This is a genomic window from Rhodoferax sp. GW822-FHT04A08 (genome assembly GCF_058801025.1).
This window is the reverse complement of the sequence record NZ_JBXAMW010000008.1, coordinates 1-230686: the sequence shown is the minus strand read 5'-3', so window position 1 is coordinate 230686 and position 230686 is coordinate 1. Positions and strand designations below refer to the sequence as shown.

General features: G+C 55.6%; 207 protein-coding genes and 11 pseudogenes. 133 read left to right on the top strand and 85 right to left on the bottom strand.

The genetic code is table 11. The features are described 5' to 3' along the window. The first annotated feature begins 544 nt into the window (after nt 1-544). The 6 genes from AC1RMF_RS16935 to AC1RMF_RS16910 all read left to right on the top strand — a co-directional run bounded on the left by AC1RMF_RS16935 (nt 545) and on the right by AC1RMF_RS16910 (nt 4860). A complete protein-coding gene (locus AC1RMF_RS16935) occupies nt 545-823 on the top strand; it encodes a hypothetical protein (protein WP_493142965.1) in 279 nt (92 codons plus the stop codon). A gap of 28 nt (nt 824-851) precedes the next feature. Beyond that, nucleotides 852-2114: an MFS transporter gene (locus tag AC1RMF_RS16930; RefSeq protein ID WP_493142963.1), complete on the top strand. Its 1263-nt coding sequence runs from the start codon at nt 852-854 to the stop codon at nt 2112-2114. A gap of 3 nt (nt 2115-2117) precedes the next feature. After that, nucleotides 2118-2885 carry a hypothetical protein gene (locus AC1RMF_RS16925; RefSeq protein ID WP_493142961.1) on the top strand — a complete coding sequence of 256 codons (768 nt, stop codon included), beginning with the start codon at nt 2118-2120 and terminating at the stop codon, nt 2883-2885. 241 nt (nt 2886-3126) lie between these two features. Next, nucleotides 3127-3336, top strand: a complete 210-nt coding sequence (locus AC1RMF_RS16920) for a hypothetical protein (protein WP_493142960.1) — start codon at nt 3127-3129, stop codon at nt 3334-3336. A gap of 2 nt (nt 3337-3338) precedes the next feature. Further along, nucleotides 3339-3737: a phage holin family protein gene (locus AC1RMF_RS16915; protein ID WP_493142958.1), complete on the top strand. Its 399-nt coding sequence runs from the start codon at nt 3339-3341 to the stop codon at nt 3735-3737. A 319-nt stretch (nt 3738-4056) separates the two neighbouring features. Beyond that, nucleotides 4057-4860, top strand: a complete 804-nt coding sequence (locus tag AC1RMF_RS16910) for a hypothetical protein (RefSeq protein WP_493142957.1) — start codon at nt 4057-4059, stop codon at nt 4858-4860. A gap of 409 nt (nt 4861-5269) precedes the next feature. Here AC1RMF_RS16910 and AC1RMF_RS16905 read toward each other — a convergent pair whose 3' ends face one another. Together AC1RMF_RS16905 and AC1RMF_RS16900 are read right to left on the bottom strand one after the other, a co-directional pair. Continuing rightward, nucleotides 5270-6463, bottom strand: coding sequence for an MFS transporter (locus AC1RMF_RS16905; protein ID WP_493142955.1), 1194 nt, complete (start codon nt 6461-6463; stop codon nt 5270-5272). Then, nucleotides 6456-7607 carry a serine hydrolase domain-containing protein gene (locus AC1RMF_RS16900; protein WP_493142953.1) on the bottom strand — a complete coding sequence of 384 codons (1152 nt, stop codon included), beginning with the start codon at nt 7605-7607 and terminating at the stop codon, nt 6456-6458. The genes AC1RMF_RS16905 and AC1RMF_RS16900 overlap by 8 nt, the downstream gene beginning before the upstream one ends. Nucleotides 7608-7729: 122 nt before the next feature. Between AC1RMF_RS16900 and AC1RMF_RS16895 the strand changes: the two genes are divergently transcribed. After that, complete coding sequence (locus AC1RMF_RS16895) at nt 7730-8650, top strand: LysR family transcriptional regulator (protein ID WP_493142993.1); 921 nt, start codon at nt 7730-7732, stop codon at nt 8648-8650. Nucleotides 8651-8708: 58 nt separating this feature from the next. Here AC1RMF_RS16895 and AC1RMF_RS16890 read toward each other — a convergent pair whose 3' ends face one another. Further along, nucleotides 8709-9335, bottom strand: a complete 627-nt coding sequence (locus AC1RMF_RS16890) for a DinB/UmuC family translesion DNA polymerase (RefSeq protein ID WP_493142951.1) — start codon at nt 9333-9335, stop codon at nt 8709-8711. 154 nt (nt 9336-9489) lie between these two features. Between AC1RMF_RS16890 and AC1RMF_RS16885 the strand changes: the two genes are divergently transcribed. The 11 genes from AC1RMF_RS16885 to AC1RMF_RS16835 all read left to right on the top strand — a co-directional run bounded on the left by AC1RMF_RS16885 (nt 9490) and on the right by AC1RMF_RS16835 (nt 21147). After that, nucleotides 9490-10740: an ABC transporter substrate-binding protein gene (locus AC1RMF_RS16885; protein WP_493142950.1), complete on the top strand. Its 1251-nt coding sequence runs from the start codon at nt 9490-9492 to the stop codon at nt 10738-10740. Between the two features lie 263 nt (nt 10741-11003). Beyond that, complete coding sequence (locus AC1RMF_RS16880; protein ID WP_493142948.1) at nt 11004-11420, top strand: GFA family protein; 417 nt, start codon at nt 11004-11006, stop codon at nt 11418-11420. Nucleotides 11421-11514: 94 nt separating this feature from the next. Then, a complete protein-coding gene (locus tag AC1RMF_RS16875) occupies nt 11515-12324 on the top strand; it encodes an ABC transporter ATP-binding protein (RefSeq protein ID WP_493142946.1) in 810 nt (269 codons plus the stop codon). Next, the gene (locus AC1RMF_RS16870; protein ID WP_493142944.1) at nt 12321-13097 is read left to right on the top strand and encodes an ABC transporter ATP-binding protein; all 777 of its coding nucleotides are present in this window, start codon (nt 12321-12323) and stop codon (nt 13095-13097) included. The genes AC1RMF_RS16875 and AC1RMF_RS16870 overlap by 4 nt, the downstream gene beginning before the upstream one ends. 22 nt (nt 13098-13119) lie before the next feature. Continuing rightward, entirely contained in the window at nt 13120-13992 is an 873-nt protein-coding gene (locus AC1RMF_RS16865) for a branched-chain amino acid ABC transporter permease (RefSeq protein ID WP_493142942.1), read from the top strand. Continuing rightward, nucleotides 13989-14978 (top strand): branched-chain amino acid ABC transporter permease, encoded by a 990-nt coding sequence (locus AC1RMF_RS16860; protein WP_493142941.1) that lies wholly within the window; start codon nt 13989-13991, stop codon nt 14976-14978. Before AC1RMF_RS16865 ends, AC1RMF_RS16860 begins: the two co-directional genes overlap by 4 nt. Before the next feature lie 55 nt (nt 14979-15033). After that, a complete protein-coding gene (locus tag AC1RMF_RS16855; protein WP_493142940.1) occupies nt 15034-16239 on the top strand; it encodes an ABC transporter substrate-binding protein in 1206 nt (401 codons plus the stop codon). An 80-nt stretch (nt 16240-16319) separates the two neighbouring features. Next, nucleotides 16320-17429, top strand: coding sequence for an NAD(P)-dependent alcohol dehydrogenase (locus tag AC1RMF_RS16850; protein ID WP_493142939.1), 1110 nt, complete (start codon nt 16320-16322; stop codon nt 17427-17429). A gap of 22 nt (nt 17430-17451) precedes the next feature. After that, nucleotides 17452-18873 (top strand): aldehyde dehydrogenase family protein, encoded by a 1422-nt coding sequence (locus AC1RMF_RS16845; protein ID WP_493142937.1) that lies wholly within the window; start codon nt 17452-17454, stop codon nt 18871-18873. Nucleotides 18874-18885: 12 nt separating this feature from the next. Beyond that, nucleotides 18886-19965 (top strand): CaiB/BaiF CoA transferase family protein, encoded by a 1080-nt coding sequence (locus tag AC1RMF_RS16840; RefSeq protein WP_493142936.1) that lies wholly within the window; start codon nt 18886-18888, stop codon nt 19963-19965. 18 nt (nt 19966-19983) lie between these two features. After that, nucleotides 19984-21147: an acyl-CoA dehydrogenase family protein gene (locus AC1RMF_RS16835; protein ID WP_493142934.1), complete on the top strand. Its 1164-nt coding sequence runs from the start codon at nt 19984-19986 to the stop codon at nt 21145-21147. 851 nt (nt 21148-21998) lie between these two features. Here AC1RMF_RS16835 and AC1RMF_RS16830 read toward each other — a convergent pair. Genes AC1RMF_RS16830 through AC1RMF_RS16795 form a run of 8 tightly spaced genes read right to left on the bottom strand, consistent with a single transcriptional unit; the run spans nt 21999 to nt 32433 of the window. After that, nucleotides 21999-23021 (bottom strand): phosphotransferase family protein, encoded by a 1023-nt coding sequence (locus AC1RMF_RS16830; protein ID WP_493142933.1) that lies wholly within the window; start codon nt 23019-23021, stop codon nt 21999-22001. Then, nucleotides 23018-24190 (bottom strand): acyl-CoA dehydrogenase family protein, encoded by a 1173-nt coding sequence (locus AC1RMF_RS16825; RefSeq protein ID WP_493142932.1) that lies wholly within the window; start codon nt 24188-24190, stop codon nt 23018-23020. The genes AC1RMF_RS16830 and AC1RMF_RS16825 overlap by 4 nt, the downstream gene beginning before the upstream one ends. A gap of 20 nt (nt 24191-24210) precedes the next feature. After that, nucleotides 24211-24981, bottom strand: coding sequence for an SDR family NAD(P)-dependent oxidoreductase (locus tag AC1RMF_RS16820; protein WP_493142931.1), 771 nt, complete (start codon nt 24979-24981; stop codon nt 24211-24213). Continuing rightward, entirely contained in the window at nt 24981-26627 is a 1647-nt protein-coding gene (locus AC1RMF_RS16815; protein ID WP_493142930.1) for a fatty acid--CoA ligase, read from the bottom strand. Before AC1RMF_RS16815 ends, AC1RMF_RS16820 begins: the two co-directional genes overlap by 1 nt. A 42-nt stretch (nt 26628-26669) precedes the next feature. Beyond that, on the bottom strand, nt 26670-28847 hold the full coding sequence (locus AC1RMF_RS16810) for a 3-hydroxyacyl-CoA dehydrogenase NAD-binding domain-containing protein (protein WP_493142928.1): 2178 nt from the start codon (nt 28845-28847) through the stop codon (nt 26670-26672). Between the two features lie 11 nt (nt 28848-28858). After that, nucleotides 28859-30064: an acetyl-CoA C-acetyltransferase gene (locus AC1RMF_RS16805; RefSeq protein WP_493142927.1), complete on the bottom strand. Its 1206-nt coding sequence runs from the start codon at nt 30062-30064 to the stop codon at nt 28859-28861. 60 nt (nt 30065-30124) lie between these two features. Further along, on the bottom strand, nt 30125-30874 hold the full coding sequence (locus AC1RMF_RS16800) for an enoyl-CoA hydratase-related protein (protein WP_493142992.1): 750 nt from the start codon (nt 30872-30874) through the stop codon (nt 30125-30127). Between the two features lie 50 nt (nt 30875-30924). Continuing rightward, nucleotides 30925-32433 carry an acetyl-CoA acetyltransferase gene (locus AC1RMF_RS16795; RefSeq protein WP_493142926.1) on the bottom strand — a complete coding sequence of 503 codons (1509 nt, stop codon included), beginning with the start codon at nt 32431-32433 and terminating at the stop codon, nt 30925-30927. Nucleotides 32434-32545: 112 nt separating this feature from the next. Between AC1RMF_RS16795 and AC1RMF_RS16790 the strand changes: the two genes are divergently transcribed. From AC1RMF_RS16790 to AC1RMF_RS16775, 4 genes are all read left to right on the top strand, one after another. Continuing rightward, nucleotides 32546-33718, top strand: coding sequence for a CaiB/BaiF CoA transferase family protein (locus AC1RMF_RS16790; protein ID WP_493142925.1), 1173 nt, complete (start codon nt 32546-32548; stop codon nt 33716-33718). Between the two features lie 202 nt (nt 33719-33920). Then, nucleotides 33921-36419, top strand: coding sequence for a winged helix-turn-helix domain-containing protein (locus tag AC1RMF_RS16785; protein WP_493142923.1), 2499 nt, complete (start codon nt 33921-33923; stop codon nt 36417-36419). A 100-nt stretch (nt 36420-36519) separates the two neighbouring features. Continuing rightward, nucleotides 36520-37710, top strand: a complete 1191-nt coding sequence (locus AC1RMF_RS16780; protein ID WP_493142922.1) for an acyl-CoA dehydrogenase family protein — start codon at nt 36520-36522, stop codon at nt 37708-37710. 18 nt (nt 37711-37728) lie between these two features. After that, a complete protein-coding gene (locus AC1RMF_RS16775; RefSeq protein WP_493142921.1) occupies nt 37729-38823 on the top strand; it encodes an acyl-CoA dehydrogenase family protein in 1095 nt (364 codons plus the stop codon). Between the two features lie 34 nt (nt 38824-38857). Here the strand turns inward: AC1RMF_RS16775 and AC1RMF_RS16770 are convergent, their stop codons facing one another. After that, entirely contained in the window at nt 38858-39655 is a 798-nt protein-coding gene (locus AC1RMF_RS16770; RefSeq protein WP_493142919.1) for an SDR family NAD(P)-dependent oxidoreductase, read from the bottom strand. A gap of 89 nt (nt 39656-39744) precedes the next feature. Then, nucleotides 39745-40893 (bottom strand): acyl-CoA dehydrogenase family protein, encoded by a 1149-nt coding sequence (locus AC1RMF_RS16765; protein ID WP_493142917.1) that lies wholly within the window; start codon nt 40891-40893, stop codon nt 39745-39747. A 126-nt stretch (nt 40894-41019) separates the two neighbouring features. On the opposite strand from AC1RMF_RS16765, the gene AC1RMF_RS16760 reads away from it, so the two are divergent. The 4 genes from AC1RMF_RS16760 (at nt 41020) to AC1RMF_RS16745 (ending at nt 44119) form a co-directional block, all read left to right on the top strand. Further along, on the top strand, nt 41020-41622 hold the full coding sequence (locus AC1RMF_RS16760) for an FAS1-like dehydratase domain-containing protein (RefSeq protein WP_493142916.1): 603 nt from the start codon (nt 41020-41022) through the stop codon (nt 41620-41622). Then, nucleotides 41619-42065 carry a hotdog family protein gene (locus AC1RMF_RS16755; protein ID WP_493142915.1) on the top strand — a complete coding sequence of 149 codons (447 nt, stop codon included), beginning with the start codon at nt 41619-41621 and terminating at the stop codon, nt 42063-42065. Before AC1RMF_RS16760 ends, AC1RMF_RS16755 begins: the two co-directional genes overlap by 4 nt. Beyond that, a complete protein-coding gene (locus AC1RMF_RS16750; RefSeq protein ID WP_493142913.1) occupies nt 42062-42547 on the top strand; it encodes a PaaI family thioesterase in 486 nt (161 codons plus the stop codon). Before AC1RMF_RS16755 ends, AC1RMF_RS16750 begins: the two co-directional genes overlap by 4 nt. Nucleotides 42548-42850: 303 nt before the next feature. Next, on the top strand, nt 42851-44119 hold the full coding sequence (locus tag AC1RMF_RS16745) for a Zn-dependent alcohol dehydrogenase (RefSeq protein WP_493142911.1): 1269 nt from the start codon (nt 42851-42853) through the stop codon (nt 44117-44119). A 107-nt stretch (nt 44120-44226) separates the two neighbouring features. Here the strand turns inward: AC1RMF_RS16745 and AC1RMF_RS16740 are convergent, their stop codons facing one another. Together AC1RMF_RS16740 and AC1RMF_RS16735 are read right to left on the bottom strand one after the other, a co-directional pair. After that, complete coding sequence (locus AC1RMF_RS16740; protein ID WP_493142909.1) at nt 44227-44850, bottom strand: tyrosine-type recombinase/integrase; 624 nt, start codon at nt 44848-44850, stop codon at nt 44227-44229. Between the two features lie 194 nt (nt 44851-45044). Further along, nucleotides 45045-46022 carry a LysR family transcriptional regulator gene (locus AC1RMF_RS16735; protein WP_493142907.1) on the bottom strand — a complete coding sequence of 326 codons (978 nt, stop codon included), beginning with the start codon at nt 46020-46022 and terminating at the stop codon, nt 45045-45047. A gap of 124 nt (nt 46023-46146) precedes the next feature. Between AC1RMF_RS16735 and AC1RMF_RS16730 the strand changes: the two genes are divergently transcribed. From AC1RMF_RS16730 to AC1RMF_RS16720, 3 genes are read left to right on the top strand one after another with little or no spacing between them, the layout of a single operon-like run. After that, nucleotides 46147-46962 carry an aldo/keto reductase gene (locus AC1RMF_RS16730; protein ID WP_493142906.1) on the top strand — a complete coding sequence of 272 codons (816 nt, stop codon included), beginning with the start codon at nt 46147-46149 and terminating at the stop codon, nt 46960-46962. Between the two features lie 38 nt (nt 46963-47000). Further along, nucleotides 47001-48203, top strand: coding sequence for an aldo/keto reductase (locus AC1RMF_RS16725; protein WP_493142904.1), 1203 nt, complete (start codon nt 47001-47003; stop codon nt 48201-48203). Between the two features lie 20 nt (nt 48204-48223). Continuing rightward, the gene (locus tag AC1RMF_RS16720) at nt 48224-49681 is read left to right on the top strand and encodes an MFS transporter (protein ID WP_493142901.1); all 1458 of its coding nucleotides are present in this window, start codon (nt 48224-48226) and stop codon (nt 49679-49681) included. Nucleotides 49682-49948: 267 nt separating this feature from the next. Here AC1RMF_RS16720 and AC1RMF_RS16715 read toward each other — a convergent pair whose 3' ends face one another. Continuing rightward, on the bottom strand, nt 49949-50722 hold the full coding sequence (locus AC1RMF_RS16715) for a hypothetical protein (protein WP_493142899.1): 774 nt from the start codon (nt 50720-50722) through the stop codon (nt 49949-49951). A gap of 145 nt (nt 50723-50867) precedes the next feature. Here AC1RMF_RS16715 and AC1RMF_RS16710 point away from each other — a divergent pair, with 145 nt between their 5' ends. From AC1RMF_RS16710 to AC1RMF_RS16690, 5 genes are all read left to right on the top strand, one after another. Further along, complete coding sequence (locus AC1RMF_RS16710; protein WP_493142897.1) at nt 50868-51902, top strand: sugar-binding transcriptional regulator; 1035 nt, start codon at nt 50868-50870, stop codon at nt 51900-51902. A 319-nt stretch (nt 51903-52221) separates the two neighbouring features. Next, a complete protein-coding gene (locus tag AC1RMF_RS16705) occupies nt 52222-53538 on the top strand; it encodes an NAD(P)H-dependent oxidoreductase (protein WP_493142894.1) in 1317 nt (438 codons plus the stop codon). A gap of 12 nt (nt 53539-53550) precedes the next feature. Then, complete coding sequence (locus tag AC1RMF_RS16700) at nt 53551-54579, top strand: thiamine pyrophosphate-dependent dehydrogenase E1 component subunit alpha (RefSeq protein ID WP_493142891.1); 1029 nt, start codon at nt 53551-53553, stop codon at nt 54577-54579. After that, complete coding sequence (locus tag AC1RMF_RS16695) at nt 54569-55567, top strand: alpha-ketoacid dehydrogenase subunit beta (protein ID WP_493142888.1); 999 nt, start codon at nt 54569-54571, stop codon at nt 55565-55567. Before AC1RMF_RS16700 ends, AC1RMF_RS16695 begins: the two co-directional genes overlap by 11 nt. Nucleotides 55568-55569: 2 nt before the next feature. Beyond that, nucleotides 55570-56847, top strand: coding sequence for an acetoin dehydrogenase dihydrolipoyllysine-residue acetyltransferase subunit (locus tag AC1RMF_RS16690; protein ID WP_493142886.1), 1278 nt, complete (start codon nt 55570-55572; stop codon nt 56845-56847). A gap of 68 nt (nt 56848-56915) precedes the next feature. Here the strand turns inward: AC1RMF_RS16690 and AC1RMF_RS16685 are convergent, their stop codons facing one another. After that, entirely contained in the window at nt 56916-57536 is a 621-nt protein-coding gene (locus AC1RMF_RS16685; protein WP_493142884.1) for a hypothetical protein, read from the bottom strand. A 169-nt stretch (nt 57537-57705) separates the two neighbouring features. On the opposite strand from AC1RMF_RS16685, the gene AC1RMF_RS16680 reads away from it, so the two are divergent. The 9 genes and pseudogenes from AC1RMF_RS16680 (at nt 57706) to AC1RMF_RS16640 (ending at nt 66304) form a co-directional block, all read left to right on the top strand. Further along, a complete protein-coding gene (locus AC1RMF_RS16680; protein ID WP_493142881.1) occupies nt 57706-58098 on the top strand; it encodes a transcriptional regulator GutM in 393 nt (130 codons plus the stop codon). 70 nt (nt 58099-58168) lie between these two features. Next, nucleotides 58169-58723, top strand: a complete 555-nt coding sequence (gene srlA, locus AC1RMF_RS16675; protein WP_493142879.1) for a PTS glucitol/sorbitol transporter subunit IIC — start codon at nt 58169-58171, stop codon at nt 58721-58723. Nucleotides 58724-58757: 34 nt separating this feature from the next. Continuing rightward, complete coding sequence (srlE, locus tag AC1RMF_RS16670) at nt 58758-59756, top strand: PTS glucitol/sorbitol transporter subunit IIB (RefSeq protein WP_493142877.1); 999 nt, start codon at nt 58758-58760, stop codon at nt 59754-59756. 18 nt (nt 59757-59774) lie between these two features. Beyond that, the gene (locus AC1RMF_RS16665; protein WP_493142875.1) at nt 59775-60152 is read left to right on the top strand and encodes a PTS glucitol/sorbitol transporter subunit IIA; all 378 of its coding nucleotides are present in this window, start codon (nt 59775-59777) and stop codon (nt 60150-60152) included. An 8-nt stretch (nt 60153-60160) separates the two neighbouring features. Beyond that, nucleotides 60161-62131 (top strand): phosphoenolpyruvate--protein phosphotransferase, encoded by a 1971-nt coding sequence (gene ptsP, locus AC1RMF_RS16660; RefSeq protein ID WP_493142873.1) that lies wholly within the window; start codon nt 60161-60163, stop codon nt 62129-62131. A gap of 35 nt (nt 62132-62166) precedes the next feature. Next, nucleotides 62167-62856 (top strand): HAD family hydrolase, encoded by a 690-nt coding sequence (locus AC1RMF_RS16655; protein ID WP_493142871.1) that lies wholly within the window; start codon nt 62167-62169, stop codon nt 62854-62856. A gap of 40 nt (nt 62857-62896) precedes the next feature. Next, complete coding sequence (locus tag AC1RMF_RS16650; protein ID WP_493142869.1) at nt 62897-63490, top strand: SIS domain-containing protein; 594 nt, start codon at nt 62897-62899, stop codon at nt 63488-63490. Between the two features lie 182 nt (nt 63491-63672). Beyond that, nucleotides 63673-65692 (top strand): annotated as a pseudogene (ppsA, locus tag AC1RMF_RS16645) (phosphoenolpyruvate synthase). A gap of 138 nt (nt 65693-65830) precedes the next feature. Continuing rightward, entirely contained in the window at nt 65831-66304 is a 474-nt protein-coding gene (locus tag AC1RMF_RS16640) for an NUDIX hydrolase (protein WP_493142867.1), read from the top strand. A 240-nt stretch (nt 66305-66544) separates the two neighbouring features. Here the strand turns inward: AC1RMF_RS16640 and AC1RMF_RS16635 are convergent. Both AC1RMF_RS16635 and AC1RMF_RS16630 read right to left on the bottom strand, forming a co-directional pair. Next, nucleotides 66545-66859 (bottom strand): annotated as a pseudogene (locus AC1RMF_RS16635) (IS5/IS1182 family transposase); the annotation flags it as partial. 52 nt (nt 66860-66911) lie between these two features. Further along, entirely contained in the window at nt 66912-67811 is a 900-nt protein-coding gene (locus tag AC1RMF_RS16630; protein WP_493142865.1) for a LysR substrate-binding domain-containing protein, read from the bottom strand. 252 nt (nt 67812-68063) lie between these two features. Here AC1RMF_RS16630 and AC1RMF_RS16625 point away from each other — a divergent pair, with 252 nt between their 5' ends. The 9 genes from AC1RMF_RS16625 to AC1RMF_RS16585 all read left to right on the top strand — a co-directional run bounded on the left by AC1RMF_RS16625 (nt 68064) and on the right by AC1RMF_RS16585 (nt 78355). Next, on the top strand, nt 68064-69560 hold the full coding sequence (locus AC1RMF_RS16625; RefSeq protein ID WP_493142863.1) for an ATP-binding cassette domain-containing protein: 1497 nt from the start codon (nt 68064-68066) through the stop codon (nt 69558-69560). Nucleotides 69561-69591: 31 nt separating this feature from the next. Further along, complete coding sequence (locus tag AC1RMF_RS16620; protein ID WP_493142860.1) at nt 69592-70599, top strand: ABC transporter permease; 1008 nt, start codon at nt 69592-69594, stop codon at nt 70597-70599. 62 nt (nt 70600-70661) lie between these two features. Beyond that, nucleotides 70662-71657, top strand: a complete 996-nt coding sequence (locus AC1RMF_RS16615; RefSeq protein ID WP_493142858.1) for a substrate-binding domain-containing protein — start codon at nt 70662-70664, stop codon at nt 71655-71657. Nucleotides 71658-71684: 27 nt separating this feature from the next. After that, complete coding sequence (locus tag AC1RMF_RS16610; RefSeq protein WP_493142856.1) at nt 71685-72584, top strand: amidohydrolase family protein; 900 nt, start codon at nt 71685-71687, stop codon at nt 72582-72584. 216 nt (nt 72585-72800) lie between these two features. Further along, nucleotides 72801-73550, top strand: a complete 750-nt coding sequence (locus AC1RMF_RS16605; RefSeq protein WP_493142854.1) for an SDR family NAD(P)-dependent oxidoreductase — start codon at nt 72801-72803, stop codon at nt 73548-73550. A gap of 36 nt (nt 73551-73586) precedes the next feature. Further along, on the top strand, nt 73587-74609 hold the full coding sequence (locus tag AC1RMF_RS16600) for a TRAP transporter substrate-binding protein (protein WP_493142851.1): 1023 nt from the start codon (nt 73587-73589) through the stop codon (nt 74607-74609). A gap of 5 nt (nt 74610-74614) precedes the next feature. After that, nucleotides 74615-76468 (top strand): TRAP transporter large permease, encoded by a 1854-nt coding sequence (locus AC1RMF_RS16595; protein ID WP_493142849.1) that lies wholly within the window; start codon nt 74615-74617, stop codon nt 76466-76468. A gap of 34 nt (nt 76469-76502) precedes the next feature. Then, the gene (locus tag AC1RMF_RS16590) at nt 76503-77348 is read left to right on the top strand and encodes a transketolase (protein WP_493142847.1); all 846 of its coding nucleotides are present in this window, start codon (nt 76503-76505) and stop codon (nt 77346-77348) included. Continuing rightward, nucleotides 77345-78355: a transketolase family protein gene (locus tag AC1RMF_RS16585; protein ID WP_493142845.1), complete on the top strand. Its 1011-nt coding sequence runs from the start codon at nt 77345-77347 to the stop codon at nt 78353-78355. Before AC1RMF_RS16590 ends, AC1RMF_RS16585 begins: the two co-directional genes overlap by 4 nt. 583 nt (nt 78356-78938) lie before the next feature. Here AC1RMF_RS16585 and AC1RMF_RS16580 read toward each other — a convergent pair. After that, nucleotides 78939-79124: pseudogene (locus tag AC1RMF_RS16580) on the bottom strand (transposase); the annotation flags it as partial. 223 nt (nt 79125-79347) lie between these two features. Between AC1RMF_RS16580 and AC1RMF_RS16575 the strand changes: the two are divergent. From AC1RMF_RS16575 to AC1RMF_RS16525, 11 genes are all read left to right on the top strand, one after another. Continuing rightward, complete coding sequence (locus tag AC1RMF_RS16575; RefSeq protein ID WP_493142843.1) at nt 79348-79479, top strand: hypothetical protein; 132 nt, start codon at nt 79348-79350, stop codon at nt 79477-79479. Between the two features lie 173 nt (nt 79480-79652). Next, complete coding sequence (locus AC1RMF_RS16570; protein WP_493142839.1) at nt 79653-80480, top strand: hypothetical protein; 828 nt, start codon at nt 79653-79655, stop codon at nt 80478-80480. 844 nt (nt 80481-81324) lie between these two features. Continuing rightward, complete coding sequence (locus AC1RMF_RS16565) at nt 81325-81684, top strand: cupin domain-containing protein (protein WP_493142836.1); 360 nt, start codon at nt 81325-81327, stop codon at nt 81682-81684. Between the two features lie 16 nt (nt 81685-81700). Continuing rightward, the gene (locus AC1RMF_RS16560) at nt 81701-82969 is read left to right on the top strand and encodes an ABC transporter substrate-binding protein (RefSeq protein WP_493142834.1); all 1269 of its coding nucleotides are present in this window, start codon (nt 81701-81703) and stop codon (nt 82967-82969) included. Nucleotides 82970-82990: 21 nt separating this feature from the next. After that, nucleotides 82991-83899: a carbohydrate ABC transporter permease gene (locus tag AC1RMF_RS16555; protein ID WP_493142832.1), complete on the top strand. Its 909-nt coding sequence runs from the start codon at nt 82991-82993 to the stop codon at nt 83897-83899. A 4-nt stretch (nt 83900-83903) separates the two neighbouring features. Then, a complete protein-coding gene (locus AC1RMF_RS16550) occupies nt 83904-84779 on the top strand; it encodes a carbohydrate ABC transporter permease (RefSeq protein ID WP_493142829.1) in 876 nt (291 codons plus the stop codon). 35 nt (nt 84780-84814) lie between these two features. Then, nucleotides 84815-85933, top strand: a complete 1119-nt coding sequence (locus AC1RMF_RS16545; protein ID WP_493142827.1) for an ABC transporter ATP-binding protein — start codon at nt 84815-84817, stop codon at nt 85931-85933. Nucleotides 85934-86249: 316 nt separating this feature from the next. Next, on the top strand, nt 86250-87329 hold the full coding sequence (locus AC1RMF_RS16540; protein WP_493142825.1) for a porin: 1080 nt from the start codon (nt 86250-86252) through the stop codon (nt 87327-87329). An 8-nt stretch (nt 87330-87337) separates the two neighbouring features. After that, complete coding sequence (locus tag AC1RMF_RS16535) at nt 87338-89266, top strand: glycoside hydrolase family 3 protein (protein WP_493142824.1); 1929 nt, start codon at nt 87338-87340, stop codon at nt 89264-89266. Next, on the top strand, nt 89263-89985 hold the full coding sequence (locus AC1RMF_RS16530) for an alpha/beta fold hydrolase (RefSeq protein ID WP_493142823.1): 723 nt from the start codon (nt 89263-89265) through the stop codon (nt 89983-89985). Before AC1RMF_RS16535 ends, AC1RMF_RS16530 begins: the two co-directional genes overlap by 4 nt. A 15-nt stretch (nt 89986-90000) precedes the next feature. After that, a complete protein-coding gene (locus AC1RMF_RS16525) occupies nt 90001-90699 on the top strand; it encodes a substrate-binding domain-containing protein (protein WP_493142821.1) in 699 nt (232 codons plus the stop codon). Here the strand turns inward: AC1RMF_RS16525 and AC1RMF_RS16520 are convergent. Continuing rightward, nucleotides 90677-91603, bottom strand: coding sequence for a LysR substrate-binding domain-containing protein (locus tag AC1RMF_RS16520; RefSeq protein ID WP_493142819.1), 927 nt, complete (start codon nt 91601-91603; stop codon nt 90677-90679). The genes AC1RMF_RS16525 and AC1RMF_RS16520 overlap by 23 nt on opposite strands. 174 nt (nt 91604-91777) lie before the next feature. Between AC1RMF_RS16520 and AC1RMF_RS16515 the strand changes: the two are divergent. The 19 genes and pseudogenes from AC1RMF_RS16515 (at nt 91778) to AC1RMF_RS16425 (ending at nt 110816) form a co-directional block, all read left to right on the top strand. After that, nucleotides 91778-92418 (top strand): annotated as a pseudogene (locus tag AC1RMF_RS16515) (IS6 family transposase). An 839-nt stretch (nt 92419-93257) separates the two neighbouring features. After that, complete coding sequence (locus tag AC1RMF_RS16510) at nt 93258-94754, top strand: methyl-accepting chemotaxis protein (protein ID WP_493142818.1); 1497 nt, start codon at nt 93258-93260, stop codon at nt 94752-94754. A gap of 610 nt (nt 94755-95364) precedes the next feature. Beyond that, entirely contained in the window at nt 95365-96312 is a 948-nt protein-coding gene (locus AC1RMF_RS16505; protein ID WP_493142816.1) for a LysR family transcriptional regulator, read from the top strand. A gap of 255 nt (nt 96313-96567) precedes the next feature. After that, a complete protein-coding gene (locus AC1RMF_RS16500; RefSeq protein ID WP_493142814.1) occupies nt 96568-97314 on the top strand; it encodes a hypothetical protein in 747 nt (248 codons plus the stop codon). Continuing rightward, nucleotides 97311-98684, top strand: coding sequence for an amidase (locus AC1RMF_RS16495; RefSeq protein WP_493142812.1), 1374 nt, complete (start codon nt 97311-97313; stop codon nt 98682-98684). Before AC1RMF_RS16500 ends, AC1RMF_RS16495 begins: the two co-directional genes overlap by 4 nt. 75 nt (nt 98685-98759) lie before the next feature. Further along, nucleotides 98760-99791, top strand: coding sequence for an extracellular solute-binding protein (locus tag AC1RMF_RS16490; RefSeq protein WP_493142811.1), 1032 nt, complete (start codon nt 98760-98762; stop codon nt 99789-99791). Nucleotides 99792-99867: 76 nt separating this feature from the next. Then, nucleotides 99868-100899: an extracellular solute-binding protein gene (locus AC1RMF_RS16485; RefSeq protein ID WP_493142809.1), complete on the top strand. Its 1032-nt coding sequence runs from the start codon at nt 99868-99870 to the stop codon at nt 100897-100899. A 2-nt stretch (nt 100900-100901) separates the two neighbouring features. Further along, entirely contained in the window at nt 100902-101741 is an 840-nt protein-coding gene (locus AC1RMF_RS16480) for an ABC transporter permease (protein WP_493142807.1), read from the top strand. Nucleotides 101742-101755: 14 nt separating this feature from the next. Further along, on the top strand, nt 101756-102547 hold the full coding sequence (locus tag AC1RMF_RS16475; protein ID WP_493142806.1) for an ABC transporter permease: 792 nt from the start codon (nt 101756-101758) through the stop codon (nt 102545-102547). A 28-nt stretch (nt 102548-102575) separates the two neighbouring features. Next, nucleotides 102576-103637 (top strand): ABC transporter ATP-binding protein, encoded by a 1062-nt coding sequence (locus tag AC1RMF_RS16470; protein ID WP_493142804.1) that lies wholly within the window; start codon nt 102576-102578, stop codon nt 103635-103637. 53 nt (nt 103638-103690) lie between these two features. Beyond that, on the top strand, nt 103691-104371 hold the full coding sequence (gene nthA, locus AC1RMF_RS16465; protein WP_493142802.1) for a nitrile hydratase subunit alpha: 681 nt from the start codon (nt 103691-103693) through the stop codon (nt 104369-104371). After that, nucleotides 104308-104772 carry a nitrile hydratase accessory protein gene (locus AC1RMF_RS16460; RefSeq protein ID WP_493142800.1) on the top strand — a complete coding sequence of 155 codons (465 nt, stop codon included), beginning with the start codon at nt 104308-104310 and terminating at the stop codon, nt 104770-104772. The genes nthA and AC1RMF_RS16460 overlap by 64 nt, the downstream gene beginning before the upstream one ends. A 278-nt stretch (nt 104773-105050) precedes the next feature. Then, complete coding sequence (locus tag AC1RMF_RS16455) at nt 105051-105887, top strand: ABC transporter ATP-binding protein (RefSeq protein WP_493142798.1); 837 nt, start codon at nt 105051-105053, stop codon at nt 105885-105887. After that, nucleotides 105884-106657, top strand: coding sequence for an ABC transporter permease (locus AC1RMF_RS16450; protein ID WP_493142796.1), 774 nt, complete (start codon nt 105884-105886; stop codon nt 106655-106657). Before AC1RMF_RS16455 ends, AC1RMF_RS16450 begins: the two co-directional genes overlap by 4 nt. Continuing rightward, a complete protein-coding gene (locus AC1RMF_RS16445; protein ID WP_493142794.1) occupies nt 106654-107421 on the top strand; it encodes an ABC transporter permease in 768 nt (255 codons plus the stop codon). The genes AC1RMF_RS16450 and AC1RMF_RS16445 overlap by 4 nt, the downstream gene beginning before the upstream one ends. A 28-nt stretch (nt 107422-107449) precedes the next feature. Continuing rightward, nucleotides 107450-108391, top strand: a complete 942-nt coding sequence (locus AC1RMF_RS16440; protein ID WP_493142792.1) for an ABC transporter substrate-binding protein — start codon at nt 107450-107452, stop codon at nt 108389-108391. 45 nt (nt 108392-108436) lie between these two features. After that, nucleotides 108437-108652, top strand: a complete 216-nt coding sequence (locus AC1RMF_RS16435; RefSeq protein WP_493142791.1) for a hypothetical protein — start codon at nt 108437-108439, stop codon at nt 108650-108652. After that, nucleotides 108649-110067: an amidase gene (locus AC1RMF_RS16430; RefSeq protein WP_493142789.1), complete on the top strand. Its 1419-nt coding sequence runs from the start codon at nt 108649-108651 to the stop codon at nt 110065-110067. Before AC1RMF_RS16435 ends, AC1RMF_RS16430 begins: the two co-directional genes overlap by 4 nt. Nucleotides 110068-110186: 119 nt before the next feature. Continuing rightward, nucleotides 110187-110816: a MarR family winged helix-turn-helix transcriptional regulator gene (locus AC1RMF_RS16425; protein WP_493142788.1), complete on the top strand. Its 630-nt coding sequence runs from the start codon at nt 110187-110189 to the stop codon at nt 110814-110816. Nucleotides 110817-110827: 11 nt separating this feature from the next. Here AC1RMF_RS16425 and nthB read toward each other — a convergent pair whose 3' ends face one another. Together nthB and AC1RMF_RS16415 are read right to left on the bottom strand one after the other, a co-directional pair. Next, complete coding sequence (gene nthB, locus AC1RMF_RS16420; protein WP_493142787.1) at nt 110828-111508, bottom strand: nitrile hydratase subunit beta; 681 nt, start codon at nt 111506-111508, stop codon at nt 110828-110830. Nucleotides 111509-111735: 227 nt separating this feature from the next. Then, nucleotides 111736-113259 carry a CoA-acylating methylmalonate-semialdehyde dehydrogenase gene (locus tag AC1RMF_RS16415; RefSeq protein WP_493142786.1) on the bottom strand — a complete coding sequence of 508 codons (1524 nt, stop codon included), beginning with the start codon at nt 113257-113259 and terminating at the stop codon, nt 111736-111738. A gap of 109 nt (nt 113260-113368) precedes the next feature. On the opposite strand from AC1RMF_RS16415, the gene AC1RMF_RS16410 reads away from it, so the two are divergent. The 9 genes from AC1RMF_RS16410 to AC1RMF_RS16370 all read left to right on the top strand — a co-directional run bounded on the left by AC1RMF_RS16410 (nt 113369) and on the right by AC1RMF_RS16370 (nt 120950). Further along, entirely contained in the window at nt 113369-114310 is a 942-nt protein-coding gene (locus AC1RMF_RS16410) for a LysR family transcriptional regulator (RefSeq protein ID WP_493142990.1), read from the top strand. Nucleotides 114311-114519: 209 nt separating this feature from the next. Then, nucleotides 114520-115440 (top strand): Bug family tripartite tricarboxylate transporter substrate binding protein, encoded by a 921-nt coding sequence (locus tag AC1RMF_RS16405; protein ID WP_493142785.1) that lies wholly within the window; start codon nt 114520-114522, stop codon nt 115438-115440. After that, on the top strand, nt 115322-116293 hold the full coding sequence (locus tag AC1RMF_RS16400; protein WP_493142783.1) for an alpha/beta fold hydrolase: 972 nt from the start codon (nt 115322-115324) through the stop codon (nt 116291-116293). The genes AC1RMF_RS16405 and AC1RMF_RS16400 overlap by 119 nt, the downstream gene beginning before the upstream one ends. A gap of 187 nt (nt 116294-116480) precedes the next feature. Continuing rightward, nucleotides 116481-117170 (top strand): RraA family protein, encoded by a 690-nt coding sequence (locus AC1RMF_RS16395; protein WP_493142781.1) that lies wholly within the window; start codon nt 116481-116483, stop codon nt 117168-117170. 1 nt (nt 117171) lies between these two features. Further along, nucleotides 117172-118068 carry an SMP-30/gluconolactonase/LRE family protein gene (locus AC1RMF_RS16390; protein ID WP_493142765.1) on the top strand — a complete coding sequence of 299 codons (897 nt, stop codon included), beginning with the start codon at nt 117172-117174 and terminating at the stop codon, nt 118066-118068. A 45-nt stretch (nt 118069-118113) separates the two neighbouring features. Beyond that, the gene (locus tag AC1RMF_RS16385; protein WP_493142779.1) at nt 118114-118434 is read left to right on the top strand and encodes an NIPSNAP family protein; all 321 of its coding nucleotides are present in this window, start codon (nt 118114-118116) and stop codon (nt 118432-118434) included. 210 nt (nt 118435-118644) lie between these two features. Further along, nucleotides 118645-119628: a Bug family tripartite tricarboxylate transporter substrate binding protein gene (locus tag AC1RMF_RS16380; RefSeq protein WP_493142777.1), complete on the top strand. Its 984-nt coding sequence runs from the start codon at nt 118645-118647 to the stop codon at nt 119626-119628. A 93-nt stretch (nt 119629-119721) separates the two neighbouring features. Continuing rightward, complete coding sequence (locus tag AC1RMF_RS16375; RefSeq protein ID WP_493142775.1) at nt 119722-120054, top strand: EthD family reductase; 333 nt, start codon at nt 119722-119724, stop codon at nt 120052-120054. Nucleotides 120055-120143: 89 nt separating this feature from the next. Then, complete coding sequence (locus AC1RMF_RS16370; protein ID WP_493142773.1) at nt 120144-120950, top strand: HoxN/HupN/NixA family nickel/cobalt transporter; 807 nt, start codon at nt 120144-120146, stop codon at nt 120948-120950. Between the two features lie 18 nt (nt 120951-120968). On the opposite strand, the gene AC1RMF_RS16365 is transcribed toward AC1RMF_RS16370, so the two are convergent. Then, nucleotides 120969-122378, bottom strand: a complete 1410-nt coding sequence (locus AC1RMF_RS16365; RefSeq protein ID WP_493142771.1) for a DHA2 family efflux MFS transporter permease subunit — start codon at nt 122376-122378, stop codon at nt 120969-120971. Nucleotides 122379-122399: 21 nt separating this feature from the next. Then, nucleotides 122400-123800, bottom strand: coding sequence for an amidase (locus AC1RMF_RS16360; RefSeq protein WP_493142769.1), 1401 nt, complete (start codon nt 123798-123800; stop codon nt 122400-122402). A gap of 348 nt (nt 123801-124148) precedes the next feature. On the opposite strand from AC1RMF_RS16360, the gene AC1RMF_RS16355 reads away from it, so the two are divergent. From AC1RMF_RS16355 to AC1RMF_RS16320, 8 genes are all read left to right on the top strand, one after another. Further along, nucleotides 124149-125057 carry a LysR substrate-binding domain-containing protein gene (locus tag AC1RMF_RS16355; protein ID WP_493142767.1) on the top strand — a complete coding sequence of 303 codons (909 nt, stop codon included), beginning with the start codon at nt 124149-124151 and terminating at the stop codon, nt 125055-125057. A gap of 254 nt (nt 125058-125311) precedes the next feature. Next, a complete protein-coding gene (locus tag AC1RMF_RS16350; protein ID WP_493142765.1) occupies nt 125312-126208 on the top strand; it encodes an SMP-30/gluconolactonase/LRE family protein in 897 nt (298 codons plus the stop codon). 70 nt (nt 126209-126278) lie between these two features. Beyond that, entirely contained in the window at nt 126279-127232 is a 954-nt protein-coding gene (locus tag AC1RMF_RS16345) for a Bug family tripartite tricarboxylate transporter substrate binding protein (RefSeq protein WP_493142763.1), read from the top strand. 63 nt (nt 127233-127295) lie between these two features. Beyond that, nucleotides 127296-128222, top strand: a complete 927-nt coding sequence (locus tag AC1RMF_RS16340) for a 2-hydroxyacid dehydrogenase (protein ID WP_493142761.1) — start codon at nt 127296-127298, stop codon at nt 128220-128222. A 141-nt stretch (nt 128223-128363) separates the two neighbouring features. Beyond that, nucleotides 128364-128786, top strand: coding sequence for a tripartite tricarboxylate transporter TctB family protein (locus AC1RMF_RS16335; RefSeq protein ID WP_493142759.1), 423 nt, complete (start codon nt 128364-128366; stop codon nt 128784-128786). Continuing rightward, nucleotides 128786-130282: a tripartite tricarboxylate transporter permease gene (locus AC1RMF_RS16330; protein WP_493142758.1), complete on the top strand. Its 1497-nt coding sequence runs from the start codon at nt 128786-128788 to the stop codon at nt 130280-130282. Before AC1RMF_RS16335 ends, AC1RMF_RS16330 begins: the two co-directional genes overlap by 1 nt. Nucleotides 130283-130652: 370 nt before the next feature. Next, nucleotides 130653-131501, top strand: coding sequence for an IclR family transcriptional regulator (locus tag AC1RMF_RS16325; protein ID WP_493142988.1), 849 nt, complete (start codon nt 130653-130655; stop codon nt 131499-131501). Then, nucleotides 131498-132301, top strand: a complete 804-nt coding sequence (locus AC1RMF_RS16320) for an IclR family transcriptional regulator (protein ID WP_493142756.1) — start codon at nt 131498-131500, stop codon at nt 132299-132301. Before AC1RMF_RS16325 ends, AC1RMF_RS16320 begins: the two co-directional genes overlap by 4 nt. 39 nt (nt 132302-132340) lie before the next feature. Here AC1RMF_RS16320 and AC1RMF_RS16315 read toward each other — a convergent pair. Together AC1RMF_RS16315 and AC1RMF_RS16310 are read right to left on the bottom strand one after the other, a co-directional pair. Continuing rightward, nucleotides 132341-132911: pseudogene (locus AC1RMF_RS16315) on the bottom strand (integrase core domain-containing protein); the annotation flags it as partial. A 32-nt stretch (nt 132912-132943) separates the two neighbouring features. Continuing rightward, nucleotides 132944-133168, bottom strand: coding sequence for a hypothetical protein (locus AC1RMF_RS16310; protein WP_493142753.1), 225 nt, complete (start codon nt 133166-133168; stop codon nt 132944-132946). A gap of 137 nt (nt 133169-133305) precedes the next feature. On the opposite strand from AC1RMF_RS16310, the gene AC1RMF_RS16305 reads away from it, so the two are divergent. Further along, nucleotides 133306-133998 carry an IS110 family RNA-guided transposase gene (locus tag AC1RMF_RS16305; protein ID WP_493142752.1) on the top strand — a complete coding sequence of 231 codons (693 nt, stop codon included), beginning with the start codon at nt 133306-133308 and terminating at the stop codon, nt 133996-133998. A 239-nt stretch (nt 133999-134237) separates the two neighbouring features. Here AC1RMF_RS16305 and AC1RMF_RS16300 read toward each other — a convergent pair. Continuing rightward, a pseudogene (locus AC1RMF_RS16300) lies at nt 134238-134865 on the bottom strand (transposase); the annotation flags it as partial. Nucleotides 134866-135165: 300 nt separating this feature from the next. Here AC1RMF_RS16300 and AC1RMF_RS16295 point away from each other — a divergent pair. Continuing rightward, on the top strand, nt 135166-136416 hold the full coding sequence (locus tag AC1RMF_RS16295; RefSeq protein ID WP_493142750.1) for a porin: 1251 nt from the start codon (nt 135166-135168) through the stop codon (nt 136414-136416). Nucleotides 136417-136659: 243 nt separating this feature from the next. Beyond that, nucleotides 136660-137658, top strand: a complete 999-nt coding sequence (locus AC1RMF_RS16290; protein ID WP_493142748.1) for a Bug family tripartite tricarboxylate transporter substrate binding protein — start codon at nt 136660-136662, stop codon at nt 137656-137658. A 409-nt stretch (nt 137659-138067) separates the two neighbouring features. Here the strand turns inward: AC1RMF_RS16290 and AC1RMF_RS16285 are convergent, their stop codons facing one another. Both AC1RMF_RS16285 and AC1RMF_RS16280 read right to left on the bottom strand, forming a co-directional pair. Continuing rightward, nucleotides 138068-138340, bottom strand: a complete 273-nt coding sequence (locus AC1RMF_RS16285; RefSeq protein ID WP_493142747.1) for a LysR substrate-binding domain-containing protein — start codon at nt 138338-138340, stop codon at nt 138068-138070. After that, on the bottom strand, nt 138279-138608 hold the full coding sequence (locus AC1RMF_RS16280) for a LysR family transcriptional regulator (RefSeq protein WP_493142746.1): 330 nt from the start codon (nt 138606-138608) through the stop codon (nt 138279-138281). Before AC1RMF_RS16280 ends, AC1RMF_RS16285 begins: the two co-directional genes overlap by 62 nt. Nucleotides 138609-138735: 127 nt before the next feature. On the opposite strand from AC1RMF_RS16280, the gene AC1RMF_RS16275 reads away from it, so the two are divergent. From AC1RMF_RS16275 to AC1RMF_RS16265, 3 genes are all read left to right on the top strand, one after another. Further along, nucleotides 138736-140322 carry an SMP-30/gluconolactonase/LRE family protein gene (locus tag AC1RMF_RS16275; RefSeq protein WP_493142744.1) on the top strand — a complete coding sequence of 529 codons (1587 nt, stop codon included), beginning with the start codon at nt 138736-138738 and terminating at the stop codon, nt 140320-140322. Between the two features lie 67 nt (nt 140323-140389). Beyond that, nucleotides 140390-141820 (top strand): CoA transferase, encoded by a 1431-nt coding sequence (locus tag AC1RMF_RS16270; RefSeq protein WP_493142742.1) that lies wholly within the window; start codon nt 140390-140392, stop codon nt 141818-141820. A gap of 59 nt (nt 141821-141879) precedes the next feature. Further along, the gene (locus AC1RMF_RS16265; RefSeq protein WP_493142740.1) at nt 141880-142857 is read left to right on the top strand and encodes a Bug family tripartite tricarboxylate transporter substrate binding protein; all 978 of its coding nucleotides are present in this window, start codon (nt 141880-141882) and stop codon (nt 142855-142857) included. 31 nt (nt 142858-142888) lie between these two features. Here the strand turns inward: AC1RMF_RS16265 and AC1RMF_RS16260 are convergent, their stop codons facing one another. Further along, entirely contained in the window at nt 142889-143611 is a 723-nt protein-coding gene (locus tag AC1RMF_RS16260; protein WP_493142739.1) for an enoyl-CoA hydratase/isomerase family protein, read from the bottom strand. Nucleotides 143612-143844: 233 nt separating this feature from the next. On the opposite strand from AC1RMF_RS16260, the gene AC1RMF_RS16255 reads away from it, so the two are divergent. Further along, nucleotides 143845-145944, top strand: coding sequence for an acetate--CoA ligase family protein (locus AC1RMF_RS16255; protein WP_493142737.1), 2100 nt, complete (start codon nt 143845-143847; stop codon nt 145942-145944). A 31-nt stretch (nt 145945-145975) separates the two neighbouring features. On the opposite strand, the gene AC1RMF_RS16250 is transcribed toward AC1RMF_RS16255, so the two are convergent. Then, the gene (locus AC1RMF_RS16250; RefSeq protein WP_493142735.1) at nt 145976-146878 is read right to left on the bottom strand and encodes an IclR family transcriptional regulator; all 903 of its coding nucleotides are present in this window, start codon (nt 146876-146878) and stop codon (nt 145976-145978) included. On the opposite strand from AC1RMF_RS16250, the gene AC1RMF_RS16245 reads away from it, so the two are divergent. Both AC1RMF_RS16245 and AC1RMF_RS16240 read left to right on the top strand, forming a co-directional pair. Continuing rightward, nucleotides 146873-148132, top strand: coding sequence for an alpha-hydroxy acid oxidase (locus tag AC1RMF_RS16245; RefSeq protein ID WP_493142733.1), 1260 nt, complete (start codon nt 146873-146875; stop codon nt 148130-148132). The genes AC1RMF_RS16250 and AC1RMF_RS16245 overlap by 6 nt on opposite strands. Next, nucleotides 148116-148934, top strand: coding sequence for an HpcH/HpaI aldolase family protein (locus AC1RMF_RS16240; protein ID WP_493142731.1), 819 nt, complete (start codon nt 148116-148118; stop codon nt 148932-148934). Before AC1RMF_RS16245 ends, AC1RMF_RS16240 begins: the two co-directional genes overlap by 17 nt. A 78-nt stretch (nt 148935-149012) precedes the next feature. Here AC1RMF_RS16240 and AC1RMF_RS16235 read toward each other — a convergent pair whose 3' ends face one another. From AC1RMF_RS16235 to AC1RMF_RS16200, 8 genes are all read right to left on the bottom strand, one after another. Then, nucleotides 149013-149537 carry an acyl-CoA thioesterase gene (locus tag AC1RMF_RS16235; RefSeq protein ID WP_493142986.1) on the bottom strand — a complete coding sequence of 175 codons (525 nt, stop codon included), beginning with the start codon at nt 149535-149537 and terminating at the stop codon, nt 149013-149015. Nucleotides 149538-149569: 32 nt separating this feature from the next. Further along, a complete protein-coding gene (locus AC1RMF_RS16230; protein ID WP_493142729.1) occupies nt 149570-150235 on the bottom strand; it encodes a 3-oxoacid CoA-transferase subunit B in 666 nt (221 codons plus the stop codon). Next, the gene (locus tag AC1RMF_RS16225; protein ID WP_493142726.1) at nt 150232-150939 is read right to left on the bottom strand and encodes a 3-oxoacid CoA-transferase subunit A; all 708 of its coding nucleotides are present in this window, start codon (nt 150937-150939) and stop codon (nt 150232-150234) included. Before AC1RMF_RS16225 ends, AC1RMF_RS16230 begins: the two co-directional genes overlap by 4 nt. Before the next feature lie 39 nt (nt 150940-150978). Then, entirely contained in the window at nt 150979-151584 is a 606-nt protein-coding gene (locus AC1RMF_RS16220; protein ID WP_493142724.1) for a hypothetical protein, read from the bottom strand. Between the two features lies 1 nt (nt 151585). Next, nucleotides 151586-152104: a carboxymuconolactone decarboxylase family protein gene (locus tag AC1RMF_RS16215; RefSeq protein ID WP_493142722.1), complete on the bottom strand. Its 519-nt coding sequence runs from the start codon at nt 152102-152104 to the stop codon at nt 151586-151588. A 10-nt stretch (nt 152105-152114) separates the two neighbouring features. Then, entirely contained in the window at nt 152115-153056 is a 942-nt protein-coding gene (locus tag AC1RMF_RS16210; RefSeq protein ID WP_493142984.1) for a Bug family tripartite tricarboxylate transporter substrate binding protein, read from the bottom strand. Between the two features lie 74 nt (nt 153057-153130). Then, the gene (locus tag AC1RMF_RS16205; RefSeq protein ID WP_493142718.1) at nt 153131-153973 is read right to left on the bottom strand and encodes an SDR family NAD(P)-dependent oxidoreductase; all 843 of its coding nucleotides are present in this window, start codon (nt 153971-153973) and stop codon (nt 153131-153133) included. A gap of 40 nt (nt 153974-154013) precedes the next feature. After that, nucleotides 154014-154907 (bottom strand): amidohydrolase family protein, encoded by an 894-nt coding sequence (locus tag AC1RMF_RS16200; protein ID WP_493142713.1) that lies wholly within the window; start codon nt 154905-154907, stop codon nt 154014-154016. A 105-nt stretch (nt 154908-155012) separates the two neighbouring features. Here AC1RMF_RS16200 and AC1RMF_RS16195 point away from each other — a divergent pair, with 105 nt between their 5' ends. Further along, the gene (locus tag AC1RMF_RS16195; protein WP_493142708.1) at nt 155013-155906 is read left to right on the top strand and encodes a LysR family transcriptional regulator; all 894 of its coding nucleotides are present in this window, start codon (nt 155013-155015) and stop codon (nt 155904-155906) included. 172 nt (nt 155907-156078) lie between these two features. Further along, entirely contained in the window at nt 156079-156261 is a 183-nt protein-coding gene (locus AC1RMF_RS16190; RefSeq protein WP_493142982.1) for a Tn3 family transposase, read from the top strand. Nucleotides 156262-156638: 377 nt separating this feature from the next. Here AC1RMF_RS16190 and AC1RMF_RS16185 read toward each other — a convergent pair whose 3' ends face one another. The 10 genes from AC1RMF_RS16185 to AC1RMF_RS16140 all read right to left on the bottom strand — a co-directional run bounded on the left by AC1RMF_RS16185 (nt 156639) and on the right by AC1RMF_RS16140 (nt 168959). Then, nucleotides 156639-157424, bottom strand: a complete 786-nt coding sequence (locus AC1RMF_RS16185; protein ID WP_493142704.1) for a molybdate ABC transporter substrate-binding protein — start codon at nt 157422-157424, stop codon at nt 156639-156641. A 51-nt stretch (nt 157425-157475) separates the two neighbouring features. Then, a complete protein-coding gene (gene pcaF, locus AC1RMF_RS16180; RefSeq protein ID WP_493142701.1) occupies nt 157476-158681 on the bottom strand; it encodes a 3-oxoadipyl-CoA thiolase in 1206 nt (401 codons plus the stop codon). Nucleotides 158682-158723: 42 nt separating this feature from the next. Next, entirely contained in the window at nt 158724-160052 is a 1329-nt protein-coding gene (locus AC1RMF_RS16175) for an MmgE/PrpD family protein (RefSeq protein ID WP_493142699.1), read from the bottom strand. Continuing rightward, nucleotides 160052-162109 carry a 3-hydroxyacyl-CoA dehydrogenase NAD-binding domain-containing protein gene (locus AC1RMF_RS16170; protein ID WP_493142695.1) on the bottom strand — a complete coding sequence of 686 codons (2058 nt, stop codon included), beginning with the start codon at nt 162107-162109 and terminating at the stop codon, nt 160052-160054. The genes AC1RMF_RS16175 and AC1RMF_RS16170 overlap by 1 nt, the downstream gene beginning before the upstream one ends. Nucleotide 162110: 1 nt before the next feature. Further along, nucleotides 162111-162974, bottom strand: a complete 864-nt coding sequence (locus AC1RMF_RS16165; protein WP_493142693.1) for an alpha/beta fold hydrolase — start codon at nt 162972-162974, stop codon at nt 162111-162113. A gap of 14 nt (nt 162975-162988) precedes the next feature. Continuing rightward, a complete protein-coding gene (locus tag AC1RMF_RS16160; protein WP_493142692.1) occupies nt 162989-165088 on the bottom strand; it encodes an acetate--CoA ligase family protein in 2100 nt (699 codons plus the stop codon). Beyond that, nucleotides 165081-165905: an enoyl-CoA hydratase/isomerase family protein gene (locus tag AC1RMF_RS16155; RefSeq protein WP_493142690.1), complete on the bottom strand. Its 825-nt coding sequence runs from the start codon at nt 165903-165905 to the stop codon at nt 165081-165083. Before AC1RMF_RS16155 ends, AC1RMF_RS16160 begins: the two co-directional genes overlap by 8 nt. 28 nt (nt 165906-165933) lie before the next feature. Continuing rightward, a complete protein-coding gene (locus AC1RMF_RS16150) occupies nt 165934-166932 on the bottom strand; it encodes a tripartite tricarboxylate transporter substrate binding protein (protein ID WP_493142689.1) in 999 nt (332 codons plus the stop codon). Between the two features lie 105 nt (nt 166933-167037). Beyond that, nucleotides 167038-168537, bottom strand: coding sequence for a tripartite tricarboxylate transporter permease (locus AC1RMF_RS16145; RefSeq protein ID WP_493142687.1), 1500 nt, complete (start codon nt 168535-168537; stop codon nt 167038-167040). Beyond that, nucleotides 168537-168959 (bottom strand): tripartite tricarboxylate transporter TctB family protein, encoded by a 423-nt coding sequence (locus AC1RMF_RS16140; protein ID WP_493142685.1) that lies wholly within the window; start codon nt 168957-168959, stop codon nt 168537-168539. The genes AC1RMF_RS16145 and AC1RMF_RS16140 overlap by 1 nt, the downstream gene beginning before the upstream one ends. 216 nt (nt 168960-169175) lie before the next feature. On the opposite strand from AC1RMF_RS16140, the gene AC1RMF_RS16135 reads away from it, so the two are divergent. Next, nucleotides 169176-169928, top strand: coding sequence for an IclR family transcriptional regulator (locus tag AC1RMF_RS16135; RefSeq protein WP_493142684.1), 753 nt, complete (start codon nt 169176-169178; stop codon nt 169926-169928). Here AC1RMF_RS16135 and AC1RMF_RS16130 read toward each other — a convergent pair. From AC1RMF_RS16130 to AC1RMF_RS16085, 10 genes are all read right to left on the bottom strand, one after another. Next, nucleotides 169918-170793, bottom strand: coding sequence for a Pnap_2097 family protein (locus AC1RMF_RS16130; RefSeq protein ID WP_493142682.1), 876 nt, complete (start codon nt 170791-170793; stop codon nt 169918-169920). The genes AC1RMF_RS16135 and AC1RMF_RS16130 overlap by 11 nt on opposite strands. Next, entirely contained in the window at nt 170790-172082 is a 1293-nt protein-coding gene (locus tag AC1RMF_RS16125) for an MSMEG_0569 family flavin-dependent oxidoreductase (RefSeq protein ID WP_493142680.1), read from the bottom strand. Before AC1RMF_RS16125 ends, AC1RMF_RS16130 begins: the two co-directional genes overlap by 4 nt. A 47-nt stretch (nt 172083-172129) precedes the next feature. After that, nucleotides 172130-172417 carry an MSMEG_0570 family nitrogen starvation response protein gene (locus AC1RMF_RS16120; protein ID WP_493142679.1) on the bottom strand — a complete coding sequence of 96 codons (288 nt, stop codon included), beginning with the start codon at nt 172415-172417 and terminating at the stop codon, nt 172130-172132. Further along, the gene (locus AC1RMF_RS16115) at nt 172398-173651 is read right to left on the bottom strand and encodes an MSMEG_0565 family glycosyltransferase (RefSeq protein WP_493142979.1); all 1254 of its coding nucleotides are present in this window, start codon (nt 173649-173651) and stop codon (nt 172398-172400) included. Before AC1RMF_RS16115 ends, AC1RMF_RS16120 begins: the two co-directional genes overlap by 20 nt. Before the next feature lie 16 nt (nt 173652-173667). Next, nucleotides 173668-174642: a sll0787 family AIR synthase-like protein gene (locus tag AC1RMF_RS16110; protein WP_493142678.1), complete on the bottom strand. Its 975-nt coding sequence runs from the start codon at nt 174640-174642 to the stop codon at nt 173668-173670. Further along, a complete protein-coding gene (locus tag AC1RMF_RS16105) occupies nt 174639-175196 on the bottom strand; it encodes an MSMEG_0567/Sll0786 family nitrogen starvation N-acetyltransferase (RefSeq protein ID WP_493142676.1) in 558 nt (185 codons plus the stop codon). The genes AC1RMF_RS16110 and AC1RMF_RS16105 overlap by 4 nt, the downstream gene beginning before the upstream one ends. A 13-nt stretch (nt 175197-175209) precedes the next feature. Then, nucleotides 175210-176298 (bottom strand): MSMEG_0568 family radical SAM protein, encoded by a 1089-nt coding sequence (locus AC1RMF_RS16100; protein ID WP_493142977.1) that lies wholly within the window; start codon nt 176296-176298, stop codon nt 175210-175212. After that, nucleotides 176261-177313 carry a Nit6803 family nitrilase gene (locus tag AC1RMF_RS16095; RefSeq protein ID WP_493142674.1) on the bottom strand — a complete coding sequence of 351 codons (1053 nt, stop codon included), beginning with the start codon at nt 177311-177313 and terminating at the stop codon, nt 176261-176263. The genes AC1RMF_RS16100 and AC1RMF_RS16095 overlap by 38 nt, the downstream gene beginning before the upstream one ends. A 21-nt stretch (nt 177314-177334) precedes the next feature. Next, the gene (locus AC1RMF_RS16090; protein ID WP_493142672.1) at nt 177335-177817 is read right to left on the bottom strand and encodes an MSMEG_0572/Sll0783 family nitrogen starvation response protein; all 483 of its coding nucleotides are present in this window, start codon (nt 177815-177817) and stop codon (nt 177335-177337) included. Nucleotides 177818-177906: 89 nt separating this feature from the next. Beyond that, on the bottom strand, nt 177907-178134 hold the full coding sequence (locus AC1RMF_RS16085; RefSeq protein ID WP_493142670.1) for a hypothetical protein: 228 nt from the start codon (nt 178132-178134) through the stop codon (nt 177907-177909). A gap of 43 nt (nt 178135-178177) precedes the next feature. On the opposite strand from AC1RMF_RS16085, the gene AC1RMF_RS16080 reads away from it, so the two are divergent. From AC1RMF_RS16080 to AC1RMF_RS16070, 3 genes and pseudogenes are all read left to right on the top strand, one after another. Then, complete coding sequence (locus tag AC1RMF_RS16080; protein WP_493142668.1) at nt 178178-179569, top strand: aminotransferase-like domain-containing protein; 1392 nt, start codon at nt 178178-178180, stop codon at nt 179567-179569. A gap of 372 nt (nt 179570-179941) precedes the next feature. Next, nucleotides 179942-180274, top strand: coding sequence for a hypothetical protein (locus AC1RMF_RS16075; RefSeq protein WP_493142666.1), 333 nt, complete (start codon nt 179942-179944; stop codon nt 180272-180274). Nucleotides 180275-180373: 99 nt separating this feature from the next. Beyond that, nucleotides 180374-181642: pseudogene (locus tag AC1RMF_RS16070) on the top strand (IS256 family transposase). Nucleotides 181643-182226: 584 nt separating this feature from the next. Here AC1RMF_RS16070 and AC1RMF_RS16065 read toward each other — a convergent pair. The 15 genes and pseudogenes from AC1RMF_RS16065 to AC1RMF_RS15995 form a co-directional block, all read right to left on the bottom strand. After that, nucleotides 182227-182898 carry a TetR/AcrR family transcriptional regulator gene (locus AC1RMF_RS16065; RefSeq protein ID WP_493142664.1) on the bottom strand — a complete coding sequence of 224 codons (672 nt, stop codon included), beginning with the start codon at nt 182896-182898 and terminating at the stop codon, nt 182227-182229. A 354-nt stretch (nt 182899-183252) separates the two neighbouring features. Next, on the bottom strand, nt 183253-183525 hold the full coding sequence (locus tag AC1RMF_RS16060; protein ID WP_493142975.1) for a 3,4-dihydroxy-2-butanone-4-phosphate synthase: 273 nt from the start codon (nt 183523-183525) through the stop codon (nt 183253-183255). A gap of 139 nt (nt 183526-183664) precedes the next feature. Beyond that, complete coding sequence (locus AC1RMF_RS16055) at nt 183665-185131, bottom strand: MFS transporter (RefSeq protein WP_493142662.1); 1467 nt, start codon at nt 185129-185131, stop codon at nt 183665-183667. Nucleotides 185132-185176: 45 nt separating this feature from the next. After that, entirely contained in the window at nt 185177-185695 is a 519-nt protein-coding gene (locus AC1RMF_RS16050; protein ID WP_493142660.1) for a hypothetical protein, read from the bottom strand. 20 nt (nt 185696-185715) lie between these two features. Next, nucleotides 185716-186219: a flavin reductase family protein gene (locus tag AC1RMF_RS16045; RefSeq protein WP_493142658.1), complete on the bottom strand. Its 504-nt coding sequence runs from the start codon at nt 186217-186219 to the stop codon at nt 185716-185718. Nucleotides 186220-186328: 109 nt separating this feature from the next. Next, nucleotides 186329-188296, bottom strand: a complete 1968-nt coding sequence (locus AC1RMF_RS16040) for a primary-amine oxidase (RefSeq protein WP_493142656.1) — start codon at nt 188294-188296, stop codon at nt 186329-186331. A 22-nt stretch (nt 188297-188318) separates the two neighbouring features. Further along, nucleotides 188319-189623 carry an NtaA/DmoA family FMN-dependent monooxygenase gene (locus tag AC1RMF_RS16035; RefSeq protein WP_493142654.1) on the bottom strand — a complete coding sequence of 435 codons (1305 nt, stop codon included), beginning with the start codon at nt 189621-189623 and terminating at the stop codon, nt 188319-188321. Nucleotides 189624-189627: 4 nt separating this feature from the next. Further along, complete coding sequence (locus tag AC1RMF_RS16030) at nt 189628-189966, bottom strand: YciI family protein (RefSeq protein ID WP_493142652.1); 339 nt, start codon at nt 189964-189966, stop codon at nt 189628-189630. Between the two features lie 461 nt (nt 189967-190427). After that, nucleotides 190428-190952: pseudogene (locus AC1RMF_RS16025) on the bottom strand (IS3 family transposase); the annotation flags it as partial. Between the two features lie 30 nt (nt 190953-190982). After that, nucleotides 190983-191258: pseudogene (locus AC1RMF_RS16020) on the bottom strand (IS3 family transposase); the annotation flags it as partial. 4 nt (nt 191259-191262) lie between these two features. Then, nucleotides 191263-191444: pseudogene (locus tag AC1RMF_RS16015) on the bottom strand (transposase); the annotation flags it as partial. 69 nt (nt 191445-191513) lie between these two features. Then, nucleotides 191514-192296, bottom strand: a complete 783-nt coding sequence (locus AC1RMF_RS16010; RefSeq protein WP_493142650.1) for an ATP-binding cassette domain-containing protein — start codon at nt 192294-192296, stop codon at nt 191514-191516. Beyond that, complete coding sequence (locus tag AC1RMF_RS16005; RefSeq protein WP_493142648.1) at nt 192293-193366, bottom strand: ABC transporter permease; 1074 nt, start codon at nt 193364-193366, stop codon at nt 192293-192295. The genes AC1RMF_RS16010 and AC1RMF_RS16005 overlap by 4 nt, the downstream gene beginning before the upstream one ends. Nucleotides 193367-193459: 93 nt before the next feature. Beyond that, the gene (locus AC1RMF_RS16000) at nt 193460-194440 is read right to left on the bottom strand and encodes a sugar ABC transporter substrate-binding protein (protein ID WP_493142646.1); all 981 of its coding nucleotides are present in this window, start codon (nt 194438-194440) and stop codon (nt 193460-193462) included. Nucleotides 194441-194682: 242 nt separating this feature from the next. Beyond that, on the bottom strand, nt 194683-195699 hold the full coding sequence (locus AC1RMF_RS15995; RefSeq protein ID WP_493142644.1) for a LacI family DNA-binding transcriptional regulator: 1017 nt from the start codon (nt 195697-195699) through the stop codon (nt 194683-194685). Between the two features lie 366 nt (nt 195700-196065). On the opposite strand from AC1RMF_RS15995, the gene AC1RMF_RS15990 reads away from it, so the two are divergent. The 12 genes from AC1RMF_RS15990 (at nt 196066) to AC1RMF_RS15935 (ending at nt 206119) form a co-directional block, all read left to right on the top strand. After that, entirely contained in the window at nt 196066-197076 is a 1011-nt protein-coding gene (locus AC1RMF_RS15990) for a sterol desaturase family protein (protein WP_493142642.1), read from the top strand. A gap of 21 nt (nt 197077-197097) precedes the next feature. Continuing rightward, nucleotides 197098-197409, top strand: a complete 312-nt coding sequence (locus AC1RMF_RS15985) for a MocE family 2Fe-2S type ferredoxin (RefSeq protein ID WP_493142640.1) — start codon at nt 197098-197100, stop codon at nt 197407-197409. A gap of 8 nt (nt 197410-197417) precedes the next feature. Beyond that, the gene (locus AC1RMF_RS15980) at nt 197418-198206 is read left to right on the top strand and encodes a TIM barrel protein (RefSeq protein ID WP_493142638.1); all 789 of its coding nucleotides are present in this window, start codon (nt 197418-197420) and stop codon (nt 198204-198206) included. A gap of 10 nt (nt 198207-198216) precedes the next feature. Beyond that, a complete protein-coding gene (locus AC1RMF_RS15975; RefSeq protein ID WP_493142636.1) occupies nt 198217-199023 on the top strand; it encodes a 3-methyl-2-oxobutanoate hydroxymethyltransferase in 807 nt (268 codons plus the stop codon). 75 nt (nt 199024-199098) lie between these two features. Then, nucleotides 199099-200109, top strand: a complete 1011-nt coding sequence (gene iolG, locus AC1RMF_RS15970) for an inositol 2-dehydrogenase (protein WP_493142634.1) — start codon at nt 199099-199101, stop codon at nt 200107-200109. A 30-nt stretch (nt 200110-200139) separates the two neighbouring features. Continuing rightward, nucleotides 200140-200985 carry a MurR/RpiR family transcriptional regulator gene (locus AC1RMF_RS15965; protein ID WP_493142632.1) on the top strand — a complete coding sequence of 282 codons (846 nt, stop codon included), beginning with the start codon at nt 200140-200142 and terminating at the stop codon, nt 200983-200985. Between the two features lie 36 nt (nt 200986-201021). After that, nucleotides 201022-201870 carry a formyltetrahydrofolate deformylase gene (purU, locus tag AC1RMF_RS15960; protein ID WP_493142630.1) on the top strand — a complete coding sequence of 283 codons (849 nt, stop codon included), beginning with the start codon at nt 201022-201024 and terminating at the stop codon, nt 201868-201870. Further along, entirely contained in the window at nt 201870-202757 is an 888-nt protein-coding gene (gene folD / locus AC1RMF_RS15955; protein ID WP_493142628.1) for a bifunctional methylenetetrahydrofolate dehydrogenase/methenyltetrahydrofolate cyclohydrolase FolD, read from the top strand. Before purU ends, folD begins: the two co-directional genes overlap by 1 nt. A gap of 32 nt (nt 202758-202789) precedes the next feature. Continuing rightward, nucleotides 202790-204025 carry an NAD(P)/FAD-dependent oxidoreductase gene (locus AC1RMF_RS15950; RefSeq protein ID WP_493142625.1) on the top strand — a complete coding sequence of 412 codons (1236 nt, stop codon included), beginning with the start codon at nt 202790-202792 and terminating at the stop codon, nt 204023-204025. After that, the gene (locus tag AC1RMF_RS15945; protein ID WP_493142624.1) at nt 204022-204690 is read left to right on the top strand and encodes an SGNH/GDSL hydrolase family protein; all 669 of its coding nucleotides are present in this window, start codon (nt 204022-204024) and stop codon (nt 204688-204690) included. Before AC1RMF_RS15950 ends, AC1RMF_RS15945 begins: the two co-directional genes overlap by 4 nt. A 12-nt stretch (nt 204691-204702) precedes the next feature. Continuing rightward, nucleotides 204703-205785, top strand: a complete 1083-nt coding sequence (locus AC1RMF_RS15940) for a fatty acid desaturase family protein (RefSeq protein ID WP_493142622.1) — start codon at nt 204703-204705, stop codon at nt 205783-205785. A gap of 22 nt (nt 205786-205807) precedes the next feature. Then, complete coding sequence (locus AC1RMF_RS15935) at nt 205808-206119, top strand: MocE family 2Fe-2S type ferredoxin (protein WP_493142620.1); 312 nt, start codon at nt 205808-205810, stop codon at nt 206117-206119. Between the two features lie 288 nt (nt 206120-206407). Here AC1RMF_RS15935 and AC1RMF_RS15930 read toward each other — a convergent pair. The 10 genes and pseudogenes from AC1RMF_RS15930 to AC1RMF_RS15885 all read right to left on the bottom strand — a co-directional run bounded on the left by AC1RMF_RS15930 (nt 206408) and on the right by AC1RMF_RS15885 (nt 218670). After that, nucleotides 206408-206722, bottom strand: a pseudogene (locus AC1RMF_RS15930) (CcdB family protein). A 5-nt stretch (nt 206723-206727) separates the two neighbouring features. Then, on the bottom strand, nt 206728-206997 hold the full coding sequence (locus tag AC1RMF_RS15925; RefSeq protein WP_493142618.1) for a type II toxin-antitoxin system Phd/YefM family antitoxin: 270 nt from the start codon (nt 206995-206997) through the stop codon (nt 206728-206730). A 548-nt stretch (nt 206998-207545) separates the two neighbouring features. After that, on the bottom strand, nt 207546-208049 hold the full coding sequence (locus tag AC1RMF_RS15920; RefSeq protein ID WP_493142617.1) for an ankyrin repeat domain-containing protein: 504 nt from the start codon (nt 208047-208049) through the stop codon (nt 207546-207548). A 117-nt stretch (nt 208050-208166) separates the two neighbouring features. Further along, a complete protein-coding gene (locus tag AC1RMF_RS15915; RefSeq protein WP_493142615.1) occupies nt 208167-208592 on the bottom strand; it encodes a hypothetical protein in 426 nt (141 codons plus the stop codon). A gap of 106 nt (nt 208593-208698) precedes the next feature. After that, nucleotides 208699-209112 carry a hypothetical protein gene (locus tag AC1RMF_RS15910; RefSeq protein WP_493142613.1) on the bottom strand — a complete coding sequence of 138 codons (414 nt, stop codon included), beginning with the start codon at nt 209110-209112 and terminating at the stop codon, nt 208699-208701. A gap of 394 nt (nt 209113-209506) precedes the next feature. Beyond that, nucleotides 209507-209995 (bottom strand): hypothetical protein, encoded by a 489-nt coding sequence (locus AC1RMF_RS15905; RefSeq protein ID WP_493142611.1) that lies wholly within the window; start codon nt 209993-209995, stop codon nt 209507-209509. Nucleotides 209996-210101: 106 nt separating this feature from the next. Continuing rightward, nucleotides 210102-211001, bottom strand: a complete 900-nt coding sequence (locus AC1RMF_RS15900; protein WP_493142610.1) for a hypothetical protein — start codon at nt 210999-211001, stop codon at nt 210102-210104. Between the two features lie 2 nt (nt 211002-211003). Beyond that, complete coding sequence (locus AC1RMF_RS15895) at nt 211004-216019, bottom strand: hypothetical protein (protein ID WP_493142608.1); 5016 nt, start codon at nt 216017-216019, stop codon at nt 211004-211006. A gap of 1089 nt (nt 216020-217108) precedes the next feature. Then, nucleotides 217109-217588 (bottom strand): hypothetical protein, encoded by a 480-nt coding sequence (locus AC1RMF_RS15890; protein ID WP_493142607.1) that lies wholly within the window; start codon nt 217586-217588, stop codon nt 217109-217111. A gap of 32 nt (nt 217589-217620) precedes the next feature. Next, the gene (locus tag AC1RMF_RS15885) at nt 217621-218670 is read right to left on the bottom strand and encodes an AAA family ATPase (RefSeq protein WP_493142605.1); all 1050 of its coding nucleotides are present in this window, start codon (nt 218668-218670) and stop codon (nt 217621-217623) included. Between the two features lie 166 nt (nt 218671-218836). Here AC1RMF_RS15885 and AC1RMF_RS15880 point away from each other — a divergent pair, with 166 nt between their 5' ends. From AC1RMF_RS15880 to AC1RMF_RS15850, 7 genes are all read left to right on the top strand, one after another. After that, on the top strand, nt 218837-218986 hold the full coding sequence (locus AC1RMF_RS15880) for a hypothetical protein (RefSeq protein WP_493142603.1): 150 nt from the start codon (nt 218837-218839) through the stop codon (nt 218984-218986). Nucleotides 218987-219883: 897 nt separating this feature from the next. After that, the gene (locus tag AC1RMF_RS15875; protein WP_493142602.1) at nt 219884-222364 is read left to right on the top strand and encodes a DEAD/DEAH box helicase; all 2481 of its coding nucleotides are present in this window, start codon (nt 219884-219886) and stop codon (nt 222362-222364) included. A 608-nt stretch (nt 222365-222972) separates the two neighbouring features. Further along, nucleotides 222973-225321, top strand: coding sequence for an AAA family ATPase (locus AC1RMF_RS15870; protein ID WP_493142600.1), 2349 nt, complete (start codon nt 222973-222975; stop codon nt 225319-225321). Further along, nucleotides 225318-227186 (top strand): UvrD-helicase domain-containing protein, encoded by a 1869-nt coding sequence (locus tag AC1RMF_RS15865; protein WP_493142598.1) that lies wholly within the window; start codon nt 225318-225320, stop codon nt 227184-227186. Before AC1RMF_RS15870 ends, AC1RMF_RS15865 begins: the two co-directional genes overlap by 4 nt. 84 nt (nt 227187-227270) lie before the next feature. Continuing rightward, complete coding sequence (locus tag AC1RMF_RS15860; RefSeq protein WP_493142597.1) at nt 227271-229169, top strand: hypothetical protein; 1899 nt, start codon at nt 227271-227273, stop codon at nt 229167-229169. 829 nt (nt 229170-229998) lie between these two features. Further along, nucleotides 229999-230253: a hypothetical protein gene (locus AC1RMF_RS15855; RefSeq protein ID WP_493142595.1), complete on the top strand. Its 255-nt coding sequence runs from the start codon at nt 229999-230001 to the stop codon at nt 230251-230253. Further along, on the top strand, nt 230246-230686 hold a 441-nt coding region (locus tag AC1RMF_RS15850), incomplete at its 3' end, for an Arm DNA-binding domain-containing protein (RefSeq protein WP_493142593.1). The genes AC1RMF_RS15855 and AC1RMF_RS15850, both read left to right, overlap by 8 nt.

Here is a 230686-nt window from a genome sequence, read left to right as displayed (position 1 = left end):
GTCATCGACGCCGGCGTGACCTGGGCAGTACCGCAGGTAATTAGCGTGATGATCGACGCCAAATGCAACCGTTATGAGATTCGGGTCGTAGGCACCGCTTGTCAGCGAAAGGACGGACTGCTTGTTCTTGACCAATCCAAAATATCCGGTCCTCGGATCAAGCCCCTACAGCAGTCCGGGCTGACGAATGACATTGACGTAGTGCCTGAGGCGGTAGGGTACATGACTTCGCAAGACTTGTGATGTCACCAGCAGACCAGTATCGAGGCCTACCTATCTAATTTGCATCGCACAATGAGCGAGATTTTCTTCAGAATTCGCTATTGCAGCAAAGCCATTTCTCTCGCTAAGTCATAAAACGAAATGTTCGTATAATTGTCCCACAAAATGTGAAATGGGCAGTCTTAGGCGCCTAGTCACAGAGAGAGCTGGTCAGTAACCGTGCGCGCGATGGTAATTCGCTGATGCACCAAGTCCAGCGCATTTACCTGACGGGTTCCACTTTTTTTTGTATGGTTGCTTCTGCAACGCAGATTCGCTATTGATGAGTACCGATTCCGTCATCACTTTAAAGCTCCCCGAGGGCTACACCTTCTCCGATCTCAAGGTCCGTCGCTGTGACGATGACGCCATTGATCTGGACATGGACCTGGTTAAGCTGATCTGCCAGATCAACGGCCTGAACTTTGACAAGGTGCTGCAGAACCCGGGGCCGGTTGTCACCAGCATTCTCACCGTCTGGTACAAGAGTCATCTCGCGCAAGGCGGCGCACCCGATGCCCTGATGGAAGAACTCAAATCACAAGGGCTCAGACTCAATTGACTTCCTTCCTCACAGCTTTGCCGCTCCCATGAGCCAAGCCTCATCGGTCCAGATGCCTGTACAGGCTCCAGGTGGTACCGCTGTGCCAGCCAGCGCACTGGATATCCAGTTGCCTCGCGGAGCGCTTCTGGGTCTGTCCATCTCCGCATTTGGCAGCGGCATTTCCATGCGGGTCACAGATCCCTTGCTGCCAGGCTTGGCAAAGGAGTTTTCGCTGACCCTGGGCCATGCAGCCCTGGTCATTACCGTTTTTGCCATTGCCTATGGCTTCTCCCAGCTGATCTTCGGCCCCTTGGGCGACCGCTTTGGCAAATACCGCGTCATTGCCTGGGGCACGATTGCTTGCGCCATCACCACGGCGGCCTGTGCCATGGCGCCGTCGTTTGAATTCCTGCTGGCAGCCCGCGCCATTGCCGGCGCATCGGCCGCAGCCATCATCCCGCTGGCGATGGCCTGGATTGGCGATGTGACGTCTTATGAGCGCCGCCAACCCATATTGGCCCGGTTCATGATCGGCCAGGTGCTGGGCGTATCCGCCGGCGTGCTGCTTGGCGGCTATGCTGCCGATCACCTGCACTGGCGAACCCCCTTCGAAGGTATCGCAACCTACTTTGCGTTGGGTGGTTTCTTCCTGTTGTGGATGAACAAGCAACTGCCCGATGCCGCCAGAAAGACTAGCCCGCCCCAGGGCTCTGCGATGAAGCGCATGGTGTCCGAGTTTGCACAGGTGCTGGCAGTGCCTTGGGCCCGTGTGGTGCTGCTCACTGTGTTTGCGGAAGGTGCCAGCATCTTCGGTGCCTTCGCCTTCATGGTGACCCATGTGCACCAGGCTCACGGCATTCCACTGGCGATGGCCGGGCAGATCGTCATGCTGTTTGGCTTTGGCGGACTGTGCTTTGCACTCAGCACCCGCTTCCTGGTACATAGGTTGGGGGAGACCGGTCTGTGCCGCTGGGGTGGCGTGCTGGTAGCCGCTTCCTACATCACCGTGGCGGTATCGACCAGCTGGTGGTGGGCCATACCTGCCAGCTTTGTGTCGGGCCTGGGGTTTTACATGCTGCACAACACGCTGCAGATCAACGCCACCCAGATGGCACCTGAGCGCCGGGGTGCAGCGGTTGCTGCATTTGCAGCTTCATACTTTATTGGACAGTCGGCAGGTATCGCACTGGAGGGGGCGTTGATCCCTACCATCGGCACCGCAGGCGCCATTGTGTTGGGAGCAGTCGGAGTGACTGTGGTCTCGCAGAACTTTGCCCGTCTGATGCAAAAGCATCGCAGAAAGGTTTGAACCGTGGAAGAACTCAAAGAAACACCTGAGCAACTGACAGGGCCATCAACAACGCATACGAGCGTACAGGCACCACCGCAAGAACAGGAAGCATTGCAGGCATCTGGAGCAACGCAAGCCGAAGTGCAGGCGTCTGCACAGCGTCCATTGCCTCCCGCAGTACAGGCATTCCAGAACTTCTACCTGGCCGAGCTCGATGACCGCATTCAGAGAAGCGAAGCGGTGGGCGCCATCACCTTGAAGAAGGGCAGTGCCGCACTCTTCTACGATCCGCGCGACTGCAAGTTCACGCTGGTCGAGAAAATGCCCGACGTGGAGGCTGCCAACGTGTTTGACTGCGTACCGCGCGAACAATGGGGCCGCACCGTCATGCTGTTTGGCCATGCAACCAACACGGGTGGCTATATCGCTTCAGGCCACGGCACCCTCAACGGCAAGGTGCTGACCATCAAGCTGGCCACCGGGCGCTTTTACCGGATTGACGTGGACTCGGAGCTAGCCCACCTGCAGCCCTTCTTCCAGGAAGAGAAGCCCCGTCCCCCCAAGGAGGCCAACGCCGGGCCACGCAAGAAGCTCCCGCCCCGCAATTCCAAAGGCCCACAGGCGCGCAGAGAATACAGCGAGGGAGACGCACCCATGCAGGCGACAGATAACGCAAGCAATGACTCACATCGCGACGAGGAGAGCGAAGACTTCACCGAGGAAGACCTGCGCCGCCTCAGAGGCGAGCTCCCCCTGGCCACCAAGGCCAAGAAGAAGTGGCGCAAGTGAGCATTTGATAAAGAACGCAACACCCGAAACGATCTGCATTCTTTTTAAGCAAGCTGTGCAAAGCCAATAGGCATGCGCCTTGGAGCCACAACCACAGGAGTTATCCCCAGCTCAGCACACAGGTTCTGTGGATGGCTCAGCACCAGGCGGGTAGGCGGATTCAACGGTCAAGACGTTGAACGGGGGATAACAGCCACCAGATGCTGTTCCACACAACAACGGATACACCATCCACAGGGCCATGAGAACGACAAATACACTCAACAAATGTCACCGATGTGGTGCAACCAGCTACAAGCCCGTGATCGAGCGCGATGAGGCCGGGAGCATGAAACCCAGCGGGCAGCACCAGTGCGTAGGATGTGGCCTGACCTTTGGCAGCATTGATGAGTGGAGAACGGGAAACCGCCACAACGAGCAGGCGCCTCAACAGACCAATGACAAGGCTTAGCGATGAATGAACTCCGCCCATTCCTTCTGCACTGGGGCATCATGTCCATGGCACTATGGGTGGCCAGCCATGTCTTTCGGGGCGTGCGGTTTGAGGGGCTGTCATCCCTGCTGGTATCCGCGCTCCTGCTGGGCCTGGCCAATGCCATCGTCAAGCCACTGCTTATCGTCCTGACCCTGCCGCTGACCTTTATCACCTTCGGACTCTTCTTGCTGGTCATCAACGCGCTGATGATTCTCCTGGTGTCAGCCTTGGTAAAAGGGTTTCAGGTATCGAGTTTCTGGACGGCCTTTTTTGCCAGCATCTTTGTGTCCGTCATTAGCTTTGTGCTGGAGGTGTTCTTCCTGGGTAACGGCTCCGTCCACGAGATACAGATGCCGCATAGTGGGGTGTGGCTGTAGGGGGTCATTCACCGATTGCGAATGGCCGCAAGCATTGTGGAATCGGTCAAACAGACTGGGGCCACGGTCACGATGACCGAGAGCTACCCTTGAGGTGCCAATGAATGGGCAGCTCGCCCTGTCCATCCCCTATTTGCAGAACAACTTCGGAGTAGGGAGGCCTAGCATGGGCGCACCGCATCCGTTTTGGACGGAGGATTCTCTTCTTCCGTAAAGACTGCAAAAATCTTCAAAAATTCTCTGAATTACGCTTAGCCAGCAAAGCCAAATTGCTACCTTTCTGATTGGGCATGGTGCCCATGCACGAAGGGAAATAGCAATGCGAAGGCAAGACATCTTCAATCACCAGGTGGCATCTCTGGTGGCTTTGGTACAAAGACTGCAGAAGGTCGGGCATCCAGACAGGGATTCGGAGTCCAAATTAAGACAACTCGTCTCATTTGAGCTTTTGGGCAGGGGAACGCTCGATGTCATTGCGCGTGTACTGGGTGAACTCGACAATGCTAAAGCGGACTTGCTCAACGCCAAGATCAACCATTGCAGTCAAGTCTTCTATAGAACAGATGCGCTCTGGAGTGCCTTCGCTGTTCCTGTGGCAGTGAACTGGCACATGCAACATCACCGCTACTACCGACTGAGTGCTGGCGAAAAGGAACACCTGGACGCCCTGGCTGCAGGAATTCGCCAATCTGTGGGGGCAAGGGAAGTGTACTTGGACGTGCGTTTCTATAGTGCAAAGGAGCTGTACACAGCACCTGCGCGCCATCTGCACGACCATCTGCAGCAGCTCGTCCTCGGCACCCCGAGGCTGACACCGCTGTTGAAACCCATGGAGCTACGCAGCTCCAGTGAGCCGCCCTGGCGCGTGGTGTATTTTCTGGGCGTGGAGGTGGGTGATCTTCAGGCGCCACGCAGGCTGCAAGAAGCGGGTGTGCAAGAAGCCTTGCAGAGTTACCTGCATCATGGAGTGAATGCCCTGACCAAACGCAAACCGGGGGTGTTTTCGCAGGGCGCACACGGTCACACCGTGTGCCATGCTCCCATGTATCTGCAAGATGCCATTCTCTTTGGACACAAGGCGATGCGTGGCTACCCGCCAGTCCGAGATGCGCTTGCTTGGTGAACTCAAGGCGGAAGCTTCTTTGACCAGACGGGCTGCCTCTTCAAGGCGCCATGATGGGTCGAGCCGTCGTTTCTCTTCTTCAGCTTCTTTCGCCAGGCGCGCTGTCTTGGCTAGAAGTAGGACTCTTTGCTGAAGGGCATCAACCTCATCAGGCTTCCGCTTTGCAAGAAGGTCTGGTGAGGCCATCTCGCAGTCTTCAGGCAGGCTTCCTATGAATTTCTGCCGACTGAAACCGTGGCTGTTGCCCTCGGCACCCTTTTTGACACATTCCGACCTGTACAGCATTGCCTTGCCGTTGCGATTTTAGATGTGCATTGCATCTCTTCGTATAACCGTGATGCAAAGTGTAGACACTGAGTTTCTCTCGGACCCAATGAGACTTCCGTCCCCTCGAGCACGGCACGGTTTGTCAAATGAACCCATGCGCCCGTGCTTTCCACACGACGAATAGACTTGGGGCCATCAAGGCCATCACAAGCCATGCAAATACCTGTGCCCCCCAGGTCCGCAGGAGAAACGCGCCTAACAAGCCGCCACCCGCGATACCTAAGTTCCACACGGTCACGAGCAGAGACTGTGCAATGTCGCCCGATGCGCCCGCAGTCCGTGCGGAAGCTGTCTGAAACAGCGTAGCGGTACCTCCGAAGGCCATACCCCAGACCGCAATACCTACCAGCATCGCGGCGGGAATATGCCCGAATACACCGAGCACCAAAGCCGACACGCAAAATCCAATAATGCTCGCCAATACCAACGACCTAAGCCATCGGTCCACCCGAAGGCCGACCAGCCAGATGCCCATGAGCGCAGCCGCGCCAAACACTAGTAGAACTACGTCCACACGTTGAGAGGCTTGTACCGAAGCTAGCCATGGCGCGATGTAGGTATAGAGAACGTTGTGCGCCAGCACGAAAAGTAAGGTCACCGCAAGCACCGACCGGAGCCCTGGCAACATAAGCACTTTGGGAATCCGAATGCCAGTGCTGGCTGTTTGACCCTCGAAGTCCGGTACCTTGAACCGCACCCATGCCACCAGCAGAATCGACAGTACCGACATGATGGCAAATGCGATGCGCCAGCCGACCAGGTTGCCCAGCAGCGTTCCGGCCGGTATGCCTAGAGACAGCGCCAGAGGTGTACCCACCATGGCCACTGCGATGGCCCTGCCTTGCATCGTCTTGGGAACCATGCGGCTGGCATGGCCGGCCAACAACGCCCACAACAGTCCCGCGAACACGCCTGCACCAAATCGAGCTACAAGAGTCAGCGCATATGAGCTCGACAACGCCGTCACCAGGTTGACCACCGAGAAGCCACCAATAGCCAGAAGCAGCAGCGGTCGTCGTCGGCATGACCGTGTCACCGCAGTCAGTGGAATGGCTGCGACCAGTGACCCGATGGCATAAAGCGTCACCAACTGCCCGGCCTTGCCCTCTGACACTCCAAGGTCGGCGCTGACGTTCGGCAGCAGTCCAGCAGGTAAAGCCTCGGTCAGGATGGTCAGGAAACCCGCAGTGGTCAGTGCCAGAAGGCCAGACCACGGGAAGATGTCTTGCGCGGAGCCAGTCTGCGCATCTGAAGTAGTCAAGTAAGCTTCACGCATACACAGCGTCTCGCAATTGAGAGACGAAGCTGCCTGACATGCCTTCGTACAACGTATTGGTGAAAGCTACTACGCTCAAGCCACGGGCCACGTCCACGAACCAAGAGTGACCATAAGCTCCACCCCAACGCCAGGTGCCCACCGACTCTGGTGACTGCGACGCAATAGGGTCGTGCAGCACTGAAAACCCCAGACCAAAGCCATATCCTGGTGCGTCGGGTGGCCCCCAAGAGCCCGTCTGATTGCGCCCCATCTCAGCAACTGTCTCATGCGAAAGCAAGGGGGCACCGCCTTGACGCAAAACTTCGAGCAATTTCAGAAATTCTCCAGCTGTGCCCACCATGCCAGCGCCGCCGGACGCAAAGGCTTTAGGGTCGCCCGCCCGCTCCAGGTCGAACGGGATGCCCAAGAGGCCTTCGAATGGAGTGACAGTCTCGCGTATTTCCATCCGGCGCGGCTTGGGTATGGAAGAGACATAGACCGCAGCCAGTCGTTCGGGCTCAATGGCAAGGAAACTGGTGTTATGCAGGCCCAGCGGAGCGGTAACCAGTGCCTGCACCGCTGAGGCCAAGGGCTGCCCGCAAACCGCCTCGATGACACCACCAAGCACATCGATGCCGAGCGAATAGCCCCAAGCAGTTCCAGGGACATAAAGCAGCGGCACGCCGGCTAGGCGGCGCAGGTTTTCCTCCAGGCTGATGCCCGCCCTGTCCATGCCGTCGGAAACGCCCGCACGGGCATACGGCCCATCGGCATCCGGCTCCAGAAAGCGATAGCCCAGCCCTGCAGTGTGAGTCATGAGCTGGCGCACGGTAATGTGTGCCTCCCGCCCGTCCGGCAAACACGGGCGGAACGCAGGTAGCCAACGCTGCACGGTGTCGTCAAGGCTCAATCGCCGCCGCTCGACGAGCACCATCGCCGCAGTAGTCACGATGGGCTTGGACACCGATGCCAGCCGGAACAGGGTGTCCTGTGACATGGGTTGACCTGCTTCACGGTCTGCGAAGCCGGCTGCCCGACCGTAGGCCAATTCGCCGTGCTGCGCGACGAGTACGACGGCGCCGACAAGACGCTCTTCGGCCAGCGCGCGGTCAATAGCTGCATTTACCTGCGGCCAGCGTGTGGGGGAATAAGTTGGCGACATGAGCACTGAAAATCCTGTATGAAATGAAAGAAACTCAACGATAGTGACAAACCGACTCTGGAAAAAGACGGGTACATTTCCTTTTTTAAAGGAGATAAATGTCCGCAATGAATGCCTTGTCACTGGATAGCGTTGGAGACTTCTCTGTGTTCGCGCAGGTCGCTGAAACCCGTAGCTTTGCCGAAACCGGTAGGCTGCTTGGCGTGTCAGCTTCCGCCGTCGGCAAACGCATGGCTCGGCTAGAGGAGCGGCTTGGTGTTCGACTATTTCACAGAAGCACGCGCAGCATTACCTTGACCGCCGAAGGCAACATGTTCTTGGCACGATGCAGACGGGTGCTGGCCGAGATTCAGGACGCCGAGCTGGAGCTGTCGCAGTCCGCGAAAACTCCGCGCGGCAGGTTGAAGGTGAGTTTGCCTCTGGTCGGTTCGTTGTTCTTGCCGGTTGTGGCGGATTTCATGCAGGCCCATCCGGACATCGACCTGCATCTTGACCTGACGGACCGTGTGGTGAATGTCATTGAAGAAGGTTTCGACGCGGTGCTGCGCACGGGGGAACCCAGTGACTCGGGTCTATCCTCGCGGCGCCTGGGCAGTTTTCAGATGTTGATGGTGGCTTCACCCGAGTACCTCCTACGCCGGGGTGTGCCCAAACGCCCGGCTGACTTGGCAGAACACGCGTGCCTACACTACTGTTTTACGAACACCGGCAAGCTGGAGGCTTGGCCGTTGCGCTGGCCGGTCGACGGACCAGAAATCAGCCTGCCAACGTCGATGGTCTGCAACACCATTGAGGCGCGAGTGTGTTTTTCCGAACGCGGACTCGGCATCACCTGCTTGCCAGAGTTTGCAGCACGAGACGGCTTGGCTAAGGGAAGCCTTCGCAGGGTGCTTGAGGCATATACCGAAGTCAAATTGACGACATTCCGAGTCCTATGGCCATCGGGACGGTATCCTTCGCCGAAACTACGGGTGTTTATTGACTTCCTCGCAGAGCGCGTATTTGTCGAACCGTCGCGTTTGACGACTCTTGTGGGGCGGTAGCGGGTATTGCACTAACCAGGTCGAAGCGAAAAATCTGGGATCGGAACCGCTACCTTGCTCAAGGCAAACGTCTCAAATTCATGGATCGGAACGGGTCGGCTAAACAGATATTGGGCTGGAGATCCAACAGCATGACACCAGCCTTGGAGTATTCGATGCCTGGCTTGTATATGCGCTCCAAGGCCCGAATCGCTGCCTGTGTAATTTGGGTGGAGTCGCCAGTGGGGCGCAACAGCGGCACCACCATGGATCGGCTGTACTGGGTCACCGGTCGAAACGAGCTGGTCCGAACTAAGCACAGCACCTCACCGGCATGGCTGTGCTGCTTGCGTAGCTTCTCGGATGCCCTGCTGGCGAAGGCGCTGTCGGCCTCCACCAATGGCTCCAGGCCGGTCACCGGGCGACCAAATGAATGGGTGCAGGCAATCTCCCGCTTCACTGGCGGGGTGTTCTCAAATCCGATGCAGCCAATGCCTTGCAACTCACGCACGGTGCGCTCCAGCATCACCGACCAGCCGCGTCGGGCCTTTGTCGGGTCCATGCGCACCAGATCCAACACAGTGGTGATGCCACCCGCCACGAGCTTGGCTCCGATCCGCGGCCCAACACCCCAGACTTCGCCCACGGGCGTGGACGCCAGCAGTTCATCCCGCTCACCATCACCCATGGCCGAGAGGTTGCACACCTGTGCCAGTTGGGGCGGGTAAGGTTGATTGGAATCTTCCCTGTCGCCTGATGGCCTGCAATCCGCGCCTGTGACAACTCCAGAGCGGTGCGGATGAGCTCGTCGAAAGCGACGATTTTTCCGCCGCTTCCGATATCTAGACTGCAGATGCTCCATGCACCTGCTGGACTACAAACCGCGAGACAACACTATGAAATCAAGCTTTCTAAAATGCGCCATGCGCATAGCTATTGGCATCTCGATGACGGCTACGACTTTTGCTGTGATGGCCCAAAAAAAATATGATTCCGGCGCCAGCGACACCGAAATTAAGATCGGCAACATCCTTCCGTATTCCGGTCCGGCCTCCACATATGGAGCGATTGGGCGTGCAATGTCGGCCTATTTTGACAAGGTCAATGCCGAAGGCGGCATCAACGGGCGAAAGGTCAAATTCATCAGTCTGGATGATGGCTACAACCCCGCCAAGACCGTGGAGCAGGCACGCAAACTGGTGGAGCAGGAGGGCGTTCTTTTCATTAGCGGGGCCATAGGAACCGCACAAAACGCTGCCATTCACAAGTACATGAACCAGAAGAAGGTTCCACATCTGTTCGTTGCAAGTGGAGCATCCCGCTGGAATGACCCCAAGAATTTTCCCTGGACGATTGGTTGGAACCCGAGTTATGAAACGGAAGGTGCGATTTACGCCAAGCACATCCTGGAAACCAAGCCCAAAGCAAAAATTGCCGTCATTTACCAGAACGACGACTTGGGACGGGACTATCTGAGTGGTCTGAAGGCCGGCCTGGGTGCCAGGGCAAAGGACATGGTCGTTGCAGAAGCGAGTTTTGAGTCGTCAGATCCGACCGTGGACAGCCAGATCCTGACGCTCAAGGCGTCCGGTGCGGATACGATGATCTATTTCAGTCCTCCCAAGCAGGCTGCTCAGGCCATGAAGAAGGTGGGCGATCTGGGCTGGAAGCCTACCCAGTATCTTGCGAATGTTTCCATCCAGATCGAGGCGGTTCTGAAGCCTGCTGGACTGAACAACGCGAAGGGCGCATTTTCCGTCGCCTACTTCAAGGAGCCCACCGATCCCCAGTGGCAAAAGACGCCGGAATATGCGGAATGGCTGGCGTGGATGAAGAAGTACAACTCGGAAGGAAACCTCACGGACAACCACGGTGTCTATGGCTACTCTCAAGCGCAACTCGCTGAGTATGTTCTCAAGAAGGCTGGCGACAACCTGACACGTGAGAACATCATGAGGATTGCCGGCAATCTGGAGACAACGCTTCCCATGCTGCTGCCGGGCACCGTCCTGAAGACCACACCGGAAGACTTCGTCTTGGTCAAGCGGTTGCAGCTGATCAACTTCAATGGCAACACGTGGGACTTGACCGGCAAGATGTACTCCAAATAGTTCTTCAGCGCGTGCCCTGACTGCGGGCACAGAAGCAATGCAAACTGCGTCCGCTTGGACGCAGTTTGCATTTGTGGGAAAGCCAATAGAAAGGTTGCGCCATGCTGCATATCGTTCCGGTCACGCTTAAGGTGCGCAGGTGAAATCCGCCAGGTAGAAGTGAGTCGGGCCGATTCGCATCCAAAACCAAAGTTAATAGCGGTCGCCCCCCTTCGTCTTAAACGACGATTTCAGGCGTTGGCGGTACCTGAACAATCCCCAGCATGAATACCCAATCCGGTGGATGTTTGTGTGGGGCGGTTCGCTACCGTTTCCATCTGGGGGAACCCGCCCCCAACCTGGTGATTTGCCACTGCCGTCATTGCCAAAGGCAGAGCGGCAGCCTGTTTTCCGTCAACCTGGTTGTCCGCAAAGAAGACTTTGAGCTTGAAGGCCAACCTTTGTCCTATGAGGATACGGGGGATAGTGGGCAGCCCGTCTGGCGCCACTTCTGTGGCACCTGCGGTTCAGTACTGTTTACGCACGCCAAATCGATACCAAGTGTCGCCATAGTAAAAGCCGGGACCTTGGATGTCGCATTGCAGACGGCACCTGCCGTCGAGTTGTACACGGAGCATGCCGCCGCCTGGTGGCCGGTGCGGGACGGCGTATTACGGTTTCCGCGGGGACGTGGTGGCTGAACCTGGTGCTGTGGGGGCGCTCGTCGCATCCGACGAGGTTCTTTTTTCTCGACACTCGAATAATCCCAGCATAACCTACAGGAGACCTTCCACTATGGCGCAAGAAGCGCTGCTCAGCGTACGGGACGTCAATGTCCGCTTCGGAGGCATACGTGCTCTCCAGGGCGTGAGCTTCGACGTGCATGCCCGCTCAATCTGCGGATTGATCGGTCCCAATGGGGCTGGCAAGACAACTCTCTTTAACTGCCTCAGCCGCTTGTACAAGTTTGACAGCGGAGACATCCTGCTGAATGGCGAGTCCATCCGGAATGATTCTGTTCACCGTGTGGCGCAACGAGGTGTCGGGCGCACGTTCCAGAACCTGGCCATGTTTGGCACTCTAACGGTGATGGAAAACGTGATGACGGGGGCATATTGCCGATCTGGCGAGGGGTTCATGGCCGCCATGCTGCGGCTGCCCCGCGTAGCGCGCCAAGAGGCACTCGTACAGCGACAGGCAGAGGAACTACTCGAGCTCGTGGACCTCGCACCGTATGCCAAGGTTCCGGTGGCGTCCCTCCCGTTTGCTATTCAGAAGCGGGTGGAGATGGCGCGTGCGCTGGCATCCCAGCCTACTTTGTTGCTGTTGGATGAGCCTGCTGCGGGTCTCAATCATGAGGAACTCGGCAAGCTCGCATCGACCATCCGCCACGTTCGGGACGCCATGGGAATCACTGTGCTGCTCGTGGAGCACCACATGGGATTGGTCATGGGAATTTCAGATCACGTGGTGGTTCTGAATTTTGGACAACGTATTGCCGACGGCGTTCCGGAAGAGGTCCGAAATAACCCGAAAGTCATCGAAGCATATCTCGGAGCAGGGCGTGAGAAGCCAACTCCCAAAGAGGTGGTGGCGCAGCTATGAACAACCCATCTACATCAACTAAGCTGCAACCGTCTCCTGAATCCGGCGCACTACAGGCTGAACAACCACTGTTGGAGATCGCCTCGCTGGATGCTTTCTATGGCCAGACCCAGGTTCTGTTCGGCATCAATGCCAAAGTGCGTCCAGGTAGCGTGACTGTTTTCCTGGGGGCGAATGGTGCCGGAAAGACATCTTGCCTGCGCGCGATCTGCGGCATGCTCCGCACGCGCGGTGAGGTTCGCATCGATGGGATGCCCGTGCAGAACCGCGCAACAGAGGACATCGTTCGTCTCGGCGTCGCCCATGTTCCCGATGGCCGTGGCACTTTTGCACAACTTTCTACAGAGGAAAACCTGCAACTGGGAGCATTCACCCGGCGCGACCATGATGCGGTTCGAGAGGACATCGAACAGATGTTTGTCTGGTTCCCCCGTCTCAAGGAACGGTTCCACCAGCAGGCAGGCACTCTGTCAGGCGGAGAGCAGCAGATGCTGGCAATTGCCCGCGCACTCATGTTGCGTCCGCGTCTGCTGTTGCTGGACGAGCCTTCCTTTGGCGTGGCGCCCAAAGTGGTCTCAGAAATATTCGATGTGCTGGAGCGAATCCGCCATGAGCGTCAGGTCAGCATCCTGCTGGTTGAGCAGGATGCCCATCTGGCACTGGAATTTGCGGAGTATGCGTACCTGCTTGAAACCGGCCAGGTGGTACTGAGCGGCAAGGCCAGCGACCTGGCGGCGGACGAGGCAGTCCGTCGCTCCTACCTTGGTTATTGAGTCGACCGGAAAGAACCACAACATGGAAGCATTCATTCTTCAGGTGACCTCCGGGTTAGGCAATGGTGCAATTTATGCATTGCTGGCGCTCGCCCTGGTCATGATCTATCAGGCCACCCACCACGTGAATTTCGCTCAGGGTGAAATGGCCACATTCAGCACGTTCGTGGCATGGGCACTGGTGCAGGCCGGTTGGCCGTACTGGTGGGCATTCCTTGCCACCGTGGCGCTCTCCTTCGCAGGCGGTGCGGTGTTGCAGGTCACGGTACTGCGTCGGTTCGAAAAGGCGCCCGCCCTCACCAATGTCATCGTTTTCATTGCCCTGCTCCTGATCTTCAACGCATTGAGCGGGTGGATCTTTCACCATGAGATCAAGACTTTCCCCTCGCCGTTCCCGGAGGGTGCCTGGTTCGGATCTTCGGTGATGTCAGCACATAACGCCGGAATGTTGCTTGTTATGGGGGTAGTGATTTTTGCGCTGTTTGCATTCCTACGTTGGACACCGCTCGGACTCGGGCTGCGAGCTGCGGCACTAAACCCTGCGTCGGCAAGGTTGGTTGGCGTGCGCGTTTCCAGGATGCTTGCGCTGGGCTGGGGACTGGCCGCAGCGATAGGAGCAGTAGCAGGAATGATGGTGGCCCCGGTGCTTTTCCTCGACCCGCACATGATGTCTGGCGTGCTGCTATACGCCTTTGCCAGCGCGCTACTCGGAGGCATCGACAACCCATACGGAGCTGCCATCGGTGGATTGCTGGTTGGTGTCGTCGAGAACATCCTGGGTGCCTATGTGATCGGCACTGATCTCAAGCTGACAGTCGCGCTGGTACTCATCGTCGGCGTATTGATTCTTCGGCCGCAAGGCCTTCTTGGAAAGAGCGTGGTGACCCGCGTATGACGACCAATAACCGATTCAATTTCCGCGACGCCTCGGTGCTGGGACTGGGCGTTGCAGGCTTGCTGCCGCTACTGCTGCCGGACTACTTTGTCTTCCAGGCCACCATGTTTCTGGTTTATGCAGTGGCGCTGCTGGGCCTGAACATACTGGTGGGGTTCAATGGTCAGATTTCTCTAGGCCATGGTGCATTCTTTGCCTTGGGGGCCTATGTCGCAGCCATCGTACTGGAACACCTGGGATGGCCATATTGGGTCACCCCCGTGCTTGCCGCCGTCGTCTGTTTCGTCGTCGGATTCCTGTTGGGATTTCCGGCCTTGCGGTTGGGTGGTATCTATCTGGCATTGGCCACTTTTGCACTGGCGCTTGCTACGCCCCAGTTCATCAAGCACAAGGCATGGCAGTCCATTACGGGCGGAGTACAGGGTCTGGTGATCATGAAGCCAGAAGCCCCCATGGAAAGCGTGCTGGGTTTTGCAGTCAATGATGACCGTTGGTTGTACCTTTTTTCGCTGCTGACCACGATGGTCATGTTCTGGCTGGCCTCGAACCTGCTGCATGGCCGTATGGGACGGGCGCTGATCGCCATCAGGGACCATCCGACGGCAGCCGCAGCCATGGGTATTGATCTGCCCAAGGTCAAGTCGGCTGCTTTCGGTCTGTCGTCCGCTTTTTCCGGGGTTGCCGGATCCATGTTCGCGCTGGCAGTCGGCTTTGTGGCTCCGGACAGTTTTCCTGGCTTCCTCTCTATCACGCTGCTGGTTGGAATCGTGGTGGGGGGGCTGGCCACGCTGACCGGTCCCCTGTTCGGAGCGTTGTTCGTGCTGATGGTCCCCAACCTGGCCGAGCAGATCTCCAAATCCGCTCCGTCAGCCATCTATGGATTGCTGCTGATCCTGGCCATGGCCCTGATGCCTGGCGGTGTGGCGGGAACTGCCAAGGACTGGTTCTCCCGGTGGAAGGCGCGTCGGCAGACCCACGTCGGTTGAAGTTGGCGCAGACACGTTCCGTATTTCAACTTATTTCAAGACTCAAGGACAAGATATGAAACGCACACTTTGGACCCGCCGCGGTGTTTGCATCGCGCTTGCTGCAGTTTGTTCAGTAGCGATTGCGCAGAAAAAATACGACGACGGAGCCAGCGATACCGAAATCCGGATCGGAAATATCGTTCCTTATTCTGGACCGGCTTCTGGTTATGGCGCAGTAGGCAAGGCACTGGTCGCCTATTTCGACATGGTGAATGACCAAGGCGGAATCAACGGCCGGAAAGTGCGTGTCCTGTCGTTCGACGACGGTTACAACCCAGCCAAGACGCTGGAACAAACTCGCAAACTGGTTGAACAGGATAAGGTGCTGCTGCTGGTGGGAACCGTCGGAACGGCACCCAACAATGCCATTCACCGTTACATGAACCAACGCAAGGTTCCCCATCTGCTGGTTGGTAGTGGTGCGTCCAAGTGGAACGACCCGAAGAATTTTCCCTGGACCACGGCCTGGATCCCCAGCTATGAGCTGGAAGGCAGCCTTTATGGCAAGCATATTCTGGATACGCGGCCTAATTCGAAGATTGCTGTGCTGTTTCAGAACGATGACTTTGGTCGTGATTACTTGCGTGGTCTGCGGGCAGGCCTGGGGGCAAAGGCCAAAGACCTTATCGTTGCCGAAGCTGGCGTCGACCAGACGGACCCGACTGTGGACAGCCAAATCGTGACCCTGAAGGCCAGTGGTGCTGACACCATCCTTTACCTCACGCCCGTAAAACAGGCCGCACAGGGCATCAAGAAGGTGGCTGAACTAGGCTGGAAGCCGGTGCAATACACCTGCTCGGTGTCCACCTCGGTGGAGAACGTCTTGAAACCCGCCGGTCTGGAAAATTCCAAGGGAGTCATGTCACTGGCTTACATGAAGGAGCCGGCAGACGCACGCTGGCATAGCACACCAGAATATGCTGAATGGTCTGCCTGGATGAAGAAGTACAACGCTTCTGCAAGCCTGACCGACAACCTGGGCGTGTATGGCTATTCGCAGGGTCAATTGCTTGCGCAGATCCTGAAGCAGGCAGGTGACAACCTGACTCGGGAAAACATCCTGAAGCAGGCCGCGGCGGTTGATATGCGACTGCCGATGTTGCTCCCCGGCATTCGGGTAAAGACCAGCGCCGATGATCTGGCACCCGTACAGCAACTGCAGTTCATGACTTTCAACGGTCAGAACTGGGTGATCGACGGGAAGCTCTACGGGCGCTAAGACACGACATCACTGACCGTTCTGGCAGTGCCTGTCCGAGGGAAGCAACCCGTAAATGCATCAAGGCTAGGAGACACATCATGAAGATAACTGCCGCAGTGGTTCCCGCTGCAGGATCGCCTTTCGTCCTGCAGGAACTGGATCTGGACGAGCCGCGCGAAGACGAGGTTGTGGTTCGCATTCTGGGCGCTGGCGTTTGCCATACCGATATTCATGCTCAAGAGGGCGGAGTGGCGTTGCTGCCATTTCCAGCCGTATTGGGCCACGAGGGATCGGGCGTGGTGGAGCGGGTCGGGAGCAAGGTGGGCAAGGTCAAGCCGGGCGATAAGGTGCTGCTCAGTTTCTTGTCCTGTGGGACTTGCCCGAGTTGCAAGGATGATGAGCCTGCGTATTGCTACCAGTTCCCGCCGCTAAACGTTTCGGGTGGCCGAGCTGACGGAAGCCGTACCATGAAGTCCCGTGGTGACCCGGTCGCCGGAAGCTTCTTCGGGCAATCGTCCTTTGCGACCTTTGCCATTGCCAATGAGCGTAATGTAGTCAAGGTGCACCCCGACGTTCCAGTGGAAATCGCGGGTGTCCTGGGCTGTGGAGTGCAAACCGGCGCTGGTGCGGTTTTCCGCTCGCTGGACTGCAAACCAGGAAGAAGCATTGTGATAACGGGCGGCGGTGCCGTGGGTCTGAGTGCGGTTATGGCGGCCAAGGCGCGCGGCCTGTCGCGCATCATCCTTTCCGAACAGCACCAGTCACGCAGGGATCTCGCGCTTGAGCTCGGCGCAACCGACGTGATTGACCCGGCAATGTCCGATCTGGCCGAGGCAGTCAATTTACTGATTCCGGGCGGTGTCGATTACGTGGTGGATACCACAGGCATTCCGGCGGTCATCGAGCAGGTTCCCCGGTTACTGACACGCCGTGGCAAGTTCGGCATTGTGGGATTGCCCTCGGCACGTAATGCAGGCATCAGCCTGCCAGGCGCGCTTGTTGACGTCATGCGTCGTGGGTTGACCTTTCGCGGAATCATTGAAGGTGATTCAGACGTCGATCCATTCATCACCTACCTTATGAAACTATTTGTTGAGGGGGAATTCCCCTTCGACAAGATGGTCCGCACTTTTCCGATGAATGCGATAGACCAGGCTATCGCAGCTCAGCACCGGGGCGAGTGCGTGAAAGTTGTTCTGATTCCTTGACCTTGATTATTGAGATCAAACCATGAGTACCAATCAATTGCCATACAACATGCTGATAGATGGCGTGCTGGAAGTTGGACCATCCACCATCTCAGTGCTCAACCCTGCCACTGAAGAAGTCATCGCGCAAGCGCCGGATTGCAGTCCTGAGCAACTGGAGCAGGCAGTTGCCGCAGCGCGGCGAGCTTTCCCTGCCTGGCGTGACACCGACATGGAACGTCGCCGGGAACTGGTGCGCCAGATGGCGCCTCGCTTCGAGGCGGAAATTCCCCGTCTGGCGGCCTTGATGACGCAGGAGCAAGGCAAAGTATTGGCCGCATCGGGACGGGAATTTGACAGCCTGCTGCGCTTCATGCGTGGATTGGCAGAGCAGTCATTGCCAGAGACAGTCAACGAAGACACACCAACCCGCCTGAGCGTGACCCGACAGGTGCCATTGGGCGTGGTGGCTGCGCTTTCGCCCTGGAATTACCCCGCTCTCCTTTCGTGGTGGAAGGCAGTTCCGGCGCTGCTCACGGGCAACACCGTGGTCATGAAGCCATCGCCCTTGACGCCACTGACGGTGCTGCGCATGGCTGAACTGGTCGCAGATCTGTTCCCACCTGGCGTATTGAACGTGGTTGCGGGCGGCGACGCCCTGGGACCGCAGTTGACAGCGCATGCAGGCATAGACAAGGTCAGTTTTACGGGCTCAACGCCTACTGGACGACGGGTAATGGCGTCCGCTGCACCGACGCTCAAGCGCCTCACCCTGGAGCTCGGCGGAAACGATGCGGCTATCGTGCTGCCTGATGCGGATATCGCCCAGGCAGCACCACAGATCTTTTGGTCGGCATTTACCAACAGCGGCCAGGTTTGTGTTGCAACCAAGCGGCTCTATGTCCACCGTGATATCTATGCTGCATTTGCCGAGGCGTTCGTTGCAGTTGCCAAGTCAGTAAAGGTCGGTCCTGGTGACGACCCGGCATCCTTGCTGGGACCCTTGCAAAATCGTGCACAGTACCAGCGTGTCCGTCAGCTGATCGAGGAATGCAAGCAGGCAGGACTGCGGGTTCTCTTCGAAGGCACGGTCCCGCAGGGGCGTGGATATTTCCTGCCGATCACGTTATTTGACAATCCGCCCGAGGACTCCAGGTTGGTGGTGGAGGAGCCCTTCGGGCCGGTACTTCCGCTGCTGATGTACGACGACATTGATGATGTGGTCCAGCGTGCGAACAATACTGAGTTCGGACTGGGCGGATCGGTCTGGTCACGCGACGAGGCCAAGGCAGTGGCGATCGCCAAACGGCTCAATACAGGCAACGTGTTCATCAATGAACCGTTCTATCTGTCCCCGTCAGCGCCTTTTGCTGGTCATAAGCAATCCGGGCTTGGGGTCGAGCACGGCCTGGAGGGACTGATGAGCTTCACTCAGCCGCAGACCCTAATGATTCGTCGAGGTTGAGGATAGCCTGTCATGTCTGGCCCCTTGCATGGAATACGCGTAATTGAATTTGCAGGCATAGGGCCGGCACCGTTCTGTACGATGGTGCTGGCAGATCTGGGCGCCGAAGTGCTCCGCATAGCTCGCCCCGGACAGACTTTGGACAAGTCTGATGTCACTGGGCGGAGTCGTAGTGTCGTTACGCTGGACCTGAGGTCGTCTCAAGGAGCCGTGCACGCATTGGAGTTGGTCGAACGTGCAGATATCCTGATCGAAGGATTTCGTCCCGGCGTGATGGAGCGACTGGGGCTCGGTCCCGAGGTCTGCATGCAACGCAATCCACGCCTGCTCTTTGGACGCATGACCGGTTGGGGCCAACACGGTCCACTGTCACAGGCGGCCGGTCATGACATCAACTACATCGCCCTGACAGGTGCGCTGCATGCCATTGGGCGTGCGGACGAGGGCGGCCCCGTACCACCATTGAATTACGTTGGCGACTTTGGTGGAGGCGGCATGTTGCTTGCAGTCGGCTTGCTGGCTGCATTGCACACGGTAGCCACCACTGGCCGAGGGCAGGTCATCGATGCGGCAATGACGGATGGCGCGTCCCTGCTGTCCGCTTTCATGTACGGGTTCAAGTCACAGGGCCAGTGGAGCAATAAGCGGGGCGACAACATGCTCGATGGCGCCGCCCACTTCTATGACACGTACGCCTGTGCTGATGGCAAGTATGTTGCAGTCGGCGCTATCGAGCCCCAGTTCTATGCACTGCTTCTCGAGCGATGCGGTATCCACGATCCCCAGTTCAACCGTCAGCTCGACAAGACTGCATGGCCAGAACTCAAACAAAAGCTGGCTGCCGTATTCCTGAGCAAGTCACGACAGGAATGGTGTGTCCTGTTGGAGGGAACGGACGCTTGCTTTGCGCCTGTGCTCGATTGGGATGAGGCGCCATTGCACGCACACAATGTGGCCAGGAGAACCTTTACCGAACTCGAAGGTGTGGTTCAGCCCGCGCCGGCACCCCGCTTCTCGCTGACGCCGCCGTCCTCACCTAGACCTGCGGCAATCATTTCCCAGGCCGAAGCATTGGCTGCCTGGACGCGCTAACCCAATCACTGAACCTGTATGACTCCATACCGTAGCCTATTTGACGAAGACCATGCGGCGTTCCGCGACAGCGTACGTCGTTTTTTTGTCCAAGAAGTGGCGCCTCATGTCGAAGCGTGGCGCGAGGAAGGCAGCGTAAGCCGTGAAGCCTGGCTTGCTGCGGGCACGCAATCCCTGCTGTGCATGTGGGCCGATGAGCAATATGGCGGTGCTGGAATTGAAGACTTCCGTTTTGATCAGATTCTGGTCGAAGAGCTCTATCGGTGGGGTGACCCTGGCTTCTATGTCCCGTTGCATAACCGCATTGTTGCGCCCTACATCAACCGGTTTGGAACCCCTGAACAGAAGCAGCGCTATTTGCCTGGTGCAGTGACCGGAGAAAGCATTCTGGCCATCGCCATGACCGAGCCTGGCGCGGGATCGGACCTGGCGGGTATGCGGGCCTCAGCGCGCGATTGCGGTGACCACTGGCTTCTCAATGGCAGCAAGACCTACATATCGAACGGCGTCCTGGCCGATGTGGTCATCGTTGCAGCTCGTACCAATCCGGATTTCCCCCATGGGTTGAGCCTCTTTCTCGTCGAACGGGATATGCCGGGTTTTGAGCGCGGTCGCCGCCTGGCCAAGATGGGAATGGATGCGCAGGATACAGCTGAGTTGTTCTTCAACGACGTTAAGGTGCCCAAGGCCAACCTGCTGGGCACCCCAGGGAAAGGCTTTGCGCTGATGGCAGAGAATTTGGCTGAAGAGCGTCTGTTGTGCGCCGTTCAATCCATTGCCCACGCCCAGGCTGCGTTTGAGTTGACTCTGAACTATGTGAAGGAAAGGCGGGCATTTGGCAAGCCGGTTGCGGCCTTTCAGAACACGCGCTTCAAGATGGCTGAAATGAAGGCCCAAATTGACTGCGTACAGACCTATATTGACCATCTGGTCGTTGTTCATAACGAACATGCGCTAGATGCAGCGTCAGCATCGGCTGCGAAATTGCTTTCCACCGAACTGGAAGGGCGGGTCATGGACGAATGCGTACAGTTGCACGGTGGGATGGGCTACATGGAAGAGTGCCGCATAGCACGCATGTACAGGGATGCACGGATTACCCGGATATTCGCGGGTACGTCCGAGATCATGAAAGAGATCATCGGCCGATCATTGGGCATGGATGAGCGCAAACTGGCCTGACTACGCACGCAGGTCATTTCCTGTCGCGCATCCTGATAGCAATGTATCAGGAGGTACGAGTATGGTAGCCGCGGGCGATTCGGTGACGAAACGGGTAAACAGTCGCTGCAGGGCAGCCATGTACTGCGCAACCTCCGGTTGTGGCAAGCAGAGGAACTGACCACTTTGCATGGACGTCAGGACTTCATCTGCAACCTGTTCTGCGGTGAGCACCCCACCGAGACCGGCGGAACCAGTTGCATATCCGGTCTTACAGACTGCACGGATTGGTGGCATAGGCGGGACACGCTCACGCCATCTTTACCATTGGCGTTTTGCAGCGATTCTGAGATGCCGACGGCAGCACGCTTGGTCGCTCCGTAAGAAACAGATTCCATGATGTTGAGAAGTCCCGATGCTGACACTGCTACCAGAAAGAATCCATCGCCGCGATGCTCCATTTTTCGGAGTGACCGCCCTGGCAGCCCAGACACGGGCCATGCCGTGCAAATGTCACATCCGCTCTCATAGGATGTCCGGTGTCTCAAGGCCCTCGCGTTTGCCAAGAATCCCGACATTGGTGCAGTAGTACGCATCGATACGCCTGAAGCGCTCGCGTGCAAGTGCTGCGAGCCCCTGAACACCGATTTTTTCGCTGACGTCGCTAGCAAAGGCTTCCACAACATTGCCCAGCTCGTCTGCGAGGGACTGTGCAAGTTCACGGCTGACATAAGCTATCGCAGCGGCCTGCGCGCCCCGCTCGGCGTAGCGTCACACCAAGGCCGCACCAATTCGGCTGGCTCCCCCAGTGATGACTGGCACCTTGCCCTTGATTTCCGTATCAGCTTCAACCAACCTCAGTGGTCATTCACTCAGAGATTGCTCTCTTGGGCTACCGCCCAACCGATTTCGGCCAAGGGTTGAACCCGGGCTGCGTTTTCCATGGCATCGGATGCCGCAGCGTTGCCTGCGCGGGCGCGTTCACCGATCCCATGCAGGATGGCAGCAATACGGAACAGGTTGTAGGCAATGAAAAAATTCCAGGGACCATCCAGAACCCGTCCGGTGCGCTGCAGATAACGTGCAACGTAGCTCTTTTCATCGGGAATTCCCAGCGCCTCCAGATCCTGACCGGCAACGCCACGCCAGAGTGAGGCGGGTATGTGCCAGCTCAAGCACTGGTAGGAAAAGTCGGCCAGAGGATGTCCCAGCGTAGAAAGTTCCCAGTCCAGAACAGCAATGACGCGCGGCTCCTGGGGGTGGAACACCAGGTTGTCCATGCGAAAATCACCATGGACGATGGTGGTCTCGTCCCCTGCAGGGATGTTCTGAGGGAGCCAGTCCATCAGCGAAAGCATCGCCTGGGGCAGTGCACCAGCGGATTCGCGGCATTGGCGCGACCACCGGCTGACCTGGCGTTCAAAATAACTGCCTGCCTTGCCATAGTCGGACAGTCCCGCTGCGCTCGGCTGCACGCCATGCAGGGCAGCGATCACACGGTTCATGTCGTCATACATTGCAGTACGTTCTGCCTTAGACAGCCCCGGAAGGGACTGATCCACGAAGACTCTGCCCTCCATGAATTCCATGAGGTAGAACTCGCGCCCCAGGATGGCGAGGTCCTTGCAGTAGGTCAACACGCGAGGAACTGGAATTCCGCACGGCTTGAGTGCCTGCATGACCCGGTATTCCCGATCAATTGCATGAGCGGATGACAACAGGACACCTGGCGGCTTGGTGCGCAGAACTGCCTGCCAGTGTCCGGCTCGAAGCCGGTAGGTCGGGTTTGACTGCCCTCCTGAGAGTTGCGAGATTTCCAGTTGTTCCGTGCCAATCAGACCCTCACTCCGCAGGTAATCTACTAGTGCTGAGTTGTCGAACGCGTTGGCGCTCATGCCGCGGCACCCGCAGCCTTGACGATCTTGCGCGCCATGCTCCAGCGGTGCACCTCGCTTGGGCCGTCATATACACGGAATGCGCGCATGTCCGTAAAGATCCGCATGACTGCGGTTTCACCTGTAACTCCCTGGCCACCGAGAATTTGCACGCAGCGGTCCACGATGCGCCAGAGTGCCTCAGAGCAGGCAACCTTGGCCCGGCTGGATTCGAAGTTGCATTTTTCTCCCTGGTCCAGCAGCCATGCGGTATGCCAGATATGCAGTCTGGCGGTCTGTAGATCGATGTCGTTGTCAGCCAGCATGAAACCAACGCCTTCATGTTCCGCCAGGGGTTTGCCAAACGCCTGACGACGGGATGCATAGGCAACCGCGATGTCGTGAGCGCGGCGGGCCTGACCGAGCCAACGCATGCAATGGGTCAGACGGGCCGGTGCCAGACGTACCTGTGCGTAACGGAAACCCTTGCCAAGTTCGCCCAGAACATCAGCGGCGGGTACGCGCAGATTTTCAAAGCGCAGCACGCCGTGGCCACCGGTGAAACAGCGGTCCATGGCGTCCATGTTCCGTTCCAGCACGATCCCTTTGCGATTCATGTCGGAAAGAAACATCGTCGCCGAGCCGTCTTCCATGCGGGCCATGATGATCGCGTAGTTTGCGCCATCGGCTCCGGTGATGAACCACTTTTGGCCGTTGATGACGTAATGGTCCCCATCCAGTCGGGCCGTAGTGGCCAGCATCGACGGGTCGGCGCCGGCGCCAGGTGCGGGCTCTGTCATCGCAAAGCATGAACGCGTCTCTCCCTGCACCTGGGGGCGCAGCCATCGTTCTTTTTGAGCGGGCGTTGCCACTTCTTCCATGAGGTGGATGTTGCCTTCGTCCGGCGCATGGATATTGAGCGCCGTCGGGCCCAACCACGAATAGCCAGCCTCCTCAAACACTACCGCCTTACCCACATGGCTCAGACCGAGTCCGCCCATTTCTGCTGATGCGTGCGGTGTCAAAAGGCCTTCCAGCTTGGCCAATCCCACCAGTTCCCTGCGCAGTGCTTCGTCGGGGCCGTGTGAGGACTGGCGGGGATCGTTCTCCAAGGGAATAATTTTCCCCGCAATGAATTTGCGTGTGACCTGTTGCAGGTCCGTCAGGTGAGTGGGAAGAGAGAAGTCCATGTCAGTGCAAAAAAATGAGTTCAAAGGGAAGACACCAGATGACCACCATCGACGATCAGGCTCGAGCCAGTCATCCAGCCTGAGGCAGAAGAGGCTAGCAGGAGCAGTGGGCCATCCAGGTCATCGTGATTGCCCAGTCGGCGCATCGGGATGCGGCTGATCATGACCTTGCCGTATTCCTGCTCCCAGAGTTCGCTGTTGATTTCGGTACGGATATATCCCGGTTCCAAGGTGTTGACACGAATTCCGTGGCGTGCCCATTCCAGCGCAAGGTTGCGGGTAAGGTGTGCGACGCCAGCCTTGGACGCGGAATATGCACTCAGTCCCGGCGCAACGCCTTCACCCTGTATGGAACCGATGTTCACGATTACGCCGGAATGGCCGTTTTCCTTCCAGGCTCGCGCCGCCTGGGTTGCCACCAGCCAGGTGCCACGCAAATTGGTATTCATTACCGCGTCAAAAGCTTGCACCTCCTGCTTGAGTGCCAGGCTTTCCCCGGAAATGCCCGCGTTGTTGATCACCACATCCAGCAGAGGTCCGGACCGGTGGATCGCTGCAAAGGCTGCTGCGACTGAGTCCGGATCGGTAACATCCAATGCGAGGTAGTCGACCTGAGGGCTGCCAGCTTGTTGCAATTCGGGGGCGAGTTGTTCCAGCTTTTCCGTGCGTCGTGCACCGAGCACCAGGCGGCACCCACAACGCGCGAACAGACGTGCGAAATGGAGCCCCAGGCCTGAGGATGCGCCCGTAACCAGGACCCGTTTCCCCTTGATCAGTTGCGCGAGATCCATTAAATGGGCTCCTGCTTGTCCAGGTTATCTGCGTGCAGTTGACGCATGCGCTTCTTGTCGAGTTTTCCCACGCTGGTTTTTGTCAGCGAATCGACGAAGCGGTACCGGTCCGGCACGGCGTAGGTGGAGATTGCACCCGTGCCAGCAATTTTCCGCAGGTGCGCCTTCAAGTCATCTGCGGTCAAGCAGCCAGGTTCCTTCGGCACGATGAAGGCCAACGGTCGTTCACCCCACTTGCCATCAGGAACACCGATCACTGCTGCTTCGCGAACGCCTGGATGCTGAAGGATCAGGTCTTCCAGTTCAATCGACGAGATCCATTCGCCCCCGCTTTTTATGACGTCCTTTTGCCGGTCAACCAGATGCAGGTAGCCGTCGTCATCAAAGCGACCAATGTCGCCGGTATGCATCCAGCCACCGGCCCATAAGTTGGCAGAAGCTTCGGGGTTGGCGTGGTAACCCTGGGTCAGGTACGGTGCACGTACAACCACTTCTCCCACAGATTTGCCATCCACCGGTACCGATTGAAGTTCATCGTCTACGACGCGCACCTGGGCCATCAGGATGGGCATGCCTGGTGTCGTGCGCAGTTGAAGTGCCTTTTCCTTGGGATTTTCAGCATCTGCCAAGGTGTCGGTCTTGATCTGGGCCAGCGTCAGCAGGGGGCAGCTTTCCGACATTCCATACCCACAGTAGACATCCACATTGCGGTCAAGCGCCCGCTGCGCCAAAGCGCGCGGCAGGGCACTGCCACCGATGAGGATCTTCCAGCCGCGGAAATCGTATCCCTGAGATTCAGGGGCGGAAAGAATCATGTCCAGAATAGTCGGAACGCAGTGCGAATAGGTGACGCCTTCACGTTGGGCAAGCAGCGCTGCGCTCGAGGGCTCGAATTTTCCTGGGTAGACCTGCTTCCAGCCGCAAAGTGTGGCGATGTATGGATAGCCCCAGGCATGGGCATGGAACATTGGTGTCAGCGGCATGTAGACATCGTTGCGGCTGAACCGGCCGTTTTCGCTGGCCTGCGAGACAGTGGCCAGGACGGTCAGTGCATGCAGTACCAGTTGACGGTGCGAGAAGTAGACCCCTTTTGGCGCTCCGGTGGTTCCGGTGGTGTAGAACGTCGTTGCCCTGGTGTTTTCGTCGAATTCCGGAAATTCATGCGCAGGATCGCCTCCCGCCAGCAGTTCCTCATACTCCGTCGTGGCGCCCATCTCTGCCGGCACGTTCCCATCGTCGCTGAGACACACGATAGTCCGCACGTGTGTCAACTGACAGCGGATTTGTTGCAGCAGCGGCAGGAAATCCACATTGATCAACAATGTTTGCGCGCCTGAATGCTCCAGGGTGTAGGCGATTTGCTCCGGTGACAGCCGGATGTTGGTTTTCATAAGCGTCGCGCCCAACATGGGTACGGCGAAATAGCACTCGAGATACCGATGGCTGTCCCAGTCGAGGACAGCGACGGTGCTGCCCATGCCAACACCGACTTTTGTCAGTCCACTGCCAAGGCGGCCTATGCGTTGGATAAGAGTGGAGTAGTCAAAGCGAACCTTGTCACGGTAGACGATTTCCTTGCGCGAGCGCTGTGCGATGGGCGTCACCAGCAATTGCTTGATCAGCAGCGGAAAGTTGTACGGCGTCATGTTTTGTCTCCCAGAAATACTGGATTCGTAGTGAATGGGCATCTACGCCTTGGCTGTAGCCTGTTCAGGATAGAACTTCTGACCGGACTTTGCTCGATCACGCAGCCATATAGAAGGGCGGAACCGTTCACCGTAGCGCTCGGCCAGGCGATCGCATTCAGTTACGAAAGCGTTCAAGCCGACGGTTTCAATCAACGACAGCGTGCCACCGGTCCAGGCTGGATAGCCCAGGGCGAGGATAGAACCCAGGTCTGCGTCCGCCGGCTCTGTCACTACGCCCTCCTCGACACAACGGGCAGATTCCAGTGCCTGGATATACAGAAGCCGGTTGCGTACGTCGGCCAATTCGGGTTGTGTGGCCGACAGCGGGAAGATGCCTCCCAGGCCATCCCAAAGGCGCTTGGGTTGCCCGTCGGGGAAATCGTAGAAGCCAGATCGGGTCTTGCGGCCGAGTCGATTCAGTCCCACCATGGTTTCCACCACGGGCTGGGCGTGACTGCGCAGGAACTTCTCGGGTAATCGATCTGCAATTGCCTGGTTGATTACTCGCTGTTGTAGGTCCAGTGATACTTCGTCAGTGACTGCAAGAGGACTGGTAGCGAATCCTGCCTGGCGGGCTGCATTCTCGATCAGCGCTGGCCGCACGCCTTCTGCCAGCATGGCCATACCTTCGTCGATATAGGCGCAGAAAATCCGGCTGGTGTAGAAGCCCGGGCTGTCATTGACCACCACCGGGATCTTGCCAAGTTGGGCAACCAGGTCCAGGGCGCGCGACAGTGCACCTTGGGAGGTCTGCTGGCCACATATCACCTCGACCAGTGACATACGCTCCACTGGCGAAAAGAAGTGCAGTCCAATAAATTCGGTCGGATGAGGCCAAAGTGTTGCCAAACCACTGACCGGAAGTGTCGATGTGTTGGATGCCATGACGAAGTCGGCAGACAACGCACCCATCCCGATACGGGCGCGTTCCAGGGCCTGCGCTTTGACCTCGCGATCTTCGAATACGGCCTCGACGACGAAGTCGCACCCAGCCAGGCTGCTGTAGTCATCGGTGGCCGTGATGCGTGCCAGGAAGTCTTCGGCTTCGGAGGCGCTTCTACGGCCGGCTTTGACGTCGCGGGCATATGTCGCAGCAATCTTGGCCTTGCCTGCATCCGCTGAAGCCTGCGACATGTCCAGCAGTACGGTCTCGATTCCCGACGCGGCTGCCACGCTGGCAATGCCGGTGCCCATCATGCCGGCTCCCAGGATGCCGAGCTTTCGGACCGAAGATTTCGGGATGCCTTGTGGGCGGCGGACCAACTTGCGTGCGGAGCCCTTGTTGATGAACAGGGTCCGCATCAGGTTGCGTGCTACCGGGCCAGCCAACAACTTGCCGAAGTGCTTGCGCTCGATTTCCAACGCACGGTCCATGGGGAGCAAGGTCCCTTCGTAGACACTGGACAGGATAGCCGCGGGCGCCGGAAAGTTGTCCTGTGTGTCGCGGCGGATGCGCGCCATGCCGGTGCTGAAACTGTCCATAGCGTGTGGCGCCAGGGCGCCTGCTCCGGCAGGAACTTTGAAACCCTTGCGGTCCCAGGGCTGCTGAAAGCCCGGGTTGGCCAATACCCACTGGCGAGCGACTTCAACAACAGACGCGACGTCCGCAAGTGCGTCGACCAGACCCAGGGACAGTGCCTCGGCTCCGCCGATATGGCGGCCGGAAAGCAGCAGCGGCAGCGCCTTGGGAATGCCGATTAGTCGAGGCAGACGTTGAGTACCGCCGCCAGCCGGCAACAACCCGACGCTGACTTCAGGAAGGCCGACTACAGCCTTTGGATGGTCAACCAGCACCCGGTAATGGCAGGATAGGCACAATTCGTAGCCACCACCTAGTGCCAGGCCATTGATGGCCACTGCCACAGGTTTACCACAGCGCTCGAGATCGCGCATCGCCTTTCCTGCATCGGCTACCAATCCTGCAGCCTGTGAAGGAGATAGACCCTGGTCGTGAACATGTACAAACGCGGTGAGGTCAGCACCCGCGAGGAAGCCGCTGCTTTTGCCAGAGGTGAGCACGGCCCCCTTTATTTCTGGTCGTTTAGTGATCTGGTCGGCAACTTCCTGGAGTTCCTGCGTGAACTCGGGAGTAAATACATTGACGCTGCGTCCTTGCAGGTCGATAGTGACCAAGGCAATGCCCGAGTCGTCGGTTTCAAGTCGGATGTGGTTTCCCATTTTCAGTTGCCTCAGACACGTTCAATGATCAGGGCGGTTGATTGCCCTTGCGCAGCGCACAGCGTGATGAGCGCTCGATTTGCTCCACGACGCTCCAGTTCATCCAGAGCGGTACCCGCAAGGATTGCGCCCGTTGCGCCCAGGGGATGTCCCAGCGCGATCGCACCGCCGTTGGCGTTGATCCGATCACGGTCAATTCCGTAATGACGCATGTAGCGCATGGGAACCGTGGCAAACGCCTCGTTCACTTCAAAGAGGTCGATGTCTTTGATTGCGAGGCCTGCCCGAGCCAGAACACGGTCTGTGACAGGAATAGGGCCGCCCAGGCTTAACAGAGGCTCCGATGCGCAGGTGGCTGCTGCGACAAGTCGAGCGCGCGGACGCAAGCCGGCCTTCTTGCCGTAGTGCCGACTGCCCAAGAGGAACGCGCAAGCCCCATCGACGATGCCGCTGGATGATCCGCCGGTGTGGCTGTGGACTATGGACTCCAGATGCGGATAGCGTTGTAGAACGAGGGAATCGAATCCGGCGTCTCCAGCTGCGGCAAATGACGGCTTGAGCTTGGCCAGGTCCGCTACGGTGGTTGCGCCCCGAATCGTCTCGTCCCGAGTAAGAAGAACTTCACCGAAGGCATCAGTGACCGCGACCAGCGACTTGTCGAACCAACCGGATTCCTGGGCTCGTGCCGCACGGCGTTGACTCTCAACTGCGTAGCTATCCAGGTCTTCACGGCTGAATCGGTCGAGCGTGGCCATCAGGTCAGCACTGACGCCATTGGGCACATAGGGAAACTTGAGCCCCAGCGCAGGGTCGGTATAGGCCGCCCCCCCATCAGATCCGATTGCCACGCGGGACATGGATTCGACACCGCCTCCGATAACCGCATCGGCCTGGCCTGCGGCGATGAGGCCCATGCCCATCTTCAAAGTGTCCAGACCGGAAGTGCAGAAGCGATTCAGCTGGTAACCAGAAATGCCGTCGCCGTAGCCGGCCAGCATCAGCGCGGAGCGCGTGATGTCTGCGCCTTGTTCCCCAACGGGCATGACGACGCCCAGTCCGACGTCCTCTATGTCATCGGGTTCTAATCCGGTGCGCTCCCGCAGGGCGCGCAGCACGCAAGCGGCCAGGTGAACTGGGGGAACAGTGTGGAGCGCTCCGTCAGAACGGCCCCGACCGCGGGGGGTGCGCACATGGTCGTATACATAAACTTGGTTCATGCGGCTGACTCTAAAAGGGCCGCGGGAATATTTCCTCGTCGCATGCGACGAGGAGGTGCGCTAGCGACCCTGCCAGCGTGGCGGGCGCTTCTCGACGAAAGCTCGTGGCCCTTCCTTGTAGTCCTCAGTGGCAGCCACGCGGTTGCGACATTGCACCGTCAACTCGCGCAGTGACCTTTCGTCCAGATCCTGTACGCGTCGGATTACGTTAAGGCTTTCCTGTATCGCGACTGGAGCGTTAGCAGTGATTGAGCGGGCCAGTGCGATCGACTCAGTGACTACCTGTGCGGGTGGTACCAGCCGGTTGACCAGGCCCAGTAACGCCGCACGTTCTGCGCCGATCGGCTTGGCCGTCAACGCCATTTCGGTTGCGATATTGCGCGGCAACAAACGGGGCAGCCGGTACAGTCCACCTGCGGCTGCGATCAGGCCGCGGGCTACCTCGGGCAATCCAAATTCGGCATTGTCGCCTGCAACTACCATGTCGCAAGCCAGCACAATCTCACAGCCGCCTGCCAGCGCCTTGCCATTTACGGCCGCTATCCAGGGTTTGCGTCGGTCGGCATAGACGAATCCGGCAAACCCATTGGCGGTGAACAGGCTGGAGGCCCTGCCAGCTGCGACCTCTTTAAGGTCGGCGCCCGCGCAGAAGACATCCTGTAGCGAGCTTGCAAGGACGACCGCCCAGATCTCCGGATCGGTTTCGGTGCGCGCAACAATGGACTCCATGGCGGCGACGACATCGGCATTAACGGCATTCCGGGCCTGCGGTCGGTTCAGCGTAACAAGGGCAACATGCCCTTCAAGCACCTCGCAGGTAACGACCACGCTATCCAATAATTGGGTGGAATCCGGGGGGCTCACGATACAAGGCTCCAGTTCTGAATGGAATCGGCACCTATGCGAACTTGTCCGATGGTGCCGATGGGATTGGTTTTCAGGCTGGTCAGCAACGCAATGGCCCGGTCATCGTCGGGCAACACGCTTGCCAGCAGGCGTGCCCCCAACGGCGTGCGGGCAACAACGATGCCATGCTGTACCGAACCGTCGCGCCGGTAGAGTACCGTGTACGTTTCAATGCGGGCTGGACCGCTGTATTCTAGGTCGAGGGGGGGGATAGTTCCTCGACGTGCATCTGCAATCGACTGGACGCTGTAGGCCTCGTCCAGCAATGGCGCGCTGGGCGGCGCTGAGGACAGGACCACTGCGTGGTGCTTGGTAAGGTACCCACCCTGTCCGTACAGAAGACCTACCGCCTCATGGCGCCCGCGCAGGCGTCGCACCATGGCTGCTGCTGCATGCGACATGTAGTTGTTCAGCGGTGCGCCAAAGAAACTCAGCCCGCCCGTGCAAGTCAAAGTTGCATCAGCTGGCAGGGCAAGGGTACGACGAGCCATCTTGGGAACTACTGGGAAGCAGCTATACAACTCCAGGGCCGAGAATTTCCCGCGATCCCCTACCTGTTGCAATATCCGCTCGAGCACTGCATCCTGGGCGTGTACACGCGTATATTGATCCCGCTCCAGGTAATCCGCTGGTTCCTGCGCGGCCGCCCCACACCAGAGGTAGATTAACCGGTTCTCCGGTATGCCGCTGCGCAAGGCATTGCCACGCGTCGTCAACAGTACAGCCGCACCTTGATTGACTAGGGGGTTTGCGACCATGCGCACCGTATACGGCCAGGCTACCAATCGGTTGGTGGCCGTGGGTGTTGTAATCGCGGTGGCATCCCATGCATTCCGGCTCCAGGCGTAGGGATTTTCGGCCGCTGTCGCTGCGCAACGTTCCCATACTTGGCCGGATTCGGATAGCCCCTGTTCCGGCGTCTGGCCCCAGGAATGCTGTACCGCGTTCTCATACAGCGGGTATACGGTTGCCGGCGACGCAACTCCCAGCTGAACGGCGGTTCGGTTCAGATAATCTGTTCCGCGAATTAGCTTGGCTCCCGGGTCGCGAGCAGACCAGGGCAAGTCTGCTCCCTGCTTCTGTGCAGCGGTAACCGCATACTGTGCTTCTGCTCCCGTTACCGCCGCGACATCGGAATCACCTCGCCAAATCCGCAACGCCGCCTCATGGATGAACTTGACGGGTGTCTCGCCGCCGACGGGGCCATAGTTACAACGGTTGGGCTGTATGCCCAGTCGACTGGCCAGTTGGGCAGGGGCATCCCGGTAAGGCCAGGAAAATTCTTGGATAACGTCGAGGGAGTCCAGTTTTCCCAGCAACGGAACGCCGGCATCGGACTCTGCTGCTCGCAGAGCGGACTCCATCAGCTCCAGGGGTTCCAGAACTTCGGTCAGGTTCTTGGAATGCTGGGTAATTTCACCGGTCCCGACAATGACAGGGGTTCGGTCAAGAAATGTATTCATTAGGGAACTGTAGGCGGTGCGATCGTCGGTCGCACTCGTCGGTTGCGACGATGACCGCTGTACCTGTGCGGCCTAAGCTCCCAGTTCAGCATCATCACTTCGCCAGGAATACATGAGCCAGTCCATTCTGAACGGCATGCGCATCGCCGACATGTCCACCGTCATCTTCGGCCCGTATTGCACCCAGATCCTGGGTGACCTCGGCGCTGAAATCATCAAGATTGAAACCGATGGGGGCGACATCAATCGCAACATCGGAAAGTCGGCCCAGACGCCTCTGATGGGGCCGCTCCACATGCGCATGAACCGGGGTAAGCGCTCCGTCAATTGGAACCTGAAATCGCCAGAGGGGCGAAAGGCCATGGAGGCATTGCTCGCTACCAGTGATATCTTCATTCACAATGTTCGCCAGGATGCGATAGATCGCGCAAAACTGGATTACGAAACCGTACGCAAGATCCGACCGGACATCATTTACGTCCATTGCACTGGATTCGATACGCGCGGTCCCAAATCCGGTCTGCCGGCCTACGACGACATCATCCAGGCGGCGTCCGGCGCTGCATCGCTGTTGCCTCGTGCCGATGGCAATCCTGCTCCGCGATTCATGCCCATGGCAATGGCGGACAAGGTCTCTGGCCTGCACGCAGTCTATGCGGTTCTCGCGGCCGTGATCCACAGGCTCCGCACAGGAGAAGGTCAGCATGTGGAAGTGCCGATGCTGGAGTCTGTGGCCAGCTTCAACCTGGTGGATCACCTCTATGAGCGTACATTTGTGCCGCCAATTGGCGGTACGGGATACGCCCGTCAGCTAGATCCGACCCGTCAGCCCATGAAAACCAAGGACGGCTACATCGTGGTCGCTCCGTATCAGGATGGACGTTGGATCCGCTTCCTTGAAATCGTAGGCCGCCTGGACATCCTTCAGGAGCCGGGGCTGACGACACTAATGGACAGGCGTGAAAACGCTGACCGACTGTACCGATGCATGGCGAGTTGCCTGCCGCAAAAAACTACTGACGAGTGGCTGCAGATATTTGTCGACAACGAAATTCCTGCCAGTCGGGTGAATTCCCTTGACGATTTGCTGGTGGATCCGCAGCTGGTTGCTTCTGGACTCTTCACCGAACGTGAGCACCCGACGGAAGGGCGCTATATTGAAGTACGTCCGCCGATCCGCTTTTCATCCATGGAATACCCGGAGTTCCTGCATCCCCCGACTATCGGTCAGCACTCGGTCGAGGTTGCAGCCGAGCTGGGAGTGGCGATGCCGCAGCCCAAATGAGGCCTGACAAGTCGACCCTTGCGCACGGTTCATGCCAGAATTCGGTGTGACTTCCACAGGCGTTCCCCTTTACAAGCTTAGTGCACCCCAGGCACCGGTGTCCCAGCTGCCGAGAACCGGTCTTCTGGGACGGGTGGCTGCGGCCGCATCTGCACGGCTGATCCTGCTGGGGGCGCCCCCAGGATTTGGCAAGACGACCCTGATGCAGCAGCTTCGCGGCAGCCTGGTGGCACAGGGGTGTGACACGATTTGGCTGAATCTGGACGCATCCGAAAATGACGCTGCGCGTTTTCTGATCACCTTGCGGGCGGCCTCCAGACGTCCGGACCCTGACTCGCTGGCGGGTGACAGGCTGGATCTCGATCCCATTGCGGCTCTTGCGACTCGCACCGATCGATTCGCACTCTTTCTTGATGACTTCGAATCGATTCACGAGGCCTCGGTGTTGGCACTGGTTCGCTCAGTCATCGAACAATTGCCACGCTCTGGCATGGTTGTGATCGGTTCGCGCAGCCTGCCAGACCTTGGTCTGAGTCGAATGCGGGCCCAGGGCCAGTTGCTTGAACTTGACGCTGACAGCCTGCGTTTTTCACCGGACGAGGTTGAGACCTATTTCAAGCTGCGTGGGCAACGTCTGCAGGCGGACGTCGTGAGCAAACTTCACGAGAAGACCGAGGGTTGGATCGCGGCCCTCTGGCTCGCATCGCTGGCCATGGAGCGGCCCGGTCGCGAGGGATATGAGTTTGTCGAGCAGTTTTCCGGCTCCAACCGGACCATCGCAGACTATCTGGCTGACAACGTGCTGGCTCATCAGGAGCCGGAAGTCCGTGAGTTCCTACTGCGGACAAGTGTCTTGCGGCAGGTTAACGCTGAAGTCGCCCGGGCACTGCTGCCTCGCACGGACGTTCAACCCATCCTCAAGCGGCTGGTGAGCCAGAGCCTGTTCCTGGTGTCGGACGGAGACGAAGGCACTTACCGATATCACAGACTGGTGGCGGATTTCCTTCAGGCGCGTCTTCTGCGTGACGACCCTGAAGTCGTGCCGCGTCTGCACCTGGCTGCTTCAGGATGGTATGAGGCTCAAGGGCGCATAGTCCCTGCGATTGACCATGCTATCGAAGGTGGTGATTTCCCTTACGCACTCGAATTGCTTCAGGGACACACGCAGCGTTTCCTGGAAGGAGGACGGCTGCGTCTGCTGGCACGTTGGTTCCAAGCGATGCCGCTGGACCTGGTACGTGCAAATCCGATCATTCATTGCGCCTCCGTATGGGCCAAGTTGTTTACGCAGGGCCCAGCCGGCGCAGCTGGCGAGCTGGAGTACGCACGTGAGTCGGCAATCAAAGACCCAATCGCCGCCGCGCACGTGAACGCCCAGGGACCTCTGTATATGGCGATGTTGGACAGGTACGAGGAAGCCCTTGAGCAAGGTGTGAAGAACCTGGAGCGAATGCCGACCTGCAACGAGTTCGCGGATAGTGTCCTACGCGATTGCATGGCCAATGTGTTTTCCGTCATGGGGGACCGTCGCCGCGCCCAGGATTTGATCGATCAGTCCAGGCGCGTTCCCGGCGCATTCAACCAAATGTATGCAGAGTCGGTTGAAGGCCTGCTAGACGTCCAGGGTGGGCGGTTGCGAGAAGCCACAGCACGATTCCGGATGGCGGTGACAGCAAGCAGCAATACAAGGCGGAACTTCACCGGTGGCAATGCCTGGGCTGGCGTGCTCTATGCAACGACACTTTATGAAGCCAACGAACTGAGCCGGGCAGAGCAATTGGTCAATGTTTACCTGCCATTGGCCTGTGATGTGGGCCTACCAGGGCACATGATTGCCGGTCACATGATCCGCACGCGGATTGCATTCAACCGGGGTGACATTGCAACTGCGTTCGAGACGCTGACCGCTCTTGAATACCTGGGGCACCACCGAGGATTGCCTCGGCTGGTATTGACGGCCAAGATCGAACGGGGGCGTCTGCTTCTGTTGCAAGGCAATGCTCAGGCGTCAAAGGAGGAGATTGATCGTGCCGATGTACCTGAGGTCTGGGGGCGTATCCGACGATTGTGGTTGCCCGCCAATGACACGGATTTTCTGCCCATAGCGCGAGCTCGCTGGGATTTGCATTTTGGTGATGCGCGCGCCGCGCTGGCGTTGATTGATCGCGAGTTGCTAGAGGCCACCGAACTCAGCCGTCAGCGCCGCGTCCTCAAACTCAAGTTGCTTCGCTCAATCGCGCTGCAGCGCACAGGGGATCCGTCCGGCGCTGCAGAAACCATCGCCGGGGTGCTGCGGCAGGCGGCGGGCGAAGGTTTTGTCCGGCTTCTTGCGGATGAGGGGCCGGTACTGGGTCGCATGGTCAAGCATTTCCAGGAACTATTGCTGGAAATGCCCGCAAGGCGCAGTGATCCAGTGTTGCTGGAGTACCTGCAGCGCCTTCTGGACGCGTTCGGGCCACTGCCACCTTCCGACAACAGTTCAGTGACACCCACAGAGTCCTTGATGGAACCGTTGACGCGCAAGGAGTTGCAGGTTCTGCAATTGGCAGCCGAGGGGTACTCGAATGCCGCCATGGCCGAAAAACTGGCACTTACCGACAGTACAGTGCGAACCCACTTGCGCAATATCAGTGCCAAGCTCAATGCCAAGAGCCGTGCCGAAGCCGTGGCTATTGCACGCCGGCTCGGCGTAATTCGCTGACGCCAGCTCCTGTTTCGGTGGTCGCATAGGGGTCGTCGATATAGACGATGTGGCGACCAACATTTCCCCATACGATGCCGTGTATTAGTGGGAGAAACACATGGACTTACGTTTGCGTCCGGAGCATGAAGCATTTCGGGCAGAGATTCGGGAATTCATACATCGCTTCGGACACCTGTCCGCGCCAACGGTGCCTGGGCAGCGACCAGGCCCGGAATTATTGCAGTGGCAAAAGCTCTTGCTGGAACATGGGTTCGCGGGCCGCAACGTCCCTCGTGAGTTTGGAGGATATGGTGCCCAGGTCGATGTAATGGAGCAGCATCTGATCGTCGAGGAGTTCACTCGGGCCGGCATTGCGCTGGGAATCGGCAATCAGGGGATTTCCATGCTGGTGCCAACGTTGCTTGCATTGGGAACGGAAGAGCAGAAACGGCAGTACATTGCCCCCACACTGCGCGGAGAAATGGTCTGGTGCCAAGGCTATTCTGAGCCCGGTGCGGGTTCAGACCTTGCTGCGCTGCAGACACGTGGTGTCGAAGATGGGGATGACTTTATCGTGAATGGCCAGAAAATCTGGACGTCCACGGCGCACGAATCCGACATGATTTTCTGCCTGGTGCGCACAGAGCCCGGCGCGAGCAAGCATGCTGGCATCAGCTATCTGTTGTTCTCTATGCGTACACCAGGCATCACCATCCGGCCATTGAAGACCATGACCGGACGTTCCGAATTTAATGAGGTGTTCCTTACCAACGTGAGGGTGCCCCGACAGCAGATATTGGGTGCCCGGGGCGACGGCTGGAAGGTGGCCAATGAGACGCTTCGTCATGAAAGGGCCTACCTGGCGAACCCTGGACTTCTCGCTCAACGCTATGCTGAGATGGTCAAGAGGGTAGTACATGAGCAGGGAAATGCGCAGGGAAGAATAGAGGAACCAGTGCTGCTGGATCGTTTGATGGCATTGCAGGGGCGGGTGCTAGCCCAGCAATGCCACGGCATGCGGCTTCTGACCCTCGCTGATCGTGGTCAGGATCCGGGTCTCGCCGGGCTGATAACCAAACTGCAGGGCTGTGAAATCAGATACCAGCTTTCCAACCTGGCGTTGGATTCGATGGAGCAAGCCAGCCTGCTTGTCGGTGGCGGTGACGAAGTCAGGGACAACGGGCTGTGGCAAGAGCGAAATGGTCTGGATCTCGGACTGATCATTGGTGGCGGAACCGCGCAGGTCCAGAAAAACATCATCGCCGAGCGAGGGTTGGACATGCCGCGTGAACCGAAATTGGCAGCCTGAAACCACAGAGGAAAAGAGATGGAATTCGCGTTATCACAGGACCAGGTCCTGATGCAAGACAGTCTGCGCCAGGCGCTTTCAAGGGCTTGTCCCCTCGAGCGTGTCAGGACCATGGCCGGTCAGCCGGCCGGATTGGCCGCTCAAGTATGGGACGTGGTATGCGAAATGGGCGTACCTGGGCTGCTTGTTCCAGAAGAGCATGGAGGCTTGGGGTTATCGATGCTGGATGCGGCGCTGGCTTCCGAAGAACTAGGGCGGCGGGTAGCGCCCGTGCCTTTTCTCGGAACCTCGGCTCTGGCCACGCTGGCACTCAGTCATTGCGCCAACGAGGATTTGAAGGCTCACTGGCTACCACGGCTAGCCTCTGGTGAGGTACGCATGGGCGTAGCTGTGTCCGAGGCGATGTGTGGTGCCCGAGATGGCGCAGGAATCCGTGCCGAAGGGCTGCAGCTGAGTGGCAGCGCCCACTTTGTCCTGGATGGCGCAGGCGCAGATGCATTTGTTGTAGCGACTACGAATGGTGCTTTGTATCTGGTGGAAGCCAGTTCGAACGGTATTTCATGCGTCGATCAGGGGGGGATAGACATTTCCCGGCCCCTGAGCAAGTTGACACTGACTGGTGTCAAGAGTCAGCTGCTGAGTGTTGCCGGGGACCCGCTGCTAGAGCGGCTGCGTACGGCGGCCTGGATTCTTTTGGCCGCTGACTGCATGGGGGCCGGATGGGCCATGATCGAAAAATCCGTTGCCTACACGCGAGACCGAAAGCAATTTGGACGCGCAATCGGGACGTTCCAGGCTGTCAAGCACATGTGCGCGGAGATGGCGGCCGAGCTGGAAATCAAACGGGCAATCGTCTGGTATGCAGCTTATGCTTTTGATACCCTGCCGGAGCAGGCCCCCATGTACGCGGCACATGCCAAGGCCCTGCTATCGGACGCAGGGCAATTCGTCGCTCGGACCTCGACAGAGGTCCACGGGGGAATAGGCATTACAGACGAGTTGGGCTTGCATTACTGGTTCAAACGAATCCAGATGGACCGTCAGATGTATGGCAGTGCTCCAGTAGCCCGAATGCACGCAGCGAAACTGCAGCAACTGGTACTCGTGAACTAGCACGAGAGGCGTCTGGGTTGTTTATCTCTTAGGGTCAACGGGGGGCCATGCGGATGGCACCGTCAAGTCGAATGCTTTCGCCATTGACATAGCCATTGGTCAGCAGCGTTTCGACCATTGCAGCGTATTCCGCGGGTTTTCCCAGTCGCTTTGGAAAAGGCACCGACTCACCCAGCGCCTGTAGAACATTTCCTGGCAGGGAAAGCAGCAATGGTGTCTCAAATATGCCAGGCATGATGGTGTTGATGACGCGAATGCCTTCTCCCATCAAATCGCGCGCCATTGGGAGCGTCATGCCAAGGATGCCACCCTTGGATGCGCTATAGGCCGCCTGGCCGATCTGTCCATCCTGGGCCGCGACAGAGGCAGTATTCACAATGGCGCCACGTTCTTTCGAGTCGTACTCGTCTTCCAGCGGTGCGAGTGTGAGCATGCCCGCTGCAGATTTGGCGGCACAACGGAATGAGCCAATCAGATTGACCAGAATCGTCTGTTCAAACTTGTCGAGCGGAAAATGCGTGATGTCTCCGGTCTTGCGATCACGACCTGCTGTCTTGTACGCCGGTCCGATACCGGCGCAATTGACCAGAATGCGTTCCTGCCCATTCTTTCCACGGGCGCGCGCGAAAGCGCTGTCCACCTGCGCATCTTTAGTCACGTCTACCTGGCAGAAGACACCGTCGACTTCTCGAGCGATGGCTTCGCCCAGGTCAGCGTTGAAGTCAAAAATTGCAACCCTTACGCCTTGGGAGGCCAACCTGCGAACGGTTGCGGCGCCCAGTCCGGAAGCTCCGCCGGTTACAACTGCAGATAGGGAGGAGTTAAGTTTCATGGTTCGACAGATGCGAGGGTTGGGGAAGGTGACTTAATTCATATAAACCGATGTGCCTGGGCATCCGGGCCAGGGGGAGGCGATGGCGCTCAGCGTTTGGGAAGTGTGTTCTCGGTCTTGCAAATGATGGTCAGCATGATCTCGTCGGCGCCTCCACCGATGGAGCTGAGACGGCCGTCGCGGTAAAAGCGTGAGACTAGGTTGTCCCGAGTGAAACCCATTCCCCCCCAATATTGCAAACAGGCATCGCACACTTCGCGAATCAGTCGGCCGGCCTTTAGCTTGGCCATGGAGGCAAGACGGGTGACATCGTTACCTGCAACGTACTCATCCACAGCCCGGTAGGTCAGCGAGCGCAGGGCTTCCACCTCGGTTCGAAGCTCTGCCAATCGAAAATGCACGACCTGATTAGACAGAACGCTGTGGCCAAAGACCTGCCGTTGGCTGGTGTACTCGATGGTGGCATCTATTACCCTGTCGAGAATTCGCAGGTTGCGGGCTGCGCCCCAGAGCCTCTCCTCCTGGAATTGCAGCATCTGGTATGTGAACCCCTTGCCTTCTTCACCGATAAGGTTGCTGCGCGGTACTCGGACGCTATCGAAGAAAAGCTGCGCAGTATCCGATGAATGCATCCCCAGTTTTTCAATCCGCTGCCGAGTGATCCCAGGTGTATCCATCGGAACAACGATCAGGCTTTTGTTTCGGTGGATCGGGCCTTCGCCGGTGTTCGCTAGCAGGCAGCACCAATCGGCCTGCATGCCATTGGTTATCCACATCTTTGTGCCATTGATGACATAGTCACCACCGGATACTTCGGCTCTGGTCTTGAGGGATGCAACATCAGACCCCGCACCGGGTTCGCTGACGCCAATACAACCCACCAGTTCACCCGTGACGGATGGCGCGAGGTACTGCTCTTTAAGTTCTGCGCTGCCAAAGCGAGCCAGGGCAGGGGTGCACATATCAGTCTGCACGCCGATTGCCAGGGGGACGCCACCGCAGTCGCAGTCACCCAGAGCCTCGGCCATAGCCAGGGAATAGGTGAAGTCCAGGGAAAGCCCCCCGTACTGCTCGTCGTATTTGATGCCCAGCATGCCCAGGTCGCCCAGCTTCTTAAAAACTTCATGGGCGGGGAATTGCTCTGCGCGTTCCCAATCCGGAACATGGGGGTTGATTTCTTCACGGACGAAGCGGGAAACGGAGTCGGCGATTTGGCGATGTTGTTCTGTGTATTGCATAGGTCCTCTGAGGTGTCCCTGCACCTTAGTTGCACCTTGCCAGCTGCGTATCGTCGCATTCGACGATACGGGGTCGACCTGGCGTCCATACAGTGCGGGAGACCAATCCCATTTCACCCACATACTGTGAACCAGCCTTACACGCAGAAAACCGACCATACGGAAGATTGGATGGCGGCATGGAAACCCATGGTCGATGCCGTCGGACGTGAATTTGATGAAGAGCCGCCGGCATTCCGTGCGGATCGGATAGAGGCGAGCGCGGTTCGTCGCTATCTGGAACCATTGGAGTTCGACAGCCCACTTCATTACGATCTGGAATGCGCACAGTCACATGGCTACCCGAATATCGTGGTGCCAACCTCGGCGCTCCCGACCTTTGCCATGAGGCCGATGTGGGCTCCCGGGCTCGTACTGTTCGATTCCGAAGAGCGAAACGCGCAGTCGGCGAGTAGCGCAGTATCCGGAATCTTGACGGGTCTGGAGCCGCCAACCAGTGGCTACTTTGCGACCAACTATGACGTTGACTACCTCAGCCCCGCCTTTGTGGGAGATAGATTGGCCCGCCATGGGGCAAAGTTACTGGCCTGCAGTCCTCGCTCTACCAAGGTCGGGCGGGGGGCATTCCTGACCTGGCAGTCTCAGATCATCAAGGAGAACCTGGAAGTAGTTGCGATCCTACGCACGACATATTTTCGATACGTCCCCCATCCTGGAACCAAGCCATGAGGCAGTCGACTATTCGCACCTGGCGTGAATTGCAGGTTGGTGAGCAATTGCCCGTACTGCCGTTTCCACTGACTGTGTACCGCCTTGTAATGGCAGCGGGCGCGAATCGGGACTTCAACGCTATTCACCACAACCCGGACATTGCCCGTGCCACAGGTGCACCAGACATATACGCAAACACCCTCTTGTTGCAAGGCATGTGGGAGAAGGCTATTCGCAATGTGATTGGACCGGCAGGCGCGATTCGTAGACAGACTGGGTTTCAGATGCGGATATTTAACATCCCTGGTGATACGGTCTGGGTCAAAGCATCGGTTGAACGGAAATGGCAGGACGGGCCTGAATTCTGGGTGGAGTTCAAGATTTGGTCGGAAAATCGGCTGGGAATATCCGTAGGGCCCGGGACCATTGCCGTGACGATGCCTGGAGGCCTGGACTCATGAGCCGGACATCATCCACTACAGGCGCCCGCATCCTGCCCTCCATACCTGAAGACTTTGATCCCTATCAAGCGCGCAGTCCATTTAACGCGATTCTGGGCGCCGTCAACGCCCGCATGGAACCGGATGGTGCCATTACCCTGGGTCTGTGGGTGCAGGAACTGCACTTGAATCACCAAGATTCTATGCACGGCGGAATGGTCACCAGTCTGGCAGATACAGCGATGGGTAACCACGCATCCCGTGCGACCCAGGGTGGCATCGTTACTGTGCACCTGTCGGTAGATTATTTCGCCCGCGTCAAACGGGGTGACTGGCTTCAGGTTCGCAGCCGGATGGACAGGAAAGGCAAGCGCATACTGTTCCTTGCATGTACGGGAACTGTGGGGGAGGAGGTCGTCTTTCGGGGCAACGGTGTTTTTTCCGTGTTGGGCCGTAACGACCGTGTTCCGGGGACAGAAGAAATCGCGGATTCCCAAGACTGATACAAGCAACGTTGTGCCAATCAAGAGACGGAGTTCGTGAAACGCCTTCCTTGCCTTTCCCGAAAGCCGACTCGTCGAGGCCAGCAGTGCGTTGCAAACATACAGTCGCCCGTGGCAACTGAAGAATTAACGTATGGCGCAATAGCGCCGTATTGGCACGGCGAAGCATTCCACATTTGCCCCACCCCAGTGACAAGCGGCTTCCGACTGCAGATCGAGGATCGATGCGGCTTGCTTTCGCATTAAGGATGGGTTCATGGGATTGCAACCTCTATGCAACTGAATTATCAAAGGAGATCATCCATGAAAGCAGCCATCCTGCACCAGACCGGAACACCGTTGACTATTGAGGACATCTCTCTGGATATGCCAGGTCCGCGTGAAGTACTGGTTAGGACGGCTGCGGTTGGCATCTGCCACTCTGACTTGCATTTTGTAGAGGGCGCTGTTCCATACCCCCTGCCAGTAGTCCTTGGACACGAGGCCTCCGGCATCGTCGAGGCGGTTGGGTCCATGGTCCAGACGGTGAAGCCAGGTGACCATGTAGTGACCTGTATCTCTGCCTTTTGTGGTCACTGCGATTATTGTGTTGAGGGGCGCATGTCGCTATGCGTATCGCCGGAGACGAAACGTGGCGCCGAAGAGGAGCCACGCTTGCGTTACCGCCGTCCGGCCATGCCGTCCACGCCGCTGCCGCAGTTCATGAATCTGTCCGCTTTTGCTGAACAGATGCTGGTGCATGAAAACGCAGTTGTTCCTATCCGACGTGATATGCCGTTGGACCGCGCGGCGCTTCTGGGCTGCGCGGTTCTGACTGGAACCGGGGCCATCTTCCATACTGCCAAGGTACGTCCCGGCGATACCGTTGCAGTGATCGGTTGCGGAGGTATCGGTCTCTCCACTATCAATGGCGCGGTGCTCGCCGGTGCCAGTCGGATCATCGCCGTTGACATGCAAGACAGCAAACTCGAACTCGCGCGCACATTCGGAGCCACCGACGTGGTCAATCCGCGCAACGGGGATCCGGTGCAGCAAGTGATCGAACTAACAAAGGGTGGAGTGCACTACTCGTTTGAATGTATCGGGCTGAAGCAGACCGCTGAGCAGGCCTTTGGCATGCTGCGTCGGGGCGGGACTGCCACAGTGATCGGCGTCCTGAAAATTGGAACCAAATTGGAACTGGACTCCTACGCCCTGCTGCATGAACGGCGAATCCAGGGTTCTTACATGGGCTCTAGCCTTACCGATAAGGCTAGTACCAGTTCGAATGCGACGGAAGCACTCGTTACAACGCTCAGGAGTTGGTTTGTCCAGCCTGACTTTAGGGGCTGTGCGTTTTTGAATGCCGCCGCTGAGCTGGGTTCAGCCGACCCCGAGATATTGAAAGTTGTCTGTCGACACAAGCAAGAAATGTCGTCTGTTTTAGATGAGTTCTTCAGTGGAGGCGCTTTGTCTGTGGGGCGCAAGTTGTCGCTCGTGATAGACGGCGCCATCGTTCACGTACAGATGGGCAGGCCTGTTGATGAAGTGTTGGAGGACTTTAAAGTCTCAGCCGAGGCCATTGTGGCCTGACAGGGGTACATCGAAGGAGGCAGCAGCTACGGGCCAGGTGCAGTCACTTGCCAATGGCCGGTAACTGGAAGCCAAAATTGGCGTAGGTCGCCGGCCAGCAGGTAAGTTCAAATCTCAGTCTGCTCAGAAAGTTCCAAAGCATCCTCGACCTCGATGCCGAGGTACCTCACAGTGCTTTCCAGCTTGGTGTGTCCCAGAAGCAACTGCACGGCTCGGATGTTTTTAGTGCGACGGTAGATCAAGGAGGCCTTGGTACGACGCATTGTGTGGGTGCCATAGGCCGTTGGATCAAGACCGATTTCCTCGATCCAGGAATCTAATATGCGCGCGTACTGCCTTGTCCCTAAGTGCGGGGAATCATGAACCCGACTAGGAAACAGGAAATCGTCTGTCGCCAATTCTGCCTCCCTGATCCAGGTAGCAACTGCTTCTCTCGTTGGCGGTGTGATTTCAAACTGAACCGGCTGGGACGTCTTCTGCTGCATGACAATCGCACGCGTGGAGACGCGATCGCCATGGCAAATGTCCCGCACACGCAAACGAACCAAGTCACAGGCCCTGAGCTTGCTATCCAACCCAAGATCAAAGAGCGCAAGCTCCCGTGTGCGATGGCCAAGTTGAAGTCGTATGCGGATGGCCCAAATGTCTTTGAGTTTCAGCGGGGCCTTCTGGCCAACAATTTTCCCTTTATTCCACGGAACTTTGGTGGGTGAAGCAGTTTCGCTGTCCATGATGCTCTCCTTAAGTTGAAGGGGAGAGCAACTGTGGACCGGCTACGCCAATAGTCAATGCCGTCTCCACATGGAAATGCCTGACTGCTGACGTTCGTCGTGGGCCCGTCGGTGCCCATCGCTGGCAATTGAACCATCAGAATGCCCACCAGCCAGCAGTCATTCGCCCATTCCATGATTCGTCAGTTATTGACCTAACTATTAAGCTTGCGAATAAGGCTTGGAAGTTGGTTTCTTGCGCGAGCAAGCTCCTTGCTGCTCAGCGTGTACTTTGACGTGCCAGTAAGGCGTTCGACAGCCAGGTCAACGAAGGCACGGGCGCGAGCTGGCTGCGATTTCCTGCTGCCGAAGTACACGAAGTAGCTGGCAAAGTCAGGCATGTGGTTCAACAGAATGGGCACGAGCTGGCCGCTTCGGATATAGGGAGCAGCGCTCGCCCCGGCCAGTTGCCCCAGTACCTTGCCTGCCACCACCGCATGCAACTCCAGCACCTCGTCGTTGCTGATGATGGCCGGCACCACCGGTTGCTCCACCAGATGTCCGTCCAGCATCACATGCCAGGGCGCGAGTTTGCCGGTGGCCGGATGGCGAAACACGCTACAGCGGTGGTCGGACAGGGCCGCCAGCGATTCCGGCACGCCATGGCGCGCGAAATACGCCGGAGCGCCGCAGATCATCAGTTGCAGAGGAAACAGGCGCCGCGCAATAACACCCTCGTCCGCCGAAGGCCCCAAGCGAAAGCCCACATCGACACGGTCTTCCACCCAGTTTCCTACACGGTCCTCCAGCAGCACATCGGGTTGGATGCCGGGATAGCGCTCGCAGAATTCCTCGATTAGAGACCAGAGAATCGGTTGAAACGTCGTACGCGGCCCGGCAATGCGCAACGGTCCTGCAAACTCATCGCTGGTGGTTCTGGCCTTTGCTAGCGCGCGCTGCACCCCGAGCAGGGCCGGCTGCACCTCTTCCAGCAGGCGTTGACCTGCATCGGTCAGGGACATGACGCGGGTAGTGCGATGGAACAGCCGCACGGCCAGATGCTTTTCCAGCTGCGCCAGTGCCTTGCTGGCGGCTTGGGGGCTGATGCCCAGTTCCTGCGCGGCCCGACGCAGGCTGCCCAGCTCGGCCGCCTTGATAAAGGTGGAGACGGAGCGCAATTCATTGATGGCCATGGATGGTGTTCTCCTGTCGGTAATTATCCCTTTTTGGATGCTAATCCAACAATGCTTTTGCAGCTATTCAGATGGCAGTGGACTGCTTACAGTCTGGCCCATACGAACCGCTTAGGAGCTTTCCATGGAACATGTCACTTTAAATACCGGCAGCAAGATGCCCATCCTCGGCTTTGGGGTCTTCCAGATTCCGGACGCACAGGAGTGCGAGCGCAGCGTTATCGATGCCATCCAGACTGGCTATCGTCTGATCGATACCGCCGCCTCCTACATGAATGAAGAGGCCGTGGGTAAAGGCCTGCGCAATGCTGGCGTGGCGCGCGAAGAACTGTTTGTCACCACCAAGCTGTGGGTGCAGGACGTCGGCTTTGAGCGCACGCAACAGGCCATCGACAAGTCGCTCAAGCGCCTGCAGCTCGACTACCTCGACCTGTACCTGATCCACCAGCCCTATGGCGATGTGCACGGCGCCTGGCGCGCCATTGGCGTGAGCAACTTTCACCCGGACCGGCTGATGGACATCAAGGTGTTTAACGAGATCACTCCGGCCGTTAACCAGGTGGAAGTGAACCCGTTCCAGCAGCAATTGGAGAGCGTGCCCTTCATGCAGGAACTGGGTGTGCAGGCTCAGGCCTGGGCGCCGTTTGCCGAAGGTCGCAACAACCTGTTCCAGAACGAGGTGCTGGTGTCCATCGGCGCGCGCCATGGCAAGTCGGTGGGCCAGGTGGTGCTGCGCTGGCTGATTCAGCGCGGTGTTGCAGCACTCGCCAAGACGGTGCGCAAGGAGCGCATGGCGGAAAACCTGGCCGTGTTTGATTTCCAACTCGACGCCACCGAGATGGAGCGCATCGCCACACTGGACACCAACACCAGCAGCTTCTTCTCGCACCGCGATCCTGCCATGGTGAAGTGGATGAGTGAACGCCGCATCCCCACCTGATTGGCCGCACAGCCTGTTTCCAACCCGGAGTGATCACCATGTCCAAGCAAGATACCCGCACATCGCATGAACCCCAAGGCCTGCAACGCCGCCATCTGCTGGCCACCGCCGCCAGTTTGGGAATAACACCCTGGCTGCTGTCCGCCTGCGCCAGCCAGGCCGCCGCCCCTGTTGCGGGTGCTCCGCGTGAACGCACGACAGGCCAGCGGCGCAAACTGGGACCGTTTGAGGTCTTCCCGGTTGGCCTGGGTTGCCAATGGCATCCCGGTTCGGTACCGGGAGCGGTGCTCGACGCCTACCACAGCGGCTTTGACCGCCCGGCCGCCGTCGCGCTGATTCGCAGAGCGGTGGAGCGCGGTGTCACGCTGATCGACACGGCCGAAGCCTATGGTCCCTTTCTCTCCGAAGAGATCGTGGGCGAGGCGCTGCAAGGCCTGCGCGACAAAGTGGTGCTGGAAACCAAGTTCGGCTTTGATATCGACCTGAAGACAGGCAAACGCCTGGGCGTCCAGAACAGCCGGCCCGCGCACGTCAAGCAGGTCGTCGAGGCCCAATTGCGTCGTCTGCGCACCGACCGCATCGATGTGCTGATCCAGCACCGGGTCGATCCGCAGGTGCCGATTGAAGACGTGGCAGGTGCCGTCAAAGACCTGGTTGCAGAGGGCAAGGTCTTGCACTACGGCTTGTCCGAACCGGGAGTGCAGACGATTCGCCGCGCCCACGCCGAACTGCCACTGGCCGTGATCCAGAACGAATACTCCATGCTGTGGCGCGGGCCGGAGGCCCAGGTGCTGCCGGTCTGTGAAGAGTTGGGCATCGGCTTTGTCTGCTGGAGTCCGCTGGGCATGGGCTTTCTCACGGGTTCGGTGAAGGCAGACAGCCGCTTCGAGACCAGCCCCGACATGGACTTCCGCTCCATGGTGCCGCGTTTTGCGCCAGAGGCCCTGCCGGCCAACATGGCCCTGGTCAATGTGGTCAAAAACTGGGCTGAGCGCAAGAGTGCCACGCCGGCCCAACTGGCGCTGGCCTGGCTGCTGGCGCAAAAGCCCTGGATCGTGCCCATTCCGGGCACCACCAAGATCGCCCACATGGAAGAAAACCTGGGTGCTGCCGCGATCCGCTTCACGCCAGATGAACTCAAGCAGCTCAATGCCGAAGTGGCATCCATCACCATCCGTGGTGAGCGGCTACCCCCAGCCGTGCTGCAACTGTCGGGCGTCGAAGCTCCTCCCAGGCGCTGAAGGCAAGGCAGGCAATCCCCGTGAACCGCACAGTACGCAAGGCCCGAGCGCACCCTGCAAATGGAGGTACACCGGACCAAGGCAAAGACTACACAGCCATTCTGGCCCTCATCGTGACCAGCTATCTGATGCTGGTAGTGGACATCTCCATTGTGCTGACCGGCTTGCCTAAGATCCAGGTCGAGTTGGACTTTTCCCATGCGGCTCTGTCCTGGGTGCAGAACGCCTACACACTGACCTTTGGCGGCTTTCTCCTGCTGGGTGCACGTGCTGGTGACATCCTGGGGCGCCGGCGCATGTTCATTGCCGGTCTGGCGCTTTTTACCGCCGCATCCATGGGTATCGGACTGGCGCCCACGCCGGCCTGGCTGTTGCTGGGGCGTGCCATTCAGGGCGTGGGGGCAGCGATCCTTGCGCCATCCACCCTGGCCTTGCTCTCTATCCACTTTGCCGAAGGACCCGCGCGCACGCGTGCGCTGTCGCTTTACGCTGCCGCCGCCGGTGTGGGGGCGAGCCTGGGCTTGGTGCTGGGCGGGCTGGTCACCGAATTGATTTCCTGGCGCGTTGGATTTTTCATTAACCTGCCCATAGGCATCGCGCTGATCCTGGGAGCCAAACGCTACTTGGTGGAGACGGCATTGAAGCCGGGACAGCTGGATGTGGCAGCGGCTTCGAGCTCTACATTCGGCATGGGTGCATTGGTGTTTGGGATTGTGCGTTCGGCGGAATTCGGTTGGGCCGATCCGTTAACCGGCGTTTCCGTTGCCGCTGGTCTGGCACTGCTTGTTTACTTCGTGGTCCATGAGTCGCGCGCGCTGCAGCCCATTCTTCCGCTGCATTTGTTCAATAACCGCGAGCGCAATGCGGCCTATGCAGCTCGCATGCTGTTCCTGGGGGGTATGGTGGGCTTCTGGTTTTTCACCACGCAATTCCTGCAGGTGGTGTTGCTGTACAAACCTTTGCACGCGGGCCTTGCGTTCCTGCCGACGACGGTCCCCAACTTTGTCGCGGCCATGTGGGTACCACGCTTGACGCGCAGGTTTGGCAACGCAAGGCTATTGGCGTTCGGCTTGAGCCTTTGCATTGTGGGCCTGGTCTGGATGGCAGGTCTGCACAGCACATCCACCTACATCGCAGGGATCGCCATGCCCATGCTCTTGATTGGTATCGGCCAGGGATTTGTGTTGGCGCCGCTGACCGTGTCCGCTGTTCAGGGTGTTGCCAGCGAAGATGCGGGTGCTGCTTCAGGGGTTGTAAATGTGGCTCACCAGTTGGGCGGATCCTTGGGGCTGAGCATTCTGGTCGTGGTGTTTGCGTGGGGTGGGTCTGCCGAGCCGGGTTCTGCAGCAGCCTTGGCGCAGCACATCGCACGTACCTTCACCGCGAGCGCGGTCATGCTTGCCAGCGCATTGGTATTGGTCCTGTGGTTCATTGCCCGCCCGCGCAAGGACCACTCCTCACGTGAGCTCATTTGTTAATGTGACGGGCTCCCTGGCGCACTCTTCGATAGTGTGTTCAAAACCTTGAAGCGATCAGCGGCAAATACCCGCATTTGGTCGACTCCTGAATTAGAGGCACCAAATCGACCTAACCCAAAGCTGCCGTTCAAATCAGATTGTCAGATTGCTGACCTTGGCGAGTAGCGCCAGGGTGCCCAAAGCGGCTGCTCACCATCGAAGGATGGTTGTCTGCCGCCCGCCAAAGCGGACATAGCAGCGGTTTGTGAACAGGACGCATCGTGGGCGCTACAGATGGCGTATGGAGAAGTCCAATTCGAGCGCCAATTGATGAATCGGATGGGGGTGCAAAATCGCAGCTTCCCATCGGTCCAACCTGGCGCCACATACTTCGTCGGCCAGTTTTAGTGCATCCAAGGTTTCAACCTGTGCAGACACGTTTGGAAAGAACGAAGTAATTTCACTTGCAAGAACCACACTTACGCATGCGTGTAGCGTCAAAGTTGCGGTTGACTCCGCAAGCTCTTCCGGTTCTTGGCTTGCACTGTCATGGTGTGACAAGGGTTTGCTACCGTACAACGCATAAATGATGCGTGCGCTAAGCAGGCTGGACTCGCTCACTTTCACTTGATACGTTTGCCGCGACTCCAGCAATTTGGGGTCCTGGGCCTGCATGGCCAGGAAGTACCGAAAAGCCTGAAATATGGACTCTTCAAGCACCAGGAAATCGGTCTTTCCCTTGAGCTTTAGCAAATGCTTTAACGCCCAATAGTAGTTCTTGATGAAAATTTTGGAAGCAGCGGTGTCATCGACCGCATCTACATAAAAGTCTGGCGGTGGAAGGCGAAAGTCCGCCCTTCTAAAGGGGTTTTCTGTGGAAAGCAGGTCTACGGCCGCGCGGTCTGCCAATTGCAGTAGTTGGGATGCCGTCTTGGTTGCCGCACCCAAGGGAGGCCCCAATTTGGGGATATGCGATAGAGCCTCCTCCATGCCTTCTATCCATCTTTTGGCGCTTTGTTTGGTACTGAAGCGAAGCTCACGCAAACCGTCTTTGATGACCAAGGGGACATCACGGACGGGGTGGACAGTTGGCGCGTTGGTTGAAGGCGGGCGGGTCATACGCAGACTAGTCTAACAAGTTGCCATTGGATTGCACAGATGTACATTTGTGCGTTATCGTTGATGTTGACGCATAAAGAGGCAATTCGTGGCAACCAAAAAACAAAAACCTGTCGCAAAGATCGAAACAGAAGACAAATTCGTCAAGGAGTTACCGGGCGAGCGTGGTTTGGTCAATAACCGTACACGAAGGATGCGCTTGCGGGCGGCCTGGATGTACTACATCGAAGAAATGACCCAGAATGACATCGCCCTGCAACTGGGCGTTGGCCGGGTTACTGTGGTACGCCTGTTGACGGACGCGCGTGAACGCAATGAGGTGAAATTTAGCATCCAGGGCGGTTTGCAGGAGTGCATAGAAGTCGCACGTGAGTTGGAAAAGCGCTTCCAGATTGAAGAGGTGATCGTGGTCCCCATGTCCAATCCCGAAGCGGATGCGACAGGCCCCATCAGCACAGCGACGGGCATGTTCCTGAACGAAATTGTTGCGCCTGGCTTGCGCATTGGAGTGGGTTGGGGACGTACCTTGCTGGAGTCGCTTGGCTACATCAACGAAGTGGCACTGCCCGATATGTCGGTGGTGTCACTGCTGGGGGGGATCACCAAAGTCAAGCAATTCAACCCTTCGGAATTCGCTTGGCGCTTCTCCAACCTGTTCCAAGCCGAGTGCTACTTGATGACCGCACCTGCCATTGTGGATTCACCGGCCACTCGAAAGGCCTTGATTGACTACTGTGGACTGGGCGAAGTGTTTGAGCGCGCGGAATCGCTAGATGCTGTATTGTTGAGTGTGGGTGACCTGGATGTGGAAGGTACACCCTACCGACATGGTTTTGTTCCTGAATCGGTGCGCAGTGCCATGGTGCAACAGGGCGCCGTAGGCGAGACCTTGTTCAACTATTTCGACGCTAAGGGCAAACCCGTTAAAAGCTCCATCACCGGTTGTGTGATGGCTGTGCCCCTAAAAACCATTGCGGATACGCCCAAGCGCATCATTGCGTCAGGTGGAATGCGCAAAGCTGAGGCTTTATTGGGCGCCATCCGCCTCGTTCGCCCGACCGTTCTGGTCACCGACGAGTTTGCGGCCAGACGGATTCTGGAGCTAGACAAGAAGTCGTCCTGACACCCTAGCGGAGTTCGGCCTACACGCCTACTGCGCCCGCAGGTCGCGATCGTGCACTCGTTCACGTGCATACCTCCCTTAAATCGCTAAGCGTTTAGCCCCCCGCTTGGGGGGCGTACATCGTTTGCGGTGTTCCCGTTTGTATCTCAAAGCTTTCTATTCCCTGGATGAAACAGGGACTGGTGTCCCACGCTCGCCCGTTTTCAAACCACTTTCTTCAGCGGGGTTACTTGCGCGGCATATGAACATTGTGCAACAATAGAATACAAATGTGCACTTCGCATATTTCACTTCCGTTCAAAACCACTCAGGAGACAACATGTCGAAATTCCATCTCAGCGGTCTGGCCGCAGATCTACAAGCGCGATCGTTGACCGGCAAACCTATTCGTATCGGGCTGATTGGCTCGGGAATGATGGGAACCGACATCGTTACCCAAGTGCTGCAAATGCAGGGTATCGTGGTCGCCGCGATTGCCGACATCAATGTGAATGCAGCAGTTGCTGCCCTAGGCGCCGCAGGTCATCCTGGTGATGCGCACCGTCTGGTGGACACGCAAAACAGCTTTGACCAGTGTGTGGAAGCTGGAAAAATGGCCATCACCCAGAACTCGGAATTTGTCTGCAAAAGCGGCTTGATCGACGTGGTGGTGGATGCAACGGGCAAGCCAGCAGTCGGCGCAGAAATCGGTCTGACGGCTATGCAGCACGGCAAGCATCTGGTGATGATGAATGTGGAGGCGGATGTCACCATTGGCTCCTATCTGAAGCACGAAGCCGACAAACTCGGCGTGGTGTATTCCTTGGGTGCGGGAGATGAACCCAGTTCTACCATTGAACTCATCCAGTTTGTGACGGCCTTGGGCTACCCCGTTATTGCCGCAGGCAAGGGTAAGAATAACCCCTTGAACATTGATGCAACTCCCGACGACTACGCGGCCGAGGCGCTGAGCAAGGCATTGAACCCTCGCATGTTGGTGGAATTTGTGGATGGTTCCAAGACGGCGGTGGAAATGTCTGCCATAGCGAATGCAACCAGTCTGATTCCCGACGTACCCGGAATGCACGGACCTGCAGCGTCTTTGGATGAGTTGCACAAGGTTCTGTGCCCGATTGCCGATGGCGGCATTCTGACCCGTAAAGGCGTGGTGGACTACACCATTGGCAAGGGTGTGGCCCCAGGCGTGTTTGTAGTGGCCGAGATGGCCCATCCCCGCTTGCGCGAACGCATGGATTACCTGAAGCTGGGCAAAGGTCCTTACTACACCTTCTACCGCCCCTACCACCTGTGCAGCCTAGAGGTACCCTTGACCTGCGCTCGTGCCGTGCTCTACGGACGCGCTGATATGGCGCCGATTCCCGTGCCCACCGCTGAAGTGACGGCGGTGGCCAAGCGGGACCTCAAGCCCGGTGACCGCCTGGATGCGATTGGTGAATACACCTACCGCGCCTGGGCCATGGCTGCAACTGAAGCCTATGAACAGAAAGCCGTGCCGTGTGGCCTGCTTGAAAAAGGCACGGTCACACAGGCCATCAAGAAGGGCGAACTGCTGACTTACGCCAACACTGCAGTGGACACCACTTCCAAAATCGTCGAATTCCGCAAGCGCCAGGATGCGCTCGTTTACGGCAAGTAATAGGACATCACCATGAACGACCGCATCAACCAGGCGCAGCCTGCAATTTATGAAAAGCTGGGCCGCGAAAAGCTGCACAAGGCCTTGCGCCAGATGCACCTGATTCGACTGTTCGAAGAGGGGGCTGAGCAAGCCTATATGCGAGGGCTGGTGCATGGCACCATGCACCTTTCCATTGGTCAGGAAGCCAGCGCAGTGGGCGTTGGCATCATGCTGGAGTCGGGTGATTACATTACCTCGACCCACCGGGGTCACGGGCACTGTATTGCCAAGGGCGCCGATCCCAAGTTCATGTTTGCCGAGTTTTTCGGTAAGGACAACGGTTACTGCCGTGGACGTGGGGGCTCAATGCACATCGCCGATGTGGCCAGCGGAAACTTGGGTGCCAATGGCATTGTGGGTGGTGGCCTGCCGATTGCGGTCGGTGCTGCACTGGCACTCAAGCAGACCAAGAAACCCAATGTGGTCGTCTGCTTCTTTGGCGATGGCGCCAACAATGAAGGTGCTTTCCATGAGAGCCTGAATATGGCTGCCATTTGGAAGTTGCCAGTCGTGTTTGTATGCGAAAACAACAAGTACGGTATGTCCACATCGACTGAGCGTTCAACCGCAGTAAAGAACGTGTCCCAACGCGCACAGGCTTACGATTTCCCTGGCGTTACCGTGAATGGCAATGACTTCTCAGAAGTGGCCAGTGCGGCCGGTGAAGCCATTGCGCGAGCACGCCGGGGCGATGGGCCCACTCTGTTGGAGTGCATGACTTACCGCCATCGAGGTCACTCCAAGAGCGACCGCAATCGCTATCGCACAAAGGAGGAGATCGACAGTTGGATTGCGCGTGACCCGATTCAGCTTTTGCAAGCGAACTTGCTGGCGAATGGCCTAATTGAAGACGAGGAAGTGGCCGCCATGGTGAAGAGCGTCGAAGACGAAATTGAGGCGGGTATTAACTTTGCGAAAGACAGTCCGGACCCGAAAGTCGAAGACCTGACCGCTTTTGTCTATACCAACCAGAATTCGGAGACCAGCAATGTCCAATGAGATGCGTGAACTCAGTTACTCGCAAGCCATCCAGGAAGCCCTGGGTTTGGCCATGGAGCGCGATGAGCGGGTGTTTTTGATGGGTGAAGACATCGGTGTCTACGGTGGTGCTTTTCAGGTCACGGGTGACCTGATTCACCGTTTCGGAGAAGACCGGGTCATGGATACACCGATTTCTGAATTGGCCGGTGCGGGTGTGGCCGTTGGCGCCGCCTTGCTGAACCGTCGCCCCGTCTATGAATTCCAGTTCTCGGACTTCGCGGCACTGGCCATGGAGCAGATCGTCAACCAGGCCGCCAAGATTCGCTTCATGTTGGGTGGCAAGACCTCAGTCCCCCTGGTCATGCGTTTCCCTTGTGGCTCGGGTACGGGGGCTGCCGCGCAACACAGCCAAAGCCTAGAGTCGTGGTTTGCACACGTCCCGGGTTTGAAGGTGGTTCAGCCTTCCACTCCTGCAGATGCCAAAGGTATGTTGCTGGCTGCGATTGAAGATCCGGACCCCGTCATGTTCTTCGAGCACAAGCTGCTCTACAAAATGAAGGGCCATGTGCCCGAGGGGTATTACACCGAGCCACTGAATCAGGCCAAGATCCGCCGCCAGGGCAGCGACGTGACCATCGTGGCCTCCGCGATCATGGTGCACAAGGCCTTGGAAGCCGCAGCCATAGTGGAGAAGGAAGGCATTTCGGTAGAGGTCATCGATTTGCGTTCACTGCGTCCCATGGACTACTCCACCTTGATCGACAGTGTGTGCATGACCACCCGTCTGATCTGTGTGTACGAGGGCACCAAGCAATTTGGCATTGGCACAGAAGTAGCCGCAGCCATTGTGGAGAGCGCAGCCTTCGACCGACTGGATGCACCCATCATCCGCCTGGGTGGTGCAGACTGCCCGCTGCCCTACAACCCCGAACTGGAAAAGGCCGCTGTACCTCAGGTACCCAATATCGTTGAGGCGATCCGCCGCAGCGTGAAAGGGAGGATCTGAGCATGGCTACTGAGGTCATCATGCCTCGCGTCGACATGGATATGACCGAAGGAAAGATTGCCTTCTGGTATGTTAAAAATGGAGACGCAGTTACCAAAGGCCAAGTCATTTTTGAAATTGAAACCGACAAAGCCACCATGGAAGTGGATGCGCCGGTTGCAGGAACTATTGATGGTATCCAAGGTGCCGTCGGAGAGTTGGTTCTGGTCGGTACTAATCTGGGCTGGATTCTTGCAGCGGGTGAGTTACTGCCTACGCAAACGCCCGATGCCACAGCGCAAACTACACCACAAACAGAGCCTGAGAAAGTCACGGCTTTTGATGCTACTCCTGCTGCGACCACTGACGAGCCTGCGGCCATGAGTGGGGCCGACCCATCGGCCCTGCGCGCGACACCGTTGGCGCGCAGTCTGGCGCGTGCCAACGGCATTGATTTGCTGAGCCTGCCTGGCAGTGGCCCGAATGGCCGCGTGCAAGGTGCCGATGTCATGCATGCGGTGGAGCAAACTCCAATTGGTGGGGATGCAGGCAGTGATCTCCATCTGAACTGGATCGTACGAGCCGAAGGCATTCCCTTGGTGCTCTTGCATGGATTTGGCGCAGACCAGGGTGGCTGGCGTAACCTGGCTGCGCAGATCAAGGGCGTAGCCATCATCGGCATCGACTTACCCAACCACGGCAAATCCGGCTCTAGCACCATCGGCTCTTTGGACGATGTGGCCACTGCGGTGGTCTCCCGCTTGAACCGGGAAGGCGTCAAGGAATTTCACCTTCTGGGGCACTCCATGGGCGGCGCAACTGCACTTGCCATGGCCGAAATGGTGTCTTCCCGCCTAAGGTCTTTGACCTTGTTGGCACCTGCCGGCTTGGGAGCGGACATCAATGGTGGTTTTATAGACGGACTGTGCCGCGCCAACAGTGAAGCCAGTCTGAAGCCTTGGCTGGCCGAACTCTTTCATGACGAGCGGCTGCTGAGCAGCTCGTTTGTGGCCACAGCCTATAAGCAACTGGAGTCGGTTCAAAAGCGCGAAGGTTTGCGGGCCATGGCCAAGGTGTTGATGCCAGATGGCACCCAGGCAACGTCCAAACGCACTGCGCTGGAGGGACTTGCTGTGCCTACCAAGGTCATCTGGGGCAATGACGACAGAATCATCCCCCTAAAGCACGCCCAGGGCCTGCCAGGACGGGTGGCGCTGCACGTTCTCAAGAACGTTGGGCACCTGTCTTACGTTGAGGCAACAGACGACGTTGCAGCCCTGCTGATGGAGCAAATGCGTTAACCGGTGGGCCGTACTAGCTTGGCCGCATTTCCCAGTAGATCTGGGGAATGCGGCCTTTTTTGTGCCTGCTAAGAATGCGATGGATGATGCCTGGCATAGGCCGAACGCATGGCAGGACGGTTGCCCGCCGTCATGGGGTATTCCCATACTGGTGGCAAGCCTAGAAACAAATCCAGAAACGACACTGGTGAGAAGCTGTCTTCCCTGGCGTTTTCGTGGAAGCTGTCCCAGTGACTCTTGATTAAGTCCAAATTAATCACCAAGGGAGCTGCGCCCAAGTGAAGTCTCCAGCTCTCTAGAAGCGTCAAGGTCAAACAGAGTAAGACAAGATCTTCTGGCCAGTTCATTTGGTCCAGCATGGATATCTCAGTCCCGACGGCAGCAGTCTGTTTTTCGATAACGGAGATGGGGTGCGCCTGGATAAAACTTCTGAGCAAAATGCCGCAGACGTAGTGGGCGTAGTCCACCGCATCCAGCTTGGAGAAGTCTTGGCTGCTGTCTGCATAGCCTGCCCAATAGAAGAACGCGGCCGCCAAATCTCCGTTACGCAACTCGCATCGGACATGCAGTCTGTGCGCAGTGAGCGCCAGACATTCGCTCACCGCACTTTTGAACCATGTCCAGCTCGAAATTCGGTTGGGGAAGTCGGGCATTGCGGCCCATTGCTTGGCTATTTGCGCTTCGATCATGTGATGGCTCCTCACCAATTCTATGGGTTCTTGCAGGTTGTAGGGGTATACCCCGACGATGAACATATTGACTCAATAAAGAACAAATGTATCATTGATTTTAATTGCAGACACTGCAAATCCGAGCGTCAAAGACACTCGGGCAAAAGCTAAATAGAAGGAGACAGACATGGGATTCACGCAGTCAGCGTTGACATTGTTGTTCGTGTTTTGGGTGTTGCAAACTGCTGGTGCATGGATGCAGTGGCGCCACTACCAACAGTCCGTTGCAGGCAATCGCGAAAACTGGACCCAAGGGTACCTGGGAGTCGGGAAGTCACGCCGGAAATTTGGCTTTGGGGCGGTCGCCATGGTGGTTGTGTCGCCTGAGTTGCGTGTGAAAAAAGTCCAGGTCATGACCGGAATGTCTATTTTTGCTCGGTTCAAAGATGTCGTCGCTTTTGAGGGCATGTCGCTAGAGGGTCTTGCATCGTCCGTTCAGGGCACGCAGACCAATGAACAAGTCTCCAAGGCCATACAAGACGCCATACAGCGAATCGAGGAGGTGCGAAGCAAAACCTAGTACCTCACACCACCCCTTCGACATCGGAGACAAGACTTTGTCAGCAGACCAAATTTAAAAGGATATAGAAATGGAAGCATTTGAATTTCTCGCGCGAGGCGCGGAGGCATTTATCGGATTGTTCAATGCAGGTGGAAAAACCTTCGTTGGCTTTGTCAGCGGCATTCTTCCAACACTGATTGTGTTGTTGACTGCCGTTTACGCAATTATTGAACTCGTGGGTGAGCAGCGCGTCCACCGCCTGGCACGCTTTGCCGCTGGCAATGTGTTTACACGCTACACCGTGCTGCCATTGCTGGCAATGTTCTTCCTGACCAACCCCATGGCTTACACCTTTGGCATGTTTGTGGAAGAGAAGCACAAGCCAGCGTTTTACGACTCCGCCGTCTCACTGTGCCACCCCATTACGGGCCTGTTCCCGCACTGCAACCCTGGTGAGCTGTTTGTCTGGCTGGGCGTGGGAACTGCCATTGCCAAACTGGCAGAAGCCGGCCATGCGCCCTTTTCCGTAGCCAAGCTCGCTCTGGCCTATTTCATCGTTGGACTGTTCGTCAACCTTCTCAAGGGCATTGTGACGGAGTGGCTGACTGGCCTCATCGCGAAGCGTGAAGGTGTCACTTTGTGATCGACCGCTAAAAAGTAAATTCGAGGAGATCAACATGAGTTTCAACAAAACATTTAAATCTGTCAAAGTCAGCCATGGTGCACAAGGCTGGGGTGGGCCGCTGGTCATTACGCCTACGGCGCAACGCGACAAAATTGTTGCAATCACCGGAGGTGAAATTCCCGAGATCGCCAAAAAACTGGCTGAGATGACAGGTGCCACCGTTGTAGACGGCTTTCGCGCCCCCCCCCTGGAAAGCGAAATCGCAGCAGTCATCGTGGACTGTGGTGGTACCGCACGCTGTGGCGTTTATCCCCGCAAGCGTATCCCAACGATCAACACCAACTCGGTGGGTCAATCAGGCCCGCTGGCACAGTTCATTACCGAAGACATCTATGTCTCCGGTGTCACCAGTAGCAACCTCTCTTTTGCGGATGGATCAGAAATGCCACAGCAAGCCACAAATGCAAGCGTGAAACCCGCGGCCGCAAGCCGCCCAGCACCAGCGCAAGAGTCGCAGGTCGGCATGGTGGGGTTCATTACCTGGATTGGCCGCAAGATGGGTGGCGTGGTGGGCGTGCTGTTCAACAGCGGACGCAAGTCCATTGACCAAGTGATCCGCAATGTTCTGCCCTTCATGGCTTTTGTGACCATGTTGATCGGTGTCATCACCACCACGGGCCTGGGCAATGTGTTGGCCCACTTGCTAGAGCCGCTGGCTGGCAATGTATTCGGCTTGCTGGCGCTCTCTGCCATTTGCGGTTTACCGTTCTTGTCGCCCGTTCTGGGACCAGGTGCAGTGATTGCACAGGTCATTGGTGCCGCCATCATTGGACCAGCCATTGCCAACGGAACCATTCCCCCAGCGATGGCACTGCCGGCCTTGTTTGCCTATGACACCCAAGTAGGATGTGACTTTGTCCCGGTGGGCATGGCCTTGGGCGAAGCACAGCCAGATACGATCAGGGTGGGTGTACCCGCAGTGCTGATTTCCAGGCAGATCATGGGCCCGGTGTCTGTTTTGATTGCCTGGGCTGCAAGCTTTGCACTTTAATTTGAATCGGATAGAAAAATGATTTACTACAGAACGGTTGTGACTGAAATAGGTGAGGAGGTCCCTGACCTGCTCGATGGGGGTGTTTTGATTCTGTACGCACATGGTGCACCTCCTGCTTTGGCAGAGGTGTCTGTGCTGCACCAGGTGCAAGACGAAATCATGGGTCACAAGCCGTTTGTAGGTTCAACCATCAAACTGGGTGACCTGCAAACCAAGGTTACCGCGATTGGTGACACCGCATGGCACAAAGTAAAAGAACTTGGACATGTGGTAATCAATTTCAATGCATCTGCCATCGCTGAGCGCCCTGGCGAGATGTGCGTGCAAACCATTGACCCTGAGCTTGTGAAATCCGCTCTGGTAAGGGGTTGCATGGTCGTTGTTGAGGACTGAGAAGCATCATGATTGAAACCAGCGCCACCGTGCGTGTTATCGAAGGCCTGCACACCAGACCTGCTGCCCAGATGGCCAAATTAATGAAAAAATTTGGTTGCAATGTCGAGCTTGTTTGCCGCGGCAAGACCGCCAGCGCCAAGAGTTCCGTCAAACTGATGCTGTTACAGGTGAAGGAAGGTGAAGATGTTCTGATTCGAGCGGACGGTGAAGAAGCGCAGGAGGCAACAGACCATTTGGTGTTGTGCCTGGGGGACCCTCAGTTCGGTATGAATATTGACCATGCTCCTGGTGCTGTCCATGAGGCACCGCCACCCGATGGGCATGCACAGACAAATTCCGAAGTGCATGTCTGTGAAGGTCTCAAGGGTATTGCCGGCAGTCGCGGTACCGCGTTGGGGTCGGCTCATGTCTATCTGCCGCAAAAGCTGGTTGCGCAGCGACAGGTGATTCCGGAAGAGGACATTTCCAGCGAGTTGAATCGGTTCCGATCCGCCCTGGCTGGCCTGGAGTCCAAACTATCCAAACAAAGTTCGGGTCAGGTCGAAGGGCCTGCCGCTCAGCAGGACCGTGCCATTCTGCAGGCATTGATCGAGGTGGCCCAGGACGAGGAATACGTAGGAGCCATCATCCGGGGCATCGAAGCACAAGGCGATGCCGGTGCCGTGACGTTGCGCGTGGGCGAAGTGCTGGCCGCCACTTTTGCTGCCATGACAGATGACTATATGCGCGCCAGAGCGGAGGACATACGGGGTGTTACAAGGCAGTTGGCCGCGGCCTTGCTTGGTCAGGCCTTGCCAGACCTCACCAGTGTTCCAGCAGGCTCCATATTGGTGGCCAATGACCTCAGCGCCTGGGAGTTCTCCAAGGTGCCGGTTGCTAATGTGAAGGGCCTGGTGTGTATGGGTGGGGCGGCCACCTCACACGTTGCCATCATGGCGCGTACGCACGGCATTCCCGCCGTGCTGGGTGTTCCACTCTCGGAAGAGGAGTTGCAGTCCATCCTGTGCCTGGCGGTGGACGGTGACCACGGTGAAGTAATCGTCAATCCGACGGAGGTGCAACAAAAACAATACCGGACGAGGATGGAAGCACAGGAGCGTGTGCGACAGGAATTGTCAGCGTTCAGGGACATCCACCCCACAACGCGGGACGGGCGTCAGATCGATATCGCTGCCAACTTGGGCTCTTTAGGAGAAATCGAGTTGGCGCAAAAGGCAGGCGCTAAAGGTGTGGGGCTGTTTCGCACCGAGCTGCTATTCATGCAAGGTAGAAGCCTGCCCAAGGAAGACGAGCAAGCGCAGGTCTACCATGAACTGGCCATCGCCTTTCATCCGCATCCTGTCATCATCCGCACACTGGACATCGGTGGCGACAAACCGGTGGCCGGTATCGATTTTCCGCGCGAAGAAAACCCCTTCCTTGGATGGCGTGGCGTGCGCATGTGCCTAGATCGTCCCGAGATTTTCAAACCCCAGTTGCGCGCTCTGTTGCGGGCGGCAGTGGCTGGCAATATCAAGGTCATGATCCCCATGATCAGTGACGTGAACGAGGTCCACCGCGTGCGGGAGTTGGTCGCGCAGTGCGAAGCTGAGTTGAACAGCGAGGGAGTGGATTGCGCGCAGTTTGAGCTGGGAATCATGATTGAAACTCCAGCAGCGGTACTCCAGGCCGATGCACTGGCCGCCGAGGTGAGTTTCTTTTCCATTGGTACCAATGACCTGACTCAGTATGTGATGGCGACAGATCGGGCCAATGCGCAGATCGCATCCCTTTATCGTACCGAACATCCAGCCGTCCTCAAAGCCATTGAGTTGACCTGTCAAGCCGCACAGCAGGCTGGAATTTGGGTTGGTATTTGCGGTGAAGCTGCCGCCAATCCGGAACTCATACCCCAATTCGTGGCCATGGGCGTGACAGAGCTCAGCATGAGTCCGGCGTCTATTCTCAATTCCAAAAAAATTGTCTCTGAACTCTGAGACAGCCAACCTGCCAGCGCCCGCGCTGGATTCCAATGCACCTTGCTACTGAAAGTCGAAATTTTCCATCCTGCCTTCTAAGTGACTGTGATGGTGTGATTGTGGACAGCGAGAAGATCGCAGATGAAATCATGCACGAAGTCCTGCGCGAGGCGTTCAAATGTGATGCCTTGGAAAGCCACATGAAGGACCTTTTTGGTAGGCGCGTCATTGACATCATCTTGCTTTTGGAAAGTCGCTTGGGTGTATCATTGGGTGCTGAGAAGCGATCCTTGATGCACATGGATATTGACGCCAGAGTCGGGCGCGAAGCGCCTGGTATGCCTGATGTGCGAGAAGTGTATGAATCATTGGGGCTGCCTGTTGGCATTGTTTCAAACAGCGCCCCACAGAGATTGCAACTGTGTGTGCGACGTGCTGGCTTGATAGATCTGGTCGGAACGAACGTTTTCAGCGGCGATGAAGTACCAAATCCCAAACCTGCACCCGATGTTTACCTGCACGCAGCCCAGATCATGGGTTTTGTGCCAGAGCAGTGTCTTGTCATTGAGGATAGCGTCACGGGTGTCACTGCCGCAAAGGCGGCGGGAATGCATGTGCTCGGGTTCCTGGGTGGCAGCCATATCAGGTCCGATCACGCCGAGATGCTCACGAGAGCAGGAGTGCACAAACTGTTCGACAATATGACGGACTTGCCGCTCGTCATACATGACCTGAATCTGTAGGCAGGCGTGAGTACTCAACTTCCAGCCGAATAGACTCCAAATGATAAATCACATTGAAAATAGCCTGCGAGAAGCGCAAGTGGCCCTGAACAAGCTTGTGCAAAACGCGCAGTCCATGCAGGACATTGCCAATGCGGCCAGCGCCATCATTGGTGCTTTTGAAGGCAAGGGCCGTGTGTATTCGTGCGGGAACGGTGGCTCCATGTGCGACGCCATGCACTTTGCGGAAGAACTCACTGGACGTTATCGCTTGGACAGAGCAGCGCTACCGGCGACGGCTATCAGCGACGCTAGTCATATGAGTTGTGTTGGCAATGATCTGGGGTATGAGCAGGTCTTCTCGCGTTACCTTGAAGCCCATGGTCGTCCCGGTGACTGCCTGCTGGCAATCACCACCAGTGGCACAAGCAAAAATGTGATGCGAGCCGTCCGAGCCGCCAAGGCATTGGATATGAAGGTGATTGCCCTTACGGGTAGGCGTAATCCGGATCTGGAGGCGCTGAGTGACGTTTATGTTTGCACACCAGGCAGTCAATTTGCGGATCGTGTCCAGGAACTGCACATCAAGGTCTTGCACATTCTGATCGAGTTGATTGAAAGACATTTCTTTCCACAGAACTACATCACGAACTAGTGAGTCATTTAGGGCACATTACCTCGCTCGTAACTTCATGGGCTGGGGAATGTGTGGTCGGGCAAGACCGCAAGGTCGGCAATTCATTCTGATTCGGTCTTGCACATAGCTAAGAGAGCATTGCGACGTGCCCCTGAGCGAAGCATTGTTGCCCGAAGAGTTTTAACTTCTGGAGCTTTGCTATGTCGACCCTTTACAGTCCAACCGACCTGGTTGTACCTTTTGAGAACCTGCGCATGACCGATGTCGAATCGGTAGGTGGCAAGAACGCCAGCCTGGGGGAGATGATCTCCCAGCTGCCCACCGGCGTGAAGGTACCCACTGGCTTTGCCACCACGGCGCACGCCTTCCGGGAATTCCTGAAACACGACAACCTGGCGGAGCGCATCAGCAAGCGCCTGGCTACGCTGGACACCGAGGACGTGCGCGCCCTGGCCGTGGCCGGTGCCGAAATCCGCGCCATGCTGGAGGCGCAGCCTTTTCCGCCAGCGCTGGAGCAGGGCATTCGCGACTCCTTCAAGGTGCTGTGTGGCGGCAACGAGCAGGCCTCGTTTGCGGTGCGCTCCTCGGCCACTGCCGAAGACTTGCCTGACGCCTCGTTCGCCGGACAGCAGGAAACCTTTTTGAATGTGGTCGGCATTGAAGAGGTGCTGCACAAAATCCGCGAAGTGTTCGCCTCGCTCTACAACGACCGCGCCATCAGCTGCCGATGTGGAGCAACTGGCTCGCTACGCCCTGGTGATCGAGGAACATTACGGCCGCCCCATGGACATTGAATGGGGCAAGGACGGCACGGACGGCCAGCTCTACATCCTGCAGGCGCGTCCCGAGACCGTGAAGAGCCAGGCCGCCGACAAGGTGGAATACCGCTACAAGCTCAAGGGCAAGGGTGCCGTGCTGGTGGAAGGACGCGCCATTGGCCAGAAGATTGGCACTGGCCCGGTGCGCATCGTCCACAACATTGTCGATATGGACCAGGTGCAGGCCGGCGACATTCTGGTCACCGACATGACCGACCCCAATTGGGAGCCGGTGATGAAGCGCGCTTCCGTCATCGTCACAAACCGGGGAGGGCGCACCTGCCACGCCGCCATCATCGCGCGCGAACTGGGCATTCCGTCCGTGGTCGGCTGCGGCGACGTTACCGACAAACTCAAGGGCGGCATGTTGGTCACGGTCAGCTGCGCCGAGGGCGATACCGGCTTTGTGTATGACGGCCTGCTGGAGACCGAGGTGTCGGAAGTGCAGCGCGGTGTCATGCCGGAAATTCCGGTGAAGATCATGATGAACGTTGGCAACCCCCAACTGGCCTTTGACTTCTGCCAGCTGCCCAACCAGGGCGTGGGCCTGGCCCGCCTGGAGTTCATCATCAACAACAACATCGGTGTGCACCCCAAGGCGATTCTGGACTACCCGAATGTGGAAGCCGACCTGAAAAAGGCGGTGGAGTCGGTGGCGCGTGGCCACGCCTCGCCGCGCGCTTTCTATGTGGACCGCGTCGCCGAAGGTGTGGCCACCATTGGTGCGGCCTTCTGGCCCAAGCCGGTCATCGTGCGTCTGTCCGACTTCAAGAGCAATGAATACCGCAAGCTGATTGGCGGCAGCCGTTATGAGCCCGAAGAAGAAAACCCCATGCTGGGCTTCCGGGGTGCGGCGCGCTATGTGTCGGCCGAATTCGGCGAGGCCTTTGCCATGGAGTGCGAGGCCATCAAGCGCGTGCGCAACGACATGGGCCTGACCAATGTGCAGGTCATGGTACCTTTTGTGCGTACCCTGGAACAGGCCCGCAAGGTCACCGAGCTGATGACCAAGCACGGCCTGCGCCGCGGCGAGAACGAGCTCTAGCTGATCATGATGTGCGAGATTCCCAGCAATGCGATTTTGGCTGAGTTGTTCCTAGAGTACTTCGATGGCTTCTCCATCGGCTCTAACGACCTGACCCAGTTGACATTGGGTCTGGACCGGGATTCTGGTATGGAGGTGCTGGCAGCCGATTTTGACGAGCGTGACCCTGCGGTGAAAACCCTGATTAGCATTGCAATCAATGCTTGCAAGCAACAGGGCAAGTATGTAGGCATCTGCGGTCAGGGACCTAGCGATCACCCGGACTTTGCCAGATGGCTTCAACTTGAAGGAATCACTTCAATTTCATTGAACCCAGACACTGTCATTGCTACGTGGAATGAGCTCGCGGAAAACTGATACGCCATCTTGATCCGAGTCATCGTGATAGCTCGAGGTTTCGAGCCATCACGGGAATTGTTATTGCGCCAATGGTGCTCTCGAACATGTAGGAATGGATAATCAGTCTTGCCTGTCATCTGAACTGCAAGATATGCTATGACCAAGTTACTTTCCTGCGGACTGATCGTCTTCAACGAAATAGGTGAAATCCTTATTGGTCATCAGACCGGTAAATCTTATTGGGATCTACCTAAGGGATTGATCGAAGAAGGCGAAGCTCCCATCAACTGTGCGCTACGGGAGGCATTTGAGGAATTTGGAATTTCCTTCTCGAAGGACAGGTTGCTTGACTTGGGCCAACGTGCTTATTACGAGGGCAAAGACTTGCATCTATTTGCAGTTCAATCCAACTCGAAGGAGACGGAAATTGATGCGTGCACGTGCATTAGCACATTTCTGCAGGAAGAAACTGGGCAAATGGTACTGGAGGTAGATGCCTTCGCATGGGGTGCTGTAGCAGATCTAAAGGGGCTTCTTACCCTCAACATGTACTCGCTACTGGTTGATCGAATGCTGATCCGCGATGCGGAGCACCTTTTGATGACCGTTAGAAAAGTTGAATATAAATGATTGAATTGGTGAAAAAGTAATCAGGGATCCAATAAGTTTCGGCATGATCGGGTCGTTGGGATTTACACCGGTCGTGTACTCAAAGCCGCCCTAGACTACAGAAGTAGATATGTCAGCAGTTGATCGACTCCAGAGATGGGGGCTCCTTATTAGCCTGACACAAAGCTGCCGTTTGAGTCAGATGCCGGATTGCTGGCGTTGGCGGGAGGCGTCAGTGTGCCGAGGCCGTGTATAAACTGATTCCCAGCGCGAGATGCGCCGGTAGTCACTGGGCGTGCCTTGGGCCTTCATCGCGCATTGAGGGCATGCACTGGTCCACTAGCACCGTATTTGTAGAGCTGCCTCTTCTCTTGTGAAACGGCATATCGCTCGCTCTGCGGTGAGGCATCGGTATTCATCTTCCTTGGCGATGTATACGAAATCGGCCTTATCGAATCGACCTTCGGCTTTCGCGTTGGAGGTAGTGGGCTTGGGCATCAGAACTGCTTTTGCAACTTCATGGCATTTGCGAATCTCTTCTCCCTTGTAGTAGCCACGATCTGCAATGACGGTGAGGTCCTGGGTAGAGGCACGTCGCGACAATTGGCATGCATTGCAAAATCCATTTCTACTGAGACTGCATGTTGTACTTTGCTGCCTCCTGGTGCAACCACGTCAAGAATGCTTCTACCGGCTTGCGCTTGGTATGCCTAGGTGGATAGACGGCGAAATGGGCTTTGACCTTGATGGACATGTCTATCGGAAATACCGGTCGCAATTTTTTATCAGTCAGATGCAAATTGCCGGTCATAGTGCTTTCTAGGGCAACGCCTAGGCCCTGGGTGGCTGCATCCAGTGACATTTGCGCTCTGTCAAATCGGACCGCATAGCGATCGGGCGCACGGAGGTTCGTAAATTCAGAAAACCAGTTTGACCACTGGACCACGCTGACATTGCTCTGAATCAAGGGGACTTCCAGCAATTGCTCGGGCCTGCGCAGTCTATGCTCCTTGATAAAGGCTGGGCTTGCCAGCGGAACAATGCGTTCTTCAAAGAGCGACTCCACCACCAGATCGGTCCACTGTGGCATCCCATAGCGAATGTCAATATCGGACTGGCCCAAGGTGAAGTCACTGTGCGTGTGTGCCGCGGAAAGATTGAGTGATATGTCGGGGTAGGCCGTGGCAAAGGCACGTATGCGTGGCATCAACCAGAGACTGGCGAAACTGGGCGCCGAGTGGACATACAGGCTATTGCTTATGCCTTGGCGCAAGTCCTCGCTGGCTGCGGTGATGGCGACTAGCGCACCGCCTATGCGGGTGAGGTATTGCTCGCCGGCTGTGCTTAAGCGCACACCGTGGGCACTGCGCTCAAACAGGCGCACGCCCAGATGCTGCTCGAGCTTGGCGACCTGGTGGCTGACAGCGGAGGCCGTGAGATGCAGCTCATTGGCAGCGAGGCCAAAACTGCGACGTCGCGCGACCGATTCGAAGGCTTGCAGGTGTGTGGTTGGAGGAAGACTGGCCATAGGGTGAACCCCAGCGTTAATTGAACATTCGTCATCTTAGACTGACAAAACATCGCTTGTCATCAGATTGTGCAGATTTCAGAATCCGCCCCACGCAAACAATAAATCGGTGACACAGAAGCCATTGCAAGCCAGGCCTGGGCACCGTATGAGACACGCCATGAATGCAACGGTCATTGAAATTTCAATCAGATATCTAAAGAATAAAGCGGTAATCAACGGGTTCGCTGCGGCACACGGGCGGGCATTGCCATGATGCCCAACCAGGCGATTGTTCAGGCCACGGGCATCCTGAAGCGATTCGGGCCCACCGAAGTTTTGAAGGGCGTTGATTTCAGCGCCTATCCGGGTGAGATCCATGCCTTGCTGGGTGGCAATGGGGCGGGCAAGTCTACAATGATCAAGATCATCACCGGCCTGCTGCAGCGCGACGGGGGCGAACTCAGCATTGCTGGCGAAGCACGCAGCCTGCATGCGCACGAAACTGCGCCATCGAACCTGATCGCGGTGGTGCACCAGGAGATGGCGTTGTTGCCTCACCTGACCGTTGCAGAGAATATCGTGCTGCCAAAACTCAACGGTGCCTGGCGAAAATTTGCCATGAAGGGCGCGCGCATCAAAGCCCATGCGGCATTGGCACTCATCGATTCCGAATTCGCTGACCGTGCGCTGGACCATCGGGTGGAGACGCTGTCACTGCATGAAAAGCAGTTGGTCGAAATTGCCCGCACGCTGGACTCAGGTGCCAGGCTGCTTCTGCTCGACGAGCCTACTGCCAACCTGACGGCCAGCGAGTCGGAGCGGCTGTTTGACGTCCTTCGCCGACTGGTGCGGGAGAAGTCCATCTGCGTCGTATTCGTGTCGCACCGCATGCGAGAAATCCGCCAGATTGCAGATGTTTGCAGCATTCTTCGCAACGGCGTGACGGTGGTCAATCGGCAAGCCATTGCGTCGCTCACGGACGCAGACATTGTCGAGCGCATGGGCCAGGGGGCGACCAGCAAAGGCAATGCCGTCAAACGTGCCCATACTGCCGACGCATTCCGAGATGCCGCCAATGCCCTTCATCTGGCGTGTGGCGATTTCTCCTACGAGGTGCCGTGCGGCACTGTGCTCGGTTTGGCCGGAGCGCCGGCCGGCCCGTCGGCATTGATTGACCAATTGGTGGGCGCAGTCCCCAGCGGGCCTTGGCGCGTCCAGCACGAAGGCATGGCGCTCGCACCTCAATCGCCAAAGGCTGCACTGCAGCGTGGCATCGGCTTTGTGTCCGGTGACCGGGCAAATAAGGGTGTGCTGCACAGCCTTCCCATTACAGACAACCTGATGGCTTCGCGTCGGGTGCAAAGGGGCCAGTTCTGGGTGAGAGCCGACGAATTCGAGGTCTGTCGCACCCTGATTGAGGGTTTGAAGATCAAGGGCTCACCGAGTCAGCTACCCAGGGCCCTGAGTGGAGGTACACAGCAAAAGCTGCTGATTGCGCGCTGGACTGGACTGGCACCCAAAATCTTGGTTCTGGAAGAACCCACGCGCGGAGTCGACATAGGAACCAAGCGCGAAATTTACGGGCAGATCCGGGCCTTAGCAGCCAAGGGCACCACGGTGGTCTGGTGGTCCACCGAAAGTGTGGAACTCGCTGAAGTATGCGACTACGCCATTGCCTTTGACCCGGATGGGCGACCCACCCGCGCATTGCGGGGCGATGACATCAGCGACGAGAGCCTGGCGGACGCCACGGGCATGGTTGCCTAAGAGAAATCCCAAACAGCTTCAACACATAACAATGACTACCTCCCACCACGCATCGGGCGCAGATGCAGCCCCTACGGCAGCACCTGAAACATCTTTTTTTCGGCGCTGCGTCTCCGACTACCGAACCGAACTCGCCATTGCAGCGGCCATCATCGCCATTGAAATTCTGGTGGGCAGCCTCGTCCCCGCTGCGCTGAGCTGGGGCAATATGGCCAACATCACACAGGCTGCGGCACCCTTGGTCATCATGGCCATCGGTGTGCTGCTGGTGGTCATCACCGGTGGCATTGACCTGTCGGTCGGTTCCATCTTCTCGCTTACCGGCATGGTCACCGCGCTGGCCATGGAACATGGATTTGGCGCACTCGGATCCAGCCTTGCAGGACTCTCGGTCGGCCTTGTGTTTGGCGCCTTCAACGGTATCTTGGTGGCCTGGGTGGGTCTGGCTCCCTTTGTCACCACCCTGATTACTTACGCCATCGCGGCCAGCCTGGCTTTCATTGTGACCAACGGCCACTCCATGCCCATCCCGGATGCCGACTACTGGTTGTTCAATGGCGGCAGCCTGGTGCCCGGTGTGGTCAACCATGTCTTCTTCTGTTTAGTCCTGTTGGTGGTTGTGGAGATCTGCCTGAAGAAAGTGGTATCTGGCCGCTGGCTGTTTGCAGTGGGCAGCAGCGGTCAGGCAGCTGCTTTGCTGGGTATTCCGGTTTCTGGTGTTCGCTTTGCGGCCTACCTGGCCTCTGCCCTGCTGGCTTCGTTTGCCGGCTTGCTCAGCCTGTCCTATATCAGCAACGCCGAAGCAACCGCAGGCTCGGCCCTGATGCTGCAGGCCATTGCGGCCGTGGTGATCGGTGGCGCCAGCCTGTCCGGCGGCACCGGCTCAGCCATAGGCGCCCTGTTGGGCGCTCTGATGATCACCGTCATCCAGAACGGGGTGAATCTGGTCGGCATCAATAGTTTTTGGCAAGGCACGGTCACAGGCGGGGTCATTCTGGCTGCTGCCTTGATCGATCGCCTTGGAAAGTCCCGGCGCTAATACCGCCATCAACCCATGCGGCGTCAACGCCGCAGTTACTAGCCTAGAAAGAGGAGACAGATATGAAATTTGATTCAAAGTGGGGTCAGACTCTGCGCGCTGTGGCATGCATCGCCGCCGCCGCAGGTGTTGTTGGCGCAGCCCATGCGCAGGACAAGAAGCTGACTGTGGCCTATATCGCCCCGTCGCTGGATATCAGCTACTGGCAGTGGGTGGCCTATGGGGTGAAGACTAAGGCAGGCGAACTGGGCATGAACTATGTCGAGTACACCAGCGACAACTCCCCCGCCAAGCAAATGGACAACATCCGCACGGCTGTGACACGTGGCGTGGACGCCATCGTGATTGGCCCTGTGAGTTCAACCAGCACACCGCCTGTCCTGGCCTTTTTGAAAGAAAAGAAGGTGCCCATTGCCTTTGCAGGTATTGGCCCGCAGCCCGGACAAACCGATTACACGTCGGCTGTTACTGCCAACAACTATGACACCGGCAAGGCGCAAGGCAAATTTGTCTGCCAGCTGGCCAAGGAGCGCGGTGGCAACAAGATCGGCATGCTGTCCCTGCCCCAGGACCGTGAGAACGCGCAAAAGTACCTGAAGGGCGCTGAAGAGTCCTTCAAGGCCGATGGCTGCGAGCTGGCACAGATGCTTCAAACCCGTGGACTGACCGTCAATGAGGCGGCCCAGCAGGCCAACGACTTGTTGACAGCCCACCCCGATGTGAAAGCGATCTACGGTATGTACGACGAGGCAGCAACCGGTGCCGTCAAAGCATTGCAGACGCGCAACCTGATTGGCAAGGTAGCCGTGGTGACAGCCGATGGCAGCCCCACAACGATCAAGCAACTGCGTGATGGCGCCGTGCAGGGCATCTTCCTGCAAGAGGCCGGCGGCCAGGGCATGGACGCCACGGAGCAAGTCCACAACGCGCTCAAGGGCAAGCCTACGACCAAGGAGCTGGCATTGATCATGCCCTTGGTGACCACACAAAACATTTCGGACCCCAAGATCCAGCAGACCGTCAAGCGCGTGTACCCGCCTTCGGCTGGCGGATACTGATGCCCCATCAAAAAAGAGGACCAGGACATGGAAGACCAATTCCCGATCATTGATCCGCACCACCACCTGTGGGATTTAGAAAACCACCGCTATCCGTGGTTGCAGGACGGCGTCAAGCCGGCTGTGTTTGGTGACTACACCCCACTGTGCAAAAGCTATTTGATCGGGGACTTCCTAGCCGATGTCCGAAACCAGAATGTCGTCAAGTCAGTTCATCTGGATGTGGGTTATGACCCTGAAAACCCCTTCGGTGAAACGACTTGGTTGCAGGGATTGGCGGACCGGCATGGCTACCCGCACGGCATCGTTGGCTATGCCGACCTTTCGCGCCCGGACGTGGACGATCTGTTGGCGCGCCACTGCACGGCCAAGAACTTTCGTGGCATCCGGCAGTCCTTGAACTACGACCCGGACCCAGTCAAGACCTACCTGAACCGTCCCGGTGTGTCCCGGGAAGCGGATTGGCGCCGTGGCTTTGCTTTGCTGCGCAAATACCAGCTGACATTTGATTTGCAGATTTACTGGCCGCAAATGGCCGAGTGCTACGAATTGGCACTGGCCTATCCCGACCAGCAAATCATCTTGAACCACACAGGCATGCCGGTAGACCATTCACCAGCCGGATTTGACGGTTGGCAACGCGGCATGCGCTTGCTTGCGCAGGCACCCAATGTGGCCTGCAAGATCTCGGGCTTGGGCATGGGTAACTTTCACTGGAAGCCCGAAGACTTCCGCCCCTGGGTGCTCACCGCGATTGATGCCTTCGGTGTGGACCGTTGCATGTTTGCCAGCAACTTTCCGGTGGACAAGCTCTACAGCAGCTACGACGCGATCTTCGACACCTTCAAACACATCACACGGGACTTCTCTGCCGAGCAACGCAGGAAACTTTTCCACGACAACGCCGAACGCTTCTATCGGCTCTGAAGCGCCACCTCGGGCGGTGTCAAGTACCCCAAACCACCAGCAGTGCAAACGGCGCCTTCGGGCGCCGTTTGCACTGCTGCGCGTCACCAAAGTAATCCTAGGGTGAACCCCTGCATAAATTGAATATCTGTCATCTTAGACTGATAAATCATCGCTTGTCATCAGCTTATAGGGGTTCCAGAATCCACCCATACCAACCACAGCGAGATATCAACCATGATTCTGAAAGATAAAGTAGCCATCATCACCGGCGGTGCCGGACGCAACGGTCTGGGCTATGCCACCGCCCGTCAGATGGCAGCCCACGGCGCCCGTGTCGTGATACTGGACCTGGAGCGTGCCCAACCCGCAGAGGCCGCTGCCCAGCTCGGTGCCGAACACTTGGGCCTGGTGGCCGACGTCACCGATAAAGCGCAGTGCGAAGCAGCAGCAGCAGCCATCGTCAGCCAATTTGGCCGCATCGACATCTTGGTCAACAACGCTGGCATCACCCAGCCGGTCAAGACCCTGGAGATTACCGGTGCTGATTACGACCGCATTCTGGATGTGAGCCTGCGCGGCACGCTGTACATGTCGCAGGCCGCCATTCCCGCCATGCGCAAGCAACAGTCCGGCTCCATCGTGTGCATCTCATCGGTGTCGGCGCAGCGCGGAGGCGGCATCTTTGGTGGTCCGCACTATTCCGCAGCCAAAGCCGGTGTGCTGGGCTTGGCAAGAGCCATGGCTCGCGAGTTCGGTATCGAAGGCATTCGCATCAACTGCATCGCCCCTGGTTTGATTGAAACCGACATCACCCAGGGCAAGCTGGATGATGCCAAGAAGGCTGAAATTTCTTCCACCATTCCTCTGGCCCGCCTGGGTCGCGCCAGCGATGTGGCTGGTGCCTGTGTGTTCCTTGCAAGTGATCTGTCGGCCTATTGCACCGGCATCACCCTGGATGTCAACGGTGGCATGCTGATCCACTAACGCAATCGAATCACTCAAATTATTAAGGAGACTGAAATGACCGATTCCAAAATGAAAATATCCCGTCGCCAACTGCTGGGTGCGGCCACCGCCTTGCCCCTGTTTTCCATCGCCTCGCGCCCGGCTTTTGCTGCGGAATTCAACTACAAGTTTGCCACCGGTCAAGACCCATCGCACCCGGTGAACAAGCGTGCCCAGGAAGCCATTGACCGCATTCGCAACGCGACCAATGGCCGACTGGACATCAAGCTGTTTCCGGCCAATCAGCTGGGCTCTGACACTGACCTGCTGTCCCAGGTGCGTTCGGGCGGTGTGGAGTTCTTCAACCAGGCCAGCGTGGTGCTGTCGACCCTGGTGCCGGCCGCCGGCATTCTCAATACCGGCTTTGCCTTCCACGACTACAACGAAGTGTGGAAAGCCATGGACGGTCCGCTGGGTACTTATGTTCGTGCCCAGATTGAAAAGGTGGGCTTGCTGACCATGTCCAAGCCCTGGGACAACGGCTTCCGCAACGTCACCACTTCCACCAAGCCCATCAAGACGCCCGACGATCTGAAGGGCTTGAAGATGCGCGTACCTGCCGCACCCATGCTGTCCTCGCTGTTCACTTCTTTGGGTGCCAGCCCGACGCCGATCAATTTCAACGAGTTGTATTCGGCCCTGCAGACCAAGCTGGTGGAAGGTCAGGAAAACCCTCTGGCAATCATCAGCACAGCCCGCCTGTACGAAGTGCAAAAGTTTTGCAGCCTGACCAACCACGTCTGGGACGCCTATTGGATATTGGGTAACCGCAAGGCCGTGGAGCGCCTGCCCAAGGACATCCAGGAAATCGTCTACCGCGAACTGGACAAGGCTGCCACCGACGAGCGCGCTGATATCGCCGGACTCAACACGTCACTGCGTACCGATTTGGCCGCCAAAGGTATCCAGATGATTGACCCTGACAAGAAGGTATTCAAGGACGTGCTGGCCAAGAACGGTTTCTACAAGGACTTGCGCGCCAAGTTTGGCGAAGAACCCTGGAAGCTGCTGTCAGACAGCGTTGGCGGTTTGGGCTGAGCATCATGATCCTGACTGCTACCAACGAGCTCCGGGAGGGATCTCTTCCGGCACGTATGGAGGCCTGGCTGGGCCATTTCATCGAGATTCCGGCTGCCCTGCTGGTGGTTGGCGAGGTGGCAGTCCTACTGGCTGGCGTGGTGATGCGCTTCATCTTCAATAGTCCGATTCCCTGGGCCGATGAACTCGCATCGATTCTGTTTCTGTGGCTCGCCAATCTGGGAACTGCAGTTGCACTTCGCCGGGGCATGCACATGCGCACCACGGCCTTGGTATCAAGGTGGAGCGAAAAGGCCCAGTCCTGGGCCGAGGTGTTGGCCGTGGTGATCCCTGTCATGTGGCTGGCCATCCTGATCTGGCCAATGACAGACTATGCGCTGGAGGAGTGGGTGGTGCAGACCCCGGCCCTGTCCTGGCCCAATACCTTCAGAGCCGCTGCGGTGCCGGTAGGGGCGGTCTTCATGCTGGCCCTGTGCCTCTTGAAACTGGCACGCCATGGATTGGGCGAAGTCTTCAAGGTTTGCGTGGCCATTGCCATCGTGGGCGGTGCCATCTATCTGGGCGCGGACTGGTTGCAAGCCATTGGGAACTGGAACCTCTTCATCTTCTTTGCGCTGCTGCTGGGTACGGGTGTGCTGCTGGGGGTGCCGATCGCATTCTGCTTTGGCATGGCCACTGTGGCTTTTCTGCTGGCGACTACGTCCACGCCGCTGTCGGTGGTGAGTGGCCGCATCGACGAGGGCATGAGCTCCCTGATCCTGCTTGCCGTGCCGCTCTTTATTCTGTTGGGGCATCTGGTGGAGATGACCGGCATGGCCAAGGCCATGGTTGACTTTCTGGCCTCCTTGCTGGGCCATGTTCGTGGCGGCCTGAACTATGTGCTCCTGGGCGCCATGCTGCTGGTCTCCGGCATCTCGGGTGCCAAGACCGCTGACATGGCCGCAGTCGCTCCGGTATTGCTGCCGGAGATGAAGAAGCGTGGCAACACGGAAGGCGAGCTCATTGCACTATTGGCCTCGTCTGGCGCCATGGCTGAGACCATCCCACCTTCGCTGGTGCTTATCACTATTGGTTCTGTGGCCGGCATTTCAATCAGCGCACTTTTTACGGGTGGCATCCTGCCCGGTGTGGTACTGGCCATCATCCTGGCCATGCTGTCGCGCTACCGCAGTGCCGAGATTGCACAGGGCCTGCAGCGCGCACCGATGAAGATAGTGGGACGCACCTTGCTGATTGCCTTGCCTGCACTCGCACTTCCCGTTTTGATTCGCACGGCCGTGGTCCGAGGCGTTGCCACGGCCACCGAAGTCTCAACCATTGGCATCGCATACGCAGTGTTTGCCGGCCTGGTGGTCTACCGCAAGTTTGACTGGAAGCGTCTCTATCCAATGCTGGTGGATACCGCCGCCTTGTCGGGGGCCATCCTGTTCATCATCGGCACGGCCACTGGCATGTCCTGGGCACTGACCCAGTCGGGCTTCTCGCAAAGCCTGGCCCATCTGATGACCAGTGTTCCGGGTGGCAAATATGGGTTCCTTATGGTGTCCATCGCCACTTTTGTGGTGCTGGGCAGCGTGCTCGAAGGCATCCCCGCCATGGTGCTGTTCGCGCCTCTGCTGTTCCCGGTGGCCCGAGCCATTGGCGTGCATGAAGTGCATTACGCCATGGTCATCATTCTGGCCATGGGCATTGGCCTGTTTGCACCGCCTTTTGGCCTGGGCTACTACGCCGCCTGCACGATTGGTCGGGTGCACCCGGATGTGGCCCTCAAGCGCATCTGGCCTTATCTGGGCGCCTTGCTGGTCGGCCTGATCTTCGTGGCCTTCGTGCCCTGGTTCTCGATTGGCCTGTTGGGCTGATCCCCCCCATTTTTACTCCACTCCAAAGGACACCATGTCTGAAACAAGTACCCAACTCAAAGACTGCGCCTACCGCATTCGCCGCTATGCCCTGCGCATGGGCGAGGTCCAGGGCCAGGGCTATATCGGCCAGGCCCTGGGCTGGGCCGATGTGCTGGCCGTGGCCTATGGCCATGCATTGAACTTCCGCGCGGCCGACCCTGCATGGGAAGGTCGTGACCGCTTCCTGCTGTCACATGGTCACTACGCCATCGCCCACTATGCGGCACTGATCGAAGCCAAAATCATTGCCGAAGACGAACTGGAAACCTATGGCAGCGATGACAGCCGCCTGCCCATGTCGGGCATGGCCAGCTACACGCCGGGCATGGAAATCTCCGGCGGCTCGCTCGGCCAGGGCTTGCCCATTGGCGTGGGCATGGCACTGGCCCTGCGCCACAAGCAAAGCAAAGCCTTTGTCTACAACTCTATGTCCGATGGAGAACTCGACGAGGGCTCCACCTGGGAAGCCGCCATGTCCGCCTCCCACCATGGGCTGGGCAATCTGATTTGCCTGGTCGACATCAACAACCAGCAGGCCGATGGCGCGTCCAGCAAGATCCTGGGCTTCGAGCCGCTGGCCGACAAATGGCTGGCCTTTGGCTGGCATGTGCAACGTGTTGACGGCAATGACATGACTGCGGTGCTGAACGCCTTTGACACCGCGCGCAATCTGAGCGAAGCCAAGCCACGCGTCATCCTGTTCAACACGCTGATGGGCAAGGGCGTGCCCTTCCTGGAAACCCGTGACAAAAACCACTTTATTCGCGTGGACCCGCTGGAGTGGCAAAAGGCCCTCCAGATTCTTGATGAAGCACAGGCAGAAGGAGCCCAGGCATGAACACCCCTACCGCAGAGAAAAAGCCCCGACTGACCACCTCGGCCATGATTGCTTCGATTGCCTCCGAGGGGCAGCGCGTGGTAACAGCCCCCTTTGGCAAAGCCTTGGTCGAACTGGCTGCCAACCGTCCCGAGATCGTCGGCCTGTCCGCTGATCTGAGCAAGTACACCGACATGCACCTGTTTGCCCAAGCATATCCGCAACGCTTCTTCCAGATGGGCATGGCAGAGCAGTTGTTGATGGCGGCTGCCGGCGGCATGGCCAAGGAAGGCCTTATGCCTTTCGCCACCACCTATGCGGTGTTTGGAACCCGGCGCGCCTATGACTTTATTCACCAGGTGATTGCGGAAGAAAACCTGAACGTGAAGATGTGCTGTGCCTTGCCCGGTTTGACCACCGGTTACGGTCCCAGCCACCAGGCCACTGAGGACATCGCCATGATGCGCGGCATTCCTGGGCTGACCATCATTGACCCCTGCGACGCGCTGGACATCCAGCAAGCCGTGCCGCAGATAGCGGCACACAAGGGACCGGTCTACATGCGCCTGCTGCGTGGCAGCGTGCCCATGGTGCTGGACGAAGTGGAGGGTTACAAGTTTGAGCTGGGTAAGGCCAAGATGCTGCGCGAAGGTGCGGATGTGCTGGTCATCTCCAGCGGCATCATGACCATGCGCGCGCTGGAAGTTGCTGCTGATCTGGCCAAGGACAACATCGGCGTGGCCGTGCTGCACTGCCCGACCATCAAGCCACTGGACGAGGCCACCATCATTGAAGCGGTCAGGTACCAACACCGCCTGGTAGTGGTTGCTGAAAACCACTCCATCATTGGCGGGTTGGGCGAATCCGTATCAAGCGCACTCCTGCGCAACAGGGTGCAACCGGCAGGCTTTGAGCTGGCCGGCTTGCCTGACCAGTACCTGGACGCGGGCGCCTTGCCCACGCTGCATGACCGCTATGGCATCAGCCGTGAGGTCTTGGGTCAGCGCGTTCGCAAGTGGCTGGCGTAATCTGAAGATGCTAACTGTCATTTGCGAATATAAGATGTCTGTTAGCATGGAATCTGTGGAGCCGCAGATGACGAAGTCCATCCTAAGCGCTAATTGTTGAATGGACTCACAATGCAAAACCGCGGATTCCCAGCGTTCCATTTTCGCCCCACACGCTTCGTCGGCAAGCTACACGGATTCCATTGTTTCAATTTGAGCGAGCGTCTTAGCTGGCTAAAGTGCGTTCCTTTCACTTGATATGTCCACGCGTGTCCGACCAGTGAACTGCACATGACCGGCTGTGAATCACAATGTTCGTTATGAGTGCCTAAAAATAGGCCTACGAGCATCGAGCAACGGAGACATTGACTGACAATAGGATCGCCCCCTATGACTCAGCTACTTTCGTGTGAACTTATTGTTTTTGACGAAAATGGTGAGATCTTCATAGACCAGTAAACTGGTAATTCGCATTGGGACTTGTCAAAGAGTCAAAGGGATGTTGACGAGGAACCGATTGACAGTGCGTTACGGGAAGCATTTGAATGGCTCGGAGTTACTTTCCCGAAATTCAGATTGACAGATCTTCCTTGGCACCGGCGTTGAACACATCTGCGGCACCATCGAGCAACTGGCGTTTCCAGTCATTGATCTGCGTGGGGTGCAACTCGTACTCCCTGCACAGTTCGGCCATGGTCTTGTCTTCGCGCAGCGCAGCTAATGCCACCTTGGCCTTGAATGCCGGACTGTGGGATCGCCGCGTGCGACGTCCAGAAGCTTTCTTGTTCATCAAAAACTCCTTCTTGCCCGACCATTCTCGGCCAGGCCGTATGCCCGGAGTCTGTCTTAATCTCAGCTGTTCAGTTTTGCGGAGCCACTTCTGTCCTCTGGATGATCCAGCCTCCTGTAGCATTCGGTGCACCTCTACGTATCGCTTCAAGCTTCCCTGCGTGGACATTCGCGTTGGAAAGTTAATTACTGGATCGACAAGGGAGGTACGCGATCAACTTCGGATGTCTGCTGACGTATTTGCAATGCTACTGCTGCGTGATTGGGAATTCGGCGCGTTCATGATGCAAGACAAGACAGACGATCAGATTTTGGAGATGACCAAGGCCATCTATTTTCAGGAGCGTTGGGTTTGATTTTGTCGGTATGCGTTGGGCGAGACAGCTAGCCCAATGCGCGCTGCACTTAACACAATCGATACTGATTTCAGCAGATGCATTGCTACCATGTATAGACAATGGATACATAGGCAGGCGTAAGATTGATCCGGTAAAGTATTCATTTTCCTCATCTATTTTTCCGGAGTTGTATGTCGCTATCCCAAAAGAACCTATCATTTATCCAAAAGGCAGGTCAAGCCGCTCACAATGCAGCTGAGGCCATCGGGCAGACGGTGCGCGCGCAAGGTGAGGCGCTGGTTGCCAACCTGAGTAGTCAGCCGTATGGTACCGAGTCGGATCAGGTGATTGAGCGATTCAAGTCACTCTCCAGCTTGAGCCAAGGACTAGTCGCTGTGGAGGCCCAGCTTCAGAATCTTTTTGCTCTGGCCAATGAACTAGCGGATCCTGCAGAGGACGTGATCGTTCTGAAGGATGTTGCCAAGCACAGATCGATAGCCAACGCTGCGGCCGTCGATGTCATGGCAAATCCTGCCAAGGCTGCAAAAAAAGTGAAGGCTACGAAGAAGGCTGGACGCAAGGCTTCCGCTCCTGGCGCCCCCACAGCAAACGACAGCAAGCTTCTGTCTTTTCTGCAAGGTGTCTTGAGAGCTGACGCGGGTACTGCTGTAACCGGTGCGGCATTGGCAGCTGGCGCCAAACTGCCATTGGGCTCCGTTGGTATATCTCTCAAAAGAGTTCTAGCCACGGGTGCCGTCAAGTTGGTTGGCCGCGGAACCTATCAGTTGGGAGCAAGTTCCACGAACAAGGCAGCCGCGGCAGATCCTGTGAAGACAGTGAAAGCTGCAGCCAAGAAGGCAAATACTGCCAAAGCAGAAAAGGCAGTGAGCACGTCTGCGAAACCCAAGGCGGCTCGCAAGGCCAAAGAAGCGCCGACGAAAAGCAAGGTGACGGAACCCGCTGCGGTGGAGCCCGCAGGTGAATCTGCCGCCGCGCCAGCCCAACCACGGGATTCTTAAGAAATCCAACAAAGAGGGGCCTGCGGGCCCCTTCTGTTTGGGCAGTTCCAGAAACGTGTATCCCAACGCTGCACTATGGTCGTTCTATTCGACATAGGACATTGCTTTTCGTCTATATAAGCCTTTCATGTTCAGGAAATTCCAATTCACCCTGCGTTGAAACTGACGAAAGGGACGCATGCGGAAATGCGAAATGTTCCTGCAAGGCGGGGTAAGAGGGCAGTTTGCCGATTGTCGTCTCTGGTGAGCGCGTGCTTCCGTGCTATTCCGTTGAAAAACTCCCTTCCTATGCGTTGGGCAAGGTTTTCGGGGGTACTCCACCCCTTCCCCTGTGTGAGATCGTCGATCCTAGAACGATCTGAGAGGTCGATTTTTCTGCCAACGCGGAACGCTCTGGCACTTCCGAGTTTTTCAACAGAATAGTGCCATAGCAGACATAGAGATCTAAAAAAATGGCGCCAGAAAGCAGTCGTCCATTTTGCAGCTTGTATAAGTTACTTTCGTGCGCGGTATGCGGACCGCCTAGAAGCGTAGAAATTCGATCTTCGGTAGACCACAGCCTTCATGTCTTCAAAGGCTCCAGGCGCGTACCCAGAGGCATCATCGACTACTCAACCACGCCTATCTGGAAACGGACTGGGAACGTGGCGCTGCGAAGCAGAGCCTAGCTTTCAAACCTCCCGAATCTGAATCTGGTCCGGCCCGCCAAATGGCGGGCCGGCTGATTTTGCTTATACGTCTGCGCGATGACTGTTGAACATACACGGTATTGGACGCTGGCTTGCAAACACACTGTAATTCCCCGGATACAGAGGCCGTCGACGAATGACCAAGGAGACTGAATTTGACTACACAGACGCACCCCACGTCACCCCTGGATTCGCTGCCCGGCGAGCGGGTCGGGATTTCGGGACGTGTGATTTCCAAGGTGGATCTGCTGGCTGATTTCGATATCAGCAAAGGCCGCCAACTGCGCATGCGGGAAGTCACCATTGAACCCGGAGGGTTTCTTCCCATGCACTCCCATGCAGACAGGCCAGCCGTAGCCTATGTCGTGCAAGGGACCATGACGGAATACTTGGAAGGGGAACCCAACCCGGTAACCGTCACGGTCGGTCAGGCCTATTCAACCTACCGCAAACCCCATGCATTGCTCAACATGGGAGAAATTCCGGTGATCTTCCTGGAAATCGATCTCTTCTAACAGTACTCCTTGAACCATGCTTAGTTACAACCATCCAATCCTCCTGAAAGTCAACCGCATCGGCCGGACTGCAGTCGCATGCGCTGCACTGTCCCTGGCCGCCGTTGCCAGTGCCGCAGACAGTGTCGAAGTCATCCACTGGTGGACCAGTGCCAGTGAAACCGCAGCCGTCGCCAAGTTCAAGGAGGCTGCGACAAAGCGTGGCATTGAGTGGAAAGATCTGGCGGTGGGTGGTGGTGACAATGAACGGATTCTGCTGAAGACCCGCGTCGGCAAGGGCGCACCTCCGGATGCGGCGCAGATCAATGCGGACGTGCGCAGCTACACCGCCAACCGCGACAACCTGGCCAACTTGGACGACATTGCCACCAAAGGCAAATGGGACGAAGTCCTGCCCGATTCCCTGCGGCGATTTGCCCGCCAGGGCGGCAAGTCCTACGTGGCGGTTCCAGTCAACGTGCATCGCCAGAATGTCATGTGGATCAACAAAGAGGTGCTCAAGAAACTGGGCGCCACCTCCGCACCCAAGACATGGGATGAGTTCTTTGCGCTGGCGGACAAGGCCAAGGCTGCGGGCATCCTGCCCCTGGCTATGGGCGAAGACATCTGGGTCCAGTTCACTTTCACGCAGGTGGCCTACACCACTATGAAGCCCGATGAGTTCCGGCGCGCGTTCTACGACCTGGAAGAGACCCAACTGAAAGGTCCTGGGGTGGTAAAGGCATTCGAGATCATGCGCAAGCTGCGAAGCTATGTGGACCGCAGTGCCACCACACGCAAGTGGAATGAAGCCACGCAAATGGTCATCCAGGGCCGCGCCCTGGCCCAGATCATGGGAGACTTTGCCAAGGGCGAGTTCAGCGTGGCGGGAAAAAAGGCCGATGTTGACTACCTCTGTGCCACGGTGCCAGGGTCCGGCCGCAGTCATCTCTACACCACAGACGCCTTTCTCTTCTTCAAGCATGCCGAGCGTTCCAATGCGCAGATGGAATTGGCGCAGGTCTTCATGGACAAGGATGCACAGGTCGCCTTCAGTCAGATCAAGGGATCCGTTCCCTCGCGTCTGGACGCGGACGTGTCCAAGTTTGATGACTGCTCGCGTCAGAGTTATGCGGATTTCGTGGCCGGAAGCAAAGATGGCTCGGCGTCTGCGGCACCCAACCTGATTCAGACACCGGCGCGGATCTCGGCCTGGCGTGATGTGGTGCTGTCCTTCTGGAACGACGACGAGATCACGCCCCAGCAGGCGGCATCCCGACTGGTCGCGGCATCCAAGGCCAACTGACAACCCCGTCGCGCACGCAATATGAGCAACGAAGCGATTCCACGAACGAGAGGGCTCAATGCCCTTTTGGATGAATGGCTGCCACAACTGGCGATTTCCCCTGCGCTGGCTGTCAGCCTGGTGTTCTTCTATGGCCTGACCACTTGGGTCGCCATGGTGTCCTTCACGGACTCGTCCGGCATGATCAGTTGGAACTGGGTCGGTCTGGAGCAGTATCTGCGCCTGTTTGCCGATGAGAACTGGTGGCGTTCCCTGTGGAACCTGGCACGCTACCTGCCACTGGTGGTGGGCGTTCCGCTGGCCCTAGGTTGTTTTCTTGCCATTCTGTTGGACCAGAAAGTCCGCTTCGAGAGCGGTTTTCGAACCATCGTGATGTATCCGCTGGCGCTTAGCTGGATCGTGGCCGGCACCATTTGGCGCTGGTTGTTGTCGCCGGACACCGGCATTGAAAAATGGCTGTTAGGCCACGGCTTTGAGAACGCGGTGTTCGACTGGATCGTTCAGCCCAAATACTCCATCTATGCGTTGGCTATTGTGGCGGTCTGGCACAGCACTGGTTTTGTGATGTCCATGTTCATTGCCGGCCTGCGCAGCATTGACGACTCGGTGTTCAAGGCCGCCATGATTGACGGCGCCAGCCTGCCAAAAGTGTATTGGCGCGTTGTGCTGCCTTCACTGCGCCCCACCGTATTCAGCGCGGCGCTGATCTTGCTGCCAGCTGCGTTGCGCACCTTCGACTTGGTGGTGGTGTTAACCCAGGGCGGACCGGGGCAGAGCAGTGTGTTGCCGGCCTTCTACGTATTCGACAGATTTTTCCGCCGTGATCAGATGGGTCTGGGCGCAGCGTCGGCAGTGGTGTTGCTGGTGACCTGTGCCGTCGTGGCGGTGCCGTACATCCTCAGTGAACTCAAGAGCCATCGGCAGGATTGAATCTATGCAAAATGAACGACTACCCGGACAGAAGCGCGGATTGGGTCGCTGGCTTGTCTATGCAGCCTTGTTGCTGACAGCCATGTTCTTCGCGCTTCCCGCATGGTTCGCCATCATCAACTCCCTCAAACCACTGAAGGAACTGCAGGCTGGAAACGTGCTGGGTCTGCCATCCCACTGGACCGTGGGGCCTTGGCTGGAAGCCTGGGCCACGGCCTGCACCGGAGCGGAAAAATGCACAGGTCTGTCCCGCTACTTTCTGGACTCGCTGCTCGTGGTGGTGCCGGCTACCGTAATTTCCACACTTTGGGGATGCTTCAACGGCTACGTACTTGCGAAATGGCGATTCCGCGGAGCCGATGGGGTGTTGTTCCTGCTGATGTTCGGCGTCTTTATGCCGGCCGCACTGTTCGTGTTTCCTCTGTCCGTGGTGTTTGGCAAGCTCAAACTAGCGGAATCGCTGATGGGGTTGGTCGTGGTGCACACCATCTACAGCGTGCCCGTGGCGCTGTACTTCCGCAACTACTTTGTGGGTTTTCCGGGAGAACTCATCCGTGCGGCCCGCATTGACGGCGCCGGTTTGTGGGTGATATTCAGGCGCATCGTCCTGCCCACTGCAAAGCCGATTCTGGTGGTGGTCGGCATCATGCAGTTCACGGCAATTTGGAATGACTTCATCTTTGCCCTGGTGCTGGCACCAAGCGACCAGCAACTGGTCACCGTCGGGCTGAATAACCTGACCAGCGTGCAGGAAGACGTTCCCCACTACAACGCCTATATGGCCGCGGCATTGATCGCGGGCGCTCCAACCATGGTCTTGTATGCACTGGCGGGCAAGTTCTTCGTCCGCGGTTTGACCGCGGGGGCCGTCAAAGGCTAGTTCATAAGCACAAATATTTATCAGGAATTTCCCACATGGCAAGCGTCAGTATCCGCAACGTACGAAAATATTATGGGAACATCACGGTGCTTCATGGCATTGACATTGAAGTGGCCGATGGTGAATTCCTCATTCTGGTTGGCCCCTCAGGATGCGGGAAAAGCACACTGCTGTCCATGATTGCCGGGCTGGACAACATCAGCGAAGGCGAGATTGCCATTGGTGGAAGAGTCGTCAACGACGTAGGTCCCAAGGATCGGGACATTGCAATGGTCTTCCAGAGCTATGCCCTGTATCCCAGCATGACCGTGGCGCAGAACATTGCATTTGCCATGGAAATGCGCAAAGTGCCAAAGCAGGAGCGTGAACAGGTGGTCGCGCGCGTAGCAAAGACTTTGCAGATCGACCATCTGCTGGAACGTCGTCCGGCGCAGCTCTCCGGCGGACAGCGCCAACGGGTTGCCATGGGGCGGGCATTGGCGCGCGATCCCAAGGTCTTTCTGTTTGACGAGCCCTTGTCCAATCTGGATGCCAAGCTGCGTGTGGAGATGCGCGCTGAAATCAAGGCCTTGCACCAACGCCTGAAGAGCACGGTGGTGTATGTGACGCATGACCAAGTGGAAGCGATGACCCTGGGCGACCGCATCGCAGTCATGAAGGACGGGAAAGTGCAGCAACTCGGCACGCCCGAAGACATATATGACCGCCCGTCCAACGTCTATGTCGCCGCATTCATGGGCTCTCCCACCATGAGCATGGTGCCGGTCGAACTGAACCCCCGGAACGGCATGTGGACCCTCTCCATGCAAGCTGACGGAGTGGTCGATGGGCGTGGGCAGGAAGCCAGGATCAGTCTGCCTGTGCGTCCCTGCCAGGATACAGACACCCTCCCGCGCAAGGCCATTCTCGGCCTGCGCCCGGAGCATTGGTGTCTTGCGGATTCGGCAGAGCACGATGTGTTGCCGATGCGACTTGAAATCGTGGAGCCAACGGGTGCTGACACGTTTGGATTCGTCTCTGTCAATGGCACCCGCATCGGCATTCGCCTGCCGCCAAAACCGGTGCGCCATGAGGGCGATCTGATCTATGTGCGCCCGGATTTGTCACAGGCCTCTCTGTTTGATCCAGATAGCGAAATACGCATGGAGTTGTAAATTGGTGTCCGATAGGTGAACGCTAATTTGTTCGATGACATCGATTGATTAGTGACGTGATGCTGCTGAATGCTCGCTTCAATTTGCTGCAAAAACCAGGCAAATATTGGGATTCCTATGTAAACATTTTTACTCCCGAAATGTTCGAACTTCCATGGAAATGCTATCAATATCGGAAATAGCTTATTCAAATATCAGATCAGAGAAGAACATCAACAGTATTGGACGTATCAATTCTGTAATACGAAGATTCGTGCACTGCGGGGATATATATATCCAAAAAGCAGTTCATCAATCAACACGAGGAGTTTTAAACATGAAGAAATGCCAGATAACATTTGCGTGGATGGCCCTTGGCGTTAGCGCCTTGGCGCAGGCACAGGCCATCGACCCAACCGCTGCTACCGTAACGGTATTTGGTGTGGGCGATGTATCGTTGCGCAACGTTGCTAATGGTGATGCTACTGCCACCAGCGTTGGGAGTGGAGGTCTTGCAGCCAGTCGTCTGGGCGTGCGCGTAGAGAAGTCACTGGACAATGGTTTAAAGGCGGGTGCGTGGGCAGAAGGCACCGTCAACTTTGATGACGGAACCACCAACTCCAGCCGTCTGCTCAATCGTCGCAGCACCGTCAGCCTGATAGGCTCCTTTGGTGAAGTCCGCGTGGGACATGATCTGACCACCGCCTACACCGCATTCGGCGAGTTCGACGTATTCGGAACCAGTGGCCTGGCGGACCAAGGCAAGTTCTACAGCACGCCTGACGCCGTCCTGGGAAGCGGTCTGGACGTTACCGGCGTTTGGGCGCGGGCCGATAACGCCGTGGCCTATTACACGCCCGATACGCTGGGTGGTTTCTATGCCCAAGTGCAGGCTGCACCCAGTGAAGGGGTTGGTGCCAAGGAATATCGTGGCGCGCGTCTGGGATACAAGGCCGGGCAACTGCATGTCACCGGTGCCTATAGCGTCACCGTGGGTGCAGACAGCCCCACGTTGGGCGCTGGAACAGACTTCAAGCGCAGCACACTTTCCGGCAGCTATGACTTTGGCGTTATCAAGTTGATTGGTTCATTGACTAAGAATGAGTATCTGACAGCCTCGCGCCAGATCGCGCAACTTGGGATTACCGCCCCGGTTTGGACCAATGGATTGGTCCGCATCGCCTACACGGATGCCAATGCCTCAGGCCAGATGGGTACAAAAAACATCGACAGTGACGATGCCACTCAGTTCGCCGTAGGCTATGTGCACACCCTCGCCAAGGGTTTGAGCCTGTATGGAACGTATGCGCAAGTCAACAACAATGGCAAGGCCTCTTTCTCGGTCGCCACGCCCCCTGCTGCAGTGGCAGGCCGCACATCCAGCGGTTTGGAACTGGGCGCTAGTTTGAGCTTTTGAAAGCACAGATGCAGCCGGAACTTCGTACCCGTAAACTTCGGCTGCTGCATGCCGATGGTCTGACCTTCAAGGATCACAACGGCAATGGTCAGTTGGATCCTTATGAAGACTGGCGTCTCAGCCCTGCGGAGCGTGCCCAGGACCTTTTGCAACGCATGACGTTAGAGGAAAAGGTTGGCCTGCTCTTGCATGCCAACCCGAAAGCTGAGGGGGAGTCTGCGATTCCGGGTGCAGGCACACGCTGGAGTTCCGATCATCTGCGGGATTTGCTGCTGGTGCGTCATGTGCGTGCCATGCTCAATCGTCTTCAGGGGGGCGCAGCGGAGCTGGCGGCTCAGGCTAATGACGCCCAGGCCCTTGCCGAGCAGGGGCGGTTGGGCATCCCCCTGCTGATTTCCAGCGATCCCCGCAATCATTTTGGCCATGTGCATGGTGTCAGTGTGGCTGCCGGTGACTTCTCCAAGTGGCCGGACATGGCGGGCTTCGGTGCAGCGGACAGTCCTCAGCTGACTCGGCGGTTTGCCGAATGTGTTCGCAAGGAATACCTAGCCGTCGGGATACGCATGGCGTTGTCGCCGATGGCCGATCTGGCGCTCAATCCACGCTGGCACCGTTGCAATGGAACCTTTGGCAGTGATCCTGCACGGGTTCAGGCGCACGTGGGTGCTTATGTGCACGGGATGCAGGGTGGATCCGACGGACCGACTTCGGGCAGCGTGGCCGCAGTGGTGAAGCATTGGGTGGGCTATGGCGCAACCCTTGCTGACGGCTTTGATGCCCACAACCACTACGGCAGACACTTGAGCGTGGACAGCGGCACGGTGGAAGATCACATCACCGCTTTCCAAGGGGCATTTGCCGAAGGTGTAGCGGCGGTCATGCCCGCCTACGGAGTGGTGCCCGAAGGGCTGCAGATACAGGGCGTCCATGGCGCCGTTGAACGTGTGGGCATGGGCTTCAATCGCCAGCTCATCGGCGAACTGCTGCGAGGGCGCTTTGCATTTACGGGCATGGTACTGTCGGATTGGCACATCACGGATGATTGCAGTGATGCCTGCCGCCTTGGCGCGCCCACCGGAAGCCGCCCCGGTCACCAAGACATTGCCATGCCTTGGGGCGTGGAGCACCTGTCCAGGTCTGAGCGATTTGCCAAGGCAATACTCGCTGGGGTGGATCAGTTCGGTGGTGTGGACGATCCTCAACCCATCCTGCACGCAGTCCGACAAGGCTTGCTGGCGTCTTCGGATATCGACAGAGCCGCTGAGCGCGTGTTGCAACTGCTGTTTGCCGTGGGGCTCTTTGAAAACCCATTCGTGGATTTGCACGAAACCGCGCAGGCCATCGGTAGCCACGCGACTCAGTCGGTCGCTCTGGACGCCCAGTGCCGGTCCGTGGTAGTGGTCAAAAACCAAGAGGCGGTGCTGCCACTGCGCAGCAGTACCCGTGTCTATCTGCATCAGCTGGACGCGCAGGCTGCACAGGCGGCCGGCCTGACGGTTGTTGCCACACCGGAAGAGGCGCAGTTTGCCGTCGTGGGCTTGTCACCTCCCTTCGAGCTGCTGCATCCCCAGCACTTCTTCGGGGGCCGGTACCGCGAGGGTTCCACTGCATGGGCGCAGGAGCATGAGGACCTGATGCATCTGGCCGGCATAGCGCGCAGGCTGCCGACCATCGCTTGCGTGTACATGGAGCGCCCAGCCGATCTTTCGGCCGTTGCCCCTCACTGTGAGGCAATCGTTCTGCATTTCGGTCTGCAGCAGACGCTGCTGTTTGAGTTGTTGCAGGGGCGACATGACATCACTGGCCGCCTGCCATTCAACCTCCCCTGGTCGGCGCAATCGGACGGGCAAGCCCCGGTTTTAGTGAACAGGGGTCAAGGCTTGGTTTTGATGGCCAATCCATTTCAACTAATTTCATCGCATGGAGCTAATACGTGAACAACACGAAATCCCCTTTTGTACTGGTAGCTGGTTCTGGTCATGGTGGCTGGGCGTGGCAGAAGGTTGCCACCGAGCTGACCCATCGAGGCCATCGGGTCTATGCCCCTTCCTTGACTGGCCTGGCTGATCGCTCACATCTGATGAGCGAATCCATTCGCCTGCAGACCCACGTCCAGGACATCGTCAATCTCTTTCACTGGGAAGGGCTGGAGTGTGCCGTTCTGGTGGGTCATTCCTATGCGGGCTGGGTAATCAGCGCTGTCGCTGAGAAAGTCGCCTCTCAGATAGGAGCCATTGCATATGTAGACGCTTTTCTGCCGGAAAACGGGCAACGGGGCTTTGACCTGCTTAACGAAAACCAAAAGGCGGCGGTGTTGCAGGCACAGTCAAACGGAGAGGTGTCACGTCCCGGCCCCAGTAGCACTGCGCTCAAGGTGCAGAACGCCGAAGATGCACGCTGGCTGGACTCGAAGATCACTCCTCAGCCCATCGGGGTTTCCATGGATCCGGTGGAACTGACCGGTGCACTGGAGAGGGTGGCGCAAAAGCTCTACATCCGCACGCCGCTGTTTCCGCAACCGTTGTTTGATGCTTCGCTGGCGAAATGTAGTGCGGATGATTCGTGGAAAACCGTGGTCATGGATGGGTGTGGGCATGATCCCATGATCGATAATCCCAAAGTGTTGACAGAACATTTGCTGAAACTTGTTGCCTAACCTCCATAGGTCGCCATGAAGATTGCGACACCGACAGCCTTCGGTGCCGCACTGGCAGACGTCGCCAGACAGTGGGACCCGTTTGGTCGGGCTCGCATGGAATGGCACATGGCCCAGGCCTATGGATCGGATCCTTCCATACAGGCTTGGTTGCTGGATGGCAAGGCATTTGATGTCGTGCTGCTGCCATGGGCAACGCTAGATCTGCATGCCCGGGCGAACCGGGTGGCCGCGCATTCCTTGCGCGAAGTGTTCAGGGCAGGGGTCGGTGTTGCGCTCAGCAAGCAGGCCGCCGCCAACCCGGACATCCAAGATGTCAGGTGTCTTCGTGCTGCCTTGCTGGCCGCGCAACAGATTGTCGTTACAGAGGGCAACAGCGGCAGGCATTTTGTCGGCAATGTACTGCCCGCTCTCGGCTTGACCGATCTGGCACCGCGACTGCACTGGGTGCCGGTGGGTGCACTGGAGGGATGCCTGGCTGCCCGTCCCGACGCAATCGGCATACAACTGCTGTGCGAATTGTTGGGGCAACCGCAACTCCGTGTGCTGGGGCCGCTGCCGGAGTCCTTGCAGAGCCCGGTAGTGGTAGGGGCCGCGTTGACTGCCTCAGGGCTGAAATCGCAGAATGCCGCTTCGTTTGTCGATTACCTGAGCAGCAGCCCGGCACGTGCGGTCTTGGCGCAGTACGGACTTACGCCCCCTGCAGCGGCGTAGCGAGGAGTCTGGCTGCCAGTGTGTCGCGCAGGTTGGGCAGCACCTCGGTGGTCACCAGTCGCAGCAAGGGCGAGGAGTTCTGCTCGCGCCATACCGCATCCAGTTGCATGGCTCCCGAGGAGTCCTGCAAAGGTCGTACCAGGATGCCTTCAGACATGGTGTTGGCATAGGCCCTGGAGACCACGGAGACGCCTAGGCCGCATCGGACCATCTGGATCAGGCTCAAGGGGTGCCGCGCCACGTGGGTCAGGCGCGGACTGAAGCCGGCGTTCATGCAGGCTGCGACCAATGTGTCGAACAAGACCGAGCGATGTTCACGGGAGAACGTCACCATGGGCTCTTCCGCGAGGTCTCGCAGGCTGAGCTCTTCCTTGCTCCCCAGCGGATGATTGGCGGGAAGGATGATGGCGAATTCGTCCGTATAGACATTGAAATGCGAAAACTCAGGTATCACGGCGCTAGCGTGCAATACGCCCAGGTCAATACGGTCCTGCGCCAAGGCCTGGATTTGGTCCTTCGATCCCATGTCAACAATCACTACTTGCGCAGAACCCAGGTGCTGGCGCATGACTGCCAGTAGGGTTGGCATGACATGGTCGATGGCAGATGTGGCCATGCCGATGCGCAAGGCGCCATAGGTTCCTCCTGCGACCTGACGGGCACGATTGGAAGCCGCTTGTGCCTGGTCCAGCAATTGCCGACAGTCTTTCAAGAAGGCACGCCCGGCCTCGGTCAGTTTGACTTCCCTGCGATTGCGCGCCAGCAGGATGACGCCAAGCTCCTCCTCCAACATCTTGATTTGATGCGAGAGGGGAGGTTGGCTCATGTGCAGGCGCACGGCCGCCCGGCTGAAATTGAGCTCTTCCGCTACGGTGACGAAATAGCGAAGTTGTCTCAAGTCCATCCCTGTGCTCCTTTGTCGCATTAACCGAAGTGAGTCGCGATTCTGACACGCTCCAGAGGGTTCTGTCGCAATAAGGCGTTGGGCTAGGATTTGCCGAAGAGTGCGCTGCGAGTCCAACTCCAGAATTCGACTCGTCGTACGGTAATCGAGCGGCTGCATTTCCCGCTTGAGATCATGCTGGTGTGCGTGCGCTGGTGTCCGGCCCACTCATGGAGCCTGCGACATCTGGAGGAAATGATGGTCGAGCGCTGGGTAGCAGTGGATCACGGCTACTATTCACCGTTGGGCGTTAAAGATCTTACCTGCGCTTGCCCAAGTCCTTCGCCACCGCAAGCATCCCGTGGGCTCGACTTGGTGAGTCGATGAGACCTACATTCAGGTAGGATGGCAGTGGAAGTATCTGTATCGAGCTGTTGACAAGTTCGGCCAGACCGTGGACTTCCTGCTCACGGCCCGGCGTGATTAGTCTGCAGCGCACCGCTTCTTGGAGCACGCGATCAATCTGTATGACGTACCAGACAGGATCACGATCGACAAAAGCGGCGCCAGCACTGCCGCTGTTCATGGCGTGATTGCCGACACTCGCTTATTCATCGAGTTACGACAGCCCAAATACTTGAACAATCTCGTGGAGCAGGGCCACAGAGCAATAAAACGCAGGACCCGACCCGTACTCGGATTCAAGTCGTTCAGGTCAGCGGCCAAGATAATCACTAGTATCGAGATCATGCACATGATTAAGAAGGGGCAGTTGTGCTGCCCCGAGGGCCGTCTCATCCGCCGCACAGCAGTTCTACAGCTTGGCCGCTCGCTGATTGGGCGCTAAAGTGCCCATTTCTTCGCCTCGTAGTTCTTATTGCGACTGAATCCGAATGGTTGGGAGCGCATGATGACTAGCATACACAACCCGACTTACATGTGCACACATTAGCAAGTGGTCCAATCGATGGCATTTTAAATGGGCATATTGAAGTCGGTTGGGTCCAAGCTGATCCAAGTTTCACCTGAATTACTTGGCTAAATTTCATTGTACGGAACAAATCAAACAATATGATTGCGAAGATGCAAGCAAGTAAAGAGTATTCGGTTTGGGTAGACTTTGCGATCCGCGCCATTGACACATTGTAAGTTTCGAGGTTTTACTGGTTGTCATATCGCAGAAAGGTGAATAATGTTTCCCCAGAGTGTTGTTGAACGGCAGCTCTGATTTATTCGCAGAAATTTCATTTGTGAACGAGCTAACCTCTTGCTAATATTTAAATATAGAAGATGTGATGCATAGGGGTTTATATGCTTGTATTTAAATGAATTTCTCTTGGCGCTGCCTTTTGTCTGGATTTTTGCAAATGGAGGAAGAATGCGTTAGGGAAATATGATATTGGAGCGCGCACGTAATGATGGGAAATTACTGCTGCAATGGTTTGGAATTCTTAGTGATCGAGTCGTGCAGCTTTAAATTGGTTTGACCAGTCAATTTGCAAAAAATGGTCTTGACAGTTTGCAAGATATATGAATCGGGTGTGGCATGGAAGATTTCTTATTCATTTCAATAAATTTCCGATTTTTTGCGAACCACAAAATGGTATTCGCCAATACGAAGTCCTTGCATTAATATAAAGTATATTTGCATAGATAATATCGTCATATGCGGATCATGAGTTTACGGTTTTCAACAAAGTTGTGGGTGCTTGTTTTTGGACAATTGCTGCTTATCGTAGCTGTTTTGATATGGACGCAAATTCGATCTACGCAAGTAACAGAATTGGCGGAATTGCAAATTCACAATAGTGAAGAAGCGATTAATGTTGCGCTGCGTTGGTATGGGTTGGCGCGCTTGGCTGGTACTATGGCATCTGCCAGTGTCACCACGACTGATGAAATATTGGCACAAAAATTTGATAATCGAGTGAACGAGTTGCGTGCTGATATAGCTTTTCTTCAAAAGGAAATTCTCAAGAATGCGCGTACGGCGGAGGATAGGGCAGCATTGGAAAAAATGATTGCTAATAACCAGCCTCGATTGCCGGCGTATTATCAAAGCATCGACGAATACATTGCCTTGCAGCAGAAGCAGCGCGATATGGCGATGCATAATTTTCAGAAAATTCGTGACAACGTCAAAATCATGGCCGTTGTAAGTGTGGCAATAGTGCTCATTATTAGCATACTTATGGTCGCTTTGCTTGTACGGGACATCACGAGGCCATTGATGCGTTGCGTGGATATGGCCGAGAGCATCGCGTCTGGTGATTTAACGTATGACATTCACGATGATCGGCAAGATGAGTGCGGTGACCTTGTGCGCGCTTTATCTCTTATGAGTTCAAATCTGAAGGGGTTAGTAGTCGACGTGCGTATGGGGGTTAAATCGGTTTTAATTGGAGCCAGCGAGATAGCTGCAGGTAATCATAATTTGTCAGCGCGCACTGAAAAAACGGCATCCAAATTGCAGCAAACTGCAACCAACGTAGAGCAGCTCACTAGCACCGTTAACCAATTAGCTCACATAGCCGATCATGCTAACAAGATCGCCATGAATTCAGCGGAGATTGCAGCCCGCGGCGGCAAAGTAGTCGAACAGGTGGTAACTAACATGAAGCATATTTCTGAATTTTCTGGCAAGATATCTGCAATTGTTGGCACCATTAACAGCATTGCCTTTCAGACGAACATCTTGGCGCTAAATGCTGCCGTGGAGGCCGCACGTGCAGGCGAGCAGGGTCGGGGCTTTTCAGTTGTCGCAAGCGAAGTGCGTAGCTTGGCTAGCCGATCCGCTGAAGCTGCGAAGGAAATAGGGGCCTTGATTGATATGTCCGTGCAGATGGTGGAGGCAGGTTCACACCAAGTGGAACTTGCTGGTAAAACAATGGGGGAGATTGTAGGTAGTGTGAAGCATGTGAGTAGACTAATTGACGAAATATCGACTTCCAGTTTTTCGCAGCGAGATGAAATTGGTCAAGTAAATCAATCAGTAACCTACCTTGATCAAATGACCCAACAAAATGCGGCTCTAGTGGAGCAGTCAGCGGCCGCCTCCTCTACTATGCACGAACAAGCGCAGCGGTTGGAGCAGTTAGTTTCCATCTTCAAATTAGGCGGGCAACTTGAAGATGTGGATGACGGAGTAAAAGGGAGCCAGCTGGCGTTGTAGTTGGGTACCAGTCCGAATCCATGAGCGCGCGGCGGCAAGATAGTTGACATTAGCCGCAACACGGTATCCGAGATGGTCAATCACGCAGTGCCGCTGGGTTACTAGCGTAATGCGCGACCGGTCGCACCCAAACTTAGTGCCTTCGTTGGAATCATTGATCAAATCTCTGCAAGACGACCGGGATGTTCTCAAGAAACAGAGGCATATGGCCAAGTGCAATTTGGAGCGTCTGGGCGACGAGCATCAGTACGCCGACGGCTACACGGTCGTGCGGAAGTTCGTGGCCAAGGAACGCATATGACAGCAGAAAGTCTTCATCCCGTTGGCTCATTCACCCCCCAGTCACGCGCAGATCGATTGCGTAGTTCGATGTCTGCTCGGCTATCGTTGAACGGGGCGACGAGAACGGATTCTGTCTATATGGCTACGCGGTATGCTTTGAATGAGCGGTAGATCCGTGGGTTGCGCAGAAAAAGGCATCAACGATAATCAGGCGGACTGCTTTGTGAAACGTCGAATCTTCGCCATTTGAGTGACAGTAACTACCTGCTACCCTTTGATTACTGTAGACGCAAGTGTTGCAATATCAGTTTCTTCATAATTTTACCAAATGGATCTACGACAACTTCGCTACTTTCTTGCCATCGTCGAGCATGGCAGCTTCAGTCGTGCGTCCGAAAGTCTGTTTGTTGCCCAAAGCGCGCTCAGCACGCAAATAAAAAACCTGGAAGATGAACTCGGTTGCCGCTTGCTCGTGCGGAGTCCTCAGGGCGTGGATGTGACGCCCAGTGGAGAGCGGCTTGTTCAGCACGCAACCCAAATACTTGCCCAAGTAAATGTTGCCGTGCAAGACCTTCGGTGCGTGCCGTCCAATGACGTGCGTGCGACCGTCCGCATCGGACTTTCTGGTACTTACAGCCGTGTTCTCATGGTTCCGCTACTCGACATGGTGGAGAAGCATATGCCCAACCTGAGTCTTCATGTGATGGAGGCGCTAACAACTGACCTCGATCGCATGATTCAGTCGGGTGAAGTCGACTTAGCTGTTGTCTTCAGGTCGCTTGCACCCAAGGGAAACGAGATGCAGCGTGTGCTTCGCGAGGAGCGTTTATTTCTTGTCTCGCCACCATCAACTTCCCTTCAGAAGAGGGCGTTTGAGGAGCCTACGGTAACGCTGCTCGAACTGAGTACGCATGATCTGATACTGCCCAGCTCGCGACTGACTTTGCGCAATTTGATCGAGGACGAGGCAAGGCTGCGCGACATTTCCTTGCGAATCAAGTATGAAGTTGATTCGCTGCCCCAGACACTTGCACTCATCGGGCGGACCGGGTGCCATTCGGTCATGTTGTTGTCTAGCTTCTATCGCGAGTGGTTGCAAGGTGACTTGTGGGCGCGTGAAATCAGTCCGATTAGTCAGAGGCCGCTCACCGCTTTAAAGTGGTTGCCAAAGAACAATGACGACGCTATCAGCGCTTTGGCCGACCTTGTAGAGCGTACGGTTAACCAATTAAAAAGTGATGGCCGTTGGCCAATGTCATTGGTCAATTCGTTGTAAAGGGGTAGCGCCGTGCGGCGCTTTGCTGCAGCGCGATGACCCTATTTCGTCTGGTTAGCGTAAAACCAGATGACCCCATCTCAATTCCCCATGCCTGAATTCCAGTGTTTGGAAGTACTATTTCACACATCGGTCTTAAAGATGGTGTGAACGTTGGGGACTGAGATAGGTAACTGCATTTAGGCAATTTGATTGGCCATGCAGTGAAGTTAAACCATTTGCACCTGATCAAATGCTACGAAAGAAAATGCTGCCATGTTGCTGAATGACGGACTCATTGTCGTTTGGATGAACGTCGCCGAAAGGTATGACGAAGAATTGCACGCATGGTATGAAAGTGAGCACGTTCTTGAAATCGCGTCCTTACCCGGAATCAATAGTGTGCGTAGAGGCGTCGATCCGACGCATCCATTGCGCTACATGGCGATGTTTGAGTGCGCTGATGATCAGGTAGAGAGTGGCGCCGCTTTCAAACACATGATAGGAAATGCAACACCTTGGACGCGCCGAATTCGTACTTTGTTTGGCGAACAGCGGCGGCGTGGTAACTACCGCAAGACTGTTGATCGCGCGGTTGAGACCGACCCTAGTATGCCAACGGCCGCCTGGCTGGTAGTGCAAACCGACGCTGATCCTCAGGATGGCACCTCATTGCTGGCAGAAATGTCGGGGTGTATGCGCTACCGCGCATTTATACAGCGTCCGCCGTTCGAAATATTCAGGCCTGAGCTGGCCTTCTTGCAGATCTTTGACTTTTCCTCCCTTGACCACGCTGAATCTGCAAAGCAGCGTTGTGCTGCCGTAGTAGACGACAGTGTGTCGCTCCGCAAAGCAATTGGCACACCGGCGATCACCACGGAGGAGGTTTCCAGACGTCGACAGGAGACATGGAGTGCCAAAGATGCCGCTCGGCAGCTAGCTGACGGCTACACCGTTCCCTATGCCGCTTCGGTCGCACCATTTACGCAAAGCATTGTTTCAGAAACCGAAGTCGCGCCATGAGTGAATTGCACAATCTTGACTTACATGAGGTGGCTGTTGCCTTCAAGGACCGGCAACTATCACCTGTGGAATATGTCGATGCGCTCGTCGCGCGTATAGAGCAGCAAGAGCCCACGCTCAACGCCTTCATCCTGCTTCAACATGAAGATCTCAGGCGTCAGGCACGCGACGCTGAAAAAGAGATGGCTCATAGTGGCCCGCGTTCGCCGTTGCATGGCATCCCTGTTGCTATCAAAGACGTAATCGACATGAAGGGACTGCCAACCACCTGCCACTCGAAGCTCATGCTTGATCAGGTGGCAAAGCAGGATGCCGATGTGGTAGCCAGCCTGCGGCAGGCCGGTGCTCTTTTCGCTGGTAAAACCGCTACCTGGGAATTTGCTATCGGAGGTCCAACTGCGGATTTGCCGTTTCCTCCTGCAAGAAACCCTTGGAATCCCGCTCATCATCCCGGTGGTTCGTCTTCAGGTTCTGCTGCCGCAGTAGCGGCGCGCATGCTGCCAGCCGCCATCGGAACTGACACGGGTGGTTCTATTCGGTTGCCCGCCAGTCACTGTGGCGTCGTTGGCCTCAAGCCAACCAATGGACTCGTCAGTACTTCCGGCGTATTCCCATTGTCGTATTCGCTTGACGTTGTAGGGCCGCTGACACGCACTGTGCATGACAACGCGATTTTATTAAATGCAATTGCAGACCATCCGAACCGGGATCGCGACTACTCCAGATGTCTGGCGCAAGGTGTGCGTGGTCTGCGCATAGGGGTCATCCGGCATTTCTTCGAGCATGATACGGTGGCCCATCCCGAAGTGATTTCGGCAATTCACTCGACCGTGCGCACATTGGTGGACGCTGGTGCAACAGCTTACGATGTTCAGTTACCCCTGTTGGATGAATACCTGAGCGTGACACGGGTCATCATGGCCGCAGAGGGCGCGGCCATACATAAACGTTGGCTATCTGAGCGACCTGAAGCGTACGCCCCACTGACACGCCAGCGTCTGTTGCCCGGCCTATACCTGTCGGCAGACGAGTACGTAAATGCCAATCGCAGACGTGCCGAGCTCGCTCATACCATTGAGGATTGCTTCTCGAAGGTTGATCTGCTTATTACAGCTTGCACCATGGACCCGGCCTGCCGACTCGATGACCAAGAGGCCATTGACTTTACCCATCCGCGGCAATCCAGGGTGCCATTTAACCTCAGTGGCCATCCTGCACTTTCCATCATGTGTGGACGCAGTCACAACGGTCTGCCGTTAGGTGTTCAGTTGGTCGGTCGTCGTTGGGGCGAGGCACAGCTATATGGCGCCGCAGCGACGTATGAAGACGTTGCAGGTTGGGCGCTTTTTGCCCCGCCGCCACTGGGGTAAACGAAGCACCGGAAGTTTTCACTCTAGTGGTCACGTCGCAGTGTATTCCTGCAAAGACTCACAAAGGAAGCAATCATGAAGCTGATTCACTCATTATTTGCATATATCGCCCTGACACTACTGGCAACGTTGGTGACATTACCGCACGCCGTGGCGCAACCCATAAAAGAGTTCCGGCTTTTGGAAATGGGTGGCATCTCAGGTGAAACAGTTCAGGCGGCGTACATCGATCCTTTCGAACGCAAGACCGGAATCAGAGTCGTCCGTGAAAATCCGGCTTCGCTGGGCAAGATCAAGGCGATGGTCACTTCAGGCAATATCACTTCGCAAGCCATGTTGTTGACCGACGGCTGGTTGGCTCAGGCAAAAGCCGAAAACCTGCTGGAGCCACTAGATTGGACCGCGATTGACCCCAAGCCTATTCTTCCAGGCGCACGTGATCCCTATGCAATCGGTTGGTCTTATGCATCCGCCGTACTGGCTTGGCGCAAGGAAGTAAAACCCATGAATAGTTGGGCCGACTTCTGGAACGTCAAGGATTTCCCTGGTAAGCGCAGCCTTCCCGACGACCCTTCTATCGCTGTTCCCGTGGCGCTACTTGCCGATGGGGTTTCGATTGACAAGCTCTATCCCTTGGATCTGGAGCGTGCGTTTGCCAGTTTACGCAAGATTCGTCCGCACATTTCAGTATGGTGGACTTCCGCTGGCCAATCGGCGCAACTGCTTGAAGATAAGGAGGTTGTATATGGTATGACCTATAACGGTCGCATCAATGACAAGCCCGACATTGCCTTTACCTACAAACAGGGCTATTTGGTGCTCTCCTGGTTTGGCGTACCAAAGGGAACGTCGCCCGCTCAGAAAGCCGCAGTCATGAAGTTCTTTCATGAGCTGACGGTTCCTGAAAACCAAGTAGTCGCCATGCAAAAAATACCCTACGCTGGCTCCAGCCCGGAACTCGACAAATTGCTTCCCCCAGATAAGCTGGCGGCATTTCCGACCACAGCGGGCAACGCCAGTGTGCAGTTCCTGGCCAACGCGCCAGAGTGGCAGAAGGTTTCATCACAGGTCGAAAAGCGTTGGCAACAGTTCAAGCTTGGTATGTGATGTCCACTGACCTTGCAAGTGCAATTTCTCTATGTCCAAGTCCCATCTTCAACTGACCCTAACTAAGGAAAACAATATGAAATCTGCATATTCACTATTCACCGGGCTCGCATTGTCGTGTGGTGCAGCACTTGCTCTCATGGGGCCTGCGGCAGCGGAACCTGTTAAGGAGATTCGTCTCCTTGAGATGGGTGGCGTTGCCGGCGATATGGTACAAGCCGCCTATATCGAGCCGTTTCAGCGGAAGTCAGGAGTCAAAGTGCTTCGTGAAAACCCCGCATCATTGGGAAAAATTAAGGCAATGGTCGCATCCGGAAACATCACTCTGCAGGCCGTTCTACTGACGGATGGCTGGCTGGCACAAGCGAAAGCAGAAAACCTGCTGGAACCCTTGGACTGGTCGGCAATTGACCCAAAGCCCATTCGTGCAGGCGCACGTGATCCGTACGCTATCGGCTGGTCCTACGCTTCAGGAGTAATGGCGTGGCGCAAGGAAGTCAAACCTTTGAATAGTTGGGCGGACTTCTGGAACGTCAAGGATTTTCCTGGCAAACGCACGCTCCCTGACAATCCATCGATCGTCATTCCCGTAGCATTGTTGGCCGATGGTGTGCCGATGGACAAGCTCTATCCTCTCGACCTAGACCGTGCCTTTACAAGCTTACGCAAGATTCGTCCAAGTATTTCTGTTTGGTGGACATCAGCCGGGCAGTCGGCACAGCTACTTACAGACAAAGAGGTTGTGTATGGCATGACATATAACGGTCGCGTCTTCGATAAACCCGATATTGCATACACATACAAACAAGGTTATCTTGAGTTGTCTTGGTTTGGTATTCCCAAAGGAATATCGCCTGAACAAAAGACAGCAGTCATGAAATTTTTCCATGAGCTGACGGAATCTGAAAATCAGGTTGCAGCCATGCAACGACTGCCCTATGCCGGATCCAGCCTTGATTTGGACAAACTGATACCAGCAGAAAAACTGTCGACTTATCCGACCACTGCGGGAAATGCAAACCTGCAATTTGTGGCAAATGCCAAGGAATGGCAAGCGGTCGCGCCGCAAGTCGAGAAGCGTTGGCAGCAATTTAAACTGGGGATGTGATCTTGGCCCGATGGCTCAACAAACACAGGGCATGGGGCTATTTGCTGCCCCTGTTGGCATTCACCGTGATCGCTTTCGATATGCCGGTACTGCGCATGCTCACAATGAGCTTTGGCGGCGACGCCGGCACATTCGGTCCTTTGAAGAGCTTTTTCGAAACGCCAATATATCTGACGGTCATTCTGAAGACTCTTCAGATGGCCTTTTTCTCGGCAATATTGTGCGCCGTACTGGGTTACGCACTTGCTTACTGGATTTACACCACACGCTCCCTAAGGCTGCAGCTGTCCGTGTTGGCTCTGGTTGCACTGTCTTTCTGGATCAGCATACTTGTTCGAACCTATGCATGGATTGTCGTACTCGGCAACAATGGCATCGTGAACCGTCTTCTTACCAAGTGGGGGATAACAGACGGGCCCGTCGCATTTATTTATAACGAACCCGGCATTTTGATTGGTACGGTCAACCTGCTATTGCCCCTGGTGGTGCTCCCGCTGTACGCCGCTATGAAAGGCTTGGACAGGCGGTTGCCTCAGGCTGCGCGTTCGTTAGGTGCAGGTGAATGGCGCATTTTCTGGCAAGTCTTTTTTCCACAGACCAGGCCAGCACTCGCGGCGGGAGCAATGCTTGTTTTCATCCTCACGCTGGGGTTCTTTGTCACTCCCGCCATTCTGGGGGGTAACCGCGTGCCGATGATTGCAACCGTGCTGGATGCGCTTATTAACGGTACTTCTGACTGGCAGACTGCTGCAGTTCTGTCAAGCATCCTATTGTTAGTTACCCTGGTCCTTTACGTAGCATACAAGCTGCTTCTACAGGCAGCAATGCCGCAACGCTCATGATGTACAGAACAAACATGGAACGCTTCTCCAGAATGCTGATCGCCTTCTGTGGACTATGCATCCTGCTCTTTTTGATCACACCGATTCTCATCACGATCCCGATGTCGTTCTCTGACAAGAGCACCTTGCAGTTCCCACCTGAAGGACTTTCGCTGCGTTGGTACCAGGCATTTTTCAACAGTCCAGTCTGGATCGAGGCACTGGTCACTTCGCTGCAATTAGCGGTGGTTTCAAGTGGGCTCGCTCTGCTACTAGGCTCGCTCTCCGCCTATGGTCTGGCTCGCAGTCGTATAAGGGGAGCCCTCTTGCTCGATGCCAACTTCATGGCCCCGATGATCATTCCACACATCATTACTGCCATCGCGCTTTACTTTGCGTTCTCCAAGATTGGTGTGTTGGGTACTTTCAGTGGTTTGGTCATAGGGCACATGCTCGTAGCAATGCCTTTTGTTCTGAGTGTCGTTGGTGGTGCTGTGCGTGCTTTGGACGTACGCATCGAACAAAGTGCGCGTACCCTTGGTGCATCATGGTCACGCGTGTTGGCTTCGGTAGTGATACCCAACATCTATCCTTCCTTGCTGGTTGCCTGGATATTCGCTTTCATCGTGAGCTTTGATGAAGTGGTTTTAACCTACTTCCTAGCCGGAAATCATGTAACTATTACCAAAAAAATGTTCAGTGAACTGGCGCAGCAGATCGATCCAACGATTACTGCCGTTGCTTCCATTCTGATTTTTGGTAGCGTCGCTTTGATGCTTATCACAGCACGCTTTTCTCGTCAGTCTTCTGGCGCGCCGGTTCACTAGGCATTCGTACAACCCTATTCAAGACATCATGGCAAGCATTGCAATCCAGGGCATTTCAAAGCGGTATGGAAACGTCACCGCGCTCAACACTATTGACCTCCATGTGGAACAAGGCGAGTTCCTGACACTGCTCGGTCCAAGTGGCTCGGGCAAGACCACATTGTTGACAATGATTGCAGGTTTGGATAATCCAGACCAAGGAAATATTGTCATCGGCGGGCGTGATTTGACGCATGTACCATCCAGTGGACGTAATATCGGACTGGTGTTTCAGAGCTATGCGTTGTTCCCACATATGACGGTGTTTGACAATGTGGCGTTCCCACTCCGAGTACGGGGTAAGGCGCCAGAGGCCATCCGCAAGGAGGTTCTCAAGGCACTTGAGATGGTGAAGTTGCAAAACTATGCTGATCGAAAACCCGCGCAACTATCGGGCGGACAACAGCAGCGCGTGGCGCTTGCTCGTGCGACAGTATTTAAGCCATCCATATTGCTGCTCGATGAACCTCTTGGGGCGCTTGATAAGAATTTGCGAGAAGATCTACAGTTCGAATTGCGCCAACTTCATCGTACTTTGGGAATCACTACCGTAATGGTGACGCATGATCAGGAAGAAGCAATGTCGCTTTCAGATCGCATCGCCGTATTCAATGCAGGTCGGATCGAACAGGTAGGTTCGCCAGAGCATATATATAGAAATCCAGCAAACACCTTTGTCGCAAACTTTTTCGGGGCTGGCAATGTGATGCGTGGGGAGCTCAGCCGTCAATCGGGAAAAAACGTATTCACGACGGAAGATGGAATGGCGATCATGCTGCCCGCCGATACTAAGAGTGCAGGCTCTCAGGTTTCCGAAATCATGTTGCGTGCGGAATCTATCCGTCTCGGTGCTCCTGACGTACCCGGTGCAGCGGTAGGCGAAATTGTTGGACGGGTTTACCTTGGTTCCGTCGTTCGCTACCGGGTAAAGCTTCTGAATGGTCGCGTACTGGCTATACAGAACAGCCGTGCCAATGGCGTCTTTGAAGAAGGCGACAAGGTATCGCTATCGTGGGCGGAAAATGATGTGCGAGTCATCGGATCTGCGTAACCATATTCCTTGGGCTAACGCTCATTTAACTACATAAGCGAGGCTTTCACAAAATGTCTAACGACCACGACCACGACCACGACCACGACCACGACCACGACCACGACCACGACCACGACCACGACCACGACGATGCCAGTCGATCGCACCTTAGCGACGTAGAGATTCGCGTGAGGACTTTACAGACGTTGTTCATTGAAAAAGGTTATGTTGAACCGGCAGCACTTGAATTGTTGATCGATACGTATGAGAAACGTATAGGGCCTCGCAATGGGGCGCAAGTTGTCGCCCGGGCGTGGACCGACCCCGACTATCGGCGTTGGCTATTGGAAGATGGTACTGCGGCGATCGCTTCGCTGGGATTTCGTGGTAGGCAAGGTGAGCACATGGTTGTGCTGGAAAATACACCTGAAGAGCACAACGTAGTGGTTTGTACACTTTGTTCCTGTTATCCGTGGCCCGTCCTAGGACTACCGCCCGCATGGTACAAGTCGTTTGCGTATCGGTCACGGGTAGTGCTTGACCCACGCGGCGTACTTAGCGAATTTGGTTTACGATTTCCCCAGGAGACCAATGTGCGTGTGTGGGATTCCACGTCGGAGATGCGTTATATGGTTTTGCCGATGCAGCCTGAAGAATCCAAGGGTTTGGCAGAAGAAGATTTGGTTGAATGGGTGACACGCAACTCAATGATCGGTACTGGCCTGCCACAGGCTCCAGAGGTACAAGCATGATATCGACATCCGCAATTGATTCACGTACAGCCGAGGCGATAGCTGCAAGCGAGGGGCTTCCACTGGATAAGGATGATGGAGTCATATTTTCGGAACCATGGCAAGCGACAGCCTTTGCGTTGACTTTGGCATTGCACGAGAAAGGCTTGTTCACTTGGGATGAGTGGGCCCAAACACTCGGTGCGCAGATTCGCGGGGCGCGTGCGTGCGGGGACCCAGATCGCGGCGACACATACTATATGCATTGGTTATCCGCGCTGGAGAGAATCTGCCAAAAAAAAGACCTCACAGACAACGCTGGACTGCTCAAGTACCACGACGCATGGATGCGTGCCACTCATCGGACTCCACACGGCTTGCCAATTGAGCTTCAGCCAGAAGACTTTCAATCTAGAGAGTGAATGTCGCTCGTGCATATTTGAGCGCGGTGTATGCACGCACAAAGTGCAACCAGTCTATTCTGGTGCATCTTGAAGTGAATTGTTCACTTTCCGACTGCGTATGGCTGGCATGGCAATTGCGTGGTCAAATAGGTGTCTAACAGGATTAGTTTGTTGTTTATGGCATCTAAAGTAGGTTTCATTTTTGGATACTCCAAGTCGCTTTTAGAGGACTCCGAGATTTACCGGATTTATCACCTAGCACCTAACAATGCATTGAATGCAACGAATGAATTCGCATGAATACTGCAACACTTAGTTCCAACTTGATCTCTTCAGGGTTTAAGGCTTCGTCCGCTTCTGCCGAGCCTGCCACCCTGATTCGACTGCAGAGCATTGACTGCACGCTAGGCGGAAAGTCAATATTGGAAGGTATCAGTCTCACCATCAAAAAAGGGGAGATCGTCTGCGTGGTGGGGCCATCTGGCTCCGGAAAGACAACGCTTCTTCGTCTTCTGGCTGGCCTGGTGCCCTCTACAAATGGGCATATTGTGTACGATGGAAAGGCCATGGATGGCCCGAGAAACGATGTAGCTGTTGTGTTTCAAGACTATGCCAAAGCGCTTTTGCCATGGAGAACGGCTGCTGGGAATGTCGCATTGGTACTCGAAGCGGCTGGTATGCCGAAAAGTGAACGCAGTGGAAGAATTAGTTCTCTGCTGGAGAAACTGGGGCTTTCCGCGCACGCAGACAAGTTCCCTTCTCAAATGTCTGGGGGCATGCAACAACGCTTGCAAATTGCACGTTGCCTCGCGCAGGAACCCAAGGTTCTATTAATGGATGAGCCATTCGGTGCGTTGGACGCAATGACCCGTCAAGTTCTACAAGATGAGTTGCTCGGAATCGTCGCTTCCACTGGAGCGACGGTATTCTTCGTGACACACGATCTTGAAGAAGCAATTTACCTTGGAGATCGTGTCGTCGGACTGCTGCCTCATCCCGGGCGTATAGCGAACATTTTTCCGGTGGGTCTCCCATTTCCCAGGGAGCAAATGGCGACAAGGGAGCATCCCGAATTTTTGCGGCTTCGCCGTGAGCTATTTGACTTTGTGCTGGGAGCTGAGGTGGCGAAGTGAACCATTCCATTCAAAGCAAACTAATAGGGATGGGCGCAGCCAGCCTGTTGCCCATCGTGTTGATAGTTGTAGATGAGTTTGTCATGCGGAACTTTCACGAAGGAAGCTTTACATTAGCGCCGCCGTCTGCAGTGTTCGCTGCTCTTTACGGCGCACTGATAGACGGATCCTTGCTCAAAGCTACCATGGATACCTTGCTTTCCGCGATGGTAGGACTCTTTATCGGAGGAAGCATTGGACTGATAAGTGGTATTGTTTTAGGCCTATTTCAGTCAGTCGACCTTCTGATGAAGGTATCCATCGAGTGTATACGCCCCATTCCCTCTGTTGCACTCATTCCTATAGGAATGATGATTGTAGGAGTTGGCTATTCACTTGAAATAACTGTTGTGGCTTTTACCGCGATCTGGCCCACATTGATCCTTGCGCGTGCAGCTGTCGTGGCCGTAGAGCCACAGCTTCTGGAAGTCACGCGTGTACTCAATTTGGGATTTGGTGCTACCGTCTTTAAGATCATACTGCCTTCCATACTTCCCAGGCTGTTTGTGGCCTTTCGACTCGCAATTGGCTTTGCACTCATTGTTGCGGTGACGACCGAGATCGTTGCCAATCCCATCGGGTTAGGTTACGGAATGCTTAATGCGCAGCAAGGAATGCAACCTGCATTGATGCTCGCATTTCTTGTATGGATTGGTGTAACAGGTTGGTGCTTGAGTCAAGTCACATCGACTGCCCAACGCTTGCTCTTCGAAAAGTGGGAGCTCAGATGACTTTCAAGAAGCGCATCGGTTGGGTGCTGTTGAGCTTCTCAATGGCTGGTCTAATGGTTCTGTTGTGGCAGGGCGCCGCAGACAGTGGCGCGATTCCTGGCGCCTTTTTTCCAAGTCCAATCAAAACCTGGACTGCGTTGCATCGTGGCATCGCTGAAGGGAAGCTGCTGGTCATGATGCTGGGGACAGTAGAGCGAATGGCGACTGGCTGGCTATTGTCTTCTTTTGTTGGAATTTTGCTTGGTGCGCTGATTGGGTCCTCAGCAGTACTCCGAAAGTACTTGCAACCCACACTCGAGATATTGCGGCCTTTACCAGCGTCTGCAGTCATACCAGTTGCAATTGCGCTGTTTGGCTTGAGTGACGCCATGGCGCTTTCCGTGATTGCCTTCGGAGCATTGTGGCCCACCCTGTTGGCAACGGCCCACGGAGTCAGTGCGGTCACACCAAGACTTTATGAAGTTAGCAGAATACTCGGATTAAGTCGCATCGCGCAGATATTCAAAATCGCGCTGCCCAGCGCATTACCCGACGTTCTTGCAGGTATGCGGTTGAGTTTGACCGTTGCGCTTGTACTTGCAGTTGTGTGTGAGATGCTTTCCAGTCGCGACGGGCTTGGTCAGTGGATTCTCATGGCTGGACGACGCTATCGAGCCGGGGATCTCTTTGCCGGCTTGCTATTGCTGGCGGGAATTGGCTATGTAACCGCAGGAATTCTCACCCTTGCAGAACAACGTTTGCTTCGCTGGAAGAAGCCGCATTGACTCGCTAACCACCAATCAGGACTAAATCATGAAACGCAAAAACTTCTTACGGATGATTGCTGTTGCAGTATCCGTCTTGACGCTAACCTCTGCAAGTGCACAAACGCCTTCGCCGGTCACCATTCGCGTGGGCTATGGACCGGCATCTGATGCCGTGGCGCTTTTTTTGGCCAAAGACCTAGGCTACTTCAGCAAACGTGGCATCAATGCGGAAATCTCTGTTATGCCCAGTTCACCAGCAGCCACCGCAGCGGTAATGTCGGGCTCGATTGACGTGATGCTCACTGGAGTAGTCTCGGTTTTGCAAGCTGTCGACGGCGATTTGCCATTCACAATCGTGTCCGGTGCGTTAGTTACACCGATGGCATCGAATATCTGCATCATGGTACGCCCGGAGAGAAAAATAGCCAGCGCCAGAGACTTGGTCGGGAAGAAATTCGCGGTACCGGGTCTTGGCACATCCATGGACATTATGAGCAAGCGTTGGCTAAAAGCCCAAGGTGTGGATCCAAGCAAGGTTAACTATGTCGAAGCCAATCTGACACAGGCATCGGACTTGCTCAAGAGCGGTCAAATTGATGCAACTGTCATGGCTGATCCCCAGTATGCACGCCTTGTTCGGGAAAAAACAGGTGTCAAGCTAGGTATGTTGTTCGATAGCGCGCCCAAGGGTGTCATGATTTCTGCATACTCTGCTACGCAGAAATGGGCCAAGGCAAATGCAGCCATTCTGCCCGCTTTCCGGGCGGCCTTGGAAGAAGGGGGCGCATATGCACGAGCCCATGAGGCAGAGGCCCGTGCATCGATTTCAAAGAACTTGAAGATCAGCGCGGAAGTGGTCGCGGATATGCCTCTGGCCAACTTGACAACTCAAGTAAAACCGCAGAACCTGGAATGGCTTCATGATGTGATGAACGAGCAAGGGTTGTTTCAAACAAAGATCCAGTTGACGTCTATTGTCAGTCCATGATGCCGTAGCGACATTACATTCCATCAATCGTCGAAGAGCAATTGTATGTCCCAGGACATTGAGATTATGGAGAGTTCATATCCTGAATTCTTTCTGCTGGCCCGTCGCGATGGGGTCGACATCCCGTCGCACCTGATTGCCAAAGTTGAAGAGGAGCTGTCCCTGCTTCGAACCCATGTCGCGGCGGTGAACTCCGCCATGACAGACGCTGCAGAGCCTTCGCTGATACAGCGCTTGTTTTCGATTCGACTCCCGATATGACCCGAGCATACGAATATGCCGGCGCTTCGGTGGCCAAGCTGGGTATGGCACTGCGGACCGGTGCCGTCACTTCAGTAGAACTGACGGAGCAGGTGTTGTCACGAATTGAGCGCTATGAACCAGAACTTCGTGCGTTTGTTCTGGTGGACAAAGACGGCGCGCTCAATTCTGCTCGTGCTGCTGACTGCGACTTTTCTCAAGGTATTGACAGAGGTCCAATGCAGGGGATTGCATACGGATTAAAAGACATATTTGATGCAAAGGGATTGCCGACCACTTGCTGTTCCAGGGTGCAAGGGACTGAAGCAAAGAAGCTTGATTCTCATGTGGCCTCTCAGATGCGGGCAGGAGGAGCGGTGCTGATTGGAAAATTGAAAACGCACGAGTTTGCGGTTGGCGTTCCAACTGAAGCTTCGTTTTACGTGCCGGCACGCAATCCTTGGAACTTGAGGCATATTACCGGAGGGTCGTCTTCGGGGTCCGGTGCTGCGGTCGGATCGGGACTGCTTAGAGTGGCAACAGGTAGTTGTACCGGTGGTTCCATAAGAGGTCCCTCGGCCTGGTGTGGTGCGGTGGGATTGAAGCCTACCTATGGTCGTATTTCTAGGCGAGGGGTGTTCCCTCTAGCATGGTCCCTGGACCATTGTGGCCCCATCACGAAAAGTGTCGAAGACTGCGCGATAGCCCTTCAGGTGATGGCTGGACACGATGCCTTGGACGCAGCCAGCGTGTCCCTGCCCGTTCCTGACTACCGGGCGTCACTGTTTGAAGGTGTCGCTGGGCGAAAAATAGGTGTCCCTCGTGCGTTTTTTGAGGATTCGCCTCGTCTCAGCGAGGGCGCACGCGCAGGAATTGAAAACAGCATACGCATGCTTAGAGATTTGGGGGCCATTGTTGAGGACGTTGTGTTGCCGGACTTTTCCCTTTTCAATGCCGTGGGACGTGTCATCATCGCCGCCGAAATGTACGCTGTTCATCGGCGATTGTTGGCGACCAGGACGAATGACTACGACGACTTGACAATCACGCGCGTATTGATGGGTTTGGGTGTTTCATCTAGCGACTATATGGCTGCGCTTCGAGTGCGCAGTGAGTTAATCGCTGCTGTCAATGGCATATTGATGGACTACGACACACTTTTGACCGCCATTTCACTGGACACCGCTCCACTTGCCAACGCAAACTCCACCGCAAAAGACTGGCCGCTTCAGATGAACATGTTCAACGTAACTGGGCATCCCGCAATGAGCGTACCAGTTGGGCTGGATAAAAACGGTATGCCACTTTCTGTGCAACTTGCTGCGAGGCCATTTGAAGAAGATCGGCTCTTGGCTGTGGCACAAGCTCTGTTTGATGGTTCAGGCTGGGAACGGATTGGATCACCTTATGATGTACACCGAGACAGGGCCAGCTGATTGCACTGACTCAATGAACGCGTGCTTTAATGATATGGAGCCTCGCACATCGATGTGGCGATTTGCTAGCAAATTGAACATGGGCACATCATGAAGATGATCAAAGTGTTAAGGCAAGCATGAAAGAATCCGTACCGAAACCAAAGAGTAGTGGCAATCAAGTCATCACAGACATGGTCACGTGGCGGCTGCACACGTTGGCAAGTTTGACTTCGGCCAATGCAACGCTGCGGTACGGACGCAAATTCGCTCTCACCATTCAGGACTGGCGAACGATTTCAACCTTGGGCGCCTTTGCGCCTTTGTCAATGAAAGAGCTGGCATCTCGGGCGCAATTGGAAAAGGCTTATGCAAGTCGTACTGTCGCTGAACTCGTCGAGCGCAAGTTGGTCATCAGCAAGCGCAGTGAATCCGATGGCCGTGGCGTCACGCTCATTCTCAGCAGGACAGGGCAAACTTTGTATCGCGAGGTCTTTGTCGATGCGGTAGCAAGAAATGAAAACTACTTCACTGGCTTCTCGGTGAAGCAGCGTGCTGATTTTTTCAAGATGTTGGCGATGATGACAAAGAATGCCAGAAGATTGGTTGAGCTTGAGCGAACGCTGGAGGCACAACCGGATGAGCACGATGGAAATTTAGAACGACTTTCTGAGCAAGAGGAGGCAGCTGAAGTGATCCATGGAAGTCAAAATACGGCGGAAATCCGTTATCTCGTGGAGCGCTTGAGTCAATTGGTCGGGCTCAACTGAAAGTCCACGTACTATTGAACTACCTCGGTGCGTTCTGGGGCATTTTCCAAATATGGCTCCCAAGCATCCACTTGTATCGAGGATCGTGGATCAGCATCCTCCCCCCACAGGGTGCGCCCATCGAAGCTTACAACATACAACCACTGCGGGTCCTCAGTCAGGCCTTTGACGCGAGCATCGGGAAATACATGCACGCCATGTAAGCGCACAATCCGACCGACTTTGCCGCGAACATAGCGCGGTAACCGAGTGTGACTCTCCGGATGCATCTCACGCGCTCGAACCATGTCGCCCACTTTGTATTGGGCAGGCGCCACCATCGGACGAAGCGTAGGACCACCTGCTTGCAGAGCTGCAGCCAGACTCTCCGCCTGCACTTGTGGAAGCCCTTCCCTGGCGGGTTGAAGCATGCGTCCCTGTGCCAGTTCTTCGCTGCTGACTAGGCCATGGGCGAGTGCGGCAAATTCTAGCCGAGCTGCGAACCGGGCAAAGTAGCTGCTCGAAAGATATTGTCCCGGCGGCAATTTTTCCATCATCGAACGGGACTGGTCTATGTTCCATAGACGCAACCCGCCGACTGCCGCGTTCAACGCAAAGATCTGTTTCTCCCAGTCGGCATGAAAGAGCGCGTCATCGCTTGAATCCACTGCGCCGAAACCATGCATCCCACCCATGTCGTGCACGCCATTCATGTCCTACTCTCCTCCAGGTGGCTACATCATCTACAAACGACTCCTCCAGCGATCCCATTTACAGTCCAAGTTCGGGAAGATATCAGTCAAAGGCATTATTTACTAGATTGTTGAAGTAATCAGGTCAACAGACGCATAGCAGCCATGCGTCGATGCTATACGTATGTCAACAAAAGTGCCTCAATAGACTTCAACACGATCTCAGAAGCTGTACCTATGCTCTTCGATCACTTGGCCGTGGGCATCACAAATTCAGCGCCTTTGCCAATGCTCTCGGGCCAGCGCTGCATGATGCTCTTTTGCTTGGTATAGAAGCGCACGCCCTCTTCGCCATAGGCGTGCATGTCGCCAAACAGGCTCTTCTTCCAACCGCCAAAGCCGTGCCAAGCCATGGGCACCGGAATCGGCACGTTGATGCCCACCATGCCCACCTGGATGCGGCGGCTGAATTCGCGCGCCACGTTGCCATCGCGGGTGAAGCAGGAGACACCGTTGCCGAACTCATGCGCGTTGATCAGGTTCACCGCCTGGGCCAGGTCTTTCACATGCACGCAGGACAGCACCGGGCCGAAGATCTCCTCCTTGTAGATCTTCATCTCGGGCGTGACGTTGTCAAACAGCGTGCCCCCCATCCAGAAGCCGTTGTCACAACCGGCACCGGCGGCAGCGCCGCTGAAGGTACGGCCGTCGTGCAAGAGCGTGGCGCCTTCCTTCACACCTTGTTCGATGTAGCCGGTGATGCGCGCGTGCGCGGCCTGGGTCACGATGGGGCCCATCTCGGCCGCCAGGTTCATGCCGTCCAGCACCTTGAGGGACTTGGTGCGCTCCAGCAGTTTGGGGATCAGGCGATCGCCTACATCCCCCACCAGCACCGCCACGCTGATGGCCATGCAGCGTTCGCCAGCCGAGCCATAGCCTGCGCCGACCAGGGCGTCTACCGCCTGATCGATGTCGGCATCGGGCATCACCACCATGTGGTTCTTGGCGCCGCCCAGGGCTTGCACGCGTTTACCGTGGCGCGCGCCGGTTTCATAGATGTGGTTGGCAATGGGTGTGGAGCCCACGAAGCTGATGGCCTTCACATCCGGGTGTTCCAGGAGCGCATCCACCGCTTCCTTGTCGCCCTGCACCACGTTGAACACGCCATCGGGCAGACCGGCTTGCTTGAACAGGTCGGCAATCAGCAGGCTGGGGCTGGGGTCCAGCGGACTGGGCTTCAAGACAAAGGTGTTGCCTGCGGCAATCGCCACCGGGAACATCCACATGGGCACCATCACGGGGAAGTTGAACGGCGTGATGCCGGCCACCACGCCCAGGGGCTGGCGCAGTGTCCAGTTGTCGATGCCGGTACTCACCTGGTCGGTGAAGTCACCCTTGAGTAACTGGGCAATGCCGCAGGAAAACTCGACGATGTCGATGCCGCGCGAGACTTCACCCTGCGCATCGGTAAACACCTTGCCATGTTCGGCGGTGATCACGCGGGCCAGTTCGTCCTTCCGGGCATTGAGCAGCTCCAGAAACTTGAACATGATGCGCGCGCGCCGGATGGGTGGCGTGTCGGCCCAGGCGGGGAATGCCGCGTTGGCAGAGGCCACGGCGGCGGCTACGTCAGCCGCGTTGCCCAGGCGCACCTGGCGTGCCACCTGGCCGGTGGCAGGGTTGTAGACGGGTTGCGTGCGCGTGCTGCTGCCCGCGGTGCGTACACCCTGGATGTACTGCGCAACTTCGGTGGAATCGGTATAGGGTGTCATGAGAGGTCACTTTGTAAGATGTATCAAGAGCACGAAGTCTATGAAGACATTCGCCACTTGCCTACGTCAACGGATTGAAATGTTTGTTCAATTTGGTGAACAATACGGGATGCGGAATCAAAAAGCCGATACCCTCTGGTCGCACCTGCACTGGCTCATCGTACTGTCTGAGCAAGGCAGTTACACGGCCGCGGCGCAAAGGTTGGGTGTGAGCAAGGCTGCAATGAGCCAGCACATCTCCGAGTTGGAGCGGGCCATCGGTATGCCACTGGTGCGGCGCACCACCCGTAGCATGCGGTTGACTGAAGCTGGGCAACGTCTGGTGGGCGATACCTATCAGGCCTTTTCGCAGATTGCGAGGAGTTTTCATGGTGCCAAGGACAGCGCTGGGGAAGCACGCGGTTTGGTGCGTGTGACCGCACCCGTGGCGCTGGGGCGCCAACAGCTAGTGCCAATGGTGGCGGACTTTCTGCTGGAGCACCCGGCGATCCGCATTGAGTTGACTCTCTCTGATCGTCTGAGTTCGCTTGCCACGGAGGGGTTTGACCTGGCTGTTCGGCACACTGCGACACTACCGGACACGCATGTCGCCTGGCCTCTTTGCAAAACCTATTCTTTGCTGGTTGCGAGCCGAGCTTACCTGGACCGGCGTGGCGTGCCGACTAACCCGCAGACGCTTGTCGAACACGATTGCTTGCACTACCCGCGCGATAACGATTCACCAGTATGGACTTTTGAGCCCAAACAAGGTCGAGCAAAGCACGCCAGCCGAATAGCTGTTCCGGTAGGGGGGGCGCTTGCGGCGAATAACAGTGAGGCACTGAGAGATGCCGCCGTTGCAGGCCTTGGCATAGCATTGGTCCCGGATTTTTCAGCCCAGGCTGGGCTTCGAAGTGGTGAACTCCTGGAAGTCCTGCCAGATTGGCGACCCGTCGGCACATTTGCAGAAAGAATATTTGCAATACGACCATACGCCGTATATGTGCCCAGGGCCGTTACTCTGTTTGTCAACCACTTGAAGGCAAGTATGGAGAAGGGGTTTCTCAGTTAGTTGACGCTACCGTAGAAGTATTCGGAAAAAACCAGCCAATTCCCATAGGTGCAAGACATAGCTGATATAGGCATCGATCGGTTTCAAAGGGCAATGTGACGTCGAATAATGAGAGCGATGTATCCCACTGAATCCGCGAAACCAATTAAATGATCACGAAGCCTATCGCACACTCTCGTCGCAGCGTTCTTAGTCGCCTGCTCACTGGCATGGCTGGATTGCTGACTATAGGCATCAGCTCGGCGCAGCAGACCCGAAAGATCATCGTTCCTTTTCCGCCTGGTGCTGCGAATGACACGATCGCCAGGTTGCTTGCAGAGGCCATGGGCAAAGCCGGTAGTCCTTGGAACATTGACAACCGCGCTGGTGCTGGATCACTGATTGGCATGGAGGCCGCCGCAAAGAGTCCGGGGGATGGTAATACCTTGATGTTCACATCCTCTGACGGCTTGTCGGTATTGCCGGCTGTGCGCAAGCACATGCCCATAGATGTATTCAAGGACTTTCGGTTTCTCGCCCGCGTCGCAAGCAATCCGTTCATGCTGGTCGTAAATGTAAAATTGCCGGTCAAGACCTTCAAGGAGTTCGTGGATTTGGCCAAGCGTCAGCCGCTGAGCGTCGGAAACACGGGTAATGGCACGCTGAATGACATAGGGTCGGCGCTACTGGCCTCCCAGATTGGCGTCGAGGTACTGCGTGTTCCGTACAAAGGTATGGTGCCTTCGATCACAGACCTGATCGCAGGCAACATCGATGCGGCTTTGATCAGTGCCGCGACTGCAGGCCCATTTATCACTAGTGGGAAGTTGTATGCCTTGGCTGTCCTTGACACTAAACGAAGCAAACGCCTTCCTGAAGTGCCTAGCATCGCGGAACTGGGCTATCCGAGCGCCGTTGTGCCTGGCTGGTGGGGCATCCTCGGGCCGGCCACCATGTCGGATGCTGCGGTGACCGCTGCCAAGGTCACCATTGATGCCGCCATGCGGGATCTGCAATTTCTCTCGGCACTGGATGCACGCGGCTTCGATGCAGCCCCCCTTGCTGGAGACGCCTTTCTGGCGTCGGCGCGCGCCGAATCGGCTCGGTGGAAGTCTATCGCGGAGAAATTCAACATCAGCGTGGACGAATGACATGGCTTATTTGGAAACACAGTCTATCCTTGTAGGAATCGAAGGCGGGCAAATTGAAGTCTTGCTAGAGGGAGAGGGCCCAGCAATCGTAATGCTCCCCTCACTCGGGCGCAGTGCCAATGACTTCGATGAAGTGGCACCCCTGCTCGTAGAAAAGGGCCTTCAGGTTATAAGGCCGCAACCCCGGGGCGTAGGCAGAAGCCACGGGCCTGGTGAAGGCATTGACATGCGTGATCTTGCGAAAGATGTTGCACAGGTCATTGAGTACATTTGCCCACCCGCCGCCTTCGTCGCAGGACATGCGTTTGGCAACTTCGTTGCCCGGGCAGTAGCCACCTATTTCCCCGATGTTTTGCACGCCGTAGCACTTGTTGCGGCCTCTCCGGGCTGGATCCCCACCGGAGAATCTCCCTACGATACAGAAGTGGATCGAGCCATCTACGCATGTAGCGACGAATCTTTGCCTAGACAAGAACGTCTGAGGTTGCTGCAGCTGGCTTTCTTTGCGCCGGGCAATGACCCCAGCGTATGGCTGGACGGCTGGTTTCCGGCAACCAAGGCGATGCAACGCCGAGCCCAGCTTCGCACACCGATTCAGGAAATATTCGCGGCTGGCACCGTCCCACTTCTACACCTGCAGGCATTTGACGACACGGTGGCGCAGAGAAAGTTTGCGCATGTTCTGAAGAACACGTTGGGCGACAGGGTGACGGAAGAGATAATTTACGGCGCAGGCCATGCGCTCTTGCCAGAAAAACCGCTGGAAGTTGTTGAATCGCTCTCACGTTGGGTCTTTGATGGCGCGCAGAGCAAGAAGCGGTTAGAACAGGATAAGGCCCAATATAGCCAGTAGTAATGGCTGGTATAGGTGCGACTGCATTCCCTTGCGAAGTAATTGCGGCAAGAATGGCAGAAAAGAAAACCGATCTGGCAGGGCGTGAAGCTCGCTTCCCACAAAGACGTATTGAATGACACTCCCTACTTCCCAAACCCAAGCCCGTTTAGATCGGCCATTGACAGGCCGTGTTCCTGCAGAGGCTGTGCGCCACAAGTTCTTCGACAGGCTGTCGCCCGATATTATTGCCCGCGTTAAGGCACTTCCGGACCTTACTGCCAACCTCAGTGATGCGCTAGACCAACTCAATCTGGTCGGTGCCATATCTGCGATTGAACTGCCGTGCCAACTTCCCGATGCACGTATGGTTGGTCAGGCTGTAACTGTTCGCAACGTTGAGCGCAGAGAGAATGTCGGAGAAAGCGTGCGTAGCGGTGTAGGCCGCATGGGCGAGCATGAGGCATACAACCTGGCGGATCCTGGTGATGTAGTAGTGATTCAGGGTCTTAGCAGCGTTTCCAACATGGGAGGGCAGTCGGCCATGGTTGCATCGCGGGCCGGCTGTGCAGGAGCGGTGATTGATGGCTCCTACCGCGATCCGGGCTCTTCCCGTGAGCTAGGGTTTCCGATTTGGTCGCGAGGGGCGACGCCCATTACCGGAAAGTGGCGGCTTGAAACCGTCGAAATCAACGGCGCGGTTCGTATTTCAGGCGTGGGGGTGCACGCCGGAGACCTGGTTGCCGCAGATGAAGCGGGGGTGGTATTCGTCGCTTTTGCACACGTGCTGGCAGTGCTTACAGAGGCGGAACGAATAGCGGGAGGCGATACACGGCAGCAGGCCGACATCAAGGATGGCATATCGCTGTCTGATCTTGCGCGCAAGAAGTACAAGTGATATGAAAACAGCAGAGCACATTTCTGTCGATTGTGTTGCCCAGGCTGGCGACATTCTGGGTGAAACGCCGCGCTGGTGTGAACACACATCCAAGCTCTGGTGGATTGATGTAAGGCGCCCTGCGCTTCAGAGCTATGACCCGGCTACCGGCAGGCACGCTGCCATTCGCCTGCATCCCGAGCTCGTGACGGGATCAATCGTCTTGCGCGAGGACGGTAGTTTTTTGCTGGCTACCGCATCAGGGCTTTGTCTCTATGATCCGAGGACAGGGCAGGCGCCAACCTTTCTGGGCAACCCTGAAGCGGGCAAGCCGGGCTTGCGCCTGAACGATGGGCGTTGTGACCGACGGGGGCGCTTCTGGTTCGGAAGCATGCACGATACCCAACGAATCCCGGTGGGCACACTCTATTGCCAAGAAGTTGGTAAAGGCTGCCGTTCTGTGCTGAGTGACTTCGTGCTACCTAACTCGATTTGCTGGAGTCCGGATGACAAGACGATGTATTTCTCTGACACCCACAATCAGTTAACCTGGGCATTTGATTACGACCTCGACGAGGGGCAGATCAGCAACCGCAGGCTGCTCAAGGACTGGACAGGTCAGCCCGGTCGCCCGGACGGCGCTGTGACAGACGTACTGGGCTGCCTTTGGATCTGCATGGTTGCCACAGGTCAGTTGATTCGGTTGACGCCGCAGGGAGAGGTCGACCGGGTCATCCAATTGCCTGTCACCAACCCCACCTGTCCAGCGTTTGGTGGAGAGAGGCTGGAGACACTCTACATTACCAGCCATTCCCAGAGGCTGTCAGCGGAAGCCCATGCGCGCGAGCCGTTGGCTGGGGCTTTGCTGGCCATAGACCCGGGGGTCTCTGGCTTGGTGGAGGCACGGTACGCCGGGTGACTTCGGTTCTTACATAAGATGTCATCATTATTGGAGCACTAAGCAATGATTGTAGAACTGCGCACTTACACGGTAGCTCACGGGAAAATGGATGACTACCTGGATCGCTATGAAAGGCATGGATTGCCTATCCTAAAGCGCCACCTGGGAAAGCTGGTGGGTTGCTATCTAAGTGAGATTGGTCCATTGAATCAAGTGCTGCATGTGTGGGCCTATAACAGCCTCGCAGATAGAGAGCAACGGCGAGCACGTCTGGAAGCAGATCCTGAGTGGAGTGCGTTCAAAGAAACAAACCGCGGAACCTTTTCACAACAAGATGTAAGGGTCATGCGCCCGGCCCGTTTCAGTCCACCCATTGAAGATTAGTGTGGTTGGGGCAAGGCTAGAACTGATATGGCTAGCCTTACCCTCTGACTCCAGTGCTTCGACACTATTCCGATAGTAAAACATCAGTACTGTCATTCAAAATGAGAACTGAGTTCATCTAGGAAAGATAGCCTGTCGCAGGGGGGGAATGACGAAGGAAAAATGGTTGAGCAGCGGCAGTGTTCCAATTAAAAAGCGAGACAAGTAATTATGCAAATTCCATTTGCAAAGCAACTGACGGTGCTTGTAGCCGCCACATTCCTCTCGACTTTGTGTTTGACCGCGTGTGCAGAAGTTTATCCGGCCAAGCCCATTTGGCTTGTTTCCACTTTTGCGGCGGGTAGCACCGTCGATATAGTTGCCAGAGCGATTGCAAAACCCATGACTGAGATCCTTGGGCAGCCGGTAATCGTTGATCCCAAACCTGGGGTTGGTGGTAATATCGCAATGGACCTCGTCGCCAAGTCATCAAAAGACGGCTATACCATTGGCTTGGGTACCAGCGGTGCACTTGCGATCAACCCTTCTATCATGAAGGGAGTTCCATACGACTCTTTCAAGGACCTGACACCGATCAGCTTGGTCGCCAATGTGCCAAACATTCTGGTTGCCGGTCCGGGTGCAAACGGTCAGAACCTAAGGCAAATAATCACTTACGCAAAGGCAAATCCCGGCAAGGTGTATTTTGTATCCTCCGGTGTCGGAAGCGTCAATCATTTGCTTGGTGAGATCAAGCAAGCCAAGGCTGGTATTCAGCTTGTAAATACGCCATACAAGGGCAATCAGGAGCCTATATCTGACTTGTTGGCTGGAAGAATTCAATTGATGTTCAGCGGGCTGCCACCTATCCAAGGCATGGTGCAGTCAGGCCGACTTCACGCGATTGCAGTAGCAGGAAAGTCGAGACTGGCCGCGCTTGCGGACACACCGACAATGTCTGAAGCTGGTCTGCCCGGCGCAGAAGCGGTGGCCATGTTTTCACTGGTTGCACCGTCAGGTACGCCGCGTGAGGTGATCGCAAAAATCAATGATGCAGTTGTCAAGGCCCTGTCTCAACCAGAGGTTCGTCAGCAACTGACAGCGCTTGGCGCAGAGCCCGCCTCATCTTCGCCTGAACAATTGGGCAACTTGATAAAGGAAGATTTGCGCTACTGGGGTGAAGTAACGAGAACCCTCAACATTCAGCTGGACTGAATCGATTGGATTGCCATCCAGCTTGCGGCTTGTGGGTCTACCGTGCACCGAACTGAAACCGTTAATGATTGGTTTTTTTGAGAGGAAATGAAAGTGATCAAGACAGTAACAATACTGGTTAAAAAAGATGATTGGACTGATGAACAGTTCAACAAGTACTGGCGAGAAGTCCATGGCCCATTGGCGCTGGCGGTAAAAGGAATCCGGCGATATGTGCAATCTGAAATTCGCGATCAGGTTATTCGCAAGGACATCGTTGAGCTCGACTTTCCTGCCAACGGCATTGCCGAAGTCTGGTACGACAGCATTGAAGCGATGCGCGAAGCTAGGGTTTCTCCGGAAGGTCAGGCACTTCTGGCCGACGGCGCCAAGTTCGTAGGACGGAGTAGAACACTTGTTGTCGAGGAAGTCGAAATCATCAAGTAAGCTATTTTGAGGATACATGAGCCACAATAGCGTAGAAACTGCATGTTCATTTCATACCCACGGTATCTTCGCATATATAGGACATCGAAATGGAAGCAGAATTGACATCTCTTACAGGCATGATTCTCATGTTTGTATTGGGCTTGCGGCATGGGCTTGATCCAGACCACATAGCCTGCATTGATGGTTTCACCTGGAGGGCGCTGAGCCGCAACCACGACCGTTCCCACGCGCCCTGGATCGGTACGCTGTTTGCAGTTGGACATGGCATGTTGGTAACGTCCATAGCAGTTGGGGTCAGCAGGCTCACATATCTGGCGAATGTACCTGAGGTGCTCGTCCGCATCTTTGAATGGATACCCACTCTGCTGTTGGTGCTGGTGGGCACAATGAATCTGCGCATGTTGCTGCGTCCGCAAATGGCTTATGCCCCTGTGGGCTGGAAACTCAAACTCATCCCGCGCAAGTTGAGAGAGCACTCCAGCCCTTGGGCAGTGGTGATCATCGGCGTACTGTTTGCCACCGTCTTCGATACGGCAACACAGGCCTCTGCCTGGGGTTACGTGGCAAGAAATGGTGGAGGTGGCGTGCTGGCTGCGCTTGTGGCAGGCTTGGTTTTTACTTTCGGAATGATCATCACGGACACTATCGATGGAAGGCTCATTTGCCACATCAACATGAGCACCGCCGGGCAGGAAATAGGGCGCCGCTATCGCCGCAGGTTGGGTTGGTTGATTGTGGGCATTTCATACGGCGTTGCCTCCTACAACGTCGGCAAGGCCATGTTTCCGCAAGTTGAGCTTGGAGATGTGGCGTTTTCCCTATTGGGCGCATCATTGGTCTGCCTCATGCTCGCCATTCTGGGTGCTGTTGCAATGAGCCGACGCTTGCCCTGATGATTTCATCAATTGCATTCAAGTGGAGATTTGTGCGCCGCGGCTAACTGTAATTCCATCGTTAGCTTTTAACGTCCAGAATGACAATGAGGAGATCAAAGTCACAGCACCAAGTGTCAAGAAGGCATGGTGCAGTGCATTGGTCACGGCCAATCTTTCGGATTGCGGGACATCCCCAAGAAACCAAGCTGTCGCCAGAGAACCACAGGCCAGACCAAAACTCATCGATAGCTGCTGCATCGAGCTGCCAATCGTGCTGGCCATGCTGGAGTCCTTTGGATTAATATCCGCATAGGCCATGGTATTCATGCTTGTGAACTGCAAAGAATTAAAGAAACCTTGTGCCAAACTCAAGGCGACGATGCTCCATAGCGGAGTGCTCGCTTGCACCAAGGAAAAGAGTGATACGGTCAGACCGATCATGAGCGTATTGACTACGAGTACCTTGCGGAATCCAAAGCGCGACAGAACTTTGCTCGCAATCAATTTCATGCCGATTGCAGCGGCTGCTGCGGGCATCATGAGTAGACCTGATTGCCACGAGGGTAATCCAAGACCTAGTTGGTATAGCAGAGGTAAAAGAAACGGCATTCCGCCCAGGCCTAGACGAGTTACGAACCCACCTAGCACGGACACACGGAAGGTGCGGACTTTGAATAGCGCCAGGCGTAAAAGTGGAAACTCAGTACGATTTGCATGCATGCCGTACGCAAGGAGCAGACTGATGGATATGGCTAATAATAGCGTAGCGGATGTCGCATCCATGTGATGTTCACCGAATACCTCAAGCAACCACGACAGCAGGGCCGCCCCGGAACCGAATAGCAAAAGTCCAACGAGGTCTAGGGAGCCAGGATCGTCATTGCGGTAGTCTGGCATATAACGGTATATGAGCCATTGTGCAGCAAGTCCTACTGGTACGTTGACAAAGAAGATATCACGCCACGTAAGCCAGTGAACAATGAGTCCACCAATTGTGGGCCCGAGCAGGGGACCGATAAGGGCGGGGATGACTACGAAATTCATCGCAACCAGTAGTTCGGACTTGGGAAATGTACGGATAACCGCCAGCCGGCCCACAGGCATCATCATGGCTGCACCAATACCCTGAAGAATTCTGGCCGCGACCAGCATGGGAACGTTGACCGACAACCCGCACAGGACAGATGCCAACGTAAACACAGCAACAGCTATTGCAAATACACGCCTTGTACCAAAACGGTCAGCGGTCCATCCACTAATGGGTATGCCGACGGCCAAACTCAGAATGTAGCTGGCGACTACCCCTCTGAGGCTTAATGGTGTCACATGAAAGCTTGCCGCCATGGACGGGACAGCGGTGTTGACAATGGTGGAGTCAAGCTGCTCCATGAAAAGAGCCGTGGCAACAACCCACGGCAGAAGTCGCTTAACAGTGGCCGATTCCATCGCCACACTACTTGAATATAGTCATTGTGCGTCTGTTGGTTGGAGCGAAGGTCGGATCTCCTTTCGCCAACCTACTGCGGTTTCGATGAACTGACCAACCCGCAATACCGTTTTTTCGTCAAAGCAACGGGCGACGAGTTGAAGGGACATTGGCATACCTTTGGCATCAAGTCCTGTTGGCAAGCTTAGTGCAGGGTGCCCTGTGACGTTGAACATATTCAATTGCAACGGCCAATGGCGCAATCTATCGCTGGCCTTGTATTTGGGTGCGGTAGTCAGTGCGCAGGCGGTTACGATGCAATCAACGCTGTCCAATGAGGCGTCCATCGCGTCAATCAAGACACGTCTTAGTCGGAGTGCGTCCAGGTAGTCGGCTGCGCCAATGGCGGCTCCCATGGCAAGGCGACTTGCGGTAATTGCGTTGTAGCCTTCGAGACGTGTTTGTAAATCCTGCCGGTGAACTGCATACATCTCAGATGCAAGAATCACACGCCCACATGCTATGAATTGTTCGATCGAGGGGAGCTTGATGGGAACGACTCGCGCACCCGCTTCGCGCAGCATGTCCAGCACATGCTCAATACCTTGCAGGACCTCAGGTTGCATGGTTGGTGAATCTCTGAAGAATTCCCAAGGCACTCCGATGCTCATCCCCTCAACGCCATCATGCAGCCCTAGGCTGTATTCCTGCACATTTACCTGCACACTGGAGGGATCCATTTCATCGTAGCCAGCCATGGCCTGGAGTGCCAGTGCGGCATCGTGCACCGATCCGGTGATCGGGCCACAATGGTCCATACTCCAAGACAACGGAAATACGCCACGCTTGGATACCAAACCATAAGTTGGCTTCAGTCCGACGACGCCACAGTAGGCAGCCGGTCCACGGATTGACCCACCCGAATCAGAACCCAGGCCCAGCCTGACCATGCCAGCGGCAACCGCCGCTGCAGACCCTGAGGATGACCCTGAGGTGACATGCAATGTGTTCCACGGATTGCGAGGGGAAGGAAATGGCAAACCTGGCCCCGGGACTGTCATTGCAAATTCGTAGGTATTTACCTTGCCCAGTATGATGGCACCACCCGATCGCAGACGTTCAACCACAGCACTGTCCGTCGTCGCAACTTCATGCAGTCGCAAGTTGGAGTTGCATGTCGTTACCATGCCCTCAACGTCATATATGTCCTTGATGACATACGGAATCCCATGCAAAGGACCTCTGTCAATTCCGCGTCGCAATTCTGCGTCCGCTCGCTTTGCCTCTGCGATGGCGGAAGTTTCGCAGAGCTGGGTGAAGGCCTTGACTTTGCCGTCCACTGCTCTTACGCGGTCCAAACTGGCGCATGTAATGGCCTCTGCGCTCAGTCGACCTTCTCGAAGCTGTTGTCCCAGCTCCCAAATTGACGCCGAATCAGTCATGGGTTCTTCCGTCCGTAGGAGTTGAACAAAAGACGTGGGCTGGCTCAATGTCATTGGGGACTGATTGCCTGACAACGGCAATTTGTGAAAGAATTGCCTCAAACTCCGGCAGAAATTCCTGTTCCCATGGGGGGGGTATCTGAATCTTCTGCTGTGTCAGCACAACATGCAGCCTTGTTTCGAGCGGGCTTTCCGCATCTGATTTGTGAATTGGCATAAACCCGCTTTCAGTCAATAGTAATTACGGCAATGGCCTTTTGGGGGACGCGGCGATAGTGGCGCAATTATTAGAGTGCTAGTCCTGGCTGAGTAAGAAATGGGAGCCTATATCAGCTATGCTTCAAGACTATGGAGCTTCGACATCTTGAGTATTTTGTGCAAGTAGCTGAGTCAGGCAGCTTTAGTGCCGCTGCCTCTGCGCTTGACTTGGCGCAGCCTACCCTGAGCCGGCAGATCGCTCAATTGGAAGCGGAATTGCAGCAAAGGTTATTCAGTCGAACCGGGCGAGGTGTGGCGCCAACGGCCGCGGGAGCCGTTCTGTTGATCCACGCAAGATCTGTGCTTCAGACGATACATATGGCGAAAGACGAGCTCAGGGATATGGAGTCCAGTCCGGTTGGGCGAGTCGTTGTTGGATTGCCTCCGCGCATTTCAGTCGCAGTCAGTGCCGCATTCATACAGAGATTTCGAGCGCGTTTGCCGCGGGCAGTCTTGTCCATCTCAGAAGGACTGAGTGTCAACCTCAAGGAGTGGCTGATTGCTGGACGTTTGGATGTTGCCCTGCTATTCGATCCCCCCGTGACGCCATCTCTGTTGTTGGAGCCTCTGCTCGAAGAGCCGGTTGTGCTAGTTGCGCAATGGTCATTGGAGCCATTGCCGGAAATGATTCGACCGGAAGCCTTGGTGGGCTACCCACTCGTGCTTCCCAGTGCGCCTAGCTCCATCCGTGCTGTTATTGATGCAGAGCTGAAACCGCATGGTCTCAAGCCCAATATCGTGGCGGAAGTCGGTGGTGTGACCACAGTGCTGACGTTGGTCGCACAAGGTGTCGGGTATTCGATATTGCCGGAGTCGGTTCTCAGGACCATGGGTAAGGGCTATAGACTGCGTTCGGCGAGAATAGGCCCCCCGGAGGTCATCAATCGGCTGTTCTTGGCGCTTCCGCGGGCCGGAACGACCTCCCGTTTGCTGCGAGAAACGCTTACCTTGCTAAGGGAAATCGACTATGCCGGAAACGGCTCGACGTCTGATCGCTGAATGGTGGGCGCTTGTGTGCCCTATGGCGTTCAAGTAATCTGTGCGGCACATAGCCAGGAGGCATGGCTGATATAGGTGAGAGTGCATTCCCCTGCTTCGGGACTCGTAGAAGAATGCTTTCATTGCATTTACAAATGGTTAGGTTCGAGCCGCACCTGACCAAGAGACATACCAAATGAAAATCTACGATTTGCAGGCCGACATCAAGGATGGCATATCGCTGTCTGATCTTGCGCGCAAGAAGTACAAGTGATATGAAAACAGCAGAGCACATTTCTGTCGATTGTGTTGCCCAGGCTGGCGACATTCTGGGTGAAACGCCGCGCTGGTGTGAACACACATCCAAGCTCTGGTGGATTGATGTAAGGCGCCCTGCGCTTCAGAGCTATGACCCGGCTACCGGCAGGCACGCTGCCATTCGCCTGCATCCCGAGCTCGTGACGGGATCAATCGTCTTGCGCGAGGACGGTAGTTTTTTGCTGGCTACCGCATCAGGGCTTTGTCTCTATGATCCGAGGACAGGGCAGGCGCCAACCTTTCTGGGCAACCCTGAAGCGGGCAAGCCGGGCTTGCGCCTGAACGATGGGCGTTGTGACCGACGGGGGCGCTTCTGGTTCGGAAGCATGCACGATACCCAACGAATCCCGGTGGGCACACTCTATTGCCAAGAAGTTGGTAAAGGCTGCCGTTCTGTGCTGAGTGACTTCGTGCTACCTAACTCGATTTGCTGGAGTCCGGATGACAAGACGATGTATTTCTCTGACACCCACAATCAGTTAACCTGGGCATTTGATTACGACCTCGACGAGGGGCAGATCAGCAACCGCAGGCTGCTCAAGGACTGGACAGGTCAGCCCGGTCGCCCGGACGGCGCTGTGACAGACGTACTGGGCTGCCTTTGGATCTGCATGGTTGCCACAGGTCAGTTGATTCGGTTGACGCCGCAGGGAGAGGTCGACCGGGTCATCCAATTGCCTGTCACCAACCCCACCTGTCCAGCGTTTGGTGGAGAGAGGCTGGAGACACTCTACATTACCAGCCATTCCCAGAGGCTGTCAGCGGAAGCCCATGCGCGCGAGCCGTTGGCTGGGGCTTTGCTGGCCATAGACCCGGGGGTCTCTGGCTTGGTGGAGGCACGGTACGCCGGGTAGACAACGTGATTATGCAATGAGTGCCATTTGAGCTTCCAAAGAAAATTCTTGCAAGAATTGGAGACAAGCAATGAAGGTTCTACGAAACCTGGTTCAAATCATTTTTATGGCCAGCCTGCAGGCTTATGGTGCACAGGCTCAAGCGGGTGATGACGTAAAGATCATCGTACCTTTCGCTACAGGTGGGCCCACTGACCAGATTGCAAGGATCATCGCACAACCGCTCGGTGCGGCACTTGGGAAGTCCGTTGTGATCGATAACAGAGGAGGTGCTGGTGGCATTGTCGGCACCGCTGCGGCGAAGTCGCCTTCGGACGGCTCTACTTTGTTGCTTACTACTTCCAACTTAGTTATCACTTCAGGAACGACTCCCAAGCTTCCCTACAACCCAAGAAAAGATCTCGAGCCGATCTATTTGCTTGGCGAGGTTCAACCTGTATTGGTTACACGAGCCAGCCTGGGCGTCAAAAACTATTCAGAACTTGTACAGAAAGCAAAAGGCACCCAGAAATTGACCTACGGATCTACCGGCGTTGGAAGCACGATGCACATCGGTGCCGAGCTCTTTGCGAAAACAGAAAATATCGATCTTGTTCATGTTCCTTATCGCGGTGCCGCACCAGCCATTGCGGATCTTCTAGCTGGTAACGTTGATCTGCTAAATGCAGATGTTCCAGTCCTAAAGCCCTTTATTGAAGAGGGGCGATTGACAGCTATTACCCTCTATGACAACAAGCGATCCCATCAACTTCCGGATATACCTACGTCTGCGGAGGTAGGGGCTCCGGCACTATTGCTATCGAACTGGTATGGGTTGTTTGCACCTGCGGGTATGTCGCCAGATCTCAAGCTAAAGTTTGAGCATGCACTCAGACAGGTTCTGCATCAACCGGAGATCACCGCACGTCTGGCGGAGGGCGGTTTCGGCGAATCCCAAGATCGACAAATGTTTCAGGTGAAACTTGACGCCAGCTTCGAGCGCTGGATCCCCTGGATCAAGGCTTCTGGCATACAAACGGACTAGTGCACTGAGTCGGATGAGATCGACCACGCACTTCAAAACACCTCATCACCAGAGACTGTTCTCATGAGACGCCTCTTGCAAATTGGACCATTGCCGCAAAGTCTGCAAGCACGTCTCTCATCCATCTATCAACTCCACCCTTTGTGGACTGAGAAGACCCCGGAGGACTATCTGCGGTCCGCTGCAGCATTCGATGGAGCGGTAACCATGTCGCGACACGGTTGTCCCACCTATGTGATGGAGGCAATTCCCAAGGGAGTTGTGGCCTGCTTCGGAATGGGAATGGAGCGAATCGACTTGGCGGCATCTCGACGCCATGAAATCACCGTCACCAACACGCCAGACGTTTTGTCTGAATGTGTCGCTGATATGGCCTGGGGACTATTGTTAGCCACCGCCCGCCATATCCCACAGGCCGATGCGTTTGCGCGTTCGGGCGCTTGGCGCAATGGAGCGTATGGGCTGACTCAGAGTGTGCACGGCAAGCGGCTCGGGATCGTGGGCATGGGGCGCATTGGCCGGGCTATTTTCGCTCGGTCTGTCGGTTTTAATATGCAGGTAAGGTACTTCGGCACGCGCGACAAGCCTGACTTGAGTGGCTATGAGCCATCTCTGACAGCCTTGGCAGAATGGGCGGATTTTTTAGTGCTGTCCTGCGTTGGCGGACTGACTACCTATCATCTGGTCAATGCAGAAGTATTGAAGGCCTTGGGTCCTACAGGTATTCTCATCAACATCGCACGAGGTTCCGTTGTAGATGAGAAGGCTTTGATACATGCGCTTGAATCACATCAACTCGGCGGTGCAGGTCTGGATGTGTTTGAGCATGAGCCACATATTCCACAAGCATTGCTGAAGGACGGTCGCGTGGTCGTACAGCCACATATCGCTGCCAGTACGTTTGAGACCAGGAAAGACATGGAAGACCTCGTCTGTGGCAACCTTGAGGCATTCTTTAAGGGTGGCACTGCATTAACTCCGGTCATGTAGCCTTTTCGATTGACCATTTGAATGAAAAACTAACAAGAGACAAAAAGTGAGAAATAAGTCGTCATTTATCCCATCGTTTTCGCGATCCGCATTGAACGTTTTTGTATTTTTCTTTGGCGGTCGAAGCATCTTAGGTGACGTATGAAGAATTTGAATTACCTACGTGGCTTCTGCATCATGGCTATTGCCCTTACCTTCGGCCTTGTTTCATTAAAATACAAGGTGGGCGAATTTGGGAGGGCAGGCCCCGGGCTCTTTCCGCTACTGGTAAGTTGCCTACTTTTCCTGATCGGCACCATCACCGTAGTGCGCTCACATTTTGTAGCGTCCGTCCCTATTAGCTATAGCGTCAGAAACATAACTCTCATTCTGCTGAGTCTGTGCGGATTTGCGCTACTGTCGAACCTCGTCAACATGACTGCAGGCATCGTGTTTCTCGTCTTTTGTAGCTCCTATGCAAGCAAGCCCTATTCAATCGCACGCAACCTCAAAATCGCTGCCGTCCTCATCGTAATCGCCTTTGCGTTCAAGAATGCACTCGACCTCAATCTACCTTTAATCTAATGGACATCCTGCACAACCTCACGTTCGGTTTTGAAAGTGCGTTGACACTACAAAACCTCTTGTATTGCGCCATGGGCTGCGTCATTGGAACGCTAGTAGGACTATTGCCTGGGCTGGGACCTTTGTCCACAATTAGCCTGCTATTACCGCTGACCTATTCTATTCCAACCAACGGTGCACTCATCATGTTGGCCGGTATCTACTACGGTGCGCAATACGGTGATAGCGTAAGTGCTATTACGATGAAAATTCCGCACGCAAGCAGCATTGTTGCCTGCATTGATGGCTATCAGATGACTCTGAAAGGGAAAACGGGTCTTGCTCTTTTTACTGCGGGAATCTCCAGCTTTATCGGAGGGACTATCGCCATAGTCGTATTGGCAACACTTGCCCCATTGCTGGGTGAAGTAGCGCTTCTGTTTGGTCCTGCTGATTACTGTGCTTTGATGATGTTTGGCTTCTTTTGTGTGAGCTTCGTTACCACCGGAAGTTTGCTAAACGGCCTCGCGATGACGCTGATTGGTGTACTACTCGGCTCCGTGGGAACCGACGTCAATAGCGGTGTTCAGCGCTTCACTCTGGGTATGTCGTTCCTGGCGGATGGTATCGGCCTGATAAGCATTGCCTTGGGTTGCTTTGGCATAGCCGAAGTAGTTAAGAATCTCGATAGCGGAAGCAACATTACACCTTTCAATGGTGTCATTAAACTAATGCCAACATGGCCTGAGTTCAAGCGCATCATACCCAGCGCCTTGAGGGGTAGTGCGATAGGTTCCTTTCTCGGTATTTTGCCCGGTGGCGGTCCGGTGATCGCACAGTTTGCAGCCTATGCAGTTGACAAACGGTTCAGCAAGTACAAGGACGAAATTGGCCACGGCGCGATCGAAGGGGTGGCTGGTCAAGCGGCGGCTGACGAAGCAGCAGCCCGCACAAGCTTCATTCCTTTGATGGCTATGGGAATTCCTGAGAACGCGGTCATGGCCTTGATGATGGGAGCCTTCATCGTCAAGGGTATCCAACCTGGGCCAGACATGATATCGAAGCATCCGGATCTATTTTGGGGTCTGGTCGCCAGTATGTGGGTCGGGAATTGCTTTTTGGTAGTGCTCAACGTGCCGTTGGTACGTTATTGGCTTTCGGTGTTCAAAATACCATTCAATGTGCTTTTCCCAGGAATTCTATTTTTCTGCTGCATTGGCACCTTCAGCATTAACGGGAACCTAGACGATATCTACATTACGGCACTCTTTGGTCTCTTCGGTTACCTTTTCATGCGCCTGGGGATGGAGGCAGCTCCACTCATGCTGGGATTCATTCTGGGACCTATGTTGGAGGAATATTTTCGCAGATCGTTGTTGATAAGTCGAGGAGACTTCAGTGCTTTCTTGACCCGACCGATTAGCGGCACCTTGTTTTCATTGATAGGTGTTTTTGTGGTGTGGCAAATTTTGGCATTCTTCATGAAGAGTCGCAAATCCGTAGTTGAAGCTTCGTAACACGCCAGTCTGCCAATGCACTGCAAGGTGGCCCACAAGGATGTGCCTGTGCATTCAGAGTCCTTTAGAGCAGCATGGCAAATGGGCGTATCTGCGGTTCATTCCCATCAAAATAGGGTGGTTCCGACACGAAACATAGCCAGTCTGCATGGCTGATATAGGTTTCGACGCATATCAAAAATAACGACATCGTTGAAGAATAAATTGGCTTGCCTTAGAACACAGAGGTGCAAGACTGACCTATTCGAAGGTATTCATCGGATGAGACGCTTCGTACCGAGGCAGTCTGCACGGCCGACATCATCTACTGGTTTATGTATAGTGAGAGATATGGCGCTGAAATACTTGGAGCAAACTTTTGAATATATCTATGGGTTGTGCAGTCAAACAAAGAGGGGAAGCCAAGGCATTGGAAGATCGACAAATGCCTACGCATCAAGGGCAGATTGAAACTATTGGAGAAGAAATTTCAGGCACGCGAGTTGTCCCATTTGTTCGAGCGCTCTCGTTGCTCAGTGCTTTTACTTCCAGGGATCACTGGTTGGGCAATTTTGAATTGGCCAGACGCACTAATTTGCCTACGGCGACAATTACTCGTCTGGCACAAACATTGGTCACACTAGGGTATCTTCTGCATGCACCAGTTGAACGCAAGTATAGACTGTCTGCCTCTGTTCTCGCGTTGGGCTATGCAACAGCGGCCAACTCGGAGGTACATCAAACTGCCCGCCACTGGATGCAGGAAACCGCCAGCGAACAACGTTGCCACTTGGTACTAAGTTCGCGATTCCGATTGGAGTTGAAAGTACTAGTTAGTACTGGAAATTCGTTGTACAAGGTGCCACCGGAAATGCAAATGGGAAGGCGCACTAATATGGCTACGTCACCCATCGGTTGGGCATTTTTGGCATCACTTCCCGACAATGAGCGCTGCTGTCTGTACAGCAGTCTCGCGAATCAGATGGCAGGTGAATGGCCGCAGCTACGCAGACGAGCGGGTAACGCGACTTTCCAAATTGGGGAAAGAGGATATTGTTGGTCCGCTACAATGGGAAATCCAGAGTTTGGCATCATTGCTGTCCCCGTTCATATGGCGAATCAGGAGCCACGCGTGTTGGCCTGTGGTGCGCCGAGTGGGCAACTGAGCCGCCAGCGTGTTGAAAGAGTATTGGGCCCAATATTATTGAGATTGTCAAAACAACTAGGTTCGTTGCAGTGAATGCATTCACACCGGTTAATGAGAACGGCTTGGCGATGTTGACTGTCACTCGTGGCCTCCAGGTTTTGCGTGCTTTTCGATCGGAGTGTAAGTCTCTTTCCAATTCTGATTTGGTTGCGAGAACAGGGCTGTCCAAGGCTGCTGTTTCACGCCTTACCAGCACACTACTGAGTCAGGGGTTTCTTGTGCGTGATGCACGTGGACGGAAATTTGAGCTGACACCAAGAGCAACCGGAATCGGTCACGCATTTATTGAGAGCAACGTGCTCATTAAAAATATTCACACTCCGATGACCAAATTTTCCGCTCTTCTCGGAGGCTGTCTTTCGCTTTCCATACCGAGTCGTTCAGATATGCTTGTGGTTGCTTCCAGTGCTGCCTCCAATGGAGCGCGTTTGCGGCTCATTGTGGGTACCGTCATGCCGATGATCAAGACCGCAACCGGTCACGCCTATATGTGGGCGTTGCCTGAGGATGAGCGGCACAGAGTGGTGTCCGGTAACCTCACTTCATTTGACGAGACCAAAGCCGGACTGGTAGAGCTGAGCGTACGCCGCAGTTTCGAGGAGCTCGCCATGACTGGTGTATGCTGCGTCTCGGACGGATTTCGCCGCAACACCTTTGGCATCGCTCTCCCGATAAAGGTCGGATGTAACAGAACGCTTATGAGCCTCTGCAGCGGACATGCAATGGTAAACCCTGACCTGGTAGCTCTACGCATGCGCGTTGCACCGATTCTATGCGATGCAGCACGACAGATACGAGAAGTCCTAATGGAGCACGATGTTCGGATCTATTGATACGGGCGATCGTAGTCAATCTCGACCCCCCCCCCGTTTTCAGTAGCACTGGGCTTTGGAGTCCGAGGGTAATTTAACTTGTTTCTGAATCAGTGTTTTTACATAGGCAGCCGGAGTCATTCCGCCCTGTGATCTCTTTGGTCGCTCCTCGTTGTATTCCCTGCGCCAGGATTCAATGACAACACGGGTATGCTGCAAACTGGTAAATCAATGCCCATTCAAACATTCATCCCGGAGCCGCCCGTTGAATGATTCGATGTAGGCGTTCTGGTTAGGTTTGCCCGGTTCGATCAGGAACAACTGAACGCCCCGTGCATGCGCCCATGTCAGCATGGCTCGGCTGCAGAACTCCTTGCCATAGGAAATGCAGAATGGTTGTCAGCCACCCATTGCGACGTGCATCCTTTGGATTACCTACTTCCTAAGGAGATCGTTGTCGGTTCTGATGGCTTTGGGTAGCCCTCGTGTCGTGGCCAACTGTTCCAGGATGCGCACCAGTTGGTTACCGCCCAATGCGCGCTCTGGAACGATCGCCACAGCCGTCATCCACTACCGTGAGGCTCTTGATGCTGCTCCCCTCTGCGGTGCGACCAAACACTAAAGGAATGGTCCGCCCGCACTTTTTCTTCTATCGTTACATCTTCACTTCAGGAGCAAATCATGAGCACCAAAACTCTCGGGATCGACCTTGGCAAATGCTGGTTTCATATTGTTGGCAAAGGCGCTGCGGGCCATGTAACGCATCGTCAGAAGTTCAACCGAGCTCAACTTATCGAATTCGTGGCGCGGCACCCACCAAGCCTCATGGGCATGGAGACGTGTTGCGGAAACCAATACCTGGCACGCAAGTCCCTTGGCTTTGGCCATGAGGTCGAGCTTCTTCCGGCCCAGTAGGATAGGCCCTTCATAAAGTCGCAGAAGAACGATTTCAATGACGCACTTGCCATTGCAGAAGCCGCCAGGATGCCCACGATGCGGTTTGCGCCGTTCGCAGTGAAGAACAGATGGACTTACAGGCTCTTCACAGAGCACGGGAGCGCTTGATACGCCAGCGGCTCGCCATGACCAACCAGATACAAGGTCTGCTCCTTGGCCGCGGTATTGAGATTGCCCAAGGCTTTTATGCGCTGCGCACGGTGCTGCCGAAACTGCTGGTGGATGAAACAGATCCGCTTACACCAATGATGCGTGATCTTCTTGCCATCCTGCTGCAGGCCTGGAATCAGACAGAGCAAACACGTGAACAACTGAACGCCAAGATTGAGCAGCTCGCGCGAGGTAGCGAGACCTGCCACCGACTCCAATCGATACCGGGCGTCGGGCCGCTGCTGGCGACGGTCATTGTGGCTTCAGTTGGCAATGGAGCCGAATTTAAACGAGCGCGTGATCTTGCTTCGTGGGTAGGGATCGTACTGCGGCAACTATCTACGGGAGGTACGACTCGGCTGATCGGCATCACCAAACGGGGCAACAGCTACTTGCGACGTCTTCTGATTCAGGGTGCAAGAGCCGTAAAGGTGTGGAAGGACAATCATCCCAATGACCCGCTACAAAATTGGCTCATCCAACTCGGAGAACGCCGGAACGGGCATGTTGCAGTGACGGCCTTGGCCAACAAGATCGCACGCATAGCATGGGCCGTTTTACGCGGTGATCAGGTGTACCAAGTGCAGCATCGACTGCACGCAGGGCAATAGATTTTTCTCGGTTTCCGCAGCTCGCGAAGACTTCGACATGGCAGCAACGACCATCCGTCGCCCCCGTAGACCCGTCTGGACTTACGGCGCTTTTGACGCCTTCACACTAATCGGGACAGGAGTTTGCGGCTTCTTCATGCAGGCCAGGGGCACTTTAGAAGTGCCCGCGACAGGCCGGATAGATATACGCGAGTCGTCTAGCGCCACCCAGTTTGAGCTTGCGGTTTGCGGGCGGACTATAGAAAGTCCATGGACCACACTTGATTGGCCACCGTTGGGCGCTCCAGCGGGTAGCGTTCGCTCAGCGGTATCTTCTTGCGTCTGCACTTCTTCACCTGCAAACCAGCTTCGGCGTACAGGCGATCGACTCGCTTGTGATTGACGACCTCTCCGGCCTGGCGCAGCTTCAGATAGATCATGCCAGCACCGTAGCGCCTATTCCGCCGTGCCAGAGCGAAGATATTCTCCTGGAGTGCGCAGTTGCTTCCGGTGCGGGCTCATAACGGTATGCACTGGCGCTCATGCCAATGACACGCAACGAACGACGTTCGCTCAGCCAGTGGCTGACAATGTGGCGCACAAGTTCGCGTCTGGCCGGTGCGCTCACCAAGTTTTTCGCAAGGCTTCTTTCGTCACCTCGTTTTCCAGCATCGCTTAGGCCAGCAACCGCTTGAGGCGTGCGTTTTCCGTTTCCAACTCCTTCAGGCGCTTGGCATCCGACACATTCTTTCCGCCAAACTTGCTACGCCAGAGGTAATAGCTGGTCTCCGAGAAGCCATGCCTGCGGCACAGCTCGGCAACTGCCAAACCAGCTTCGGCTCCTCGCAGGAAGCCGATGATTTGTTCTTCGGCAAATCTCTTCTTCACGTCCAATCTCCTGCTTCATGGAATTGGACTCCAGAGTCACAGGCTACTCAAACCCCGGGGGACGTCGCATCAACAAAACTATATAAGTAGTATTCCAAAGAACGGAACATAGCTACGTATTTTGTTGCCAATGGATGTCTCGTCGACGGAAGATTGAAACCGCTGCATTTCCCAAGTGAAGCATTTTCAAGGATGTGCGAAAGTGATAGCTGCCAGAGCGAACAATGGTGACGAGGTAGCTGCGACTAGAGCACATTTGAATGTAAGAACATACCTCATCAATCATCACGGAGTTTTCTCATGATTCGTTACACATCTTTTCGGCGTAAGCTTGTTGCATTGGCTGCCATGGCGGCTTCTAGTGTGGCATTTGCTGACACAGGATACGCTTTGTTTGGCACCATTGATTTGGGCGCAGGCGCCACCACGCGTGACGTGAACGTCGGCAATGTGGCGAATGGTCACACCACGACCAGTCAAGCGGGGGGTGTAGTCAGCAGCAACTACACAAGCGCTTTAGGCATTCGCGGCTCCATCGATGTTCCCGGCGGCCTTACGGCTGGCGGCGTGATAGCTTGGAGCTTGAATCCGAGCAATGTCTCAAATAACGGAACCGTGCAAGGCACCAACAATGGAACGCCCTTCGGCCAAGTCCGGGAAGGCAATATATACCTCGCCGGAACATGGGGCAAGGTCGTCATCGGCTCCCAGTTGACCACCGCTTTTGCCTATGCCAGCAACTCGGGCGCTCTACAAGATTCTGCAATCGGTGGCTCCTTTCATGGGACCGTCAATTCCGTTGCGATCAACAGGGGCGCGTTAGCCATGCTGAATACGTCCGCGGTGCACAATGCAAATACCCAGGTGTCAGGTCCCTATCTGAGCCCTCTGGATGGGGTCACTGGCATTCAGCCTCGCTACGAGAATGCACTGACCTATGCGACGCCCAATTTTGATGGTCTGAGTGGTGCGGTCACCTATATTGGAACGGACAGTGGTACCACCTCTACCGGAGCTGCAGCGGGGACCAACTCGTCTAGCAATCTGAATGGCTTGCTGCTTCGAGTTGACTTCGACAAAGGGCCATGGAGTATTCACGGGGCTCGTTTGGATTTGACACAGGAAGCCACTGCGGCCAAGCGCCAAGTCACAAGTAACTTCATCAATGTTGCATATGACTTCGGGAGTGCATTGGCATGGGGTACCTATGCAGTTGGCGCAAACAATAACCAAGTAGGTGCTGGCGGTATTTCGACCAGAATGACTGAGATTGGTGTGCGTGTTCCATTGGGGCAATGGACTCCTTACGTTTTTGTGGGGAATGGTACGTTGGATAACTCAGCAACTTTTACGTCGACAGCAGCTGGTGGGTCCATCAACTATGGAGTTGGCAGCGTGACTGCCAATGCCTACCAAATTGGGGTGAAATATGCTTTGGTGAAGGGTGCCACTTTGTGGGCAGGCTATGGTCAGTCAAAATTCGAAAATGCAGCAAGCGGTGACTCCGACACGATCAATGGTTATCGTTTTGGTGGGACCTATACGTTCTAGTAGATCGTCGACCTAAGTCTGATTGATGGCATTAGTTCCCTGGCCTTGGTAATCTCTGCCTTCGCCGGGGGCTGATCACACGACTTTGCTGCAATAAAGCATTGAACAATATATTGTTAGATAGGTTACAAGCATAGCTGATATAGCTCGCGTTCAATTTTCACGATGGAGCGTCGACGTCACAATTTGCATAGTAGTGAGGCAATGCCACCTACTAAGAGAATTCCATATTAGGAGATTGTCATGACTTTTACTTTCATTGGATCGGCTTTGAAATACGCCGGCAAGTTGGCTTTGGGAATTGGATTGGCTGCGGTGACGTATGCCGCTTCGGCGGACGATTTCCCTTCGCGGCCCATCCGAATCGTAGTTCCTTATACCCCTGGAGGCCCAACCGACGCGATTGCAAGAGCGCTTGCCGTAAGGCTTGGTAAGGTATTTGGCGGCCAATCTGTGATCGTGGACAACCGAGGTGGGGCAAATGAGATGGTGGGTATTCCCGTGGTTACCCAAGCACAGCCTGATGGGTACACGCTGTTGTTTCATTCGGATGCTGCACTCTCATTGAATGCACTTTTGTACAAAAAGCTCTCCTACGATCCCAAGGATCTCTTTCCCTTGACGCGAATTGCAACTTCGCAAATGGTCATTGCAGTGCCGGAGTCGTTGCCGGTAAAGTCACTGAAGGAACTCGTTGCATATGCGCAAAAGAACCCCAAGGCAGTTTCCTACGGCACCGGCGGTGCAGGCAGCAATACGCACCTTGGTATGGCGTGGCTCTCCAAACACTATAACGCCCCCATGATTGATGTCCACTATAAAGGAATCGCTCCTGCGCTACTGGATCTAGCGGCAGGCACCATTCAGGCTGTTATGGGTGCTCCATCCGTCATGATCCCCCAAGCAAAGAGTGGCAAGATCCGACTTCTCGGCATATCTGGTCTCAAGCGTGCAGCGGCACTGCCCGATGTGCCAACCTACACGGAATCTGGTTTTCCGGATATCGATGAGGGTTTCTATATGGCCATTTCGCTGCCGGTTGGGGTGCCCGCAAATATTCGCAAGAAGCTCCTGGATGCCATTCAGACTGTTGTAAAAGATCCAGAGTTCAGAAAGTCCAATCTCGATTCATTTGCTATGGATCCGGTAGTAGAGACACCTGAAGAGTTCAGCAAATTTTTGGCAAACGCCAAGGCGGTGTATGTTAAGAAGATAGATGCCGCGGGGCTTCAAGTAGAGTGATCACTACCGCTTTGGCGTCTACCAGGAGGGCGCCTGCGCCCCTCAACTTTGCCTGTTCAGCTTCAAGGGGCTCAGATCTGTCTCCCTCAGCAAGGTCAGGGTTTCGCGTAGCAGTCTTGTTGTGGTGCCAGCGCGTGGTGTCGCCAGTACCATATTCAAGGTAAAGGTGGGAGGATCGATATGTGCGTACTGTAATTCCAGCTGAGGGTTTGCCAGAAAAAATGACGCCTTCGGGTAGCACAGAGCTTCCTATGCCTTTGTCAATCAACGAGAGAACAGTTTGCACTGCACCAACTTCGGCCACTATGTCAAGCGTCACATGAATAGGCTGCAGCAAAGCGTTTACCAAATGGCGGGTTGAATTGGGGGCGGCGGGTAGCACCATCGGGTAAATACCCAGGTCCTGCAATCAGACGAATTTCAGTAGCTTTTTGCCCTCAGCCGGAGCCACCAGGATAAGAGATTCCTGTAGGAACGGAGTGCACGATAGAAGGGGTGATGCTGGAGACTCAAAGAGAACCGCTACATCCAGCTGACCTTCGAGCAGAGCCTTTCGGAGTTGCGGGCTAGATGCTTCAATGATCGAATGAGTGCGTGTGGCAGTTTGCGGCGGAATTGCTTCACCAGGTGGGCACTGATAGACAGCGATTCCGGGGTGGAAACCCGATGGTGATGCGTTCAAGTGGGCTTTTGTCGATAGCGTCGAGCTCTTCGCGTGCGGTTTGCACGGTGTTTAGTACATGAGGTGCATGGACCAGCAATGCTGCGCCCGCCACAGTTAATGCAACGCCCCGTTCATGCCGCTCATAGAACCTGTGACCAAGGTCGACTTCCAACAATGCGATATGTCGGTTCAACATAGGTTGCGTCAGCCCCAGTGCCGTACCCGCGCGGCTAAGGCTTAGCAGATCAGCTATACAGACGAAATAGGAGAGGCTTTTGTGGTCCATTGAAAATGGACATAGCTGATATAGGAGCTATGTAGTTTTGCAAGGATGCGTTATCGCGATAATTTTGTCCTGCGCTTGTGTATGCATCCCACAAAAAGATGGGTGGTGCTAGCGGTGGAGACATAAATTGCCTAATTCACATATCATCGATAAACCCTCGATCGAAAACGTAGTCGTTACCGAGCAGACACTTCCGGTTGTGCCGAATACTACGCAAACCATTGGTCCTGGTTTCGCATTGCGGGCCAGAGTAGGGTTCGCGACGGTAACGCGTGCGACCGCGCTGCCCCAGACAAAACTTCTGCGTGCTTGGCGGATTGTCGAAGTCCCGGAAGGTCTGTCGCATATTGTCGCGTTAACCGATACAGATGGCACGGGCTTTTTGCCGCTGCAGCCTCTGCCCTCTGGCGGCGTGGATGCAATGCTAACAAACACCCCCTATGCCGTAATCGACAAAGCCCCAGATTGGTCAACCGGGCATGTGGCGCTTGTCATAGCAGTTAAGCACCCGAAATTTACGAATGCAACCTATCTCGCCCGTCTCAAGCGGCACGTCAATCTGGTGGTCGGTTTGTTTGAGTCAAAAGGATTGGATGGCTATTTTGTGTTCGCGGGCGCGGATTATGAATGGGCTTTTCTTCACTGGCCAGACGAGGAAACGGCGCAAAGGGCTTTTGCGACGCCAGACGGGGCAACCGGACCATTGGATGCCAAGTCCATACAGCGGGCAATCGACCGTACAGCCCTTTCGCAGGAAGACTGCGTTGGGCCAGACATAGTCGATAAGGTGCCCGCTTCGGTAATGGGTGATGGTCTATGGGCGCCTGAGGGGCCGGTCTGGCTGCCCAATGGTGATGTCCTAGTGGTCGAGATGCGTCGGAAAACCCTGACCCGGATTACCCCTACCGGCTTTCGAACTGTCGTTGCAACACTTGGAGGAAGCCCCAACGGCGCAGCATTGGGCGAGGACGGGCATGTCTACGTGTGCAACAGTGGCGGCTTCAGTTTTATGCGCAATGATGCGGGGCAACTTCTTGTGCATGGCCAGCCGGAAGATTACACCGGTGGGCGAATTGAGCGTGTACACCCGGACACGGGCGAGGCCAGAGTTGTCTACAGCGAAGTGAATGGCCACCCATTGAGAGGGCCAAACGATATCGTGATGGACGGATGCGGCGGGTTTTGGTTCACCGACTTGGGCAAGGTGCGAGCTCGCGATATGGACCGCGGTGGCGTGTATTACGCGCGACTTGATGGCACCTTTATTGAGGAGGTTGTGTTTCCACTGCTCACGCCCAACGGCATAGCACTCTCGCCCGACGGGCGGACGTTGTACGTTGCGGAAACGATGAGTGCCCGGCTACTTGCGTTTGACGTGGTAGCGCCGGGTCGGCTTAAGGCTGGTGGAGACGTAAGCGGCAAAACATGTCGCTGTGTCTACGTCGCTCCCGATTTCGTTAAGTTCGACTCGATCGCCGTCGAAGCCTCGGGCAATATTTGCTTGGCTGTGCTGTTTCGTGGGTCAATCACGACGGTGAATCCAAAAGGTGAGATTGTCGATGTCTACCCGGTCGACGATGTGCGCACTACCAACATTTGTTTCGGTGGACCGGAAATGCGCATCGCCTTTGTCACCCTGGCGGCCCGTGGGGTGCTGATGCAAGTCGAATGGCCAAGAGACGGTCTGCGACTTAACGGTTACCCGCCTGCGTGATGTCGTGCGCGGTTACGGTGCCACGCAGTGACAGATCGATTTCATAGCTTTGCGTCCGGAGAATTTCATGAGCCATAACGCTTCGTCAGATGCCATGGAATCAGCAAGTTTTTCCGCTGAATCGGAAAGTGCTTTCGCTCACCTAGCATTGTGCCTTGAGCTTGACACTACCGCTGCTGATGTGCGATTTACTGGCGAAGCGCCACAATTGGAAAGCCGCCATCAGTTGACTGCAGCGCAGGCTGCCGCGATTGCAGCAGTGGCCCATGGGGTCGCTGGTCGCTGGCGCGACGCCAAGGGTCAACGCCAGAGCGTTGACATTGATGCGCTGCAGGCAGCGTGCAGCCTGAATCCGACCTACTTCCAAAGACAGAGCGGGCATTCCATCGCCATGATTCGGCTCGCCCGTGAGTTGAAGGCAGCTTTCTATCGCACAGCGGATGATCGGTGGTTTTATCCCATGGGCTCATATCCGCATTTGCGTGACGGAGTGATGTCCTTGCTGGACAGCCCCAACACGACAGAAGGGTTGGCTGCACGAATCGGCCGCTGGCAGGCTCAGGAGCTTGAAGATGCTTTTGCTGCTGCACGACTGCCTGGCGTTTTCGCCCGTAGCTCAGAAGAATGGGCTGTGCACGACCAGGGACGCGCTTTGTGGGCAGAGTCAGTCATCAGCGTCGAAAAAATTGGCGAAAGTGAGCCCGAGGCTTCGCGGCCCTACCGTCGGCCGTTAGATGACTTGCGTGTGCTGGATGTGTCCCACGTTATCGCCGGTCCGATAGTTGCACGTACCTTCGCCGAGCATGGCGCCGACGTGTTGCGCATTTCTTCACCAATGCAACCCGATGCGCAGGCAATGATCATTGACACAGGCATTGGCAAGCGTTGTAGTTATATCGATATGGAGCAGGAGAGTGACGCGGCGCAGCTACGCAAATTGGCTGCGGATGCGGATGTGTTCGTTCAGTCCTGGGCGCCTAGCAGTCTGGACCGCAGAGGGTTTTCCGCTGAACATCTTGCTAATCTGCGGCCGGGTATCGTGTACGTGTCGGTGAGTTGCTTCGGCTTCTCCGGCCCATGGTACGCACGCAAGGGATTCGAACAGTTAGGGCAGGCGGCCAGCGGCATCTGCGTGACCGATGCACAAGGTGGAAAACCGCGTACTGTTCCAACCTATTTGCTCAATGATTACCTGACTGGCTACCTTGGTGCGGCAGGCGCGCTTGCTGCCCTCGCGCGCCGAGCCAAAGAGGGTGGAAGCTACCACGTCAAGGTTTCGCTCACGCGCACTTCAATGTGGGTGCAACAACTGGGCCTTCGTCCCTATCCGGCCAGGGTTGTCACGCTTGATGATCTGCAGCCGCAAATGCAACAGCGTGCATCTGCCTTTGGTGTGTTGGAGCAATTGGGACCTGTTGCGAGGTTCAGTGTGACGCCTCCAGCCTGGGTGTTGCCGCCAGCGCCGTTGGGAAGCAGCGCCCCTGTTTGGGTTTCCTAAGCGGCTGCCGCGAGCCCCAGCGACCTGGGCCATTGAGTCGATCACAAAGGAGACAAAAAATGAAATTCGTTCTCTCGATACCGGTGCTCTTTGCACTTGGTTTCGGCGCCGCCATGGATATCGTCCAAGCTGCTGACGCTTATCCTTCAAAACCTGTTCGCATTATTATCGGTTACCCACCTGGTGGCCCTACAGATGCAGTGGGCCGCTTGATTTTCACGGAGCTCGCGCACCGTATGGGGCAGCCGATGATAATCGAGAACCGGCCTGGCGCAACTGGTGCCGTGGCAGCCGACTTTGTCGCGAAAGCTCCGGCTGACGGATACACCCTGCTCTATGGAACATCAGCAATGGCCACTATTCCGGCGCTCTACAAGCGCCCGGACATGGAGCCATCCAGATTTATGAAGCCAGTAGCTTGCACGGTAGGCATTCCCTTCGCGTTGCTGGTAAATCCTTCACTGCCGGTAAAGACAGCAGAGGAGTTGGCGCAGCTTATTAAACAAAACCCAGGTAAATACTTTCAGGGCTCGTCGGGCAATGGAAGCACGGATCACCTCACCGGCGTCATGGTCGGAAAGACGCTCGGTTGGCAATATATCCACGTCCCTTACAAGGGCAACTCGGCCGCTCTGACGGATCTGGCCGCTGGCACCGTCAGCTACATGTTTGCTGGTGCCCTGCAGTCGGCTTTGCCACTCGTCAAAGATGGACGCATGCGACTGTTGGCAGTGAGCACCGCGCACCGCTCGCCACTTTTGCCTGCGGTTCCGACTATCAGCGAGACCTTGATCAAGGGCTTTGATACCAGCACATGGCAAGCGCTGATGGCCCCAATTGGCACGCCCGCCGCTATCGTCGAGCAGCTCAATAGCCGCGTCAATGAAGTGTTGGCTGATCCCGTCATCAAGGAGAAGTTGCTACAACAGGCGGCCGATTCCATCGCCCAAACTCCTGCGGAGTGCGGTTCCTTCATACAGAAGGAATACCTACGTTGGTCAGAGTTGATCCAGAGCTACAAAGTCAGTTTGGATTGAAGCGGTTTTCATGATACAGAACGCACGTAGATCAGGTGTGTGGTGCCAACTTCAACAGCTGGGCGTTGATGTCCCGGCCTGCTTCCAAACCATGCTCCAGGGTAGTTTCACACGCACGATAGAACAGTTGCTTGGTAGCACTCATCACCATTGGGGGAGCTTCTGCAAGGCGCAGGGTGAGTGCAAGTGCATGTTCTTCAAGTTCGTCATCTTCATGCACGGAATTGGCCAGTCCCAGCTCCAGAGCGCGTTGGGCCGGAACTCTATCGCCGGTGGTGAGCAGGAAAAACGCCTCCCTTGGGCCGACCAATCGCACCAGCCCGGGCACAACCAGTGCTGGTGGAATCCCTTGTCGGATTTCCGGAAAGCTCAATATGGCCGATTTCCCAAATAGTGTCATATCGCAACTCAGTGCGAGCGCGGCTCCACCACCCACAGCGGCCCCGCGCACGGCGGAGATGATTGGCTTGCCCATGCGCGCACCGGAGCCGAAGAGCTCGGCAAGCAAGTCATTGCGCAAGGCCAGATCTCGGGAAGGCGATGTCTGCGATTCGTCCCTGTCTCCTCCGGCACAAAAAGTTGTGCCGGATGCCACCAGCATCACCACACGCGTACCTTCGTCGACCTCCGCGCTTCTGTATGCATCCAGGAGCGCTTGCACCAGTGCAAGGTTGAGAGCATTGCGCTTGTCGGGCCGGTTGAGGCGCAATATGCGCACGGGACCGTGCTGCTCGATCAGGATTTCGTGTGTCATCGGGGTGCTCCGCAGTAGGCAAGAGGAATTTGATGTGATTTAAGCAATAAACGCATCAATTGTCCTGTTATGAAATAATATGAATAAATCCATTATAATGAGATTAGTTAAATTTTGTAGATGGGCAGGGTAGAGTAGGCGATCTTTCGTCTTCGTTATCTGCGCATATTCAAGGTATCAAAGTGCCATCGAGAAAGCACTTAAAACCGTCAACCTTCTAGCCCCCGCCCTCTATGTATAACGGCCTTTCCTCCCTAAAGTGTTTGCTTGTTCCACGCTCTGTGGCAGTCATCGGCGCTTCGGACGATCCGTTGCGAATTGGAGGCAGGCCAATTGCATACATGCTTGAACAGAGGTTCCAAGGCCGCTTAATGCCTGTTAACCTGAACCGGCCCACAATACAAGGGCTACCGGCTTTCGCTTCGGTAGACGAGCTGCCAGAAGTGCCAGACGTGGCCATCATTGCGGTTGCGGCCAAGAATGCGCCTGAAGTAATTGCACAACTGGCTGCCCGTGGGACGGCGGCGGGCATCGTCTTTTCGTCGGGGTTCGCTGAAACGGGCCAGTCAGGCGCGCTGGCGCAACAGGAGCTGGTGCAGGCAGCACGCGCGCACGGCATGCGTCTCCTTGGCCCCAACTCGCTGGGGGTGCTCAATCCAAGCATCGGGTTTTACGGCACTTTCGTATCCAGTGTAGAACTCGGCTGGCCGCAGCCTGGACGAGTGGGGGTCGTCAGTCAGTCCGGGGCCTACGGCGGTCACATCCTCTGCGTAGCAAGAGAACTTGGTATTGGCATTTCGTCGGCAGTGATGACGGGCAACGAGTGCGACATTAGCCTGGCTGACATGGTGCAGGCCATGGTGGCGGATGAACGTACCGATGTGATAGCTGTTTACTCCGAGGGCATTCAGGACGGCACGCGCTTGATTGACGCCTTTGAGGCCGCCCGCCGTGCTCGAAAACCAGTAGTCATGATGAAAGTTGGCACCAGTGCCTTAGGGAGCGCGGCAGCCCAGTCACACACGGCGTCCATCGCTGGAAACGACGCAGTGACTGATGCGGTGCTGGCGGAGTTCGGGGTACTGCGAGTCAAATCGACCGAACATATGCTCGATGTAGCAAGACTGTCTACGCGGCGCATCTTCCCGATTGCCAACACCCTAGGCGTGATCAGCACCAGCGGCGGAGCCGGGGTCATCATGTCGGATGCTGCCGAGGCCGTAGGCTTGTCCATGCCGGAAATGCCAATCGTGGCACAGGAGCGGTTGAAGGCGCTGGTGCCCTTTTCTTCACCACGCAATCCCGTAGATTGCACCGCACAATTCCTCAATGACATGAGCCTCATAGGCAGCTTTGCCGAATCGGTGATGGATGATGGTGGTTACCAGTCCGTTTTGGGGTTTTTTACGTTCACGGGCGGTGCCCAATCGATAGCACCGCATCTGCGTGCCCAACTCAAGGCGGTGCGTGACCGTCATCCTGAGCGTCTCTTCGTGTTGTCGTTGCTTGCGCCTCCGGACAGATTACGTGACTACGAGGAAGATGGGTTCACAGTATTCGCAGATCCCAGCCGGGCCGTTACTGCGATTGCTGCGATGGGCTATTTTGGTGAAGCATTTTCGCGGCGTGCCGCTCAGCTTCCCCCCTCAGGGTCGGTGCCAGATCTGCCCGAAACGACACCCAGTGAAGCAGAGGCCAAGCGCGTACTGGCACAGGCTGGCATTTCGATCGCACCTGAGCAAGCCTGTGCCGATGCTGAGGAGTGCGTTGCTGCGGCAGCGGCGCTGGGGTTCCCTGTGGTGATGAAGATACTTTCGGCTGACATACAGCACAAGTCTGAAATCGGTGGTGTTTTGCTTAATGTTGAGGACGTCGAGGCGGTGCGCATTGGTTTTGATCTGCTGATACAGCGAGCTGCTGCTGCGCTACCCGATGCGCGAATCGAAGGCGTACTCGTGGCTCGGCAGATGAGCGGAGGGGTCGAGTGCATCCTGGGCGTTCAGCGCGACCCTGTGTTCGGACCAGTGGCTATGTTTGGGCTTGGTGGCATATTTGTAGAGGTAATGCAGGATGTGGTGTTACGCCGCTGCCCATTTGGTGAGGATGTGGCGGAGCAACTGATCCGCTCAATCAAGGGCGCACCACTTTTATTGGGTGCGCGAGGAAAGCCTCCGGTAGACATTGCAGCATTGGCAACCATGCTGTCGAAACTGTCGGTCTTTGCCCATATGGCTGGTCCGACCTTGCGCTCAGTTGACTTGAACCCGGTGATGGCTATGCCAGCAGGCCAGGGAGCCTTTGCGGTCGACGCAGTTCTGGATATTGGTTTGTAAGCTTGGCTAACTAGGCGTACACAATTCAACGTCAGTTGGTGTGAGTACTATGCGGTGCGATCATGGAATCAACATATGCCATGCAAATTCGCTCCCCGAGGTGCCGCAATTCGTCAATCCGCTCCGCCAGCGGCACGGTCGTGCCGCTGGCGGCAGAGTAGGTTTCAGCCAGACTGCCAAGTACTCTCTTCTCCGACGGCATTAGCAAGGGCACAGCGATACCGCTTAGAAGTGGCGTGACGGTACCTGCACTTTCAGCCCAGCCGCGACGCCTTATGAGCGCCATATTGCGGCGGAAATCATCCCAAGTGTCTCCGAGTCCTGCCTGAGCGATCTCAGACATCATGCGTAAATACATCTCTCGTACGCGATGGGCCGAGAGGTTTGCCAGCATTACAACAGAACCTGCGCCGGTAAACAAAGGGAACGGCATTCCCCGCGCCTTCAGTACACGAATGGTATGGCGGTCGTCTTGCAGTAAGGTGTCTGGCCCCACTTTGTAAATGCAAAGCACCTTCCCTCCATAGTAAGCGTTTAGCATCAAAACCCGGTTGTCGCAGGACACATTCTCCAACACGGTCTGGCCAGCTCGGTAAAGGGGATCGGTGAGCGTGGAAAGACGTTCCAGCTCAATCACGCGGGGCCCCAGGCTGTACCGACCAAGTGCAACAGGCGCTAGCAAGCCGACGTCACACAGTTCACGCAAGTAGCGATAGGCCGTCGACCGACCTAAGCCCAGTTTCGAAGCTATGTCTTCGGCTGAGAGAAGTGCCTGCGAAAGTGAGAACAAATCCAGAATGCTCAACACCTTGGCGGAGCTCGATCTAGAGTTAATGGATGTGGGACGCATGAAATATTGAATGAAAGTCAGAACTATAGCCGCGTAACCACTGGTTCGATAAAGTAAAATATTCCCGCTAAATTCAAAATGCATATTTTCCCTTTATATGGGATAAAATGGTATCCATCGAATATTCACGAGGTGCAAGTGAAACTGGCGGATGCCCAAAATCTTCACGACCTGCGCAGGTTGGCAAAGTCTTTTTTGCCGCGCGGCATGTTTGAATTTGTGGATCGTGGTGCAGAGGACGAGTGTGCACTGGCCGCCAACCGCCGTGCTTTTGGCGGTATCTGTCTTTATTCACGCGGTCTAATTAACGTGGAGCAGCGTTCCCAATCCGTCGAACTGCTGGGTGAACTGCAGGCGATGCCAATTGTCATTGCGCCGACGGGTGTCGCCGGCTTGTTGCGTTACCAAGGTGAGCTCGCGTTGGCGCGGTCCGCAGCTGCTGCAAATATTCCATTTACGCTCTCAGTTGCATCGATAACTAGCATGGAAGACATCGCTCGTAGTGGCGCGAGCCTCTGGTTTCAGATGTACATGTGGCCACAACCTGAAATGTCCTATCTTCTGGCCGATCGAGCCTGGGCTGCGGGATGCCGCACGCTAGTGCTGACAATCGACAGCGTAGCCATCCCCAACAGGGAGTTCAATCACCGCAATGGTTTTAGCATTCCTGTGCGCTTGAATCGGCGCAATGCGTGGGACCTGGTAACGCACCCGCGCTGGCTGCTGGGTGTGATGGGGCGCTACCTGGCGGGTGCTGGCATGCCGGGTTTTGTCAATTACCCGCCGGAAATGATGCAAAAGATCTCCGAGAACCCACGCTTGGGCCAGACACTACGCAACGAGCGCTTCACATGGGCACAACTTGCGCCCATTCGCGAACGCTGGAAGGGCCGTCTGGTAGTCAAGGGCATTTTGCATCCGCAGGATGCAGAGCTTGCCGTGTTGGCGGGCGCGGACGCAGTGGTGGTTTCCAACCATGGGGGCAGAAACTTTGATAGTGCCCCGACAGCTATTTCGCAATTACCAGCAGTAGTGAGGCAGGTCGCTGGTCGCGCTGAAGTGCTGGTTGATGGAGGCATCATGCGCGGCAGCGACGTGCTAAAAGCAATCGCCCTTGGCGCACATGGTGTTATGTTGGGGCGCGCTCCCCTCTACGGTTTGGCAGCGGGCGGGCAGGGCGGCGTGGACATGGCATTGCAGATTCTGCGTACAGAAATTGATCGCGGTATGGCGTTCATGGGATGCAAGACATTGGCCGACCTCGGTATCCACTGTCTGGTGCGACCCAATGTGACGATAGCAACCCCAATGACACAGAGACATGAACAATACGAATAACGGCGTAACACCGGTGAATCACCTCAAGCGCCTCTGGACGGAGGGTCGCGTTGCGGCTTCCATGATCGTACGTATGGCGCGTGGGCCCGAGATTGGCAGGCTTGCCGCCAGCGGCGGCATGGATCCACTGTATGTGGACATGGAGCACAGCAGCCTGTCTTTCGAAAGTGTTTCGGCAATCTGCATTGCTGCGCAAGAAGCGGGAGTAACACCATTGGTTCGCCTTGCTGCAAACTCCACCAGTGATGCCACGCGCGCGCTGGATGGGGGTGCTATGGGCATCATTGCCACGCATGTTCAATCAGTGGCGGAAGCACGTCATGTGGTTTCTATTGCTAAATACCCTCCGCTTGGTGAGCGCTCGCTAGCTAGTGGACTGCCGCACTTCGGCTACCACACTCCCCCGGCAGCTCAAGCCATGGAAACACTCAATCGGGAGTTACTGGTGGTGTTTATGATCGAAAGCCACACTGCAGTAGGCGCAATAGAGTCCATCGCAGCGGTCGAGGGTGTGGACATGCTGCTAATCGGAGCGGGCGATCTGTCGGCTGATATGGGCCTCGCCGGTCAGCTAGAACATACGCTTGTCGACACAGCTATTTGCCGCATTATTGATGCTGCCGTGGCCAACGGTAAAGTCGCCGGTCTCGGTGGTTTAGCGCAGAAACCAGAATTGCTGCGGCGCTACGTTGCACGAGGCGCGCGTTACGTGTCTACCGGTGCCGATTTGGGTTTTCTATTGTCTGCAATTGCCGAAAAAGCCGCATCAGTTCGACGGATGGTTGTCGAATCAACACAGTGATTGCTGCATCGCTGCAAGGGCAGACTCGCAATAGTTCGAAATCTACCGCTGAGGACCACCTATTGGAAACCAGGTACTTCAAAAGTATCCGCCACTTTCGTTTATCCCAATTGCCACAAAAGGATCCTGATTCCTCGCACGCTCAAATCGCTCCCCAAATTCCTGACGCAGCTGTTTGCGCACAACTGCTGCAGCATGTCGACGCTTTTGATCCTGCGTGAATGGCTGCAGGGATGGAACTGCAACTGGCCTGCGATCATCATCAACAGCTACCATGGTGAAAAAGCAACTGTTAGCGTGCCGCACGACCTGTGTACGGATGTCTTCGGCAACTACCTTTATGCCAACTTCCATGGAAGAGGTACCAGTGAAATTGACAGAAGCCAGGAATGTGACAAGCTCTCCCACATGAATTGGCTGCCTGAATACGACTTGATCAACGGATAGTGTCACTACGTAGCATCCGGCATATCGGCTGGCGCAGGCATAAGCAACCTGATCCAGAAATTTCAGTACCGTTCCGCCATGGACATTGCCAGAAAAGTTTGCCATGTCCGGAGTCATCAGAACAGTCATCGTCAGTTCATGCGTGGGCAGACTCAATTCGGATTCTCCAATTGGCGTAGCGTAGGTCTTCACAGGGTGAGACTGCCGGGCGCCACCTGTGCAATCGGCAGACCCACCAGTGATTTCAGCTCCGCATGCGAAAGCCCTTCCACTTTGTCGATCAGCACCAGACCTTCAGGACTGCAGCCAAGGGTCGCAAGGTCTGAATAAATGCGTTTGACACAAGCAATTCCAGTCAGCGGATAAGAACATTTTTGGACCACCTTGCTTTCCCCCTGTTTCGTCAGCAAATCCATCATGACCCAGGTCTGTTTTGCACCAATTGCCAAATCCATTGCGCCCCCCACGGCAGGAATTGCCCCTGCCTCACCCGTGTGCCAGTTTGCCAGGTCACCAGTAGCACTGACTTGAAATGCCCCAAGTACGCAGATGTCCAGGTGGCCACCACGCATCATGGCAAAACTGTCTGCGTGGTGAAAGAAGGAACCTCCAGGCAACAGCGTCACAGGCTGCTTGCCAGCATTGATCAAGTCGAAGTCCTCATTTCCGGCAGAAGGCGCAGGCCCCATACCCAGAATGCCGTTCTCGCTATGCAGCAGCACCTCTCTTCCGGCTGCAATGTGATTGACGACCAGGGTCGGCATGCCAATTCCAAGATTGACAGTAGCACCCTCCTTGATATCCTGTGCGATCCTGGCTGCAAGTTGATCTTTGGTACGTCGTTGATATGTCATATTGCTGCCACTTTCTTGAAGCCACCAGCCTGCGTTGCCTGATGCACAACCCGGACAATTTGCTGAACAAAAATCCCCGGGGTCACGATGTTTTCAGGTTCAAGCCCACCCAGTTCCACAATTTCGTGAACGGTTGCAACCGTCTTTCGGGCGGCAGTGGCCATGACTGGACCAAAATTCCTTGCGGCCATCCGATAAGTCAAATTACCCCAACGGTCACCACGTTCGGCCTTTATCAGCGCAAGATCTGCGGCAATTGGCATTTCCAGGACGTAGCTTTTCCCGTTGATTTCCCGTGTCTCTTTGCCTTTGGCCAGTTCCGTTCCGTAGCCTGTTGGGGTGAAGAATGCGCCGATGCCTGCCCCGGCAGCGCGGATGCGTTCTGCAAGATTTCCTTGAGGCACGAGTTCAAGTTCAATTTTTCCCGCCCTGTACAGTGCATCGAAAATTTGGCTGTCCGCCTGACGAGGAAAACTGCATATGATTTTGCGCACCCGGCCGGCCTTGAGTAAGGCAGCAAGCCCCCCTTCACCGTTGCCAGCATTGTTGTTTACTACGGTCAAGTCCCGTGCTCCCTGAGCAATAAGACCATCAATCAGTTCATTGGGAATGCCTGCCGTGCCGAAGCCGCCTATCATCACCACGGCACCATCCTGTGTGTCCGCTAGTGCATCTTCAACGCACGCAGCGATTTTGTTAATCATAAAAGTGGCCCATTTGTCTACGAGTGAAAAATCTGTGCGTCATGCAATCACTTCAAACATTGTTCGCTTGGTATTCGTAAAGTGGGGGCGGGCCACCTCACTCCAGGGTGTATTGCGCACCGCCAGCCAAGGTGGAGACCCTAAAGTGTGTTCACTAAGGAGGTCATAGCAAGCTAGAGACAAGGGTCCCTTGTCGTAGTTCAGCATCCGCATGGCGTGAACGCAACCTGGAACTGCGGCCAGTCCTGGCATGTGTTCGGTGTCATACCAACGAGCCAGTTCGCTCATCCACCCAGCATCAGGATCCATCTCCACCACATAGTGAAAGGCGGGCTTCTCACTGTGCGAAATGCCTGGACGATCCAAGACACATTCCAGCCTGGAGACACCCAGAGCCATGTCTCCATTCAAAACTCTGTTGAATTCCGTCTCAAGTGGTTTCAACTCCCAAGCTTCCATCATGGTGCGATGCAAAAGTTTGGCGTACACGTAGCATATGCGCCCTTTAGCGGAGCATGCCATGCGATACAAGCGCATGGGAAGTGGGCTGCGCGTGCACATTTCGGAAACAAGCTCTAACAGGCGCTCCCCATGAGAGTCCTCAGTTGAAATTTGTACAAGAATAAAGTCGGTTGTCTGTGGCATATCAATGCCCAATGTGAAGCGCTACCAGAAATCGGGAAACCATGTTGTAAGCCGCGATAGTGGCTACCAAATCAATCTGCTCCCTTTTGTGAAAGTGCTGTTGCACCTGTGCGAACAATTCATCCGGAACTTCAATATCACGGGTCATGGTGTCCGTGAGCTCTACGGCAATTCGTTCCACGGACGACAGCGGCGCATTGACCGCCAAGGGAACGGTACGGGTTGCGTCGATAGACGCTTGCGATACACCTGCTGCCAGTGCATGTGGAACGTGGGCCTCAAATTCATAGGGCGCCCGGTTCAGAATCGCTACGCGCAAAATAACGAGTTCTCTCATGCTGGCGGCAAGGCTATTGCGGTTACGCACGGCGGATAGCATTTGCTCCCAACCCTGCGTAATTGCCGGGCTGTTAAGCAATACCTGATACAGCGTGGAAATTCTTCCGCGCTCAGCCAGTATTTGGGACTCCAGAGCAGCCAACTCGGGTTGAGTACCGGGGGTGATGGGGTGTATCCGCATGATAAGCCGATCAATCTGCCTTGATGCCATTCGCACGCACGACACGTGCCCATTTTGCTGAGTCGGCTTTCAGCAACGCCGCCAGTTCTGCTGGTGTCGATGGTGCGGGCTCGGCCCCTGAGGCCTGCAACCGAGTCTTGACTGACTCAGTGGCAAGTGTGCGCTGGACCGCTTGATTGATACGATCAACATCTGCTATCGAAGTCCCTTTGGATGCAAACAGTCCGTACCAATTGTCGGAGTCCACTCCAAGTATGCCCATTTCAGCAAATGTCTTTACGTTGGGCAGCAGAGGGTGCCGTTTGGTCGAGGCAAGACCAATGGGTTTGAGCTTGCCCGATTTGATGTAGGGCATAAGGCCGGGAATGTCTCCAAAGAAACCGTTCACATTGCCACCCAGCAGATCTGTAATGGCAGGGGCTGCGCCCTTGTAGGGGACATGCAGGAGCTTGATTTTGGCGGACTCATTGAGCAGCTCCATTGCCAGATGTGGCACGCTGCCGGTACCCGTTGACGCCATTGTCAACGGGTCTTTTTGCTGTCGGCTGGAAGCTACAAATTCTGCGCCAGTGTTATAGGGCGCATTGATGCCAACAACCAGAACCTCGACGTTGTTGACAATGAGGGAAACCGGCTTCAGGTCCCTCTGCGGATCATACGAGAGCTTCTCATAAAGCGAAGGATTGATAGCCACGGCCCCCACGCTGCTGAGCCAGAGAGTATTTCCGTCTGGTGCGGCGTGCGACACATATTCCGCAGCGATGGCGCCGTTGGCTCCCGCTTTGTTTTCAATGATGACTTGCTGCCCCAGCTCCTTGCCTAGTTGCTCTGACAAGGTTCTTGCCACAAAGTCCACGGGACCGCCGGGCGGAAAGGCGACGACCAGATGAAGGACTTTTGATTGCGCCATCGCTAAGGAAGCTGAGGCGAACATCGATGCCACAAACACCATGGTGAATGCGCGGCGAGCCACATGTAATAGTTTCATTTTGTCTCCTTTAGTGGTTATTCAACTTGCAAACTGTGTCAGTCGCAGCGCGCCGACATGCCGCCGTCGACCAAAATTTCGGTCCCGGTTACAAAGCGAGATTCATCGCATGCGAGATACAAAGCCGCATTGGCCGTATCCCGCCCGTCTCCCATAAATGGAAGAGGTATGCGTGACTGACGCTGCTTAAGCAATGCATCCACGTCACCTCCTGTGCGCTGTCCCGCCAGCCGGACTTCGACCATTGGTGTGTGGAGTTGCCCTGGAACCACCGTGTTCACGCGAATGCCCTGCTTTGCGTACTGCACAGCCAAAACCCGCGAGAACTGTATGATGCCCGCCTTGGTCGCCGCATAAGCGATCTGGGCAGAACCCGTCCAGCGAATGCCCGATGTGGAGGAGATGTTGACAATGGAACCACCTCCTTGTGAAATCATGTGTGGCAACACATGCTTGCAGGTCAAGAACACGCTCTTGAGATTGAGATCAACCTGACTATCCCAGACGTCTTCACTCATCTCTATCGGCCCACCCTTGGCTGAACCGCCCACGTTATTCACCAGAACATCAATGCGACCAAACTCGCCAATGCAACGCACTACCATCTCTTCAATCGACATGCTGTTGGTAACGTCACAACTTCCCGCCACAAAGGTATTGCCTGCTTCGGCCACCATCTGAGCCGTCTCAGTCAGACGCAGGGAATCACGATCGACACCGTAGACGCGCGCGCCCTCTTGTGCAAAACGTACCGCGATGGCCCTGCCATTGCCCCATCCGGGCCCGACTGAACCGGCACCGGTTACCAGAACCACCTTACCTTGTAGGCGTCCTTGGGTTGTGGGTGAAGATGGGTTGAAAGTGGATGAGGAGATGGTCATGGCGGATATTTATGTTTTGAAATTTGTGACGCGAAGTGGATTAGGGTGTAAAGCGATAAAGGCTCAGCGGGTTCTGCACCAGCAGCCGGTCTAATAGGTGTGGTGTTGGAGCAATCCGGGCCAATGCATCCACCAGAACACCGTCATCTGGAACATGCGTATGGTTGGGGTGTGGCCAATCTGTTCCCCATACGCATTGATTGGGATAGCTTTGCACCAGTAAGTTTGCAAGGGACACCCCGGCCGCGTAAGGCGGATTGCTGTCCGCATGGGGGTCAATACGGTCAATGCCGCTGACCTTGACGTAGAACTTGGGATTCTTCAACAGCGCATGCAATGCGACGAAATCGGGATGCTCAGGACCAAGTGCAGCATCAACACGCCCCATGTGATCCACCACAACGGGAACAGCGCTACGTGCCAACGCTGGCGCCAGGGCGTGTACCAGGTGACTTTCGAAGTGCACTTGCAGATGCATGCCCACTTCTTTGAGGCGCGAGGTGAGAGCCAGTACATCTTCCACGTCAGCTGTTCCTGAAAGGTGGCTCATAAAGTTATATCGCACACCCTGAAATCCCGCAGTTGCCAGGCGCTTCAATTCGGCATCGGACACATTGGTGGGTACCAATGCCACACCCAGATAGCGCCCTTGACCTGCCGCAATGGCGTCTTCCACCACACTGTTGTCAAACCCATGAATCACCGACTGCACGATGACGCAACGTTCAACACCGAGCTTCTGGTGCAAAGCAAAGAGTGACTCCTTCGGCGCATCTACTGGCGTGACGTTGCGCTGCTCTGCAAAGGCAAAGCGTTCAGCGGGTCCAAAAACATGTACATGGCTATCGCAGGCCTGGGCAGGGAGTCGCAGCGTTGGCCTTGCCGGACTAAGGCTATAGGTCAGCGCCGGAGGTAAAGAGATTGGATCATTCATGTGGTCAATTGTGGGGATTTGTAAGTGCCTTTAGTTCTGCTTTTAACAAATAGCAGATATTTGTAAAATGCATTAACTGACTCTCGTTCAAAGAAATGACAAACCATGGATCTGGCGCGTTTGCAATACTTCGTCGCCGTCGCTGAGGCAGGCAGCTTCAGTCGCGCTGCGGCGGCCCTCCATCTGTCACAGCCGGCGCTCAGTCGGCAGATTCTGTTGCTCGAGGAAGAAGTCGGGCAGAGGTTGTTCGACCGCACAGGTCGGGGAGTTGAAGCAACCGAATCAGGGTTGGCATTGCTGGAACACGCGCGCAACATCTTCGATTTGGCAGACAGGGCCCGCATCGATATGCGCGAACGTCAGCTGAATCCGCGAGGCAGACTAACCATTGGCTTGCCTCCGCGCGTTGCGCATGTGCTGACCGCAGATCTGGTAGAGCGGTTTCACGCGCTATTCCCCGAGGCGGCCATCACGGTAGTGGAAGATCTAAGCATCCGGCTGCGCGAGTGGCTTGTGGCGGGGCGTATTGATGTAGCCATCCTATTCGACCCACCAACCTCGCCACAATTGCATCACGAAACGCTGGTCCGCGAACCACTAGTTCTCATCAGCGCTCAGGTCCTGCCGCGTCGCATGCGCCTGGCAGATGTGGCTGAGCGCTCGCTGGTGATGCCAAGCGCCCCGAATGCCTTGCGCCAACTTCTTGAGCAAAACACCCGTCCCCGCAATGTGCCCTTGAGGCTGGTTGCGGAGGTCGACTCCGTACAGACTGTTCTTTCCTTGGTCGCGCGTGGTGTTGCTGACACCGTGCTTCCGCTCAGTGCAACAAAGGCATGGTCCTACACCAAACCACTCTACGTGGCCACCATTTATGCACCTGCCATACGTAATCAACTGGTTCTGGTGGTACCGACTGCTCGTCCGGCAACGCGTCTAAGCCGATTTGCCAGTCAGGCTCTGCGCGAGTTGGTGGCCACGCATTTCGCTAGCCCTATTTAGGCGGGATATCCAGGCCGCTTTTCTTCAATGCTTCAACGGCAGCGGGCGAGGAGAGGAAGTTGAAATTGCAGACATCTGAAGAAAATTGAATCTGCAGTGGCGCGCAAAACGCCTCCTCTAAAGGCGCCGACTGAGTCCCTTTGTAGCCACTACTTGCGTGAAAGCCGCATTAATGTACTTGCTGGAGTGGATCATGGACGAATCACTGCGTCGCACGGTCCATAAGGGGACTACCAAGATTGAACGACACCACAAATCCGCAAAGCACCTCGCCTTCGGTTTTGGCGGTCACCGTTCTTCCTCAAACACGCAGAAGTGCAACTCACGCTGTACCTGCGTCGTGTCGGCAGGCTGAAGAACCCGGGGCCCGAGCGTGTTCGCGTTGTCGAAGGCGACGTGCCGTACAGCACCGCCCTTGTAGCGGCCATGCGGGGGCAAGATGTGGTCTAAGCAGATATCCTATGCACGAAAGTCATTCACAAGAGAGGTGGCCGAGGTCGACTCCCTACAGACTGAATTTTCATTTGTAGCAAACAGGTTTGCTGGCACGGTACTTCCAGTGAGTGCAACTAAAGCGTGGACATACGCAAACCCCTCCCAGTGCCGCTACACGTGGGCCAACTCTCCGCACCCAATTGGTTCTTTTTGTCTTTACTGCTCACCTCGCAACACGCCTACGTCGATTTGCTAGTCATGCATTTCGCGAGATGGTCACTACAAATTTCTCCATAGCTACTTAGTCGGGATTTCCAGACCACTCTTCCTCAACGCATCAATTGAAATAGGTGAGGCAAGAAAGTTCAAGAAGCTTTCAGCAATATCCTTATATGCGGATTTTGAAGAAATTGCCGCCGAAACTACGCTGACTTTCTGCAGCTCGTCCGGCAATGGCCCGACGACGGCGACTTGCGGCTCCAGTCGCAATTCGCTGACTTGCTGAATACCAAGCTCAACATCTCCGTCGGCAATAGCGTCACCGACAAATTTTCTGCCCAGAATGACTTTGCTCTTGCCAGCCACCTCGTCTTCAATACCAAGCTTGTGTAACAGCACGTTGGAGACATAACTTCCGCTGGCCCCTTCCGAGTAACCGATGGATTTGGCATTCAAAAGTGTCTGACGCAGGGACGAAACCGTGGATATGTCGGGTAAATCGTGTCCAACCTTAACGCCTACCCCAATTTTGGAGATGGCAACGTCTCTTCGCTCAAGTCCGACAAAATATCCGTTGCGGATCAACTCATCCATACCCGAACTGACCATGATGAGTATGTCAAACCGTTCGCCATTTCGAATGCGAACCTGACTTGCCTCGGGTGAAGTACCGGAAGAAGGCCCCCAGGACATGAATATCTTGTGGCCCGTATTGCGCTCAAACTGATCGGATATTTCCGTAAAGGCACCTTTCAAAATGCCAGTAGTCAATATCCTCAATTCAACTGCCGATGCACCGCACGACAAGATAAGTATCCCAATTGCAACGACTGCTTTAGACACTTGTTTAAGAAAAGTTTTCATAGGTATAGAACGTGATTTTTGAAACGTTTCGACAAGAATAATTGTTCGTCGCTACACCCGTTCCAGGATGACGGCGATGCCCTGCCCCACGCCAATGCACATGGTGCAAAGTGCATACTTTCCGCCTGTTCGGTGCAACTGATTGATTGCAGTCATTGCCAGCCGAGCACCGGATGCACCGAGAGGATGTCCCAGCGCAATTGCGCCACCATTGGGGTTGACACGGGGGTCATCGTCGGCCAAACCTAGATTCCGAAGCACGGCTAAGCCTTGCGCCGCAAAAGCTTCGTTCAGTTCGATAACATCAAGATCCGCCAGAGACATTGCGGCCAATTCAAGCACTTTTCGTGTAGCTGGAGCCGGCCCGATTCCCATGATGCGAGGAGCCACACCTGCAGTGGCCATTGCAACAATGCGAGCGCGCGGCACCAATCCTTGGTGCCTGGCCGTGGCCTCGTTTGCCAACAACAATACGCAGGCGCCATCATTGACTCCGCTGGAATTGCCCGCAGTTACGGTGCCATCGGGGCGGACGACGCCTTTGAGCTTGGTCAGGACTTCCAGTGTTGTATCGCGCGGATGTTCATCCTTGTCCACAATGAGCGCGTCGCCCTTCTTCTGCGCAATCATGACGGGGGTGATCTCCATATCGAAAAAGCCGCTGCGTTGCGCAGCCAATGCCTTCTCCTGAGACGCCAGGGCCATTCGGTCTTGTGACGCGCGGTCTATGCCGAATTCGGTGGCGACATTTTCAGCCGTTTCTGGCATGGAGTCCACGCCATAGCGCTCTTTCATCTGCTGGTTGATGAAGCGCCATCCAATCGTGGTGTCCTGGATGCTGTTTACGCGGGAATAAGCACTCTCTGCTTTTGGCAATACAAAGGGTGCACGGCTCATGCTTTCTACGCCACCTGCGATCATGAGACTTGCTTCGCCGCTCTTGATCGCTCGCGCGGCGGTTCCCAGCGCGTCCAGGCCAGATCCGCACAGTCTGTTGACGGTTGAACCCGGCACCTCCAATGGCAAACCTGCAAGCAGCGCGCTCATGCGGGCCACGTTGCGGTTGTCTTCTCCAGCCTGGTTGGCACAACCATAGATCACATCGGTCACCGCCTGCCAATCTACTTGCCTATTGCGCTGCATGAGTGCTTTCAGAGGAATGGCACCGAGATCATCGGCACGCACGGATGACAGGGCGCCGCCGTAGCGACCAAATGGTGTGCGAATGGCGTCGCAAATGTAGGCATGGTTTGTCATGAAAACTTTCTGAGTGGGTTGCAATGAATGAACGATGGTTGCTTACCAGTCCAGTGCGGGAGCGCTCTCCAGTGCCCATAGGCGGGTCAGCAGGGTATGGGCGGCGGCACTCCCGATCACCGGCGAAGCCAGTTCGATCAGCTTGCCTTCAAGCTCATCGTCACTTAGCGGTTCCTCGGGGTCACCCTTGCGGTTGGGTTGAAGGTAATTCAACTTGCGGCCATCTGTGGTCTCGATTTCGATGCGCGCAGCCCGTCTGGCAGGGAATGCAGCATCCAGTTCCGGGTCCACTGCCACGGTCAATCGCTCCATCAGGGCACGGGTGGCCGGATCGTTCAGGCGTATGGGTTCGTAGGCCGCCAGGCGCACACTGCCGTGTACCAAGGCGGACGCCACCACATAGCTCAGACTGAACCGCGCTTCGTTCTCGGATGTCGGCCGCTCATAGCAGGCAATATCCAAAGCTGGTCGGTAGGTCGCCACATGCACCTTTGCCATATCCGATGTTGCCAGGGCATGTAGGCGCTGCAACGCCAGCGCACCATCGATGGCAGCGAAGGTATGGCCGCAACCGATGTGGTTCTTGAACGTCAGGCGCGTAATATGAAAATCGTGGCCCAGCGTTGCTCCGGCTTGTGTCCAGTCGGGGCCGGTACTCATCGCTTGCCCCAAACCGGTCTCGCCATCGAGCACATCCAGTGAGCCTGTCAGGCCAACGTGCGCCCATTTTGCGGCCAGCAGTCCGGCTTCGGCCGCTCGTCCCGCATGCAGGGGTTTGGACATCGAGTCCATGCGAAAGGCCTGTTGCAGACCCGCTGCGAATGTGGCCGAGGTGGCCAGGGCATGGGAAAACCCAGGGCCATCCAGGCCGAAGAGATTTCCTGCAGCGCAGGCAGCGCCAAAGGTGCCGACCGTTCCGGTACTGTGCCAATACTGATAGTGCCGTCTTCCCAAAGTCACGCCAATGCGTGTGGAAATCTCGTATCCCAGAACCACACTGCGTAGGAATTCCAGTCCAGTGGCCTGGCGATCCTGACCCGCGGCCAGGGCGGCAGCGATGGTGGCAGCGCCTGGGTGGTACATGGCTTCGCGAAAGCTGTCATCAACCTCCGCGGCATGCGCTGCCGTACCGTTGATCAATGCCGCCGTGCGTGCCGTTGCGTGCCGCCCAAGGGCCAGGCGTGCCCCACCATGGTCCAAGTCTTCCGTCAGCGAAGATTCCAGTATCTGCACGGGCGGTGACGCCAGACCAGGGTAGAGCGAGGCATACCAATCAATCACCGCCCGCTTGGCGTGATGCAGCACCTCCTCGGATAGCGGTTGATGACAGTATTGCTCCGCATATTCGGCGAACATTTGCGTTGCGTACATCAGTTGCTCTCCTTGTCCCAAAGGTGGCACACCTCACCACGTACAAACCCCGGACCGCTGATCTCGGCCAGCCAGTCAATGTCTTTCTCCAGGAGGTCCCGGCCACGCTCACGTGCCCAGAAGACTGCACCACCTTCCCAGCGAGGAAAGCCGTATCCATTGACCAGTACCACGTCCACGTCACTGGGCCGTTGTGCCACACCTTCACTTAACAACAGAGCCGCCTCATTCACCATCGCCAGCAGTGCGCGACGGCAGATTTCCTCTGCGCTCAGGTCACGACGCAGCAAGTTCTTGGCCGCACTTGCCGCATCGATGATGCGGTGCACGGCATCATCCACTTGCCGACCCTTCGCTCCACTTTCGTAACGGTAGTAGCCTGAGCCGGTCTTGCGTCCCAGGCGTCCGGCTTCACACAACTGATCCGGGATGTGGACATAGCGCGCCATCGGGTCTCGGTTGGCTGCCTGTGCCTGGCGCATTCGCAAGGCAATGTCCAGACCAGACATGTCTGCGACCGCAAAGGGTCCCATGGCAAAGCCAAATGCCTCCAAGGCAGAGTCCACCTGTTCCGGGTAGGCACCTTCTTCCAGCATGAACTCACACTGGCGGCGATAGGCTGAATAAATGCGGTTGCCGATAAATCCGAAGGCATTGGCAGTCACCACAGGCAGTTTGCGCAGGCGCTTGGCAAAGGCCAATCCTGTTGCCAAAGCATCGGGGGCAGTTGAACTGCCGCGCACCACTTCAAGTAGCCGCATGACGTTGGCGGGGCTGAAGAAGTGCAGACCGATCACGTCTCGTGCACGTGCAGTGGCAGTTGCGATGGCGTCCAGATCCAGGTACGACGTGTTGCTGGCCAACACCGCGCCCGGGCGCGCGTAGGCGTCGATCTTCCTGAAAACTTCCTGCTTGACCGTGATTTCCTCAAACACCGCCTCTATGACCAGATCCGCCTGTGTCAGGGTGGACCAATCGGTCGTTGGCAGCAGATGGGCTTCGCGTTCAGCGACTACGATCTCTTTCAATTTGCCCGCCTGAATGCGCCCTTTGTAGTATTCCTGAATGCGACCAACACCACGCTGCAGGGCGGCCTCGTCCTGCTCCAGCAGGGCTACCTGCAGACCTGAGTCAAGCGCGGCAATTGCGATACCCGAGCCCATGGTGCCCGCGCCAATCACTACTACCCTTTGCACATCGCGTGGAGCCACATTGACCAAAGCCGGCTGCTTGGCCGCATCGCGTTCGGCGAAAAACTGGTGTCTAAGTGCATGCGCATCCCGGGACACGCGCAACTGCTGAAATACAGATCGCTCTTGGACCAGTGCTTGGTCGATTGGCAGGTGTTCGGAAGCGCGAACGGCTTCAATGGCAGCACGTACGGCTGGTCTGTGCCTGCCAGCCTTGAGGGCGGCGCTGCAGGCCAATGCGACCTCGTTCTCATCAGAGGTTGGCACGGCCTGATCACGTAGGCGCGACTTGACTCCTGCCAATCCGCGCGCGTAAGCCACGGCCGAAGCACGCAGGTCACCCGTAACTTGCTGGTTGATCAATCCCAAGGCAAGCGCTTGTGGACAGGCCACCCGCTCGCCACTGCACACCATGTGGATCGCACGCACAACCCCCACGAGGCGCGGCAGCCTTTGGGTGCCACCTGCACCAGGAATGATGCCCAGGGTGACCTCTGGCAAGCCAATCACGGTGCCGGGACTTGCGACGCGGGCATCGCAGCCCAGCGCCAGTTCAAAGCCGCCGCCCAACGCAGCGCCGTGCAGCGCGGCGACCACCGGTTTGCCACAGTTTTCAATTGCTGCAATGACACTGGGAAGCTGCGGCTCCTCCAGCGGTTGTCCGAATTCGCGCAAGTCCGATCCGGCGATGAAGGTGCTGCCGGAACCGATGAGCACCGCTGACTGCAGGCGGTCATCAGCCTGGAGGCATTCTATTGCATCCAGCAGGCCGCGGCGGACATCTGCCGACCCTGCGTTGATAGGCGGGTTGTCAATCACCAGCACGGCTACATCGCCGTCCATTTGCATCTGCACTTTGGTCGTCATATCAACTCTCTGAATCTGCGCTGAACCAGTTCAGCAGCAAATGGTTTGTGATGTCGGCACGTTCATACTGGACCCAGTGCCCCGCGCCTTCAATGAGATGGGTTTTGCATCCTGGGAGCTGCTCGGCAATGGACTTGGAGAGGATCTTTGGTTCCGCCGTCACGTCGTGCTCCCCCCACGCCAGCAGTGCCGGCAAGCCGGTCCTGCGCAGTGTGTCCAACAGGCTGCCGCCCTGTGAAAGCTCTTTGCTGCGAAAGCGTGTGCGCAGGCAGGACTGGGTGTGGATGTGCACTGCCAAGGTATCGATGGCAGCCGCTTGGGTGTGCAGCATATGCACCGAAAGGTTGTGGCGCATGGTGTCTTCCAACATACCCGCGTTGACAGTTTGCGCATGCGCTTTCCAGTTGCGTAGTTCGCCACGTGGGCGTCGCCGTCCGGTGTGACCCGCCGGGCCCAACAGGGCAAGGCGACGAACCGAATGGTTCTGGGCCGCAATATGCGCTGCAACCAGGCCACCAAACGAAAAACCCGCCAGATCAACACGCGCTTGCGCGCCAATCAACTGGCTCATCGTGACAATCAATGGCTCCACCAGTGCGGACAATCCTTTGCCGTGTAATGGTGGAGCAGAGTCGCCATAGCCCGGCATATCGGGAATCCACACTGCATGGTGTGAGGCAAGGAATTCGATATTCCGAATCCAATGCAGCCAGCTTCCATGCCCACCATGCAGCAGAACCAGAGGGCTGCCTTCACCCAGTCCGCGCCAGCAGATTCGGTCACCCTTATGCTCGACATATTCGCGTCGGACCAAGCGGTCCAGGCGCGAGATACTTTCCACGATCGATGCGTCGTCTGCCAGCATGAATGTGCGCAACGCTAGTGCGCCAGTACGGCTACGCCGTCTGCAGCTCGAACGCCTTGCCCGGCGGGCAGCACAAAGACCGGGTTGATTTCGGCCACTTCCAGCCGGCCTCCCAGTTGGGCCGCCATTTGTGAAAATGCCACAATCGCGCCGACCAGCGCATCCACGTCGGCCAGAGGGCGACCACGAAAGCCGTTCAGCAGCGGCCATGTCTTGAGGGACTGAACCATGCCCAGAGCTTCTTCCCGGCTCAGCCCGCCGTGTGGTGGCAACAACCGCATCGTGGTGTCCTTGAAGAGTTCCGCCGTAACCCCACCCATACCCAGCAATATGGCCGTGCCCAATGGATCACGGTGCATGCCCAGAATCAGCTCCGTGCCGCCGGAAACCATTTCCTGAACCAGGAAACTGCGTGGCTCAATGCCAGCTTTGAGGCGAACTTCGTTGCGCATTTCGTTCAAGCGCGCACCGATTTGTTGTGATGGAACATTGACCGCAACACCGCCCACGTCACTCTTGTGCGTTATCTCGGAAGACAGAATCTTGAGTACCACGCGGCCATTCAGAGAGCTAGCTGCCAGTTGGGCCTCGGCTGCGCTGGTCACCACTATTTCCCGCGCACAGGGCACGCCAAAACGCATGAACAGTTGTTTGGCCTGTGCCTCATCGAGTGAGCCTGAGGGTAGGTCGTCGATGGACACCTGCCCGTTCGCGGCAGTTGGCGCCGGGGGTTCTTTCCAGCGTGCGCTTTGCAGCATGCCGGTCAGTGCAGTGGTGCAACTTTCAGCAGCTGCAAATGCGGGAACGCCACGTTGCGTCAACATGGCCGCCACTTCGGGTGCGTGGGGGCTGACGTAAGCAATGACCGGCTTGTCGCTACCGGGCAGACAGTCTTCTATGGCGCCCACCATGAGCTCTGGCATCGCCAGACTGGATGAGCCTACGATGATGGTCAGCGCGTCGTAGCTGGGGCTTTCCAGCAAAGCCCGAATGGCACCGCGCAGCAAATCAGGTTGCAGGCCAGCCAACGTAACGTCGATAGGATTGCGGTCCAGTGCGGCATGGTCACCGGTCTGCAGTGCGCGCAATCGCGCCGCGGTCTGTTCATCCGGTGCAGGTGTTTCGAAGTTGGATACGCCCAGGCTATCTGAAACCAAAGTCCCGGCGCCACCCGTCGAAGTGAGAATGGCCATGCGGTTGCCCCGCAATACCCGCCCTGTAGACAGCGCGGCGGGGATATCCAGCAGGTCACTGAACGATTGCGCGCGAATCACACCCACTTGATGGAACAAGGCGTCGTACATCCGGTCTGCGCCAGCAAGGGCACCAGTGTGTGAAACGGCTGCTTGCGCCCCTGCTTCGGAGCGGCCAATCTTGAAGGCAACGACGGGCTTGCCGGCGCGTGCAGCCTTGAGCGCTGCAGCACGGAACTTCTCCGGGTTGCGCACGCTTTCCACATACAGGGCAATCACCCTGGTTGCAGGATCGTCGGCCAGATAGTCCACGAAGTCAGCCAGGTCCAAATCGACCTCGTTGCTGGTAGAAATCAACTTGGACAAACCAATGCCACGCGGCGCAGCGCGCGACAGAAGTGCACCCAAGATCCCACCGCTTTGTGACACCACGCCAATGGAGCCGACAGGGAAATGGTCCATCTCGAGCGCACCGCTGGCTGACAATACGATGTTGTCGGTGAGATTCACCAATCCGATCGTGTTGGGTCCGAGAATGCGCATGGAACCTGCTGCCTCGATGAGTTGTGCCTGGCGGCGCATGCCGACCTCGCCCGTTTCGGAATAACCACTGGCCAGAACAATCGCGGCAGCTGTTCCCAGTTCGCCGAGTTCACGCACGGCGAGGTGGGCACGTTCGGCGCCGAGCAAAACGATCGCCACATCCGGCACTGCCGGCAAAGAAGCAATATCGGGGTAGCAGCACAGACCGCCAATCGATTCCACCTTGGGGTTTACCGGATAGATATCACCCGAAAAACCGTGCTTGCGCAAATAGGCAACCGGGCGACCGGCCGTTTTGTTGGCGTCCCCGGACGCGCCGATGACTGCCACACTGCGCGGCTGTATCAATCTCGCAATGGAGCTCACTGTATCAACCATGGATCTTCCCCTCTTCACTTTTTACGGCGCCTTTCTCCGCTGACTTGGCCAGGAAAGCCAACACGGAATTGCGGTGTTCGGTACTGGTGTAGCAAATGCCTTGCGCCTGACTGCCCTGCGCAAATACCTGCGAAGCTGACATTTCAAATGACTGGTTTAGGATGGTCTTCCCCAAAGCCAATGCGGTGGGCGATCCACTACCCAGTTCAGCCGCCCACGCCTGTGCATCGGCCACCAATGTCTCAGTATTGGCTTGCCGGTCTGCGATGCCCAATTTCAAGGCTTCGGCCGCGTCCACTTTGCGCCCGCTAAAGATCAGCTCTTTGGCCTTGGCCAGGCCTACGCGGCGTGGCAGGAAGTACATTCCTCCGCCATCGGGAATGATTCCACGGTGAATGTAGGACCATGTAAAGCTGGCGGCATCGCTTGCGATGACAAAGTCGCACGCCAGTGCCGTGTCTGCTCCCAACCCGGATGCCGCGCCATTTACCGCCGCAATGGTCGGCTTGGGCATGGTATGCAGCAACATCTGCGTGTGGTGCACGCGCTGCTGGCGATGCCAGCCATTGAATGCAATTTCACCGGTCGGGGCGTTCATTCGACGCTCCATTCCCGCCACATCGCCACCTGCGCAAAAGCCCTTCCCGTTGCCGGTGAGAACCAGGGCACGGATGGACTTTTCATTTGCAACACGTTCGAGCGCTTCGATGAATTGCGTACGCATGTCATCGCTCATCGCATTGCGCTTCTCCGGTCGATTGAGATAGATGGTGGCGATTCCGGAATGAATCTGCAGGTCAATCAAAGAGGGGGTCATTTGGTGCTTCCTTGTGTGTTTGCCGGTATCAGTCGGCGGTAATGTTTGCTGCCTTTACAACCTTGCGCCAGCGTGTCTCTTCGTTCTTGATGTAGCGATCAAACTCCTCAGGTGTGCCGCCCTCGACCACCAGGCCTTCGCTCTCCACTCGCTTCTTGAACGTGTCTGAAAGTACTGCTTTGCGCGCAGAGGCATTCAATCGGGCAATGACGGCAGGCGGTGTCCCGGCGGGTACGAGCAATCCGTACCAGCTGTCAGCCACGTAACCAGGTACTCCGCTTTCCGCAATCGTCGGAACTTTGGCAAGAAGCAGTGTCTGTGATCGCTCTGCCGTGGTGACCCCCAGTGCGCGCATGCGTCCACTTTCGATAAATGCACCTACCGCGGATGCAGTGGCAAACATCATGTCCACTTGGCCTCCCAGCAAGTCATTGAGTGCAGGGCCGGCACCCCGATAGGGGACATGGGTGATGTCAGTCTTGGTCAGGCTCTTGAATAGTTCTCCGGCGAGATGGGCCGAAGTGGCGGGACCCTGTGACGCAAATGACAACTTGCCCGGCTTGGCTTTGGCTGCAGCAATGACGTCCTGGACCGTCTTGAACGGGCTGTCCGCCTTGACCACCAGTACGTTGGGCGAGCGACCAACGAGCATCACAGTCGAGAATGCTCTTTCATGTACGTAGGGCAGCTTCGGTTGAATGCTGGGATTGACAGCGTGCGCCATGGTGGCCATGACAAGGGTGTATCCGTCGGGCGGACTCTTGGCAACAAAGTCAGTTCCGATGATGGTGCTGCCACCAGGTTTGTTGTCGATCAAGACGGGCTGTCCTAGATCCTGGGCCATCGCAATTCCCATTGTTCGTGCCACCAGGTCGGTACCACCGCCGGGCGCAAATGGAACAACAATACGCACTGGCTTCTCGGGGTACGCCGCGAAGACGGAAACGGAAGCAGCTGCTTGGATTGCTGTGGCCCAAGCAAGTGCACTGAAGCACTTGCGCAGTGTGGAAGTTAGACCGCTATGCATGAAATGTCTCCTAGTTTGAATAAGAACTACGAATCCGGGCTGAGTCTTCCCGTGGCGAGCCATCCAAGATGGGCCTGCCTGTCTACAAAGGGTATGGATACCGACTTACGGGGAATGTGAACTGATCGGTCTACGGCTTTTGGCGAAGAAGGTAAAGATCTGCCACACAACAAAGATGGCGATCAGGCTGAACAGAGTTCCGCTGATCGGGCGGGCCACGAATGCGCTGAAGTCTCCGCGACTGATCAGCAATGCACGGCGGAAATACTCTTCCAGCATGGGCCCCAGAATAAAGCCCAGCATCAACGGAGCTGCCTCCATACCCAAGCGCATGAACATATATCCCAGGAACCCAAAGAGCGCCGTGATGTAGATGTCGTCAACGTTGCCATTGATACTGAAAGTGCCTATGCAGCAGAAGAACAGAATTCCCGGGAACAGCACATTGAACGGAATCTTGAACACCGATAGCCAATAGCGCACCAAAGGCACGTTGAGAACAACCAGGAAGCAGTTGCCAATCCACATGCTGGCAACCAGTCCCCAGAATAAGTCGGGATGTTTGGAGATCATGTCCGGGCCTGGTTGTATTCCCTTGACGATGAAGGCCCCCATCATGAGTGCCATGACTGCATTCTCGGGAATGCCCATGGCCATGAGTGGAATGAAGCTTGTACGCGCTGCTGCCTCGTCTGCGGCGGCCTGACCTGCAACACCCTCGATAGCGCCATGACCGATCTCGTCTTTGTGTTTACTAAAGCGTTTATCCACTGCATAGGCGGCAAATTGGGCGATGACGGGCCCACCTCCAGGCAAGATGCCCAGAAAGGAGCCTATTGCGCTACCGCGCAACGCGCTGGGAATGATCCGCTTGAACTCAGGCCATGTTGGCATCAGCTTGATGGTGCCGTTGAACGGCGTGATGTTGCTGCCGTTGTCCAGATTCTTGACGACTTCGGCAATGCCAAAACAGCCCAGCGCAATGCTTATCAACCCGATGCCGTCTGCCAGAAAGGGCAGGTCCATCGTGAAGCGCGCAACGCCACTGTTCACATCGGTTCCCACGGTGCCAAGAAGTACGCCAATCAAGGTCATGGCGAGACCATTGAGCAGGCTCCCGGTCGTGACAAAGCTCACACAAAAGAAGCCGAACATCATCAAGGCGCAATAGTCTGCTGGACCGAACAGAAGTGCCACCTCGCCCAGCAGCGGGGCAAGCGTTGCCAGAACGACAATTGCAACGGTGCCACCGATGAAGCTAGAAATGCCTGCGGTGAATAGTGCCAGGCCTGTCTTGCCTTTGAGCGTCATTTGGTAGCCATCGATACACGCAACGATGCTGCTGGCGTGTGGGATCTTCATGGTGATGGCGCTCACGCTGTCACCATATTGCGCACCATAGTAGATGCCCGCCAACATGATGAGTGCCCCGTTGGTAGGGATTGAATAGGTCAGCGGCAATAGCAAGCTGATGGTGGACAAGGGCCCCAGGCCGGGCAATAGCCCTACCAAGGTTCCAACGATGCACCCGATGGCGCAGTACAGGAGGTTCTGAAGCGTCAGTGCACTTTCAAAACCGAATGCGAGGTTGTTGAGGATGTCCATCAGAGTAAGGGCAGATTGAGGCCAAGTGCGTTTTTAAATACAAAAGCAATGGCAATCAGGACGAGCGATATCTTGATATTCCGCGCTATTGAATAGGGTTTGCTGGCGTAGGAGCTGCAGAACACCAGGAAAACAACACCAGCCAGCATGTTGACGTATTGGGACAGTAGTCCGAAGCCGCACAGACTCAGCAAAATGAGAGCGATGTTTCTGACGCTGTAGCTAATGGGCACCGGGGTTACAAAGCGTGACCGCGCAACCGTGACAATGCCAATCAAGAAGACTAGGCAACTTACCAGCAGCGGAAAGAGCGCAGGTCCGGCTCTGCCGAATTCACCAACCTTATATTTCAAAGATGCGAGGCCAAATGTCAGGGCTATCGCCATGATGCATAGGCCTCGCACAAAATTCAGATTTTTCATACGCTACCAATGGTGCCGTAGGCGCTACCAGAACATGCCAGTGGGAGCATGGTTGGAAACGGCAAAAAATGCAGCAAAATTGCATGGGAAGTCACAGATATGTCTCCTATTTGTAGTGGCTTTTAGTCTATAGACCGGTCTTGAAGTACGATACGTGCCATTTCCACCAGATGGAAATGAAATCACCAGAGATACAAGGGAAAACCCTTACTTTTCATGACGCAGTCCACAAATCGTTCGTTGGAGCGGGGTGTTGAAATCCTTCGCTCGTTCAGGCCTGGTGCTGACTTGCTTGGCAACGGAGACCTGTCCGAGAGGACGGGCCTTGCACGCGCAACGGTGAGTCGATTGACGCAAACGTTGGTTGCTGCTGGCCTACTGGAACATGACCAGCAAAAGCGAGCCTACCGACTCGCCGCGCCGATACTCAGTCTTGCTCATGCCATGCGCTCAGGTTCACCCGTGCTGCAGGCTGTAGCGCCCTTGATGAGGCAGCTCGCCGAGAAGCTGAAGATCAATGTGGGTCTGGCCGTGGCCGACCGCGATGAGATGGTTTACCTTGAATCGGTGCGATACAACCGCAAGGTCTCGCTGCGCAATGTGGTTGCCGGACAGCGCGTCCCAATTGAGTTGACATCCTTGGGGCGCGCCTGGCTGGCTGCTGCAACAGATGCGCAACGCCAAGCGATGCTCCTGGAATTCAAGACGCGGCGTGTCGGTCATTGGCGCGCACTGGAGCGTGAAATAGAGGCCGCCATCCAAAGCGTTCGATCGCAAGGATTTTGTGCTGCATCCTGGCAACCTGAAGTAGTGGCATTGGCAACACCGATCGTTGTGAAGAATCACCCCATATACGTATTGAATACCAGCGTCACCACGCAATCTTCTGTGGCAGAAGTAGTGGCTGAACTGCGACAACCGTTGATGAATCTCGCCTCCCAAGTTCGCGACAGTTTGATTAGCCGGTAGTGCTGTGGGCAGGCGCCGGGGTCTTGATTGTCCTGATGTTTGCCATACAGAAACCATCCGAGTGTCGATGCAATGTGCTGTGGTGTGCGTGCTGGCCGTCTACCAGGCATTCGGCCTGCAGGCGGGTACACACCGAATCACCCGGATTGAGATTCCCCTTGAACACCATCTCGCGATTCAACTCATACTTCACGCCAAGCTGAAGCTGCAGTGTTTTCCGGTGCTCCCACTCGGCGCGGTCCGCGATCGATTGAAATGACGAAAAATACAGCAATGCCGCACCATTGAAGTCGTTGTTTGGGCACGGTGTGAAAGTGGACTCGAGCACTTCGTCTTCCATTTCACCAAAGCCCGGAGGCGAAGATGCTCCACGGAGCGAGCGCGCAAGCTGTACAAACTGTTCCGTCTCGCCCGTCAGTTGGGATGAAACGAATACTTGACTTGATCGATCCATGGAAGCGCGGGCGACTCCCTTGTTGTCTCCATTGGAATCGCGACGTACAAATGCCGAAAGCATTTGGACAAGCGCAACCCGGCTTCCATCTAACAGGACTTCATGCCGGCTGTAGTCCTGTGTCCTGCCCACTTCGGTATGGCTGGTGACCATGATAAAGCGGTCGTTCTCCTGAATTTTGTAAAGCCTGGCTCCGCTGATGCGGATGAAAGTGAAGGCGGCGTACACCTTGCGCCCAAGGCTGTCATAGAAATCCGGTAGCAACTGGCCTTGCTGTTCGGCCATCGCCAGCCAGTGGCGGTGGCCGCACTCCTTGAGTAGCCAGTTTTCAGATAGGCCATTCCAACAAAGATGGGGCATACCAGCCACTATGTGGCTGATGCGCGTTGGCTCGGTGAGGTCCCTCTTCATGACAGCAACAGGTCTTCAACTTTGCTGCTACTGTGTCGAGGCGTATTGCCGTCATGCGCCTCGATTTGTTCGGCCATGTAGAGCGCGTCGCGTGCAATGCCGGAGAACCGGCCGGATCCCCAGGTGTAGAGCCACGGCAGGCCCAGGAAATACACGCCTGGCACACCTGTAACGCCACGCACATGGCTTGGCTGCATGCGTCCGTTGAATACGGGCACATCCAGCCAGCTAAAGTCGGGTTGGAAACCAATGCACCAAATAACGCTTGAGATGCCGGCGCTGCGTATATTCAGGCTCAACCGCTCTTCGGTTGGGCTCCAGGGCGCAACATATGTCTCTCCGGCGGGGGCATCTATGCCATGCTGCGCAATGTACTTGTCTATGGACGCATTGATTCCGTTGTATATGCGATCGGCGTGATCCAGGTTGGCCGCCAGATCTCCCTCAAATTGCAAGTCTTCGCCGTCCAGGTCTTTGAGCAAGCCATACAGCTCCATACCTTCGGTGGCAAATTTGCGCAGATCTATGTCACGACCTCCATCACGTCCGGTGACATAGTGATTGGTGTTGTCACGGACGCCTTCGCGCAGAGGATGCTCATGCACCGGCATATCGTAGTAGCCCATATCAGCCAGCCAGTCCACCACGTCCTTGCCGCGGTAGAAACGTGCGCAACGCGGCGCATTGCCTGTTGCCAAGACGACCTTGCGCCCAGCCAAGTGCAAATCCTCGGCAATTTGTGCGCCGGACTGGCCACAACCTACCACCAGCACCGCACCTTCGGGAAGTTCCGCCGGGTTGCGGTATTGCTCGGAGTGAAGTTGGACGATGTCTTTGGGAATGCGCTCCGCCATACGCGGAATGATGGGCTGGTGGTAGCCACCTGAAGCCACCACGACCTGATCAGCCGAGAATGTACCCTCCGTTGTCTTAACTTCGAATCCGTGACTGCCATTGCGTGAAACATGCTGAACTGCGACGCCTTCCAGCATGGGGGCGTTGACATGTTTCTTAAAGCCTTCCAAGTAACTCAGGATTTCATCCTTCTTCATGAAACCATGAGGGTCGTCTCCGTTGTAAGGCCAGCCGGGAAGTGCACATTGCCAGTTCGGAGTCACCAGGCTGAAGGCATCCCAGCGCTGGCTGCGCCAAGCGTGCATGGAGCTCTTTTTCTCAATGACAAGGTGGTCAATGCTGCGCTGTTGCAAATAGTAGCTCAGTGACAGGCCTGCCTGACCACCGCCGACAATGACAACGCCGTGGTGTGGGATGGGTTTGGATGTGGGCATGGGAACTCCTTGGATATAGCTGGAAACTTGTTGGGTAGCGGTGTGGATTACTCGTGAAAGGCAAGTACATGGACTTGCGCATTGGCACTGGATTCAAACTGTGCCGCCTGCCTCTCGATGTGTTGCAACTGGTCCATTGCGGAGGAGCAGGCAAAGCCATATTTGGCTCGCACCCGGTCAGATGCGATGTTCAACGCCTCCCTGGCCTTGGCAACAAATTGGTCTAACGGATAGCTCTGCCCTGGCTGGAAGTAGTCCTTGATGATCAGCGAGGGTGAATAGCAATGGCTTTGCGTGGCGTCTGGCCAACGGACGTCAAAATGCATTTCGGGCATGGTGTGCTCCTGTATATGTTGGCTGAAAGGGTGCGCAGAGCTTTCTTTGCCCAAGGTATGCGCGGTATAGATCGGCGTGGTGGAGGGCACTGGCCGTCCAACTGAAGCGCCTGCATACTTCGGGTGTATGCCTCAAGTGCTTTTTCCACACGGGGTCCATCGCCGCCTGCATTGCCGAAGCAATGGATGTGGCATCCTGCGGGTCGGCCCAGCAGCAATCTGCTTCCCCTAGGTACTCCGTAAAGGGTTGCATGCGGGAAACCACGACGGGTGTGCCGCACGCCAGCGCTTCCAGAACAACCAGACCAAATCCCTCACGCAGAGAAGGCATCAACAGTACATCGGCCGAGCGGAACAGTGCCGGCATGTCTGCGTCGGACAATGCGCCTGTGACAACTACGTCACCCCCTGTGGAGCGCGTCTGCGGATTCAACCCGAAACGCGTCGCTTCGCTGTAGAACGCCCGCGAATAGCCGCTGTGGTCCAACAGGCTGGAGCCGCCCGCAATCAGCAGTTGTGCCATGGGATGCCTCGCGCGCAACTGGGCGAATGCTTGCAGGATGCGTACCGAGTTCTTTCTCTCTTCCACACCACCCACAGCCAGATACACCGGTGCATCCACACCACCACGCAGCCCGAGACGTGCCCTCAACGCAGCGTCTGTGTGATCCGGTATGGCGGTATATCGATCCAGGTCAACGCCATTGCGAACCAGCAGAGGGCGTAGCGCGTGATCGCGTTGCAAGGCTTCACACCATAATTTGCTTACGCAAAAAACCTGCTGAGCCATGCGCATGCCACGCTCTTGCCACTCCATGAGCTGGCTATCGTCAAAATCGTCCAAATGATGAACAGTACGCACAAACCCGTCAATCAATCCCTGCAATTGCAGGTTGGCCAGTGCGTTTGCGCCTATGGGGTCCTGCGCGTGAAATACATCGAATTGCTCGCTCAGCAGCAAGTGCTTTATGTGGCACTCAAATGCGTCCATGCGCGATGAAACCATCCCCACCATGCCGTCTCCGTTTGGCGCTATGGGCACCAATTGCAATCGACAGGGCAGAGGCCGGAACATGCGTTGGCCCGCCATCGCGGGCGCAAAGACCGTTACTGCATGCCCTGCACGGTGCAGGGCGGACGCCAGTTCAAGGGTATGCACCACCCCTCCCCTTGGATTGACAGAATGCGTGAGCAGTGCAATCTTCAAAGGCCATGCGGTGCAATCCGTGTGCATCCTGTCGTCACACAAGCTACGCATGTTCCAATTCACCAGGTGCCAAAATGAACGGTTGAGTCTGCACATTCCACAGCTGGGTGGATTCGCCACCTTGCCTCAGCCATACTTCTGGTGAGGCGCTGACAGCACCTATATCCGCGCAATGGATGCCACGCGCATGAAAGCGTGCCAGTACCGTGTCGACATGCTGCACATCTACGCTGAGTATGAAGCCATAGCTTGGGAACGACTGAAGCCAGCGCAGCAATGGAATCTCATCTGGACAGGGGATGTCATCCACCTGGATTACGGCACCCACCTTGGAGCATTCCAGCAGCATCAGGGCCGTGCCAATCGCCCCGGCCATGCTGATGTCCTTCGCCGCCGCACACAGGCCCTCTTCCGCCAGCGAGGGCAGCACCTCCAGATCACCCCGCAAACGTTCAGGCGTTGCATGTGTGGAAGCGTTCCAGTAGGGATGTGGATCCTGATACTTGCCACGAAGGTCCACGGCCATGAGCAGACGTTGCCCGGGGCGTGCATCAAAGCTAGTGAGCAACTTTTTTGCGCGGCCGACAATGGCCACTGCCAGCTGGCTGCGTTGACTCTGGTGATTGGTATGGCCTCCCACGATGGGAACGCCGTAGCGATTGGATGCGTCCGCCATGCCTTTCAATACCGGTGCACTTTCACCTGCGCCGTGACTCCAGATCGCGTCCACGACGGCCAGCGGGCGCCCGCCCATGGCGTAGATGTCGCTCACGTTGACCATGATTCCGCAGTAGCCGGCGAACCAGGGCATGGATTCGACAAAGTCCTCTACGAATCCTTCCATGGCAAACAGCAGATAGCCGTCGCCATCCGGTATGGCAGCACAGTCATCCCCTATCGCTACCCCGCTGGGGGCAGAAAGGCTTCGCTGCAATACGGACATGGCATCACTGATGTCGCGCTTGTGGACAAATCCACGCCCGGCTCGCAGGGCCTCCGCGAGGACTTGCAATGTCATGGGGCACTCCGGCCGGGAACGGCAAAACCCTGGATCGGGTCATAGCAGGGAGGGTAGTGCTCCAAGTCCGCCTGCATCAAGTCATGCGGGCGTCCATGCAAGATTTGGTTGTGGAGGACTTGCCAGTGGAGGCGCTCAAAAAGTGGCGTGTTCTGGCTTTGCACATGGGCCAGGAAGATCTGGCAACCCCGGGCACGAGCGCTGCTGACAGCCAGTTGGATCAGTGTCGCGCCCAGGCGCCCGTGACGTCGGAACGCCAAGTCCACGGCCAGGCGTGAGCCCCACCAGATTCCGGGTTCACTGCTATGAATGCGCACCGTTCCCACTACCTGGTCAGGCATGGCACCCAGATAGGAAAGCGCTACCAACGTTTGCGCCTGACTATCGATGCTGTCTGAGTCGTCGTTTTCAAATACACCTTGTTCGGCGCAAAAGACATCACGGCGAAGTTGACGGGCCTGGGCGATTTCCCAGGCAGAGTCGGCCCACTTCACCCTGAAGGTGGAAGGGGTGTAGTTCAGCGGAAGGTCACAAAGCAGTTCAGTGGTCAGCATATTCGCTCCCGTTTTAGGCTTCAGCCATTTCAAACTTGGAGAGGGATGAGCATGCCCCGCATTTGCCGCAACCGGCTTTGATATCGGATGACCGCATGCCCATGCTGGTGACCAAGGCGCCCAATGGGCGCAACAGGGACTGCATGAATTCAGGTGATGGTGCAGGATGGTCTTCCAATGGGGTGCCACTGATCGGCACAAAGGGCACAACAAAGGGATAGACACCCAACCCAAGCAACTTCTCCGATATCTCCAGAATACTTTCCGGTGTGTCACCAAGTCCTGCCAGGATGAAAGTGCTTACCTGCCCATGGCCAAAGACGCGCACAGCCGCTTCAAAGGCCTGCATGTAGCGGCTGATCGGAACCTGGGCCTTGCCTGGCATGATGCGCTCCCGCAATTCGGGGGTGACTACTTCCAAGTGCATGCCCAGGGTATCAATCCCTGCATCGCGCATGCGCTGAAACCAGCGATCATCGTCTGGTGGCTCGCATTGCGCCTGCAGCGGCAAATCAACCGCTGCGCGTATGGCATATGCACTCTCACACAATACACTGGCGCCTCGATCGGTGGCATTTGGTGTGCCAGTCGTCATCACCATGTGCTTGACTCCATCCAAACGCACTGCCGCCTCTGCCACCTCGGCCAACTGGGCAGGCGTCTTATGGGCAATGGTGCGACCAGCCGCGAGCGACTGTCCTATTGCGCAGAACTGACATGTTTTCTTGCGGCTCTCGTAGCGAATGCAGTTTTGCAGCACCGTGGTGGCCAGCACATCGGATCCGTGCAAGGTGGCAATGTGCGAATAGGGTATGCCTTCGGCAGTCTTCAGACCGTAGAAATTCGGCGACTTGGGAAACGCAATGGTGGCAATGGGAATCGTGCCGCGCATCAAGGCACTACGGCCCTGTGCGTCCGGCGCCTGTGCCACAAACGGGGAACTCCAGGCACTGGACGTATGCACCGGCACCATGATGGTATGGCCGTCCACAATGACTGCTTTGTGGTCGGATGGGCCCGCACCGCCTTTGCGGCTTGCTGCGCCAGTGTGTTGGGCGCTTGGGTCAGCCAGCCGCATTCCCAGCGACTGCAACTCCGTCATGAGCTGCTTGTTCATGGTGGGTGGCATGGGCATTGATGTTGACATGGTCTTGACTCCATTGGGTGGCGGTTGGAATGGACAGCTGACGGTGCATGGTCTGCGCTGCAGTTGCATTGATGTGCAAACTCAGCAACTCTGGGCGTGCGTAATGGCCGACTGAGTCCATCATGCGTTTGCGCTTGGTAATCAAGGCCATGTCCAGATCGGCAACCACCATGCCCTCCCCTTCGGTCAGGGGCGCCGCCAAATGTTTGCCTTCGGGTGAAACGATGGCTGTGTGGCAGCCGCCGCGCAAGGCCTTTTGCAGTCCTGTGTCGGGTGTGATGGACGTGATCTGATCGTCGCTCAACCAGCCTGTTGCATTCACCACGAAGCAGCCGGATTCCAGTGCGTGGTGACGAATGGTGACTTCCATTTGCTCTGCAAAGATGGGCCCCACCAGCGAACCGGGAAATTGCGCGCAATGGATTTCTTCATGCTGCGCCATGAGACTGTAGCGTGCCAGCGGGTTGTAGTGCTCCCAGCAGGCCAGGGCACCTACGCGACCAACCGCAGTAGAAACCACCTGCAAACCGGAGGCGTCGCCCATGCCCCAAATCATGCGTTCGTGGTAGGTGGGGGTAATTTTGCGACGCTTGAGCAGCAGTGTGCCATCGGCATCAAAGACCAATTGGGTGTTGTACAAGCTGCCATGGTCGCGTTCGTTCACGCCCATAACCACAACGATTCCATGGGTACGGGCATGACTGGCAATGGTAGCGGTTTCAACTCCGGGGATCACCACGGCGCGTTCATATAGCTGCAGATGAGACGGTCCCTGCTGCACGGGTGGCTGCACAAAGGAAAAGTACGGGTAGTACGGCATAAAGGTCTCCGGAAAGACCATCATCTGCACACCCTTGCGAGCAGCCGTATCGATGGCTTCGCACACCTTCTCCAGGGTGCCCTGGGGGCGTTCCAAATCAGGTGCGATTTGGACTGCTGCAGCTCGGACGGTTTTGGGCGTGGTTGCCATCGATGTTGCTCCGTGCGGCTCTTACAGGGTCCAGGTGTCCAGAATGAAAGCGTTGGCCTTGCGGTGAATCAACACGATGTCGAGCACGTCCAGCGGATTGATGGGTGTGATGCCAGGAATCAGCGCGCCTTCCCCGTGCCCGTACAACGCTTGCAATGCGAATCGGCAGCAGTAGACCTTGCCACCTTCGGCCAAGAACTTGGTAATCTGATTGTTGAAGTTCTGGTGACCGGGGAAGGCCTCATCGCCCAGCTTAGGAAAACCGCGCTGCACGCCGAGGGTGACACCTGGGCCGTACAGGAGAATCGATGTCTCGAAACCCTTGCGCTGCAGACGCGTTGCTTGCAGCAGGTTTACAAAGCCAATGGAACCTTCGAAGGCTACGGTGTGGAATGTCACCAGGGCCTTCTCTCCTGGATCTGCCTTTACATCTTCGAACAGTTTCTCTTCGTAGTCGACCAGAAAGTCGCCTTTGACATTTGCGGGCTTGGTAACTTTGGGCATGGCATTACTCCATAAAAAGTGAGTGAATAAGAGGAATCGCCCACTCTCTTTTGCACGCTCCGTGCCCGGTCAAACAGGTACAAATGCAATCAATAGCCAATCAAGCAATGCAGATGCGGCTGTGGAACTGAATCAAGTTTTAGAGAGGCTTCAAACACCGCCATTCCCGTTGCAAAAGCAGTGGTCTCCGCACTGATTTGTCGCGCTTTGCATGCGATCAATGCACCCGATAAACTGGGCGCATGCACCTGCTTGATGCGCATCAATTCAACATACGCGGCATGAAATCTGCGTGTTGTTGCTTGTGATGATTGCATTCAAATGCAATCAATGCATGCGATCAACCAACGGAGGCAGCGAGTGATCAAGATACCTACGCATTGGGCCAGGAAGCTTCAGAAAAGCGACAAGCCGGCTTACCTGCTTATGGCTGACCTGATTGCCGATGACATACGCACGGGGCGACTGGCCGCACGGGATCGCTTGCCCACCCTGCGTGAGTTGGCCAACGAACTGCAATTGAACTACACCACCGTCGCACGCGGCTACAGTGAGGCACGCAAGCGTGGCTTGATTGACTCCCATCCTGGCATGGGTACCTATGTGCGTGGCGGCAGCCCCAGTGTTCGGTTGCGTGGAGGCAGTGCGGCAGAGATGACCATGAACTTGCCGCCAGAGCCCATTGATGCCTCACTTCTTGCCCATCTGCACGACAGCGCCGCAGGTGTCATGGCACGTGCCGATATCTTCGATTTGCTGCGTTACCAGGATTTTGGAGGGCGCCCACGCGACAAGGCGCTAGGTGCACATTGGTTGAGGCCCCACGTGCCAAACTGCCAGACTGAGCGCGTCTTGATTGCCCCAGGGATTCACAGCGTGCTATTGGCCTTGATATCCATGCTGGCAAGGCCAGGCGAGCTGATATGTGTGGAATCACTGACCTACCCAGGCCTTAAGGCTATCGCCTCGCAACTGGGGGTTCATTTGCACCCGCTTCCCATGGATGACGATGGCCCGTTGGCCGAATCGTTTGAGCATGCCTGCAAAACATTGCACCCCAAAGCTCTGTATTGCAATCCCACCTTGCTCAACCCGACCACCGCAATCATCAGTCGGTCGCGTCGCGAGGCGCTTGCTGATGTGGCGTTGCGCTTCTCTGTTCCCATCATTGAAGACGATGCGTACGGTATGTTGCCGCTGCAAAAGCCACCGTCACTTGCCACGCTTGCGCCAGACTTGACCTATTACATCAGCGGCTTTTCCAAGTGTTTTGGTGCTGGTTTGCGTAGCGCCTTCGTTGCCTCGCCCAATGAGCGGCTTTCCCAACGTCTGGCCGGAGCCCTCCGGGCGACGACAGTAATGGCGTCCCCATTTACCAATGCGCTTACCACGCACTGGATTGAAGATGGAACTGCTGACCGAATGCTTTCGGCGGTACGTGATGAATGTGCAAATCGGCAGGCCTTGGTCAATCGTCTGCTGGCTGACTACAACATACAAGGCCACCCGCAAGCCTTCCATTTCTGGTTACATCTGCACAGCAAATGGGAGGCGATGGACTTTGCGAATCACTTGCGCTCTCAGGGTGTGGCCGTAGTTGCCAGTGCCGCCTTTTCCACGGATGCAGATCCGCCCAACGCGGTACGAATTTGCCTCGGTGGCCCCACCACACTGGATGAATGCGAACGCGGGATGCAACTGGTTGCAAATGCACTGAAATACCCTACAAATCAGCACATCTCCACACTATAAGGAATGTCGCACCTATCCCGAAATGTGCGCTGTATTCCACACATTGATAAATGGTTCAAAGATGAGGAAAACTGTGCATTTGGGGTTAGTTCACCAATGACCGCAACTAGGAAGGGTAACTGCAATGGCTGCCTTGGCTAGCCGAACAGGCGACTCTACATCCGGAGTCGACCAATTCAGTTGAAAAACTCGATTTGAGGCCAATCCACACGAGCAAAGCCGACTCTTGAGTTTGATGCGGCAGTCACAAATTCCCGTTTTGTACGTGCTTTACCGCGTATAACGTCACAGTGAGCATCGTCTACAGGTCGGCTGCTCACCTGCAGTTGCAGTGCAGGCATAAGCTAGACAGAAATTTAAGAGGCATGGGACATGGATGGGCAAGCAATCTTTCGTGACCGCCCCACGGGTGATGCATGGGGCGCACTGGATGAAAACGCAAAACGCATGTGGGCGCGGATGCTGATTGCCCGTGTACTTAATGATTTTTCGGCCAATGGGGTAGAACCGGATGATTGGGAATCTTCCATGCTGACAAACGCAATAGCAGCACTAAGGATGAGGTCTTACACACTTGCAATCAACGGAGTTGGACGGGCGCTCACCCCCATATCTCAGAGGGGCTCCGAATTGATGCTCGATAGGCTCACGGTCACTCAGTTGCGACTGACATTCCAAGCGGCTGCCTTTAAAAGCGCCATCTAGGAGATGGTGCCCGGGTGCCAGAGATTGTTGCCAAAGTGGGGCTGATGTCTCATGATGCCAGTGGGCCGTTAAAAGGAGGGTGTACAGGATTTTGTGTAAATGGACAATCCACCGCGAGCGCGAGCCCGCATGTACTTAAACACAATGATACCCAAGAAACACGACGTTCCCGAAGAACTCCTGACCAGCCTGCTGGCCGACTACAAGAAACCTGAAGACCTGGTTCGCGAGAACGGCCTGCTCAAGCAGCTCACCAAGCGGCTGGTCGAGAAGGCCCTGCAAGCCGAACTCACCGGACACCTCGGGCACGATCGCCAAGCGGCAGTGGCCAACGCCAGTGGCAACACCCCCAATGGCAAAAGCCGTAAAATCCTCGGGGCGAGTTTGGCGAACTCCCCATTGATGTGCCCGGCGACCGTAAGGGCAGCTTCGAGCCCCAAATTATCCCCAAGCACCAGACCCGCTGGAGCGGCTTTGACGACAAGATACATCTCCCTGTATGCCCGATGCATGACGGTGCGCGAGATCCAAAGCCATCTGCAGGAGATGTATGGTACCGAAGTTTCACCCCGCCTGATCTCATCGGTCACTGATGCTGTGGCCGATGAAGTCAAGGCATGCCAGGCACGCCCGCTGAGGGCCATCTACCCCAGTCTACCTGGACTGCATCCATGTGAAGGTGCGTGACGGGCTATGCGCGTGAAGGCCGTGTACCTAGCCATCGGCGTGGCAATGAATGGCGAGAAGGAAGTCCTGGGCCTATGGCTGGCCCAGAGCAAAGGGGCCAAGTTCTGGCTGCAGGTGGTCACTGAACTGCGCAACTGCGGTGTGCAGGACATCTTCAACGCCTGCGTCGATGGACTCAAGGGCTTCTCCGATGCCATCAAGGCGGTGTTCCCGAAGGCCGTGGTGCAGCTGTGCATCGTGCACATGGTGCACCACAGCCTGAACTACGTGTCTTGGAAGCGCAGGAAGGAAGTGGCAGCCGATCTGGGCTGCATCTACACCGCAGCCGCGGCCGAGGAGGCCGAGTTGATGCTGGGTGAATTCGAGGCCAAATGGGATGGCCAGTACCTGGCCATTGGCCAGTCCTGGCGCAGGAACTGGAGTCGCTTGACGCCGTTCTTCGATTACCCGCCAGAGATCTGGAAGGTCATCTACACGACCAATGCCATAGAATCGGTGAACATGAGTCTGCGCAAGCTGACCAAGAACCGGGGATCATTCCCCAGCGATGAGGCGCTGACCAAGCTGTTCTATCTGGCCTTGCGCAACATCAGTCAGAAATGGACCATGCCCATCCGGGATTGGAAGGCCGCTCTGACTCGATTTACCATTCAGTTCGGAGATCGACTCTCCGTCAATTGAAGTCCGACCCGTTTACACAAAAATTCGGACACCCTCGTTAAAGCTCACGCGTCCACCTCCCTGGCGCGGCCATAGCCATATGGATTTAGCCCAGCCCTTTCGCTGGGCTTCTTTTTCTTGCATTGGCAAGTCCGCCGTACTCGACTACAGTTCGTTTACATATAAGCACTTAGTACGGAAAGCACCTGTTAAAAGGCAATGTGCGATCAATGATGAATCTCGCCACTAAGGTTCGCTATATTTTGGATAGTTGATAGCATTGTGATTGGGTACAGGGGCTGATCAATAGAATCTGGTCAGGTAATAAAAATGGAAATTTGGAAACTCGAGGCGTCCCAAGCCGGAATTCGGTCGACGCGGTGCTCGGTGGAAGTTGAGTTGGGGAGGATTCTGGCATCGGATTTCACCGAGTAGATCTAGTGAGATTTGCGAGCGGTTGAGTCGTCGCAGCGCCACAAGCAGCCTAGGTCCTGATTGAAATTTGCCCCGCTTGGTTTCGGTCATTTTCGGTGACGATCATTTATGCAGTTCCCAAATGTTTACAAGCATTCCCTGCTGTAGCGAGGCGGCGATTTCTTGTTTACTCAAAGTGCCGGTCGCGCTTTCGCAGCAGCGACAGCGGCTTGGTAACCGTAGATCAAGGTTTCCAGCGCGGCGAACTGCTTTCGCAGCCGCTCTATCTGATGATCGGTCTCGCCCAGGGCCACACGCTGGAACACGATGCCGTCGATCGCCGCAACGACTAGCTCGATCAAAGCGGTGTCCAAAGGCGCCTTCGATGCGCGCAGGATCTTGCGCGTGAGCTGCCGGTACGACTGCTGCTGCTCGGCCAGGAAAGTGGCCAGCCAAGCGTTGAAACGTCCGCCCATGAAGACTTCAACGGTAAAGGCTGTCATCTCCGGTTGCTCAAGAATGAACGCTCGCAACGACGCCAGATAACCCCCCACGTTATCAAACTCACTTAACGCTTGTTGCGAAAGCTCCACGCAGTGATTCAGAGCCGTTTCAAGCACGCGCTCGATCGTGCCGAAGTGATGCTGCAAGACACCCGTAGTTACGCCGGCCTCGACGGCCAGAGCACGGTAGGTGAGTTTGGTCAGCCCTTCCCTAGCTACCAGACGGATAGCAGCCATAATCATCGCATCCCGCCCCGTCCCGTAGGCTGGACGAGGGCGAGCCTTCTTCGGGGCCGCGCCTAGTTTCGCGGCCGATTGGGGTGACTTGGAAGGGGTCAGGCGTTCGGCTATTTTGCTCATCAGGGCATTGTAGCCAGCGGGATTTCGCAGCTCAGAAGCTGGCACCCTGAATGCGTTTCGACTCCCGTGTCAACAGAAGCACGCTGCCATCGCGCGTCATTCCTACGGCGTTCATCCGCTTCTGAAGTGCCACGGGACGCTGTCGGAGCGATGCGCCCCGTCCTTGGACACCAGCAGTTCGCCCTCACTCGTGACGGCGATCACGTGTGCTGCCCTGCCCACACCCGTTAGAGCGGCCGCGTCCAGACGGCTAACCACCGGCATGCGGATGCAATGGTCAAGGACGATGCCAGAGATGCGGATCGACACCAGCTAGCAGCGCTCAGAGAATTTCAGAAGCGCGCGGGCCATCCGCTAGTTCTCCGGCTTCGTCCAGCACCTGACAGACGACAGTTGTGGCGTCCGCGATTGCCAGGGTCGCGAGTTCGAAGGCTGCCTCGGCGAGACTTGCATGGGTCTTCGGTGGACCACGCGGAACGAGCGGGAAATATGTCCCGGCTGGATCAGAACACCTAGTCCTGCGGTCTTGTTCGTGGCGGTTGCGATGGTACATGTACGATCGGCGGCGGAGATGCTGGTGCTCACTCCAGTACGCGCCTTGATTGAGACACAGAAACTTCCACCAATACTAGGCGGATAAGGCCTCTCGCGTGCAAGGCCATGAAGTTCACGGCGTCAGGCGTTGCATGTGCCGCGCATTGGGCGGGGACTCCGCCGCACGCGAGCGCGTGCCACAGCGGTGCGGGATGTCTGGAAGTGATCATCATCATGCTCCGTGCGTTGCGGCTGATTGGCCAGCCGTGGCCGGAAGCCATCTCAGGACGACGAGAAACGCCGCCATTGATAAGGCCTGAAGCGACAAGGCCCATTGATAGCCTGATTCTGGATGGCCAAGGTCCGCGCAAATGTAAAAGACCGAACTAAGGACCGCGATGCCCACCGCAGCGGAAATGGATTGGGTCGCGGTGAGGATGCCGGACCCGGCGCCCGCTTGGTTATGGGGGAGCACGCCGACAACAATCGATGTCAGGCAGGCGACAATCGCGCCGCCACCGATGCCACCCAACGCAGTAACCGCCAGTAACGCGTATAAGGGCCGGGCCGCGTCAGAGAGAACCCAGACCGAGAGGCCTGCGGCGAGCAGTTGCAGCAGCGCTCCACCGATCAGCACCGCGCGACCGAAACGGGACAACAGAAACCCGGCAGCTAAGGCCGAACCCGCGAACACGCCAACCGAGAACGGCAGCGTTGCCATGCCGGTTTGACCCGCGCTCAAACCGTGCGCGGTTTGCAGATGGAGTGTGAAGACCAGCTGCATGCCCACGAAGCCGGAGAAGAAGAGCGCCATGCCGGCAACTCCCGCGCCAAAAGTTGGCGTGCATAGCAACTCGGGTTGCAGTAAAGGCGTCTGGTCGCGGCGAATACTCCGCCTCTGTTGCCCGACGAATCCCAGCATCAGGATGCCCGACAGAGCCAGCGTTCCAATCAGAGCCGTGGCGCCCTGCTGTTCCCCATCCCGAACAAGCGCTAGCACGAGGCTGGCGCAGGACGCAGCCAAAAGTGTCGCGCCGAACCAGTCCACGCTTGCTCTGGACGTTCGTTGATCGGTTGGCATACCCCGCCAGACGACGAGCACCGCACCCATCGCTAGCGGTATATTAAGCAGAAAGACTACGCGCCATCCAAGGCCCAGAAAGTTTTGTTCGACAATCCATCCGCCCAATACTGGTCCGATGACCGAAGCCGTGGCCAGCACGGGGCCAAAGATGCCCATGACCCTGGGTAATTCGTCGTCATGGAACAGCCGCCGAAGCATCGCAACCCCCTGGGGCAGCAGCAGCGCGCCGGACAGCCCTTGCGACGCGCGAGCCGCCACGAGCCAGTCCATTGAGGTCGCAAGCGCGCACGCGAGGGAGGTCAGGCCGAACGAGGTCATCGCCAGCAGAAACAGTGTCTTGTTGCCGTGCCGATCCCCAAGTCTTCCGCCGACCACGAGGCCGGCTCCCATCGCTAGGACGTAGGCACCGATGGCCCACTGGATCTGGGCATGACTCGCGTGCAGCGATGACGCTAGCGATGGCCCGGCGACGTTGGCAATGGTGGTGTCAAGAACGTCGAGGACTTCCGCGACGAGAATGGCGGCGAAGACCCGCCAACGCCCGCGATCGCCGAAGGCACGTATGTATGGCGAAGCGGCGGTATCTGCCCGAAGGACGGATGAGGCTTGGTTCATGGATGACTCAGGGTGGGAGACGAGAGCGGATTGGTACGTCCGGGTTCACACGACCATCAGCAGCAATGCCGCGCCGGCGAACGAGGGTTCGAGTGATGCGACCCGGGCCCGCGTGGGGCGTGGAATGTTTCGGCCAGATGCCGCACTTGCGAGGGTGAGCGACAGGCCGCCGCAGAACATCAGGATTGCGATCACAGCGCCGGGCCCGGCGATTTCCAACTGGGCGGCCATTCGGGACCACGGGTCCGTGCTGCCCGAGCAAAGCGCATCAACCATTGCGCCGACGCGCAAATGATTCAACGCCAGCCAGGTCATGGCGAGGGTTGAGGCAAAGCGGTATAGGCGCAAAGCTCGGGCTTGCCATCCAATGCGTGCCTGGTCGAGGCGATACGACCACGCTGACGCCAGCACGATTGCGCTGGCCAGCAGCCATGCAGGCACGATCGGCGTCAAGTAGAGATCGAGCATGCCGGCCAGCATGAGCGCGTCGCAGAGAGTCGCGCCGTGTGTTCGACACCGATTCAGCAAACCGCAGAGCGCCGCGCACAGCGAGGCTGCGAACATAGGCCACATCAGCATACTTCTCATGTCGAGGCTTCCAGCTGTCGGAAACGGGAGCTCTGAAAGACAATCGGTTCGAGGCGCGGTTCCGCGGACAGCCTCTTTACTTCCATCAGCACCATGTCGTGATCGCCGGCGGGATATTCAGCGTGCAGAACGCACTCGAAGGCTGCCACGGCGTCATCAAGGAGCACCGCCCCCTGCGGCGTTCGTCGGTAGTTGACGCCTTGCCAGCGCGCAGCCTTGTCTTTGCTACCCAGTTGCCGGCACACGCTTGTGTGCGTGGCTGACAGCACCGAGACGCCAATTGACCCAGCCTTTTTCAAGATGGCCCAAGTCAAAGAGCCTTTTTGTGCCGCGAAGGAAACGAGTGGCGGCGAGAGCGAGACGCCCACACTGAAGGTTGCGACCAGCATTACCTGGTCCACATTGTCCACGGTGGCCGAAATGGCCGCCAACCCGCTTGGGTAGTGTGAGAACACCATACGCAGTGCGGTTTCGTCGAAGTCTTGCTTGAGCTTGTTCATGGCTAAAATTTGGCAAAAAAGTCGTTAGTGCGCCTCGCGAAGAGACGCACGTCCGGGGGGCAACAGAATGTGATTGAGGCGACTAGCGTCGTGAGACGCCGGTCACGGTTCAACTACCGATGTGCGAGCACTTGGTGGTTGTGACGCAGTGCTTCTGCGGTGTAGGCGGGACATCTAGCGTTGGGTTCCGGTCGAAAAAACCTGACGGCAGTAGCCCGACCCTTGCGTAGTCGCACGGCATAACCGGCCAGTCCTCTGTACGCGGAAAATGGGTTAGACCGAATGTGTGCCAGACGACCACGTCCTCGTCCTCGATCGACTCGTTGCGCGCCGCATACTTCGGCAGGCCCGCGCCGCCAGGGCTCATGTTGACGAAGTAGCCGGCCGGCCAGTTTTCCTCGCGCCGATACTTGGTCACCCAAAGGCTCTTGGTCGCGAATTTCGCGCGCTCGGTGATCGCCGAGTCAGCGTGTGCGAGCAACAGCGGTACGCTCTCGGTATGGATTGCATAGGACGGCGCCTTGCCAACTCGGTTGGTAGTCGATGAGCTCACAATCTTCCATTTGCGGCCTACTTCGGGAGCCGTCTGTCGCTGGGCTTCGCCTTCAGTCTTCAGTCGCGTCACTTTGGGCACGAAGACACCACCCCACATCGGGTTGGTTCGGTCGTCGGGGACGTGCATCGCCTCGAATTCGTCCACGCTGTTTTTCACTCCATCCACCATCGGATCCAGCCGTAGGCAGAACAAGTGTTGGTGGATGGTGCCGCCGACGCCCGGCGCGACCAGACAGGGATGCGGATTATCGGAAGGCGATCCAGCCGTCACGACCAGACCATTCGCCTTGACCTCAAATTCGATCTTGCCGTCGAGATAGAAGTACCAATAGAGACCGTAATCGTAATTACCTGCTGTCAGGAAGCATGACACCACAAGGCGACGCTGACGGCGGACATCTGAGCGACTGTTGTCGAACGGATCGGTGTGTTTCCACAGAACGCCAAAGTCCTCCTCGTGGATACAGATGCCATTGGGGATGCGCGTGGGCTGCCCCATGTCGTCGGCTACCACGATATCTTTGTAGACGATTTCGCCCAGACAGTCGCAGCCCAGCTTGAGCGAATTGGCAAAACGCCCGAACTGGTATTCGCCGCAGTCGAAGTAATTGATCCACGACCTTGTCGGTGACGGGTCACTGTAATTCACGACCATCTCGGCGAGAGACGCCCGATACAGGATGGGACGGGTGCGCCCCTGGTCGTCGAACGTTACTTGGTGAATTGTCAGGCCTTCGCGGCAGCTGTAGCCAATGCGGAAGGTCCAGTTCTGCCAGTGCATCACGTCACCGTCGAGTTCGAAGCTGAACCCTTCTGGCTGCGTGACCTCGATCGGCTTAAGGCCGGAGCGTGCAGGCGGGAGTGACCCCGGAGTGTGGATGTCGGCGTTTTCTTCTGGGATCGAGCAAGGGCCGGTGTCGATGACCTTCAGGACCTTGCGGTTCGTCAGGTCGACATGGGCCACGATGCCCTCGATCGGATGACCCCAGAAGCTGGCCAGCGTGCCGAACTCTTCGGCTTTATCGGCCAGGTACGGCATGATGCGCGCGACTCGGATCCCGTGTTCTGCGGGGTCACCGAAGTTGCCGCCGGCCAACGGCACGCAACGCACGCGGCCGAAGTCCGTCACACCATGCGCGATCAGCGCGGCCTGGAAGGCCGAGTCCTCCAGCACCAAGCCAAAGGATTCCATGGCTTCCTCGAATAGGAACGGTGCGGTCCCTTCCTTGGCTTGGTCAACCACACGGCGCTCGACGAGCGCTGCGGTTGTCAGGTCAATGCACGCGTACTCTAGATGCTTGGTCTGCACGTCAATAATTAGTGAGGACACTTCGCGCCGCAGCGGGTCACCTTCCTTGAACGATAGGACATCGTTCTTATGTGGCTCGCGCAGCATGACGTAACCGTAGCGGCTGTTTTCGTTGGCGAGGCCGAGCTCCTTGGTGAGCGCAGTGAATCGCGTGATCTCGCCTGCAGACAGGCGGTCGAGGGGGTGCCGCGGCGCGGCAATTGCTTGGGACATATTGGTTTCCTGTGACAGAAATTCAGATCAGCTTCATTGACTCGCGCAGCGTGTTGCCGCGGTACTCGGTGCGAACAACGCCAGCTTTCTGCAGTAGCGGAATGAGCCGTAGGGTGATGTTGTCGAGGAAGCTGCGCGTCAGGCGAGCCCAGTGGGCGAACATGAAGCCGTCCCCACCAACAGCATCCATCATTTCAATCATCCGTTCAGAAAGCTCTTCAGGCGAACCGTACCAGCCAGCCGAGCCACCGGTCTGCATTTCGATAATGGCTTCCTTAAGGGTCATACCACCCTCACACATCGCCCGCAGCTCCATGAACATGCCGGTGTGTCCGGAAGGTTCCACTTCCGACGGCAGCGGCTTATTTGGGTTGAAACGCGACAGATCCATGTTGAACGTGGCCGAGAAGAATGCGAAGGCGTACTCCACTTGCGCGTCGGTCAGCTTGAGCGGCGAGCCGGGGGGATCGCTGTCCGGACGGAATTGGATCGGCGCGGCGAACATCACTTTGATGTCATCTGGCGAGCGTCCGAATTTACGTGCGCGTTCGCGGATGTCGTCACGGAATGCCTTCATCGCTTCGATCCCTTCGGCAGGCGAGAAGACCACCTCCGCATGCTTGGCCGCGAAGTCGCGCCCGCGCTCGGACGAGCCCGCCTGCACAATCACCGGGTGGCCCTGCGGAGACCGCATGACATTCAGTGGCCCGCGCACCTGGAAGTGCTTACCCTTGTGATTGACCTCGCGGACCTTAGTCGGATCCACGTGGGTGTTGCGCTCTATATCTCGGACCAGGGCGCCGGACTCCCAGGAATTCCACAGTTTTTTGGTGACTTCCAGGAATTCGTCGGCGATCTCGTAGCGCTCCGTATGGGACGGCAAATCGTCCATGTTGAAATTTTGCGCTGCCGTGGACTCCGCCGAGGTGACGACGTTCCAGCCAATGCGACCGCCAGAGATGTGGTCTGAAGTGGCAAGTGACCGGGCGAGGATGTACGGCGGGTAGAACGTCGTTGACGCCGTGGCCACCAAGCCGATATGTTTCGTCGACGCCGCCAGCAAGGGTAGCAAAGCGATCGGATCATGCTTAGGCGTATAGGTTGAGAACCGCAGGTCGTTGTCCATGTTCCCGCCAGCCTGAAACGCTACCGTCGAGGTGTCCTCAAAGAACAGGAAGTCGAACTTCGCGGCCTCGAGCCTTTGCGCGACCTCGATGAAGAAACGACCATCCCACCAGTCGCCGCCGTTGAGACGATCCTCCGAGGCCTGCCACGCTGGCGAGCCGAACGAAGTCAGAAACGATGTGTTGAATTTCGTGTGTGCCATGGCTTCAGGCAAAAATGTTGGTCCACTCACGCACCTCGTGAGATGCAACGATTCCGCCCTTGACGAACGGATCATTCGCGACGAATTCCTCCGCCGCTTCCTTGGTCTTGAAGACGCCCATTGAGCCGTGGTTTACAAGGTCGGCGTATGCACCGAAGGAGAGCAACGTCCCCTTTGCGAAAGAGGCTTGGGCGTGCGCCAAGTGGCCTGGGAAGAGCTCTTCGGCCTTGCCGAGAGCGACAGGGTTGGGCTTGTAGAAGAGCACATATTGGATCGAAGTCATGAAAGTGGTCCAGTTCGTTTGTAAAGCGGCTAATGCCGCGGCTTTGATTGGTCTAAACATTTCGTTTGTTATGTTTATCCCTGCAATGCTCAAAGCAACACCCGTGCCAGAATCTCGGGCCGCCTTTTCGCGTCAAGTTATCCAGTGTTCCCTAAATATGAATAAATATAGTGCAGATTGAGCACTAAATTCGAGCACACCGGTGGCTCTAGCACTCGAGTTGTGCGTCTTGTCAGCAAGCATTTAGATGCATCAATAACATTACAGTTGAAATGTTTAGCTGGTAAATTGGTTTGCCTTTGGTTCATGGCGCCACCTAGAAGGGCTTCATCTCTATGCCAAAAAATCTCTCGGACGCGCAGCTTGCGTCCTATATCTATGTGAGTTCCCTTGCCTGGGTTCTGTTCTATTTCATCCCGTACGACTAGATCCTTTGCAAGAACACTTTCGGCGGTCGGACGTCAATGTTGCCGCTGACCGAAAATTGACAGTCGGGGATGCGGCGTAAAACTTGGACTGGTTTATGCCGTAATCCCAAGGCTGGCCCGGTACTCCAAAGGGCAGAGCGATCCAAGGGAAATCTTGATCCGTTTTTCGCTGTACCAGCGGATATAGGAGTCCACCGTTGCCATGAATTGGTCAACCGATACGTCCTGCCAGTTTCGGGGATAAAACAACTCCGTTTTGAGCCTGCCGAAGAATCCCTCACAAGCCGCATTTTCTGGGGAGCAGCCCTTGCGTGACATTGAACGGATGAGCTTTGCATTACTCATTCGTGTGAGCCACCCGGGCCAACGGTAGTGACCGCCACGGTCAGAGTGAACGAGGGGGCGAGATTCTTTGCCTTTAACCGAATAAATGGCGGCATCAAGCATCGTATTCACTAACTCCGAGTCAGGCCGAGTGCCGATGGTCCAACTGACTACCAATCCATCGAAGCAGTCGATCATGGGGGAGAGATAGACCTTGCCTGCAGGGATCTGGAATTCTGTAATGTCGGTCAGCCATTTCTCATTGGGAGCGGCCGCCCGGAAGTCTCGGTTGAGTGGGCTGCTGCCGGTTCCGTGGACACCAACCTAAGCTTTTAAAGCTTCCTCAAACTGTATCGGACTTACGTACCCTAGCGTGGAATGCCGGCGCGTAGAGTTGTAGAACCGCTCGATGTAATCAAACACATCGGCGCGTGCCTGCTCTCGGGTTCGATAGACCTTTCTGGCTGTGCGCTCCGTCTTGAGCGAACTGAAGAAGCTCTCCATGGCCGAGTTGTCCCAGACTTCGCCCGCACGGCTCATGCTGCAGGTGATGCCCTGTTCTTTGAGTAGCTGCTGGAAGTGCTCGCTGGTGTACTGGGCGGATTCAACCGGTCGTCGCAACACCGGTTATGGAACGGATTTTAGATACTCGTTCAGTGCTTCTGCCGGTGTCTTCCAATTCAACGTCTTGCGTGGCCTGTTATTCAGGGTCAGTGCCACGGCTTGAACCTCTTGCTCACTCCACCGAGACAGGTCGGTGCCCTTGGGGAAGTATTGGCGCAACAACCATTTCCTCATGTCTCGTGGTTACCTCCAAATGTTCCTTATGACATAAATCATCGGCATGACTACGCTCTACAGGTGGCTTTCTATCTCTGCTTCAAGCTCGGCCATGGCCTCACCACCGGCCATCAGGTCGGTCACTTCAGCACGAGACCTCTCACCCTTGCGGAAATCGGCAGCTTTAGCTCCCCGGATAAGCACTGCAAAGTGGTCACCCACGGTGAGTGCGTGGATCACGTTGTGGGTAATGAAAATTACCGCTACGCCTTTCTTGCGAGCTTGCAGAACGATACGCAATACGTGAGCGGCCTCCTTAACACCGAGTGCAGCCGTGGGCTCGTCCAGAATCAGCACGCTCGCGCCAAAGTGCACAGCTCGAGCGATGGCTAGGGCCTGTCTTTCGCCTCCGGATAGTCCGCCAACCAATCGGTCGCCGTCGTCGATACGTGTGATGCCGAGTTGACGCATCTCGCGCACGGCAATATCGTTCGCTTTCTTTCGATCAAAAACTTCAAAGGGTCCCCAACGCTTTGTCGGCTCAGCCCCCACGAAGAAGGAGCGACCTATGCTCATGAGCGGAAAAGTTCCTCCGAACTGGTGCACAGTGGCGATACCGTTGTCGCTGGCGTCGCGTGGAGTATTGAAGTGCATGGGTCTTCCATTAATCAGCAGTTCGCCTGTAGTGGGTTTGTGCACACCAGACAAAATACGTATCAGGGTCGATTTACCCGCACCGTTGTCACCAAGAAGGCAGAGTATCTCGCCTGCATTGACTTCCAGATTGATGTCATGCAAAACGTCGATGGGGCCAAAGGACTTGTTGATTCCCGAGAGTTTGAGCAGTGGCGTGGTCATTTGCTTTCTTTCGCTTTTGCACGTGGTGTGGCGTGGGTCAGCGCCATGGTGCGGAAGGTGTTGTTCAGGAGCACAGCAGCCAGCAGCAGCACGCCGATAATCAAACTGGCCCAGTTGGCATCGAAGCCGGTGTAGTAGATGCCTTGATTCACAATGGCGAAGGTCATGGTGCCAAGAACGATGCCAATTGCCGAACCGTAGCCACCGGTCAGCATAACTCCACCAATTACCACCGCAATGATGGAGTTGAAGATGAATGATTGTCCTGCCGAAACCTGGGCGCTGTTATAGAGTATGGCTTGGCACATGCCAACAAAGGCGGAGCAGACCCCGCTGCCCATGTAGAGCGCGATATTGAGTTTTTCCGTCGGAATGCCAGCATTTCGGGCGCTTATTTTGTCGCCACCCAAAGCCAGAATCCAGTTGCCATATTTGGAGTGGCTCAGGATGAAATCTACCAACACCATGGCGGCAAGCCACCAAAGCAGGATCACCTCAAACTTGCCGTCAATGAAATCGCCAAAAAGCATCTTGCTTATGGGGTCGCTCTTCAAAGCCACGCTGGTGCTTCCCGCCAAAATCACAGAGAGACCCAAAGTCAGACCAGCCACTGCAAACAATGTTCCCAAGGTCACCACAAACGAAGGCAGATCGGTTCGTACAATCAGATAGCCGTTAAGAAAACCGACGGCTAGACCCAAACCAAGAGATGCTGCAATACCTACCGGCAAGGGCAAGCCGTAGTGGCCAGAGACGATGGCGATGGTCATGGAACTTGCCGGAATCACGCTGCCGACAGACAGGTCGAGGTGGCCGGCAATCATCAGAAGGCCAACCGGCAGGGCAATGATGCCCAATTCAGCGGCAACGTTCAGCCAACTGGCAGCACCGCTGATTGTTAGAAATGTTTGGCCGCCAAAAATCGTAAAAAATACGAAGACTGACAGTAGGCCGATGAACGACCCCGTCTCAGGGCGTCTAAACAAGTTGCCCAGGGATACCTTGGGCGTATCGGCGCTTACTTTCGCCGATGTGCTTGTGGCCGGGGCCGAGAAATGATTCGAGTTCATGGGAAATCGTGTTTCCAAAGTAGGAAGAGTGGGAACTTGTCCGCTAAGCGCGCAACGAACCAGCTTTAAGGCTGGCTCGTCAGCCTAGAAGGATTAGCGTGCGCCAGCCGCTGCGCCAGCCAATGTGGCAGACACGTTGGAGGCGTCAACAATGCCTGGTCCAGTCAAAATTGGCGACGTCGCCACCTTGAGGCCGTATTGCACATAACTGTTAAGCATGGACACGGAAAGGAAACCCTGGAGGTAGGGCTGCTGGTCGATACAGAAGAGCTGGGTTCCTTCCTTGATGCGCTGCAAATTGGTTGCATCCATATCGAAGGCCGCAAGCTTGACCTGTTTGACAACTCCAGCTTGGTTGATAGCGGTGGCGGCGCTGTTAGCATCACCAGCACTAATAGTGATCACGCCATCAATGGTCTTGTCCTTTTGTAGAGCAGCCTTAATGGCTTGTGCTACGGCAGTTGGATTGCCAAAGCTCGATGAGGGCAGAGGCAGCTGTGAGGACTTGCCACTGATCTTTGCGATGCCGTCTGCGACTCCTTTGCAACGCGCTTCGGTATTGTTCGCACCAGGCAGCGTGTTCACACACAGTACGTTCTTGGAGCCGTGAGATCCATAGTATTCTCCTCCACCTACGCCGGCGGCATACTCTTCATTCCCCACATAATTCTGCGCGCCTAGGCGCTTGACCGCGTCCATGCCGCCAGAGTTGTAAATGATCAGGGGTACACCGGCAGCCACCACTTCTTTGAAAGCGGCATCCATTGCCTCAGGTACCCAGTCCGGGCCAACAATTGCATCGGGTTTTTGGCTCAATGCCGTGCGAATCAGCTTGGCGGCATCTGCGCCCAAGTTGTCGTAATTTTGTGGGCCTAACCAAGTCACACTGCCTCCCGATGCCTTGACTACCAAGGCCGCATCGTCTGCGCCCTTTTTTACTTTTGACCAAAATGGGTCGTCTGCCTTACCGCCGATCACAAAGATCTTGGGGCCTGCTGCCAGGGATGCCGAAGCGGTGGTTGCGGCAATGACGGCCAAGGCGGCCAGCTTGAATACGCGGTTAAGGGATGTCATGTCTATCTCCTCTGTGGGGGCAACTTGGGTTGAAAAAATGCTGTAAACCGATACTTGTGGCCGAACTGCCTTTGAATTGCAACCGGGTGCATTGACTTTAGCCAAGAAAAACGCAGCTGTTTGTAGGTGTTTTCCCGTAAATTCATTTCTAAATGCCGTTAGATAAGAATAAATATTTCCATTGGGTGGCGGATGCATTGCACCCGATGGCGAACCGGGCAAGCTCCCTTGAGGGCAAGGGTTTAGTCTCGGCGGCGATGTGACGCCCGCAGCACCAGTGATCCGGGTGCCATGGGCACCTTGGTTTGCGCAGTTTGAGGCTCAACTATTAGGCGAATCGCCTCGCGCACCAAGTAATCCACTGGCTGGCGGAAGGTTGTCAGCTCGTAGCTGGGGGAAGAAGCCATCTCAATATCGTCAAAGCCCACGATGGCGATCTTGCGCTGCGCGTTGGCCGCCACCAGCGCATCCATGGCACCAATAGCCAGGATATCGCTCTCGCAAAACAGCGCCTCCAGACGCTGCTCGCGTGGGGTGGATTCCAAGTAGCGCTGCAGCGCCTGCATACCTTGTTCGCGCCGGTAGTGTGCGGTTTCGATCACTGGCCCCAGGGCAATGCCACAGGCCTGTAACCGGTCGCGAAATCCCTCCATTCGGCGCAGCTCGGTGCGCTCGGATAGGGGGCCGGCCATGTAGCCGATACGCCGGTAGCCCTCGGCCATGAACAGGTCGGCTATTTCGGTGCCCGCAGCATATCCATCGGTGCTGACAAATGGGATATCAGCCAACCCGCTGTAGCGCTGGATCACCACCAGCGGGATGTGCTTGATGTGCCGGGCCAACTCAACCAGCGCGTGGGTCAGCGTGGTGCCCATGAAGATGATGCCGTCCACCTGGAACTGATCGGCTAGGCGCAGCGCCGTAGTCGGGCTGTACTCCGGGCTGACGTTGAGCAGAAGGGTGCTCAGTCCCCGCGCCTGCAATTGTCGGGTGGCCTCGTTGAGGGTGCGCAGCTGGTTTGGGTTGCCCAGTTCGTCTGCAACCAGTGCGATCAGGCCGCTGGTGCGGGTGGACAGACTACGCGCTAGCAGATTTGGGGAGTAACCCATTTCGGTAGACAACCGGCGGATACGCTCGCGAACAGCGGGTGCGATGGAGGCGCCGTCAGTGAATGCGCGCGATACGGTCCATTTGGAAACGCCTGCGCGTTCGGCCACATCAGTGGCAGTAACCTTTTTATTTGGTTTCTCTTTGTTCATATCCATCGTGCTGCTGAACTTGCGGCTGCGTCCCCATTTTCTGCCAAGTATCTATTCTCAGGTGGATTGCGGCCCGGCACGGGCATTTCAGGAGACAACGCCTATCTGCTGCAAATTTGCGCACAATGCACCTGGTAGCAAAAACATGTCAGTTAGTGAAAACCCTCAGAGAAATTGAAATTTACCTGTGTAATGATGTGTCAATTGGAAATTTTCTTCGAAATTGCGAATTTGATAGCAAATTGTTTCAAGGGGAATTTCCAAAAAAATCAACCTTCTGTGCACCCGGTTGCAATATCGGACTGACAGATTCAGTGGACAGGTCCCATGGCGATAAGTCACCGGGACAACCAAAGCCGTAAAGGAATGGACATGGACGACACACAATTAGGTAAGCGTAATAGGCGCGGGGACTGGGCTCCCTATGCTGCACTAGAGGCTGCGCCCGTGTGGGTTCGGCCATTGAACCTGCACAAAATCCTGCACTGGTTGGTCTCATATATCTGGCCATGGAATGCCTTCCATATGGCTACTGCGCTGGCTTACTGGTATTTCGTGGTGCCAGATGTTCAAACAATGAAGGTTGTGCAGTGGGGCTGGGCATTGCGCCTTTATGCTGTCAATGCGTTTGCCATTTTCATGTTTTACGGCTATTTCGAATGGCAGCTCTATGTGCGGCGCGAGCAAGGAACGGCCTTTAAATACAACGGCAAATTTCCGGCTGACAACCCATCCGATGTGTTCTGGTTCAAAAGCCAGAACATCGACAACTTTCTGCGCAGCTTTCTAATCTCCATCCCTTTGTGGACTGTGGTGGAAGTATTCATGCTGTGGTGCTTTGCCAATGGATACGCTCCCTGGCTGTTGTGGTCCGAGCACCCCTACTGGCTGGCAATCACCGTGCTGCTGGTGCCGGCCATTCACGAGGCACACTTTTTCTGCATCCATACTGCCATTCACACACGTCTGGGTTACAAGTGGATTCACGCCATCCACCACAACTCGGTCAACCCGACACCATGGTCTTCACTCTCGATGCACCCGGTGGAGGCCTTCTTGTACCACGCAGTCGCGCTCTGGTACTTGCTGATTCCGTCCAACCCAATCGTGGCGCTATTTGCACTGCACGTAGCCGGCTTTGGTGCGCTGAATGGTCACATTGGTTTTGACAAAGTGAAGGTCTCAGAAGACAAGTCCTTCAAAAGCCACGCATACGCCCACTACTTGCATCACAAACATTTCGAGGTCAACTACGGGGGGGACCAACTCGTCCCGCTCGATTTGCTGTTTGGTACATGGCACGACGGCTCACCAGAAGGTGAGGCTCGCATGCAGGAACGATTTGCCAAAAAACGCGCCAAACTCAACGCGCAGTAGAGCCACAAAGGAGAGAAAAGCATGCCCCAATGGATTAGCGCCTGCGATACCGACGCAATAGAGCTAGAGGAAGTCATCCGCTTCGATCACGCAAGTCAAACCTTCGCGATCTATCGCAGCCCTGATGACCAGTTCTATTGCACATCTGGCCTGTGCACGCATGAAAAGGTTCACCTGGCCGACGGACTGGTAATGGACCACGAAATAGAGTGCCCCAAGCACAGCGGTGCATTTGACTACCGCACGGGAGAGGCACGGCGCTCACCGGCTTGCGTCAACTTGAAAACCTTTTCCACCAAGGTCGAAAACGGCCGCATCTATATAGAAGTCTGAATACCCACATGTCCAACGCTTTCACTCTTGCAGCCTGCGCCGAAATGCTGTGGCGTGACAAACCCATGGAATGGCGTATCAAACGCCTCACAGAAATGGGATTTCAGGTTGGTCTGTGGAACTGGCCCGAGCACGACCTTGCCATGCTGGAAAAGTCGGGCGCCACATTCTCCATCATGAACGGCTACCTGCGCGGGAGGTTGACTGATGAGGAAGGCGCAACGGAACTGTTGCGCACCGCGCGTGAAACCGCGCTGGTTGGAAAACGCCTGGGCGTGGCTCGGTTGAACCTGCATGGTACTGGCTTGGGCGATGGCGGCTTGCCAGTAATACCGTGCCACCTGACTACCGGATCTATGTGGCTGAAGGCGTGCGAGACATTAGTACGCATTGCCGATTTGGCAGAAGAGGAAGGAGTGACTTTTACGCTGGAAAACCTGAACCTGCCGGTGGACCATCCCGGTGTGCCCTTTGGGCGGGCAGAAGACACGTTGGCTTTGGTGTCTTCCGTCAATCACCCTCGCCTGCGCCTAAATCTGGACCTTTACCACGCCCAAATTGGAGAGGGCAATCTGGTAGAGCTGTGCCGCCGCTGTATGCCATGGATTGGCGAGGTGCAGGTGGCCGATGTGCCGGGCCGCATGGAGCCAGGCACTGGAGAGATCAATTACGCCGGCATTGCGCGGGCTTTGTTCGCTATGGGATACCGAGGCCCCGTTGGTATGGAAGCCTTTGCATCGGGAGATCCCGAGTCCGCACTTGAGGCATTTCGCGGTGCCTTCACCATTTTTCATTGAGGAGTTACTCATGTATCACAAACGTCCTACTGTTGCAGACATACGCGCGATGAAAGCGTGTGGGGAAAAAATCTCCATGCTCTATGTCACTACTACCGAAGAGGCCGCCGCGGCAGCGGCTGCCGGTATCCATGTGCTCTCCATTGAGGGTAGGTTCTTCAACCCTGAAATGCGTTCTGCAGCAGGAAACTGCTTTGTGCAGGTGGGACTACCCTATGGCCCGTACGGCAACTTGATCAGTGCAGAAGACTATCTGAGAGAGGCCTATCGCTATATGCGCATTGGCGGCGATTGTGTTTACTGTGCGGCTTCGCTGGACATACAAAAAGCCCTATGCGACAACGCAGTGCCAGTGGTTGCACACGTTGGGTTGATACCATCCCAATGCACTTGGACCGGTGGATTCAAGGCAGTGGGAAAGACAGCTGCCAGTGCCAGAATGGTGTGGGAGCATGTGCAGCGACTAGAGGCTATTGGTTGTTTTGGTGCAGAGCTGGAAGTGGTTCCAGACCGGGTAGCGGAATTTATCACCAAGAACACCTCCATGATCATGCTGGGTATGGGGGCAGGGCCCCACGCTGACGCACAGTACCTGTTCAGTGAAGACGTTTTAGGCCACACCGCAGGTCATAAGCCCCGCCACGGAAAAACTTACCGCAACTTTGCAGCAGAGTTTCAGCGCCTGCAGCTGGAACGCATTTCCGCCTTCAAGGAATTTATCGCGGATGTAAACGATGGTCACTATCCAGCACCTGAGCACTGCGTACCCATTAGCGACGCAGAATTCGAATCATTTCTATCGCAGCTGGACTCCTAACAATAGAAACAGGAAATTCATCCTGTTTATTTCCCTGAATCACCTACTCTTTCATCCTCCAAAGGAATACTACAAATGTTGAAAATTGGTCTCTTAGGTGCTGGGCGTATTGGCAATGTGCACGCGAAGAGTATTACTAGGCATGCCAATTGCCAGTTGGTTGCCATCTCTGATGTCAATATGGCCGCCGCTGAAAGGCTCGCCGCCACCTGTGGCGCTGTGGCCCGCTCCACGCAAGACATCATCGCCGATGCTTCAATAGATGCCGTGCTGATTGCAACATCAACCGACACCCACTCCAATCTAATTGAAGCCGCCACAGCTGCAGGCAAAGCGGTGTTGTGTGAAAAGCCGGTTGATCTGGATTTGAAACGTGCTTTAGCGTGTCAGGTCGCAGTGGCCGCCACAGGACGCCCCGTCATGATCGGCTTCAACCGCCGATTTGATCCCAACTTTGCTGCACTCAAACGCGCCTTTGACGCAGGCGAAATCGGCCAAGGAGAGCTGTTGTCAATTTCCTCTTTCGATCCCTCACCACCACCTGTGTCTTATATCAATGTTTCGGGCGGTCTGTTCCGTGACATGGCCATCCATGACTTCGACATGGCATGCTGGATTTTTGGGGAATTGCCGGCCAGCGTGTCGGCGGTGGGATCGAGTATCGTGGACCCGGCCATTGGCCTGGCTGGAGACGTAGACACCGCAGTTATCACTTTGCGGTTTGCCGACGGCCGAATTGCGGTCATTAAGAACAGTCGTCGCGCCGTATACGGCTATGACCAGCGAGTGGAACTGCTAGGTTCCGAGGGCTTGCTTTCAGCTGGCAACGTGATTGAGAACACAGTCACTAAACTCACCACGCTTGGAGCCACCAGTGCAAAACCCGAGTTCTTCTTCCTGGAGCGCTACATGCGCGCCTATGAAGCCGAGTGGCAGGCCTTTGTCGCATCCATGGAATCCGGCGTGGCCATACCCGTGACACTGAAGGACGGCGTCAATGCGCTCGCAGTTGCCGAAGCGGCCACACTTTCTCACCAGACTGGTGCGCCTGTGACGCTCAAGGATGGCAAGCCTGTTCAGTCCTAAGCCACCCCTATAACTTGCAATACGCAGACTATGCCCACCGCATCCATTGCATTGCATCAGTCCTTGGTGAACCCACACCCCACCTGGTGGGATTTGGCAGCGCCAAACATTGCTGAGCCAAGCCGTCTGGAGTCCCGCCTCAATCTGGACTTGCCCAGCTTGAGCCCAAGGCTTAGGGCGGTAGCCAAGTATTGTCTGGCGCATGCACGACGCCTGCACCTATGCCGTATTCAGGATGTAGCACAGGAATGTGATACCAATCCGGCCACCGTGGTGCGTCTGGCAAAGCGTTACGGCTTTCGTGGCTATCTGGACTTCAAAATGGCCTTCTTGGTGTCGCAGAGTAGTACAAACACATTCATCAAATCTGAGTGCATAAATGCGCATCGAGCAGAATCCGTCATGGGCTACTGCAGACGCTCCATTTCCCGGTTGGAAGCTACCTGGAAAGATCAGGCATTGCTTTCAGCTGTGAACGCGTTGCGGCACGCTAAAACTGTCTGGATACTTTGCACGGACGAAACCGGACAGATTGCGAAGTGCTACGCAGAGCTATTGCGATTGGCCGGCTTAGAAGTTCAACAAAAGGGAATGGAAAGCGGCACCCATCAATATGAACGGTTGCTTAGGGTTGGCGATGCAATTCTATTCATATCGCTGATGTTGTACAGCAAGGGATACCTAGATGCGATAACCATGGCGGAGCGCCATGGTCTAGCGATTGTGGTCGTAGCTGATCACCTAAAGGACGTTGCTCTACCCGCCCCGAACGCCCACTTGACCGTGGCCGAATTGGGCATCGGTATGCAAGGTACATCTGCAGCCTTGGTACTCGCCCAGGCAGTTTACTGCGCGCGCATTACTTCCGGTGATTAAACCCTTCAACTCACTAATAAACGAAGAAATATTTATATGCTGACCTCTTTTGTTCTAACACTGTCTTGCCCAGATGCGCCAGGAATTGTCCACGCAGTATCGGGCTTGCTGTATCAATATGGTGCCAACATTGAGGAGGCAGCTCAATTCAATGACCAAGCCACCCGCCTATTTTTCATGCGTGTGCAATTCGCATGCGACGGGAGCGCCGAAGAGACGGTGCACACCGCCTTGCAAGACCTGGCGCAAACCTGGTCCATGCAGCTCTCATTGCACCGGGTTGATCGCCGCATACCAACCATCATTATGGTCAGCCAGCACGGGCACTGCATCAATGATTTGTTGTTCCGTTGGAAGAGCGGCTTGCTGCCGGTGGAAATACGCGGAATCATCAGCAACCACCGCGAGTTCTACCAACTTGCTGCAAGCTACAACATTCCTTTTCATCATATCCCCGTCACCGCCGCGACTAAGGCTGAGGCGGAAGCACGTCAACTAGATCTGATGCACGCGGAAGGAGCTGAGCTGGTGGTGCTCGCGCGATATATGCAGGTGTTGTCTGATTCCATGTGCCGTGCGCTCAACGGCCGCGCCATCAATATTCATCACAGCTTCCTTCCTAGCTTCAAGGGCGCCCGGCCATACTATCAAGCCCACGATCGGGGCGTAAAACTGATTGGTGCTACGGCGCACTACGTCACTGCAGATTTGGACGAGGGGCCCATCATTGAGCAAGATGTGGCGCGTGCCGATCACGCTATGGGGCCTGAACATCTCACCACTATTGGCCGCGACACCGAAAGCCAGGTGTTAGCCCGCGCAGTGAAGTGGCATGCCGAGCATCGCGTGCTGCTCAATGGGCACCGCACGGTGGTGTTCAGATGATGCAAGTGTGCTCCTCATTTGCCGCACAGATCATCGACGGCAACGCCCTCTCCGTCAATACCCGCACAGACGTCGCCCGCCGCACCGCCGCGCTGACCCAATGCGGCCTGACTCCCGGCCTGGCGGTCGTGCTGGTTGGAGAAAATCCGGCCTCGCAGGTGTATGTTCGCAACAAGGTCAAGGCCTGTGGCGATGCCGGTCTGCACTCCGTATTGGAGCGTTACCCCGCGACCATGACCGAAGCCGAACTGCTGGAGCGCATCGATGCGCTCAATCACGACCACAGCATCCATGGCATTCTGGTGCAACTGCCGTTGCCCTCCCACATGGATGCCCACAAGGTGATTGAAGCCATTTCCCCGGACAAAGATGTGGATGGCTTTCATGTGTCGAGTGCCGGAGCCCTGATGGTCGGACAGCCAGGCTTTTGGCCCTGCACACCGTATGGCTGCATGAAGATGCTGGAGAGCATTGGCTACAACTTGCGTGGCAAACACGCGGTCGTAATTGGGCGCAGCAACATCGTTGGCAAACCCATGGCCATGATGCTGCTGGCGCAAAACGCCACCGTCACCATCTGCCACAGCGCCACCGCCAACCTCAAGGAAATGACGCTGCAAGCCGATGTAATAGTGGCTGCCGTGGGCAAGCGCAATGTACTGACCGCCGACATGGTAAAGCCCGGCGCCGTGGTGCTGGACGTGGGCATGAACCGCAATGACGAAGGCAAGCTGTGCGGCGATGTGGATTACGCAGGTGTCAGCCAGGTGGCGGGCTACATCACCCCAGTACCTGGTGGTGTAGGGCCCATGACGATCGCCATGCTTCTGGTCAATACGCTAGAAGCTGCGGAACGAACGTATTCCAAATCGTCGACTTTGGTTTAGTCCAATTTCCTACATAAGACTATTAAAGTACCATGGACTCATCAGAACACAGCTCTATTCTCATCGTGGGCGCAGGCCATTGCGGAGGACGGAGCGCGCAGTATTTGCGCGAATTTGGCTTTGCCGGACGGATTGACTTGGTTGGTAACGAATCCAGTTTGCCCTACGAGCGGCCGCCGCTTTCAAAAGATGTTCTAACTGGTACAAAGCGTTTAGACGAGCTTGACTTCATGACCTCGCAGACTTTAGAGAGGCTCACAGTAACCCGCCGTTTTGCATCAGTGTTGTCCATCGACACAGCAAGTAACAGTGCCCAGCTATCCACCGGCGAACGAGTCGGTTATGGCGCATTGCTGTTCGCAAATGGTGGTAGTCCCAGGCGACTTGACATATCCGGAGGGAACCTGCCTGGTGTACTGACATTACGCGGCAAGGAAGATGCATTGCGTCTGGCCGAGCGGCTGAAGGCTGGTCAACACATCGTCATTATTGGTGGCGGTTTTATTGGCTTGGAGGTGGCAGCATCAGCGCGCAAGCTGAACTGTGAGGTGACCCTCTTCGAACGAGGCTCTCAGCTAATGAGTAGAGCCGTACCGTCGCCCATTGCTGAGAGAGTCAAGGTTTTGCATGAGTCCAGAGGCGTAAGGTTGTACTCCAATGTAAGTCCAACACACATCACACAAGACGGCGATAAATTGGCATTGGCTATGTCAAATGGCACGACGGTGGTAGCCGACACCGTGGTGTTGGGCATTGGTATCGAGCCTTGTGTGGGCATTGCTCGGGCTGCGGGAGTTCGAGTTGTACGAGGCATTCTTGTAGATAGCCAACTCCGCACCAATGTAGCCAATATTTTTGCGGCTGGTGATGTTGCTGAATTTCCAAGTTCGATTTCGGGAGTTTTGATGCGGCATGAGAGTTGGCAAAACGCAGAGTCACAAGCACGCGTTGTTGCGCAAAATCTGATAGGTGGTCAAGTCGCTCTTACTGAAAAACCCTGGTTTTGGTCAGATCAATATGACTATCAATTGCAGGTCAGTGGTGAACCTTCTGCAGGAGTTATCTCGGTAGCGCGTGAACAGGAAGAAGGAGATCTGATCATCTTCTATCTAGATGACAACAGTAGGATTGTGGGTGCGTGCGGTTGGGGATTGACTGTTCGTATCGCAAGGGAATTGAAAATTGCCCGAGTGCTGGTAGAACGCGACACATTTGCCAGTGCAGAAGTGTTGGCCAACCCATCAACACGGCTTAAGTCCCTGCTATGAAGAGTCTTTTGTGTTTTGGTGACTCCAACACCCACGGTACCGTTCCCATGCACTCCAGAGATGAGGTGTCTCGTTACAGCTTTGGTCAGCGGTGGCCTGGCCTAGTGCAAGCTGCGTTGGGAGGAGGTTGGTGGGTAATCGAAGAAGGGCTTCCGGGGCGCACCAGCTCCTTCGACGATCCCGAAGAGGGAAAGAACCGCAATGCGTTGCGTTACTGGGAGGCCTGTCTCCAGAGTCACCGACCGGTGGACGCGATTGTCATCATGTTGGGTACTAACGACCTGAAAGCCAGGTTCATGGCCACGCCCGAGCGGATTGGCGAAGGCGTGTCTTCGTTAGTCGACGTTGCTCTCGCAAACACGCCGCCTGAAGATAGTCACCCTTACATCCTGGTGGTTACGCCCGCTCCGATTCGTGAAGTGGGGTTCTTTCGTGAAATTTTTGCTGGCGGACAAGGAATATCACAGATGCTTTCCACGGAATTCTCAAAGCTTGCGTTGCGAAAGGGTGTGCAGGTTCTGCACGCCGGAGACCATTGTGAGGTAAGCGGTTTGGATGGAATCCATCTTGACGCTGATGCACATGCGCAACTGGCGCGCGCTATTTCAGCCACTATTCAAAAGGTGTTCTCCGAGAGGGAACGTACACAAGACCTAATTCAATAGGAAACCGCATTCATGAATACTTCTTCTATGACACACCAAATCACCCCCCGCACCCGCGATGACTATCAACTTATAGGAGGGGTGGGCGAACGGGCGATGGCGGCCAAACTGGTTAATGCCGATTGGTATAAATGCTCTGTACCTCGCCAAGTGATGAAAGGTCTGATGCAACGCGATGATGTCCACGCAATTCGTGACACGGCACTTTGGTACACGCTCATTCTCAGTGCCGGTGCGTTGTTCGCGTATGGCTGGAATGCTGGTTGGAGTGCAGCTACCTTGTTTGCCGCTTACTTTGTTTATGCCACCCTGTATTGCGGTCCGGCCGACAGCCGCTGGCACGAGTCTAGTCACGGAACTGCATTCAAGACACGTTGGCTCAATGACGTGCTATACCAATGCGCCTCTTTTCAGGTTCTGCGTCGCCCGACGAGATGGCGCTGGAGCCATGCACGTCACCACACTGACACCTTAATAACTGGTCGAGACCCTGAGATAGCTGCGCCTGTACCAATTGATTTGGTTGGAACCCTACTGAATGTATTCGCCATAAAGCACGGTCCCAAGGAATTGTTGGCAGTGTTGTATAACGCGATTGGTAAAATTAGCGCGGACGAAAAAACCTTTGTCCCTGAGATGGAGTGGCGCCGAATGGTGCGAGAGGCACGCCTGTGGGTGCTGGCGTACGCCACCATTCTAGGCAGCGGTATTGCCTTGCATAGCTGGCTTCCAGTGCTTTTTTTAGGCCTGCTGCCAGGGATGCTGGGCGCATGGTTTTACAACTACACTGGTCTTACTCAGCATGCCGGGCTGCCGGAAAATGTGCTGGATCACCGTCTCAACAGCCGAACTGTCTACATGAACCCATTGCTGCGTTTCATGTACTGGAACATGAATTACCACATCGAGCACCACATGTTCCCAATGGTGCCATACCATCAATTGCCCAAACTCCATGATGTCATCAAGGCCGACTGCCCGCCCCCTTTCCAAAGCTCGATCGAGGCCTATCGGGAAATACTGCCTTCAATGTGGAGACAGCTGAGCGACCCATACTACTTTGCAACCCGCACCCTTCCTAAGTCCGCTGTCTAATTACCGTTATGAAAGATAAACCATGAGCCAATGGATTCCTGCCTGTGCGTTTGATGATATTGAAGAGGAAGACGTTATCCGCTTTGACCATTCTGGCCACACGTATGCGATTTACCGTTTCAACGATAAGGTCTATGTCACTGACGGACTTTGCACCCACGAGCATGTGCATTTGTGCGACGGTCTTGTGATGGAGCATGTCATCGAATGCCCCAAGCACAACGGTCGCTTTGATATACGCGATGGCCGTGCCCTCGGTGCGCCTGTATGCGTCAACCTGAAAATCTATGTATCCAAGGTTGATGGTGGTAATGTTTTTATTCAGATTGATTGAACGTTAGTCTCAATTCGATCACGATGTTAACCGAGAGCAAAGGGTTATAAGTCCCGCGCTGCGCGTGCCTCAGCAGGTTTGCTAAAACGCTTGATCCAGTCATACAAGCTGGGCTGGCTTTCATCGAACTGGGCGACTACATGAGCTACGCGGTGCCCATGCTCAGTTACCTGCTAAACAGCATCAATCTTGAATTCTTCGGAAAACCTCATTTGCTTGCGCATGAACATCTCTTGCGTCTCTGGGAATTGAGGCCCATACGCCCGAGGGACGACTGGCTGCCGATTCCTAAATACCGCTCCGCACGGAATCCAATGCGGCGATGATTTCGTACAACTGTTCCAATGCAGATACAATTTTTTCTTTGAGTAAGCGCTTGTCAAGCGATGCAGCTTCAAATGGCACCAGCATCAACGATTTGATGTCAATCTTGATCAATGGGCACAGTCAATGTGGCAGGTCTTTTTTGGCCAGGGTTGTGACAGCAAGTGGGACAACCATCCGCGTAGCAAGTGCGCCGAGCAAGTTGCTTTGCACATCTACTACAAAGGGATAGACGTCACGCATGCGCGGACTTGGGTTCTCGTGAACGTCAAACTGCATAAAAATCACCAGACACGCATGTCGTCGCACCAAAGTTCATTCGACTCAAATCGCTTGTTTTGCTCTGCAAGCCAGGCACTGTGAGTCGCTTCGAATTTGGCTTTGCGCTGAGAAGCCGACTCAGTACTTTGGGCGGCTTGCATTTTCGAAAACTGTTTTGCTGACAAGATGACTGTGTCAATGCGGCCATCCTTCTCAACAAACACTGGCTCATGCTTCGCTTGAGCACATATGGCACCGAAACGATTTTTGGCTTCCGTTGCTGTGACCCGCATATCAACTCCTTTGTGTGTAATGGCTATTTTGGCTAAAGTCGTATGAGCATACAAGATTCACTCCGGACTATTGGCAGGGGTATTGGGTGAGTGTTGGCGCTGATTGGACCGTAGCAGTCCCGCGTCTTGGGCGCGAGCTTGCGCTTACGCATATCCTCCGTTGACGCAGTGGAGATGCCGGTTGGGTTGACGTTTCCATGGCTGTGCTTCTGTGTGAATGAGGCCAATTGCCTCAATTCACTACATCGACACGCGCCAAATCTGATAGGCGCAAACCGTGCTGGCTCGGAGACTACCGCGGCAGCGGTTTCGTCCAATGTTCGTGAAGAGACGGCCACTTTTCAAGTCGACTCTCCTGCCTGCAGTCATTCGTTGTCAACTTGTCCCCTCCGATTGCTCCTGCGAACAGCTGCGTCGTTTAAGTTAAGACCGCTTGCATTCCGGCGGGCACCAGAGGCGGTTTTCAATTTCCACTCAGACCATGGCTCATGCCTGGGGAACAGAAGGTCACCAGGTTAGGCGCAGTTCCGCCAAGCATCATGCATCGGTCAGTCAGAGCCGGTCGCGCCTGCGCACGTAAGAATTTCGCAAATTTCAGTGAAACCTTTCCGCCGGGCATGGGCGAGCGAAGTTTCGCCAAACCGATTTTTCAAGTTCAGTTCAGCGCCCGCTGAAATCATCAATTCGACAAACCGGAGATGGTTCTCTTCCACTGCAACTTGCAGAGATGTTTCACCGTACTCGGTTGCCGCCTCAATATCTGCCCCAGCGTCAATAAGCAGGCGGCCAATTTCAGTATTGTCATTCATGGCTGCAATAAGAAGAGGAGTCTGCTGATCACAGTCGATGGAATCGACATCAGCGCCCGCTTCAATTAAAGTAGTTACTAATACGACAGGGTCACGAATATTGCTATGGGCCGCGTAATGCAACGCTGTACTGGACCTTGAATCTGTCTGTTCAACATCTGCACCACCGGAAATAAGCGCGTCTACAACCTCGCTAAAACCACCGATGGTGGCAATGTGAAGCAGTGGGAAATAGGCATCCACGTCAAAATATTACTCTTCCATGTAATACTTATACGCGGAAACATTGCCGCTCAAAACGGATTTGAGCAAATCAAGCTCGTCAACCATTTCCCCTTCAGTTTCCTGTGCAGCCATCCTCTAGCACCGCTCGACATCCTCTTTGGACAGACCCACTGCAAGTACGGCTGAAAGTTCAACAATTTGATAACCAAAATTGCTGACTTTTGAACTGCGAGCCAGCCTGAATACCTCGGTCAAACGCTCGGCCTGAGCAGCCTTTTTTTCAGTGATGTATTTGTTGTACTTCTGCTGAAGTACTGCAGGAGCTTCCCCAATGGGAATTTCACTGTCCACTTCAAACACAGCAATAGAAGTTCCGTCGCGCCGGTGTGTGTGCACGACTTCGACAAAGCCAACTGGTGTGTTTTCCAGGTCACTGTCATCTGACTGGTCAATAGCAGCCAGCCACAATGTCCCAGCTTCCCAGTGCCAGACTATTGCGTCGGGTTCAATCCAGACTCCCCGATTACCGCACCATTGCAAAATATTTTTTGTAGTTTTCATTATGAACTAGTTCTGTTTAGGTTAATTAAAAAAAGTGTGTCCATCTTGGCGTACTGGAAGTCAAAGCTGCACATATGTTCAGTGCCAAACGCCAATGCTGCCGGGATTACCCGGTCCAATACAAAGAGTAAGACTCATCTAGCTCCCAACAGGCATCGTAGTCAATAGATTCAAAAAGTAACCATAGAACTTGTTTTTGGGAGAAACCAATAAGTTCGGGATAAATGAAGCCTTCACATGCAGCTTCATCACGATCATCATCAGTAATAATCAGTGGATGATATTTCGAGAATGAAAATATCCATTCATATCCGGCCTCTTCGAGATCAATGTCCAAGGAGTCACAGTTGCATGTGCCTTCAATGAGAACGTCATCGGTACAAAACGTGTTATTGGCAATTGCATCAAGGCGAACAAGAACCGAGCCTCTTTCCAGAACGTTGACAAGTTCATCAAAGGGCAGATTGCGAAGTTCATCTTTGAGTGAAGCGATGAATATAGAATGGTCTGAAGTGGTCACCTCACGGCTGCACCATTTGAAAAGTCGATTGATGAACACATTCCTATTGTGTGAAAATAGTAAATTTGACATCACTCACCTGCTAATTTTGAAATGAGCTTGATAGTGATAATAAAGATACATATCTTCAAGAGCCGAAGTGGGAAGTCATCTACAGAACTAAAGCCCCATGTCACCAATATGCATCTGAGATGCAGGATTCAAAGATGTCTGCGTGAGAATCACGAATGGAATGATGTTGGTTTTTCATGGTCTTTAGTTCGTTTGTTTTAGGTTTGCAAGTTGGATTAAAATCATTTCCCTCAATGCAATTCCTCCGTTAATGGACTGAAAATATAGAACTTGGGGCATAACTGAAAACATCAAGTTTTTTATATGATGGAACCCGGCAAAATCAACGACCTAACGCATTCATTAGCTCTAAAAAGCACACTTCAAATGAGTCGGTAAACATGGGATGCATAAAATCATCCAGCAAACGTAGTAGGTCAGCCGTATCCATGGAGATAATTTCATTCCAATGAGGATTTTCTGTTGGAATATCCTCATTGCTTGTTGGAAATGCATGACAGTGGAAGTAATTGAATGCTATAACCCACGACAAATTCCATTTGTTGATCATGTGGTCGAGTGTTGGCCCAAAATCGGCAAATAAAATGTGTACATCATTTTCACTAAACTTATTGGTTAATAAGGGGTAAAGATCAACTGCGATGTGACCAATCTGAATTAAATTTAGAAGCTCAGTCTTGGTAAGCGATTCGATTTGATTGCGAATCGACTTTTTAAAAATTTCAATTTCTATTGGAAGTAAGCATGTATCTTTGCGCCAAGGAGTATCTAAGCGATCCAATGCTTTCTTGTTCGAATTCCTGTTTTTCATTATTTCTCCTGCTGATGTAACTGTTTAAATATATGAATAACAGCGTCTGCATATAAATACTATCAATTCATGTGGAGTATGTTGCTTATCTAATAAGCAGCCTGTATCAAAAATCCAAACTCATTTGTCCAAGCCCCTTTGCAATTTCCGTTTGCTGGCTTTTCTCATGCGTGAAGTTGATGAGGGAGAGGTGATTGTGATGAAAGTCCTTGGCCCGCAGGGCGAGGGTCGCACCGACAGTGCATTGAACTTCGTGCTCCAAAAGTTGCTTGGCAATTAGCATCTTGTGGACGGATTTTTTCCGAGTCCCAAAGGTTACCCTTACCTCTTTATTTAAAAGCGAGGTCAGCGTAGTGTCATTCTCGTTATCGACGCTAACTAAGGAGACAACTGCTTCCCCATCCTTTGGATTCACAGAATGAATTTTCAAAGTAACATTGAATTTCTCACTGCTGGACAAAGTTTTGGGTGCAGGTTTGAAGGCGGGGAGCGCTTGGCTATTTGGAAGGGAGAGTTCCGTTGTGTCCATTTTGGGGCGCATGAGAATGCGTTTCACCGCTTGTTCATCTCCGGAATTCCTTATGGCTTTTTGGAATTCCTCATAGGAACAGTTCTTGGTATCATCCATATGAATTGCACGAGAAATCTCGGCGGCTTTGAGATGATTTGTTTGATAGGTTTCAACAGCCTTCTTGTTTTCCTCCCTCAGTTTCTTGGCATCACTAGGTGGTTCAGTTGCCTTAGGCACCCGCAATATCGCGCACAAGATATTCATGGCAACAGTAGCCTCGACCCCATAGGCGTATTCAGCTTTTGAATCACTGGCCATCGGTACCAGAAGACGTGCCGTGGTTGAAATCAAATCTTTCAGATCTTCAATTGGTACGTAAGTGAGGTTGCCGTGATCGCGCATCAGCTTCTTGACGTCGTCGTCCTTCACTTTCACTACTCCCGCAGGTTCGCCGAGCTTTTCCCTCAACTGTTGATTTGCATGTTCCTTGCTCATATTTACTCCTTATTAATAAAAGATTTATAAAAAATGGATGCCAAAACGTAAGCTCTGCAACAGGCTGACGTGCGGCCTTTGATTTCTGTACCTACCTTGTCCCCGGTTGGGATAACCTGAAAAATTGGATGTGCACCAAGACGTGGAATCGATTTCCCTATAACAATTCGCTTGTTGAATTGAAGTAACGTACCTGCCGAAAGAAGGACAGGGTGCTTATCGCTGGTAATCAGGTGGAGGTTGAGTCCCAGTGGCAAGATAGACAGGTGAGAATGCAATCGGTCAATCATTTGCTCTGAGTTGAGACGAAGGTGCTTAACAGCAGTGCGCTCGAGATCTAGGTCATCGCGCAGATTGGTTAAAGTATTTCCACTAGCTTTGGCAAATGCTGCCGCGATTTCGAGGCCGATTGCGGACAGTGCAAACTCCCGATCCAGCTTCAAGGCCATTTCAGACGCGGGGCCACGACGCCGACGCATGAGCTCATCCCGTTGAGAGTGCTGCGGAAGTGTCGCATCCATTTCCCTTGCTTGGGTGTCAGTAAACCCAAGGTCACTTGAGTAGTCCCCAGGTCTAGCGCCGAGCAAGAGCAGACCCATGAAAGTGACGCTACGGATGGCGACGTCAGTCTGATCTGAATCAGTCGGGTCGTCAGCGAAACTCGGAGCTGGTTCGGTTGGCGTCAGCTTTTTGAAGCCGGATCGCCTTCCACAATAAATGGAAACTTCCTTCCAAATGTCAGTTGAAAGTTTGTTTTTGATATTAATTTGCCGTACCTTGCGCAGGTTGTGCTTCAAGCCGAGGGCGGCATTGCAGATACCTGGTGAGGGTTGCAAGTCCTGCATGGATGCGAGTGTTTCATTTGCATAGTGAAAAGTCCAAGTGGAGTAGTAATAAACACTCGTAGTTAATGAATGACCATGGCCGGCCTCGCGGGAGGCACAGATGAAGTTCGCCGTTCCCAGTTTGTGAGTCTCCTCAATTGCTTTGTAGTGCTCAGAGACTGTCCAACTGCTGCGCAAAAGCGCCCGCGCAGTGGTTTCCCAGTTAGGGTCGATGCGGTTGCAAATGGCGGTGCCACGTTTGCTGTGATGACGCACCGAAGCTTCACCGGTGACGCGCACCATTGCACTAATGATTGCCTCATCGATGTGTTGCAGCTCCTTCCAATCGCCGGCGTCGTCAGGCAAGAGCGCAAAGCGGCTGGGATGGTCAGTAGTCTTAGCAGCCAGGCTGGACAAACGATCCGCTAACTGTTGCGGCACAAAGATTAAACGGACAGCATGACGTGATTTGAGGTGACTGAATCCATCTGTGTGTACCGACAATTGGTTGATCGCAGCGACTATGCAGTTCTTGCGAAGCACGTTGCGCTCCATGTGTCGCAGGGGCGCGTTGTCGTCGAAATCGTTGGCAAGGAGCGCGCGATCGCGCACATCTTCCCAATCCGCGAAATGGCATTCCAGCTGTCTGACTATCTCTTTGCGATCGGTATGAAGGAACAGAGTGGTAGCTGCTGACTTTCGTGAGCGGGTGAAAACATCGCCGCCTTTTTCGTCGGCAAAAAGCCCCCCAGGAACTTCCCAGCCCAAGCGGCCCCCAATAAAGAGAAAGCGTTTAAGACCGTGAAAGCGAGGTGCATTCGCTTTTACCAGAACCTTGTCCGGATTTAGCGCGTCAATCGAGCGTTTAGCATCCTGCACCCAGCTAAATATCTCATCACCGTTCAGTATTGAGAGGTCGTCATCAGCCCCGAGCAACGCTAAAGCAGTGACGACATCGGAGAAGTATCCATAGAGACTTGAGAATTGGTCGGCGTCGCTAGAACCTTCAACCCAGAGCTTGACCTCCTCATGCAGCACCTGCTTGAGGCACTGAATGCGTGTATCGTGCAAACCGTTAATTGAATCGAGTTTTTCTCGAATTTCTTTCGCACGACGCAACTCTTCACCATCTCGTAGTTGTGTGTTTCCAGCATCACGCAAAAAATCACGAATGGGCTGAAAGTTTTCATCACGGGGGCGATGAGATTTCCTGCTCCCAATGCGAAGCGCGCGAGCCAATGACGCTAGTGGCGCTGTGGCGCCTTCTGGCTGCGCAATGCGCAACAGTGTTCGACGAGATGGCGTTGCGGTTGGAACGGCTTCACTGTAGGCGGCAAGTGTGCGTGGAGAGAATTGGTAGCGCGCCCATCGTGCGACTAGCGCCATGAATGCCGCGTAGTCGTCAGATTCACTTCCAGTCCAGATGATCTCAGAGAACTCTTGGCGTAGCCATGAGCTGGCTCCAGTCACCACTTCTTGCCAGTAGAGAGCCTGGCTATTTCCAATTGCGTGAAGTGCAAGCAAGGTCCTCGGATTTACCGGAAGCACGATTTCATTGCTGCAACCTTCGCGACGCCACGCCCAGCAAATGGTATTGTCGATCGTTTGGACACTGTCTGGAAAGTTCGCAAAAATGATCTTCTGGTCATCAACTGATAGCGCGTCAAACACAGCCATGCACCCCAGAAGGTCAGACCCAACGTCGTTTCCAAAAGTTTCGGTCATCAGGCGGAGTCGTACTGTCTCAACCAAATGCACTGCTGGTACGGAGTACTTGTCGAATGGTGGAGGCAACACGCGCCATGACTTATCAAGATGATGGTGCAGGTACTGATCATTTGAGTGCCTGGGTAACGCCCCTGTGGAGTTCATTACATTGCGAGGGCGATTCTGCAACCCTGCTACCGGCGCAAAAGTAAGTTTCTGAAATAGAGAATTGATAATATTTCCAAGCAAACGGAGGCTATAGCGTGGACTGACAGACATCGCTTCGCTGAACGTCTCGACGCTGGAACGTGCATGGCCGGTTAAGGCGTACACAAGCCAAATGTTTGTGTCCATAGCCATGAGTTCAGAGACAAGAAAGTGGCGACCAATGTTGATAGGCCTTTGAAAATGCTCTGATGCATACGTACTAATGGTTCGCGATCCCAACTGCTTGCGTTCCAGAGTCTTTCCGTGCGTGGAGCCGATGACCCGTGTGTGGAAGAACACGGCGCGATCTGGGTGTGTGTTCAATATCGCCCTACGACCACTGGATTGCACGGTCACACCAAGCTGGTTTGCCCTTTTATTCAGAAGACCGATGTCTGCCTGCCATGCGGATAGCACTTGGTCGACCATCTTGTGACACGGAATGACGCGATCGCTCTGATAGCTGCCGACATCTTTGTCATATATATAGAGGAGATCAGGGTGTGAGTAGAGGGCCCGGTTAGTTAGACGGGCAAGCCTTGTGCCCCGGTGACCAGTCAAAAATATAAAGTCAAAAGCTCTGGCAGTAGAAATTCGATTGAATGCGCGCGCGATGTCTTCAAATACAGAGCTTTCTTTCATCACTTGTAAGTCGATGTCAATTTCATCTTGCGATGCATCCCAACGGCTTTTTGCGTTCTCTGGGGAGATGTTGATGATTGCGCCTTTGACGTCAGTATCTGGTGTCGCTACATGAGGGTTGAAGGTCAGGTACCGCTCCCAACTTTCGTTTGCTTCGATCAATTTCTGTGTTGGGATGGTGATGTAATGGAGGATCCCCATCGCGCAAGTATTGAATTCCTGGGCATTGAAGATGACCTCCACTTCACTGTGGCGCTCGTGCCGGTAAATTTCCGCACCCGAGTAGGCAAAGCGTGCGTCATAGGCTGGATGCACGGCGTTACCATGTTGACGCAAATAGCTCCTATAGGTTTTCAACCAGGCTTTGCGAGTTGCCTTGTGGCTGCCAATTTCAAGCAACTCACCGATCGTGCTGGCACCGGGGTTGGCCCGTTGCAGCTCGATCAGGTATTCCCCAATGGCATCGTCCATTGCCAATCGGATCAATTCGATTGCACTGCGTGGGTGCAGCGTTTCAGATGATTCAGTGGAGTTGACGCAATAACGGTAGTTCCAGACGAGGTCTTTATTTTCTACATCTATATATGGGTAGCTGGTATTTCGGGTTGGGAGTTCAATAGCCTTTGCCGCTGGCAATCCCGATTTGACGCTCAGATATGCAAGGGCGACTTTTCCCTTTAGATTCTTGTCACCGGCTAGAAAGTCTCGACGTAGTTCTTCGCAAATTTGTTTCAAGGATTTGGGATGCAGTCGTTCCCTGTCGCCGAGCAAGCCAAATTTTTGGGTGTATCGCGCGTACTTGGCGTGCGTGATCTTCAGCCAAGTAATTGCATTCTTCTCGCTCTTTTCGTTGGAGTTTCCTGATCCCTCTGATTGGCTTTCATCTGTATTGTTCGGATCCAGTGGGTCCTCGTGATCGTCAGGGTCGAAGCCTGGTGCGCCCGTTCCTACAGACGCCACGGCGGGATTGCCAGCACCAGTCGCTGGAGTTGGATTGGTGTGTTGATCAACTTCAGCTTTCTCGCGAAGATCTACGCCAGCCACTGGCGTGTTATGAGAGACAAGCAGATCATCGAGCAGGTCGCGCAAGTTTTTGGCCTTTACCCACTTGTATGCTGACTGGATCTCATCTTCAGTCCTTGGTTGTATGGAACTGAACATGGCCCAATCACTTTCAGAATTGGTACTTGTGCGAGCCCGACGCAACGTAGCCCACGCCTCAACAGCAGAGACTTTAAGAGATTCGCTACGTGAGACAGCACTGACAAGTAGGCGACCAAGGGCATCGAGTCCGTGATGTTCATCTACGTTGCCTTGCGTGCATTTCGGAGGCGTAGCAAGAAGGCTGAAGACCGGAATATAGATACTTGGGTCTGGGATGCCAAGAAGCGGGTGATCTTCTTGGAGTTCTTCCAACTTCTCGAGCAAAGCATTCCCCGCATCCTTCCATGCTTGAACGCGATCGAGGTCGCACTCTTCGCTATAGGCGTCAAGTGCATCGCATGTGATTTCAAGCGCGCGGATTGCACCTCGCCCACTGTCTGGACACCGGATTGCCTTCAAGATCGCCTTGTCGGCCTCGTTCAAAGTGGCAATATCGATTAGGGGCGACTGCAGGTTTGGGGGTGGTTGGTTCATAGTTTTGCTAGTTGACTTCGCACTGATAGGTGCTAAATACTTACGTTTGTGATCGGATTGCTTGGCTGTCGGCGACATGCACTAAGGTAGGGCAGATCGCCTGTCTGGTTGTTGCGGCAATAGCCCGCCAAAGCCCCACTTTGGCGATGCAAGTTGAGGTTTGCGACTACGGAGGATGGAATCGCCCAACGCTTTCATGCGGTTTCGGTTCATTGAGTTCACTTTTTTTTGACGGTTAGATTCGCACCGATGTGCACTTGCGTGGCTTCATTGGTCTAAGGCTGTATTCGTTGACTTCGACTTGTATGAAGTTAAGCGGAATCGGCAGTCTGGTTTCTGCGACAAAGGAGTTCCAAAGGCACACTTTGGGGATGCAAGTTGACGTTTGCAGTCTTGGCAGATGCATATGGATTGTTCGGCCCGTCCTTGCACTGGTTCGAACAGATCTGACATGGAAGACGCGCCAGTGCTTCGGCGCACATGCCGAGCAGGCTTGTGCGACCAAGCTTGGCGTTGGTGTAACTGCGTGATGAACCACCCCGACTGCGGTGATGTCGCACGACGTAACGAAAAATCCATTTAAATTACCCTGGCAAAACCAATCTCACCGCAATAGCAAGGGCTAGTGCGGGCCTTAAATGCGCGAGTCAGGTAACTAAGTCACCAAACCAAACGCACCGCCCATTGAAGTGGGCGGCATAAGTTGACGGATCTTTCGATGCGTCCGAGATGGTCCCGAATGATCGGAGCCAGGGGTGTGCTGTGTATCAAATTGACACTATTGACGCGACACTGGGAGGCATCAATCAGCACTATGCAATTCAACGTCTCAAGAAACGTGAAGATGCGGTAAGGTTGCGATTCTGGCATCGCTACCTGAGGTTCTAACTAGTCACGTAACAAAAAAATGTGATTCTTGTGTAATTTACAACACTTATTTCTCACGAAAAAACTGGGGATCTTATTTGGATTTTGTACGTGCCAAAAGTCACTATCTGCCTCCCAATATGGGCCCCATTCGATGGTCCAAATTGCATGTTTGGCGTTAAATCTTCGCGAAATATGATCAGTGCAACTAGGTGCATGTGCTCACCATTGCAGTTGCAAGAGTTTGATCAACGAGTTGATATATACGTTGCCGTTAGCCGATGCATCCAGGCGTGTGCGGTTGAAATGGGCTGCGTAGACGGAGAGTTCCGTTGCTGGATTTCCAAAAACTCTTTTGAACTCACGCTTTAACTGCTCAGACGTAAGCCCTTCAACAGGTCGTTGGTGTGTGCGAAGCAGAGATGCCTCAAGGCATGGATCGGAGGCAAGTACCGTGATCTTTGCCTTTCTTGCCGTTTCTTGCGTTCTTGCATTCCAGTCCTGGTCGGTGTCCAGCAACACGACTTTTTTGTCAAAAGCAGCGCCGTAGGCGGCTCGTATGGCTACGTCAATGACATGACCGGCGCCTTTGCCGTGCGCATTCTTGATCGTAACAGCGACTCCGGAGTCACGTTTGACATAGATTGCCTTTAGGTGGCGCAGGAACGCCTCTTCAGACTCCCCTTCACCGACAAGCAGCAAGGTCTTTACAACTTGACGCCGGGCTGCGTGCCTCATAGCTGGGGAATGGCCCCGTATGCGCCAGCCATGTACTTGGCATAAAAGTTATCGTCGTGCCGTATGCCATCGACAGAGTCCAGTCGCCAAGCCAAGCTTTCATTGTTGTCGTCCTTCTCTACCAGCGTGATTTGTGACTTGTGCAGGATGTTCAGGACTTCGATGGCGTGGCAGGTAAATAGAAGTTGGGCATGGTGGGGGTTGGTCGTACGGCTGGCAAACAAATCCAAGATGGGACCCAACATATGAGGGTGAAGGTCGTTTTCGAACTCATCAATGATGGCCAGTCCACCGGTTTGCAGAGCTGGAAGAAGGAGGGACAGAAGCACAAAGGCGCCCTGGGTTCCGCTGGATTCCTGTGAAAAATCCAGTTCGAATTGGGACCCAATGCTGGTTTTGTGGATGCCAAACGGAACCCATAGCTTTTGGCGTGTGTTGTCTGACAAAACGGACTCGAATTCCCGGATTTGAACGTCACTCAATCCAAGGTCCCAATGCGATAGAAGGCGCACCATGGCATCTCTGTGGACCGTGTTTTGGGCAAAGTACTGTGCGGCACCCACCAATTGACTGCCATCCGCAACGAAACGTCCACCTTGGTGGATGTTGGTCCAAATTTGACTTTGGACAATTTTCTTAGCAAGTGGCACGCCGTACTGTGCTGCCGTAGCAATGAGGGAGGCGTTGGCCCGGACTTTCAGTGCTTCGGCCTGATTGAAGCCAAAGTCCTGCTGTTTTACTGAATAGGATTGCCTGACCGGGTCCCAGTCGCGAACGAAAACATAGCCCATGCGTTGCCGCTTGACATACAACGCTTCGTGCAAAACGCGCTGGGGCGTCACTCGCAGGGTATAGCGCCAGAGTTGCCCTTCGAAGTCGACCTCGATTTCAAATTCGGATGGGTTGTCCCTACTGGTTGGGTGGGGCTGGAAGGGGAGCGGCGCATCCGGAGCCAGCTGGAAAGAATGAGTCAAAAACCAATGTAGAAAAGCTACGGGCTTGAGCAGTCCGGTTTTGCCACTTGCATTGGGGCCGACAATTGCCATGACGGAGCTCACACGCTCGCCGGTTGGCACTCTGTTGGACCAAACGGCGGCCGGAACTTTGGCATCAAGCAACCAGGAAACTTCAGTTCGGTCCTTGAAGGACTGAAAGTTTGAGAAAGCGTAGCGGTGTAGCATTCGTCAATTAAAACACGTTTTGAGCAAAAATGTGTTTGAAATGCAAATTGATGGTCGACAGGAGTTTGATGAATTTATGGCGTCGGCAAATGAAGAATCGCACCAATGCGGTGCATTTGATGGCTCGGCAATTGATGCCCCTGCGCAATTGTCAGAGGCAATGGAGTCAGTTTCAATCTAGCCTTGGGATCTATTTAAGAGGGGCTGACAATGTCCAGAAGCACCTATTCGTCACAATCTGCTGAATTCACAAATTTTTGATAGTTGTTGATTGTGTGACGCTAATCGGGCAAGATTGCTGCTATTGAAAATATAGCGTCACAGATTTCCATAGCAACTTCATTGACGTTTTCCCAATGGAGATGGTAAGATTTAGTGATGGGAACACCTATGAACCCGACCAACCCCGACTGACTTAGTCACACGGGTTAGAGCGCTCATAACCCAAAGTTCTCGCGCAACCAATAAAATCAAGCACTTACTTGATCATCAAAGCCCGCTAACAGCGGGCTTTTTTGTTATGGCCCATTTTTGGCCCAAACGTAGCCCACTTTTGGCCCACGGTCCTTTAGGGCACTACTCGTGTGACCATTGGGTCCTGGCCCAAATCGCCATTTTTGCTTGACCATTGGGTATTTACACCAATGGTCTATTTGTGGTCAACTTTTGCGACCATTGGGTCTTCGATGTGAAATGCCAATTGGGTTGGCATCGCCGAATGTGATTGGCCAATTTGGGGCCATAGCAATTCGTTGACGTGGATTCCAGCGAAGTTGGCCATCATGTCTGGCTACATACTCATCCAGATTAATAGTCGTGAGCAGTATTACTTCCGGCTGAAACGGGCCAGGTGCAGTCACTGACTAATGTCAGCTTTGAAGCCGTGGATTTGACGCTTCTACTGATCGCTGACTAGTGGGTTGGGCTTTCCGCTACAGGCTGAACTAAGTCGCCCGCCGAGGACGGGCAGAGTGTCCCCATTTACCCCTCAATCGGAGATACGATTGGCAGCGATTCGTATGAACGCATTGCTATCAAGCAATAGGATTTTCAATTGAGGTGTCAGGGAGAGCAATACATGATCAACTTTAGTTTGCTGGCGAAGGCTGCGGGGGGCGATGTCCCCGCAACGCTCGAAGAACTATTTAAGCAGTTGGACCGCAAGGCCACACATACCGGGCTCCGGACAGCCCAGCTCGCCGCGCTGTCCGCATTGGATCAGCAGATCGAGCATAGAGATGTGATCATGAAACTGAGCACTGGGTCCGGCAAGACGGTGCTGGGGCTGCTCTACGCCGAGATGATGCGGCGCAAGTACAAAGGCGAGCCCGTGGTGTATCTGTGCCCGACCAATCAATTGGCCGACCAAGTCGTCGAGACCGGCAGGCTCATTGGTGTGAAGGTCAGCACGTTCCCAAGCAAGGGACTGCCCTATGAAGCGTTGAGTGGCGAAGCAGTTCTCGCCTGCACGTACGACCGCCTTTTCAACGCGAACTCGGTCTTCGAGAACAAATCGATCCGGCCTTCAGCCATAGTCATGGACGATGTTCACGCCGGCGCTGAACGGATTCGAAAAGCTTACACCGTCCAAGTGCCGGAGTCTGTCTTTCCTGCTATACGTGCATTGCTGGAGCCGTTGTGCAATTCCACTGATGCCGCCACGTGGGCAGGCATCATCAGAGGCGATGCAGGTACGACGTACGAAGTACCGTACTGGGTGTGGTCGCAGGTCTGCGGAGGGGTCGCCCGATTAATGGCAGACTTGATCGACCAGCCGCCGCTTCTGTTCACTTGGGGCAACATCGCCCGTTATCTGGAGCTGACGCGGTGCTGCATTTCTGGTGTTGCGGCGGAGATTGCGCTGCATATACCTCCGGTTGAAGAGGTGGCGGCATATGCTGGGGCCAAGCACCGGTTGTTCATGTCGGCCAGCATCAAGGACAGCTCCGGGATGATCGCTGGGCTAGGGTGCTCGCCTGAGGCCTATCAACACCTGATCGAGCCCAAGGAGGATGAAGGCGCGGGCGAGCGAATGATCCTACCCACGTCTCTCATAAATTCGGAAAGCGATAAGCAGGAGATCGCCGCGGCGTGTGCAGTGTTAGCCACTAAGACCAACGTGGTCGTACTTACGACATCAGCATCCCAGGCAGCGGTATGGACCGCGGCGGGCGCGATTTTGTCGCAAGGCACTGACTTCGACGGTATGCTCGAGAAGCTGAGGACCACAACTGGCAACTATGTCGTATTCGCTCAGCGGTTCGACGGAGTCGACCTGCCCGACGACGCTTGTCGCGTCCTCGTAATCGACGGCATACCGGGTGGGGACCGCATCATCGACCGCATCGATGCGTACCGTCAGAAGGACAGTCCTGAATACGAGGTGCGCACGGTTAACAAGTTCGAGCAGGCGCTGGGCAGGGCGGTCCGGTCAAGTGCCGACTTTGCCACTGTGTTGTTGGTGGGTGTGGACATCGCGGCGCTCATCGGCCGCAAGAACGTCGCGGGCCTTCTTGAAGAACGCACCCGGCTACAAGTGGAGCTTGGGCAGGAACTGGCTCGCCTTCCGGATCATGTGGGCAAGTCGTTAGGAGTGGTCATTCAGGAACTTGCGCAAGCATTGCTGGATCGCAACGAGGGCTGGCGGCACGCGCACAAGACGCGCGTCGCTGTGACCGGCAAGCAAGTGCGAGATACGGCACTGACACCCTACGAGGCCGGAGCGCTCGCTATGCGAGAGGCCTGGAACATGGCGAAGGCCAAAAACTCGCAAGGTGCGGTGGCGCGCCTTCGGGATGCTGCCGGCGCCAATCTTTTACATCCGATCCAGAAGGCAGAATTGCTCTACTGGGTTGCGGCGTATCAACACCAGTTCGATCCCGGTCAGGCGGCGGAGGTTTACAAAGCTGTATTCGGCTTGAACACAAAGTTCCCAAGGCCGCAGCAGACGCCCGACAAGCGGTTCGCAAGAATGACTGATCAGGCCGTGGCCTTGTGCGCGGTGTTTGGGGTCTTCGGCTCTCCTAATGCTGCTTTGGCGCGCGTCGACGAAGTTAAGGCCAAGTTGGTTTTCGCAAACGAGGCGGAGACGGTGGAGCAAGGCCTGCATGAACTAGGCGAATTAATGGGCGCAACAAGCAGCCGACCTGAGAAGGAGACCGGTCGAGGTCCGGACGTACTTTGGTTGTTTGATGACTGTGGGGTCTGTATCGAGGCGAAGAGCGAGAAGACTGCGCCAATTCACAAGACCGATGCTGCCCAATTGCTCCTGAGCGGAACCTGGTGCGATGAGCAATTAGTAGCCGGAACGCCGAAGCCGGTTCTTGTCTTTGCGACCAACGTAACAGCCGCCGATCGCCCCGAGGACGTCGCGTTTGGCCCCAGGCTGATGCCTGAAGTTGTACTCATGGACATGGTCGATCGGCTTCGCAAGGTGCTGATGAGCCTCACCTACGACGGACCCTTGTTCACTGACCCGGGGACCGTTGCCGCCAAGCTGCGCGAACAAGGTTTAACCGGCGCGGCGATCGTTGCTCGACTCGCCGTAATGAAGAGCTGACGCCACCGGCAGGGGCAGGCCCTGCAAAGAGATTGTTCGTCCTGCAAACTCTGGGTCCTTTCCGAGCCGAGTCTGTGGCGGCATCTGGGTAGTTTCGACTTGACCTCGTTGTCTCGATACACAACATAGGCACCCACCATGCAGGCGCTCACCACACACGCCGAGTCGGAGACTACCGCGTCAGCGGTTTAGTCCGCCGCTGCACCTCTAACTTTAACCAGATGGCAGTCAAGTAGAGGCTGGTGGCCGTCACTCGCGGGCCATTGACTCCCTGTCCGCTATAACCCAAAGAGGAAGTACAACTGCTCACCACGAATGACCGCTGAACAACGCTGAACTTTGTTGCGTCACGCTGTCCTGCACGAGGGCTGGTGCAGATTCTAGGGCCAGCTGGGCATGTCAGCCGACGGCAGGCTGCGCCGGTGGGATCACACTCGAGCAGGCAGAGGCCGCGGTTGTGTTGGGAAATCTTGTCGTGGTATAGGCATAAGAGCGCCGGCAAGATCTTGTTTTAATATCTCATTACATCCAACGCCCAGGGGCAATATTTTTGACGGCAACCTCGCTGACCCGAAGACCTGTCGAGTTGGAACATACAGGGAGACACTATGCATATTCAACATGTCGAGATCGGCAACTTTCGAAAGCTTCAAGCCGTACGGGTGGACTTTGCCGAGCAAACGACAGTCTTCGTGGGAGCGAACAACAGTGGAAAAACGTCGGCCATGGTCGCGCTTCGCCACTTCCTTGTTGACCGAACAAATTTTTCCATTAATGACTTCACCTTGTCCCATTGGGCCAAGCTTGATGCGATGGCCATCGCTTGGGAGACGCCCATTCCCGGAGAGGAGGAAGCAGAGTTCAATTGGGGTGAAGTACTGCCGCACCTTGATGTGTGGCTGAATGTGCCGACAGAGGATCTTCACTATGTTCAGAAGATTCTTCCCACCCTCGATTGGGCAGGGGCGCATATCGGTGTTCGCCTGCGCTACGAACCCAAGGACATCCAAGCCCTGAAGCAAGAGTTCCTGGCGGCCAAGCTCGCCGCCGCTTCTGTCATGGGCACTGTCCCGGCTTCGGAGAAGGACACCACGGCAGCAGCGATCCCACTCGTGGAGGGGTTTGCCCTTTGGCCGAAGTCGATGATGGACTTCCTGTCGCTTCGGCTGCGATCATCTTTTGAGGTCCGCGCCTATCTCCTTGACCCCGAAAAGCTCGTGATGCCAAAGAACGGCATTGCCACTCCTCAGGGCCTTCCGGTTGGCAGTGAGCCGATCGAAGGAGACCCATTCAAGAAGATCATTCGCATTGATGAAATCAGCGCACAACGCGGATTTGGATTTGTTAATGCTTCAAATCGAGGGGACGATTCACAGGAGGATGGGATCTCGCGGGGTGGCAAGAAGCTGTCCAGCCAGCTTCGCAACTACTACACCCAACATCTTGACCCCTTCGATCAGCCCGAGCCAAAAGATCTGGAGGCTTTGCAGGCACTCCATAGTGCTCAGGCCGCTTTTGGCGAGCGTCTGGCAACCTGCTTTTCAACGGCGCTGAAAGAACTTGAGGACATTGGCTATCCCGGCGTCACCGACCCGAAACTTACGATCACCGCAAGCATCAAGCCCATCGACGGTTTGAACCATGCATCGGCAGTTCAATACGAAGTCCCCACGCACCTCAAGGAGGGGGAAGGTCTTGCGCACCGCCTCCCTGAAGACTCAAACGGGCTTGGGTATCAAAATCTGGTCTCAATTGTCTTTGCGCTGATGAGCTTTCGCGACAAGTGGATGAAGGTTGGCAAGGCTTCCAAGTCAACCGATCCCGAAGAAGCCCTTCGTCCACCGCTCCATCTTGTCCTGATTGAAGAGCCGGAGGCGCATCTGCATGCACAAGTTCAACAAGTCTTCATCAAGCAAGCCTATGACGTTTTGCGCAAGCACGACAACCTCAAGGATGCGAAGGACCTTCGCACACAGCTTGTCGTCAGCACACACTCAAGCCATCTCGCACATGAAGCCGACTTCGCTTCCTTGCGGTACTTCCGTCGCCTTCCTGTCAAGGCGGTGGGCGGCTCCGTGCCGGTGTCGTGTGTTGTCAACCTATCTGAGACCTTCGGAAGCGGGGAAGAGACGGGCCGCTTCGTCAAGCGATACCTGAAGGCGACGCACTGTGATCTGTTCTTTGCTGATGGCGCTGTGCTGGTCGAAGGGCCTGCCGAGCGCATTCTTGTCCCGCACTTTGTCCGCAAGCGTGACCAGTACGAGTACCTGCGTCGTTGCTACATCACCTGGCTTGAGATCGGCGGGAGTCATGCGCACAGGCTGAGGCCCCTGCTTGAGCATCTTGGTTTAAACACGTTGATCATCACAGACCTTGACGCGAAGGATGCCGCTGGAGCGTCTGTTGCCCCCGTGCGCGGCTCAAGCCTTAAGGCCCGCAATGAGACGCTCAAGACCTGGATTCCTGAGGTAGAGGATCTCGACACGCTGCTCGATAAGAAACCCGAAGAGATCGTCCTCAACGGTCCAAGCGGCTACGGCATTCGCGTCGCCTACCAGCAGCCTATCTCCGCCAAGTTCAAATCCAAGAAGGACACAGAGGCGCTTGCCAATACGTTTGAAGACGCCTTGGTCTATGAAAACCTCGACCTGTTCCAGAAGATGAAGGGAACGGGCCTGATGGGGCGGATTCGTAAAAGTCTTGATACAGCCACTGATCTCGGCGATCTCGCCCCCCGAATGCTTGCCGACTTGGCGAAAGGCGGCAAGGCTGAATTCACCATGGATCTTCTCGACAGCGACGAGATCGAGACGATGAAAGTACCGGCATACATTGACGGCGGATTGCTCTGGCTCGCTGCACAGCTTAAGCGCAAAGAAGATGGCATCTCAGGCAAGGCTCCTGAACCGACAGAAGTTATGGAAATCACCGCCGAAACTACGAAGGTGGCCGAATGAGTTCCCAGACAACCGTAGTCAGCGCGGACGCCTCTGATGCTCATGTTGATGAAGAGATCGCGGCTTGCTTGAATCTGGACACCCCGAAGAGCTTCTTCCTTTTTGCTGGTGCTGGTTCTGGAAAGACGCGCTCCCTTGTGACTGCGCTACAGCATGTGCAGATGACTCTGAGCGAGCGTCTCCGGGTCAAAGGACAGCGCGTGGGGGTTATCACTTTCACGAATGCAGCCAGTGACGAAATTAAGAGGCGACTACTTTTCGATCCGCTGATCGACGTTCGAACAATTCATAGCTTTGCCTGGTCTTTGATCGAAGGCCTCAACCACGATATCCGTGAATGGCTGCGCGTTGACCTGTTGGAAAACATAGCAAAGCTGAACGTGGACGAAGCCAAGGGTCGAAAGGGTACGAAAGCATCGACGGATCGCCTCAGAAAAATTGAGTCGAAAACCAAGCGCCTCCAGAATCTTCCAAACGTTAAGTCTTTCACGTACAGCCCTACCGGGGACAATCGCGGGCGCGATGCTTTGAATCATTCTGAAGTCTTGCAACTGACGGCGTATTTCCTTCAGACTAAGCCCGCCATGCAAAGCATCCTCACTGGCCGCTACCCTATCCTGCTAATCGACGAGAGCCAGGACACCAACAAGCATCTGGTCGACTCGCTCTTCACAGTTCAAGCCAAGCTCAAAGGGAAGTTCCTTCTTGGCCTTCTCGGAGACATGATGCAGCGCATCTATAACGACGGGAAAGAAGGGCTTGGACAGGGACTTCCTCCGGATTGGGCAACCCCCGTAAAGCAGCTTAATTACCGTTGCCCCAAACGAGTCATTGCCCTGATCAACAAGGTCCGTAGCTCGACAGACAAGCAACACCAGCAGCCTGTCGCCGCCGCAGTTGATGGCGTCGTTCGTCTCTTCATCCTGCCAAGTGACCTCGCAAACAAGCCCGCCGCTGAACAGAAGATCGCAGCCTATATGTCGATGACGACAGGCGATGAAAAGTGGAATGAACCCAAGGCGATCAAGACCCTGACACTAGAGCATCGGATGGCTGCTTCACGCTTGGGCTTCCTTGATGCTTTCTCTCCGCTCTATGACGTGGAAAGTTGGCGTACCAGCTTCCTCGAAGGGACGCTGCCTGCATCGCGGTTCTTCTCTGACCAAGTGCTTTCGCTCGTGAATGCCAAGCAGAAAAATGATCGGTTTGCTGTTGCGCGTATCGCTAAAGCCTACTCCCCGCGCCTCACGCCAGAGGCTTTGCGCGTGGCCAAAGACACCAAGGAACATCTGAAGCAGGTCAATGTTTCCATTGACGTGTTGATGGAGCTGTGGAAAGACGGGGCCAATCCGACCTTGCTTCAGGTTCTTCGCTGCGTCGCAGAACACAATCTCCTCGAAATTCCTGAATCTCTTCAAGCTAGCTCGTCTGAGGAAAGTGCTGAAGCCGTAGCTTCTGATGAGGATGAGCGCGAGGACCGACAAACTGAACGGGCGCTTGCCATTCAGTCTTTCCTGAATGCTCCGTTCTCTCAGATCGGGCCAATGATGGAGTACCTATCGGGGTACGCGCATTTCGACACACATCAAGGAGTTAAAGGGCTAGAGTTTGATCGTGTCATGGTCATCATGGATGACGCAGAGGCAAGAGGTTTTCTATTTAAGTACGAAGACCTGTTCGGGGGCAAAGCAGCGGGTGAGAAAACCGTTGAAAGCACCAAGCGGCTGTTTTACGTGACGGCGAGCCGTGCAAAGAAAAGCCTCGCACTCGTTGCATATTCTTCGGCCCCATACCGAGTCCAAAGCTTCGTGCTTCAGGAAGAATGGTTCAACGCCGATGAGGTCTTTGTCGGCGTTCCCGACTGAGAGATAGTATGTTCTCTCAGCGTTCCGAGGGGATATCAAGTCAAAGACGCCGCAGAAGATGAAATCGCAAATGAGGGAGATCACGTGCCAACCCAATCTCCGCAACTGACTTCGCACGACCTGTCGCCGTACAGTAGCCACATCATTGCCCGGCGGCTGACGCCGATACCGAATCAGAGGCTTCGGGATACCGAGATCGATGGCGTGTTGATGAAGGCGCTGACCGTCATCGGCGGCATCGCGACGCAGCCTCGCGCGGTCACCGGCAATGTCAAGGTGGACGGCCGTATCGTCGACTACGAGTTGTTACCTTCCTGGCAAAGCCAACCCGGGCTGGACAACGCGGCCTGTCACTATGTCGAGGAGCGCCCCGTAACCTGGCTGTCGGGCCAGGCCATGGACAAGCTCAACCATCTTCTCGTGGTGACTATCACCGCGGACGGACTGATGTTGCTAACGTCGACGGACGCGGAGCATCGTGCCGCGCTGCTTCTCCATCTGCAGCATGACTTCTTCGATGGATGGGAAGCGGTGTCGCAAGCCGTGCTGGTGAAGGCGATGGTCGAGAGATTTGCCATGAGGACCCTGTGGCTCGCCGGCATCCACCGCGATACGACGATCAAGCCCAGCTCCAAGATCTTGTCCGGTTCAAGCCTAGCCGAGGCGATTGACCCGATGAACGATTCGACTTATCTCGCCGGGGCGGTGCGATCGAGTGAAGGGGGCGTAAGCCTGCGCAACTCCTCCGTCTGGACGGGGCCGAATGACACCATGCGGTCCTTCGAAGCTCGCTCGATTAAGTTGCTGAGCGCGGTTCGCGCCGCGATCGCGGCCTCGCCGCCCGACGACCTTCCCGTACATAGCAGTCTTGCGCATTGGATCAAGTCGATGGACGACACCGCTGACTGCTATTTCATCGCGCATGTAGATCCGGAGACGCTGGACGGTGCCAGTGGCAGGCATAAGGCGCAGGAGCTGGTGAATGCCTTCGACGTTCAGCTGGATCAGCCAGGGGCGGCCGCAGGCAAGGCCGCCTGGTCGTTCACTGCCAGGGTCACTGACGCCGCCTCGGCGACCAGCGCGACGATCGACGTCGTGCCAGACCTAGCCGGTAACGGGGACCGCGTGGTGTACGTGATCGATCCACTGCCGCCAGCGCCTTTCGCCGATTGGGCCACCGCCGTAATGGAATCGCCGTCCCTCCTGCGGGCCTACTACAACAGCGGGCACACAATCGCTAGCGGATCCGTATCGCAGGTGCGGATTCAGGATGCTCCGTTTGGCCTGTTCGTATTCCTCGATTTCACCAACTACCTTGTAACCCAGGAGAAGCCGATGCTCGGCAAGGGCATTGCTGCACCCATCCAGGACATGACGAGCCAAGCGGATGTGAGCCTGTTCAAGTGGATCTTCAAGGAAGGGCTTGGCCTCTTGAATCTCGCGCAGCCCTCACAGGGCCAATGCTGGCTGTACTGCGACGACGGCTCCAGTGAGGTGGCGGACTTTGTGCATCTAGACATCGGCTCCACACCAAAGCGGCTGACCCTGTTCCATGCCAAGGGCGCGGGCAGCGCGGAGGCGACCCGCCGGTCGGTGCCTGGGCCTTACGAACTGGTCGCTTCGCAGGCGATCAAGAACCTGCGCGCGTTCGACGCCAAGCAACTATTGGTTCGGATTGAGAAGCGACTGGCGGACAACGGCACTCAGCGTATCTGGGATCAGCCTTGGGCGGTCGGGCTTCAGCCGATGCCCGACGCTGCCGCCTTCAAGGCTGCGCTCGAACAGCTCGGCACGAACTACGACTGCGAGGTCATCATTGTTCAGCCGCACGTGCGGCGCGGGGACTTCCTGCCGGCATGGCCGCAGGAACTCCCGCAGAGCGCCACCGTCGGCGCCAAGCAACTGCGGACCCTGCTGTTCAGCGTGGAGTCCACGGCTCGCGCGGTGAATGCCAGGTTTCGGGTGGTCGCGGAGGCAATCTAGGTCGACCTGGACGGCTTCCCAGCGTCCTTCAGGCGCCGTAGGGAAAACCGGCAGTCAAGGCACCAGTGACTGTCGTTCTTTGAAGCCGACCTTTGGGATCGGAATGTCAACGGGGCATGGAAGACCGCTGCGCAGTCCAGACCGTGCATTCGTGGCGATATTATTGGCGGCAACCGCTGCATCAGCGACTTCCTCATATTGGCTGGCAGTCCAAGGTAGACAGTTTTTCCTGATTCATGAAGAAGTCGCTGTCATACCAAATATCGGTGCAAACGTACCAGATTTTGGTTTGGCACGATGCCTGACCAGAAAGCACACCTTCACAGGCCACCATCTGATCATCATCAGCGACGCTCCGACCGTGGGAAGTGCCGAGCACCAAGTCAAGTTCCCCGGAACTTTCACTGCTAGTGAGCTGCGTGAACTGTGCCCCAACTGCTGCTATGCGGCTAACACAATGTTAGGTCTGAAGCTGGTTCTGTACGGACACCGTGCAATACGGTCGTCCAGGACTAGTCGGTAGTCTGTTTCGCGGACTTTCTTCGCCTATCAATCTCAATCTGACTTAGGTCCAAGCCCAGGTATTGCTCAAGTGCGAGCCGCAGCACGTCGGAGCGAGTCGGAATATTTCCAAAATCTTTCGACAACTCGATCCTTTTGGCATCAATCAGCTTAGCCAAGTCATCTGAAACACGAAGATTGAGTTGCGTCCGTTCCATAGAAAGAATTCTACCAGACACAAATTTATATCGGTAGACAGCTTGACAATGAGACAAAGCGCTATATATTAGTATTGTCTACCGATATCAATGTTTTAAAGGAGCTAATGATGGAGACAGAGTTGCTGACTACTGAAGAACTGGCAAGGCGTATCAAGTACGACGTACGCACGATCCGAGAGCGTCTGATTGACTCCGTGCTGATCGAGGGCGTGCACTATTTCCGGCCGTTTGGGGGACGCAAGATCCTCTACATCTGGGAAGCAATCCGCCAGGACATGATGGGTGCAAAGCAAAAGTCAGTTTCTATGCCCCGCGCAGCGTTGGGAATTCGTATGGCAAATGGAGGTGTTCTCCATGGGTAGCATTCGAAAATCAGATACCACCGGTTTTCTGTTCCTCGACTTCCGGTACGTAGGCAAGCGCTGGCGGGAGTACACGGTAGAGCCTGATACGGCTCCCAACCGAAAGAAGCTGGAAAAGGCATTGGCACGCATCGAATCAGAAATCGAGGCTGGATCGTTCGTCTACGCGGACTACTTCCCTAACAGTAAAGCCCTGCCAAAAGTAGCGGCTGCGTTGGCTGCAGCCAAGGCAAAGACTGAGTCGTACAAGCTTGGAGAACCAGCGGTTACGGCAGTTGCCCAGGCTGCGGCGGAGGTCGCCAAAGATGTCGGCCCCTTGTTTGCAGAGTTTGCCAACCGGTGGTTTGACCAACGCTGCATTCAGTGGCGGCGTAGCCACATCCGTGCCCTGAAGTCCACGCTCGACGGCCACCTGATCCCCAACTTCGGGGCA

Coding starts and splice junctions, on each gene's coding strand:
- AC1RMF_RS16725 (WP_493142904.1), top strand. CDS start 47,001: ATGTCCAAGCAAGATACCCGCACATCGCATGAACCCCAAGGCCTGCAA.
- AC1RMF_RS16240 (WP_493142731.1), top strand. CDS start 148,116: ATGAACAATACGAATAACGGCGTAACACCGGTGAATCACCTCAAGCGC.
- AC1RMF_RS16605 (WP_493142854.1), top strand. CDS start 72,801: ATGATTCTGAAAGATAAAGTAGCCATCATCACCGGCGGTGCCGGACGC.
- iolG (WP_493142634.1), top strand. CDS start 199,099: ATGTTGAAAATTGGTCTCTTAGGTGCTGGGCGTATTGGCAATGTGCAC.
- AC1RMF_RS16860 (WP_493142941.1), top strand. CDS start 13,989: ATGACGACCAATAACCGATTCAATTTCCGCGACGCCTCGGTGCTGGGA.
- AC1RMF_RS16170 (WP_493142695.1), bottom strand. CDS start 162,109: ATGACGACCAAAGTGCAGATGCAAATGGACGGCGATGTAGCCGTGCTG.
- AC1RMF_RS16455 (WP_493142798.1), top strand. CDS start 105,051: ATGAATACTGCAACACTTAGTTCCAACTTGATCTCTTCAGGGTTTAAG.
- AC1RMF_RS16510 (WP_493142818.1), top strand. CDS start 93,258: ATGAGTTTACGGTTTTCAACAAAGTTGTGGGTGCTTGTTTTTGGACAA.
- AC1RMF_RS16700 (WP_493142891.1), top strand. CDS start 53,551: ATGAACGACCGCATCAACCAGGCGCAGCCTGCAATTTATGAAAAGCTG.
- AC1RMF_RS16900 (WP_493142953.1), bottom strand. CDS start 7,607: ATGTCGCCAACTTATTCCCCCACACGCTGGCCGCAGGTAAATGCAGCT.
- AC1RMF_RS16820 (WP_493142931.1), bottom strand. CDS start 24,981: ATGGATCTCGCGCAACTGATCAAGGGGAAACGGGTCCTGGTTACGGGC.
- AC1RMF_RS16445 (WP_493142794.1), top strand. CDS start 106,654: ATGACTTTCAAGAAGCGCATCGGTTGGGTGCTGTTGAGCTTCTCAATG.
- AC1RMF_RS16000 (WP_493142646.1), bottom strand. CDS start 194,440: ATGACATCCCTTAACCGCGTATTCAAGCTGGCCGCCTTGGCCGTCATT.
- AC1RMF_RS16840 (WP_493142936.1), top strand. CDS start 18,886: ATGTCTGGCCCCTTGCATGGAATACGCGTAATTGAATTTGCAGGCATA.
- AC1RMF_RS16280 (WP_493142746.1), bottom strand. CDS start 138,608: ATGGACCACAAAAGCCTCTCCTATTTCGTCTGTATAGCTGATCTGCTA.
- AC1RMF_RS16425 (WP_493142788.1), top strand. CDS start 110,187: ATGAAAGAATCCGTACCGAAACCAAAGAGTAGTGGCAATCAAGTCATC.
- AC1RMF_RS16050 (WP_493142660.1), bottom strand. CDS start 185,695: ATGTTCGCAGCCTCGCTGTGCGCGGCGCTCTGCGGTTTGCTGAATCGG.
- nthA (WP_493142802.1), top strand. CDS start 103,691: ATGTCTAACGACCACGACCACGACCACGACCACGACCACGACCACGAC.
- AC1RMF_RS16795 (WP_493142926.1), bottom strand. CDS start 32,433: ATGAATACATTTCTTGACCGAACCCCTGTCATTGTCGGGACCGGTGAA.
- AC1RMF_RS16695 (WP_493142888.1), top strand. CDS start 54,569: ATGTCCAATGAGATGCGTGAACTCAGTTACTCGCAAGCCATCCAGGAA.
- AC1RMF_RS16655 (WP_493142871.1), top strand. CDS start 62,167: ATGCACCTTGCTACTGAAAGTCGAAATTTTCCATCCTGCCTTCTAAGT.
- AC1RMF_RS16185 (WP_493142704.1), bottom strand. CDS start 157,424: ATGAAAACTTTTCTTAAACAAGTGTCTAAAGCAGTCGTTGCAATTGGG.
- AC1RMF_RS16625 (WP_493142863.1), top strand. CDS start 68,064: ATGATGCCCAACCAGGCGATTGTTCAGGCCACGGGCATCCTGAAGCGA.
- AC1RMF_RS16005 (WP_493142648.1), bottom strand. CDS start 193,366: ATGAACTCGAATCATTTCTCGGCCCCGGCCACAAGCACATCGGCGAAA.
- AC1RMF_RS15975 (WP_493142636.1), top strand. CDS start 198,217: ATGTATCACAAACGTCCTACTGTTGCAGACATACGCGCGATGAAAGCG.
- AC1RMF_RS16495 (WP_493142812.1), top strand. CDS start 97,311: ATGAGTGAATTGCACAATCTTGACTTACATGAGGTGGCTGTTGCCTTC.
- AC1RMF_RS16105 (WP_493142676.1), bottom strand. CDS start 175,196: ATGCTGACCACTGAACTGCTTTGTGACCTTCCGCTGAACTACACCCCT.
- AC1RMF_RS16875 (WP_493142946.1), top strand. CDS start 11,515: ATGGCGCAAGAAGCGCTGCTCAGCGTACGGGACGTCAATGTCCGCTTC.
- AC1RMF_RS16850 (WP_493142939.1), top strand. CDS start 16,320: ATGAAGATAACTGCCGCAGTGGTTCCCGCTGCAGGATCGCCTTTCGTC.
- AC1RMF_RS16805 (WP_493142927.1), bottom strand. CDS start 30,064: ATGAACCAAGTTTATGTATACGACCATGTGCGCACCCCCCGCGGTCGG.
- AC1RMF_RS16870 (WP_493142944.1), top strand. CDS start 12,321: ATGAACAACCCATCTACATCAACTAAGCTGCAACCGTCTCCTGAATCC.
- AC1RMF_RS16370 (WP_493142773.1), top strand. CDS start 120,144: ATGGAAGCAGAATTGACATCTCTTACAGGCATGATTCTCATGTTTGTA.
- AC1RMF_RS16810 (WP_493142928.1), bottom strand. CDS start 28,847: ATGGGAAACCACATCCGACTTGAAACCGACGACTCGGGCATTGCCTTG.
- AC1RMF_RS16915 (WP_493142958.1), top strand. CDS start 3,339: ATGAATGAACTCCGCCCATTCCTTCTGCACTGGGGCATCATGTCCATG.
- AC1RMF_RS16485 (WP_493142809.1), top strand. CDS start 99,868: ATGAAATCTGCATATTCACTATTCACCGGGCTCGCATTGTCGTGTGGT.
- AC1RMF_RS16325 (WP_493142988.1), top strand. CDS start 130,653: ATGGGTTGTGCAGTCAAACAAAGAGGGGAAGCCAAGGCATTGGAAGAT.
- AC1RMF_RS16680 (WP_493142881.1), top strand. CDS start 57,706: ATGGGATTCACGCAGTCAGCGTTGACATTGTTGTTCGTGTTTTGGGTG.
- AC1RMF_RS16335 (WP_493142759.1), top strand. CDS start 128,364: ATGAAGAATTTGAATTACCTACGTGGCTTCTGCATCATGGCTATTGCC.
- AC1RMF_RS16440 (WP_493142792.1), top strand. CDS start 107,450: ATGAAACGCAAAAACTTCTTACGGATGATTGCTGTTGCAGTATCCGTC.
- AC1RMF_RS16215 (WP_493142722.1), bottom strand. CDS start 152,104: ATGCGGATACACCCCATCACCCCCGGTACTCAACCCGAGTTGGCTGCT.
- AC1RMF_RS16535 (WP_493142824.1), top strand. CDS start 87,338: ATGCAGCCGGAACTTCGTACCCGTAAACTTCGGCTGCTGCATGCCGAT.
- AC1RMF_RS16815 (WP_493142930.1), bottom strand. CDS start 26,627: ATGACGCCGTACAACTTTCCGCTGCTGATCAAGCAATTGCTGGTGACG.
- AC1RMF_RS16095 (WP_493142674.1), bottom strand. CDS start 177,313: ATGGCAACCACGCCCAAAACCGTCCGAGCTGCAGCAGTCCAAATCGCA.
- AC1RMF_RS16045 (WP_493142658.1), bottom strand. CDS start 186,219: ATGAACAAGCTCAAGCAAGACTTCGACGAAACCGCACTGCGTATGGTG.
- AC1RMF_RS16475 (WP_493142806.1), top strand. CDS start 101,756: ATGGAACGCTTCTCCAGAATGCTGATCGCCTTCTGTGGACTATGCATC.
- AC1RMF_RS16110 (WP_493142678.1), bottom strand. CDS start 174,642: ATGACATTGCAAGTCCTCGCGGAGGCCCTGCGAGCCGGGCGTGGATTT.
- AC1RMF_RS16575 (WP_493142843.1), top strand. CDS start 79,348: ATGTCTGCTGACGTATTTGCAATGCTACTGCTGCGTGATTGGGAATTC.
- AC1RMF_RS16030 (WP_493142652.1), bottom strand. CDS start 189,966: ATGTTTAGACCAATCAAAGCCGCGGCATTAGCCGCTTTACAAACGAAC.
- srlA (WP_493142879.1), top strand. CDS start 58,169: ATGGAAGCATTTGAATTTCTCGCGCGAGGCGCGGAGGCATTTATCGGA.
- AC1RMF_RS16835 (WP_493142934.1), top strand. CDS start 19,984: ATGACTCCATACCGTAGCCTATTTGACGAAGACCATGCGGCGTTCCGC.
- AC1RMF_RS16500 (WP_493142814.1), top strand. CDS start 96,568: ATGTTGCTGAATGACGGACTCATTGTCGTTTGGATGAACGTCGCCGAA.
- AC1RMF_RS16650 (WP_493142869.1), top strand. CDS start 62,897: ATGATAAATCACATTGAAAATAGCCTGCGAGAAGCGCAAGTGGCCCTG.
- AC1RMF_RS16460 (WP_493142800.1), top strand. CDS start 104,308: ATGGGTGACACGCAACTCAATGATCGGTACTGGCCTGCCACAGGCTCC.
- AC1RMF_RS16685 (WP_493142884.1), bottom strand. CDS start 57,536: ATGATCGAAGCGCAAATAGCCAAGCAATGGGCCGCAATGCCCGACTTC.
- AC1RMF_RS16705 (WP_493142894.1), top strand. CDS start 52,222: ATGTCGAAATTCCATCTCAGCGGTCTGGCCGCAGATCTACAAGCGCGA.
- AC1RMF_RS16220 (WP_493142724.1), bottom strand. CDS start 151,584: ATGCCACAGACAACCGACTTTATTCTTGTACAAATTTCAACTGAGGAC.
- AC1RMF_RS16350 (WP_493142765.1), top strand. CDS start 125,312: ATGAAAACAGCAGAGCACATTTCTGTCGATTGTGTTGCCCAGGCTGGC.
- AC1RMF_RS16505 (WP_493142816.1), top strand. CDS start 95,365: ATGGATCTACGACAACTTCGCTACTTTCTTGCCATCGTCGAGCATGGC.
- AC1RMF_RS16600 (WP_493142851.1), top strand. CDS start 73,587: ATGACCGATTCCAAAATGAAAATATCCCGTCGCCAACTGCTGGGTGCG.
- AC1RMF_RS16155 (WP_493142690.1), bottom strand. CDS start 165,905: ATGACCCCCTCTTTGATTGACCTGCAGATTCATTCCGGAATCGCCACC.
- AC1RMF_RS16885 (WP_493142950.1), top strand. CDS start 9,490: ATGCACCTGCTGGACTACAAACCGCGAGACAACACTATGAAATCAAGC.
- AC1RMF_RS16055 (WP_493142662.1), bottom strand. CDS start 185,131: ATGAACCAAGCCTCATCCGTCCTTCGGGCAGATACCGCCGCTTCGCCA.
- AC1RMF_RS16340 (WP_493142761.1), top strand. CDS start 127,296: ATGAGACGCCTCTTGCAAATTGGACCATTGCCGCAAAGTCTGCAAGCA.
- AC1RMF_RS16665 (WP_493142875.1), top strand. CDS start 59,775: ATGATTTACTACAGAACGGTTGTGACTGAAATAGGTGAGGAGGTCCCT.
- AC1RMF_RS15945 (WP_493142624.1), top strand. CDS start 204,022: ATGAAGAGTCTTTTGTGTTTTGGTGACTCCAACACCCACGGTACCGTT.
- AC1RMF_RS16910 (WP_493142957.1), top strand. CDS start 4,057: ATGCGAAGGCAAGACATCTTCAATCACCAGGTGGCATCTCTGGTGGCT.
- AC1RMF_RS16190 (WP_493142982.1), top strand. CDS start 156,079: ATGTACTTGCTGGAGTGGATCATGGACGAATCACTGCGTCGCACGGTC.
- AC1RMF_RS15950 (WP_493142625.1), top strand. CDS start 202,790: ATGGACTCATCAGAACACAGCTCTATTCTCATCGTGGGCGCAGGCCAT.
- AC1RMF_RS16570 (WP_493142839.1), top strand. CDS start 79,653: ATGTCGCTATCCCAAAAGAACCTATCATTTATCCAAAAGGCAGGTCAA.
- AC1RMF_RS16355 (WP_493142767.1), top strand. CDS start 124,149: ATGGAGCTTCGACATCTTGAGTATTTTGTGCAAGTAGCTGAGTCAGGC.
- purU (WP_493142630.1), top strand. CDS start 201,022: ATGCTGACCTCTTTTGTTCTAACACTGTCTTGCCCAGATGCGCCAGGA.
- AC1RMF_RS16160 (WP_493142692.1), bottom strand. CDS start 165,088: ATGGTTGATACAGTGAGCTCCATTGCGAGATTGATACAGCCGCGCAGT.
- AC1RMF_RS15985 (WP_493142640.1), top strand. CDS start 197,098: ATGCCCCAATGGATTAGCGCCTGCGATACCGACGCAATAGAGCTAGAG.
- AC1RMF_RS16400 (WP_493142783.1), top strand. CDS start 115,322: ATGCACGCGGCTTCGATGCAGCCCCCCTTGCTGGAGACGCCTTTCTGG.
- AC1RMF_RS16745 (WP_493142911.1), top strand. CDS start 42,851: ATGAAAGCAGCCATCCTGCACCAGACCGGAACACCGTTGACTATTGAG.
- AC1RMF_RS15980 (WP_493142638.1), top strand. CDS start 197,418: ATGTCCAACGCTTTCACTCTTGCAGCCTGCGCCGAAATGCTGTGGCGT.
- AC1RMF_RS16225 (WP_493142726.1), bottom strand. CDS start 150,939: ATGATTAACAAAATCGCTGCGTGCGTTGAAGATGCACTAGCGGACACA.
- AC1RMF_RS16865 (WP_493142942.1), top strand. CDS start 13,120: ATGGAAGCATTCATTCTTCAGGTGACCTCCGGGTTAGGCAATGGTGCA.
- AC1RMF_RS15855 (WP_493142595.1), top strand. CDS start 229,999: ATGGAGACAGAGTTGCTGACTACTGAAGAACTGGCAAGGCGTATCAAG.
- AC1RMF_RS16615 (WP_493142858.1), top strand. CDS start 70,662: ATGAAATTTGATTCAAAGTGGGGTCAGACTCTGCGCGCTGTGGCATGC.
- pcaF (WP_493142701.1), bottom strand. CDS start 158,681: ATGACAAACCATGCCTACATTTGCGACGCCATTCGCACACCATTTGGT.
- AC1RMF_RS16345 (WP_493142763.1), top strand. CDS start 126,279: ATGAAGGTTCTACGAAACCTGGTTCAAATCATTTTTATGGCCAGCCTG.
- AC1RMF_RS16120 (WP_493142679.1), bottom strand. CDS start 172,417: ATGCCCGAAATGCATTTTGACGTCCGTTGGCCAGACGCCACGCAAAGC.
- AC1RMF_RS15895 (WP_493142608.1), bottom strand. CDS start 216,019: ATGAACCAACCACCCCCAAACCTGCAGTCGCCCCTAATCGATATTGCC.
- AC1RMF_RS16550 (WP_493142829.1), top strand. CDS start 83,904: ATGCAAAATGAACGACTACCCGGACAGAAGCGCGGATTGGGTCGCTGG.
- AC1RMF_RS16210 (WP_493142984.1), bottom strand. CDS start 153,056: ATGGTGTTTGTGGCATCGATGTTCGCCTCAGCTTCCTTAGCGATGGCG.
- AC1RMF_RS16035 (WP_493142654.1), bottom strand. CDS start 189,623: ATGGCACACACGAAATTCAACACATCGTTTCTGACTTCGTTCGGCTCG.
- AC1RMF_RS16435 (WP_493142791.1), top strand. CDS start 108,437: ATGTCCCAGGACATTGAGATTATGGAGAGTTCATATCCTGAATTCTTT.
- AC1RMF_RS15935 (WP_493142620.1), top strand. CDS start 205,808: ATGAGCCAATGGATTCCTGCCTGTGCGTTTGATGATATTGAAGAGGAA.
- AC1RMF_RS16620 (WP_493142860.1), top strand. CDS start 69,592: ATGACTACCTCCCACCACGCATCGGGCGCAGATGCAGCCCCTACGGCA.
- AC1RMF_RS16750 (WP_493142913.1), top strand. CDS start 42,062: ATGAGCCGGACATCATCCACTACAGGCGCCCGCATCCTGCCCTCCATA.
- AC1RMF_RS16930 (WP_493142963.1), top strand. CDS start 852: ATGAGCCAAGCCTCATCGGTCCAGATGCCTGTACAGGCTCCAGGTGGT.
- AC1RMF_RS16405 (WP_493142785.1), top strand. CDS start 114,520: ATGGCTGGATTGCTGACTATAGGCATCAGCTCGGCGCAGCAGACCCGA.
- AC1RMF_RS15870 (WP_493142600.1), top strand. CDS start 222,973: ATGCATATTCAACATGTCGAGATCGGCAACTTTCGAAAGCTTCAAGCC.
- AC1RMF_RS15965 (WP_493142632.1), top strand. CDS start 200,140: ATGCCCACCGCATCCATTGCATTGCATCAGTCCTTGGTGAACCCACAC.
- folD (WP_493142628.1), top strand. CDS start 201,870: ATGCAAGTGTGCTCCTCATTTGCCGCACAGATCATCGACGGCAACGCC.
- AC1RMF_RS16630 (WP_493142865.1), bottom strand. CDS start 67,811: ATGGCCAGTCTTCCTCCAACCACACACCTGCAAGCCTTCGAATCGGTC.
- AC1RMF_RS16490 (WP_493142811.1), top strand. CDS start 98,760: ATGAAGCTGATTCACTCATTATTTGCATATATCGCCCTGACACTACTG.
- AC1RMF_RS16365 (WP_493142771.1), bottom strand. CDS start 122,378: ATGGAATCGGCCACTGTTAAGCGACTTCTGCCGTGGGTTGTTGCCACG.
- AC1RMF_RS16040 (WP_493142656.1), bottom strand. CDS start 188,296: ATGTCCCAAGCAATTGCCGCGCCGCGGCACCCCCTCGACCGCCTGTCT.
- AC1RMF_RS16100 (WP_493142977.1), bottom strand. CDS start 176,298: ATGACGGAGTTGCAGTCGCTGGGAATGCGGCTGGCTGACCCAAGCGCC.
- AC1RMF_RS16825 (WP_493142932.1), bottom strand. CDS start 24,190: ATGGACTTCTCTCTTCCCACTCACCTGACGGACCTGCAACAGGTCACA.
- AC1RMF_RS15940 (WP_493142622.1), top strand. CDS start 204,703: ATGAATACTTCTTCTATGACACACCAAATCACCCCCCGCACCCGCGAT.
- AC1RMF_RS16390 (WP_493142765.1), top strand. CDS start 117,172: ATGAAAACAGCAGAGCACATTTCTGTCGATTGTGTTGCCCAGGCTGGC.
- AC1RMF_RS16385 (WP_493142779.1), top strand. CDS start 118,114: ATGATTGTAGAACTGCGCACTTACACGGTAGCTCACGGGAAAATGGAT.
- AC1RMF_RS15900 (WP_493142610.1), bottom strand. CDS start 211,001: ATGAGCAAGGAACATGCAAATCAACAGTTGAGGGAAAAGCTCGGCGAA.
- AC1RMF_RS16125 (WP_493142680.1), bottom strand. CDS start 172,082: ATGCCCACATCCAAACCCATCCCACACCACGGCGTTGTCATTGTCGGC.
- AC1RMF_RS16135 (WP_493142684.1), top strand. CDS start 169,176: ATGACGCAGTCCACAAATCGTTCGTTGGAGCGGGGTGTTGAAATCCTT.
- AC1RMF_RS16525 (WP_493142821.1), top strand. CDS start 90,001: ATGAAGATTGCGACACCGACAGCCTTCGGTGCCGCACTGGCAGACGTC.
- AC1RMF_RS16305 (WP_493142752.1), top strand. CDS start 133,306: ATGGACTTACAGGCTCTTCACAGAGCACGGGAGCGCTTGATACGCCAG.
- AC1RMF_RS16140 (WP_493142685.1), bottom strand. CDS start 168,959: ATGAAAAATCTGAATTTTGTGCGAGGCCTATGCATCATGGCGATAGCC.
- AC1RMF_RS15905 (WP_493142611.1), bottom strand. CDS start 209,995: ATGAAAAACAGGAATTCGAACAAGAAAGCATTGGATCGCTTAGATACT.
- AC1RMF_RS16780 (WP_493142922.1), top strand. CDS start 36,520: ATGGACTTACGTTTGCGTCCGGAGCATGAAGCATTTCGGGCAGAGATT.
- AC1RMF_RS16740 (WP_493142909.1), bottom strand. CDS start 44,850: ATGGACAGCGAAACTGCTTCACCCACCAAAGTTCCGTGGAATAAAGGG.
- AC1RMF_RS16610 (WP_493142856.1), top strand. CDS start 71,685: ATGGAAGACCAATTCCCGATCATTGATCCGCACCACCACCTGTGGGAT.
- AC1RMF_RS15885 (WP_493142605.1), bottom strand. CDS start 218,670: ATGGCAATTGTCGGCCCCAATGCAAGTGGCAAAACCGGACTGCTCAAG.
- AC1RMF_RS16360 (WP_493142769.1), bottom strand. CDS start 123,800: ATGACTGATTCGGCGTCAATTTGGGAGCTGGGACAACAGCTTCGAGAA.
- AC1RMF_RS16845 (WP_493142937.1), top strand. CDS start 17,452: ATGAGTACCAATCAATTGCCATACAACATGCTGATAGATGGCGTGCTG.
- AC1RMF_RS16115 (WP_493142979.1), bottom strand. CDS start 173,651: ATGCACACGGATTGCACCGCATGGCCTTTGAAGATTGCACTGCTCACG.
- AC1RMF_RS16200 (WP_493142713.1), bottom strand. CDS start 154,907: ATGAATGATCCAATCTCTTTACCTCCGGCGCTGACCTATAGCCTTAGT.
- AC1RMF_RS16595 (WP_493142849.1), top strand. CDS start 74,615: ATGATCCTGACTGCTACCAACGAGCTCCGGGAGGGATCTCTTCCGGCA.
- AC1RMF_RS16590 (WP_493142847.1), top strand. CDS start 76,503: ATGTCTGAAACAAGTACCCAACTCAAAGACTGCGCCTACCGCATTCGC.
- AC1RMF_RS16935 (WP_493142965.1), top strand. CDS start 545: ATGAGTACCGATTCCGTCATCACTTTAAAGCTCCCCGAGGGCTACACC.
- AC1RMF_RS16270 (WP_493142742.1), top strand. CDS start 140,390: ATGAGCCATAACGCTTCGTCAGATGCCATGGAATCAGCAAGTTTTTCC.
- AC1RMF_RS16520 (WP_493142819.1), bottom strand. CDS start 91,603: ATGGACTTGAGACAACTTCGCTATTTCGTCACCGTAGCGGAAGAGCTC.
- AC1RMF_RS16245 (WP_493142733.1), top strand. CDS start 146,873: ATGCATATTTTCCCTTTATATGGGATAAAATGGTATCCATCGAATATT.
- AC1RMF_RS16260 (WP_493142739.1), bottom strand. CDS start 143,611: ATGACACACGAAATCCTGATCGAGCAGCACGGTCCCGTGCGCATATTG.
- AC1RMF_RS16735 (WP_493142907.1), bottom strand. CDS start 46,022: ATGGCCATCAATGAATTGCGCTCCGTCTCCACCTTTATCAAGGCGGCC.
- AC1RMF_RS16555 (WP_493142832.1), top strand. CDS start 82,991: ATGAGCAACGAAGCGATTCCACGAACGAGAGGGCTCAATGCCCTTTTG.
- AC1RMF_RS16195 (WP_493142708.1), top strand. CDS start 155,013: ATGGATCTGGCGCGTTTGCAATACTTCGTCGCCGTCGCTGAGGCAGGC.
- AC1RMF_RS16855 (WP_493142940.1), top strand. CDS start 15,034: ATGAAACGCACACTTTGGACCCGCCGCGGTGTTTGCATCGCGCTTGCT.
- AC1RMF_RS16090 (WP_493142672.1), bottom strand. CDS start 177,817: ATGCCCAAAGTTACCAAGCCCGCAAATGTCAAAGGCGACTTTCTGGTC.
- AC1RMF_RS16880 (WP_493142948.1), top strand. CDS start 11,004: ATGAATACCCAATCCGGTGGATGTTTGTGTGGGGCGGTTCGCTACCGT.
- AC1RMF_RS15995 (WP_493142644.1), bottom strand. CDS start 195,699: ATGAACAAAGAGAAACCAAATAAAAAGGTTACTGCCACTGATGTGGCC.
- AC1RMF_RS16165 (WP_493142693.1), bottom strand. CDS start 162,974: ATGCTGGCAGACGACGCATCGATCGTGGAAAGTATCTCGCGCCTGGAC.
- AC1RMF_RS16130 (WP_493142682.1), bottom strand. CDS start 170,793: ATGAAGAGGGACCTCACCGAGCCAACGCGCATCAGCCACATAGTGGCT.
- AC1RMF_RS16430 (WP_493142789.1), top strand. CDS start 108,649: ATGACCCGAGCATACGAATATGCCGGCGCTTCGGTGGCCAAGCTGGGT.
- AC1RMF_RS16230 (WP_493142729.1), bottom strand. CDS start 150,235: ATGACATATCAACGACGTACCAAAGATCAACTTGCAGCCAGGATCGCA.
- AC1RMF_RS16730 (WP_493142906.1), top strand. CDS start 46,147: ATGGAACATGTCACTTTAAATACCGGCAGCAAGATGCCCATCCTCGGC.
- AC1RMF_RS16770 (WP_493142919.1), bottom strand. CDS start 39,655: ATGAAACTTAACTCCTCCCTATCTGCAGTTGTAACCGGCGGAGCTTCC.
- nthB (WP_493142787.1), bottom strand. CDS start 111,508: ATGAATGGCGTGCACGACATGGGTGGGATGCATGGTTTCGGCGCAGTG.
- AC1RMF_RS16145 (WP_493142687.1), bottom strand. CDS start 168,537: ATGGACATCCTCAACAACCTCGCATTCGGTTTTGAAAGTGCACTGACG.
- AC1RMF_RS16640 (WP_493142867.1), top strand. CDS start 65,831: ATGACCAAGTTACTTTCCTGCGGACTGATCGTCTTCAACGAAATAGGT.
- AC1RMF_RS15875 (WP_493142602.1), top strand. CDS start 219,884: ATGATCAACTTTAGTTTGCTGGCGAAGGCTGCGGGGGGCGATGTCCCC.
- AC1RMF_RS16585 (WP_493142845.1), top strand. CDS start 77,345: ATGAACACCCCTACCGCAGAGAAAAAGCCCCGACTGACCACCTCGGCC.
- AC1RMF_RS16690 (WP_493142886.1), top strand. CDS start 55,570: ATGGCTACTGAGGTCATCATGCCTCGCGTCGACATGGATATGACCGAA.
- AC1RMF_RS16790 (WP_493142925.1), top strand. CDS start 32,546: ATGAGCCAGTCCATTCTGAACGGCATGCGCATCGCCGACATGTCCACC.
- AC1RMF_RS16785 (WP_493142923.1), top strand. CDS start 33,921: ATGCAGCAGCTTCGCGGCAGCCTGGTGGCACAGGGGTGTGACACGATT.
- AC1RMF_RS15990 (WP_493142642.1), top strand. CDS start 196,066: ATGGACATGGACGACACACAATTAGGTAAGCGTAATAGGCGCGGGGAC.
- AC1RMF_RS16410 (WP_493142990.1), top strand. CDS start 113,369: ATGCGGAATCAAAAAGCCGATACCCTCTGGTCGCACCTGCACTGGCTC.
- ptsP (WP_493142873.1), top strand. CDS start 60,161: ATGATTGAAACCAGCGCCACCGTGCGTGTTATCGAAGGCCTGCACACC.
- AC1RMF_RS16265 (WP_493142740.1), top strand. CDS start 141,880: ATGAAATTCGTTCTCTCGATACCGGTGCTCTTTGCACTTGGTTTCGGC.
- AC1RMF_RS16905 (WP_493142955.1), bottom strand. CDS start 6,463: ATGCGTGAAGCTTACTTGACTACTTCAGATGCGCAGACTGGCTCCGCG.
- AC1RMF_RS16310 (WP_493142753.1), bottom strand. CDS start 133,168: ATGGCCAAAGCCAAGGGACTTGCGTGCCAGGTATTGGTTTCCGCAACA.
- AC1RMF_RS15865 (WP_493142598.1), top strand. CDS start 225,318: ATGAGTTCCCAGACAACCGTAGTCAGCGCGGACGCCTCTGATGCTCAT.
- AC1RMF_RS16010 (WP_493142650.1), bottom strand. CDS start 192,296: ATGACCACGCCACTGCTCAAACTCTCGGGAATCAACAAGTCCTTTGGC.
- AC1RMF_RS16765 (WP_493142917.1), bottom strand. CDS start 40,893: ATGCAATACACAGAACAACATCGCCAAATCGCCGACTCCGTTTCCCGC.
- AC1RMF_RS16775 (WP_493142921.1), top strand. CDS start 37,729: ATGGAATTCGCGTTATCACAGGACCAGGTCCTGATGCAAGACAGTCTG.
- AC1RMF_RS15925 (WP_493142618.1), bottom strand. CDS start 206,997: ATGCGGGTCACAGCAACGGAAGCCAAAAATCGTTTCGGTGCCATATGT.
- AC1RMF_RS16205 (WP_493142718.1), bottom strand. CDS start 153,973: ATGACCATCTCCTCATCCACTTTCAACCCATCTTCACCCACAACCCAA.
- AC1RMF_RS16295 (WP_493142750.1), top strand. CDS start 135,166: ATGATTCGTTACACATCTTTTCGGCGTAAGCTTGTTGCATTGGCTGCC.
- AC1RMF_RS16330 (WP_493142758.1), top strand. CDS start 128,786: ATGGACATCCTGCACAACCTCACGTTCGGTTTTGAAAGTGCGTTGACA.
- AC1RMF_RS16290 (WP_493142748.1), top strand. CDS start 136,660: ATGACTTTTACTTTCATTGGATCGGCTTTGAAATACGCCGGCAAGTTG.
- AC1RMF_RS16920 (WP_493142960.1), top strand. CDS start 3,127: ATGAGAACGACAAATACACTCAACAAATGTCACCGATGTGGTGCAACC.
- AC1RMF_RS16755 (WP_493142915.1), top strand. CDS start 41,619: ATGAGGCAGTCGACTATTCGCACCTGGCGTGAATTGCAGGTTGGTGAG.
- AC1RMF_RS16075 (WP_493142666.1), top strand. CDS start 179,942: ATGGATGGGCAAGCAATCTTTCGTGACCGCCCCACGGGTGATGCATGG.
- AC1RMF_RS16415 (WP_493142786.1), bottom strand. CDS start 113,259: ATGACACCCTATACCGATTCCACCGAAGTTGCGCAGTACATCCAGGGT.
- AC1RMF_RS16380 (WP_493142777.1), top strand. CDS start 118,645: ATGCAAATTCCATTTGCAAAGCAACTGACGGTGCTTGTAGCCGCCACA.
- AC1RMF_RS16065 (WP_493142664.1), bottom strand. CDS start 182,898: ATGAGCAAAATAGCCGAACGCCTGACCCCTTCCAAGTCACCCCAATCG.
- AC1RMF_RS16540 (WP_493142825.1), top strand. CDS start 86,250: ATGAAGAAATGCCAGATAACATTTGCGTGGATGGCCCTTGGCGTTAGC.
- AC1RMF_RS16470 (WP_493142804.1), top strand. CDS start 102,576: ATGGCAAGCATTGCAATCCAGGGCATTTCAAAGCGGTATGGAAACGTC.
- AC1RMF_RS16560 (WP_493142834.1), top strand. CDS start 81,701: ATGCTTAGTTACAACCATCCAATCCTCCTGAAAGTCAACCGCATCGGC.
- srlE (WP_493142877.1), top strand. CDS start 58,758: ATGAGTTTCAACAAAACATTTAAATCTGTCAAAGTCAGCCATGGTGCA.
- AC1RMF_RS15915 (WP_493142615.1), bottom strand. CDS start 208,592: ATGAAAACTACAAAAAATATTTTGCAATGGTGCGGTAATCGGGGAGTC.
- AC1RMF_RS16545 (WP_493142827.1), top strand. CDS start 84,815: ATGGCAAGCGTCAGTATCCGCAACGTACGAAAATATTATGGGAACATC.
- AC1RMF_RS16255 (WP_493142737.1), top strand. CDS start 143,845: ATGTATAACGGCCTTTCCTCCCTAAAGTGTTTGCTTGTTCCACGCTCT.
- AC1RMF_RS16085 (WP_493142670.1), bottom strand. CDS start 178,134: ATGCAATCATCACAAGCAACAACACGCAGATTTCATGCCGCGTATGTT.
- AC1RMF_RS16175 (WP_493142699.1), bottom strand. CDS start 160,052: ATGTACGCAACGCAAATGTTCGCCGAATATGCGGAGCAATACTGTCAT.
- AC1RMF_RS16150 (WP_493142689.1), bottom strand. CDS start 166,932: ATGCATAGCGGTCTAACTTCCACACTGCGCAAGTGCTTCAGTGCACTT.
- AC1RMF_RS16250 (WP_493142735.1), bottom strand. CDS start 146,878: ATGCATTTTGAATTTAGCGGGAATATTTTACTTTATCGAACCAGTGGT.
- AC1RMF_RS16830 (WP_493142933.1), bottom strand. CDS start 23,021: ATGAGCGCCAACGCGTTCGACAACTCAGCACTAGTAGATTACCTGCGG.